220 protein-coding genes, 2 tRNA genes and 4 pseudogenes (2 of these 226 cut by a window edge) are annotated in these 221832 nt (G+C 64.5%); 146 read left to right on the top strand and 80 right to left on the bottom strand.

Annotated features, from left to right (window positions below):
* From rpoB to ACVJ19_RS34360, 4 genes are all read left to right on the top strand, one after another.
* Window positions 1-4020: the 3' portion of a DNA-directed RNA polymerase subunit beta gene (rpoB, locus tag ACVJ19_RS34375; protein WP_453953492.1), read on the top strand. Its footprint begins 99 nt before the window's first position; the window shows 4020 of its 4119 coding nt (coding positions 100-4119); the start codon falls outside the window, past its left edge; the stop codon is at window positions 4018-4020.
* A gap of 129 nt (window positions 4021-4149) precedes the next feature.
* Window positions 4150-8346 carry a DNA-directed RNA polymerase subunit beta' gene (gene rpoC / locus ACVJ19_RS34370; RefSeq protein WP_453953491.1) on the top strand — a complete coding sequence of 1399 codons (4197 nt, stop codon included), beginning with the start codon at window positions 4150-4152 and terminating at the stop codon, window positions 8344-8346.
* A gap of 193 nt (window positions 8347-8539) precedes the next feature.
* Window positions 8540-10600, top strand: coding sequence for an FAD-dependent oxidoreductase (locus tag ACVJ19_RS34365; protein WP_453953490.1), 2061 nt, complete (start codon window positions 8540-8542; stop codon window positions 10598-10600).
* Window positions 10601-10733: 133 nt separating this feature from the next.
* The gene (locus tag ACVJ19_RS34360) at window positions 10734-12767 is read left to right on the top strand and encodes an ABC transporter ATP-binding protein (RefSeq protein ID WP_453953489.1); all 2034 of its coding nucleotides are present in this window, start codon (window positions 10734-10736) and stop codon (window positions 12765-12767) included.
* On the opposite strand, the gene ACVJ19_RS34355 is transcribed toward ACVJ19_RS34360, so the two are convergent.
* Entirely contained in the window at window positions 12683-13933 is a 1251-nt protein-coding gene (locus ACVJ19_RS34355) for an FAD-dependent oxidoreductase (RefSeq protein ID WP_453953488.1), read from the bottom strand. The genes ACVJ19_RS34360 and ACVJ19_RS34355 overlap by 85 nt on opposite strands.
* Before the next feature lie 670 nt (window positions 13934-14603).
* On the opposite strand from ACVJ19_RS34355, the gene rpsL reads away from it, so the two are divergent.
* The 32 genes from rpsL to rplQ all read left to right on the top strand — a co-directional run bounded on the left by rpsL (window position 14604) and on the right by rplQ (window position 34799).
* Window positions 14604-14975 carry a 30S ribosomal protein S12 gene (gene rpsL, locus ACVJ19_RS34350; RefSeq protein ID WP_007603006.1) on the top strand — a complete coding sequence of 124 codons (372 nt, stop codon included), beginning with the start codon at window positions 14604-14606 and terminating at the stop codon, window positions 14973-14975.
* A gap of 15 nt (window positions 14976-14990) precedes the next feature.
* Window positions 14991-15461 (top strand): 30S ribosomal protein S7, encoded by a 471-nt coding sequence (rpsG, locus tag ACVJ19_RS34345; protein WP_008136420.1) that lies wholly within the window; start codon window positions 14991-14993, stop codon window positions 15459-15461.
* Between the two features lie 30 nt (window positions 15462-15491).
* Window positions 15492-17564 carry an elongation factor G gene (gene fusA / locus ACVJ19_RS34340; protein WP_018322261.1) on the top strand — a complete coding sequence of 691 codons (2073 nt, stop codon included), beginning with the start codon at window positions 15492-15494 and terminating at the stop codon, window positions 17562-17564.
* 39 nt (window positions 17565-17603) lie between these two features.
* Window positions 17604-18794, top strand: coding sequence for an elongation factor Tu (gene tuf, locus ACVJ19_RS34335; RefSeq protein ID WP_074116743.1), 1191 nt, complete (start codon window positions 17604-17606; stop codon window positions 18792-18794).
* An 81-nt stretch (window positions 18795-18875) separates the two neighbouring features.
* Window positions 18876-19184, top strand: coding sequence for a 30S ribosomal protein S10 (rpsJ, locus tag ACVJ19_RS34330; RefSeq protein WP_002712302.1), 309 nt, complete (start codon window positions 18876-18878; stop codon window positions 19182-19184).
* Window positions 19185-19235: 51 nt separating this feature from the next.
* Window positions 19236-19949 carry a 50S ribosomal protein L3 gene (gene rplC / locus ACVJ19_RS34325; protein WP_027564407.1) on the top strand — a complete coding sequence of 238 codons (714 nt, stop codon included), beginning with the start codon at window positions 19236-19238 and terminating at the stop codon, window positions 19947-19949.
* Between the two features lies 1 nt (window position 19950).
* A complete protein-coding gene (rplD, locus tag ACVJ19_RS34320; RefSeq protein ID WP_018647243.1) occupies window positions 19951-20571 on the top strand; it encodes a 50S ribosomal protein L4 in 621 nt (206 codons plus the stop codon).
* The gene (locus tag ACVJ19_RS34315) at window positions 20568-20870 is read left to right on the top strand and encodes a 50S ribosomal protein L23 (RefSeq protein WP_183245047.1); all 303 of its coding nucleotides are present in this window, start codon (window positions 20568-20570) and stop codon (window positions 20868-20870) included. Before rplD ends, ACVJ19_RS34315 begins: the two co-directional genes overlap by 4 nt.
* 12 nt (window positions 20871-20882) lie before the next feature.
* On the top strand, window positions 20883-21716 hold the full coding sequence (gene rplB / locus ACVJ19_RS34310; RefSeq protein ID WP_453953487.1) for a 50S ribosomal protein L2: 834 nt from the start codon (window positions 20883-20885) through the stop codon (window positions 21714-21716).
* Window positions 21717-21728: 12 nt separating this feature from the next.
* Complete coding sequence (gene rpsS / locus ACVJ19_RS34305; RefSeq protein WP_008136357.1) at window positions 21729-22007, top strand: 30S ribosomal protein S19; 279 nt, start codon at window positions 21729-21731, stop codon at window positions 22005-22007.
* A gap of 10 nt (window positions 22008-22017) precedes the next feature.
* Window positions 22018-22404: a 50S ribosomal protein L22 gene (gene rplV, locus ACVJ19_RS34300; protein WP_008549264.1), complete on the top strand. Its 387-nt coding sequence runs from the start codon at window positions 22018-22020 to the stop codon at window positions 22402-22404.
* Between the two features lie 18 nt (window positions 22405-22422).
* Window positions 22423-23148: a 30S ribosomal protein S3 gene (rpsC, locus tag ACVJ19_RS34295; RefSeq protein WP_018647246.1), complete on the top strand. Its 726-nt coding sequence runs from the start codon at window positions 22423-22425 to the stop codon at window positions 23146-23148.
* 30 nt (window positions 23149-23178) lie between these two features.
* Window positions 23179-23592, top strand: coding sequence for a 50S ribosomal protein L16 (rplP, locus tag ACVJ19_RS34290; protein ID WP_018647247.1), 414 nt, complete (start codon window positions 23179-23181; stop codon window positions 23590-23592).
* Window positions 23593-23597: 5 nt separating this feature from the next.
* Complete coding sequence (rpmC, locus tag ACVJ19_RS34285; RefSeq protein ID WP_011088144.1) at window positions 23598-23804, top strand: 50S ribosomal protein L29; 207 nt, start codon at window positions 23598-23600, stop codon at window positions 23802-23804.
* A 13-nt stretch (window positions 23805-23817) separates the two neighbouring features.
* Window positions 23818-24066 carry a 30S ribosomal protein S17 gene (rpsQ, locus tag ACVJ19_RS34280; RefSeq protein WP_018647248.1) on the top strand — a complete coding sequence of 83 codons (249 nt, stop codon included), beginning with the start codon at window positions 23818-23820 and terminating at the stop codon, window positions 24064-24066.
* 84 nt (window positions 24067-24150) lie between these two features.
* Entirely contained in the window at window positions 24151-24519 is a 369-nt protein-coding gene (rplN, locus tag ACVJ19_RS34275; protein WP_007603030.1) for a 50S ribosomal protein L14, read from the top strand.
* On the top strand, window positions 24519-24833 hold the full coding sequence (gene rplX / locus ACVJ19_RS34270; RefSeq protein WP_018647249.1) for a 50S ribosomal protein L24: 315 nt from the start codon (window positions 24519-24521) through the stop codon (window positions 24831-24833). Before rplN ends, rplX begins: the two co-directional genes overlap by 1 nt.
* Window positions 24826-25383 (top strand): 50S ribosomal protein L5, encoded by a 558-nt coding sequence (rplE, locus tag ACVJ19_RS34265; RefSeq protein WP_018647250.1) that lies wholly within the window; start codon window positions 24826-24828, stop codon window positions 25381-25383. Before rplX ends, rplE begins: the two co-directional genes overlap by 8 nt.
* Before the next feature lie 46 nt (window positions 25384-25429).
* A complete protein-coding gene (gene rpsN / locus ACVJ19_RS34260) occupies window positions 25430-25735 on the top strand; it encodes a 30S ribosomal protein S14 (protein WP_018647251.1) in 306 nt (101 codons plus the stop codon).
* Between the two features lie 14 nt (window positions 25736-25749).
* On the top strand, window positions 25750-26148 hold the full coding sequence (gene rpsH, locus ACVJ19_RS34255) for a 30S ribosomal protein S8 (RefSeq protein ID WP_018647252.1): 399 nt from the start codon (window positions 25750-25752) through the stop codon (window positions 26146-26148).
* A 16-nt stretch (window positions 26149-26164) separates the two neighbouring features.
* Complete coding sequence (gene rplF / locus ACVJ19_RS34250) at window positions 26165-26698, top strand: 50S ribosomal protein L6 (protein ID WP_453953486.1); 534 nt, start codon at window positions 26165-26167, stop codon at window positions 26696-26698.
* Between the two features lie 11 nt (window positions 26699-26709).
* Window positions 26710-27072: a 50S ribosomal protein L18 gene (gene rplR, locus ACVJ19_RS34245; RefSeq protein WP_008549238.1), complete on the top strand. Its 363-nt coding sequence runs from the start codon at window positions 26710-26712 to the stop codon at window positions 27070-27072.
* A gap of 44 nt (window positions 27073-27116) precedes the next feature.
* A complete protein-coding gene (rpsE, locus tag ACVJ19_RS34240; protein ID WP_453953485.1) occupies window positions 27117-27710 on the top strand; it encodes a 30S ribosomal protein S5 in 594 nt (197 codons plus the stop codon).
* A 23-nt stretch (window positions 27711-27733) separates the two neighbouring features.
* A complete protein-coding gene (gene rpmD / locus ACVJ19_RS34235; protein ID WP_008136329.1) occupies window positions 27734-27940 on the top strand; it encodes a 50S ribosomal protein L30 in 207 nt (68 codons plus the stop codon).
* 18 nt (window positions 27941-27958) lie between these two features.
* Entirely contained in the window at window positions 27959-28444 is a 486-nt protein-coding gene (gene rplO / locus ACVJ19_RS34230) for a 50S ribosomal protein L15 (RefSeq protein ID WP_018322273.1), read from the top strand.
* 150 nt (window positions 28445-28594) lie between these two features.
* A complete protein-coding gene (gene secY, locus ACVJ19_RS34225) occupies window positions 28595-29926 on the top strand; it encodes a preprotein translocase subunit SecY (RefSeq protein WP_453953484.1) in 1332 nt (443 codons plus the stop codon).
* Between the two features lie 17 nt (window positions 29927-29943).
* A complete protein-coding gene (locus tag ACVJ19_RS34220) occupies window positions 29944-31155 on the top strand; it encodes a preprotein translocase subunit SecY (RefSeq protein ID WP_453953483.1) in 1212 nt (403 codons plus the stop codon).
* Window positions 31152-32006 (top strand): adenylate kinase, encoded by an 855-nt coding sequence (locus ACVJ19_RS34215; RefSeq protein ID WP_453953482.1) that lies wholly within the window; start codon window positions 31152-31154, stop codon window positions 32004-32006. Before ACVJ19_RS34220 ends, ACVJ19_RS34215 begins: the two co-directional genes overlap by 4 nt.
* Before the next feature lie 186 nt (window positions 32007-32192).
* Window positions 32193-32561 carry a 30S ribosomal protein S13 gene (rpsM, locus tag ACVJ19_RS34210; protein ID WP_018647258.1) on the top strand — a complete coding sequence of 123 codons (369 nt, stop codon included), beginning with the start codon at window positions 32193-32195 and terminating at the stop codon, window positions 32559-32561.
* A gap of 121 nt (window positions 32562-32682) precedes the next feature.
* A complete protein-coding gene (rpsK, locus tag ACVJ19_RS34205; protein ID WP_007603045.1) occupies window positions 32683-33072 on the top strand; it encodes a 30S ribosomal protein S11 in 390 nt (129 codons plus the stop codon).
* Between the two features lie 112 nt (window positions 33073-33184).
* Window positions 33185-34216 (top strand): DNA-directed RNA polymerase subunit alpha, encoded by a 1032-nt coding sequence (locus ACVJ19_RS34200; RefSeq protein ID WP_453953481.1) that lies wholly within the window; start codon window positions 33185-33187, stop codon window positions 34214-34216.
* 166 nt (window positions 34217-34382) lie between these two features.
* Entirely contained in the window at window positions 34383-34799 is a 417-nt protein-coding gene (rplQ, locus tag ACVJ19_RS34195) for a 50S ribosomal protein L17 (RefSeq protein WP_018647260.1), read from the top strand.
* A gap of 79 nt (window positions 34800-34878) precedes the next feature.
* Here rplQ and ACVJ19_RS34190 read toward each other — a convergent pair whose 3' ends face one another.
* The gene (locus ACVJ19_RS34190) at window positions 34879-35754 is read right to left on the bottom strand and encodes a Bug family tripartite tricarboxylate transporter substrate binding protein (protein ID WP_453953480.1); all 876 of its coding nucleotides are present in this window, start codon (window positions 35752-35754) and stop codon (window positions 34879-34881) included.
* Between the two features lie 291 nt (window positions 35755-36045).
* On the opposite strand from ACVJ19_RS34190, the gene ACVJ19_RS34185 reads away from it, so the two are divergent.
* Both ACVJ19_RS34185 and ACVJ19_RS34180 read left to right on the top strand, forming a co-directional pair.
* Entirely contained in the window at window positions 36046-36834 is a 789-nt protein-coding gene (locus ACVJ19_RS34185) for an SDR family NAD(P)-dependent oxidoreductase (protein ID WP_453953479.1), read from the top strand.
* A gap of 9 nt (window positions 36835-36843) precedes the next feature.
* Complete coding sequence (locus ACVJ19_RS34180; RefSeq protein ID WP_453953478.1) at window positions 36844-37140, top strand: DUF1330 domain-containing protein; 297 nt, start codon at window positions 36844-36846, stop codon at window positions 37138-37140.
* Between the two features lie 116 nt (window positions 37141-37256).
* Here ACVJ19_RS34180 and ACVJ19_RS34175 read toward each other — a convergent pair whose 3' ends face one another.
* Window positions 37257-38270 carry a zinc-binding alcohol dehydrogenase family protein gene (locus tag ACVJ19_RS34175; protein ID WP_453953477.1) on the bottom strand — a complete coding sequence of 338 codons (1014 nt, stop codon included), beginning with the start codon at window positions 38268-38270 and terminating at the stop codon, window positions 37257-37259.
* Window positions 38271-38404: 134 nt separating this feature from the next.
* Between ACVJ19_RS34175 and ACVJ19_RS34170 the strand changes: the two genes are divergently transcribed.
* A complete protein-coding gene (locus tag ACVJ19_RS34170) occupies window positions 38405-38779 on the top strand; it encodes a winged helix-turn-helix transcriptional regulator (protein WP_211410565.1) in 375 nt (124 codons plus the stop codon).
* A gap of 191 nt (window positions 38780-38970) precedes the next feature.
* Here ACVJ19_RS34170 and ACVJ19_RS34165 read toward each other — a convergent pair whose 3' ends face one another.
* A complete protein-coding gene (locus tag ACVJ19_RS34165) occupies window positions 38971-40584 on the bottom strand; it encodes an OprO/OprP family phosphate-selective porin (RefSeq protein WP_453953476.1) in 1614 nt (537 codons plus the stop codon).
* A gap of 325 nt (window positions 40585-40909) precedes the next feature.
* Between ACVJ19_RS34165 and ACVJ19_RS34160 the strand changes: the two genes are divergently transcribed.
* Genes ACVJ19_RS34160 through ACVJ19_RS34150 form a run of 3 tightly spaced genes read left to right on the top strand, consistent with a single transcriptional unit; the run spans window position 40910 to window position 44917 of the window.
* The gene (locus ACVJ19_RS34160) at window positions 40910-42316 is read left to right on the top strand and encodes a DegQ family serine endoprotease (protein WP_453953475.1); all 1407 of its coding nucleotides are present in this window, start codon (window positions 40910-40912) and stop codon (window positions 42314-42316) included.
* Window positions 42313-43650: a replication-associated recombination protein A gene (locus ACVJ19_RS34155; protein ID WP_453953474.1), complete on the top strand. Its 1338-nt coding sequence runs from the start codon at window positions 42313-42315 to the stop codon at window positions 43648-43650. The genes ACVJ19_RS34160 and ACVJ19_RS34155 overlap by 4 nt, the downstream gene beginning before the upstream one ends.
* 52 nt (window positions 43651-43702) lie before the next feature.
* Window positions 43703-44917, top strand: coding sequence for an RluA family pseudouridine synthase (locus tag ACVJ19_RS34150; RefSeq protein ID WP_453953473.1), 1215 nt, complete (start codon window positions 43703-43705; stop codon window positions 44915-44917).
* A gap of 200 nt (window positions 44918-45117) precedes the next feature.
* On the opposite strand, the gene ACVJ19_RS34145 is transcribed toward ACVJ19_RS34150, so the two are convergent.
* Window positions 45118-45564, bottom strand: coding sequence for a hypothetical protein (locus ACVJ19_RS34145; RefSeq protein WP_453953472.1), 447 nt, complete (start codon window positions 45562-45564; stop codon window positions 45118-45120).
* Between the two features lie 76 nt (window positions 45565-45640).
* Between ACVJ19_RS34145 and ACVJ19_RS34140 the strand changes: the two genes are divergently transcribed.
* From ACVJ19_RS34140 to blaOXA, 4 genes are all read left to right on the top strand, one after another.
* Entirely contained in the window at window positions 45641-46435 is a 795-nt protein-coding gene (locus ACVJ19_RS34140) for an ATP12 family chaperone protein (protein WP_456739484.1), read from the top strand.
* 55 nt (window positions 46436-46490) lie between these two features.
* Window positions 46491-48128, top strand: coding sequence for a flagellar hook-length control protein FliK (locus ACVJ19_RS34135; protein WP_453953471.1), 1638 nt, complete (start codon window positions 46491-46493; stop codon window positions 48126-48128).
* Window positions 48125-48388 (top strand): EscU/YscU/HrcU family type III secretion system export apparatus switch protein, encoded by a 264-nt coding sequence (locus tag ACVJ19_RS34130; RefSeq protein WP_453953470.1) that lies wholly within the window; start codon window positions 48125-48127, stop codon window positions 48386-48388. Before ACVJ19_RS34135 ends, ACVJ19_RS34130 begins: the two co-directional genes overlap by 4 nt.
* Window positions 48389-48497: 109 nt before the next feature.
* Window positions 48498-49355: a class D beta-lactamase gene (gene blaOXA / locus ACVJ19_RS34125; RefSeq protein WP_453953469.1), complete on the top strand. Its 858-nt coding sequence runs from the start codon at window positions 48498-48500 to the stop codon at window positions 49353-49355.
* A 154-nt stretch (window positions 49356-49509) separates the two neighbouring features.
* Here blaOXA and ACVJ19_RS34120 read toward each other — a convergent pair whose 3' ends face one another.
* From ACVJ19_RS34120 to ACVJ19_RS34110, 3 genes are all read right to left on the bottom strand, one after another.
* Window positions 49510-50502 carry a dienelactone hydrolase family protein gene (locus ACVJ19_RS34120; protein WP_453953468.1) on the bottom strand — a complete coding sequence of 331 codons (993 nt, stop codon included), beginning with the start codon at window positions 50500-50502 and terminating at the stop codon, window positions 49510-49512.
* 72 nt (window positions 50503-50574) lie between these two features.
* Window positions 50575-51171, bottom strand: coding sequence for a hypothetical protein (locus tag ACVJ19_RS34115; RefSeq protein WP_453953467.1), 597 nt, complete (start codon window positions 51169-51171; stop codon window positions 50575-50577).
* 245 nt (window positions 51172-51416) lie between these two features.
* Window positions 51417-51821, bottom strand: a complete 405-nt coding sequence (locus ACVJ19_RS34110; RefSeq protein ID WP_453953466.1) for a DUF4260 domain-containing protein — start codon at window positions 51819-51821, stop codon at window positions 51417-51419.
* A gap of 139 nt (window positions 51822-51960) precedes the next feature.
* Between ACVJ19_RS34110 and ACVJ19_RS34105 the strand changes: the two genes are divergently transcribed.
* The 4 genes from ACVJ19_RS34105 to ACVJ19_RS34090 all read left to right on the top strand — a co-directional run bounded on the left by ACVJ19_RS34105 (window position 51961) and on the right by ACVJ19_RS34090 (window position 55442).
* Entirely contained in the window at window positions 51961-53493 is a 1533-nt protein-coding gene (locus tag ACVJ19_RS34105) for an acyl-CoA carboxylase subunit beta (RefSeq protein WP_018647278.1), read from the top strand.
* Between the two features lie 111 nt (window positions 53494-53604).
* Window positions 53605-53952: a hypothetical protein gene (locus tag ACVJ19_RS34100; protein ID WP_453953465.1), complete on the top strand. Its 348-nt coding sequence runs from the start codon at window positions 53605-53607 to the stop codon at window positions 53950-53952.
* 160 nt (window positions 53953-54112) lie between these two features.
* Complete coding sequence (locus ACVJ19_RS34095) at window positions 54113-54598, top strand: adenosine-specific kinase (RefSeq protein ID WP_453953464.1); 486 nt, start codon at window positions 54113-54115, stop codon at window positions 54596-54598.
* Between the two features lie 85 nt (window positions 54599-54683).
* Window positions 54684-55442, top strand: coding sequence for a protein-L-isoaspartate(D-aspartate) O-methyltransferase (locus ACVJ19_RS34090; RefSeq protein ID WP_453953463.1), 759 nt, complete (start codon window positions 54684-54686; stop codon window positions 55440-55442).
* 265 nt (window positions 55443-55707) lie between these two features.
* Here the strand turns inward: ACVJ19_RS34090 and ACVJ19_RS34085 are convergent, their stop codons facing one another.
* Both ACVJ19_RS34085 and ACVJ19_RS34080 read right to left on the bottom strand, forming a co-directional pair.
* Window positions 55708-56367 (bottom strand): glutathione S-transferase family protein, encoded by a 660-nt coding sequence (locus ACVJ19_RS34085; RefSeq protein ID WP_453953462.1) that lies wholly within the window; start codon window positions 56365-56367, stop codon window positions 55708-55710.
* A gap of 227 nt (window positions 56368-56594) precedes the next feature.
* The gene (locus ACVJ19_RS34080) at window positions 56595-58553 is read right to left on the bottom strand and encodes an alpha/beta hydrolase domain-containing protein (RefSeq protein ID WP_453953461.1); all 1959 of its coding nucleotides are present in this window, start codon (window positions 58551-58553) and stop codon (window positions 56595-56597) included.
* 106 nt (window positions 58554-58659) lie between these two features.
* Here ACVJ19_RS34080 and ACVJ19_RS34075 point away from each other — a divergent pair, with 106 nt between their 5' ends.
* A complete protein-coding gene (locus tag ACVJ19_RS34075) occupies window positions 58660-58974 on the top strand; it encodes a hypothetical protein (RefSeq protein ID WP_453953460.1) in 315 nt (104 codons plus the stop codon).
* Between the two features lie 346 nt (window positions 58975-59320).
* Here ACVJ19_RS34075 and ACVJ19_RS34070 read toward each other — a convergent pair whose 3' ends face one another.
* Window positions 59321-60355 (bottom strand): IS110 family RNA-guided transposase, encoded by a 1035-nt coding sequence (locus ACVJ19_RS34070; protein WP_453948252.1) that lies wholly within the window; start codon window positions 60353-60355, stop codon window positions 59321-59323.
* Between the two features lie 261 nt (window positions 60356-60616).
* On the opposite strand from ACVJ19_RS34070, the gene ACVJ19_RS34065 reads away from it, so the two are divergent.
* Window positions 60617-60895 (top strand): twin-arginine translocation signal domain-containing protein, encoded by a 279-nt coding sequence (locus ACVJ19_RS34065; RefSeq protein ID WP_453953459.1) that lies wholly within the window; start codon window positions 60617-60619, stop codon window positions 60893-60895.
* A gap of 162 nt (window positions 60896-61057) precedes the next feature.
* Here ACVJ19_RS34065 and ACVJ19_RS34060 read toward each other — a convergent pair whose 3' ends face one another.
* From ACVJ19_RS34060 to ACVJ19_RS34050, 3 genes are all read right to left on the bottom strand, one after another.
* Window positions 61058-61309 carry a GCG_CRPN prefix-to-repeats domain-containing protein gene (locus ACVJ19_RS34060; RefSeq protein WP_183245074.1) on the bottom strand — a complete coding sequence of 84 codons (252 nt, stop codon included), beginning with the start codon at window positions 61307-61309 and terminating at the stop codon, window positions 61058-61060.
* Between the two features lie 191 nt (window positions 61310-61500).
* Window positions 61501-62511: an alpha/beta fold hydrolase gene (locus tag ACVJ19_RS34055; RefSeq protein ID WP_453953458.1), complete on the bottom strand. Its 1011-nt coding sequence runs from the start codon at window positions 62509-62511 to the stop codon at window positions 61501-61503.
* 196 nt (window positions 62512-62707) lie between these two features.
* Complete coding sequence (locus ACVJ19_RS34050) at window positions 62708-63406, bottom strand: metalloregulator ArsR/SmtB family transcription factor (protein ID WP_453953457.1); 699 nt, start codon at window positions 63404-63406, stop codon at window positions 62708-62710.
* A 150-nt stretch (window positions 63407-63556) separates the two neighbouring features.
* On the opposite strand from ACVJ19_RS34050, the gene ACVJ19_RS34045 reads away from it, so the two are divergent.
* Genes ACVJ19_RS34045 through ACVJ19_RS34035 form a run of 3 tightly spaced genes read left to right on the top strand, consistent with a single transcriptional unit; the run spans window position 63557 to window position 65101 of the window.
* Window positions 63557-63865 carry an NIPSNAP family protein gene (locus ACVJ19_RS34045; RefSeq protein WP_018647290.1) on the top strand — a complete coding sequence of 103 codons (309 nt, stop codon included), beginning with the start codon at window positions 63557-63559 and terminating at the stop codon, window positions 63863-63865.
* Between the two features lie 24 nt (window positions 63866-63889).
* Entirely contained in the window at window positions 63890-64240 is a 351-nt protein-coding gene (locus ACVJ19_RS34040) for an antibiotic biosynthesis monooxygenase family protein (protein ID WP_453953456.1), read from the top strand.
* Window positions 64241-64291: 51 nt separating this feature from the next.
* Window positions 64292-65101: an isocitrate lyase/PEP mutase family protein gene (locus ACVJ19_RS34035; RefSeq protein WP_453953455.1), complete on the top strand. Its 810-nt coding sequence runs from the start codon at window positions 64292-64294 to the stop codon at window positions 65099-65101.
* A gap of 189 nt (window positions 65102-65290) precedes the next feature.
* On the opposite strand, the gene ACVJ19_RS34030 is transcribed toward ACVJ19_RS34035, so the two are convergent.
* Window positions 65291-65683: a hypothetical protein gene (locus ACVJ19_RS34030; RefSeq protein WP_211406433.1), complete on the bottom strand. Its 393-nt coding sequence runs from the start codon at window positions 65681-65683 to the stop codon at window positions 65291-65293.
* A 163-nt stretch (window positions 65684-65846) separates the two neighbouring features.
* Here ACVJ19_RS34030 and ACVJ19_RS34025 point away from each other — a divergent pair, with 163 nt between their 5' ends.
* On the top strand, window positions 65847-66491 hold the full coding sequence (locus ACVJ19_RS34025; protein WP_453953454.1) for a trimeric intracellular cation channel family protein: 645 nt from the start codon (window positions 65847-65849) through the stop codon (window positions 66489-66491).
* A 210-nt stretch (window positions 66492-66701) separates the two neighbouring features.
* Here the strand turns inward: ACVJ19_RS34025 and ACVJ19_RS34020 are convergent, their stop codons facing one another.
* Window positions 66702-67937, bottom strand: coding sequence for a cytochrome c (locus tag ACVJ19_RS34020; RefSeq protein WP_453953453.1), 1236 nt, complete (start codon window positions 67935-67937; stop codon window positions 66702-66704).
* Window positions 67938-68229: 292 nt separating this feature from the next.
* Here ACVJ19_RS34020 and ACVJ19_RS34015 point away from each other — a divergent pair, with 292 nt between their 5' ends.
* The 9 genes from ACVJ19_RS34015 to ACVJ19_RS33975 all read left to right on the top strand — a co-directional run bounded on the left by ACVJ19_RS34015 (window position 68230) and on the right by ACVJ19_RS33975 (window position 82165).
* Entirely contained in the window at window positions 68230-71721 is a 3492-nt protein-coding gene (locus tag ACVJ19_RS34015; protein WP_453953452.1) for an indolepyruvate ferredoxin oxidoreductase family protein, read from the top strand.
* Between the two features lie 992 nt (window positions 71722-72713).
* Window positions 72714-73871, top strand: coding sequence for a thiolase domain-containing protein (locus ACVJ19_RS34010; protein ID WP_453953451.1), 1158 nt, complete (start codon window positions 72714-72716; stop codon window positions 73869-73871).
* Window positions 73871-74260 carry a Zn-ribbon domain-containing OB-fold protein gene (locus ACVJ19_RS34005; protein WP_092192950.1) on the top strand — a complete coding sequence of 130 codons (390 nt, stop codon included), beginning with the start codon at window positions 73871-73873 and terminating at the stop codon, window positions 74258-74260. Before ACVJ19_RS34010 ends, ACVJ19_RS34005 begins: the two co-directional genes overlap by 1 nt.
* Before the next feature lie 255 nt (window positions 74261-74515).
* Window positions 74516-75376 carry a MaoC/PaaZ C-terminal domain-containing protein gene (locus ACVJ19_RS34000; protein ID WP_453953450.1) on the top strand — a complete coding sequence of 287 codons (861 nt, stop codon included), beginning with the start codon at window positions 74516-74518 and terminating at the stop codon, window positions 75374-75376.
* Between the two features lie 220 nt (window positions 75377-75596).
* The gene (locus ACVJ19_RS33995) at window positions 75597-76475 is read left to right on the top strand and encodes an SDR family oxidoreductase (RefSeq protein ID WP_453953449.1); all 879 of its coding nucleotides are present in this window, start codon (window positions 75597-75599) and stop codon (window positions 76473-76475) included.
* 130 nt (window positions 76476-76605) lie between these two features.
* Window positions 76606-77559: a dihydrodipicolinate synthase family protein gene (locus tag ACVJ19_RS33990; protein WP_018647302.1), complete on the top strand. Its 954-nt coding sequence runs from the start codon at window positions 76606-76608 to the stop codon at window positions 77557-77559.
* A 4-nt stretch (window positions 77560-77563) separates the two neighbouring features.
* Window positions 77564-78358: an NUDIX hydrolase gene (locus tag ACVJ19_RS33985; protein WP_453953448.1), complete on the top strand. Its 795-nt coding sequence runs from the start codon at window positions 77564-77566 to the stop codon at window positions 78356-78358.
* Window positions 78359-78437: 79 nt separating this feature from the next.
* The gene (locus ACVJ19_RS33980; RefSeq protein WP_453953447.1) at window positions 78438-79352 is read left to right on the top strand and encodes a DMT family transporter; all 915 of its coding nucleotides are present in this window, start codon (window positions 78438-78440) and stop codon (window positions 79350-79352) included.
* Window positions 79353-79477: 125 nt separating this feature from the next.
* Window positions 79478-82165: a PAS domain S-box protein gene (locus ACVJ19_RS33975; RefSeq protein ID WP_453953446.1), complete on the top strand. Its 2688-nt coding sequence runs from the start codon at window positions 79478-79480 to the stop codon at window positions 82163-82165.
* Here the strand turns inward: ACVJ19_RS33975 and ACVJ19_RS33970 are convergent, their stop codons facing one another.
* Window positions 82166-82519 carry a GrlR family regulatory protein gene (locus ACVJ19_RS33970; RefSeq protein ID WP_453955265.1) on the bottom strand — a complete coding sequence of 118 codons (354 nt, stop codon included), beginning with the start codon at window positions 82517-82519 and terminating at the stop codon, window positions 82166-82168.
* A 262-nt stretch (window positions 82520-82781) separates the two neighbouring features.
* Here ACVJ19_RS33970 and ACVJ19_RS33965 point away from each other — a divergent pair, with 262 nt between their 5' ends.
* Entirely contained in the window at window positions 82782-83279 is a 498-nt protein-coding gene (locus ACVJ19_RS33965; protein ID WP_453953445.1) for a hypothetical protein, read from the top strand.
* A 57-nt stretch (window positions 83280-83336) separates the two neighbouring features.
* Here ACVJ19_RS33965 and ACVJ19_RS33960 read toward each other — a convergent pair whose 3' ends face one another.
* Window positions 83337-83723 carry a VOC family protein gene (locus ACVJ19_RS33960; RefSeq protein ID WP_453953444.1) on the bottom strand — a complete coding sequence of 129 codons (387 nt, stop codon included), beginning with the start codon at window positions 83721-83723 and terminating at the stop codon, window positions 83337-83339.
* 183 nt (window positions 83724-83906) lie between these two features.
* On the opposite strand from ACVJ19_RS33960, the gene ACVJ19_RS33955 reads away from it, so the two are divergent.
* The 3 genes from ACVJ19_RS33955 (at window position 83907) to ACVJ19_RS33945 (ending at window position 85379) form a co-directional block, all read left to right on the top strand.
* Window positions 83907-84479 carry a hypothetical protein gene (locus ACVJ19_RS33955; protein ID WP_453953443.1) on the top strand — a complete coding sequence of 191 codons (573 nt, stop codon included), beginning with the start codon at window positions 83907-83909 and terminating at the stop codon, window positions 84477-84479.
* Between the two features lie 172 nt (window positions 84480-84651).
* Window positions 84652-85149: a hypothetical protein gene (locus ACVJ19_RS33950; protein ID WP_453953442.1), complete on the top strand. Its 498-nt coding sequence runs from the start codon at window positions 84652-84654 to the stop codon at window positions 85147-85149.
* Window positions 85150-85302: 153 nt separating this feature from the next.
* Window positions 85303-85379: transfer RNA gene (locus ACVJ19_RS33945), tRNA-Arg, on the top strand.
* 72 nt (window positions 85380-85451) lie between these two features.
* On the opposite strand, the gene ACVJ19_RS33940 is transcribed toward ACVJ19_RS33945, so the two are convergent.
* The gene (locus ACVJ19_RS33940) at window positions 85452-86414 is read right to left on the bottom strand and encodes a helix-turn-helix domain-containing protein (RefSeq protein ID WP_453953441.1); all 963 of its coding nucleotides are present in this window, start codon (window positions 86412-86414) and stop codon (window positions 85452-85454) included.
* Between the two features lie 463 nt (window positions 86415-86877).
* Window positions 86878-87156, bottom strand: coding sequence for a hypothetical protein (locus ACVJ19_RS33935; RefSeq protein ID WP_453953440.1), 279 nt, complete (start codon window positions 87154-87156; stop codon window positions 86878-86880).
* 321 nt (window positions 87157-87477) lie between these two features.
* Here ACVJ19_RS33935 and ACVJ19_RS33930 point away from each other — a divergent pair, with 321 nt between their 5' ends.
* Window positions 87478-87939 (top strand): host attachment protein, encoded by a 462-nt coding sequence (locus ACVJ19_RS33930; RefSeq protein ID WP_453953439.1) that lies wholly within the window; start codon window positions 87478-87480, stop codon window positions 87937-87939.
* A gap of 31 nt (window positions 87940-87970) precedes the next feature.
* Here the strand turns inward: ACVJ19_RS33930 and ACVJ19_RS33925 are convergent, their stop codons facing one another.
* Window positions 87971-88234, bottom strand: a complete 264-nt coding sequence (locus tag ACVJ19_RS33925; RefSeq protein WP_453953438.1) for a hypothetical protein — start codon at window positions 88232-88234, stop codon at window positions 87971-87973.
* 296 nt (window positions 88235-88530) lie between these two features.
* On the opposite strand from ACVJ19_RS33925, the gene ACVJ19_RS33920 reads away from it, so the two are divergent.
* From ACVJ19_RS33920 to ACVJ19_RS33910, 3 genes are all read left to right on the top strand, one after another.
* The gene (locus tag ACVJ19_RS33920) at window positions 88531-88977 is read left to right on the top strand and encodes a hypothetical protein (RefSeq protein WP_453953437.1); all 447 of its coding nucleotides are present in this window, start codon (window positions 88531-88533) and stop codon (window positions 88975-88977) included.
* 95 nt (window positions 88978-89072) lie between these two features.
* Window positions 89073-89945, top strand: a complete 873-nt coding sequence (locus ACVJ19_RS33915; RefSeq protein WP_453953436.1) for a DMT family transporter — start codon at window positions 89073-89075, stop codon at window positions 89943-89945.
* A gap of 95 nt (window positions 89946-90040) precedes the next feature.
* The gene (locus ACVJ19_RS33910; RefSeq protein WP_453953435.1) at window positions 90041-90787 is read left to right on the top strand and encodes a hypothetical protein; all 747 of its coding nucleotides are present in this window, start codon (window positions 90041-90043) and stop codon (window positions 90785-90787) included.
* A 61-nt stretch (window positions 90788-90848) separates the two neighbouring features.
* On the opposite strand, the gene ACVJ19_RS33905 is transcribed toward ACVJ19_RS33910, so the two are convergent.
* Complete coding sequence (locus ACVJ19_RS33905; RefSeq protein ID WP_453953434.1) at window positions 90849-91136, bottom strand: histone; 288 nt, start codon at window positions 91134-91136, stop codon at window positions 90849-90851.
* A 155-nt stretch (window positions 91137-91291) separates the two neighbouring features.
* Window positions 91292-91603 (bottom strand): annotated as a pseudogene (locus ACVJ19_RS33900) (deoxyribodipyrimidine photo-lyase); the annotation flags it as partial.
* Window positions 91604-91718: 115 nt separating this feature from the next.
* On the opposite strand from ACVJ19_RS33900, the gene ACVJ19_RS33895 reads away from it, so the two are divergent.
* Window positions 91719-93449, top strand: a complete 1731-nt coding sequence (locus ACVJ19_RS33895; protein WP_453953433.1) for a methyl-accepting chemotaxis protein — start codon at window positions 91719-91721, stop codon at window positions 93447-93449.
* Window positions 93450-93545: 96 nt separating this feature from the next.
* Here ACVJ19_RS33895 and ACVJ19_RS33890 read toward each other — a convergent pair whose 3' ends face one another.
* Window positions 93546-94205 (bottom strand): peroxiredoxin, encoded by a 660-nt coding sequence (locus ACVJ19_RS33890; protein WP_453953432.1) that lies wholly within the window; start codon window positions 94203-94205, stop codon window positions 93546-93548.
* A 382-nt stretch (window positions 94206-94587) separates the two neighbouring features.
* On the opposite strand from ACVJ19_RS33890, the gene ACVJ19_RS33885 reads away from it, so the two are divergent.
* Window positions 94588-95160, top strand: coding sequence for a hypothetical protein (locus tag ACVJ19_RS33885; RefSeq protein WP_453953431.1), 573 nt, complete (start codon window positions 94588-94590; stop codon window positions 95158-95160).
* A 109-nt stretch (window positions 95161-95269) separates the two neighbouring features.
* Here the strand turns inward: ACVJ19_RS33885 and ACVJ19_RS33880 are convergent, their stop codons facing one another.
* The 5 genes from ACVJ19_RS33880 to ACVJ19_RS33860 form a co-directional block, all read right to left on the bottom strand.
* Window positions 95270-97123: an alkaline phosphatase family protein gene (locus tag ACVJ19_RS33880; protein ID WP_453953430.1), complete on the bottom strand. Its 1854-nt coding sequence runs from the start codon at window positions 97121-97123 to the stop codon at window positions 95270-95272.
* A gap of 1021 nt (window positions 97124-98144) precedes the next feature.
* Window positions 98145-98462 (bottom strand): response regulator transcription factor, encoded by a 318-nt coding sequence (locus ACVJ19_RS33875; RefSeq protein ID WP_453953429.1) that lies wholly within the window; start codon window positions 98460-98462, stop codon window positions 98145-98147.
* Between the two features lie 51 nt (window positions 98463-98513).
* Window positions 98514-99737 (bottom strand): ABC transporter permease, encoded by a 1224-nt coding sequence (locus ACVJ19_RS33870; protein ID WP_453953428.1) that lies wholly within the window; start codon window positions 99735-99737, stop codon window positions 98514-98516.
* Window positions 99734-100456 (bottom strand): ABC transporter ATP-binding protein, encoded by a 723-nt coding sequence (locus tag ACVJ19_RS33865; RefSeq protein WP_453953427.1) that lies wholly within the window; start codon window positions 100454-100456, stop codon window positions 99734-99736. The genes ACVJ19_RS33870 and ACVJ19_RS33865 overlap by 4 nt, the downstream gene beginning before the upstream one ends.
* Window positions 100453-101883 (bottom strand): efflux RND transporter periplasmic adaptor subunit, encoded by a 1431-nt coding sequence (locus tag ACVJ19_RS33860; protein ID WP_453953426.1) that lies wholly within the window; start codon window positions 101881-101883, stop codon window positions 100453-100455. Before ACVJ19_RS33860 ends, ACVJ19_RS33865 begins: the two co-directional genes overlap by 4 nt.
* Window positions 101884-102484: 601 nt before the next feature.
* Between ACVJ19_RS33860 and ACVJ19_RS33855 the strand changes: the two genes are divergently transcribed.
* The 6 genes from ACVJ19_RS33855 to ACVJ19_RS33830 all read left to right on the top strand — a co-directional run bounded on the left by ACVJ19_RS33855 (window position 102485) and on the right by ACVJ19_RS33830 (window position 105411).
* A complete protein-coding gene (locus ACVJ19_RS33855) occupies window positions 102485-103132 on the top strand; it encodes a response regulator transcription factor (protein WP_453953425.1) in 648 nt (215 codons plus the stop codon).
* A gap of 178 nt (window positions 103133-103310) precedes the next feature.
* A complete protein-coding gene (locus ACVJ19_RS33850) occupies window positions 103311-103712 on the top strand; it encodes a curlin subunit CsgB (protein WP_453953424.1) in 402 nt (133 codons plus the stop codon).
* 65 nt (window positions 103713-103777) lie between these two features.
* A complete protein-coding gene (locus ACVJ19_RS33845; protein WP_453953423.1) occupies window positions 103778-104170 on the top strand; it encodes a curlin in 393 nt (130 codons plus the stop codon).
* Between the two features lie 26 nt (window positions 104171-104196).
* Window positions 104197-104607, top strand: coding sequence for a curlin (locus ACVJ19_RS33840; RefSeq protein WP_453953422.1), 411 nt, complete (start codon window positions 104197-104199; stop codon window positions 104605-104607).
* Between the two features lie 63 nt (window positions 104608-104670).
* Window positions 104671-105114, top strand: a complete 444-nt coding sequence (locus ACVJ19_RS33835; RefSeq protein WP_453955264.1) for a curlin — start codon at window positions 104671-104673, stop codon at window positions 105112-105114.
* Between the two features lie 12 nt (window positions 105115-105126).
* A complete protein-coding gene (locus ACVJ19_RS33830) occupies window positions 105127-105411 on the top strand; it encodes a hypothetical protein (RefSeq protein ID WP_453953421.1) in 285 nt (94 codons plus the stop codon).
* Between the two features lie 63 nt (window positions 105412-105474).
* Here the strand turns inward: ACVJ19_RS33830 and ACVJ19_RS33825 are convergent, their stop codons facing one another.
* Window positions 105475-105759, bottom strand: coding sequence for a hypothetical protein (locus ACVJ19_RS33825; protein WP_453953420.1), 285 nt, complete (start codon window positions 105757-105759; stop codon window positions 105475-105477).
* Between the two features lie 278 nt (window positions 105760-106037).
* On the opposite strand from ACVJ19_RS33825, the gene ACVJ19_RS33820 reads away from it, so the two are divergent.
* The gene (locus tag ACVJ19_RS33820; protein ID WP_453953419.1) at window positions 106038-106499 is read left to right on the top strand and encodes a hypothetical protein; all 462 of its coding nucleotides are present in this window, start codon (window positions 106038-106040) and stop codon (window positions 106497-106499) included.
* Window positions 106500-106511: 12 nt separating this feature from the next.
* Here the strand turns inward: ACVJ19_RS33820 and ACVJ19_RS33815 are convergent, their stop codons facing one another.
* The gene (locus tag ACVJ19_RS33815; RefSeq protein WP_453953418.1) at window positions 106512-107351 is read right to left on the bottom strand and encodes a GNAT family N-acetyltransferase; all 840 of its coding nucleotides are present in this window, start codon (window positions 107349-107351) and stop codon (window positions 106512-106514) included.
* Between the two features lie 105 nt (window positions 107352-107456).
* On the opposite strand from ACVJ19_RS33815, the gene ACVJ19_RS33810 reads away from it, so the two are divergent.
* On the top strand, window positions 107457-108161 hold the full coding sequence (locus ACVJ19_RS33810) for an SDR family oxidoreductase (protein ID WP_453953417.1): 705 nt from the start codon (window positions 107457-107459) through the stop codon (window positions 108159-108161).
* Window positions 108162-108429: 268 nt separating this feature from the next.
* Window positions 108430-109266, top strand: a complete 837-nt coding sequence (locus ACVJ19_RS33805; RefSeq protein ID WP_453953416.1) for an outer membrane protein — start codon at window positions 108430-108432, stop codon at window positions 109264-109266.
* A 65-nt stretch (window positions 109267-109331) separates the two neighbouring features.
* On the opposite strand, the gene ACVJ19_RS33800 is transcribed toward ACVJ19_RS33805, so the two are convergent.
* Window positions 109332-110393, bottom strand: a complete 1062-nt coding sequence (locus ACVJ19_RS33800) for a serine hydrolase (RefSeq protein ID WP_453953415.1) — start codon at window positions 110391-110393, stop codon at window positions 109332-109334.
* Between the two features lie 284 nt (window positions 110394-110677).
* On the opposite strand from ACVJ19_RS33800, the gene ACVJ19_RS33795 reads away from it, so the two are divergent.
* From ACVJ19_RS33795 to ACVJ19_RS33785, 3 genes are all read left to right on the top strand, one after another.
* Window positions 110678-111064, top strand: coding sequence for an ArsR/SmtB family transcription factor (locus tag ACVJ19_RS33795; protein WP_453953414.1), 387 nt, complete (start codon window positions 110678-110680; stop codon window positions 111062-111064).
* A complete protein-coding gene (locus ACVJ19_RS33790) occupies window positions 111061-111552 on the top strand; it encodes an SRPBCC family protein (RefSeq protein WP_453953413.1) in 492 nt (163 codons plus the stop codon). The genes ACVJ19_RS33795 and ACVJ19_RS33790 overlap by 4 nt, the downstream gene beginning before the upstream one ends.
* A gap of 204 nt (window positions 111553-111756) precedes the next feature.
* Window positions 111757-112599, top strand: a complete 843-nt coding sequence (locus ACVJ19_RS33785; protein ID WP_453953412.1) for a hypothetical protein — start codon at window positions 111757-111759, stop codon at window positions 112597-112599.
* 5 nt (window positions 112600-112604) lie between these two features.
* On the opposite strand, the gene ACVJ19_RS33780 is transcribed toward ACVJ19_RS33785, so the two are convergent.
* Both ACVJ19_RS33780 and ACVJ19_RS33775 read right to left on the bottom strand, forming a co-directional pair.
* A complete protein-coding gene (locus ACVJ19_RS33780) occupies window positions 112605-113267 on the bottom strand; it encodes a response regulator (protein WP_453953411.1) in 663 nt (220 codons plus the stop codon).
* The gene (locus ACVJ19_RS33775) at window positions 113264-114649 is read right to left on the bottom strand and encodes a histidine kinase (protein WP_453953410.1); all 1386 of its coding nucleotides are present in this window, start codon (window positions 114647-114649) and stop codon (window positions 113264-113266) included. Before ACVJ19_RS33775 ends, ACVJ19_RS33780 begins: the two co-directional genes overlap by 4 nt.
* A gap of 190 nt (window positions 114650-114839) precedes the next feature.
* Here ACVJ19_RS33775 and ACVJ19_RS33770 point away from each other — a divergent pair, with 190 nt between their 5' ends.
* From ACVJ19_RS33770 to ACVJ19_RS33760, 3 genes are all read left to right on the top strand, one after another.
* A complete protein-coding gene (locus tag ACVJ19_RS33770) occupies window positions 114840-115706 on the top strand; it encodes a DUF2380 domain-containing protein (protein WP_453953409.1) in 867 nt (288 codons plus the stop codon).
* A gap of 663 nt (window positions 115707-116369) precedes the next feature.
* Window positions 116370-117725, top strand: coding sequence for an AAA family ATPase (locus ACVJ19_RS33765; protein ID WP_453953408.1), 1356 nt, complete (start codon window positions 116370-116372; stop codon window positions 117723-117725).
* Between the two features lie 2 nt (window positions 117726-117727).
* Window positions 117728-118576, top strand: coding sequence for a DUF4435 domain-containing protein (locus tag ACVJ19_RS33760; protein WP_453953407.1), 849 nt, complete (start codon window positions 117728-117730; stop codon window positions 118574-118576).
* 60 nt (window positions 118577-118636) lie between these two features.
* Here ACVJ19_RS33760 and ACVJ19_RS33755 read toward each other — a convergent pair whose 3' ends face one another.
* Genes ACVJ19_RS33755 through ACVJ19_RS33745 form a run of 3 tightly spaced genes read right to left on the bottom strand, consistent with a single transcriptional unit; the run spans window position 118637 to window position 121674 of the window.
* Window positions 118637-119668 carry an L-idonate 5-dehydrogenase gene (locus ACVJ19_RS33755; protein WP_453953406.1) on the bottom strand — a complete coding sequence of 344 codons (1032 nt, stop codon included), beginning with the start codon at window positions 119666-119668 and terminating at the stop codon, window positions 118637-118639.
* Between the two features lie 26 nt (window positions 119669-119694).
* Window positions 119695-120462 (bottom strand): SDR family oxidoreductase, encoded by a 768-nt coding sequence (locus ACVJ19_RS33750; RefSeq protein WP_453953405.1) that lies wholly within the window; start codon window positions 120460-120462, stop codon window positions 119695-119697.
* Between the two features lie 12 nt (window positions 120463-120474).
* The gene (locus tag ACVJ19_RS33745) at window positions 120475-121674 is read right to left on the bottom strand and encodes a mandelate racemase/muconate lactonizing enzyme family protein (protein ID WP_211402390.1); all 1200 of its coding nucleotides are present in this window, start codon (window positions 121672-121674) and stop codon (window positions 120475-120477) included.
* Between the two features lie 176 nt (window positions 121675-121850).
* Here ACVJ19_RS33745 and ACVJ19_RS33740 point away from each other — a divergent pair, with 176 nt between their 5' ends.
* Together ACVJ19_RS33740 and ACVJ19_RS33735 are read left to right on the top strand one after the other, a co-directional pair.
* The gene (locus tag ACVJ19_RS33740) at window positions 121851-122618 is read left to right on the top strand and encodes a GntR family transcriptional regulator (RefSeq protein WP_453953404.1); all 768 of its coding nucleotides are present in this window, start codon (window positions 121851-121853) and stop codon (window positions 122616-122618) included.
* Window positions 122619-122642: 24 nt separating this feature from the next.
* The gene (locus ACVJ19_RS33735; RefSeq protein ID WP_453953403.1) at window positions 122643-124007 is read left to right on the top strand and encodes an MFS transporter; all 1365 of its coding nucleotides are present in this window, start codon (window positions 122643-122645) and stop codon (window positions 124005-124007) included.
* Between the two features lie 128 nt (window positions 124008-124135).
* Here ACVJ19_RS33735 and ACVJ19_RS33730 read toward each other — a convergent pair whose 3' ends face one another.
* The 4 genes and pseudogenes from ACVJ19_RS33730 to ACVJ19_RS33715 form a co-directional block, all read right to left on the bottom strand.
* Window positions 124136-125386, bottom strand: a complete 1251-nt coding sequence (locus ACVJ19_RS33730; RefSeq protein WP_453953402.1) for an arsenic transporter — start codon at window positions 125384-125386, stop codon at window positions 124136-124138.
* A gap of 25 nt (window positions 125387-125411) precedes the next feature.
* Window positions 125412-126687: pseudogene (locus ACVJ19_RS33725) on the bottom strand (MFS transporter).
* An 83-nt stretch (window positions 126688-126770) separates the two neighbouring features.
* Complete coding sequence (locus ACVJ19_RS33720; RefSeq protein ID WP_453953400.1) at window positions 126771-127211, bottom strand: EamA family transporter; 441 nt, start codon at window positions 127209-127211, stop codon at window positions 126771-126773.
* Window positions 127212-127439: 228 nt separating this feature from the next.
* The gene (locus ACVJ19_RS33715) at window positions 127440-129917 is read right to left on the bottom strand and encodes a PAS domain S-box protein (RefSeq protein ID WP_453953399.1); all 2478 of its coding nucleotides are present in this window, start codon (window positions 129915-129917) and stop codon (window positions 127440-127442) included.
* Between the two features lie 223 nt (window positions 129918-130140).
* On the opposite strand from ACVJ19_RS33715, the pseudogene ACVJ19_RS33710 reads away from it, so the two are divergent.
* The 4 genes and pseudogenes from ACVJ19_RS33710 to ACVJ19_RS33695 all read left to right on the top strand — a co-directional run bounded on the left by ACVJ19_RS33710 (window position 130141) and on the right by ACVJ19_RS33695 (window position 134802).
* Window positions 130141-131224, top strand: a pseudogene (locus ACVJ19_RS33710) (zinc-binding metallopeptidase family protein).
* Window positions 131225-131398: 174 nt separating this feature from the next.
* Window positions 131399-133414, top strand: coding sequence for an acetyl-CoA carboxylase biotin carboxylase subunit (locus tag ACVJ19_RS33705; protein ID WP_453953397.1), 2016 nt, complete (start codon window positions 131399-131401; stop codon window positions 133412-133414).
* Window positions 133415-133639: 225 nt separating this feature from the next.
* The gene (locus tag ACVJ19_RS33700) at window positions 133640-134506 is read left to right on the top strand and encodes an isocitrate lyase/PEP mutase family protein (RefSeq protein WP_453953396.1); all 867 of its coding nucleotides are present in this window, start codon (window positions 133640-133642) and stop codon (window positions 134504-134506) included.
* The gene (locus ACVJ19_RS33695) at window positions 134503-134802 is read left to right on the top strand and encodes an acylphosphatase (RefSeq protein ID WP_453953395.1); all 300 of its coding nucleotides are present in this window, start codon (window positions 134503-134505) and stop codon (window positions 134800-134802) included. The genes ACVJ19_RS33700 and ACVJ19_RS33695 overlap by 4 nt, the downstream gene beginning before the upstream one ends.
* A 159-nt stretch (window positions 134803-134961) precedes the next feature.
* On the opposite strand, the gene ACVJ19_RS33690 is transcribed toward ACVJ19_RS33695, so the two are convergent.
* Window positions 134962-136482, bottom strand: a complete 1521-nt coding sequence (locus ACVJ19_RS33690; protein ID WP_453953394.1) for an ATP-binding protein — start codon at window positions 136480-136482, stop codon at window positions 134962-134964.
* 155 nt (window positions 136483-136637) lie between these two features.
* Here ACVJ19_RS33690 and ACVJ19_RS33685 point away from each other — a divergent pair, with 155 nt between their 5' ends.
* The 3 genes from ACVJ19_RS33685 to ACVJ19_RS33675 are packed head-to-tail and all read left to right on the top strand — an operon-like array spanning window position 136638 to window position 139311.
* Window positions 136638-137195, top strand: coding sequence for a GbsR/MarR family transcriptional regulator (locus ACVJ19_RS33685; RefSeq protein WP_453953393.1), 558 nt, complete (start codon window positions 136638-136640; stop codon window positions 137193-137195).
* Window positions 137196-137212: 17 nt separating this feature from the next.
* Window positions 137213-137878, top strand: coding sequence for a DUF4166 domain-containing protein (locus tag ACVJ19_RS33680; RefSeq protein WP_453953392.1), 666 nt, complete (start codon window positions 137213-137215; stop codon window positions 137876-137878).
* Window positions 137875-139311 carry a TIGR01777 family oxidoreductase gene (locus tag ACVJ19_RS33675; RefSeq protein ID WP_453953391.1) on the top strand — a complete coding sequence of 479 codons (1437 nt, stop codon included), beginning with the start codon at window positions 137875-137877 and terminating at the stop codon, window positions 139309-139311. Before ACVJ19_RS33680 ends, ACVJ19_RS33675 begins: the two co-directional genes overlap by 4 nt.
* 4 nt (window positions 139312-139315) lie before the next feature.
* Here the strand turns inward: ACVJ19_RS33675 and ACVJ19_RS33670 are convergent, their stop codons facing one another.
* Window positions 139316-140170: a LysR family transcriptional regulator gene (locus ACVJ19_RS33670; RefSeq protein ID WP_453953390.1), complete on the bottom strand. Its 855-nt coding sequence runs from the start codon at window positions 140168-140170 to the stop codon at window positions 139316-139318.
* Window positions 140171-140283: 113 nt separating this feature from the next.
* Between ACVJ19_RS33670 and ACVJ19_RS33665 the strand changes: the two genes are divergently transcribed.
* Window positions 140284-140706 (top strand): tautomerase family protein, encoded by a 423-nt coding sequence (locus tag ACVJ19_RS33665; RefSeq protein ID WP_453953389.1) that lies wholly within the window; start codon window positions 140284-140286, stop codon window positions 140704-140706.
* A 44-nt stretch (window positions 140707-140750) separates the two neighbouring features.
* Here the strand turns inward: ACVJ19_RS33665 and ACVJ19_RS33660 are convergent, their stop codons facing one another.
* Window positions 140751-141464 carry a DNA helicase gene (locus ACVJ19_RS33660; protein ID WP_453953388.1) on the bottom strand — a complete coding sequence of 238 codons (714 nt, stop codon included), beginning with the start codon at window positions 141462-141464 and terminating at the stop codon, window positions 140751-140753.
* A gap of 199 nt (window positions 141465-141663) precedes the next feature.
* Entirely contained in the window at window positions 141664-142413 is a 750-nt protein-coding gene (lipB, locus tag ACVJ19_RS33655; protein WP_453953387.1) for a lipoyl(octanoyl) transferase LipB, read from the bottom strand.
* A gap of 80 nt (window positions 142414-142493) precedes the next feature.
* Here lipB and ACVJ19_RS33650 point away from each other — a divergent pair, with 80 nt between their 5' ends.
* Together ACVJ19_RS33650 and ACVJ19_RS33645 are read left to right on the top strand one after the other, a co-directional pair.
* A complete protein-coding gene (locus ACVJ19_RS33650) occupies window positions 142494-142736 on the top strand; it encodes a FliM/FliN family flagellar motor switch protein (RefSeq protein WP_018647371.1) in 243 nt (80 codons plus the stop codon).
* A 164-nt stretch (window positions 142737-142900) separates the two neighbouring features.
* Window positions 142901-142985 (top strand) — tRNA-Leu (locus ACVJ19_RS33645).
* A gap of 478 nt (window positions 142986-143463) precedes the next feature.
* Here the strand turns inward: ACVJ19_RS33645 and ACVJ19_RS33640 are convergent.
* Complete coding sequence (locus ACVJ19_RS33640) at window positions 143464-144348, bottom strand: LysR family transcriptional regulator (protein WP_453953386.1); 885 nt, start codon at window positions 144346-144348, stop codon at window positions 143464-143466.
* Between the two features lie 153 nt (window positions 144349-144501).
* On the opposite strand from ACVJ19_RS33640, the pseudogene ACVJ19_RS33635 reads away from it, so the two are divergent.
* The 3 genes and pseudogenes from ACVJ19_RS33635 to ACVJ19_RS33625 form a co-directional block, all read left to right on the top strand.
* Window positions 144502-144891 (top strand): annotated as a pseudogene (locus ACVJ19_RS33635) (MFS transporter); the annotation flags it as partial.
* Window positions 144818-145672, top strand: coding sequence for an MFS transporter (locus tag ACVJ19_RS33630; protein WP_456739483.1), 855 nt, complete (start codon window positions 144818-144820; stop codon window positions 145670-145672). The pseudogene ACVJ19_RS33635 and the gene ACVJ19_RS33630, both read left to right, overlap by 74 nt.
* Window positions 145673-146525: 853 nt before the next feature.
* Window positions 146526-147701 (top strand): lipase family protein, encoded by a 1176-nt coding sequence (locus ACVJ19_RS33625; RefSeq protein ID WP_453953384.1) that lies wholly within the window; start codon window positions 146526-146528, stop codon window positions 147699-147701.
* 103 nt (window positions 147702-147804) lie between these two features.
* On the opposite strand, the gene ACVJ19_RS33620 is transcribed toward ACVJ19_RS33625, so the two are convergent.
* The 3 genes from ACVJ19_RS33620 to ACVJ19_RS33610 form a co-directional block, all read right to left on the bottom strand.
* Entirely contained in the window at window positions 147805-147990 is a 186-nt protein-coding gene (locus ACVJ19_RS33620) for a hypothetical protein (RefSeq protein ID WP_453953383.1), read from the bottom strand.
* Window positions 147987-149201, bottom strand: coding sequence for a zinc metallochaperone GTPase ZigA (zigA, locus tag ACVJ19_RS33615; RefSeq protein WP_453953382.1), 1215 nt, complete (start codon window positions 149199-149201; stop codon window positions 147987-147989). The genes ACVJ19_RS33620 and zigA overlap by 4 nt, the downstream gene beginning before the upstream one ends.
* A gap of 202 nt (window positions 149202-149403) precedes the next feature.
* On the bottom strand, window positions 149404-150342 hold the full coding sequence (locus tag ACVJ19_RS33610) for a GlxA family transcriptional regulator (protein WP_453953381.1): 939 nt from the start codon (window positions 150340-150342) through the stop codon (window positions 149404-149406).
* A gap of 91 nt (window positions 150343-150433) precedes the next feature.
* Between ACVJ19_RS33610 and ACVJ19_RS33605 the strand changes: the two genes are divergently transcribed.
* Both ACVJ19_RS33605 and ACVJ19_RS33600 read left to right on the top strand, forming a co-directional pair.
* Window positions 150434-151120, top strand: coding sequence for a DJ-1/PfpI family protein (locus tag ACVJ19_RS33605; RefSeq protein WP_453953380.1), 687 nt, complete (start codon window positions 150434-150436; stop codon window positions 151118-151120).
* 100 nt (window positions 151121-151220) lie between these two features.
* Window positions 151221-152435, top strand: a complete 1215-nt coding sequence (locus ACVJ19_RS33600) for an ABC transporter substrate-binding protein (RefSeq protein WP_453953379.1) — start codon at window positions 151221-151223, stop codon at window positions 152433-152435.
* Window positions 152436-152489: 54 nt separating this feature from the next.
* Here the strand turns inward: ACVJ19_RS33600 and ACVJ19_RS33595 are convergent, their stop codons facing one another.
* On the bottom strand, window positions 152490-152747 hold the full coding sequence (locus tag ACVJ19_RS33595; RefSeq protein ID WP_453953378.1) for a hypothetical protein: 258 nt from the start codon (window positions 152745-152747) through the stop codon (window positions 152490-152492).
* Window positions 152748-152999: 252 nt separating this feature from the next.
* On the opposite strand from ACVJ19_RS33595, the gene ACVJ19_RS33590 reads away from it, so the two are divergent.
* On the top strand, window positions 153000-153374 hold the full coding sequence (locus ACVJ19_RS33590) for a hypothetical protein (protein ID WP_271584711.1): 375 nt from the start codon (window positions 153000-153002) through the stop codon (window positions 153372-153374).
* Between the two features lie 4 nt (window positions 153375-153378).
* Here ACVJ19_RS33590 and ACVJ19_RS33585 read toward each other — a convergent pair whose 3' ends face one another.
* Window positions 153379-154674 (bottom strand): polysaccharide deacetylase family protein, encoded by a 1296-nt coding sequence (locus tag ACVJ19_RS33585; protein WP_453953377.1) that lies wholly within the window; start codon window positions 154672-154674, stop codon window positions 153379-153381.
* Between the two features lie 160 nt (window positions 154675-154834).
* A complete protein-coding gene (locus tag ACVJ19_RS33580) occupies window positions 154835-155608 on the bottom strand; it encodes a polysaccharide deacetylase family protein (protein WP_453955263.1) in 774 nt (257 codons plus the stop codon).
* A 115-nt stretch (window positions 155609-155723) separates the two neighbouring features.
* Between ACVJ19_RS33580 and mgtE the strand changes: the two genes are divergently transcribed.
* The 4 genes from mgtE (at window position 155724) to ACVJ19_RS33560 (ending at window position 159671) form a co-directional block, all read left to right on the top strand.
* Window positions 155724-157145 (top strand): magnesium transporter, encoded by a 1422-nt coding sequence (gene mgtE / locus ACVJ19_RS33575; RefSeq protein ID WP_453953376.1) that lies wholly within the window; start codon window positions 155724-155726, stop codon window positions 157143-157145.
* A gap of 237 nt (window positions 157146-157382) precedes the next feature.
* Window positions 157383-157685 (top strand): helix-turn-helix domain-containing protein, encoded by a 303-nt coding sequence (locus tag ACVJ19_RS33570; RefSeq protein WP_453953375.1) that lies wholly within the window; start codon window positions 157383-157385, stop codon window positions 157683-157685.
* 146 nt (window positions 157686-157831) lie between these two features.
* A complete protein-coding gene (locus ACVJ19_RS33565) occupies window positions 157832-158650 on the top strand; it encodes an aldo/keto reductase (protein ID WP_453953374.1) in 819 nt (272 codons plus the stop codon).
* A gap of 49 nt (window positions 158651-158699) precedes the next feature.
* Window positions 158700-159671: a hypothetical protein gene (locus ACVJ19_RS33560; RefSeq protein ID WP_453953373.1), complete on the top strand. Its 972-nt coding sequence runs from the start codon at window positions 158700-158702 to the stop codon at window positions 159669-159671.
* Window positions 159672-160107: 436 nt separating this feature from the next.
* On the opposite strand, the gene ACVJ19_RS33555 is transcribed toward ACVJ19_RS33560, so the two are convergent.
* Window positions 160108-160545 (bottom strand): hypothetical protein, encoded by a 438-nt coding sequence (locus ACVJ19_RS33555; RefSeq protein ID WP_453953372.1) that lies wholly within the window; start codon window positions 160543-160545, stop codon window positions 160108-160110.
* Window positions 160546-160794: 249 nt separating this feature from the next.
* Between ACVJ19_RS33555 and ACVJ19_RS33550 the strand changes: the two genes are divergently transcribed.
* Window positions 160795-160989 (top strand): hypothetical protein, encoded by a 195-nt coding sequence (locus ACVJ19_RS33550; RefSeq protein WP_453953371.1) that lies wholly within the window; start codon window positions 160795-160797, stop codon window positions 160987-160989.
* A 44-nt stretch (window positions 160990-161033) separates the two neighbouring features.
* On the opposite strand, the gene ACVJ19_RS33545 is transcribed toward ACVJ19_RS33550, so the two are convergent.
* Window positions 161034-161756 (bottom strand): DUF599 domain-containing protein, encoded by a 723-nt coding sequence (locus ACVJ19_RS33545; RefSeq protein ID WP_453953370.1) that lies wholly within the window; start codon window positions 161754-161756, stop codon window positions 161034-161036.
* Window positions 161757-161879: 123 nt separating this feature from the next.
* On the opposite strand from ACVJ19_RS33545, the gene ACVJ19_RS33540 reads away from it, so the two are divergent.
* The 5 genes from ACVJ19_RS33540 (at window position 161880) to ACVJ19_RS33520 (ending at window position 165035) form a co-directional block, all read left to right on the top strand.
* Window positions 161880-162554, top strand: a complete 675-nt coding sequence (locus ACVJ19_RS33540) for a glutathione S-transferase family protein (RefSeq protein WP_453953369.1) — start codon at window positions 161880-161882, stop codon at window positions 162552-162554.
* Window positions 162555-162633: 79 nt separating this feature from the next.
* Window positions 162634-163002, top strand: coding sequence for a YidB family protein (locus ACVJ19_RS33535; protein ID WP_453953368.1), 369 nt, complete (start codon window positions 162634-162636; stop codon window positions 163000-163002).
* A 188-nt stretch (window positions 163003-163190) separates the two neighbouring features.
* Window positions 163191-163394 carry a hypothetical protein gene (locus tag ACVJ19_RS33530; RefSeq protein ID WP_453953367.1) on the top strand — a complete coding sequence of 68 codons (204 nt, stop codon included), beginning with the start codon at window positions 163191-163193 and terminating at the stop codon, window positions 163392-163394.
* 156 nt (window positions 163395-163550) lie between these two features.
* On the top strand, window positions 163551-164552 hold the full coding sequence (locus ACVJ19_RS33525; protein WP_453953366.1) for a hypothetical protein: 1002 nt from the start codon (window positions 163551-163553) through the stop codon (window positions 164550-164552).
* Between the two features lie 42 nt (window positions 164553-164594).
* The gene (locus tag ACVJ19_RS33520) at window positions 164595-165035 is read left to right on the top strand and encodes a DUF1489 family protein (RefSeq protein WP_453953365.1); all 441 of its coding nucleotides are present in this window, start codon (window positions 164595-164597) and stop codon (window positions 165033-165035) included.
* Window positions 165036-165139: 104 nt separating this feature from the next.
* On the opposite strand, the gene panC is transcribed toward ACVJ19_RS33520, so the two are convergent.
* Window positions 165140-165991, bottom strand: coding sequence for a pantoate--beta-alanine ligase (gene panC, locus ACVJ19_RS33515; RefSeq protein WP_453953364.1), 852 nt, complete (start codon window positions 165989-165991; stop codon window positions 165140-165142).
* Window positions 165992-166273: 282 nt separating this feature from the next.
* On the opposite strand from panC, the gene ACVJ19_RS33510 reads away from it, so the two are divergent.
* The 4 genes from ACVJ19_RS33510 to ACVJ19_RS33495 all read left to right on the top strand — a co-directional run bounded on the left by ACVJ19_RS33510 (window position 166274) and on the right by ACVJ19_RS33495 (window position 170069).
* Entirely contained in the window at window positions 166274-167197 is a 924-nt protein-coding gene (locus ACVJ19_RS33510; RefSeq protein WP_453953363.1) for a division plane positioning ATPase MipZ, read from the top strand.
* A gap of 342 nt (window positions 167198-167539) precedes the next feature.
* Window positions 167540-168400 carry an alpha/beta fold hydrolase gene (locus ACVJ19_RS33505; RefSeq protein ID WP_453953362.1) on the top strand — a complete coding sequence of 287 codons (861 nt, stop codon included), beginning with the start codon at window positions 167540-167542 and terminating at the stop codon, window positions 168398-168400.
* A gap of 123 nt (window positions 168401-168523) precedes the next feature.
* Entirely contained in the window at window positions 168524-169270 is a 747-nt protein-coding gene (locus ACVJ19_RS33500) for a VWA domain-containing protein (protein WP_453953361.1), read from the top strand.
* 73 nt (window positions 169271-169343) lie between these two features.
* Entirely contained in the window at window positions 169344-170069 is a 726-nt protein-coding gene (locus ACVJ19_RS33495; RefSeq protein WP_453953360.1) for a DnaJ domain-containing protein, read from the top strand.
* Window positions 170070-170287: 218 nt separating this feature from the next.
* Here ACVJ19_RS33495 and ACVJ19_RS33490 read toward each other — a convergent pair whose 3' ends face one another.
* Entirely contained in the window at window positions 170288-172132 is a 1845-nt protein-coding gene (locus ACVJ19_RS33490; RefSeq protein WP_453953359.1) for a serine hydrolase, read from the bottom strand.
* Window positions 172133-172522: 390 nt separating this feature from the next.
* Between ACVJ19_RS33490 and ACVJ19_RS33485 the strand changes: the two genes are divergently transcribed.
* From ACVJ19_RS33485 to ACVJ19_RS33450, 8 genes are all read left to right on the top strand, one after another.
* Window positions 172523-172861, top strand: coding sequence for a phasin family protein (locus ACVJ19_RS33485; protein ID WP_211402315.1), 339 nt, complete (start codon window positions 172523-172525; stop codon window positions 172859-172861).
* Window positions 172862-173030: 169 nt separating this feature from the next.
* Window positions 173031-173165 carry a hypothetical protein gene (locus ACVJ19_RS33480; protein ID WP_453953358.1) on the top strand — a complete coding sequence of 45 codons (135 nt, stop codon included), beginning with the start codon at window positions 173031-173033 and terminating at the stop codon, window positions 173163-173165.
* Between the two features lie 438 nt (window positions 173166-173603).
* Entirely contained in the window at window positions 173604-173936 is a 333-nt protein-coding gene (clpS, locus tag ACVJ19_RS33475) for an ATP-dependent Clp protease adapter ClpS (protein WP_453955262.1), read from the top strand.
* Window positions 173937-174226: 290 nt separating this feature from the next.
* A complete protein-coding gene (gene clpA / locus ACVJ19_RS33470; protein ID WP_453953357.1) occupies window positions 174227-176638 on the top strand; it encodes an ATP-dependent Clp protease ATP-binding subunit ClpA in 2412 nt (803 codons plus the stop codon).
* A 469-nt stretch (window positions 176639-177107) separates the two neighbouring features.
* Complete coding sequence (locus ACVJ19_RS33465; protein WP_456739482.1) at window positions 177108-177542, top strand: reverse transcriptase domain-containing protein; 435 nt, start codon at window positions 177108-177110, stop codon at window positions 177540-177542.
* Between the two features lie 151 nt (window positions 177543-177693).
* Entirely contained in the window at window positions 177694-179235 is a 1542-nt protein-coding gene (istA, locus tag ACVJ19_RS33460) for an IS21-like element ISFK1 family transposase (RefSeq protein ID WP_060907903.1), read from the top strand.
* An 18-nt stretch (window positions 179236-179253) separates the two neighbouring features.
* Window positions 179254-180015 carry an IS21-like element ISFK1 family helper ATPase IstB gene (gene istB, locus ACVJ19_RS33455; protein ID WP_011090937.1) on the top strand — a complete coding sequence of 254 codons (762 nt, stop codon included), beginning with the start codon at window positions 179254-179256 and terminating at the stop codon, window positions 180013-180015.
* A gap of 72 nt (window positions 180016-180087) precedes the next feature.
* Entirely contained in the window at window positions 180088-181083 is a 996-nt protein-coding gene (locus tag ACVJ19_RS33450) for a group II intron reverse transcriptase/maturase (RefSeq protein WP_453953355.1), read from the top strand.
* Window positions 181084-181300: 217 nt separating this feature from the next.
* On the opposite strand, the gene ACVJ19_RS33445 is transcribed toward ACVJ19_RS33450, so the two are convergent.
* From ACVJ19_RS33445 to ACVJ19_RS33435, 3 genes are all read right to left on the bottom strand, one after another.
* Window positions 181301-182326, bottom strand: coding sequence for an aldo/keto reductase (locus ACVJ19_RS33445; protein WP_453953354.1), 1026 nt, complete (start codon window positions 182324-182326; stop codon window positions 181301-181303).
* Window positions 182327-182442: 116 nt separating this feature from the next.
* Window positions 182443-182673 carry a hypothetical protein gene (locus ACVJ19_RS33440; RefSeq protein WP_453953353.1) on the bottom strand — a complete coding sequence of 77 codons (231 nt, stop codon included), beginning with the start codon at window positions 182671-182673 and terminating at the stop codon, window positions 182443-182445.
* 91 nt (window positions 182674-182764) lie between these two features.
* Window positions 182765-183718, bottom strand: a complete 954-nt coding sequence (locus ACVJ19_RS33435) for an AraC-like ligand-binding domain-containing protein (RefSeq protein WP_453953352.1) — start codon at window positions 183716-183718, stop codon at window positions 182765-182767.
* 195 nt (window positions 183719-183913) lie between these two features.
* Between ACVJ19_RS33435 and ACVJ19_RS33430 the strand changes: the two genes are divergently transcribed.
* Window positions 183914-184930: a carbon-nitrogen hydrolase family protein gene (locus ACVJ19_RS33430; protein WP_453953351.1), complete on the top strand. Its 1017-nt coding sequence runs from the start codon at window positions 183914-183916 to the stop codon at window positions 184928-184930.
* 27 nt (window positions 184931-184957) lie between these two features.
* On the opposite strand, the gene ACVJ19_RS33425 is transcribed toward ACVJ19_RS33430, so the two are convergent.
* Together ACVJ19_RS33425 and ACVJ19_RS33420 are read right to left on the bottom strand one after the other, a co-directional pair.
* Window positions 184958-185596 carry an HAD family hydrolase gene (locus ACVJ19_RS33425; protein ID WP_453953350.1) on the bottom strand — a complete coding sequence of 213 codons (639 nt, stop codon included), beginning with the start codon at window positions 185594-185596 and terminating at the stop codon, window positions 184958-184960.
* A 71-nt stretch (window positions 185597-185667) separates the two neighbouring features.
* On the bottom strand, window positions 185668-186684 hold the full coding sequence (locus tag ACVJ19_RS33420) for a TRAP transporter substrate-binding protein (RefSeq protein ID WP_453953349.1): 1017 nt from the start codon (window positions 186682-186684) through the stop codon (window positions 185668-185670).
* A 39-nt stretch (window positions 186685-186723) separates the two neighbouring features.
* Here ACVJ19_RS33420 and ACVJ19_RS33415 point away from each other — a divergent pair, with 39 nt between their 5' ends.
* The 4 genes from ACVJ19_RS33415 (at window position 186724) to tsaA (ending at window position 189463) form a co-directional block, all read left to right on the top strand.
* Window positions 186724-187746, top strand: a complete 1023-nt coding sequence (locus ACVJ19_RS33415; RefSeq protein WP_453953348.1) for a lytic transglycosylase domain-containing protein — start codon at window positions 186724-186726, stop codon at window positions 187744-187746.
* Window positions 187747-187851: 105 nt separating this feature from the next.
* Entirely contained in the window at window positions 187852-188592 is a 741-nt protein-coding gene (locus ACVJ19_RS33410) for an AzlC family ABC transporter permease (protein ID WP_453953347.1), read from the top strand.
* Window positions 188589-188939 carry an AzlD domain-containing protein gene (locus ACVJ19_RS33405; protein ID WP_260390026.1) on the top strand — a complete coding sequence of 117 codons (351 nt, stop codon included), beginning with the start codon at window positions 188589-188591 and terminating at the stop codon, window positions 188937-188939. The genes ACVJ19_RS33410 and ACVJ19_RS33405 overlap by 4 nt, the downstream gene beginning before the upstream one ends.
* A 32-nt stretch (window positions 188940-188971) precedes the next feature.
* Window positions 188972-189463, top strand: coding sequence for a tRNA (N6-threonylcarbamoyladenosine(37)-N6)-methyltransferase TrmO (gene tsaA, locus ACVJ19_RS33400; RefSeq protein ID WP_453953346.1), 492 nt, complete (start codon window positions 188972-188974; stop codon window positions 189461-189463).
* Window positions 189464-189590: 127 nt separating this feature from the next.
* On the opposite strand, the gene ACVJ19_RS33395 is transcribed toward tsaA, so the two are convergent.
* The 5 genes from ACVJ19_RS33395 to ACVJ19_RS33375 form a co-directional block, all read right to left on the bottom strand.
* A complete protein-coding gene (locus ACVJ19_RS33395; protein WP_453953345.1) occupies window positions 189591-190019 on the bottom strand; it encodes an HIT domain-containing protein in 429 nt (142 codons plus the stop codon).
* 67 nt (window positions 190020-190086) lie between these two features.
* Window positions 190087-191358, bottom strand: coding sequence for a GNAT family N-acetyltransferase (locus ACVJ19_RS33390; RefSeq protein WP_453953344.1), 1272 nt, complete (start codon window positions 191356-191358; stop codon window positions 190087-190089).
* Window positions 191359-191747: 389 nt separating this feature from the next.
* A complete protein-coding gene (locus ACVJ19_RS33385) occupies window positions 191748-192851 on the bottom strand; it encodes a transposase (RefSeq protein WP_453953343.1) in 1104 nt (367 codons plus the stop codon).
* 81 nt (window positions 192852-192932) lie between these two features.
* Window positions 192933-193679, bottom strand: coding sequence for a glycerophosphodiester phosphodiesterase (locus ACVJ19_RS33380; RefSeq protein ID WP_453953342.1), 747 nt, complete (start codon window positions 193677-193679; stop codon window positions 192933-192935).
* 5 nt (window positions 193680-193684) lie between these two features.
* Window positions 193685-194152: a RidA family protein gene (locus tag ACVJ19_RS33375; protein ID WP_014494672.1), complete on the bottom strand. Its 468-nt coding sequence runs from the start codon at window positions 194150-194152 to the stop codon at window positions 193685-193687.
* A gap of 233 nt (window positions 194153-194385) precedes the next feature.
* On the opposite strand from ACVJ19_RS33375, the gene ACVJ19_RS33370 reads away from it, so the two are divergent.
* Together ACVJ19_RS33370 and ACVJ19_RS33365 are read left to right on the top strand one after the other, a co-directional pair.
* Window positions 194386-195237 carry a cell envelope integrity EipB family protein gene (locus ACVJ19_RS33370; protein ID WP_453953341.1) on the top strand — a complete coding sequence of 284 codons (852 nt, stop codon included), beginning with the start codon at window positions 194386-194388 and terminating at the stop codon, window positions 195235-195237.
* Between the two features lie 178 nt (window positions 195238-195415).
* Window positions 195416-195817, top strand: coding sequence for a RidA family protein (locus tag ACVJ19_RS33365; protein WP_179738631.1), 402 nt, complete (start codon window positions 195416-195418; stop codon window positions 195815-195817).
* Between the two features lie 139 nt (window positions 195818-195956).
* Here ACVJ19_RS33365 and ACVJ19_RS33360 read toward each other — a convergent pair whose 3' ends face one another.
* Window positions 195957-196364, bottom strand: a complete 408-nt coding sequence (locus ACVJ19_RS33360) for an ACT domain-containing protein (protein ID WP_453953340.1) — start codon at window positions 196362-196364, stop codon at window positions 195957-195959.
* A 200-nt stretch (window positions 196365-196564) separates the two neighbouring features.
* Here ACVJ19_RS33360 and ACVJ19_RS33355 point away from each other — a divergent pair, with 200 nt between their 5' ends.
* The gene (locus tag ACVJ19_RS33355; protein WP_008548553.1) at window positions 196565-196720 is read left to right on the top strand and encodes a hypothetical protein; all 156 of its coding nucleotides are present in this window, start codon (window positions 196565-196567) and stop codon (window positions 196718-196720) included.
* A 16-nt stretch (window positions 196721-196736) separates the two neighbouring features.
* Here ACVJ19_RS33355 and ACVJ19_RS33350 read toward each other — a convergent pair whose 3' ends face one another.
* Together ACVJ19_RS33350 and ACVJ19_RS33345 are read right to left on the bottom strand one after the other, a co-directional pair.
* Entirely contained in the window at window positions 196737-198026 is a 1290-nt protein-coding gene (locus tag ACVJ19_RS33350; protein WP_453953339.1) for a DNA polymerase IV, read from the bottom strand.
* Window positions 198023-198334, bottom strand: coding sequence for a DUF3572 domain-containing protein (locus ACVJ19_RS33345; RefSeq protein WP_453953338.1), 312 nt, complete (start codon window positions 198332-198334; stop codon window positions 198023-198025). Before ACVJ19_RS33345 ends, ACVJ19_RS33350 begins: the two co-directional genes overlap by 4 nt.
* Window positions 198335-198572: 238 nt before the next feature.
* On the opposite strand from ACVJ19_RS33345, the gene ACVJ19_RS33340 reads away from it, so the two are divergent.
* The gene (locus ACVJ19_RS33340; RefSeq protein ID WP_027553080.1) at window positions 198573-198938 is read left to right on the top strand and encodes a response regulator; all 366 of its coding nucleotides are present in this window, start codon (window positions 198573-198575) and stop codon (window positions 198936-198938) included.
* A 14-nt stretch (window positions 198939-198952) separates the two neighbouring features.
* Entirely contained in the window at window positions 198953-200326 is a 1374-nt protein-coding gene (locus ACVJ19_RS33335) for a PleD family two-component system response regulator (protein ID WP_453953337.1), read from the top strand.
* Window positions 200327-200687: 361 nt separating this feature from the next.
* Here the strand turns inward: ACVJ19_RS33335 and ACVJ19_RS33330 are convergent, their stop codons facing one another.
* Window positions 200688-201269, bottom strand: a complete 582-nt coding sequence (locus tag ACVJ19_RS33330) for a TetR/AcrR family transcriptional regulator (protein WP_453953336.1) — start codon at window positions 201267-201269, stop codon at window positions 200688-200690.
* A gap of 130 nt (window positions 201270-201399) precedes the next feature.
* Between ACVJ19_RS33330 and ACVJ19_RS33325 the strand changes: the two genes are divergently transcribed.
* A complete protein-coding gene (locus tag ACVJ19_RS33325) occupies window positions 201400-202638 on the top strand; it encodes an MFS transporter (RefSeq protein WP_453953335.1) in 1239 nt (412 codons plus the stop codon).
* A gap of 79 nt (window positions 202639-202717) precedes the next feature.
* Here ACVJ19_RS33325 and ACVJ19_RS33320 read toward each other — a convergent pair whose 3' ends face one another.
* Window positions 202718-203572 carry an arylamine N-acetyltransferase family protein gene (locus ACVJ19_RS33320; protein ID WP_453953334.1) on the bottom strand — a complete coding sequence of 285 codons (855 nt, stop codon included), beginning with the start codon at window positions 203570-203572 and terminating at the stop codon, window positions 202718-202720.
* Window positions 203573-204355: 783 nt separating this feature from the next.
* On the opposite strand from ACVJ19_RS33320, the gene ACVJ19_RS33315 reads away from it, so the two are divergent.
* On the top strand, window positions 204356-205999 hold the full coding sequence (locus ACVJ19_RS33315) for a winged helix-turn-helix domain-containing tetratricopeptide repeat protein (RefSeq protein WP_453953333.1): 1644 nt from the start codon (window positions 204356-204358) through the stop codon (window positions 205997-205999).
* 30 nt (window positions 206000-206029) lie between these two features.
* Here the strand turns inward: ACVJ19_RS33315 and ACVJ19_RS33310 are convergent, their stop codons facing one another.
* Complete coding sequence (locus tag ACVJ19_RS33310) at window positions 206030-206272, bottom strand: hypothetical protein (RefSeq protein WP_453953332.1); 243 nt, start codon at window positions 206270-206272, stop codon at window positions 206030-206032.
* Between the two features lie 225 nt (window positions 206273-206497).
* Here ACVJ19_RS33310 and ACVJ19_RS33305 point away from each other — a divergent pair, with 225 nt between their 5' ends.
* Window positions 206498-207163, top strand: coding sequence for a helix-turn-helix domain-containing protein (locus ACVJ19_RS33305; protein WP_453953331.1), 666 nt, complete (start codon window positions 206498-206500; stop codon window positions 207161-207163).
* A 123-nt stretch (window positions 207164-207286) separates the two neighbouring features.
* Here the strand turns inward: ACVJ19_RS33305 and ACVJ19_RS33300 are convergent, their stop codons facing one another.
* On the bottom strand, window positions 207287-207616 hold the full coding sequence (locus tag ACVJ19_RS33300) for a nuclear transport factor 2 family protein (RefSeq protein ID WP_439368630.1): 330 nt from the start codon (window positions 207614-207616) through the stop codon (window positions 207287-207289).
* Between the two features lie 165 nt (window positions 207617-207781).
* On the opposite strand from ACVJ19_RS33300, the gene ACVJ19_RS33295 reads away from it, so the two are divergent.
* Window positions 207782-211930: a response regulator transcription factor gene (locus ACVJ19_RS33295; RefSeq protein ID WP_453953330.1), complete on the top strand. Its 4149-nt coding sequence runs from the start codon at window positions 207782-207784 to the stop codon at window positions 211928-211930.
* 76 nt (window positions 211931-212006) lie between these two features.
* Here the strand turns inward: ACVJ19_RS33295 and rpmG are convergent, their stop codons facing one another.
* The 6 genes from rpmG to topA form a co-directional block, all read right to left on the bottom strand.
* Window positions 212007-212174, bottom strand: coding sequence for a 50S ribosomal protein L33 (gene rpmG, locus ACVJ19_RS33290; protein WP_007603295.1), 168 nt, complete (start codon window positions 212172-212174; stop codon window positions 212007-212009).
* Window positions 212175-212298: 124 nt separating this feature from the next.
* Complete coding sequence (locus tag ACVJ19_RS33285; RefSeq protein ID WP_453953329.1) at window positions 212299-213624, bottom strand: LLM class flavin-dependent oxidoreductase; 1326 nt, start codon at window positions 213622-213624, stop codon at window positions 212299-212301.
* A 311-nt stretch (window positions 213625-213935) separates the two neighbouring features.
* Entirely contained in the window at window positions 213936-214685 is a 750-nt protein-coding gene (locus ACVJ19_RS33280) for an NUDIX hydrolase (protein WP_453953328.1), read from the bottom strand.
* Between the two features lie 31 nt (window positions 214686-214716).
* Window positions 214717-215157: a DUF983 domain-containing protein gene (locus ACVJ19_RS33275; protein ID WP_453953327.1), complete on the bottom strand. Its 441-nt coding sequence runs from the start codon at window positions 215155-215157 to the stop codon at window positions 214717-214719.
* Entirely contained in the window at window positions 215151-217502 is a 2352-nt protein-coding gene (gene rnr / locus ACVJ19_RS33270; RefSeq protein WP_453953326.1) for a ribonuclease R, read from the bottom strand. Before rnr ends, ACVJ19_RS33275 begins: the two co-directional genes overlap by 7 nt.
* Before the next feature lie 7 nt (window positions 217503-217509).
* A complete protein-coding gene (topA, locus tag ACVJ19_RS33265; RefSeq protein WP_453953325.1) occupies window positions 217510-220257 on the bottom strand; it encodes a type I DNA topoisomerase in 2748 nt (915 codons plus the stop codon).
* 228 nt (window positions 220258-220485) lie between these two features.
* On the opposite strand from topA, the gene ACVJ19_RS33260 reads away from it, so the two are divergent.
* Window positions 220486-220725 (top strand): hypothetical protein, encoded by a 240-nt coding sequence (locus ACVJ19_RS33260; RefSeq protein WP_453953324.1) that lies wholly within the window; start codon window positions 220486-220488, stop codon window positions 220723-220725.
* Between the two features lie 174 nt (window positions 220726-220899).
* Here the strand turns inward: ACVJ19_RS33260 and ACVJ19_RS33255 are convergent, their stop codons facing one another.
* Complete coding sequence (locus ACVJ19_RS33255; protein WP_453953323.1) at window positions 220900-221370, bottom strand: winged helix-turn-helix transcriptional regulator; 471 nt, start codon at window positions 221368-221370, stop codon at window positions 220900-220902.
* A gap of 122 nt (window positions 221371-221492) precedes the next feature.
* Here ACVJ19_RS33255 and ACVJ19_RS33250 point away from each other — a divergent pair, with 122 nt between their 5' ends.
* A protein-coding gene (locus ACVJ19_RS33250) for an SDR family oxidoreductase (RefSeq protein WP_453953322.1) crosses the window boundary here: on the top strand, window positions 221493-221832 show its 5' portion. The gene runs 434 nt beyond the window's last position; the window shows 340 of its 774 coding nt (coding positions 1-340); it begins with the start codon at window positions 221493-221495; its stop codon lies beyond the right edge, outside the window.

Here is a 221832-nt window from a genome sequence, read left to right as displayed (position 1 = left end):
GCGTCCTATGACCAGTTCCTGATGGTCGACGAGCCCCAGGGCGGCCGTCTCGACGAGGGTCTGCAGGCGGTGTTCCGCTCGGTGTTCCCGATCTCGGACTTCTCGGGCACCTCGATGCTGGAATTCGTCCGCTACGAGTTCGAGCAGCCGAAATATGACGTCGACGAGTGCCGCCAGCGCGGCATGACCTTCGCGGCTCCCCTCAAGGTGACGCTGCGCCTCATCGTGTTCGATATCGACGAGGAAACCGGCGCGAAGTCGGTCAAGGACATCAAGGAGCAGGACGTCTACATGGGCGATATCCCGCTCATGACGATGAACGGCACCTTCATCGTGAACGGCACCGAGCGCGTCATCGTCTCGCAGATGCACCGTTCGCCCGGCGTGTTCTTCGACCACGACAAGGGCAAGACCCATTCGTCGGGCAAGCTGCTGTTCGCCGCCCGCGTGATCCCGTATCGCGGTTCCTGGCTCGACATCGAGTTCGACGCCAAGGACATCGTCTATGCGCGTATCGACCGTCGCCGCAAGATTCCGGTGACGTCGCTGATGTTCGCCCTCGGCCTCGACGGCGAGGCGATCCTGTCCACGTTCTACAAGAGGATCCTCTACAAGCGGACCAAGGAAGGCTGGCGCGTTCCGTTCGACGCCAACCGTTTCCGCGGCTACTCGACCGTCAACGATCTGATCGACGCCGATACCGGCAAGGTCGTGCTCGAGGCCGGCAAGAAGCTCACCGTCCGTGCCGCCCGCCAGCTCCAGGAGAAGGGGCTGAAGGCGCTGCGCATGGCTGACGAAGAGCTGGTCGGCAATTACGTCGCCGAGGACCTCGTCAACCCGAAGACCGGTGAGATCCACGCCGAAGCCGGTGAGGAAATCACCGACAAGCTGATGAAGGCGCTCAACGAGCAGGGCTACAAGGAACTGCCGCTGCTCGACATCGATCACGTCAATGTCGGCCCCTACATCCGCAACACGCTCTCGGCCGACAAGAACATGACGCGCGAGGATGCGCTGTTCGACATCTACCGCGTGATGCGTCCGGGCGAGCCGCCGACGCTGGAATCGGCGCAGGCCATGTTCCAGTCGCTGTTCTTCGACGCCGAGCGTTACGACCTCTCCGCGGTCGGCCGCGTCAAGATGAACATGCGCCTCGACCTCGATGCGCCCGACACCCAGCGTACGCTGCGCAAGGAGGACATCCTCTCCGTCATCAAGACGCTGGTGGACCTGCGCGACGGCAAGGGCGAGATCGACGACATCGACCATCTCGGCAACCGCCGTGTGCGCTCGGTCGGCGAGCTCATGGAGAACCAGTACCGCATCGGCCTCCTGCGCATGGAGCGCGCGATCAAGGAGCGCATGTCCTCGGTCGATATCGACACGGTCATGCCGCAGGACCTGATCAACGCGAAGCCCGCGGCTGCCGCGGTGCGCGAGTTCTTCGGCTCCTCGCAGCTCTCGCAGTTCATGGACCAGACCAACCCGCTGTCGGAGATCACCCACAAGCGCCGCCTCTCGGCACTTGGACCGGGCGGTCTGACCCGCGAGCGTGCCGGCTTCGAGGTGCGCGACGTGCATCCGACGCATTACGGCCGCATCTGCCCGATCGAGACGCCGGAAGGTCCGAACATCGGCCTGATCAACTCGCTCGCGACCTTCGCGCGCGTGAACAAGTACGGCTTCGTCGAGACGCCTTATCGCAAGGTCAAGGACGGCCGCGTCACCGACGAGGTCGTGTACCTCTCGGCGATGGAGGAGGGCCGCTACACGGTCGCGCAGGCCAACGTGCCGCTCGATCCGAAGGGCCGCTTCACCGAAGATCTCGTGGTCTGCCGTCACGCCGGCGAAGTCTTGCCGGTGACGCCGGACAAGGTCGACTATATGGACGTGTCGCCGAAGCAGCTCGTCTCCGTCGCCGCGGCGTTGATCCCGTTCCTCGAGAACGACGACGCCAACCGCGCGCTGATGGGCTCGAACATGCAGCGCCAGGCGGTGCCGCTGGTTCGCGCCGAGGCGCCGTTCGTCGGCACCGGCATGGAGGGCGTCGTTGCCCGTGACTCGGGCGCTGCGATCGCGGCGCGCCGTTCGGGCGTGATCGACCAGATCGACGCGACCCGCGTCGTCATCCGCGCCACGGAAGATCTCGATCCGACCAAGTCGGGCGTCGATATCTACCGCCTGATGAAGTACCAGCGCTCCAACCAGTCGACCTGCATCAACCAGCGTCCGCTGGTGAAGGTCGGCGACATCGTCAAGAAGGGCGACATCATCGCCGACGGTCCGTCGACCGATCTCGGCGAGCTCGCTCTGGGGCGTAACGTGCTCGTCGCGTTCATGCCGTGGAACGGCTACAACTTCGAAGACTCGATCCTGCTCTCCGAGCGGATCGTGAAGGAAGACGTCTTCACCTCGATCCACATCGAGGAGTTCGAGGTGATGGCCCGCGACACCAAGCTCGGGCCTGAGGAAATCACCCGCGACATTCCGAACGTCTCGGAAGAAGCGCTGAAGAACCTCGACGAAGCCGGTATCGTCTACATCGGTGCGGAAGTGCGCGCCGGCGACATCCTGGTCGGCAAGATCACGCCGAAGGGCGAAAGCCCGATGACGCCGGAAGAAAAGCTCCTGCGCGCCATCTTCGGCGAAAAGGCTTCCGACGTCCGCGACACCTCGCTGCGCGTTCCTCCGGGCGTGCAGGGCACGATCGTGGAAGTGCGCGTGTTCAACCGTCACGGCGTCGACAAGGACGAGCGTGCGCTGGCGATCGAGCGGGAAGAGATCGAGCGTCTGGCCAAGGACCGCGACGACGAGCAGGCGATCCTGGACCGCAACGTCTACAACCGTCTTGCCGAGCTGCTCGAAGGGCGGCAGGGCATTGCCGGTCCGAAGGGCTTCAAGAAGGACACCAAGATCACCCGTGCGGTGCTCGAGGAGTACCCGAAGTCGCAGTGGTGGCTGTTCGCCTCGCCGAACGACAAGCTGATGGCCGAGATCGAGGCCATGCGGAAGCAGTACGACGAGTCGAAGAAGGGGCTCGAGCAGCGCTTCCTCGACAAGGTCGAGAAGCTGCAGCGCGGTGACGAATTGCCGCCCGGCGTGATGAAGATGGTCAAGGTCTTCGTCGCGGTGAAGCGCAAGATCCAGCCCGGCGACAAGATGGCCGGCCGCCATGGCAACAAGGGCGTGGTGTCGAAGATCGTGCCGATCGAGGACATGCCGTTCCTCGAAGACGGTACGCACGCCGACATCGTGCTCAATCCGCTGGGCGTGCCCTCGCGCATGAACGTCGGACAGATCCTCGAGACCCATCTCGGCTGGGCCTGCGCCGGCCTCGGCAAGCGTATCGGCCAGACGGTCGATGCGTACCTGTCGAAGCAGGACATCAAGCCGCTGAAGGAAACCTTGAAGAAGGTCTACGGCGAGGACGAGACGATCAAGTCGCTCAACGACAACGAGCTGCTCGAACTCGGCCATAACCTCAGCCGCGGTGTTCCGATCGCAACCCCGGTGTTCGACGGCGCCAAGGAAGCCGACATCGAGGAGATGCTGAAGCTTGCCGGTCTCGACGCTTCGGGTCAGTCGACCGTCTATGACGGCCGCACCGGCGATCCGTTCGATCGCAAGGTGACGGTGGGCTACATCTACATGCTCAAGCTGCACCATCTCGTCGACGACAAGATCCATGCGCGTTCGATCGGTCCGTACTCGCTTGTCACCCAGCAGCCGCTGGGCGGCAAGGCGCAGTTCGGCGGCCAGCGCTTCGGCGAAATGGAGGTGTGGGCGCTCGAGGCTTACGGCGCGGCGTACACGCTCCAGGAAATGCTGACGGTGAAGTCGGACGACGTCGCCGGCCGCACCAAGGTGTACGAGGCGATCGTGCGCGGCGACGACACGTTCGAGGCCGGTATTCCGGAATCGTTCAACGTGCTGGTCAAGGAAATGCGCTCGCTCGGCCTCAACGTCGACCTGCACAACTCCAAGATGGGACCGGCGCCGACGTCGGAAGCGGCCGAGTAATTCGACCTGTCATGCCCGGCCTTCGCGGCCGGGCATTGGCGCCCCTCCCGAGGCCTTGAGGGCAGGGCGCCGTGCTCGAGTGATTTTCGAATTTGCGGCCGGAGGCGACCGGCACGCGAGGAGAAGACGATGAACCAAGAAATTATGAATCTCTTCAACCCGACGACGCCGGCTCAGGTCTTCGACCAGATCCGGATCTCGATCGCGTCTCCAGAGAAGATTCTGTCCTGGTCCTACGGCGAGATCAAGAAGCCGGAGACCATCAACTACCGTACCTTCAAGCCCGAGCGCGACGGCCTGTTCTGCGCCCGCATCTTCGGGCCGATCAAGGACTATGAGTGCTTGTGCGGCAAGTACAAGCGCATGAAGTACAAGGGCATCATCTGCGAGAAGTGCTCGGTCGAGGTCACGCTGTCGCGCGTCCGGCGCGAGCGCATGGGCCATATCGAGCTCGCAGCCCCCGTCGCCCACATCTGGTTCCTGAAGTCGCTGCCCTCGCGCATCGGCCTTCTGCTCGACATGACGCTGAAGGATCTCGAGCGGATCCTCTACTTCGAATATTACGTCGTGCTGGAGCCGGGCCTCACCGCGCTCAAGGACCGTCAGCTGCTGTCGGAAGACGAGTATCTGAAGGCGCAGGACGAGTACGGCCAGGACAGCTTCACCGCCATGATCGGCGCCGAAGCGATCCGCGAGCTGCTCAAGGGCATGGACCTCGAGAAGCTCGAGGCCTCGCTGCGCGTCGAGATGCAGGAGACCGACTCCGACATCAAGCACAAGAAGCTCGCCAAGCGCCTGAAGATCGTGGAAGCGTTCCGCCACTCCGGCAACAAGCCGGAATGGATGATCATGACCGTGGTCCCGGTGATTCCGCCGGACCTGCGTCCGCTGGTGCCGCTGGACGGCGGCCGCTTCGCGACCTCGGATCTCAACGACCTCTACCGCCGCGTCATCAACCGCAACAACCGCTTGAAGCGGCTGATGGAGCTGCGCGCGCCCGACATCATCATCCGCAACGAGAAGCGCATGCTTCAGGAAGCGGTCGATGCGCTGTTCGACAACGGCCGCCGCGGCCGCGTCATCACCGGCGCCAACAAGCGTCCGCTGAAGTCGCTCGCCGACATGCTCAAGGGCAAGCAGGGCCGTTTCCGCCAGAACCTGCTCGGCAAGCGCGTCGACTACTCGGGCCGTTCGGTGATCGTGGTCGGTCCCGAGCTGCGCCTGCATCAGTGCGGCCTGCCGAAGAAGATGGCGCTCGAGCTGTTCAAGCCGTTCATCTATTCGCGGCTTGACGCCAAGGGCCTGTCCACCACCGTGAAGCAGGCCAAGAAGCTGGTCGAGAAGGAGCGGCCCGAGGTCTGGGACATCCTGGACGAGGTCATCCGCGAGCATCCGGTGCTGCTCAACCGCGCGCCGACGCTGCACCGCCTCGGCATCCAGGCGTTCGAACCCGTGCTGATCGAGGGCAAGGCGATCCAGCTCCACCCGCTGGTCTGCTCGGCGTTCAACGCCGACTTCGACGGCGACCAGATGGCCGTGCACGTCCCGCTGTCGCTCGAAGCGCAGCTGGAAGCGCGCGTCCTGATGATGTCGACCAACAACATCCTGCATCCGGCGAACGGCCAGCCGATCATCGTGCCGTCGCAGGACATCGTGCTCGGTCTCTACTACGTCTCGATCATGCGCGAAGGCCTGCCCGGCGAGGGCAAGATCTTCGGCGACATGGCCGAGCTCGAGCACGCGCTGCATGCGAAGGTCATCCACCTCCACACCAAGATCAAGTACCGGTGGCAGGGCATGGACGAGACCGGCAAGGTCTCGACGCGCTGGATCGAGACCACCGCCGGCCGCGTCATGCTCGGCAATCTGCTGCCGAAGAATCCGCGGATTTCGTACGAGATCATCAACAAGCTGATGACCAAGCGCGAGATCTCGGGCGTCATCGACCAGGTCTACCGTCACTGCGGTCAGAAGGAGACGGTGATCTTCTGCGACCGCATCATGGCGCTCGGCTTCTACAATGCGTTCAAGGCCGGCATCTCGTTCGGCAAGGACGACATGGTCGTGCCGCACGGCAAGTGGAAGATCGTCGATACCACCCGTACGCTGGCGAAGGATTTCGAGCAGCAGTACAACGACGGTCTGATCACCCATGGCGAGAAGTACAACAAGGTCGTCGACGCCTGGTCGAAGGCCACGGAAGAAATCGCCAAGGCGATGATGAAGGAGATCTCCTCGACCAAGAAGACGGCGAGCGGGGCCGATGCCGACATCAACTCGATCTACATGATGGCTCACTCCGGTGCCCGCGGTTCGCCGGCCCAGATGCGCCAGCTCGCCGGCATGCGCGGCCTGATGGCCAAGCCGTCGGGTGAGATCATCGAGACGCCGATCATCTCGAACTTCAAGGAAGGCCTCTCGGTGCTCGAGTACTTCAACTCGACCCACGGCGCCCGTAAGGGCCTCGCGGACACCGCGTTGAAGACCGCGAATTCGGGCTACCTGACTCGTCGTCTCGTCGACGTGGCGCAGGACTGCATCATCACGCAGTCCGACTGCGGCACCAAGCTCGGCATCAAGATGCGCGCCATCGTCGATGCCGGCACCGTGGTCGCTTCGCTCGGCTCGCGCATCCTCGGACGCACGGCCTGTGAAGACATCCGTGACAGCTCGGGCAAGGTGATCATCAAGCGCGACACGCTGATGGAGGAGAGCCATCTGGAAGCCATCCAGCAGGGTGGTGTGCAGGAGGTGAAGATCCGCTCGGCGCTGACCTGCGAGCTCGTCAACGGCATCTGCGGCAAGTGCTACGGCCGCGACCTCGCCCGCGGCACGCCGGTCAACCACGGCGAAGCGGTCGGCGTCATCGCGGCGCAGTCGATCGGCGAGCCGGGCACCCAGCTCACCATGCGCACCTTCCACATCGGTGGTGCGGCGCAGCTCAACGAGCAGTCCTTCGTCGAAGCCAACTTCGACGGCAAGATCGTGATCCGGAACAAGGCCATCGCCCGCAACAGCGAAGGTCACCTGATCGCGATGGTGCGCAACATGGTGGTGGCGATCGTCGATGCTGACGGCACCGAGCGTGCGACGCACCGTGTCCAGTACGGCTCGCGCCTGCACGTCGACGAAGGCGACATGGTCAAGCGCGGCCAGCGCGTCGTCGAGTGGGATCCCTACACCCGTCCGCTCCTCACCGAAGTCGAAGGTACCATCGGCTTCGAGGATCTGGTCGAGGGGCAGTCGATCTCGGAAACGCTCGACGAGGCCACCGGTATCGCCAAGCGTGTGGTCATCGACTGGCGCTCGACCCGCGGCGGCTCGGACCTGCGCCCGGCCATCGTGGTCAAGGGCAAGGACGGCAAGGTGCTCAAGCTCGCCCGCGGCGGCGATGCCCGCTACATGCTGTCGGTCGACGCCATCCTCTCGGTCGACGTCGGAGCCAAGGTCAATCCGGGTGACATCCTCGCCCGTGTCTCGACCGAAAGCGCCAAGACGCGTGACATCACCGGCGGTCTGCCGCGGGTGGCGGAACTGTTCGAGGCCCGGCGTCCGAAGGATGCGGCGATCATCGCCGAAATCGCGGGCACCATCCGGTTCGGGCGCGACTACAAGAACAAGCGTCGCATCTCGATCGAGCCGATGGACAAGACCGAGGAGCCGCGCGAGTACCTGATCCCGAAGGGCAAGCACATCCACCTTCAGGACGGCGACGTCGTCGAAAAGGGCGACTTCATCGTCGAAGGTAACCCGGCGCCGCACGACATCCTTGCGGTCAAGGGCATCGAGGAGCTCGCGGCCTACCTGGTCAACGAAATCCAGGAGGTCTACCGGCTCCAGGGCGTGCTCATCAACGACAAGCACATCGAGGTGATTGTCCGTCAGATGCTCCAGAAGGTGGAAGTCACCGACCAGGGCGACACGGACATGATCTCCGGCGAGCAGGTCGACAAGATCGAGTTCGACGCGCTGAACGAGAAGGCCAAGGAAGAGGGCAAGAAGCCCGCCACGGGAACGCCGGTTCTGCTCGGCATCACCAAGGCGAGCCTCCAGACCCGCTCGTTCTTCTCGGCGGCCTCGTTCCAAGAGACCACCCGCGTCCTCACCGAGGCGGCGGTCAACGGCAAGATCGATCCGCTCGAGGGTCTGAAGGAGAACGTCATCGTCGGCCGGCTGATCCCGGCAGGCACCGGCGCCTCCATGGCCAAGATCCGCGAAGTCGCGATGAAGCGCGACAAGCTGATCCTGGACGAGCGCGAGAAGCAGGCGTCTGTCGTGTCGCCCGCGCCGGAAGCGGAGCTTCCTGCGCTGCCGCCCGCGGAATGATCGTTCATCCGTAGGAATACCGAGGACAATGAAAAGGCCGGCGCAAGCCGGCCTTTTTGCTGCTTTCTTTGCTTGCTGCGATGCAGGATCAACCTTTGTTCATCTTTCCTTCAGACGCAAAAGCGCTTCTGCTAGGGGAGCTTAGACCGGTGGATCCCGTGACGGGGGCAGGGCCGGAGACCACGGAACTAATATGCTTGACCTCGCAATCGTAGGCGGCGGCCCCGGCGGGCTGATGAGCGCCTGGTATCTGAAGCGTAAGCTCGGCGACCTCTGCCGCGTCACCATCTTCGAGGCGTCGGACCGGCTCGGCGGCAAGATCGTCACACGCAAATTCGATTCCGCGCCCGCGATGTACGAGGCCGGCGTTGCCGAGATCTACGACTACTCGATGACGGGTCCGGATCCGCTGCGCGAGCTGATCCAGCATTTCGGCCTGCAGACGATTCCGATGGATGCCGAGCAGGTGCAGTTCGGCGGCGAATTGCTCAACGACGTGCCCGGCATGCGCCGCAAGTACGGCGCCACGACCGCGGCCGCGATCGAGGCGTTCCGCAAGCGCTGCACCGAAGTGATGTCGCCGATCGAATATTACGAGGGCGTCGGCGCGCACGACAACGAGAATCCCTGGGCCTACAAGACCGCCGAGCAGGTGCTCGACGAGGAGGTCGAGGACGAAACCGCAAAGCGTTTCTTCAAGGTGATGGCGCGCTCGGACATCGCGACCGAAAGCCACAACACCAACGGCCTCAACGCGCTCAAGAACTACCTGATGGACGTCGACGGCTATATCGGCCTCTATTCCATCCAGAACGGCAACGAGCAGCTGATCGAGTGCCTGCAGTCGGAGGTCAATGCCGACATTCAGCTCAATCACCGCGTGCTCACCGTCGGCAAGGCGCCGACCGGCCGCTACCAGCTCAAGATGATGAACGGCAAGGGTCCGGAGACGCGCGATTTCGACCTCGTGCTGGTCTGCCTGCCGCATTCCTGGCTCGCCACCGTGGGGTGGGAAGGCGAGCAGCTGCGCAAGTCGATGGTCAAGCACGTCTCCTATTTCGACCGTCCAGCGCACTATTTGCGCGTCTCGATCCTGTTCGACGAGCCGTTCTGGGGCGAGAAGATTCCCGGCGCCTGGTTCATGTCGGAAGCCTTCGGCGGCTGCTGCGTCTACAACGAGGGTGCGCGCCACGACGTCGGCAAGCATGGCGTGCTGAACTGGCTCATTCCCGGTGCCGACGCGCTGGCCTTCGCCAATCTCTCCGATCAGGAGCTGATCGAAGCCGCGCTGAAATCGCTGCCGGCCTCACTCGGCGATGCCCGCGCGCATTTCATGGAAGGCAAGATCCATCGCTGGCTGTCGTCGGTGAATGCGCTGCCGGGCGGTCTGCCCGTGCGCGACGTCATGACCAATCACCGGCCCGAGCCGAAGGAACATCCCGGCATTGTCGTGGTCGGCGACTATCTGTTCGACTCGACGCTGAATGGCCTGCTCGACTCCTCGGATGCGGCCACCGACATCATCTTGACCGAGATGATGCGGCTGCGCCGCGAACGCGCGCAGGAGGACAAGCCGCTCTCCGACAAGATCGACCGCGACTATTTCGAGAACTATCGCGGCCGCGGTCCCTACGGCGAGGCGTGGCAGCACTTCACCGATCCCGACTATCTGACAAGACTGATCGGCATCGTCTGGGGCAAGGCCAAGGGCTCAAAGCTCCTGGTCGCGGGCTCGGCCAGTGGCGAGCTGGTCGGCGCACTGCGCGAGCGGGGCATCGATGCCTGGGGCATCGAGAACAACCGTGCCATCCACGCCAAGACGCCGAAGGCGCTGAAGAAGTACAACAAGCTCGGATCGATCACCGATATGCCGTTCAAGGACGGCAGCTTCGATTTCGTGTTCGAGACCAGCCTCTGCCACTTGTCGCCGAAGCAGGTGGTCCGTGCGATCCGCGAGCTCAACCGCGTGGTCAAGACCGGACTCGTGTTCGGCTCGGTCACCTCGGACATGGCGCCGGCTCTGATCGACCGCTACGACCTGCTTCGCGGGGTCAAGAAGCTCGGCACCTGGTGGGAATGGTCCGAGCTGTTCTTCGGCAACGGCTTCGATCTGTCGATGCACCGCAAGGACTGCACCGATGCGCTCTGGGAGGCGACGCTCGCCGCCAATAAGGGTCCGGGCCAGTGGTACGCCGACGCGGACAGCTTGCGCTATTCGTTCTTCGACAAGGTCGAGGACGAGGACGACGACTAGCCCTTAAGATCGGGTGAATTCGCCAATTGCTTTGCCGAATTCATCGTGATCGCATAGAATCGGTGCGATAGCGGCTCTCCGCTATCTCATGCTTTCTCTGCGGTCATGCCGGCCGTCAGCATCGGTTGGTTTCATGGCGTCCAAGCCTCTTTCGCCCGACAAACAGAAGCTCGCTGCCGAAGAGGCGGCCGGGCTCGACGACAAGCTCGCCTCCGCCGCCAAGCCCGATCTGGAAAAAGACGGGGACGACGAAGACGAGGAGGATGACGAGCTGGAGCTCGACGACGACGATGAGGACGAGGACCTCGTCGTCTTTACCGCGCGCGAGGCCGCCGGTGCGCTCGCGACCATCCTGGGCTTCGTCAAGCCCTACCTGGCCAACTACAAGCGGATGCTGTCGTTCGTGGCGTTCGGCGTCATCATCGAGACGCTGTTCAATGTCATCATGCCGCTCAGCCTGAAGTACCTGATCGACGACGCGCTCGGCGAGGAGGATTTCCAGGCGCTGTACAAGATTCTCGGCGTGCTCGCGGCCGCCGGCATCATCACCTCGATCGTCGCGGTCTGGTACGAGCGCTGGGACGCGCGGCTGGCGGCCTGCATCATCTCCGATGTGCGCAAGCGTCTGTTCGAGCACGTCCAGGACCTGCCGGCGGCCTATTTCGGCCGCACCAAACGCGGCGAGATCCTGTCGCGCTTCTCGGTCGATCTCTCGGCCTTCGAAGGCTCGGTGAAAACCTTCGCCAACAGCGCCGCGCTGCCGTTCCTGGAACTGATCGCCGGCATCATCCTGATGGTGTTCCTGAACTGGCAGCTCGCGGTGGTCGCGCTGCTGGTGTTCCCGATCACGCTGATCGGCCCGCGCATCCTCACCCCGAAGGCGGTGCAGGCCAATTACGAGCAGAAGCAGAACGAGGCCGCGCTGCTCGGCATGGTGCAGGAGAACATCGGCGCCCAGGCCGTGATCAAGGCGTTCAGCCTGCAGCGCAAGATGTTCGGCTTCTTCACCTTCCGTAACGACGAGACGCGCAACAGGATCGCCTCGGCCGCGTTCCTGTCGACCATGGTGGAGCGGACGGTCACCATCTCGGTCTTGTTGCTGCACCTCGTGGTGCTCGCGATCGGCGCGTATCTGGCGACCAAGGGCCAGATCACCATCGGCACCTTCGTCACCTTCGAGAGCGCGTTCTGGGAGGTCTCCTACAACATCGCTCATGTGATGCATTTCATTCCGGTGTCGATCTCCTCGGCCGCCGCAATCCGCCACATCCAGGAGCTGCTCGACGAGCCGACCCGCGGCGCCGATCGCCCCGGCGCGCCCGATCTGCCGCGCATCACCAACGACATCACGTTCGACCATGTGACCTTCCAGTACGAGGGCAGCCAGACGCCGGTGCTGGACAATCTCAGCCTCAAGCTCAATGTCGGCAAGCGCATCGCCATCGTCGGGCCGTCGGGCTCGGGCAAGAGCACGCTGCTCAACCTGATCCTGCGGCTCTACGTGCCGGACGATGGGCGCGTCACCATCGACGGGGTCGATGTCCGCAAGGTGACGCTGGATTCGCTGCGCCGGAGCATGGCCGTGGTGTTCCAGGAGAACATGCTGTTCAACATGTCGATCCGCGAGAACATCCGGCTCGGCAAGGAGGGCGCCACCGACGCGGAGGTGGAGGACGCCGCCAAGAAGGCCGAGATCCACCGCTACATCATGAGCCTGCCGCAGCGCTACGACACGCCGGTCGGCGAGCGCGGTGACACGCTCTCTGGCGGTCAGCGCCAGCGCATCGCGATCGCGCGGGCGATCATCCGCAATCCGTCCGTGCTGCTGCTGGACGAGGCCACCTCGGCGCTCGACCAGACCACGGAAGCCGCGATCAACCGCACGCTGCTGAAGGTTGCCAAAGGCCGCACCATGATCTGGTCGACCCACCGCCTGACCTCGGTGGTCGAGATGGACGAGATCATCGTGATTTCAGGGGGCAGGGCGATCGAGCGCGGCTCGCACGCCGAGCTGCTCGCCAAGAACGGTACCTATCGCCAGCTGTGGAACGACCAGATCCACCAGCCGCACGGCGCTGCGGCTCACGCCGACGACGACAGCGACGATGACGACGAGGATGAAGACGACCTCGAGGATGATGAGGACGAGGACGACGAGGAAGAATGACCGAGGAAGTTCGGCTCCAGGTCGAAGGCGCCTCCGAACGGCCGCAGCAGCCCCTGGGCCGACCAGGCGATGAAGCGCGCCCAGCGCTGCGCTGTCCAGTAGGGGCTTGTGGCGGTCGAGACTGAGCGAAAGTCGAAGGCCTTCGCCGCCGACCATTCGTCGCAGGCCCGCTTGACCGGATCGGCGTAGAACGCAGCGATCTTGGCAGCATCCATCCCGTCGGAGGCCAGCCATCGCGGGATGTAGACGTTGCAGAGTCGCTCGACGTCGGTGAAGACCTTGTCGCAGCCGGTGCCGGCGGCCGGGCAGGAGGTCGAGAAGGCATCGCCCACCAGCACGAGCCCGGGCTGGCCGCCGGCATCGTTCACATAGAGATCGACCGGGCGGATCTTCAGCTCGCCGGGAATGTCGCAGGGGCCGGTGATGCGCTTGAGGCGGGGCAGGGCGGCATGCAGCGTCTCGGCCGGGACGCGGCGCAGCTCGCGCAGCCAGGGGTCGTCAAAGCCGCGGTAGACGAACAAATTGGCGCGCATCCGCGTGCCGATCGGAAACAGCGTGATGTAGGGGATGCGGTCGCTCGGCCGCTCCGAGAAATAGGTCAGCGCCGGGAAGTCGAACGCATTCCGCCCGGCAGGAACCACGTCGAACCCGATCGAGATCGAATGGCAGGCGCTGACGATTTTTCGTGCGATGCCGAGCTGGTGGCGCAGGCCGACATTGAGGCCATTGGCGAGGACGACCAGGCGGGCCGAGATGGTCTCGTCATTGGAGAGCGTGATCCTCTGCCGCTCCGCGCTGGTCTCGACCGCGGTCGCCTTCGCACAGATGCGCTCGACGCTCGCAGGAATCTCTTCGCGGACGGCGTTGACGAAGGAATCGTAGAGGAGGTTGAATTGCCGGCTCGGCGCCTTGTCGAGCAGGCGGCCGAATCTTGCGATCCAGTTCTCGCCGGAATAGGTCGCGCGGCGCAGCACCGATTCTCCGATTCCGGTCCTCAGGAATCGCTCGACCTGCACCTCGCCGCTGAGTTTTTCGACTCGAAAGTCCGCCGGATAGGTCTCATGCGGATCGATCAGCACGGTCGAAATGCCGGCGCGGCCGAGCATGGCGGCGGCGGTCGAGCCGGACAATCCCCCGCCGATAATGGCAATGTCAGTGTACCGCATGGCGCAAATCTCTGCCGAAGGCGGCAGATTGACGCAGCAACAGGAAAAAAAGCCTTAGCGAGGGATATAAAAGTATATTTCATCCGGGTGTAAAGTGATTTCGGGGTGGCGGAACACGCCCGGCGTTCCCATATCGGGGAGGCGCGGTGAGCACGGCAAACAGCGATTTCGGCAGGCGCGAGAAGCGTTTTGTGACTGTCGTTTCACCTTGACTTGACCGATTCTCACTTATAGAAAGCGCCTCACTTAACGACAGGCGGTGAGCGTCGCCAACGTCGGTACGGACCACCTGCCTGATCCTTTTAGGATCGTCTGGCAGGCACCAACCTCGACGAATGCCGCTCAGACGCTGTCGATCATAGCTAGGCAATGCCAGTGCGATTCTAGTTCTCTTGAGCACGTTCTCTTGAGATCGAATTCGGATGCATGACCTCGGTGCACAAGCCGCAGCTTCACGCTGATTGGCCTGAAAACTGCGGTCCTCTGTGGCGTCGTAACGCTTTCCGCTCGGTGATGGAGCGGTTGGCGCAATTTCGCTTTGTGCGGAATGTTCCGTGCAAGGCGGCCTCGTCGGGCGGGTGGCCCGAACAGAATTTGCGGTCCCGGCAACGGGCCGCGCCAAGACAGCGGGCCCGCAAGGGGCCGCGGCAGAACAAAGGGTAAGGCCAGGATGCCGACGATCAACCAGCTGATCGCTCAACCGCGGGAAGTGCAGAAGTCGCGCAAGAAGGTGCCGGCGCTGCAGCAGTCGCCTCAGAAGCGTGGTGTTTGCACCCGCGTCTACACCACGACCCCGAAGAAGCCGAACTCGGCGCTTCGTAAGGTCGCCAAGGTGCGTCTGACCAACGGCTTCGAGGTGATCGGCTACATCCCCGGCGAGGGCCATAACCTCCAGGAGCACTCGGTGGTCATGATCCGCGGCGGCCGCGTCAAGGACTTGCCCGGCGTGCGCTACCACATCCTCCGCGGCGTTCTGGATACCCAGGGCGTCAAGAACCGTAAGCAGCGTCGTTCGAAGTACGGCGCCAAGCGTCCGAAGTAAGCGGGAACCAAGCCTATGTCTCGTCGCCACTCAGCGGAAAAGCGCGAAGTTCTCCCGGATCCGAAGTTCGGGAACATCATCGTCACGAAGTTCATGAACTCGGTAATGTACGCCGGCAAGAAGTCGGTCGCGGAAGGCATCGTCTACGGTGCGTTCGGCATCATCGAATCCAAGACCAAGCAGAACCCGCTCGGCGTGTTCGAGCAGGCGCTCGAGAACGTCATGCCGACGATCGAGGTGCGCTCCCGCCGCGTCGGCGGCGCGACCTACCAGGTTCCGGTCGAAGTTCGTTCGACCCGCCGTCAGGCGCTGGGCATTCGCTGGCTGATCTCGGCCGCGCGCGAGCGCAACGAGAAGACGATGACCGAGCGGCTCTCGGCTGAGTTGCTGGACGCCTCGAACAACCGCGGCAACGCCGTCAAGAAGCGTGAAGACGTGCACCGGATGGCGGAAGCCAACCGCGCCTTCTCGCACTATCGCTGGTAACGGCGACACACGGAATCTAAGGAACAACCCATGCCTCGCGTTCATGCCATAGAGAACTACCGCAATTTCGGTATCATGGCGCATATCGATGCCGGCAAGACCACGACGACCGAGCGCATCCTCTATTACACCGGCAAGAGCCACAAGATCGGCGAAGTGCACGAAGGTGCCGCGACGATGGACTGGATGGAGCAGGAGCAGGAGCGTGGCATCACGATCACCTCCGCTGCGACCACCGCGTTCTGGGCCGGCAAGCGTCTGAACATCATCGACACCCCCGGCCACGTCGATTTCACCATTGAAGTCGAGCGTTCGCTGCGCGTGCTCGACGGCGCCGTCTGCGTGCTCGACTCCAACCAGGGCGTCGAACCCCAGACCGAGACCGTCTGGCGCCAGGGCGACAAGTACAAGGTTCCGCGCATCGTCTTCGCCAACAAGATGGACAAGACCGGTGCCGACTTCTTCAAGTGCCTGGCCGACATCGTCGACCGCCTTGGTGCCAAGCCGATCGCGATCCAGCTTCCGATCGGCGCCGAGAACAACTTCAAGGGTCTCGTCGACCTCGTGAAGATGCAGGGCATCATCTGGAACGATGAATCGCTCGGCGCGAAGTTCGATTATGTCGACATTCCCGAGGATCTCGTCGAGCAGGCCAAGGAATATCGCGAGAAGATGGTGGAAGCCGCCGTCGAACTCGACGACGACGCCATGGCCGCCTATCTCGACGGCAAGGAGCCGGACGAAGAGACGCTGAAGCGGCTGATCCGCAAGGCGGTCTTGACTGGCGCGTTCTATCCCGTGCTGTGCGGCTCGGCCTTCAAGAACAAGGGCGTGCAGCCGCTGCTCGACGCCGTCGTCGACTATCTGCCGTCGCCGATCGACGTGCCCGCGATCAAGGGCACCGACGACCGCGGCAACGAGGTCGTGCGCAAGGCGGACGACAAGGAGCCGCTGGCGCTGCTCGCGTTCAAGATCATGGACGACCCGTTCGTCGGCACCATCACCTTCTGCCGCATCTACTCCGGCGTCCTGCAGAGCGGCACCGGCGTCGTGAACTCGACGCGCGAGAAGAAGGAGCGCATCGGGCGCATGCTGCTGATGCATGCGAACAACCGCGAAGACATCAAGGAAGCCTATGCCGGCGACATCGTCGCGCTGGCCGGCCTGAAGGAAGCGCGCACCGGTGACACGCTGTGCGATCCCGACAAGCAGGTGATCCTGGAGAAGATGGAATTCCCCGAGCCGGTCATCGAGATCGCGATCGAGCCGAAGTCCAAGGCCGACCAGGAAAAGCTGGGCGTGGCGCTGGCCAAGCTCGCCGCGGAGGATCCGTCCTTCCGCGTGTCGACCGACCAGGAGTCCGGCCAGACCATCCTCAAGGGCATGGGCGAACTCCATCTCGACATCAAGGTCGACATCCTCAAGCGCACCTACAAGGTCGACGCCAACATCGGTGCGCCGCAGGTTGCGTTCCGTGAGCGCGTCACCAAGAAGGCCGAGGTCAAGTACACCCACAAGAAGCAGACCGGCGGTACCGGTCAGTTCGCGGAAGTGTCGATCGTGGTCGAGCCGAACGAGCCCGGCAAGGGCTACGAGTTCGAGTCCAAGATCGTCGGTGGTGCGGTTCCGAAGGAATACATCCCCGGCGTCGAAAAGGGCCTCAACAGCGTGATGAGCTCTGGCGTGGTCGCGGGCTTCCCCGTGGTCGACGTCAAGGTTCAGCTCGTCGACGGCAAGTATCACGACGTCGACTCGTCCGCGCTCGCCTTCGAAATCGCATCGCGCGCGGCGTTCCGCGAAGCGCTGCAGAAGGGCAAGTCCGTCCTGCTCGAGCCGATCATGAAGGTCGAAGTGGTGACCCCGGAAGACTACACCGGCTCGGTCATCGGCGACCTGAATTCCCGGCGCGGTCAGATCCAGGGTCAGGACATGCGCGGCAACGCCAACGTCATCAATGCGATGGTGCCGCTCATGAACATGTTCGGTTACGTGAATAACCTGCGCTCGATGAGCCAGGGTCGCGCGACCTTCACCATGCAGTTCGATCACTACGCAGAAGCGCCGGCCAACGTGTCGGCAGAAGTCCAGAAGAAGTTTGCCTGATTGTCGTCGGTCCAAGCTGACGATTGAACGGAGAGTCAAATGGCCAAAGCAAAGTTTGAACGTAACAAGCCGCACTGCAACATCGGCACCATCGGTCACGTCGACCATGGCAAGACGTCGCTGACCGCGGCGATCACCAAGGTTCTCGCCGAAGCCGGCGGTGCGACGTTCACCGCGTACGACCAGATCGACAAGGCGCCGGAAGAGAAGGCGCGCGGCATCACCATCTCGACCGCGCACGTCGAGTACGAGACGCCGAACCGCCACTACGCCCACGTCGACTGCCCCGGCCACGCCGACTACGTGAAGAACATGATCACCGGTGCCGCCCAGATGGACGGCGCGATCCTGGTCGTGTCGGCCGCTGACGGCCCGATGCCGCAGACCCGCGAGCACATCCTGCTCGCCCGCCAGGTCGGCGTGCCCGCGCTCGTCGTGTTCCTGAACAAGTGCGACATGGTCGATGATCCGGAGCTGCTCGAGCTCGTCGAGCTCGAAGTCCGCGAGCTGCTGTCGAAGTACGAATTCCCCGGCGACAAGATCCCGATCATCAAGGGTTCGGCACTCGCCGCTCTCGAAGACTCCGACAAGAAGCTCGGCCACGACGCCATCCTCGAGCTGATGAAGAACGTCGACGAGTACATCCCGCAGCCGGAGCGTCCGATCGACCAGCCGTTCCTGATGCCGGTTGAAGACGTGTTCTCGATCTCGGGCCGCGGCACCGTCGTGACCGGCCGTGTCGAGCGCGGCGTCGTCAAGGTCGGCGAGGAAATCGAGATCGTCGGTCTCCGCGCCACCCAGAAGACCACCGTCACCGGCGTCGAAATGTTCCGCAAGCTGCTCGATCAGGGCCAGGCCGGCGACAACATCGGCGCTCTGCTCCGCGGCACCAAGCGCGAGGACGTCGAGCGCGGCCAGGTTCTGGCCAAGCCGGGTTCGGTCAAGCCGCACACCAAGTTCAAGGCCGAGGCCTACATCCTCACCAAGGAAGAGGGCGGTCGCCACACCCCGTTCTTCACCAACTACCGTCCGCAGTTCTACTTCCGCACCACCGACGTGACCGGTGTCGTGCACCTGCCGGAAGGCACCGAGATGGTGATGCCGGGCGACAACATCGCGATGGAAGTGCACCTGATCGTGCCGATCGCGATGGAAGAGAAGCTCCGCTTCGCGATCCGCGAAGGCGGCCGCACCGTCGGCGCCGGCGTCGTCGCCTCGATCATCGAGTAATTACGAGAAAAGGGACGGCGAGTAGCGAATGGCAGCATTCGCTATTCGCTATTCGCCACCCACTGAAGAGAGACCACGGCAATGAACGGCCAAAACATTCGTATCCGTCTCAAGGCGTTCGACCATCGTATCCTCGATACGTCGACCCGTGAGATCGTGAACACGGCGAAGCGCACCGGCGCGCAGGTCCGCGGACCCATTCCGCTGCCCACCCGCATCGAGAAGTTCACCGTCAACCGTTCGCCCCACGTCGACAAGAAGAGCCGCGAACAGTTCGAGATGCGCACCCACAAGCGCCTGCTCGACATCGTCGATCCGACCCCGCAGACCGTCGATGCTTTGATGAAGCTCGACCTGGCCGCCGGTGTCGACGTCGAGATCAAGCTCTAAGATTTTGGATCCCGTTCGCGAAAGCGGACAAAGAGAACAGGAAGCAAGCCGATGCGCTCCGGAGTGATCGCACAAAAGGTCGGGATGACGCGGGTCTTCACGGAGGCCGGCGAACATATCCCCGTGACCGTGCTGAAGCTCGGCAATTGCCAGGTCGTAGGCCACCGCACCGAAGAGAAGAACGGTTACGTCGCGCTCCAGCTCGGTTCTGGTGCCCGCAAGACCGTTTACATGCCCAAGGCCGAGCGCGGCCAGTTCGCGGTCGCCAAGGTCGAGCCGAAGCGCCGGGTCGAGGAATTCCGCGTCACCGCGGACGCCATGATCCCGGTCGGCGCCGAGATCCAGGCCGATCACTTCGTCGTCGGTCAGTTCGTCGACGTTACCGGCACCTCGGTCGGTAAGGGCTTTGCGGGCGGTATGAAGCGCTGGAACTTCGGCGGTCTGCGCGCCACGCACGGTGTGTCGATCTCGCACCGCTCGATCGGTTCGACCGGTGGTCGTCAGGACCCCGGCAAGACCTGGAAGAACAAGAAGATGCCCGGCCACATGGGTGTCGATCGCATCACCACGCTCAACCTTCGCGTCGTCCAGACCGATGTCGAGCGCGGCCTGATCCTCGTCGAGGGCGCCGTTCCCGGCTCCAAGGGCGGCTGGATCCGCGTGCGCGACGCCGTCAAGAAGCCGCTGCCGAAGGAAGCTCCGAAGCCCGGCAAGTTCAAGGTTGCTGGCGACGCGGAAGCCGCTCCGGCTGCGCAGGAGGCGTGAGATGGAATTGAAGGTCACCACCCTCGAAGGTAAGGAAGCCGGCTCGGTCCAGCTCTCCGACGCCATTTTCGGTCTCGAGCCGCGCGAGGACATCATCGCGCGCTGCGTGCAGTGGCAGCTCAACAAGCGCCAGGCCGGCACGCACAAGGCCAAGGGCCGCGCCGAGATCTGGCGCACCGGCAAGAAGATGTACAAGCAGAAGGGCACCGGCGGTGCTCGTCACGGCTCGGCCCGCGTGCCGCAGTTCCGTGGCGGTGGCCGTGCCTTCGGTCCGGTGGTGCGTTCGCACGCCACCGATCTGCCGAAGAAGGTCCGCGCGCTCGCTCTGAAGCATGCGCTCTCGGCCAAGGCCAAGGACGGCGATCTCGTCGTGATCGAGAAGGCCGCGCTGGAAGCCGCCAAGACCAAGGCGCTGCTCGGTCACTTCTCGGGCCTCGGCCTCACCAACGCCCTGATCATCGACGGTGCCGAGCTCAACAACGGCTTCGCAGCTGCGGCCCGCAACATCCCGAACATGGACGTGCTGCCGATCCAGGGCATCAACGTCTATGACATCCTGCGCCGTCAGAAGCTCGTTCTGACCAAGGCCGCCATCGATGCGCTGGAGGCGCGCTTCAAATGACGAAGAACATCGAGCCTCGCCACTACGACGTGATCCTGTCGCCGGTCGTGACCGAAAAGGCGACGATCGCCTCGGAGCACAACAAGGTGCTGTTCAAGGTGGCCGCGAAGGCGACCAAGCCGCAGATCAAGGAAGCGATCGAGAAGCTGTTCGACGTCAAGGTCAAGAGCGTCAACACGCTGGTCCGCAAGGGCAAGGTCAAGGCCTTCCGCGGCAATCTCGGTTCGCAGTCGAACTCCAAGCGCGCGATCGTGACTCTCGAAGAGGGTCACCGGATCGACGTGACCACCGGTCTGTAAGGTCGTACGACGATGGCACTGAAGACATTCAATCCCACGACGCCGGGCCAGCGCCAGCTGGTCATGGTCGATCGTTCGGCGCTCTACAAGGGCAAGCCGGTCAAGGCGCTGACCGAAGGCAAGCACTCCTCGGGCGGTCGCAACAACACCGGTCGCATCACCGTGCGTTTCCGCGGTGGCGGTCACAAGCAGACGCTGCGCATCGTTGACTTCAAGCGCGACAAGATCGATGCGCCCGCGACGGTCGAGCGGCTGGAATACGATCCGAACCGCACTGCGTTTATCGCGCTGATCAAGTATCAGGACGGCGAGCAGGCCTACATCCTGGCGCCGCAGCGCCTGGCCGTGGGTGATACCATCGTCGCCGGCAACTATGTCGACGTGAAGCCGGGCAACGTCATGCCGCTCGGCAACATGCCGGTCGGCACGATCATCCACAACATCGAGGTCAAGATCGGGAAGGGCGGCCAGCTCGCCCGTTCCGCGGGCACCTACGCCCAGCTCGTCGGCCGCGACCAGGACTACGTTATCATCCGCCTGAACTCGGGCGAGCAGCGTCTGGTGCACGGCCGCTGCCGCGGCACGATCGGCGCGGTGTCGAACCCTGATCACATGAACACCTCGATCGGCAAGGCCGGCCGCAACCGTTGGCTGGGCCGCAAGCCGCATAACCGCGGCGTTTCGATGAACCCGATCGACCATCCGCACGGCGGTGGTGAAGGTCGTACCTCGGGCGGTCGCCACCCGGTCACCCCGTGGGGCAAGCCGACCAAGGGCAAGAAGACCCGCACCAACAAGTCGACCAACAAATTCATTCTCCTAAGCCGCCACAAGCGGAAGAAGTAAGGAACGCCGGACATGGTTCGTTCAGTCTGGAAAGGCCCGTTCGTCGAGGGTTCTCTGCTCAAGAAGGCAGATGCCGCGCGCGCGTCCGGCCGTCACGACGTCATCAAGATCTGGAGCCGTCGCTCGACGATCCTGCCGCAGTTCGTCGGCCTGACCTTCGGCGTCTACAACGGTCAGAAGCACGTGCCGGTGGCGGTCAACGAGGAAATGGTCGGTCACAAGTTCGGCGAGTTCTCGCCGACCCGGACCTTCCATGGCCACTCCGGCGACAAGAAAGCCAAGAAGGCTTGAGGATTAAACGATGAGCAAACCTAAGCGCGAACGGAGCCTCGCCGACAACGAGGCCAAGGCGGTCGCCCGGATGCTGCGGGTGAGCCCGCAGAAGCTCAACCTGGTCGCCCAGCTCATTCGCGGCCGGAAGGCGTCGGCCGCGCTCGCCGACCTGCAGTTCTCGCGCAAGCGGATCGCGGTCGACGTGAAGAAGTGCCTGGAATCGGCTATCGCCAACGCCGAGAACAACCACGACCTCGACGTCGACGATCTCGTCGTGGCGCAGGCCTTCGTCGGCAACGGCCTCGTGATGAAGCGCTTCGCCGCCCGCGGCCGTGGCCGTTCGGGCCGTGTCTACAAACCATTTTCGCAGCTGACGATCATCGTTCGTCAGGTCGAAGCCGAAGCAGCGGCTTAAGGGACGCAGGAGAACACGATGGGTCAAAAGATCAATCCGATCGGTCTGCGTCTCGGCATCAACCGGACCTGGGATTCCCGCTGGTTCGCCGGCAAGCAGGAATACGGCAAGCTGCTGCACGAGGACGTCAAGATCCGCGAGATCCTGCACAAGGAGCTCAAGCAGGCGGCCGTCGCCCGCATCGTGATCGAGCGTCCGCACAAGAAGTGCCGCGTCACCATCCACTCGGCCCGTCCGGGCGTGGTGATCGGCAAGAAGGGCGCCGACATCGACAAGCTGCGCAAGCGCGTTGCGGACATCACCTCGTCCGACGTCGTCATCAACATCGTCGAGATCCGCAAGCCGGAGCTCGATGCGACGCTGGTGGCCGAGTCGATCGCGCAGCAGCTGGAGCGCCGCGTGGCGTTCCGCCGCGCCATGAAGCGCGCCGTGCAGTCGGCGATGCGCCTCGGCGCGGAAGGCATCCGCATCAACTGCTCGGGACGTCTGGGCGGTGCGGAAATCGCGCGCATGGAGTGGTACCGCGAAGGTCGCGTGCCGCTGCACACGCTGCGTGCCGACATCGACTACGGCGTTGCGACCGCGTTCACGACCTTCGGCACCTGCGGCGTCAAGGTCTGGATCTTCAAGGGCGAGATCCTCGAGCACGATCCGATGGCCCAGGACAAGAGAATGGCCGAAGGCGAGACGGGCGGTAGTGGTGATCGTGGTGGCCGTCAGCGCCGCGATACGGCTGCGGCCTAAAGCCAGACAGGAATTTGAGGGCTTAAAGCCATGATGCAACCTAAGAAAACGAAGTTCCGGAAGGCGCATAAGGGCCGCATCCACGGCGTTGCGTCTTCGGGCGCGACGTTGGCGTTCGGCCAGTACGGCCTGAAGGCGACCGAGCCTGAGCGCGTCACCGCGCGCCAGATCGAGGCCGCCCGCCGCGCGCTGACCCGCCACATGAAGCGCGCCGGCCGCGTCTGGATCCGCGTGTTCCCCGACGTTCCGGTGTCGAAGAAGCCGGCCGAAGTCCGCATGGGCTCCGGCAAGGGTTCGCCGGAACTGTGGGTGGCTCGCGTCAAGCCGGGCCGGGTGCTGTTCGAGATCGACGGCGTCAACACCCAGACGGCGCGTGAGGCGCTGACCCTGGCGGCGGCCAAGCTGCCGATCAAGACGCGCTTCGTCGAGCGCATTGCGGAGTAATGGCCATGGCCCAGATGAAGATCGAAGACATCCGCGCGATGAGCCCCGACCAGCAGGATGACGCCATCCTGAACCTGAAGAAGGAGCGCTTCAACCTGCGCTTCCAGCGCGCCACCGGGCAGCTCGAGAACACCTCGCGCCTGCGCGAGGCCCGCCGTGACATCGCCCGGATCAAGACCGTCGCCGCGCAGACGCGCGCGAAGAAGAAGTAAGAGGCTTACGAAGATGCCGAAACGTACTTTGCAGGGCGTGGTCGTCAGCGACAAGCAAGCCAAGACCATCGTGGTGCGCGTCGATCGCCGTTTCACGCACCCGATCTACAAGAAGACGATCCGCCGTTCGAAGAACTATCACGCGCACGACGAGAGCAACGAGTTCAAGCCGGGCGACGTGGTGTGGATCGAGGAATCGAAGCCGATTTCGAAGTTGAAGCGCTGGGTCGTGATCCGGGGCGAACACAAGAAAAGCGCCTGATCTGTTGGCTTTAGCCGACTGACTTCAGGGAAATGTTGAGCGCCGGCTGGGCTGGCGCAATTAGAAAGAGGACGAGGTGCATCAATGATTCAGATGCAGACCAACCTCGACGTGGCCGACAATTCTGGCGCACGCCGTGTCATGTGTATCAAGGTGCTCGGAGGCTCCAAGCGCCGCTACGCCACGATCGGCGACATCATCGTCGTCTCGATCAAGGAAGCGATTCCGCGTGGCAAGGTGAAGAAGGGCGACGTGATGAAGGCCGTCGTGGTGCGCGTCCGCAAGGACATCCGCCGCGCCGACGGTTCGGTCATCCGCTTCGACCGCAACGCCGCCGTTCTGATCAACAACCAGTCCGAGCCGGTCGGCACCCGTATCTTCGGGCCCGTGCCGCGCGAGCTGCGCGCCAAGAACCACATGAAGATCATTTCGCTCGCGCCGGAGGTGCTGTGATGGCTGCGAAGATCCGCAAGGGCGACAAGGTCGTCGTGCTGACCGGCCGCGACAAGGGCCGTACCGGCGAAGTGTTCGAGGTTCGTCCCGACGCCGGCACCGCGCTGGTGCGCGGCGTCAACATGGTCAAGCGTCACCAGAAGCAGACGCAGGCCCAGGAGGGCGGCATCATCTCGAAAGAGGCGCCGATCCAACTGTCCAACATCGCGTATGTCGGCAAGGACGGAAAGCCGACCCGCGTCGGATTCAAGATTCTGGCGGACGGCAAGAAGGTCCGCATCGCCAAGAGCTCGGGAGCTGAGATCGATGGCTGAGGCCGCTTACACGCCGCGCCTGCGCGCGGAATATGACGCGAAGATCCGCACGGCTCTGACCGAGAAGTTCGGTTATGAGAACGTGATGCAGGTTCCGCGCCTCGACAAGGTCGTGCTGAACATGGGCGTTGGCGATTCCGTCAACGACCGCAAGAAGGCCGAGACCGCCGCTGCCGAGCTGACCCAGATCGCCGGCCAGAAGGCGATCGTGACCTATTCGCGTATCGCGATCGCGACCTTCAAGCTGCGTGAGAACCAGCCGATCGGCTGCAAGGTCACGCTGCGCAAGGCCCGCATGTACGAGTTCATCGATCGCCTGGTGACGGTCGCGCTGCCGCGCGTCCGCGACTTCCGCGGCCTGAACCCGAAGAGCTTTGACGGCCGCGGCAACTACTCGCTCGGCATCAAGGAGCACATCATTTTCCCCGAGATCGACTTCGACAAGGTCACGGAAGCCCGCGGTATGGACATCACCGTCTGCACCACGGCCAAGACCGACGAAGAGGCGAGGGCCTTGTTGACCGCTTTCAATTTCCCGTTCCGGCAGTGAGACGCTGACCTAAAGCCTCTCAAACGCGGATACCCAGGAGCCAAGCATGGCAAAGAAGAGTTCAGTCGAGAAGAACAACCGGCGCAAGCGGATGGTGAAGAACGCCGCCGCCAAGCGCGAGCGGTTGAAGGCGATCATCGCCGACAAGAAGCTGCCGATGGAAGAGCGTTTCGCTGCGACGTTGAAGCTGGCCGAAATGCCGCGCAACTCGTCGGCGACCCGCATCCGCCTGCGTTGCGAGCTGTCGGGCCGCCCGCGCTCGAACTATCGCAAGAACAAGCTGTCCCGTATCGCGCTGCGCGACCTTGGCTCCAAGGGCATGGTCCCGGGCCTCGTGAAGTCCAGCTGGTAAGGAGGGTCGTTTAGATGTCTACGCACGATCCAATCAGCGATCTGATCACCCGCATCCGCAACGCGCAGATGCGCTCCAAGACCAAGGTCTCGACGCCTGGTTCGAAGATGCGCGAGAACGTGCTCGAGGTGCTGAAGAGCGAGGGCTACATCCGCGGTTACGCCACGCTCGAGCACCCCTCGGGCCGCAGCGAGATCGAGATCGAGCTGAAGTATTTCGACGGCGAGCCCGTCATCCGCGAGATCGAGCGCGTTTCCAAGCCCGGGCGTCGTGTCTACGCCTCGGTGAAGAACCTGCCGCGGGTCAACAACGGACTCGGCATTTCGGTGTTGTCGACGCCGAAGGGGATCATGGCCGACCACAGCGCGCGCGACGCGAATGTGGGCGGTGAAGTCCTCTTCACGGTGTTCTGAGAAGGATTTTTCATCCATGTCACGAGTTGGCAAAAGGCCTGTGGCGGTTCCGTCGGGTGTGACCGCGACCGTCGATGGGCAGACCGTCAAGATGAAGGGGCCGAAGGGCCAGCTTCAGTTCGTCGTCCATGATGACGTCGAGGTGAAGCTCGAGAGCGGCCAGATCAAGGTCAAGCCGCGCGCCGAGACCAACCGCGCCCGCGCGCTGTACGGTACCGCTCGCGCCCAGGTCGCGAATCTGGTCGAAGGCGTCACCAAGGGCTTCGAGAAGAAGCTCGAGATCACGGGCGTCGGTTACCGCGCCGCGATGCAGGGCAAGAACCTGCAGCTCGCGCTCGGTTATAGCCACGACGTGATCTACCAGATCCCGGAAGGGATCACGATCGCCGTGCCGAAGCCGACCGAAATCACGGTGTCGGGCAGCGACATCCAGCGCGTCGGCCAGGTCGCCGCGGAGATCCGCGCCTATCGTCCGCCGGAGCCCTACAAGGGCAAGGGCGTGAAGTATGTGGGCGAATTCATCTTCCGCAAGGAAGGCAAGAAGAAGTAACGGAGCCGGTCATGTCCAAAGCCAAGGTTACGAATGCCCGGCGCAAGCGGAGTGTGCGGCTGAAGCTGCGTCGCTCCGGTGGCGGCCGTCCGCGTCTGTCGGTGTTCCGCTCGTCCAAGCACATCTACGCCCAGGTCATCGACGACCTGAAGGGCGAGACGCTGGCCTCTGCCTCGTCGCTCGAGAAGGCGATGCGCGACGGCGGCAAGACCGGTGCCGACATCGATGCGGCGAAGGCGGTCGGCAAGCTGCTGGCCGAGCGCGCCGCCGAGAAGGGCGTCAAGGAAGTCGTGTTCGATCGCGGCAGCTACCTCTATCACGGGCGCGTCAAGGCTCTTGCCGACGCTGCGCGTGAGAGCGGGCTGAGCTTCTAACAGAATTTGAGGATTGAGGCGTAAGCCTCTGAAGGATTGGAAAAATGGCAGAACGCGAACAACGTGGTGGACGCGATCAACGCGGCGGCGGACGCGAACGCAAGGAGCGCGAGGAGCGCGACAGCGAGTTCGTCGACAAGCTGGTCCACATCAACCGCGTGGCCAAGGTCGTCAAGGGCGGTAAGCGCTTCGGTTTCGCAGCGCTGGTCGTGATCGGCGACCAGAAGGGCCGCGCCGGCTTCGGTCACGGCAAGGCGCGCGAAGTGCCTGAGGCGATCCGCAAGGCAACCGAGTCCGCCAAGCGCAACCTGACCCGCGTCTCGCTGCGCGAGGGCCGCACGCTGCATCACGACATCGCCGGCCGTCATGGTGCGGGCCGTGTCTACCTGCGTGCAGCTCCGGCCGGTACCGGCATCATCGCCGGCGGCCCGATGCGCGCCGTGTTCGAGACGCTCGGCGTCCAGGACGTGGTGGCGAAGTCGATCGGCTCGTCGAACCCGTACAACATGGTTCGCGCAACCTTCGACGCGCTGAAGCATCAGGATTCGCCGCGTTCGGTCGCAGCCCGCCGCAACATCAAGGTGTCCACTCTGCAGTCGCGCCGTATCGGTGGCGATGCCGAGGCGGGTGCCGACTAACGGAAGCTTTGGAGTAGACCCCCATGGCCAAGGACGCCGCTAAGTCCAGCAAGACGATCAAGCTCGAGCAGATCGGCAGCGCGATCCGCCGCCATCACTCGCAGCGCTCGACGCTGATCGGTCTCAAGCTCAACAAGATCGGTCGCACCAGCGAACTGCAGGACACCCCGGCAGTCCGCGGCATGATCGAAAAGGTTCACCATCTCGTCCGCATCGTCGACGAGAAGTAAGAAATAAGGAGAAGGGCGATGAAGCTCAGCGATATCGCCGACAACGCCGGCTCGCGCAAGAAGCGCATGCGCGTCGGCCGCGGCATCGGTTCGGGCAAGGGCAAGCAGTCCGGCCGCGGCGGCAAGGGCCAGACCGCGCGTTCGGGCGTGCGCATCAAGGGGTTCGAAGGCGGCCAGATGCCGATGCATCGCCGTCTGCCCAAGCGCGGCTTCAACAACATCTTCCGCGTCGAGTTCGCCGAGATCAATCTCGACCGGCTCCAGGAAGCGGTCGATGCCAAGAAGATCGACGCCGGCAGCGTCGTGAACGTCGAGGCCCTGGTGAAGGGCGGCGTGCTGCGCCGCGCCAAGGCCGGCCTGCGGCTGCTCGGCCGTGGCGAGCTCAAGTCCAAGCTCAACATCGAAGTGCATGGCGCCACCAAGACCGCAATCGCGGCGGTCGAGAAGGCCGGCGGCTCGGTGAAGATCCTCGCCCCTGCCAAGGAAGAAGGCGAGGCGGCGTAACAACTGCGTCATTGGCCCGCGGCTCGCGGGCCTTTACGCATGCGGGACGTGGACTTATCGAAGCCGAGCCCCAGATAATGTCCGGCGTCCGCTAGATAGTAGCCCGGCCGCGGGCATGACGGCGCAACAGGCGGCGGGAGAAAGTCCAAGATGGTCTCTGCAGCGGAACAACTGGCAGCCAATCTCAATTTCGGCGCGTTTGCCAAGGCCGACGAACTGAAGAAGCGCATCTGGTTCACCCTGGGTGCGCTGCTCGTTTATCGGCTCGGGACCTACATCCCTCTGCCGGGCATCGATCCCAACATCTGGGAGCAGGTGTTCAAGTCCCAGGCGGGCGGCATCCTCGGCATGTTCAACATGTTCGCCGGCGGCGGCATCCACCGCATGGCGATCTTCGCGCTGAACATCATGCCGTACATCTCGGCCTCGATCATTATCCAGCTCCTGACCACCGTCTCGCCGCAGCTCGAGGCGCTGAAGAAGGAGGGTGAGGCCGGCCGCAAGCTGCTGAACCAGTACACCCGCTATCTCACGGTCATCCTGGCCGCGTTCCAGTCCTACGGCATTGCGGTGGGTCTCGAAGGCGCCGGCAACGTCGTCAGCGACCCCGGCATGTTCTTCCGCCTGTCCACGGCGATCACGCTGACCGGCGGCACCATGTTCCTGATGTGGCTGGGCGAGCAGATTACCTCGCGCGGCATCGGCAACGGCATTTCGCTGATCATTCTCGCCGGCATCGTCGCCGAGCTGCCCGCGGCGCTCGCCAACATGCTCGAGCTCGGCCGGCAGGGCGCGATGTCGACCGGCTTGATCCTGGTCGTCATCATCATGGCCGTCGCCGTGATCGCCTTCATCGTGTTCATGGAGCGCGCCCAGCGCCGGCTCTTGATCCAGTATCCGAAGCGCCAGGTCGGCAACAAGATGTTCGAGGGCCAGTCCTCGCATCTGCCGCTCAAGCTCAACACCTCGGGCGTGATCCCGCCGATCTTCGCATCCTCGCTGCTCTTGCTGCCGACCACGGTTGCGAACTTCAACGCGGGCACCGGGCCGGAATGGTTCCAGTGGATCACCACCCAGCTCGGCCACGGCCGTCCGCTGTTCCTGATCATGTATCTGGCGCTGATCGTGTTCTTCGCGTTCTTCTACACCGCGATCGTGTTCAACCCGACCGAGACCGCGGACAATCTGAAGAAGCATGGCGGCTTCATCCCGGGCATCCGCCCCGGCGAGCGCACCGCCGAATATATCGACTACGTGCTGTCGCGCATCACCGTGCTCGGTGCGGTTTATCTGGCGATCGTCTGCTTGATCCCGGAGATCCTGATCTCCTACGCCTCGGTGCCGTTCTACTTCGGCGGCACCTCGCTGCTGATCGTCGTCAGCGTCACCATGGACACGGTGGCGCAGGTGCAGGGCTATCTGCTGGCCCATCAGTACGAAGGCCTGATCCGCAAGTCCAAGCTGCGCGGCCGCCGCCGCTAGCTGCGGCGTCGCTCTAGATGAGCAGGGAGCTCGCGCGCCGGATCGCTTTCACGATTGGCGCGCTGCTCCTTTTCAGGCTCGGCACGCAGATCCCGGTTGCGGGAGTGACCACGTCGAGCTTTCCGCCGGCGCCCGACCTTATCGCTCGCCTCTCGATCTTCGCCCTTGGTCCGATTCCCTATCTGACTGCAGCGATCCTCATCCGGCTGTTGTCCGTGGTGTGGCGCCGCCTGAACTCGCTCGAACGGTCGGGTGAGCGCGGCCGACGCAGGATCGCGCGAGCCACACTCGGACTTACCCTGATTCTTGCTGCCTTTCAGGCTTATGGCATCGCCTCTGCGCTGACGACCATCCCGGGCTTCGTCAGGAACCCCGACGGTTGGTTCGTGTTGACGGCCACTGCCACGATGGTCGGCGGGGTTTTCGTGCTGGTGTGGTTGAGCGAACAGATCTCTCGCTACGGCATCGGCAACGGTCTGGCGCTGATCCTGAGTGTCGGCATGCTTGTCTCCCTTCCGCGAGACGTTGCTGGCATCATGGGGCTTGTGCGGAGCGGGGCGATCTCGAGCAATCTCGTGCTCGGCCATGCCGTGTTCTGGGTTGTGACCGTCGCCGTGATGGTGCTCGTCGAAGGCGCGCGGCGAAATGTGCTGGTTCAATTTGGCGCGCTCAACGTCGGCGCGCGGCAACTGCCGGTGCGCGATGCGGTGCTGCCGATCAAGCTCAACAGCGCCGGGTTCCTGATTCCGGTCACGGTGGCGCCGTGGATATTCTTTCTGCCGCTCGCTTTTGCAGGCTTCATCCTGGGCGGCGATCACCCTCTGGTCGCTGCGGCCTACCGGCATCTTCAGCTCGGGCAGCCGGCACACCTCATCCTCGTGTCCATCGCCGTGTTCGTGCTCGCCTTCATCTACACGGCCTATGTCATCGATCCCGAGCACACGGCCAAATCCCTGGCCGCGCATGACGGCGTGATTCCCGGCGTCGCGCCAGGCGAGGCGACCGCCGACTATCTCGATCGCGTCGTGTCATTGACGACGGTCGTCGGAGCCGTCTACCTGACGGTGTTGCAGTTGATTCCGGAAGTGTTCGAGCTTTACGGGATCGGGCTGCCTTATAGTATGGTCGTCAATGGCGGTGCGGCGCTGGTTGTGGTTTGCACTGTTCTTGATATCAAAACACAGGTGCGCGACGTATCGCTCACCAATCCGGGGGGCGTACGCCGATGAGAATTATACTTCTGGGACCGCCGGGGTCGGGCAAGGGGACCCAGGCGCAGCTCTTGGTGCAGCGCTATGGCATCGTCCAGCTCTCGACCGGCGAGATGCTGCGCGCAGCCGTTGCGGCGGGAACGCCGGTTGGGCTGAAGGCCAAGGAAATCATGGCCGGCGGCGGCCTCGTGCCCGACGACATCGTGGTCGGAATCATCTCCGACCGGATCGACCAGCCCGACGCCAAGAACGGTTTCATCCTCGACGGCTTCCCGCGCACCGTGCCGCAGGCCGAGGCGCTGGATGAGCTGCTGAGGCACAAGCATCTCAAGCTCGACGCCGTGATCGAGCTCCGCGTCAACGAGAGTGCGCTTCTGAGCCGCGTCGAGACCCGCGTCGCCCAGATGCGGGAGCGCGGGGAGGAGGTCCGGGTGGACGACACTCCGGAGGTCCTGACCAAGCGCCTGGCCAGCTACCGCAGCCAGACCGAACCGCTGATTCACTACTATTCCGAGCGGCGCAAGCTCTCCACCATCGACGGCATGATGGCCATCGACGAGGTTACCCGCGCCATCCACCGCCAGCTCCTGGCGCTCGGGGCGGTGGAACCCAAGACCCACGCCCGCAGCGCGGCCAAGGCGGCGCCGGCCAAGAAGGCCAAGGCGGGCAAGAAAGCGGCCAAAAAGCCGGCGAAAGCAGCCAAAAAGGCCGCTAAACCGGCCAAAACTGCCAAAAAGGCGGCCAAGAAGGCCGTGAAGGGGACTAAGAAGGCTGCGAAGAAAACAGCCAAGAAAACGGTCAAGAAGACCGTCAAAAAAGGTTCGAAGAAGGGACCAAAAAAGGTCACGAAAAAGCGAGCCAAGCGCTAGCAGCGGTTGACGAAAGCCCCTGGAATCCCCTAATAAGCCCCGCATCCAAGTCGGATAGTTTCAGACGATGCCGGGCCCCAGGAAGACCGGGGGTGGGCGTCGTGTTCGCGTTTGTGAACACCTGCCCGAGAAAGCAAGCACTTAAGCCCGATTCCTGACGAGGGATCGGCAACAGGAGAGAAGGCCGTGGCCCGTATTGCCGGCGTGAACATTCCCACCAACAAGCGCGTGCTGATCGCGCTCCAGTACATCCATGGCATCGGCCCGAAGATCGCCGGTGACATCATCGAGAAGGTGAAGATCCCCGAGGATCGTCGCGTCAATCAGCTCAGCGACGCCGAAGTGCTCCAGATCCGCGAAGTGATCGACCGCGACTATCTCGTCGAGGGCGACCTGCGTCGTGAGGTCGGTATCAACATCAAGCGTCTGATGGACCTCGGCTGCTATCGCGGCCTGCGTCATCGTCGCGGTCTGCCGGTGCGCGGTCAGCGTACCCACACCAATGCGCGTACGCGCAAGGGTCCGGCCAAGGCCATCGCCGGCAAGAAGAAGTAAGTTTTCGCATTCCATCGCGGCGTGTGGCGAAAGGGGATACCCGTTCGCCACGCGCTTTTCGTTCCACAGGTGTAGCCGCTGGCATTACGGCGGCGTTTGAGATCTTCAGGAAAGGGACTCAATGGGCAAGGAAGCCACCCGCGTTCGCCGTCGTGAGCGCAAGAACATCGCCTCCGGCGTTGCGCACGTGAACTCGTCGTTCAACAACACGACCATCACCATCACCGACGCGCAGGGCAACACGATTGCCTGGTCTTCCGCCGGCACGATGGGCTTCAAGGGCTCGCGCAAGTCGACCCCCTATGCCGCGCAGGTTGCCGCCGAGGACGTGTCGAAGAAGGCGCAGGAACATGGCATGCGCACGCTGGAAGTCGAAGTCGCCGGTCCCGGTTCGGGCCGCGAGTCGGCGCTCCGCGCGCTCCAGGCCGCGGGCTTCACCGTCACCTCGATCCGCGACGTGACCACGATCCCGCACAACGGTTGCCGTCCCCGCAAGCGTCGGCGTGTTTGATACCAAGTTGCGGGCGCATCGGCGCCCGCAATGACTTTTCTAAGAAGCCGCGGGTGCAACCTGCGGCCTTTCTCCAACGCCAGTGTCTGCAACGGCAGTTCGACTGGCCTGTATGGGTGAAACAGTGACGATCCAGAAAAATTGGCAAGAACTGATTCGGCCGAACAAGCTCCAGGTCACGCCCGGCAGTGACCCCTCGCGTTTCGCGACCATCGTCGCCGAGCCGCTCGAGCGCGGCTTCGGCCAGACCCTCGGCAACGCGCTACGCCGCATCCTGCTCTCCTCGCTCCAGGGCGCGGCGGTGCAGTCGGTGCACATCGACGGCGTGCTGCACGAGTTCTCCTCGATCGCTGGCGTCCGTGAGGACGTCACCGACATCGTGCTGAACATCAAGGACATCTCGATCAAGATGCAGGGCGAAGGCCCCAAGCGCATGGTCGTGAAGAAGCAGGGCCCGGGCGTCGTCACCGCCGGCGACATCCAGACGGTGGGTGACGTCGTGGTGCTCAACCCGGACCTCCAGATCTGCACCCTCGACGAGGGCGCCGAGATCCGCATGGAGTTCACGGTCGCAACCGGCAAGGGCTACGTCCCCGCCGAGCGCAACCGTCCCGAGGACGCGCCGATCGGCCTGATCCCGGTCGACAGCCTGTACTCGCCGGTCCGCAAGGTCTCCTACAAGGTCGAGAACACCCGCGAGGGCCAGATCCTCGACTACGACAAGCTGACCATGACGATCGAGACCAACGGCGCGATCTCGCCGGATGACTCGGTGGCCTATGCCGCCCGCATCCTGCAGGACCAGCTCAACGTGTTCGTCAACTTCGAAGAGCCGCGCAAGGAAGTCGCCCAGGAGATCATCCCGGACCTCGCCTTCAACCCGGCCTTCCTCAAGAAGGTGGACGAGCTCGAGCTGTCGGTGCGTTCAGCCAATTGCTTGAAGAACGACAACATCGTCTACATCGGCGACCTCGTGCAGAAGTCGGAAGCCGAAATGCTCCGCACTCCGAATTTCGGCCGCAAGTCGCTGAACGAGATCAAGGAAGTGCTGGCCCAGATGGGTCTGCACCTCGGCATGGAAGTGCCGGGCTGGCCGCCGGAGAACATCGACGAGCTCGCCAAGCGCTTCGAGGATCATTACTAAGCATTTCGTCGTTCCGGGGCGGCTCGCAGAGCCGAACCCGGAACCTCGAGATTCCGGATCGCCGCTTCGCGCCGTCCGGAATGACACCAGGGGCGAACGCAGGCAGCCCACCTGAGCAACATGTCCGACGAACCGTCGCGGCAGTTTTAACGTAAGGACTACACACATGCGTCACGGCAAGGTTCATCGGAAGCTCAACCGCACGGCCGAGCACCGCAAGGCGATGTTCGCCAACATGGCGGCCGCGCTGATCAAGCACGAGCAGATCGTCACCACGCTGCCGAAGGCCAAGGAGCTCCGTCCGATCGTCGAGAAGCTCGTCACCCTCGGCAAGAAGGGCGGGCTGGCCATGCGCCGCCAGGCGATCTCCGAAATGCGCGACAAGGATCAGGTCAAGAAGCTCTTCGACGTGCTGGCGACCCGCTACAAGGACCGCCAGGGCGGCTACACCCGCATTATCAAGGCCGGCTTCCGCTACGGCGACAACGCCGCGATGGCCGTGATCGAGTTCGTCGATCGTGACGTCGATGCCAAGGGCCAGGACTCCGGCCCGGTGCAGGAGAAGGAAGCCGAGGCGGCGTAAGCCGTTTCAGCGGATATGGATTGAAAACGGCGCCCTCGGGCGCCGTTTTTTGTTCCTGGAGTTGTGCGGATCCGCGAGGCTATTCCTCCTTGATCCCCGCCTTTTGGGCGATGTCCTTCATTTCAGCGGTCTCCTTGCCGATCGCTCCCGCCCAGTCGCTGTAACGCGCGAAGCCGGGCTCGAAGCCGACCTTGGCGAAGCGCTCGGCCACTGAGGGATTCTTGATCGTCTCCTCCAGGGTCGCCGACAGCTTGTCGTGAACGGCCGGCGGCAAGCCCTTGGGAGTGACCACGGCGCCCCATGACGCGAAGTCGATGTTGCCGTAGCCGAGCTCGGCGAGCGTCGGCACGTCGGGCAGGAACGGCGTGCGCTTGGCCGAAAACACCGCAAGCACGCGGACGGCGCCGGCCTCGATCTGCGGCTTCACGGCGATCACGGTGTCGACGTGATACTGGATGTGCTTTCCGATGAGGTCGTTCATCGCCGGCGCGCTGCCCTTGTAGGGCAGGTGAACCATCTTGATCCCGGCGGCCGATTTGAACAGCTCGCCGGCAAAATGCGAGACGGTCGCGACGCCGAACGATGCCAGCGACAGCTTGTCGGGATTGGCCTTCGCCTCAGTGACCAGCGCAGCCACGTCCTTGACCGGGTTGTCCTTGTAGGTGACCAGCGCCAGCGTGATCTTGCCGACCTGGCCGAGCGGCTCGAAATCCTTGGCCGCGTCGTAAGGCACGCTTTCCTTCACGGCCGCCGGCAGCGTGAAGCTCGAGTTCGAGCTGAAGAACAGGGTGTATCCGTCAGGCGCCGAGCGCGCGACTTCCTTGGCCGCGATCGTGGTGCCGCCGCCGGGACGGTTCATGATGATCACGGGCTTGCCGAGCCGCGTCTCCAATTCGCCGCCGATGATGCGCGCAACCACGTCGGAGGCGCCGCCGGGCGGGAAGGGGACGATCAATTGCAGCGACTTTCCGGATAGACCGCCTGAGCCGGCGCGGGCGCATTGCCAGCAATTAAGCCGAGCACCCCGAGCACAACCGTTAAAGCCGTTCTTTTCATCGCGTCGTTCTTCCGTTTTTACGTGAGCAAGAGAATCCCGGATAGACAAGCAACAATCGTTCCAGTGGCGGTGCACGCTGTCCGCGGGGTTGCAGGAAGGGTGCCGGGCGTCTCACTGATTGGTGAGCGCCGATTGCGGCCCGATCCGCGGCGTCCGATATCCCCACCATCGACCTGATGGAGATAGTACATGAACATCGACCTTTCCGGAAAGACCGCCCTGGTGACCGGCTCGACTGCCGGCATCGGCCATGCCATCGCCAAGGGCCTTGCTGCCTCGGGCGCGAGCGTCGTGATCAACGGGCGCGGCCAGGACAAGGTCGATGCCGCCGTGCGCAAGCTGGAAGGGACGGGTGCGAAGGTCCGCGGCATCGCCGCCGATGTCTCCACCGCTGCCGGCTGCAAGGCGCTCGTGGCAGCTCTGCCTGAGGTCGATATCCTCATCAACAACGCCGGCATCTTCGAGCCGAAGGACTTTTTCGACATCCCCGACGAGGACTGGAGCCGCTTCTTCGAGGTCAACGTGATGAGCGGCGTGCGGCTGTCGCGGGCCTACATGGAGGGCATGCTCAAGCGCAACTGGGGCCGCATCGTCTTTATCTCTTCCGAGTCCGGCCTCAACATTCCCGTCGAGATGATCCATTACGGTATGAGCAAGACGGCCCAGCTGTCGGTCGCGCGCGGCCTTGCGCAACTCACCCGCGGCACCGGCGTCACCGTCAATTCCGTGCTGCCGGGCCCGACCATGTCGGAGGGCGTCGAGACCTTCGTGAAGGATCTCGCCAGGCAGAACGGCCAATCGGTGGACGAGGCCGCGGCCAATTTCGTCAAGCAGCATCGCCCGAGCTCGCTGATCCAGCGTTTTGCGAGTGTCGACGAGATCGCGAACATGGTTGTTTACGTCGCCTCGAAGGAGGCGTCCGCGACCAACGGCGCAGCGCTGCGCGCGGAAGGCGGCATCGTCAACACGATCGCGTAAGAGCCGCCTATGACCGCTTATGTGATTTCAGAAGTCGAGATGCGCGATCTCGAGGGATTTGAAGCCTATCGCACGCTCGCCGCGAAGACGATCGCGGAGTTTGGCGGGCGCTATCTCGTCCGTGGCGGCAAGGCCGAACTGGCGGAAGGCAACCTCCCGCCGAAGGCCATCGTCGTCGTCGAATTCCCGTCGATGGTGCGGCTGAAGGAATGGTACGCCTCGCCGGAATACGCCGAGGCATTGAAGATCCGCGCCGCTGCGCTGGAGCGGCGATTGATATTTGTCGAGGGCGTGCTGCCGGCCTAGAGCGCCGAAATCGTAGGGTGGGCAAAGCGCAAGCGTGCCCACCACCTTGATTGTGAGTGTCGAGGAGATGGTGGGCACGGCGCAAGCGCGCCTTTGCCCACCCTACGAGGTCTTCGCTACCACCCCTCCAGCACGATCTTCCCCCGCGACTTGCCGCTCTCGAGCAGCGCATGCGCACGCTTGAGGTTGGCAGCGCTGATCGTGCCAAAGGTCTGGTCGAGCGTGGTGCGGAGCACGCCCTTGTCGATGAGGTCGGCGACATCGTTGAGCAGGTGATGCTGCGCGATCATGTCGGCGGTCTGGAACGAGGAGCGCGTGAACATCGATTCCCAGTGCACCGAGATCGCCTTGCCCTTGAACGTGCTCATGGTGAACTCCGGGGGATCGTCGATCAGGCCGAACCTGCCCTGCGGCGCCATGAACTCCGCGATCGCCTTGTAGTGCTGGTCGGTGAAGGTAAGGCTCGCCACCAGCGCGACCGGCGGCAGCTTCAACTTCTCGATCTGCTCCTTCATCGGCTTGCCGTGGTCGATCACGGCATGCGCGCCGAGATCGAGGCACCATTTCTGCGATTCCGGCCGCGTCGCGGTTGCGAGCACCGTGAGCCCGGTGAGGCGGCGAGCGAGCTGGATCAGGATCGAGCCGACGCCGCCGGCACCGCCCGTGATCAGCAGCGTGCGCGGATCGACGCTCTTGCCGGGTACCGCACCGAGACGATCGAAAAGCAATTCCCACGCGGTGATGGAGGTGAGGGGAAGGGCGGCTGCCTGCGCGAACGAGAGCGACTTCGGCTTGTTGCCGACGATGCGCTCGTCGACCAGATGGAATTCGGCGTTGGTGCCCTGGCGCAGGATCGAGCCGGCGTAGAACACCTCGTCGCCCGGCTTGAACAGCGTGACGTCGGGCCCGACCGCGTCGACGATACCGGCGGCGTCATAGCCGAGAATCTTGGTCTCGCCCTCGGGCGGGGCGGCGCGCTTGCGCACCTTGTAATCGACCGGATTGGCCGAGATCGCCTTCACGGCGACGCGGATGTCGCGCCCCTTCGGCTCGGGTTTTGCGGTCTCGAAATCGAACAGCGCGTCCTGATCCTCGATCGGAAGCGACTTCTTGTAGCCGACGGCCTTCATGGCGTGTCTCCATCAGATGGCGCGATGGCTTGTCACGTGCGCCTGGCCTGCTAACTGTCCCGCTGGCTCCGGTTTGGCAAGTACTGTAAATTCGGGGATATAGTCCCTGTTTGGATACTATTGGGAAAACGCGCATGAAACGACGCAATTTCGCCCGTCGTCCCGGCTGCTCGGTCGAGGCGACGCTGGATCTGATCGACGGCAAGTGGAAGGGCGTGATCCTCTATCACCTGCAGAGCGGAACCCAGCGCTTCGGCGAATTGCGCCGCCGGATGCCCGGCATCACCCAGCGCATGCTCACGAAACAGCTGCGCGCGCTGGAGGAGGACAAGCTCGTCATCCGCAAGGTCTATGCGGAAGTGCCGCCGCGGGTGGAGTATTGCCTCTCCGAGTTAGGTGAGAGCCTCAAGCCGGTGATCGACATCCTGAAAGCCTGGGGCGAGAGCCATCAGCAGCGGCTGTCCTGCGCGCCGCCGCCCGTGGTCGTGAAGAAGAAGCGCGCGGCGTAGTGAGCGGAAGGACGCTAGCACCGTACTCTCGGTGTCGTCCCCGCCAAGTGCGCAATTGCGCACGGGGGGCGGGGACCCATAACCACAGAAGCAGATTGTGGCGCGAGCTGACAACTCCGAGCCTTCGCCAAACTACTCCCTGTGGTTATGGGTCCCGGGTTCGCGCTGTCGCGCGCCCCGGGACGACGAGCTCAGAATGCGAACTGCGTGCGCATCGCGATGGCGTCGAACTTCGAGCCGACATCGGCGGTCGAGACCGGCGAGGCCTGCCTTGATACCGTGCCATGCAGGTAGTCGAGCATGAAGCGGACATTGCCGTTGACGTACCAGTTCAGAGCGAGCGTGTAGACGGTCTGCCGGCCGCCGGCGATGCCTGTGGCGCTCCCAAGCTGATCGTTGAGATCGAGGGTCGAAAAGCGCCCCGCGATCTCCCACGCGCCCCAGCCGCCGCCTTCGAGCGAGAACGGGTGCGCCGGCTTGACGCCGCTATAGGCTGCATTCGCCGCATTGTAGCTGCGGCTCTCGCCCGTCAGCACGTAGCCGGCCTGCGCATAGCCGCCCTGGAATTTGAGGCTCGGCGCACCCAGCGGCGGCAGGCCGGTATTGGCGCTGCGATCGATGTTGAACCAGAAATACTCGCCCTGCAGGATCAGCGGTCCGTAGGTGGCGGCCGCTTCGACGCTATAGACCTGCGCGCCGGAGGCATTGGCGATCGCGCCGGTCGTCGCCAGTGCCGTCGGATCGATGCGCAGTTCCGGACGATCATTCAGCGTCACCGTCTGCGCGCCCGTCACCAGGTTACGCGTCGGTTGGATCAGCCACTCGGCATTGCCGCCGAGATGGACCGAGTAGTCCTTGCCGCTAACGACCTGGCCGGCGACACGGGCGACCGCGCCATACTGTTCGGTGGTGCCGTTCGGCGTAGCGCTCGAGGCGGAATGGATCGCACCCGTGGCGGGACCGGTTACATAGGCGCCAGCCCAGAACACGTCATTGTACCAGCGCGTGCCGATGGCCGAGCGAAAGTCGCCTGCGGCGATGCTGGTGGCGACGACGCCTGCCGAGGCGCGCTCCATGAACAAGATGTCGTTGGAGCTTGTGGCCTCATCGAGCGTGTAGGGGAGGTCCATGATGCCGCCTTCGATGGCCATCTTGCCGCCGAACGGCTTCAATCCCGTGTAGCTCAGATAAGCGTTCTCCACGCCGGATAAGCCGCCGCCCGGGAGCGATCCCGGCGCCGCGCCGCCAAATCCGTCGGACGAGCCGCCGAAATCGTAGATCAATGCAAAGTTCCAGTCGTTGAAGAATTTGCCGGTGACGCCGATGCGCGCGCGGCGGACGTTCTCGCCGCTGTCGAGCTTCTGCGGCACGGTGCCTGCCGTGTTGGGACGATAGTCATAGCCGCCGACATCCCAGTGGAGGCGGCTGGTGATGGCCACACAGTTCGCCCCGTCGGCGGTGCAGATGGTCGGTCGGTTGTTCGGCATCGTCACGACGACGCCGGATACCGGCGCCGCGCCCTTGACCGGATACGCGGCGTTTGCATTGGCGACCACGGCCTTCGCCTCCGATCGCGCTTCAGCTTTGGCCTCGGCCTTTGCTTCGGCCTTGGCCTTCGCCGTGGCCGCCGTGTTCGCGGCGGTCTGACTCTGGAGCTTGTCGAGCTTCTGCTCCAGCAACTTCAACTGCTGCTTCAGGAGCGCAATTTCCTGCTCACTGCTGCTTGCTGATTGGGCCTGGGCCTGCGAGGCCGCCAGTGCGCCGGCGAGACCAATCGCCGTGGCTGCAATTCTTGTCCTGCTCACGTTACGCCTCCATCGTTTGACGAACTTCCCCAAGTCACTTCCTCAAGTCGCGAACGGAGAGCCTAGGTGTGATCGATGACTGCCCCGCGACGCTGCGCCCGGTTGCGCGGTTCCCACTGATGCAAATTCGCCGCAACCGAATCCGCCATCGGCAGCATGCTGGATGACGCGCATCATGCCAATCCACCGCCCGGGCAATTTGCCGATTCGCACGGTCCGCTTGCATTCCGGACACACCGGGGGAAGGGGCCAATATTGCCGCCTGGCGCCCTTCTATTGGGGGGCGAACGCGCCTATATTCCGTCGTCTTTTCCAAGAGGTAGGAATGTTTCGATCGACCTGGACTGCCGCCGTCGCGGCATTGTGCATAGCCTTTTCGGCCCACCTCAATCCGACTGCTGCGCAGGACCGTCGGGTCCCGTCGTCGCCGGCCGAACTGCGGCTGTCCTATGCGCCGATCGTGCAGCGAGTGCAGCCGGCGGTCGTCAACGTCTATGCCGCCAAGGTGGTGCAGAACCGCAATCCGCTGCTCGACGATCCGATCTTCCGCCGCTTCTTCGGCGTGCCGGGCCAGCAGCCCGAACAGATGCAGCGCTCGCTCGGCTCCGGCGTGATCGTCGATGCCTCCGGCCTCGTCGTCACCAATGTCCACGTCATCGAGGGCGCGGACCAGGTCAAGGTGTCGCTGTCGGACAAGCGCGAATTCGAGGCCGAGATCCTGCTCAAGGATCCGCGCACTGACCTCGCCGTGCTCCGCCTGAAGGACACCAAAGAGAAGTTTCCGACGCTGGACTTCACCAATTCCGATGAACTGCTGGTCGGCGACATCGTGCTTGCGATCGGCAATCCCTTCGGCGTCGGCCAGACCGTGACGCACGGCATCATCTCGGCGCTGGCGCGCACGCAGGTCGGCATCACCGACTACCAGTTCTTCATCCAGACCGATGCGGCGATCAATCCCGGCAATTCCGGCGGCGCGCTGGTCGACATGAGCGGCAAGCTTGCCGGCATCAACACCGCGATCTATTCGCGCTCGGGCGGCTCGCAGGGCATCGGCTTTGCGATTCCCGCCAACATGGTGCGCGTCGTCGTCGCCTCCGCCAAGAGCGGCGGCAAGGCGGTGAAGCGTCCCTGGCTCGGTGCGAGATTGCAGGCGGTGACGCCCGAGATCGCCGAGAGCCTCGGCCTGCGCTCGCCGACCGGCGCCCTGGTCGCGAGCGTGGTGTCGAACGGCCCCGCGGCCAAGGCCGGCCTGAAGTCTTCCGATCTCATCACCGGGATCGACGGCCAGGCCGTGGATGATCCCAACGCCTTTGATTATCGCTTCGCCACGCGTCCGCTCGGCGGCACGGCGCAGATCGACGTGCAGCGCGGCGGCAAGCCGGTCAAGCTGACCGTGGCGCTGGAGACCGCACCCGATACCGGCCGCAACGAGCTCGTCGTCACCGCGCGCTCGCCGTTCCAGGGTGCGAAGGTCTCGAGCATTACGCCGGCGGTTGCCGACGAGCTGCATCTCGATGCCGACACCGAAGGCGTCGTGATCACCGATCTCGGCGGCGACAGCGCGGCGGCGAGCGTGGGCTTCCAGAAGGGTGACATCATCCTCGCCGTCAACAATCAGAAGATCAGCAAGACCGGCGATCTCGAAAAGGCTGCAGGCGAGCGCCCGCGGATCTGGCGCATCACCGTGGTGCGCGGCGGTCAGCAGATCAACGTTACGCTGGGCGGATGAGTTCGAAGCGACCACAGGAGACGCCAACGCTCTTCGCCGCGGCGGGCCTCGATCACGAGGCTCCGCATCCGCTGCCGGACCGGCTGCGCCCGCGCGCGTTGTCGGAGGTCGTCGGCCAGGATCACATCCTCGGCCCCGACGGTGCACTGACGCGCATGCTGGAGACGCGCACGCTGGGATCGCTGGTGTTCTGGGGCCCGCCCGGCACCGGCAAGACCACGGTGGCGCGGCTGCTGGCGGACGCCACCGATCTGCATTTCGAGCAGATCTCGGCCGTGTTCTCCGGCGTCGCCGACCTCAAGAAGGCGTTCGATGCCGCGCGCGCCCGCCGCGAGATGGGCAAGGGCACGCTGCTGTTCGTCGACGAGGTGCATCGCTTCAACCGCGCCCAGCAGGATTCGTTTCTGCCCGTGATGGAAGACGGCACGGTGGTGATGGTCGGCGCCACCACCGAGAACCCGTCCTTCGAGCTCAACGCGGCGTTGCTCTCCCGCGCGCGCGTGCTGGTGTTTCGCTCGCTCGATGCCGCCGCGATCGAGAAGCTGTTCGCGCATGCCGAGGAGGTCGAGGGCAGGAAGCTGCCGCTGGACGCTGAAGCGCGCGCGGTGCTGGTGCGCATGGCCGATGGTGACGGCCGCGCGTCGCTGACGCTCGCCGAAGAGGTCTGGCGTTCGGCGCGAGCAGACGAGATTTTCAACGCCGCGCAGTTGCAGGATATCCTGCAGCGCCGCGCGCCGATCTACGACAAGTCGGCCGACGGCCACTACAACCTGATCTCGGCGCTGCATAAATCGGTACGCGGCTCCGATCCCGATGCGGCGCTGTACTATCTCGCGCGCATGCTGGATGCCGGCGAGGACCCGCTGTTCCTGGCCCGCCGCGTCGTGCGCATGGCGGTCGAGGACATCGGTCTTGCCGATCCGCAGGCGCTCGTCATCGCCAATGCGGCCAAGGACGCGTTCGACTTCCTCGGCCATCCCGAGGGCGAGCTCGCAATCGCCCAAGCCGTGGTCTATCTCGCCACCGCGCCGAAATCGAATGCGGTCTACACCGCCTTCGGCACCGCGATGCAGGTCGCAAAGCAGGCCGGCTCGCTGCTGCCGCCAAAACACATCCTGAACTCGCCGACCAAGCTGATGAAGTCGGAAGGCTACGGCGCGGCTTACGAATACGACCACGACGCCCCCGACGCCTTCTCCGGCCAGGACTATTTCCCGGAAGCCCTGGGCCGCCAGACCTTCTACGACCCGCCCGAGCGCGGCTTCGAGCGCGAGATCAGGAAGCGGCTGGATTATTGGGCCAAGCTGCGCAAGGAGCGGGGCGGCTCGCGCTAGAGGTGGCCATTTCACCGTGACGGAAGGCCGCTTTTAGGGTACGCAGGCATTCATGAGCCGCCGCATCAAGAGAATGAATCCCAAGCCCCGTTCGCGTGACGAGCGCGATGACGCACGCCCGTTGAAGGCGCGCAGCGCGAAGAAGGCCGGACCGCGTCCGGGCGGCAAGCCCGGCGGTAAGCCGCCGCGCTTTGCCGGAGAGCGTGCCGAGCGGCGGCCGCCCAAAGCCGCCCAGGAAAGGCCTTCGCTGGAGAAGCCGGTCGAGGCGCTGCTGCCGACCAAGGTGCAGACCGTCATCGTCTCGGCCGACGAGAACAACATGCGCGTCGACCGCTTCCTCGAGGCGCGCTTTCCCGGCCTGTCGTTCTCCCACATCCAGCGCGTCGTCCGCAAAGGCGAGCTGCGCGTCGACGGCAAGCGCGTCGACAGCAAGGACCGCCTGGAGGAGGGCCAGAGCGTCCGCATTCCGCCGCTGAAGCTCGACGCGCCGAAGGCGGTCGGCGAGCTTTCGGAGGCTGCGCAGAAGACGCTCAAGGCGCTGAAGGAGATGACGATCTGGGAGGACGACGACGTCCTCGTCCTGAACAAGCCGGCCGGCCTTGCGGTGCAGGGCGGCTCGGGCATGACGCGGCACATCGACCAGATGCTGGAGGTGATGCGCGATTCCAAGGGGCAGAAGCCGCGCCTCGTGCACCGCATCGATCGAGAGACCTCGGGCTGTCTCCTGATCGCGAAGACGCGCTTTGCCGCCTCGCATCTGACCGGCGCATTTCGTTCGAGATCTGCGCGCAAGGTCTATTGGGCGCTGGTGCCGGGCCTGCCGAAACCGAAGCAGGGGCGCATCTCCACCTTCCTGGCGAAGGAGGAGAGCGAGGACGACACCATCATGCGCATCGCCCAGCATGGCGACGAGGGCGCCAGCCATGCGGTGACCTATTACGCGGTGGTCGAGACCGCCGGCAACAAGCTGACATGGGTGTCGCTGAAGCCGGTGACGGGACGCACCCACCAGCTGCGCGCCCACATGGAACATATCGGCCATCCCATCGTCGGCGATCCCAAATATTTCAACATCGAGAACTGGCAGCTGCCGGGCGGCCTGCAAAACCGTCTGCACCTGCTCGCGCGCCGCATCGTCATTCCGCATCCGCGCGGTGGCGTGATCGACGCTACCGCGCCACTGCCGCCGCACATGCAGCAGTCGTGGAATCTGCTCGGGCTCGATGCAAGCCGGTTCGACCCGATCGAGAACGCGCCGGAGGAGTAGGGCGCTGAGCTTTGGGCCAAGATGTTTCCCCAAAGTCGTCCTGGCGAAAGCCAGGACCCATTACCACAGGGAGGAGTGTGACGAAGACTCGTCGTTTGGTACTTCGACTTCGTCCTCTAGGTAGATCACGCGGTATGGGTCCTGGCTTTCGCCAGGACGACAGCGGAATGTCTGGCGACTGGCTTCCCCACATACCTCCCTCAATTCCGGAACTGCTCCAGAAACATCCGCAAGCTGTCGTGCGGGCTCTCGACGTCGGTGATCAGCCAGCCCTCGGGGCCGTTGACCAGGACGAAGTTCAGCGCCACGCGGCGGCCGTGATTGTCGAAATTCGCCGCAACGTAGGTCTTGTCGTATTGCCGGCGAACGACCGCGATCGCGACCGGGCCGAGCTTCCAGCTCGGGCTCTGCACCAGGAAATCATAGGGCTCGACTCTCGGCGTGCTCCAGGCCTTGCGCAGGGGCGGATCGAAGAACTGGCGGGCGGTCACGGCATCGCGCGGCAGGCCTTTTGACAGCTCCGGCGCGCCTTCTCCGTAATGGGCATAGACGTTGCGGACCAGCGATTCCGGGGTGCGGAAGCCGGCCTCCGCCGCTGCCAGCCAAAGTCCTGCCAACAGGGCCCCAATGCCCGCAAGTTCCCTCATGCCCCGCCGCTCGCTTTATCGGCCACAGGTCTTATCTTACAACCCTAGCATCCAGCGACCGGGACCGAAAACTCACATGCGCGAATTGTTCGAAGAAGCAGCAAGCCAGCCCCCGCCGGATCCGCGGGAATCGGCGCGCCAGTCCACGCGCACGCCGCTGCGCAAGCGCTTCTATACGGAGGCCGGCGTCGCGGATGCCGACGGCGGCTTCGCCATCACACTGGACGGCAAGCCGATCCGCACGCCCTCCGGTCGCCAGGTGGTAATCCCCGCGCGCGCGCTGGCCGATGCGGCGGCCGGCGAATGGACGGCCCAGGGCGAGACGATCGACCCTGTCACCATGCCGCTGACGCGGATCGCCAACAGCGTGGTCGAGGCCGTCGTCGACCGCGTCGAGCTCGTCAGCGACGATCTCGCAAAATACTTCGAGTCCGACCTGCTGTTCTATCGTGCCGGCCATCCCGAGGGGCTGGTCGCCCGCGAGGCCGCGCACTGGGACCCCGTGCTGTTCTGGGCCGCGGAGACGCTGGGCGCGCATTTCATCCTGTCCGAGGGCGTCATGCATGTGAAGCAGCCGGACGAGGCGCTGAAGGCCGCCCGGGCCGCGCTGCCCGGCGATCCCTGGTCGGTCGCCGCGCTCCACATGGTCACGACCCTGACCGGCTCGGCGCTATTGGCGCTGGCGCTGGCCCATGGCGTGCGCGATGCGGACCAGGTCTGGGCCGCCGCCCATGTCGATGAGGATTGGAACATCGAGAAATGGGGCGTGGACGAGGAGGCGGCCGCGCGCCGCGCCGCGCGCCTGAAGGATTTTGAGGCCGCCGTGACGGTTCTGGCGGCGGTGAAGCCGTCGGCAGTCCAAGGTCCTTAACGAGAGGTTTACGAGGGGGCCTTAGGGTGGGTCTAGCATTCCCCGGGCCCCTGAGATGCCGACGCCGATAAGCTCGATCATTCCCGTCAGTGCCGCCAGCCCTGTGGCTGATGCGACGACGCCCGATCTCGTGCTTCAGGCCGGCAGCGTCGTCGATGCCAGGGTGGTCAGCGTGCTGGCCGACAATCTGGTGCGCATCGCGATCGCCAACTTGTCGATGGACGTGATGTCGGAGGTGGCGCTGACGCCGGGACAAAATCTCCAGCTCGCGGTGTCGCAGAACGATGGCACCATCCGGCTCGCCGTCATGAACGGGGCAGGCGAGGCGGCGGCCGATCAGTTCACGCTGACCTCGCGCGCGGCCTCGCTGGTGGACAGCCCGCCGCTTGCGCCCACTGTGAGCGCACCACGCAACACGCTGACGCCGTTGGAGCAGGTCGCCGTCACCGCCGCTTCGGCCGAGGCCGTGACGAAACAGGGCAGCCAGGCGCCGTTGTTCGCCAATCTGGCCGCCGTCGTCACCGGCAGCGATCTGCCTGCTGGACTGAAGCAGGCGGTGCTCGACGTGCTGGCGCAGCAGACGCCGCTCAACACCGCCCTCGATGGCGGCGATATCGAATCCGCGTTCCAGAAGTCCGGACTGTTTCTGGAGGCTTCATTGGCCGCGGGCGCAACGCCCTCGTCAGGCACGGTGCCGGACTTGAAGGCCGCACTGCTAGTGCTGCGCCAGATACTGGCGGCGACCTCAGGCGCGATCGAGACAGGAGTGCCGCAGGCAACTGCGCAAGCCGCGTCGCTGCCGACCAGCGCTGCCGCGCCCCAGACTGCAGCTTCCACGGCTCAGCTGGCGGGCGAGGCGGCACACGCGGCGTTGTCGTCGCCGGATGCGGAAGTAGCCCAACCGACGCAATTGCCACGCGGCGCTGCGCTTGCCGCCGCCGTGCTGGCGGAGATAGCGGGCGGCAATCCGCAAGCCGCGATGCCGCGAACCATGTCCGCCAGCCTGGCCGCGAGCCTGCTGCAAGAGGTCACGCAAAACCTGCCGCGCATGCTCGGCAATTTGCCGGGCTCCAGCAAGGCTGTGCCGGATGGTCATGTGTTCGAGGCCGCCGCGCGCGCGACCACACCACCGCCGTTTCGCGGCGCGCTGCCGGCGCCGCAGGCTGTCGCCGCGCCGTCGCTCGCGCCTGATACGCCGCTGGCCGCGACCGTGCATCGCCTGCTCGACGACACCGATGCCGCGATCGCACGACAGACGCTGTTGCAGGTCGCCTCGCTCCCCGATCGCACGGATGCCAGCGGTCACCGCATCGATCCGGCCGTGCCGCAGTGGAATTTCGAGATCCCCTTCGCGACCCCGCAGGGCACCGCGATGGCGCAGTTCGAGATCTCGCGCGACGGCGGTGGCGAATCCGCCGATCCCGCCAGCCGTGCCTGGCGTGCGCGCTTCACGCTCAATGTCGAGCCGGCCGGCCCGGTGCATGCGCTGATCACGCTGAACGGCGACAAGACCTTCGTGCGGATGTGGGCGGAGCGGCCGGCGACCGCGCAGCAGCTCCGCGCCGGGATCGGCGAACTCACTCAGGCGATGACCAGGGCCGAGCTCAAGCCCGGCGATATCGTGGTGCGCGACGGCACGCCGCCGCAGCCGGCGCCGGCCCGCGCCGGTCACTTCCTGGACCGCGCCACATGAGCGATCCCACCAAGCTTGCAATTGCCCTGCATTACGAGAAGGGCTCCGGCGCGCCCGTCGTCGTCGCCAAGGGCAAGGGCACGATCGGCGAAAAGATCGTCGAGATCGCCAGGGCCAACGACATCCCGATCGAGGAGAACGAAATCCTGGCCGGCGCGCTCTCCAAGGTCGAGCTCGGAGAAGAGATCCCGCCCGACCTCTACAAGGCCGTCGCCGAGGTACTGGTGTTCGTGCTGCGGCTGTCGGGACGGGGGCGCTAGAGCATGATCCGGACCCAAAGGGCCGCGTTAGCGCAAAGTGTGCAGCGGTTTTCCGAATAGATCATTGCTCAAGCTGTAACCTGTCATCGTTTCACCACGTAGCGGCTGCATGGTCGCGGCCACCTTCATCATTTACCGGATCGCTCCCTTGCTTACCCGCCGTTCCACCCTCGGCCTGCTCGCCGCAGCCGCCATCCTGCCGCAGCGCGCGCTGGCCCACGTCGCGCCGCCGCGCAACGAGGTCCGCGACAACCTCGCAAAACGCTTCACCGATCTCGGCACGTCGGGCACCTTCGTCGGCTACAAGGTCGAGGATTATCTGATCGTCGCCAGCGACAAGGATCGCTCGGGCGAGGGGAAGCTGCCGGCATCGACCTTCAAGATTCCGAACTCGCTGATCGCACTGGAGACGGGCGTCGTCGCCGATCCCGACAAGGACGTGTTCCCCTGGGACGGCGTGAAGCGGCCGATCGAAGCCTGGAACAAGGATCACACGCTGCGCAGCGCCATCGCGGTGAGCGCGGTGCCGGTCTATCAGGAGATCGCGCGCCGCATCGGGCAGGAGCGCATGCAAAAATATGTCGACGAGTTCGACTACGGCAATCGCGACATTGGCGGCGGCATCGACCAGTTCTGGCTCACCGGGAATTTGCGCATCGACCCGGTCGAGCAGATCGACTTCGTCGACCGTCTGCGCCGCCGCGCGCTGCCGATCTCAAAGCGCAGCCAGGACCTCGTCGCCGACATCCTGCCGGTGACCAAGGTCGGCGACAGCGTCATCCGCGCCAAGTCCGGCCTCCTGGGCGCCGAGCGCGGCGAGCCGTCGCTCGGCTGGATGGTCGGCTGGGCCGAGAAGGGCGAGGCGCACACCGTGTTCGCGCTCAACATGGATTGCAAGGAGCCGCGCCTCGTTGGCGAGCGCATGCCGCTGACGCAAGCCTGCCTTGCCGAGATCGGCGCCATCTAGCTGGCGTAAGAAGAAGCTTGCGGCCATCCTTCGAGACGCCCGCCTTTGGCGGGCCCCTCAGGATGAGGTCTTGTTTCGCAGCGAGATATTGGACCCTCATGGTGAGGAGCGCCGCCTTACGGCGCGTCTCGAACCATGAAGGCCAAGCTGGCTCTCAGCCCAGCTTGAACAACACCTGCAAAAACTCCTCCACCGCCTTGCGCGACTCCGCGGCCGTAGCTGGATTGCCGCCGACATGCGGGTTCAATTCGACGCAGGAATCCTTGTAGGAGAACGGCGCGTTGGTATCGCCATTCATCAGCACGCCGCCGTCACCTTCCTTGATCTTGCAGTTGCGCACGGTCTGCGCATTCGCCGACACCGCAACGGTGGCGACGCCGAGCAGGCCGCTGTCAAAACCGTGCGCACTGTCGGGGTATTCGGTCAGCACCACGTCGCGTCCGGCCGCCTCGAGCCGCTCGACGAAGGCCTTGCAGCTCCTCACGGGATTGTAGTCATCGGGCGTGCCGTGGAAGATGCGGATCGGGCGCGCGGCGACCTCGCTATCGCCGGCATAGGTCGTCGAGCAATCAGGATAGAACGGAATGTACGCGGCGAACTGCGCGCCGGACTTGTTCCAGAGCTTGTTGAAGCGGTCGAGGCTCGCATAGAGCGTCGCCTGGCCACCGCGCGAAAAACCCATCAGCACGATGCGGTCGGGGTCGACGCGCGGGTGCTTCGCCAGGATTTCCAGCGAGCGGTAGATGTCGACGATCAAATTGAGCCGGCCGAGCAGGGCCTGGTTCGGCCCCACCACCGTCAGCCCGCGGCCGGTAAAGCCGTCGATCACGAAGGTCGAGATGCCCATGGCGTTGAACGCGTGCACCCAGGCCTCGGTGGTGGCGCCGACGCCGCTCGACCCATGCATCAGCACCACGACGGGAAGCTTGCCGGTGCCTTGGGCAACGCGGAATTCGCCGGCAACCGTCACCGGCTTGCCCGCGGCTGCATCGCCGCTCAAAAATTGCTGGTCGGAAAGGGTGAGCGAGGGAATCGGGTAGATCTCGGCGCGCGTTGCGACTTCCTTGGGAAGCGCCTGCGCATTGGCGAGCACGGTGGAAGCGCAGAGCGCAATGAGCACCATGGCGGCGCGGAATGCCGTCGGCATCGGATTCTCCCTATTGATTTTCGGGGAGTAGAGCAACGGACCTGCGCGCTGTCAATTTGACGCGCGGCGGTCTCAGCCCTTGTCGGCCGTCTTCTTCGCCGTCAGCGCCTGGTCGATGGCAAAGCCGCCGATCTCGCTCATCGCCTGCGAGATCACGTCGCCGCGTCGCGCAAAGCCGCTGGAGAGATAGTCGAACTGCGTCCGCGCCAGCCGCAGCACCTCGATCGGCACCGAGACCACGGTCTCGTTGAAACTGTCGACGGAGGCGCGCAAGCTGTCGAGTTCACTGGTGAGCTTGACGATATGGCTTTCAGCATGCTGCATCAGGCCGACCAGCTTGTTGCGCTCGGCATCGAATGCGGCGCGCTCGGCCGCGGCGGCCGCGGTGACTTCCGCAAGCTGGGCGCGCAGCGCCTCGATCTGGCCGACCATGGCATCGGAGGCGAGCTCGGCGGCCTCGCGCAGCTCGCTGTTGCGCGTGCTCTCTTCCTGCTGCTCGTGATAGAGCCGCTCGGCCGACATCGCGCGTCGGCTCAGCGACTCGATCGTGCTGGCTGCGCGCAGCAGCATCTCGCCGTTGCGCCCCGACACCATGCTGGCCATGCGCCGCAGGAAGTCGATGGTTTCGGACGATGGGTTCGGCGGCAGTGGGACGACCGTCGCGGACATGGGTGATGCTGGAGCCAGGGCATGATGACCGCCGCCGTACCGACTGGGCTCACGCAACATTCGGCGCCTGATCGCAAGGCCTTGAAGCAAGCCTGAATCGGCCGGCCGGGTCAACTGGCCGGCACGGCAAATACGGTCCCGTAGCCCGGATGGAGCATAGCGCAATCCGGGACAGGGCAGCGTGGAGAGGCCCCCGGATTACGCTCCGCTCCATCCGGGCTACGGCAGTCAGCCGAAGTGGGAGATCAGGCGTCCCTCTGCCGCCCGATCCGGCCGAGATGGGTGAAGCCGAAGCCGGCTGAATATTTCAAGCCATAGCCGAGCGCCCGGTCGATGCCGATATGGGCGAGCCAGATCAAGGCGATGGACAGGGTGAGGGGCGAGGCGAGGCCAAAGCCGAGCGTCAGCAGCGCCACCGGCGCCATGTAGCTGTGGGCGGCATTGTAGACCATCGCGCCGAATTTGGCGTCGGACAGGTATGCCAGGAAGCTCAGATCCGGCACGAAGAACAGCAGGGCAAACACCAGCCACGACCCGTCCCAGGCCCAGTAGAGCATCACCATGCCCACAAACAGGGTCAGGCCCTCCAGCCGCAGCAGGATGTTGACGCCGCCCGTCGCAGCCCCCGTCTCGGCCGTTCCTTCCGTCATGCTCGCCTCCCGGACAAAACTTTGTAATTCCTTCCGCTTTCCCGCTACGGCAGGGCAGCCCTGCGACGGCGAAAGCGGCTTTCCGGCCCGCAAAATGCCGTGTTAGAACCCCGCATCACTTAAGACCTGGCGGGAGCAAATGAAACATATCCTGGACGCCCTTGAAGATCGTCGTGCCGGCGCGAAGCTCGGCGGCGGGGAGAAGCGCATCGAGGCGCAGCACGCCCGCGGCAAGCTGACCGCGCGCGAGCGCATCGAGCTCTTGCTCGACAAGGGATCGTTCGAGGAGTTCGACATGTTCGTCGAGCACCGCTCCACCGAGTTCGGCATGGAGAAGAGCAAGGTGCCCGGCGACGGCGTCGTCACCGGATGGGGCACCGTCAACGGCCGCAAGACTTTTGTCTTTGCCAAGGACTTCACGGTGTTCGGCGGCTCGCTCTCGGAAACGCACGCGCTGAAAATTACAAAACTCCAGGACATGGCGATGAAGGCAAGGGCGCCCATCATCGGCCTTTATGACGCCGGCGGCGCCCGCATCCAGGAAGGCGTCGCCGCGCTCGCCGGCTATTCCTATGTGTTCCGCCGCAACGTGCTGGCCTCCGGCGTGATCCCGCAGATCTCCGTCATCATGGGCCCCTGCGCCGGCGGCGACGTCTATTCGCCGGCGATGACCGACTTCATCTTCATGGTGAAGAACACCAGCTACATGTTCGTCACCGGCCCCGACGTCGTGAAGACCGTGACCAACGAGGTCGTCACCGCGGAAGAGCTCGGCGGTGCCTCGGTGCACGCCACGCGCTCCTCGATCGCCGATGGCGCCTTCGAGAACGACGTCGAGACGCTCTTGCAGATGCGGCGCCTGATCGACTTCCTGCCGTCCAACAACACCGACGGTGTGCCGGAATGGCCGAGCTTCGATTCGATCGAGCGCCTCGACGATTCCCTCGACACGCTGATCCCCGACAATCCGAACAAGCCCTACGACATGAAGGAGCTGATCCTGAAGGTCGTGGACGAGGGCGACTTCTTCGAGATCGCAGAGAGTTTTGCCAAGAACATCGTCACCGGCTTCGGCCGCATCGCCGGCCGCACCGTCGGCTTCGTCGCCAACCAGCCGATGGTGCTGGCCGGCGTGCTCGACTCTGACGCTTCGCGGAAAGCGGCGCGCTTCGTCCGCTTCTGCGACGCCTTCAACATCCCGATCGTCACCTTCGTCGATGTGCCCGGCTTCCTGCCGGGCACCGCGCAGGAGTATGGCGGCCTGATCAAGCACGGCGCGAAGCTGCTGTTCGCCTATTCGCAGTGCACCGTGCCGCTCGTCACCGTCATCACCCGCAAGGCCTATGGCGGCGCCTTCGACGTCATGGCCTCCAAGGAGATCGGCGCCGACATGAACTACGCCTGGCCGACTGCCCAGATCGCCGTGATGGGCGCCAAGGGCGCGGTCGAGATCATCTTCCGCTCCGACATCGGCGACCCCGACAAGATCGCCGCCCGCACCAAGGAATACGAAGACCGCTTCCTGTCGCCCTTCATCGCGGCCGAGCGCGGCTACATCGACGACGTCATCATGCCGCACTCGACGAGGAAGCGCATCGCGCGGGCGCTGGCGATGCTGAAGGACAAGAAGACGGAAATGCCGGCGAAGAAGCACGACAATTTGCCGTTGTGAGGAAACGTAGCCCGGATGAGCGCAGCGACATCCGGGTTCTTTGTCCAAGTCCCGCATGTCGCTACGCTCATGCAGGCTACAGGTTCCTTCTGATTTGGCATCCTCAATCCAATGATTGAAGACGACCCGACCGACGAAATCTCCGACATCGAAGATCGGATCGAGCGGCTCGCCGAGATCGCCGAGCGATGCCGGAAGTACATCCTGGCGTCCAAGATCGCGATCGGCTGCGGGGCGGTGCTGCTGCTGATCACGATCCTCGGCCTGTTGGGCACAGGTCAAACCGCCGCGCTCGGATCGATCGCCTTGGTGCTCGGCGGGATCGTGTCGCTCGGCTCCAACGTCAGCACGTTGCGGCAGACTGATGACGCGATCGGTGCTGCGGAGGCGCGTCGGTCGGCGTTGATCGGCAGCATCGACCTCCGGGTCGTCGCTGATGCGCCGTTGAAGCTGGTGTGACGCGCCGGCCGTTCGGCTCTGTTCACTGCTCCAGCTTCGCCCGGCGTCCCTTGCTTCGCTGCCAGCGGCTTCCGGCGCGAAATCGGCTGTCTCTGGCCGCTTGCAATCGCCTCCCAGTGGCCTACCATGAACGGCGTTGGGACCTTGAAGGAGCGCAGCCATGGAACTCACCGTGGTGCCGATCGTCAAGCCGGACGCAACCAACTTCATCTTCGGCCAGTCGCATTTCATCAAGACCGTGGAGGACCTCCACGAGGGGCTGGTGGGCGCAGTTCCGGGCATCCGCTTCGGGCTGGCCTTCTGCGAGGCCTCCGGCAAGCGGCTGGTGCGCTGGTCGGGGAACGACGAAGCCGCGATCGCGCTTGCACGCGATAACGCAACGGCCATCGGCGCCGGCCATACATTCCTGATCTTCCTGGGCGACGGATTCTTTCCAGTCAACGTGCTGGCTGCGGTGCGCGCGGCGCCGGAGGTCTGCCGCATCTACTGCGCGACGGCCAACCCCACACAAGTGATCGTCGCGCAAACGGAGCAGGGCCGCGGCGTGCTCGGGGTGGTGGATGGCGCCTCACCGCTGGGTGTCGAAACCGACGAGGACATTGCGTGGCGGAAAGACCTGCTGCGAAAGATCGGCTACAAGCTGTAGCGGCTGGTTTCCGGTGATCGGCCGAATCCATTCGTTACGCTCAGCGGTCGACGTGAATTGTGTATCTCTTGGAGAGCGCGCGATCATGAGGGCCTTGCTGTTTGCCATGGTTGTCCTGCTCGTGCTTGCCATGGCTGTCGTCGCGCGGAAAGCGACCGCACAGGACGCACCACAGGACACACAATGCGTCCGCGAGCGCGCCGCCATGGTCGAAACCATCCGGGCCTACGCCCGGTCCGCATCCAGTGCTTTGGGACAGCAAGGCCTGTCGGAGAGGGTCCTTGAGGCCATGGCGCAAACGAAACGCCACCTGTTCATCCCTGAGCAATCTTGCTCTATCGCGTACGCCGATAGACCGATACCGATCGGCCTCGGCCAGACCATATCGCAGCCGTACATTGTGGCCTTGATGACCCAGTTGGCCGAGGTCGCGCCGGATCACGTTGTGCTCGAAGTCGGTACCGGTTCGGGTTACCAGGCCGCCATCCTTGCGCAGCTCGCGCGAAAGGTCTGCAGCATCGAGATCATCCCGCAATTGGCCGAGACCGCCGCGAAAAGACTAAGAGACCTCGCGTATGACAACGTGAGCGTCAGGCTGGGCGACGGCTACGACGGCTGGCCCGAATGCGGTCCTTTTGACGCCATCGTCGTGACTGCCGCGCTCGGGCAGCCCCCGTCGCCGCTGATTGAGCAGCTCAAAGTGGGGGGCCGTCTCGTCATGCCGGTGGGACCCGGTTACTCCACTCAGCAGCTCACGGTCGTCGAGAAAATCGCCCCCGGCAAGACGACGACGCGCGGCGTTGCGCTCGTCCGTTTTGTCCCCTTTACGCGTTCGCAAAACTAGAATCTGAAGCATGATCCGGAAAAGTGCGTAGCGGTTTTCCGAAAAGATCATGCTCGAACAACAACCTAAAGCGCGATGACGCTTCATCCAAATCTCATCGCGCTTTAGGGTGGAATAGGTTGAGCGCGCAGGGTGGGTATAGCCTTGCGACTGCGCGAAGCGCAGTTCGCTGGGCGTAACCCACCAATTTTGTTGAGGCGGACATTGGCGGTTTGCGCTTCCACCTTCGCTCTTCGAGCTTCGGCGGACAAGTCGCTAATCCGCCCTACGAGCTATGAGCGCGCGCCTTATCGGCCGCAGCGAAATGCGCCATCTGGTCGGCGTGGGCCTTGGCGAAGGCCGGCCGTGCGGTGGCGCGCACGAGATAGGCGCGGCAGGCTGGATGGTCCGCGAGCCCGTCGAAGCGATCGACAGGACGCAGCACGTCCGCCATCAGGATGTCGGCGACGGAGAAAGAGCCCGCCAGCCATTGACGGTCAGCCAGCACCGGCTCGAGGTGCTTAAGGCGGATTTTCAGGAAGCCGTCGACGAACTTCGCGGCCGGTGAACCGTCGTCGCTGCCGGTGAATTTGAACATGGACCATGGCAGGCTTGCCATCTCCACCGAATTGAGCGCCGCGAACACCCATTTCGTCGTCTCGCTGCGGCCGCGCGGTTCTGATGGCATCAGCTTCGCGCTGAGCTCGCCGAGATGCAGCAGGATCGCGCCGGTCTCGAAGATCGAGAGGTCGCCGTCGGTCAGCCACGGCACCTGGCCGAACGGCTGGTGCGCGAGGTGCGCGGCGCCGCGGTCGCCGAACGGCGTGCTCGCGACGCGATAGGGCAGGGCAGCCTCTTCCAGCGCCCAGCGCACGCGAAGGTCGCGCACCAGGCCGCGCGGCATCTCGGGAACCCAGTCGAAGGTGGTGAGGGTGAGGTCGGTCATGCGGGGGCTCCGTGCTGTCTTAAGCAAAGGACGGATGAGAGGCGGTCGTTCCGACAGTGGCGCGATGTTTTTCTCCACAGGCAGAGACCGTAGGGTGGGCAAAGGCGCACTTGCGCCGTGCCCACCATCTCTGGGCTGGCGACAGGAGTGGTGGGCACGCTTCCGCCTTCGCTCTTCGAGCTACGGCGGACAAGCCGCTTTGCCCACCCTACGGCAGCGTGGCTCCCTTACTGCCCAAGCTTCGCCAGCCTGCCTTGCTTCGCGGCCTCGACCGCGCGCTCCGCATCCTCCGGCAGCAGGGTTCGTTCCGCGACCTGCCGCGCCGCCTCGCGTCGCACCGCCGCCACATACGCCCCGTCATCCGCATATCGTTCGGCGATCGACAGCCGGGGATCGTGCACTTCCTTCCGTGCCGCCTCGGTCGGCGCGAACGGCACCACCGCGCCTTGCAGCGGATAGAGCGCGGTCGGGCCAAACCCTGGTGCGCGCGGATTCCAGGCGGTGTAGGTCGCGCGCGGCACCGCCAATGCGAGCTGGCGGATGCCCGCAATCGCCATGCCGTCGGTGTCCGCCTTCGGCACGAACACCGGATAGCGGCCGATCTCCTTGGGCGGCAGCACGCTCTGGTCGGAGAAGACGGCGAGCGTGTGGATGCCGGCATAGGGCAGGCCGGGGATGTCGGTCGGCACCGCGCCCTGCGCCGGCACCAGCGTGCCGTGGGCGCGCATGGGGACGCGGCTTGCGGGCGGCTTGATGCCGTCGCTGATCCAGGCGTTGAGATCGGTGAGGAGGGCGCGCATCGGCATGCCCGCATGCATCGGATTTTGCGGTAGCGACATCGCCGGCAAGCCCTTGCGCATGACCTCCGCGGCTTCGGCGAAATGCGGCGTGCCCGATATCATGTAGGCGCGGACGTTGTCGGGGAGGTCGAGATGGTTGCCGGCGAGATCGGTGACCAGCAGCGAGGCGTGCGAGGCCCACCATTCGTGCTCGCTGTCGGTCTGCATAACCTTCGGGCAAGTCGCCGACAGCGAACAGCGCCGCAAGAGGCCGTCGGTCTTGCCGGAGTAGGGATCACTGAGACTCGCATAGGTGAACGGGAAGAGATCGGCCTGCCACGCCGGATCCTGCGGATGGCGCGGGTTGCGGCCGGGCTGGCCGAAGCGGACATTGGTCGCCATGCGCCGCGTGCCCGCGACATGCGGCATCAATCCGTCGAACACGGGGCGGCCCTGGAGATCCTCGTTGAAGCCGAGATAGAGGAAGTCGCGCAGGAAACGGCCGGACTGCGAGACGCCGAAGCCAATGGCGCGGCTGACGGAGGGATGCAGGCCGTTCAGCAGCGGGTTCGCTTGCGTTTCGTCGTGGCGGAGGAAGCTGACGACATCGCGCACGGCGGCAAAGCCCATGCCGAGCGGCACCGGATCGCGCGCGGTGTAGCTGATCTCGTACAGCGCGCCGGCGTCGAAGTTTTCGGGCCGGGTGATTTCGACTGTGCTGGGATCGACGAGTTTTGCCGTAAGGCCTGATGGCGTCTGCCGCGCGTCGGCCCAGGCCGCGCGCACGGTCACATGGAGGTTGGCGGCGTCCGCGGCGGGCCAGGTCAGCGACGCGCGCGCGGGATTGGTCGTGTTGTCGAAGATCACCTCTTCGCGCACGGGGCCGGTGACGCCCTTGAGCACCGGCGCATTCATCGCGAGCTGTCCCGGCTTGGAGGGGATGTCGCCCTGCCAGCCGACCCAGACCATCGTGTAGCCTTGGCGGTGCAGGAAGCCGATGCCGGCGTCCTCGGCCTTGTCGGCAATGTTGGCGCCGGGCTGGGCGGCATCGTCGAACAGCTGCGGCGCCAGCTTGCGGCCGCGATTGGGGGCTTCCAAGAGCAGCGTGCCGTTGCCGTGGCTGGCATCGCTCGGCCTGAGGATCACGACGTCGGCGGTGGCCTCGACCTTGCCATCGGTGTTGCGCGGCGCGAGCGCAAGGTCGGTGATGACAGCGTTGCGGTCGTCGGACGGGTTGAGCGCGAAGGTCGCGCGTGCGGTGATGCGCTCATAGCTGCCGACATTGCCAAAACTGCGTCCGGCGAAGGCGGGCACACGTTCCAAAATGTCGAAGCGGACGATTTCGGCCGGCAAGGCCGTGGGCCACAGGCAGGTGATCGCGATCAGACCCGAGATGATCCTGCGCATGGCTGTCGTTCCCTTGTATGGCGCGACGGCAAGTTCCGCCCCGCGGGCTTTTTGTTGCGGCGACTATAACCGGCTATCCTGAGGGCAAACAACAGGAGGAAATCCGATGCCAGCAGCGTTCTTCGTCGTCCGCGCCACCGTCACCGATGCGGGCACGCGCGCCGCCTTCGACAGATGGTACGAGACCGAGCACGTGCCCGATGCGGTGAAGGCGTTCGGTGCGAGCAAAGCCTGGCGGTTCTGGAGCCTCGACGATCCCTCGCTGCACCAGGCGGTGTATCAGTTCGATGACGAGGCCAAGCTCGCGGCGATGCTGAAGGGCGATGCACTGAAAAAGCTCGTCGCCGATTTCAATCGCGATTGGCCCGACGTGAAGCGCTCGCGCGAGACGATGGTGCTGGCCCAGGAGTTCGTGAAGTAGTTGTGATCTTGTAGCCCGGATGGAGCGCAGCGTAATCCGGGACGGCGTTTCATCGGCTGCGGTTTCCCGGATTGCGCTTCGCTCCATCCGGGCTTCTGTAACGGGCCTTGGTTAGTCAATCCCTTTTTGCGTGATCCGATCGCTGGGCACTTGCTTCTGTACGGGATCGGCGCGGAGGCCGTCGCCTGATGGGGTGCATGAGGAGCCGGCCGGCCAATCTACGGAAGCGTGGTTGTGATCCACTTCCCGGATGGCGGCCTGACCGGATCCATCGTCCCAGCGAAGGGACCTCGCGCGGACGAGCCTGGTGTCGTGGCCCGCCCGGAACCGATCGATACTCCTTAGCTCAGCTTGTCGTGGCTTTGGCCATCGGGTTGAACGGCGTGGCGTCGGCGAGCATGCGATGCAGGATCACCGCGAGTTTGCGCGCGAGCGCCACCTTGGCCTTGCGCATGCCTGCGCGCCGGGCGATCCGCATCGCCCAGCCCTTGAGCGCCGCGCAATTCCTGACCGGCTTGGTCAGCATCACGTGGGCCGCCTGGTAGAGCGCCTCGCGCACGGAGGCATCGCCGATCTTGCTGATGCGGCCGGTGTAGTCGGTTTCCCCCGATTGGTACTTCTTCGGGGTGAGGCCAAAATGCGCCCCCGTCGCCTTCGATGAGCGGAAGCGCTTCGGGTCGTCGACCGCCGAGGCGTAGGTCAGCGCCACGATCGGGCCAACGGACGGCGTCGTCATCAGGAGGCGGGCTTGAGGGTGCGATCTGGCGAGCCTGGCGACCTGCTTGTCCAGGCTGTTGAACTCGCGCCGCAGCACGCCATGAGCTTCGAGCAGCGCCTGCGCCACCACTTCAAGGCCTGGATGGCCTGCAACGAGCTCCCGGATGCGCTCGGCGAAGGTGCGCTCGGTGGTCTTGCCGACCTTCAGCCCAAAGCCGCGAAGCACGCCGCGCAGGCTGTTCTCGATGTCGTGCAGCTTGGATTGCAGCAGCTTGCGGGCCGTCAGAATGGCGCGCGTCTCCTGCGCCGCGACCGACTTGCAATGCACCGGCCGGAACCAGCCGAGCCGCATCAGCTGGGCGATCCCGCGCGCATCGTTGCGGTCCGACTTGACTGGCATCGCCTTGAAGGCATCGCGAACGTGACGCGTCTCCAGAAGCTCAACCGCAAGCCCTGCCTCCCGCAGAGCCGCGTAGAGCCATTGCGACAACGGGCCTGCCTCCAGGCCGATCCGCTCCAGCGGCAAGGCCAGCGACCGGAACCAGGCGATCAGGGCCTCCGGCTCGCTCGCAACCTTCGTCTCGCGCAAAATCTTGCCTGTCCCATCGACAAGGCAGACGCTCGAGCATTCCAATGACACGTCGATTCCTGCATAGTGATACATGGTCGTCCCTTAATGATGCTTGGAGCGGGCTTGCCCGACTCCGTTGAACACCATCAGTTTGAGGGACGACCGCCTTCCAACCAACAGGCCGCTCGCGAGCGCGCTTCCAAATCGCGCCGTAGCGAGCGGGCGGCCGGCCCGTTACCCCATCTACGGGCACTCCACGTCGCAACGAACCTGAATGCGGGATTCAGCTTGGGTTCATGTCGTGACCGCGACACTTCATCTGCATCACTTGCTCGATAGCCTAGAGGACCTGTCATGGAGCGCCGGAACTTTTTGAAACTTGCATTGGGTGTGACGGCGGGCGCCGCCTTCGCCGCGACCGCCCAGGCCGCGCCGTTGTCACCGCAGCCGGTCGGCGGTCCGAACCGCATGCCGGAAGGCAATCCCGACGCTCATCCCGCCGTCACCACCAGCGAGGAAGCCGCGCAGCTGAAGCCTGAACAGGTTCATTGGCGCGGCCGTGGCCATCATTGGGGTTGGCGCCGCCGCCACTGGGGTTGGCGTCGCCGGCGCTGGCATCGCCGCCACTGGTAAGCTTCGCGCCAGCCAGGCTTTGGACGGGGATCGCGATCGCGGTCCCCGTTTTGATTCGTGGTTGTTGCATGACCCCGCCGATGGCCTGTTTGGAGGTCTTCAAAAGAAACGGCCGCGCAGGCTTTCGCCGCGCGGCCACTTTGTAAATGCAAAGAGACGAGGTCAGAACGGACGGCAGCGGCCGGCGTACCAGCGGAAACCATAGGGGCACACGCGGGCGCGCGGCACGACGACGACCGGCGCAGGGGCGACCACGACAGGGGCGGGGCGCACAACGACCGCACCGCGCATCGGGCGGCAGCCGCCATAGGGGCCACGGTACCAGCCCGGACCGCAACCCTGCGCGGCGCTGGCCGCCTCGCTGAAACCGACGACCGCGCTCGCGAGCATGGCGGCGGCGAAGAGATATTTCATTTGATCTTCCTTCTCGTCCTTGGGGCAGATTGTTGGGGCAGGGCGCTTGCGGCGCACAATGAATCAAAAGACACGATTCGACACGTTAAACTTGCAACATGCCGACACGTCGCGATCCAAGCCTGCCAATCATGACCTGAATGCGGCATGAACGTTCCCCGCATCCTGCCTCAGGCGACACTCAACTGTCGCTAGCGGCCGAGAAAGCCCAGCACCAGCTCGCGGTACTTCTCCGGCGCCTCCAGGAAGACGAGATGCCCGGTATCGGGGATCACCTCGGCCCGTGCGTTCGGCATCTTCGCGGCGAGCTGCTTCGCAAGCTCGGCGTTCTGCCCCATTTTTGCGCGCAGCGCCTCCGGCGCGAGCGGCCGGCCCGGCGCGTTGTGGTCGTCGGCGCCCATGATGAACAGCGTCGGCAGCGCGATCAGCGGGACCTCGTGCGCGACCGGCTCGCGGTAGATCATCTGGCCGGAGCTGACGAAGGCGCGCAGCCAGCGCGGATAATCGGGGCTGCCCTTGATGTTGAAGCGGGCATCGATGAAGGGCGTGATCGCCTCAGGCGGCAGCTTGATCGCGTAGTTGGTCTGGAGCTGCTTGCGATAGCCGTCCGCGGTGAGCTTGTCCTCGGTCTCGATCATCTTCTCGGTCGGCGTCGGCGGCACATAGGAGCGGTAGTCTTCGAGGCCGATCGGGGCTGTCAGCACCAGATGGGCGACACGGTCGGGATAGGCGCGGGCAATGCGCACGCCCAGCATGCCGCCGAGCGAATGCGCGACGACCTCGGCTTTATCGATCTTGAGATGATCGAGCAGCGCGATGGTGTTGCGCGCCAGATTGTCGAAATGCAGCTCGCCCGCCGGCTTGGAGGATTTGCCGAAGCCGATCTGGTCCGGCACCACGACGCGATAGCCGGCCTCGCTCAGCATCTTGATCACGGGCGCCCAATAGCTCGACGGAAAATTACGCCCGTGCAGCAGCACCACGGTGCGGCCGTTCGGCTGCTGAGGGGCCACGTCCATATAGGCCATGCTGAGCTGCTCGCCGTCATTGACGACGGGAAGCAAGTGCACGGGATAGGGATAGGCAAAGCCTTCCAGCGCAATGCCGTAGGGCTCGCGCGGCGCGGTCTCGGCGGCGTGGGTGGATGTGAGTGGGGAAGTCAGAAGGGCGGCGGCGAGCGCGGCCGGGAGGAGGCGGTTCATTTGGGGTCTCTAATCTGTTGCACCGTCATTCCGGGGCGCGCGCAGCGCGAACCCGGAATCTCGAGATTCCGGGTCTGGTCCTTCGGACCATCCCGGAATGACAGTGCGCATAAACGCGTGGACGGCCGGGTCAAGCGCGGCCATGATCAGAGCCCACATTCACACGCAAACGTGTGATTTCACGACGTTTGCGTGACTAATCCTTCCCGTTGCCGAACAGCGCGGCAAACTGCTTCTCGCCGGTGCGGGTGAAATTCACGACGCGGCTGCCGGGCGTAGGATCGCGCGCGGCCCATTTCAGCTCGGCAAAGCGCTGCATCATGGCGGCCCCTAACGTGCCGGCGAGATGGTGACGCCGCTCGCTCCAGTCGAGGCAGGCCTTGCAGACCGGGCGGCGCGGGTGGCTGAGCATGTCGGGCGAGATCTGCAAATGCTTGGCGAGGAAGCGCTCGCCCTCGGCGGTCAGCTCTATCTCCTGCTTCTTCTGCTTCACCAGATGCCGCTCGCGCAAGGAATCGAGCATCTGCACGCCGAGATCGCCGGCGAGATGGTCGTAGCAGATCCGCGCGCGCCGCAGCGCCGGATCTTTCGGTCCGGTGCGCACGCGCATGTGGCCGGTGCGCGCCGCAAGACCCGCGAGCCCTTCGAGCACGCCGGCGACGTCGTCGTCGGTGAGCCGGTAATAGCGGTGGCGGCCCTGCTTCTCCGGCTCCACCAGCCCACCGGCCTCGAGCTTCGAAAGATGCGAGCTTGCGGTCTGCGGCGTGATGCCGGCCTCCTGCGCCAGCTCGCTCGCGGTGAGCGCGCGGCCGTTCATCAGCGCCGTGAGCATATTGGCGCGGGCGGGGTCGCCGACCAGCGAGGCGACCATGGCGATGTCGGGTCCTGATTTCATGCTTCGATGGTAGCCGAAGCATTGTGGTCGGGCAAGCGCGTAGCGTGCCTCTGCAAACACGTCATTGCGAGCGCAGCGAAGCAATCGAGAAGCTTCAGCGGCGACGGTGTCGCTTTGCTTTTGCTGCAACGAGAAAATCAGGAGCCCATCATGTCCGTCACCGTCTTCATCCGCTACCAGCTCGATCCCTTCAAGCGCGCGCAGTTCGAGGAATATTCGAAGCGCTGGCTCACCATCATCCCGAAATGCGGCGGCGACCTGATCGGCTATTTCATGCCGCATGAGGGCACCAACAACATCGCCTTCGCGCTGATCACCTTCGAGAGCCTCGCCGCCTATGAGGCGTATCGCGCACGGCTGCGCCAGGATGCGGAGGGGATGGCGAACTTCCACTTCGCCGAGGAACACAAATTCATCCTCGCGGAAGAGCGCACCTTCCTGCGCAAGGTGGTATTGTAGGGCGTCAACCATGAGGAGACGCCCATGATCGCCGTGATCTTCGAGGTCTGGCCCAAGCCGGAACACCGCCAGACCTATTTCGACCTCGCAGCCGATCTGAAGCCGCTCCTGCAAACCATCGACGGCTTCATCTCGGTCGAGCGTTTCGAGAGCCTGACCGAGAAGGGCAAGATCCTGTCGGTGTCGTTCTGGCGGGATGAGGCGGCCGTGCAGGCCTGGCGCAACACCATGGAGCACCGCCGCACCCAGGCCAAAGGCAGGGCGCAGATCTTCGCCGATTATCACCTGCGCATCGCCAGCGTGATCCGCGACTACGGCATGAATGATCGCGACGAGGCGCCCAAGGACAGCCGCGCGGTGCACGACGCGCACTAGCGCGCGCGATGATGCGTGCCTATCTCTGCGCGGCCAACCAGGGAGAGAAACATGCACGTGACGACCGCTGACAAGCGCGCGACGTTCAAGAAAATGCACGAGGGCGGCTGCTTCATCCTGCCCAATCCGGTCGACGTCGGCAGCGCGAAAGCCTTGCAGCATCTCGGTTTCAAGGCGATCGCGTCATCGAGCGCGGGCTTCGCCTGGACTATCGGCAAGGCCGACAATCACGTCACCGTCGAGGATGTCTGTCAGCATCTGGCAGCATTGAGCTCGGCGGTCGACATCCCCGTGAACGCCGATTTCGAGGGCGGCTTTGCGGTCGAGCCGGACAAGGTCGCCGACAATGTCGAGCGCGGTGTTCGGACCGGCGTCGCCGGCCTGTCGATCGAGGATTCCACCGGCGACAAGGACAAGCCGCTCTACGACCGCGCGCTGGCGGTCGAGCGTATCAAGGCCTCGCGCAAGGCGATCGGCGACAGCGGCACGCTACTGGTCGGCCGCTGCGAAGCGTATCTCTGGGGCGTGACCGATCTCAAGCTGGTCATCGACCGGCTCACGGCTTACGCGGATGCCGGTGCCGACTGCCTCTACGCGCCGGGCCTGAAGAGCCGCGAGGACATCGCCGCGGTGGTGAAGGCTGTCGCACCGAAGCCATTCAACCTCCTGATCGGCGGCTCCGGCCTGTCGTTGCAAGAAGCCGAAGATCTCGGCGTGCGCCGCATCAGCGTCGGCGGCTCGCTCGCCCGCGCCGCCTGGGGCGGCTTCATGCGCGCCGCGAAGGAGATGGCGGAGAAGGGAACGTTCACCGAGCTTGGCAGCGGCTATCCCGGCGGCGAGCTCAACAAGATGTTCAGCTAGAAGCGCACCGAGACAAACGAAGAGCGGCGGGATGTTGAGTCCCGCCGCTCTCTCATCCTCTCGTGTCATGCCCCGCGACGGCGGGGCATCCAGTACGCCGCGGCTTCTCGATTCAATCGCTGCCGTCTCGGAGTACTGGATCGCCCGCCTGCGCGGGCGATGACAGTGGTGGGTTACGCACGACAGTCGTTACTTCGCGCCGTCGGACGGCTTCTGCGTATCCGGGGCCGGCTTGCTCGGCGCAGCACCCGTGGTCGTGCCCGGCTCGGTGTTGCTGCGCGGCGTCACGTCACGCATGCCGGGAGGAGCGGCCGGATTGGCCGGCGCGGTTTGCTGGGCAGTCCGCGACGCCGGCTCGTTGCTCGCCTGGTTGCCCGTGGTGGTGTTGTTCAGGCCGTAGAACACGGCGCCGAGCACCAGGGCGACGGCTACGGCAAACAGCGCGATCCTGCCGCTGGAGGCAGGGCCTTCGCCAAGCTCGGGATCGGCCTGAAGGTCGGCATCCCGGCGTGCCGCGCGAAGATACTCATCGTCGGCGAGGTTCGGGCGATACGGATCGTTGGGAAAACGGTCGTCAGCCATCGATTGGTCTCCTCGGTTATGACCCGGGACAACCGTCAGGTGCGAGATTCCGTTCCGCCCCCTTTGTGCTTTCGTCGCATGTTGCCTTCGCCTCGGGAATCGGGAACCTGTTCCGCCGGGAGCCCCGCGCGTGAGTTCCATTGCGCGAGGAGGGAACAGGGCGATGTGGAGCTTGCCGCCGACCGATAGCGTGCTGCATTTCCTGTCTCTGGTCGCGGTGGCCGCGCAGGGGATGACGGCCGCGCTCGCTGCCGGACGCCGCAGCATGGATTGGCTAGGCGTCTGCTTCCTCGGCTGCATCACCGCGCTCGGCGGCGGCACGCTGCGTGATCTGTTCCTCGGACATTATCCGCTGGCCTGGGTCGCCAACCCCAGTTATCTCGCGCTCGCCGGCGGCGCCGCCTTCGTCACCATCCTGATCGCGCGTCTGGTGCACCGGCTGAAGGTCGCCTTCATCGTGCTCGATGCCATCGGTCTCGTCGTCTTCACCATGACCGGTTGCGACGTCGCCTGGCAGATGGATGCGACGCTGCCGATCGTGATCGTCTCCGGCATGGTGACGGGCTGCGCCGGCGGCGTGCTCCGCGACGTGCTCTGCAACGACGTTCCGCTGCTGTTTCGTTCCGAGCTCTACGCCAGCGTCTCGGTGGTGACGGGGCTGTTCTATGCGACCGCGTTCGGCCTGAAGCTCAATGTGGAGCTCTGGACCATTTTGACCTTCGTCCTCGGCATCAGCTTCCGCCTGCTCGCAGTGCGCTACAAATGGGAGATGCCGAAGTTCGTGTTCACGGGAGACGAGGAGAGATAGCGTTCTTTCTTACCTCGCCCCGCTTGCGGCGAGAGGTCGGATTGCATCGAAGATGCAATCCGGGTGAGGGGGAGTCTCCGCGAGTCCTTCTCTCACCGTGATTGCGGAGACAGTCCCTCACCCCAACGCTCTCAGCGCGAGCGAAGCTCGTCGCGGCCCCGTAAGTACGGGGCGAGGGGGCGCACTGTCATTGCGGCGCGCGGTCGTTTCTTACGGCTCCTTCCGCGCCTTCGCCACCTGTGCCGGCGTCACCAGTGGCGCGGCGTTGCCCCAGGAATTGCGAATGTAGTTCGTCACCGCGGCGATCTCGCCGTTGGACAATTGCTTGGCATAGCCCGGCATCTCGCCGGTGTTCGGCGCGCGCGGCGTCGTCACGGTGTAGGCGCCGTCGAGGATGATACGCAGGGTCGAGGACGGATTGACCGATTGCAGCAGCGCATTGCCCGGCAGCGGCGGATAGATCCGCGGCGCTCCTGTGCCGTCGGCTTCGTGGCAGGCGATGCAGAGCTTTGCGTAGACCGCCTGGCCGGCCTTCATCTCGGCATCGTCGGGCGGCGTCACGATCGTCTCGCGCCGTGCCGGCGGCAGGCTTTTCAGATACAGCGCGATCGCACGAACATCCGCATCGCTCATCTTCACCGTGGAGTTGACGATCACCTCGGCCATCGGACCGCCGGCATGACTCTTCGCGTTGCGTCCGCTTTGCAGATACTCCGCGATATCCGCCTCGCTCCAGGATTTCAGCCCGGTGCGCGCGGCGCCATCGAGCCTTGGCGCGTACCAACCGCCGACCTCGTTGCCCGAGAGTGCCTGCGCCTGCTTGTCGGCGCCAAAATAGTTCTTGGGCGTGTGACAGGCGCCGCAATGGCTGAGACCGGTGACGAGATAGCCCCCGCGATTCCACGCGGCACTCTGGTTCTGGTCGGGCTCGAACAGGCCGGGCTTGAAATACATCGCGTTCCAGATCCGCATCAGGCCGCGGTAGCCGAACGGCCAGCGCAGCTCCGGCGGCTTGTTGCGGCTCGCCACAGGTGCGAGCGTGCCGAGATAGGCGCGGATCGCCAGCGTGTCGTCCTTCGTCATCTTCGTGAAGTAGGGGTAGGGGAAGGCCGGATAGTAGTTGGATCCATCAGGCGCGATGCCGTAGCGCAGGGCCCGGGTGAAATCGGCATCCGCCCAGGCACCGATCCCGGTGTCGCGGTCGGGCGTCAGGTTCGGCGCATAGATCGCGCCGAAGGGCGTGTCGATCCGCTTCCCGCCCGCGAAGGGCCTCGCCGGATCGGCGGTGTGGCAGCCCGCGCAGTCGCCGGCCTGGACCAGCGCCTTGCCATAGGCGATCAACTCCGGCGATGGTTCGGCGGCACGGGCCGCGCTTGTGACCGTACCTGCAACCGCACTGCACAACGCCAGACCCGCAAGAGCCAAGCCAGCCAGAATCGTCCGCATCGAAAGCCTCTCCTGCGACCAATCGACCGCACCCGCGTGAAAGCAGCGTCAATTCATTTCGCGACGGCGGGGGTATCGTGACACAAATTGAAAATGCCCGATGCCTTTGCAGCCACGAAATTGCGATTTTTACCCGGCGCTCCCTTTGGTCCAGATTTGTGATGCGCCGCGTTAAATATCCGACATAGAGTGGCGCAGGTAGTCGGCGCGCCCTAGCTAAAAACAACGGGCAGGCAACGGCTTAAGCGATGCAACTGACAAAGACCTGAACAGGGCGTGGAAAGAGGACAGCATGGGCATCAACCAGGGTCCGATCAGTCTCGATCAAAAATACACCCAGCAGACCGGACACGTCTTCACTACGGGCATCCAGGCCTTGGTGCGTCTGCCGATGGCCCAGATCCGGCGCGACCGCGCCAACGGCCTCAACACCGCGGGCTTCATTTCCGGCTATCGCGGCTCGCCGCTCGGTGGCTATGACCAGCAGCTGTTCGCCGCCCGCAAGCATCTCGAGCAATACAACATCAAGTTCCAGCCCGGCGTGAACGAGGACCTCGCCGCGACCGCGATTTGGGGCTCGCAGCAGCTCAACCTCTCGCCCGGCGCGAAGTATGACGGCGTGGTCGGCATCTGGTACGGCAAGGGCCCCGGCGTAGACCGCTGCGGCGACGTGTTCCGCCACGGCAATGCCGCGGGCTCGGCCAAGAACGGCGGCGTGCTGTGCCTCGCCGGCGACGACCACGGCGCAAAATCCTCGACCGTTCCGCATCAGTCCGACCACGCCTTCATCTCCGCGCTGATGCCCTATCTCTATCCCTCGAGCATCCACGAGATGATCGAGATGGGCCTGCTCGGCATCGCGATGTCGCGCTATTCCGGCTGCTGGGTCGGCATGAAGGTGATCACCGAGACGGTGGAAACCACCGCCGAGATCGATCTCACCGACGAGATGAAGCCCTTCATCATTCCCACCGATTTCGAGCTACCGCCCGGCGGCCTCAATCTGCGCTGGCCCGATGACCGTTTCGAGCAGGACCGGCGCCTGCAGGACTACAAGGGCTTTGCCGCGATCGCCTTTGCGCGCGCCAACAAGGTCAACCGCGTCACGATGGACTCGCCGAACGCCCGCTTCGGCATCATGGCGTCGGGCAAGAGCTATGAGGACGTGCGGCAGGCGCTGCGCGAGCTCGGGATCACCGAGGAGGTCGCAGCCAAGATCGGCCTTCGTCTCTACAAGATCGGCATGCCCTGGCCGCTGGAGCCGGAAGGCGTGCGCCAGTTCGCGGTCGGGCTCGAAGAAATTTTCATCGTCGAAGAGCGCCGCGAGATCGTCGAGAACCAGGTCAAGCAGGAGCTGTTCAACTGGCGCGACGACGTCCGCCCGCGCATCGTCGGCAAGATGGACGAGCACGACAAGCGTTTCCTCACCTTCGCCGCCGAGCTCAGCGTCGCGTCGCTTGCGACCTCGCTGACCGAGCGCCTGCTCAGGCTTAATCTCAACCCCGAGATCACGGAGATGCTCCGCGCCAAGGCCGACTGGTTCAACGGCCGTCAGGCGACCCAGATGCAGGCGGTCGCACCCGTCTCCCGCACTCCTTATTTCTGCTCGGGCTGTCCCCACAACACGTCGACCAAGGTCCCCGAGGGAAGTCGCGCGCTCGCCGGCATCGGCTGTCATTTCATGGCGCTGTGGATGGACCGCTCGACCGAGACCTTTACCCATATGGGCGGCGAGGGCGTGCCGTGGGTCGGCATCGCGCCCTTCACCAACGAGAACCACATCTTCGCCAATCTCGGTGACGGCACCTACTTCCACTCCGGCATTCTCGCCATCCGCCAGGCGATCGCCTCCAAGGCCAACATCACCTACAAGATCCTCTACAACGACGCCGTTGCCATGACCGGCGGCCAGCGCCATGACGGCGATCTCTCGCCGCAGAAAATCATGGCCCAGCTTCACGCCGAAGGCATCAGCGAGATTTATCTCGTCTCTGAGAACCCTGACGCTTATCCCGCCGATACCATCGCGCCCGGCGTCAAGAAATATCACCGCGACGAATTGCAGAACGTCATGAAGATGTGCCGCGAGTACACGGGCACGTCCGCGATCGTGTTCGTGCAGACCTGCGCCGCCGAAAAGCGCCGCCGCCGCAAGCGCGGCCTGATGGAGGATCCGGCGCGCCGGGTCATGATCAACCCGGCGGTCTGCGAAGGTTGCGGCGACTGCTCGGTGCAGTCGAACTGCATCTCGGTCGAACCGCTGGAGACCGAGTTCGGCCGCAAGCGCGCCATCAACCAGTCGTCCTGCAACAAGGATTATTCTTGCCTGAAGGGGTTCTGTCCGTCCTTCGTCACCATCGACGGCGGTGCGCCGCGCCACCGGGCGCCGGCCGAACTCGCTGAGATCGGCGAGCTGCCCGAGCCGGCATCGCGCCCGACGCTCGACAAGCCCTACAACATCGCGGTCGGCGGCGTCGGCGGCACCGGCGTTCTCACCATCGGCGCGCTGCTCGGCATGGCCGCTCACATCGAAGGCAAGGCTTCGATGATTTTGGACATGTCGGGCCTGGCACAAAAGGGCGGGGCGGTGCTCAGCCATGTCCGTTTGTCCGATCATCCGGCCGAGGTGACCTGTTCGCGCATCGTCACCGGCACGGCCGATCTGGTGCTCGCCGCCGATGAGGTGGTCGCGGTCGCCAAGGACACCATCTCGCTCTGCGACTCCAGCCGCACCCGCGGCATAATCAACAGCCACGTCATTCCCACCGCCGATTTCATCCTCAACCGCGACTTCAACTTCCAGACCCGCAAGCTGAATGCGGTGCTGGAGACGGCGCTGCACAAGGACTCCGTCTTCTTCGACTTCACCAGGCCGGCCGAGCAACTGCTCGGCGACAGCATCGCCACCAACATGATGATGATGGGCTATGCTTATCAGAAGGGGCTGTTCCCGCTGTCGGCCGAAGCGATCGAGCAGGCCATCGAGGTCAATGGCGTCTCGATCAAGATGAACAAGGAAGCCTTCCGCCTCGGCCGTCTCGCGGTCGTGGACCCCAAGCGCCTCGCCGACATGCTGAAGGGAACGGAGGATGTGGTTGCGCCGAAGACGCTGGATGCCATGACGCTGGACGAAGTGATCGAGCATCGCGCCAAGCATCTGACCGCCTACCAGAACACCCGTCTCGCCAAACGCTATCGCAAGCTGGTCGATCAGGTCCGCGATGCCGCGGTGAAGGGCGGATATGGCGATGCGCTGCCGCGCGCGATCGCGGTGAACTATGCCAAGCTCTTGGCCTACAAGGACGAGTACGAAGTCGCGCGCCTCTTCACCGACGGCGCCTTCGAGCAGCAGCTCCGCGATCAGTTCGAGGGCGACTTCAAGTTCAGCTTCAACCTCGCCCCGCCGATTTTAGCGAGTGGCGTCGATGCGCTTGGCCGTCCGAAGAAGCGAGCGTTCGGCCCGTGGATGCTGAACGTCTTCCGCGTGCTGGCAAAATTCAAGTTCCTGCGCGGCACCCCGCTCGACATCTTCGGCCGCAGCGCCGATCGCAAGCTCGAACGCGACCTGATCGCCGGTTACGAGAAGGACGTCGCCACCGTGCTCGGCCTGCTGTCGCCCGTCACGATCGACACCGCCGTGGAGCTGCTCTCACTGCCCGACCGCATCCGCGGCTACGGCCCCGTGAAGGAGAAGGCGGTGAACGACGCCAAGGCCCGCTACGCCCAGCTCGCCGCGGACTTGGCCAATCCGCCGCCGGCACCACGACAGATCGCAGCCGAGTAGGGCAGTCCCGTAGGGTGGGCAAAGCGACTTGTCCGCCGTAGCTCGAAGAGCGAAGGCGGAAGCGTGCCCACGTCTTCTGGCTCGATCCTGGCGAGATGGTGGGCACGGCGCGTTGCGCCTTTGCCCACCCTACGGCACCATCTCTTGCGTTGCCTGTCGGGCAAAACCCCACGCCGTGGGTCAATCCACGCTCGCAAACATATTCCACTTTACCGAAATTCGGAATTGTCGTATCGGTGCGCCACCTCATCCCAGTCAGAGGGGCGTATCGCGATCGTCACGAAACGCGGGGTGAGTGGCGGTGGACGCGGGCTGCGTCGCACGAGCGATTGTCTCGCGCACGACGGGCGCGGTCTCGCGTACGGCAAAATCGTGTGGTCCTGACGCCCGGGGCCTGTGCGTCAAGTCTTGCGATCGCTCGCAAGGCGACGGGGGCAATAGTGCATCGCTCCCCGGGGAGAGCACGACATAAGCCGTAAAACCACTGCGCAGGGAAGGCCGGTTGTTTGGCTTCACCTGTATGCCGCTGTGCATCTGTTCTTCGCGCATTCGCGCACAGCGGACCGTGGGTGCCCAGCCGGCACCCGGTCTTCCCTGCGCCCTCTTCAAGGAGGGGAGCCAGACGGAAGCAAAGCTCGGGCGAGATGCGCCGCGAGGATGCGGAGGTGTGTCTGGTCGTCATTGCTGTCGATGTTGAGGTAGCGAGCCCTGCACAACCGTCGTCCTGAGGCGCTCGCCTCTTCGGCGAGCCTCGAAGGGTGACGGCCCGGCTGTCGCGGCCCGGGCGTCGAGCTAGCTCGGCCGTGCATCCTTCGAGGCTCCCGATAGGGCGCTGTGCGCCCCATCGCTCGCGCCTCAGGATGACGGATCGAGTAAAGCATTTGCGCCAACCCGCCGCCCTCTCGCGCGACGGAATATTTCCGCGCTTGCCAATCAGGCCATCGCGGTTCAGAAAAAAGAGCCAAGAAGAAACGCGAGCGGAGACCTCTGTTTTGACCATCAAGGGCAAGGCCTACATTGCCGGGATCTACGAACACCCGACCCGGCATGCGCCGGACAAATCCACCGCCCAGCTCCACGCCGAGGTCGCCAAGGGTGCGATCGAGGATGCCGGGATCAGCAAGGACGATGTCGACGGCTATTTCTGCGCGGGCGATGCCCCCGGCGGCGCCTGGCCGATGGTCGACTATCTCGGCCTCAACACCAAGAAGCTCCGCCACGTCGATTCCACCGAGACCGGCGGCTGTTCCTACATCATCCATCTCGGCCATGCCGCTGAGGCGATCGCCGCAGGCAAGTGCTCGATCGCGCTGATCACGCTGGCGGGCAAGCCGCGCACCGGGGTGATGCCGCCGCGTGCGGCCGGCGCCGAGGTCGATTTCGAATCCGCTTACGGCGCAACGACGCACAATGCCTATGGCATGTGTGCCATGCGCCACATGCACGACTATGGCACCACCAGCGAACAGCTCGCCTGGATCAAGGTCGCAGCCTCGCATCACGCGCAGTACAATCCGCATGCGATGCTCAAGGACGTCGTCACCGTCGAGGACGTGCTGAACTCGCCGATGATCTCCGATCCCTTGCATCGCATGGATTGCTGCGTCGTCTCCGACGGCGGCGGCGCGCTGATCGTGACGACGCCGGAGATCGCCAAGAGCCTGAAGAAGCCGCTGGTCAAGCTGATCGGCCATGGCGAGGCCATGAAGGGCCCGCGCGGCGGCAAGGATCTCGACCTCACGTACTCCGCCGGCGTCTGGTCCGGCCCGCGCGCGTTCGAGGAAGCCGGCATAACGCCGACGGACATCAAATACGCCTCGATCTATGACAGCTTCACTATCACGGTGCTGATGCAGCTCGAAGACCTCGGCTTCTGCAAGAAGGGCGAGGGCGGCAAGTTCGTCGCCGACGGCAATCTGATCTCGGGCGTCGGCAAGCTGCCGTTCAACACCGACGGCGGCGGCCTCTGCAGCAACCATCCCGTCAACCGCGGCGGCATGACCAAGATCATCGAGGCTGTGCGGCAGCTGCGCGGCGAGGCGCATCCGAAGGTGCAGGTCAAGAATTGCGATCTCGCCATCGCCCACGGCACCGGCGGTCTTTTGGGCGTTCGCCACGCCGCCTCGACGGCCATTCTGGAGCGCGTGTGATGAGCGAAGCGAAAAAGTATCCGGCCCCGGTGACCAACCCCGAGACCGCCGCGTTCTGGGATGCGGCCAAGCAGGGCAAGTTCATGATCAAGCGCTGCACCGCCTGCGGCGAAGCGCACTACTTCCCGCGCTCGATCTGCCCGTTCTGCTACTCCGACAAGACCGTGTGGGAAGAAGCATCAGGCGAGGGCACGATCTACACCTGGAGCCTGATGCGGAAGTCGCCAACCGGCCCCTACGCCATCGGCTACGTCACGCTGAAGGAGGGACCGTCGGTGCAGACGAATTTCGTCGACTGTGATCTCGAGAAGCTCAAGATCGGCCAGAAGGTGAAGGTGGTGTTCAAGCCGACCGACGGCGCCCCGCTGCCGTTCTTCACGCCGGTGTAGGGCGACGCTGCGTAGGGTGGGTAGAGCGAAGCGAAACCCACCGACGCAAGCAATGATGGGTTTCGCTGCGCTCTACCCATCCTACGAGTTCTCCGTTCTTCACGTTGTGTAGGACGGTCCTCATCCTGAGGAGCTTGCGAAGCAAGCGTCTCGAAGGATGGCCACGACAAGAAGCGTTTCGGGCATCCTCATGGTTCGAGACGGCGCAAGAGCGCCTCCTCACCATGAGGATGAGAACCAGAGGAAACAAACAAAATGTCCGCCAGATACGAAGAACTCAAGGGCCTGAAAAACCTCGGCCAGAAATACGCCTACAGCGATCGCGAAGTCATGCTCTACGCCTACGGCATCGGCCTCGGCGCCGATCCCATGGACGAGAACGAACTCGCCTTCGTCAACGAGGGCACGTTCACGCCGCGGCCGCTGAAGGTGGTGCCGACCTTTGCGTCCGTTGCCGCGTGGGGCTCGGGTCCGGGCGAGATGAACCTCAACCGTGTCATGGTGGTGGACGGCGAACGCGACATCACCTTCCACCAGCCGCTGCCGGTGGCCGCCAACATCACCGCGGACTCCTCCGTGCTCGAGGTCTACGACAAGGGCAAGGACAAGGGCGTCGTCATCAGCCATCAGACCGTGCTCAAGAACGAGAAGGGCGAGAAGCTGGCGACGCTGGTCGCCTCGCGCTTTGCCCGCGGCGATGGCGGCTTCGGCGGGCCGAACCTGACCCAGCCCGATCCGCACAAGATTCCCTCGCGCAGTCCCGACAAGACCATCGACATCGTTACGCGTCCCGATCAGGCGCTGGTCTATCGCCTCTGCGGCGACCGCAACCCGCTGCACTCCGATCCGGAGTTCGCCAAGAAGGCCGGCTTCCCGCGTCCGATCCTGCACGGCATGTGCACCTACGGCATCACCTGCCGCGGCGTGCTGCAGACCTATGCCGACTTCGACGCAAGCGCCTTTCGCCAGCACGTCGCGCGGTTTTCCTCGCCGGTCTATCCCGGTGAGACCGTGACCATGGACCTCTGGAAGGACGGCAACGTGATCTCGTTCGAAGCCAAGGTGAAGTCGCGCGGCGTCACCGTGATCAAGAACGGCAAGACGGTGCTGGGTTAGCAACACGCGACGGCCGTCGTCTCCCTCGCCCCGCTCTTGTCCGCCGAAGCCCGCCTTCGGGCGAAGGCGGATGCGGGGAGAGGGTGGGGTGAGGGGCTCTCACCACGGGCTGTGACGGTATTGAGACCTGTACCCCCTCACCCGGATCGCAAAGGGCGATCCGACCTCTCCCCGCAAGCGGGGAGAGGTGAAAGAAAGACAAAAACAGGGAGAAGCCACCATGGGACTACTCGACGGCAAGGTCGCGCTGATCACCGGCGCGGGCGGCGGGCTTGGTGAGGCCTACGCAAAGCTGTTCGCGCGGGAAGGGGCCTCGGTCGTCGTCAACGATCTCGGCGGTCCCCGTGACGGCTCAGGCGCCGACACCTCGATGGCCCAACAGGTGGTGGACGCGATCAAGGCCGAGGGCGGCAAGGCGGTCGCCAACGGCGCCGACATCTCCACCATGGAGGGCGGCCAGTCGGTGTTCGACGACGCCATCAAGCATTTCGGCCGAGCCGACATCCTGGTCAATAACGCCGGCATCCTGCGCGACCAGACCTTCGCCAAGGCCTCCGAGGCCGACTGGGACAAGGTCATCAAGGTGCATCTGAAGGGTACCTTTTGTTGCACCATGCCGGTGTTTCGCTGGATGCGGGAAAATGGCGGGGGCGTCATCGTCAACACCTCCTCGACATCAGGCCTGATCGGCAATTTCGGCCAGACCAATTACGGCGCGGCCAAGGGCGGCATCTGGGGCCTGTCCAACGTGCTGGCGATCGAGGGCAGGAAGTACAACATCCGGATCTGGACGCTGGCCCCGGGCGCCCTGACCCGCATGACCGCAGACCTGCCCCGCTATAAGGAGAACCCGGGGACGGCGCTGGGACCGGACGGCATCGCGCCGGCCGTGCTATACATGGTCAGCGACTTGTCGGGCGACCAGACCGGCAAGGTGCTGGGCGTGTCCGGGCCCCGCGGCGTGCGCGAAATGCGGATGATGGAAATGGAAGGCTGGAAGCCGCCGCACTCGGGCTGGAAGGCCCAGGACGTCGTTGAGCATGCCAAGGAGATCTTCTTCTCCGAGGAGCAGATCAAGATGGGGGCGCGGCGGTTTTAGCTGTTGTTGTCGTTCCGGGTCGATGCAAAGCATCGAACCCGGAACCTCGAGATTCTCAGGTGCGCAATTGCGCACCAGAGTTCGGCTCTGCGAGCCGCCCCGGAATGACGAACAAAGGGATAAAGGACTGATGAAACTGACCGCCGACGCCAAGGGCACCTTCGCAATCGCGCCGACACCGTTCCACGATGACGGCCGGATCGACGAGCGCTCGATCGACCGCCTGACCGATTTCTACGAGGAGGTCGGCTGCGACGGCGTCACGGTGCTGGGCATCCTCGGCGAGGCCCCCAAGCTCGATGCCGCCGAAGCCGAGCAGGTGGCGGTGCGCTACGTCAAGCGCGCCAAGAAGATGCAGGTGATCGTCGGCGTCTCCGCGCCGGGCTTTGCCACCATGCGCTCGCTGGCGAAGGCCTCGATGGATGCGGGCGCGGCCGGCGTCATGATCGCGCCGCCGCCGTCGCTTCGCACCGACGACCAGATCGTCGGCTATTTCAAGCAGGCCGCAGAAGCCATCGGCCCGGATGTGCCCTGGGTGCTCCAGGACTATCCGCTCACCTTGCAGGTCGTGTTCACCCCCGCCGTGATCCGCAAGATCGTCATGGACAATCCGAACTGCGTGATGCTCAAGCACGAGGACTGGCCGGGTCTGGAGAAGATCTCGACGCTGCGCGGCTTCCAGAAGGACGGCTCGCTCCGTCCGCTCTCGATCCTCTGCGGCAATGGCGGCACGTTCCTGGATTTCGAGATGGAGCGCGGCGCCGACGGCGCCATGACCGGCTACGCCTTTCCGGAACTCCTGATCGACGTCGTGAACCTCTCCAAGGCCGGCAAGCGCGATGCCGCGCATGACCTGTTCGACGCGCATCTGCCGCTGATCCGCTATGAGCAGCAGCCCGGCGTCGGCCTGACCGTGCGCAAATACGTGCTGCAGAAGCGCGGCATCATCGCCTCCAGCGCGCAGCGCAAGCCCGGTGCGACGATGACGGCGACGGCCAAGGCCGAGGTCGACTATTTGCTGTCGCGCGTCGCCCGCTTCGACAAGCGCGCCAATCTCGGCCCGCAATCCAGCGCCGCAGGTTAATCGAATGGCCGAGACATCAGCATCACGCCCGGCGTCGACCATCCTTCTCCTCCGCGACGGTGCAAAGGAAGTCGAGGTCTTCATGATGGTCCGCCATCATCAGATCGAGTTCAACTCGGGCGCGCTGGTGTTTCCCGGCGGCAGCGTCGATGCCGGCGACAACGAGATCGTCGCCCGCGCCGACCTGTATTCAGGCGGCGAAGGCTTGAGCGAAGCGGACCGCGGCTTTCGGATCGCCGCGATCCGCGAGACGTTCGAGGAGAGCGGCATCCTGCTGGCGCGGTCCAGGGACACGGGCGCGCCTGTTGATGCCAGGCGTGCCGGCGAGATCGCGGACAAGCATCGCGTCGCGCTCAACGAGCACAAGATCAGCTTCCTCAGCATCCTCGCCGACAACGGCCTCCAGCTCGCGCTCGACACGCTCGTGCCCTACGCGCACTGGATCACGCCGGAGGGCATGCCGAAGCGTTTTGATACCTGGTTCTTCCTTGCGGCAGCACCGCCGGACCAGCTCGGTGCGCATGATGGACGGGAATCAACCGACTCGATCTGGGTCTCGCCGCGCGAGGCCGTCGAAGGCGGCGAGAGCGGACGCTTCAAGCTGCCGTTTCCGACCACGCGCAATCTGATCCGGCTCGCCAAGCAGCCAAACGTGAACGCCGCGCTCGATCATGCCAAGGGCATGTCGATCGTCACGGTGATGCCGGTCATGACCAGGACCGAAACCGGCCGCCAGCTCCGCATTCCCCGCGAGGCCGGCTATGACGGCGAGGTGTTCGAGGTCGGCGCGGTCGGCTGATACACTTCGACACGCAACGAAGTATCGGCGAGCGCGGACGCGCTAGGTTCCGTCCATCGCGGAATGGACGGGCCTCACCATGGATATCAGGCAGGACACCAACATCGCCGTCGAGCTGGCGCTGTTGGTCGCGCTCGCAACGCTCTGGGGCGGCTCCTACACCTTCATCAAGCTCGGCGTCGCCACCATCCCGCCGATCACGCTGATCGCCGCCCGCACCGCCATTGCGGGCCTGCTGCTGCTCCTCGTCATGCGGGGGCGAGGCATCAAGATGCCGACGGATGGTTCGACCTGGCAGCGCTTCGCATTCCAGGCCGTGCTCAACAGCGTCATTCCCTGGACGCTGATCGCCTGGGGCGAGCGCCATGTCGATGCCGCGCTCGCCACCATCCTCAACTCGGCCGGACCGATCTTCACCTTCCTGCTCACGGCGGTCGTCACGCGCCACGAGGCGACGACACCACGAAAGCTGTTCGGCGTGGTCGCCGGCATGGCCGGCATCCTGCTGATCGTCGGCTTCGATGCCTTCCATGACATCGGCAGCGGCCTCGTTGCGGAAGCCGCGATCGTCGCCGCCACCATCTGCTACGCCTGCGCCGCGATCTTTGGCCGCAGTTTTAAGGGCCTTGATCCGATGGCGCCTGCGGCCGGCTCGCTGCTGGCGGGAGCGGCGGTCCTGATCCCGGCTTCGCTGATCGTCGAGCAGCCCTGGACGCTGTCGCCCTCACTTGGCTCCGTGCTGGCGCTGCTCGCGCTGGCGACCTTCTCGACCGCCGCGGCGTTTGCGATCTACTTCCGCCTGATCCAGACCCTGGGCTCGGTCGGCACCACCGCACAGGCGTATTTGCGCGTCCCGATCGGGGTCGCCATCAGCGTCGCCTTCCTTGGTGAAAGCCTGAGCCGGACCGCCTGGATTGGGCTGGCCTGCGTCGTCCTCGGCGTCGCCGCCATGACGATCCCGGCCGGGTGGCGGGCAATCGTCAAAACGTCATAATCCGGCGCGGAGGCCGGGCCGAGAACCGCGATATTAACGATATTCCGCGGCGGCAGGCATGTTCCCCCGGGCCGGCAAGACGTCGTATATATTGGGTTTCCAGTAGCCCGGTCCTCAACGCACCAATGTCCGCCGAATTGACGCCGCCCCCTGAGAAAAAGCGAATATTTTCGCTGTCCATCGGCCAACTGACGTTCGGAAGCTTCATCCTGGTGCTGGCGGTGATCATCGTCACCTCGACCGCGAGCGTGATCGCGATCCGGCACATCGACACGACCTTCGCCGAGCTGCAGCGGCTGCAGAGCGTCGGCGACCTCGCCGAGGACATCGACCGCCGCATGAACGAGCTGCGCCTCGCCGCGCGCGACTTCGTCACCGATCCCGGCGCCGGCATCCAGTTCAAGCAGGTGGGCGAGGCGGCCTCGACACTCAGCGACATCCTGAAAAAGACCCGCATCGAGCTCGCGCCCGAGCAGCAGGACATGATCGACGGGGTCACCGAGCGGCTTGCGACCTATCGCAATGGCCTCGAGCGGATCTCGACGCTGATCGACCGCCGCGCCCAGCTGCTCGCCGGCCTGCCGCCGCTGCGCGAGCAGTTCGACGCGGCGGTCTCCGGCACCGCGGACCGCGAGCTCGCCTCCCGCCTGTCGGAGGCGCAGAGCCGGATCGCGCTCGGATTGCTCGCGCGCAACCCGTCGGCGGCCGAGCAGTCCGCACAGGGCATGCGCGCGATGGATATCACCGATCCCAAGCTCAAGGCGGCGGTGAACGACTATGCCGAGGCGATCATGGCGGTCGCCGTCCGCGAGCGTCAGATCGCCGACATCGACCGCGAGGTGCTGGGCACCGAGGGCCGGCTGATCGGCCGCGTCACCGAATTGCTGCGCGAGGTCAGCGCTCGCCGCGGCCACGTGCTGTCGCGCGATTTTGCCCGCACGCTGACGGAGGCGCGCTGGCAGAGCATTGTGCTCGGCTCGATCGGCGTGCTGATCGGCATCGTCGCGGCCGCCTTCGTGGTGCGGCGCACGGTGCGCCCGCTGGCCCAGATCGCGCGCTCGATTCGCGCGCTTGCGGCTGGCCAGAAGGACACCTCGATCCCGTCCGCCGATCTCGACAACGAGATCGGCGACATCGCACGCGCGGCCGAAGTGTTCCGCCGCGCGCTGGAGGAGGCCGACACCGCGCGCGAGGCGGCGGTGCGCGCGCTCACCGAGCAGCGCCTGGCCGAAGAGAGCTATCGAAAACTGTTCGAGGGGTCGGTCGACGGCATCTACGTCACCACGCCGGCCGGCGACCTCCTCAACGCCAATCCGGCGCTGGCGCGGATGATGGGCTATGACAGCCCGCAGCACCTGATCGACAGCATCAACGACATCGCCCACACCATCTACGTCCATCCCGAGGCGCGCGACGAATACCAGCGGCTGATGGCGCGCGACGGCATGGTGCGCGAATTCGAGTACCAGGTGCGCCAGCGCAGTGGCGACATCCTCTGGCTCTCCGACAGCGCCACGGGCGTGCGGGACGAGCAGGGCAACATCGTCCGCTATGAGGGCACGCTGCGCGACATCACCGACCAGAAGCGGGCGGAGGACGCCATCGCCGAGGGCCGCCGCCTGCTCCAGCAGGTCATCGACACCGTGCCCGCTGTCATCAACGTCAAGGACCGCGACCTGCGCTACGTGCTGATGAACCGCTACATGGCCGGGATCTTCGGCATCGAGCCCGGCGACGCGCTCGGCCGCACCACGGCCGACCTGATGTCGCGTTACGGTGCGGCCAAGACCGACGAGAACGACAAGCGCGTGCTCAAGCTGCGCAAGGGCCTGGGCTTCTACGAGGAAGAGTACAAGGACGTCGCCGGCAACATGCGGCAATGGCTGGTCAACAAGCTGCCGCTGCTCGATGCCGATGGCGAGATCGAGCGGATCGTCACGGTGGCGCTCGACATCGGCGAGCGCAAGCGCGGCGAGCAGGAGATGCGCAAGGCCAAGGAATCGGCGGAGACCGCGCTGCGCAATCTGCGCGAGACGCAGGCCTCGCTGATCGAGGCGGAGAAGCTCGCCGCGCTCGGACGGCTGGTCGCCGGCGTCGCGCACGAGGTCAACAACCCCGTCGGCATCAGTCTCACGGTCGCCTCCGCGCTGGAACGCAAGACTGCGATGTTCACGTCCGAAGTCGAGCGCGGCGAGCTTCGCCGCTCCACGCTCAACGATTTCCTCAACACCAGCCGCGATGCGTCCTCGCAGCTCGTCTCCAATCTCAACCGCGCCGCCGAGCTGATCCAGTCGTTCAAGCAGGTCGCGGCCGACCGCAACTATTCGGACCAGCGCACTTTCGACCTCGGCGATCTCACCGAGCAGGTGGTGATGAGCCTGCGGCCGGGCCTGCGCAAACACAACTTGACCCTCAACGTCGAGTGCCAGCCGGATCTGACCATGAACAGCTATCCCGGGCCGTACGGGCAGGTGCTGACCAATCTGTTCCTCAATTCGGTCGCGCACGCCTTCCCGGACGGCCGGCCGGGGATGATCGACATCCAGGTGCGCGAGTCCGGCAAGGACAATGTCGAGATTATCTTCTCGGACAATGGCTGCGGCATGTCGCTCGACGTGCGCCGCCGCGCCTTCGATCCGTTCTTCACGACGCGGCGCGACCAGGGCGGCACCGGTCTTGGTCTGCATATCGTCTACAGCATCGTCACCAACCGGCTCGGCGGACGGCTCGATCTCGATTCCGAGCCGGGCGGTGGTACGCGCATCCAGATGATCTTGCCGCGTACGGCGCCGCTGGAGCAGGCCGCGGAGTAGCTATTCCACGTCCGCCAGCTTGTGCAACGTGGCGCCGAAAATCAGACTGGCCTTGCCGACCAGCGCCGTTCCCGTCATCTCCGCGCGGGTGTCCGTGTAGGTCCCGCTGACGCCAATGCCGACCGGGGCAGGGCCGCCGAACAGCGGATTGTCATCGCCCCGAGGTGACGTGTGCCGCTGCACCAGCACCTCGCCTTTGAAGGTGTGCGCGTCCTTCACCACATAGCTGCCGGTGTAATAGAGATAGGCATCGCCGCCAAGAATCTTGCCGTCGCGAAAAAGGATCACGCCGCTGCCCTTGCCGACTCGACCGTCGAGCAGCGTGACGTGGATCGAATAGAGGCCGTTCTTCATTACGTCCCGCAGGCCGGCCGCCATCGCCCAATGGCGTAACCGGTACGGCTTTTATGCCAAAGCACATCCCCTCGCGCAACGCGGGAGTTTGCCGGCCGGCAAGCCGCAACCCGGCCGTGCGAAACCGTAATTGTCCCGGCTTGTCTGTGACGCCGATATGACTGTCTCATCATGGGGCGAGGCCAGTCGTTGCGAATCAAGTTGGCCCGCGAAATGCATAACCATTGTTGCACTGGCCGCGGGGTGCTGGAGCAAGACAAACGTGAGCAACTGGATCGATTCCGGCGGCGATGAGCCGCGTCTGTACAGTGCGCGTCCCACGATTTGCAAAAACGAACGACGGCGGATTGGCAACGCGACACGCTGGCGAAGCGCGACGAGGCTGGCATGCGCCATAGCCTTGATTGGGCTCGCCGCCCCCTTCGGGCACGCCCGTGACCGAGGCCAGTTCGTCAACACCAATGCCGACTTGAAGGCCTGGTTCGACGGCCTGCGAAGCGGAAAGGGGCCATGCTGCTCCGATGCCGACGGTTCGGCGCTCTCGGACACCGACTGGGAGAGTAAGGACGGACACTATCGCGTCCGTGTCCCACGCCTTGGCTACGTGCTTGACGGCCAGCAGCAGGAACTCGTCTGGGTCGATGTCCCCGAGGAGGCCGTGATCTCGGAGCCGAACCGGGTGGGACGCACCATGGTGTGGCCGATCTACGGCTACATGGGCGTCACCATCCGCTGCTTCATGCCCGGCAGCATGACGTAAGCGCGCCAGGCGGCACTCCGCCTGGTCTTGCTTTCGCTTGACGCGGCTCGCGCGGCGTCAGGCGTATTTCTTGTCGCGCTCGAGCAACTCGATGGAGATGCCTTCGGGGCCGCGGATGAAGCAGATGCGCACGCCGGGCCGGATCGTCGTCGGCTCGCGTGTAAAGGTGACGCCCTTGGCCTTGATCTCGGCGGCGACGGCGTCGATGTCCTTTACCGTCAGACCGAAATGGTCGAGGCCCTGATGCGGGTGCGGGGGCGGCGGATTGACCGCATTGTCGCCCTCGAGCGGCGCGATGAAGATTTTTGCGCCGCCGAGGTTCACGTCGATCCGTCCGGGCGCGCGCACGATCTCACCGCCAAGGATGTCCCGCAGCCAGGCCGCTGTGGCCTCCGGATCGGGGCTGCGCAGATGGACATGATCCCAAGTGACGGCGATTGGCATTTCATAGTCTCCCAACGGGGTCTTTCGATGTTGCGGCGCATGTTAGCGGCCCCGGCCGGTGATCGCCACCGTCCCTGCCGACTCGCCTGAAGCGCGGGAACCTTAGTTCCTCTCCCGGATTAAGGTAAGCAGTGGTCTGCTCGTCGCGTAAACGCAAGGTCGGCCGCCATCGGTGATGCATCCATGAACGCCAGGCTTGACCGGATTGGATTGGGACGCTTTGCCGGAACCGGCGAGCGACTGGCCCGGGCCGTGACGGTCGCGAGCGTCTCGTTTGGCCGAGGCCTGCTGTGGCTGCTGGCGGCCATCATCGTCGGCTGCGGCATCTGGATGCTGCTGCCGCTCTCCAAGGGCAACAGCACCGAGCCGGTCAAGTCGGACATCGCCGTTGTCGAACCGGCTGCTCCGGGCGATGCCGCAGCAGCGGTCTCGCCGGCGGCCGAAGTCCCGGCTTCGGCTGCAGCAGAGCTCGACCATCTCAGGATTTCCTCGCAGACCTGGCGTCGCGGCGGCCTCGGCTCGAAGGCGCTGGTGACATTCACGCTGCGAAACGACAACGACTATGCCGTAAGGGATGTCGAGATCACCTGCGCTTTCGTGCGTCGCGATGGCACGCCTCTCACCGCTCGCAGCCGCGTGCTGCAGGACACCGTCAGCATGAAGAGCCGCAAGACCTTCGCGCGCATTCCGGTCGGCCACGTCAACGTTAATGCCGATCAGGCAAGGTGTTCGCTGGTTGCGGCACGGCGGGCATGAAGGGTGGCGTCTTCGGGTAGCGGAAAAGTTACCGTTTCCGGCCTTGTTCTGCCCTTGGCCAAAAAACTTGGCGTCGCCATTTGAACCGAAGGGCAGGGCCAGGAACCAATCAAAGTATCGCCTGTTAAGGCGGAGAGCCCACGCGGGGATTGCGGGGGGCGGAGTGCGGCCAATGCCCATCTTTCGGTATTTCATGTTTGTCGGCGGAGCGTTGCTTACCCTGCTGTTTGCGGTGAACTTCGTCGTGCCGGCCTCGCCCGTGACGCCAGCCGTCGCGACCGCGAGCAATGACCAGCCGTTGATCCGGATTCGGTCCGATCGCCATCTGCCCGAGCGTGTCGTGCTCGACACCAGCCAGCCGACGATTGCCCCGCCAGCGGCGAAGACCGCAGCTGTCGCGGCGCCGCAGCCGCCGGATACCGCGTCGGCAGCGCTCCTCGCGGAGATGTCGGCCAAGGCGCGGGTGCGCGAGACCTTTGCCCAGTTTACGCCTGGTTCGAAGGCCGACGCCGCCAAGAAGCCGCAGGCCCAGGCTCAGCCGAAGCGTAAGGTCGCCAGAGCCCATCCGGCCCCGCAATATGGTGGGCCACAGTTTGGTGGGCCACAGTATGGCCGGCCGATGATGGTGGCACAGCAGCCGCATTTCGGCCTCTTCAACACCACCTGGTGACAAGCCGGCTGTGACCCGCCTCCGCGGAGGCGGGAAGGGCTTTTTATTGGCCAGCCTCTCTGCTAATTCGAACCCGTCCGAACGCCGCTCGGTGTGCTGGCTCGCCAGCCACGGTCCGGCGCTTCGCGGTTACGGCCCAATCCCCGGGCCAGGGCGCTCGTAGCTCAGCTGGATAGAGCATCGGATTTCGATTCCGAGGGTCGGAGGTTCGAATCCTTCCGAGCGCGCCAGTCGTCTCAGCCGGTTTTACCGCCATATTCCAGGCGATGCTGGGAACGGACGGCCGTTGCCGCACTTGCAGATCAGCCTGCCGAAAGACCGCTCTGGCGCCCGCGCGCCAGCGTGTCCGAGGGGGTCTCGTGGAAGGTCGCACGGTAGGCCGCCGCGAACTCGCCCATGTGGTGGAAGCCCTGGGCGCGCGCGCAGGTGGCGACGGTGGCACCGCCGCCCTTCAGGAGCCGGGCGCGGGTCGCCCACAGTCGTTTCAGCCGAATGTACTGATGCAGGCTCATGCCGCGCACCTTGCTGACGGCCCCGCTGAGCGTCCGGACCGAGACACCGAACTCACCGGCGAGGTCGGCCGTGTAGATTGGAGCGGTCGGATAGGCCGCGACGTAATCGTCGATCCGCTGTATCAGCCTGGTCGACCGCCCGCCCTGGACCGAGGTGCTCCGGTCAGGACTCGTACCGATCCGAAACAGATCGTCGAGCGCGAGCAGCAGGCCTTCCTGGAGATGGGCGGCGGCCTCGGTGGTCTCGAACAGGAACGGCTGCACCGACGCGGTTCGCAGGATGTCGAGCACGAGCTGGCGCGTGTGGAGCAGGGCGGGCCGGTTGGCGACATAGGCCCGCAAATCGTCGGCATGATCGAACCAGCCCCGGTCTTTCAGGCCGGGCGAGAGGATGATCATCGCATAATGATTGGTCCGGGGTTCGACGAAATGGCACTCGTCGTTGCCGCGGAGCGCAACGAAGAAGCGCGCGTCGAGATCCATGCCCTTGGAATTGGCCTGAAGGTCGTCGGTCATCGACAGGATCACCATCCCGCCCGGCATGCGATAGGCGGTGTCGAGGATGCGCGCGAAGGACCGCATCACGACGATGCGGCACGCCGGCAGAGAGACGACGGCGCGGGCGGCCGCGAAGTTCGCAACGTCGAGCGGAATGCTCCTCGCATCCTCCATCGACTCGATCGGCCGAAAGGCGTCGACGTCGGCAAAGCCGATCAGTTGAAGCGCGGAGGACGGGACGAGGGCGTCGAACATGCGTCTGGCCGGCTGCTGCAATGTGACAATGAAATGAACGTCAGTACATTGCCATCAATGGCGAAACGGCCCGCCTCAGTAAACCGGATTCCGGGCCGTAGTATTGCGGACATCATGCCACGACGTGTGCCTGATCATTGTCACCGTCAACGTTCCCGGCTCATCGGTAGGCCGGTGACGAGGTCGATGAAATGGAGGCGCGTGCAAGCGGGACAGGCGAAGGACTCGAAGCTCCGTCCCTCCGGTCTCTGCTGCTTCTCCAGATGCGTCTGCACATTCATGCCCGTCTGAGGGCATCGAAAGACAATCAAATCAGCCATCGGCGTAGAATGACGGCGCGGCGAATTTTCTCTTTGATCCAGATCAGTTTTGGAATGGCTCCAGGCGCACCGGACGCGCGGGTGGGCACAGGCCAATCGGCGATCTCGCAAAAGCGAAGGGGCCCCGAGGGCCCCTTCGAATGTCACCAGCGGCGGTAGCCATAATAGCGCGGGCCGTAACCGCCGTAGTAACGCGGCGGTCCATAATATCGGGGGCCGTAGTACGGCCGCGGACCGTAATATCCATAATAGTTCGGACGCCAGAAACAGCGCCCCCAGGCGTCGCAGACCATGCGGACCTGCTCGACGTCGGAGACCTCAGGGACGGCAGGTGCAGGCGCGACGGGCATGGCGGACGCCGCCGGCGATGCCGCAAGGGCACCGAACATGGACGCGACGACGAGGCCAATCTTAAGCTTCATGATGTCTTCCTTTGCTTACGCAATACAGGATATCGAAGTTGTTCTGATCAAATTGTGGCGGAACCGAAATGTAATGCTGATGAACACGCCTTCAGCCACTCCGCCGCGGGCCTGATCCAGCTTGACCAGACTAGCCGAGCTTCCCGCCCCTTGGCCATGCCGCGCTTGCGTCATCGGCATCGCCACCGTCCTTGATCCTGCGCAAGTCGCGCCGGCGGCTTCGTCCCTAGTCTTGTCGTCGTGGGCAGTCCTTCGCGGAATGCGAAGCGCGTCCGGCGGTTCGCATCGGTCCGGAGCCCACTGTTTGTTTGGAGCTGTGCAATGGACAAGATGAGAATTGACAAGGGTGACTGGCTGGTCATTTGCGACGGGCGCAAGGCGCTCATTCTGGAAAACCTCGGCGACGAGATGTTTCCGAACCTCCACACCAGAGAGGTGCACGAGCAGCCCAATCCCTCGACCAGTGCACAAGGAAGCGATGCGCCGGGCCGGCTCCACGGCGTGTCCGGCGGCGCACGCAGCTCGGTCGAGCAGACCGATTGGCACGACGAGGCCGAGCGCGCCTTCCTGCGCAGCCTGGCCGGCCGGCTCGACGCCGCCGTCAGTTCGGGCGAGACTTCGGCCCTGACCATGGTGGCCTCGCCGCGGGCGCTCGGCATGATCCGCGCCGACTATTCCGACGTCGTGCGCAAGGCGCTTCACGGCGAGGTCGGCAAGGACCTCGTCAAGCTGCCGGTCTATGAGATCGAGAAGCAGTTGCTGCGGTCGGGCGCGGCGAGATAGGGACGCCCGCAGCAGACGCGCTGGCGCCCCTTTAGTAGCAGGGGTGCCGGCGGCGATCTTGGCCGATATAGGCGGCCGAGCTCCGGTAGCAGTGGTTGGTCGCGGGACCGTCGTAATAGGCGAAGGTACCGGGGGTGAGGCCCGGACCGTAATTGTGCAGATAGCTGATCGGGTAGGGCAGCGGGTTGGCGTAGGAGCGGTGATATCGGTGATGTCCCCCTGCCTCCGCAAGGCCAGGGGCCAGGATTGCGGCTGACAGGGCAGCAACTGCGGCTACAAGCTTCGACTTGCTCATCTCGATTCTCCGGAACCCGCGCCAATAGGTTAGCCGGTTATAGCGATTTCGGGTCGTCAGGACACCCGGCCGGCGACCGGAAAACGGGGTTAATCCCGCAGATTCCCGACCGGGTGTGACAGAATTGCCCGGAAGTGCGGTCGAAGTCTGCCCATTTTTGGCCTTTTCGGGATGCTTAACGAATTCCCCACACAAGTATGACCAAAGAGACTTCGGTTTAGAATCCTGTCGCCGGCCCTTTGGGGGTCCTTCGAGGCCGGTCCATTCCTGAAGGCTTTCATCACCGTCACCTCGCCATGCGCATCACGCTCCTGAGCCTGCTGTTGCTCTGCTTCGCCGCCACGACGCCGGCGCGGGCCGAACTGCGCATCACCCGCGACCATGGCGGCTATGTCGAGGAGTACAAGGCCAAGTACAAGCGCGTCCGCGAAAAGGGCGAGCGCGTCATCATCGACGGCATCTGCAACTCGGCCTGCACCCTGGTTCTCGGCATGGTGCCGATGAACAAGATCTGCGTGACCCCGCGGGCCAGCCTCGGCTTCCACCAGGCCTATTACGACAAGGCCTTCACCTTCGGCATCAAGGTCACCAGCGCGGAGGGGACGTCCGACCTGATGTCCTACTACCCCGACACGGTGAAGGACTGGATCCGCCGCAATGGCGGGCTCACCACCGACATGAAGAAGATCAAGAACGGTGTCGAGCTCTGGAAGATCATCGACCCCTGTCCGGAAGAATGGTGAGCGGTTGAGCTGAGCCGCCGTCCGTCGCAGCGCAGCATCGGCGGGCAAGAAATTCGCATTGCCGCACTGGCCCCCATGGGGCAATGAGGGCAGCAATGAACCATAATCAAGAAGCCCTGACCGCCCGCGCCGCGCCGATCCTGTTTGTGCTGCTCTGGAGCACCGGATTCATCGGCACCAAATACGTCGTCAACAATGCCGATCCCTTGACCTACCTCGCCATCCGTATGGCGATCGTGGTCGGCCTGATGGCGATCATCGTCGCGATTGCCAGGCCGAAATGGCCTGACCGGATCGGCATCGTGCACAGCGCGGTCGCCGGTATCCTCGTCCACGGCTTCTACCTCGGCGGCACCGCGATCGCGATTGCCCATTCGATTCCGGCCGGGCTCTCCGCGCTCATTCCGGGTCTTCAGCCGATCCTGACCTCGAGCATCGCCAACCGCTGGCTCGGCGAGAGGGTGACGCCGGTGCAATGGGGCGGCCTCGTGCTCGGTCTCGGCGGCGTGGTGATGATCCTGCACAACCGCCCGATGACCGGCGAAGCAGGGCTCGGCTGGCTTGCCTCGGTGGTTTCGCTCATCTCCATCACGCTCGGCACGCTCTATCAGCGCCGCTACTGCAATCACATCGACTGGCGCGCCGGCAATCTCGTGCAATACGTCGCCGTCACCATCTTCTTCGCGATCGGCGCCTTCCTGTTCGAGGACCGCGTGGTGCACTGGACGCGGGAGTTCGTGCTCGCGCTGGCCTGGCTCGCGGTCGCGCTCTCGATCGGATCGATCGGGCTGCTGTACTGGCTGATCCGCCACGCCGCGGCGACGTCGGTGGCGAGCCTGTTCTACCTCGTGCCCGCGGTGACCGCGCTGATGGCTTATCTGCTGTTCGGTGAGAAGCTCGATGCAGTGGCGATTGCCGGCATGGCGATGTGCGCAGCCGCGGTGTTCGTGGTCAACCGGCGGTTCTAGGCGGGCAGGCGTGGCGGCGGAATACATCCCTGACGTGCGCGGAGCCCCGTGCTAGGCTGGCCGTATTTCAGCTTTCCCTTTCACAGGTGTTTTCCATGAAGAAGGCGAGACGTGCGCTGCTCGGCCGGTCCCTGAAGCCGGTCCGGATTGCCTGCATCAACTACGCGGAGGAGATGATGAGCGACCGGATGATGGCGAAGCTCACCGCCGCACTCCAGAAATGCTACGACGAGCATTTCCTGCCGGTCTGGGGCTACCCGGTCGACCTCGACGTCACCCGCAAGCCGAAATCCACGGACTGGCAACTGGTCTATTTCGACGATGCCACCCACAAGAACTTCCTCGGGCGGCACGAGCTGACGCATCGCGGCCAGCCGATCTCAAAAATCTTCCTCAAGGCGCTGGGTGAGGACGATCCCGTCAGCCTGGCGGCATCGCACGAGCTGTTCGAGATGGTGCTCGACCCCATGGCCAATCTCTGGGCCGACAAGACCCGGCACACCCAATATGCCTATGAGGTCTGCGACGCCGTGGAGGAAGAGTCTTTCCTCGTCAGCGGTCTGCCGATGTCGAACTTCGTCTATCCGTCCTGGTTCGAGCCGTTCGAGCATCCCCGCGGCACCAAGTTTGACCACTTGGGATCGCTGAAGGAGCCGTTCTCGATGACCGAGGGCGGCTACGTCATCAAGAAAGTCAACGGCAGGAAGGTGATCAAGGCGTTCGGCTCGCCGGCGAAGCGGCGGCGCTTCAACGCTGAGGACCGGCGCGGTCATCGCAGCGAATTCCGCGATCCGCAAGGCGAGCATCACCCGGGCCGGCGCGCCGCCAAAAAGCAGGGGTAGGGTATCGCAGGAACCGTCTCCGGGCGCGGCCGCACCCGGAGACATGCGTCTCGCGCCGTGATCAGCGCTTGGACTTCTTGGCCTTCTTTTTCTTCTTGGCGGCCTTCTTCGCGGATTTCTTCACCACCTTCTTCGCGGTCTTCTTGGCGGCTTTCTTTGCCGACTTCTTTGCAGTCTTCTTCGAGGACTTCTTGGCCTTCTTTGCCTTCTTGGGCGCTACTTTCTTCGCAACCTTCTTGGCGGCTTTCCTGACCGTCTTGACGGCGGTGACTGCGGCGTCCTTGGTTGCTTCCACGGCGGTGGTCATCGTCTCCATCGCCTGTTCGGTGATCGGCTTCTCGTCGTCCATATCGTCCCCCACGGTTTGTATGGAGCGATGACGATAGCTGGTTTCACAATTGTGTCAAAGCAACGCTCAACCTTTGCGGATCTTTGCGTAGGCAGCGCGCGCTCGCGTCCCCTCGCATGATCGACGATCGGATAGCCGGTGCGGCCGCGCTGCGCGATCCCGTTCCAGTAAACGGCGCGGGCGCCGCTCTCGCGCGCCAGGTCGGGGATCACCCTGGCCGCAGCTCCGCCCGGCGCAGGATCAGCGATCCGCCACGCGCGGCGATCTCGGTGCCGAGCGCCCGGAGAGTGATTGTGCTAGCCACCAGCGCGCCGCGCCACCCGGCGCTCGCCCGACCGTGTCGTCGAGGATGTAGAGGCAGATCACCGGTGCGGCGGACTTCGTGGCAGCATGGAGGGCGGGAGGTCGGACAGGCGGAGGTCATCGCGAAACCAGACGATGACGGGCGGCGCGCTTGGCGTGGTCAGGAGGGGCTTCGTTTACGATTTGGAAAGGATGCCGGCTGCAGCGCTGTGAACCGTCGTTAATGCGGCCGTAAGCCGATTGCACGATTATGCAAGAATTACGGGGGTCATTCCATTCATGTCCAAACTTTCAACGGCAAGGTTCCTGCCGCAGTTCAAGCTCGGCACCAAGGCTGTCCTGTCTGCCGTGCTGCTGATCGCCGTCAACACGGCGCTGGTGGTCGGCGCCGGCTATTGGTCGCTCACGTCCGCTTTCAATGATCGCGCGCTGCGCGACATCGAGGTCAATCTGCGCACCCTTGCGCTGGCCTTTGCCGAGTCGGCTCCGGACGTGAAGATCACGGTGAGGGATGGCGCGGTCGTGCGTGCCGAGGTTCCCAAGATGCCCGACTTCAAGGACCATGCGATCGTCGATCGGGCGGTGTCCTATGTCGGCGGCAATGCGACCCTGTTCGTGTTCGACGATGCGAGCGGGCAGTTTGTGCGACGCTCGACCAACGTGAAGAAGGAGAACGGCGACCGCGCCGTCGGGACCCAGCTTGCCGCCGATCATCCGGCGCAGGCCGGCTTGCGCCGTGGCGAGGCCTACAAGGGCCCCGCCGTCCTGTTCGGCAAGTCGTTCATGACCGCCTATTTCCCGATCGTGGACGCGGCCGGCAAGGTTGCCGGCATCCTGTATGTCGGCATCCCCATGGCCCAGTTCGAGAGCATGCTGACCCAGGCAATATCGAGCATGGCCGCTGCCGCTGGACTTGCCGCGCTGGTGGTCCTGGTCCTCACCCTGCTGATCGTCCGCCGCGTCACCCGGCCGCTCACCTCGGTCACGCGCTCGCTGACGGCGCTCGCCAACGGCCAGAGCGACGTCGAGATCGATTGCGAGGATCGCGCCGACGAGATCGGCGAGATCGCCCGCACGGTCGCGGTGTTCAGGAGCAATTCGCTGGAGCGGGCGCGCCTGCGCAGCGAGCAGACGGCGGCCACGGCGGCCGCGGCCGAGCAGCGCAAGGCGGAGCTGCGCAACTTCGTCGAAGAGTTCCGCGGCAGCGTCGGCGGCATCCTCGACAAGGTGTTGAGCTCCTCCGGCGAGTTCGAACGGGCCGCGCGGCAACTCACCGACACCGCGCGCTCCACCGCCGATCTCTCGGCGCGGTCGGCCGGGGCCTCCGAGGACGCCTCCGAGCATGTCCGCTCGGCGGCCTCAGCCTCCGACGAACTGTCCCAGTCGATCTCGGAGATCACCCGCCGCGTGCAGGAGTCGAACGAAATCTCTGCCGAGGCGGTGCGACAGGCCGAGGCCACCGACCAGCGTATCGCGCAGCTCTCCGAGGCGGGCTCGCGCATCGGCGACGTGGTCAAGCTGATCACTTCCATCGCCGAGCAGACCAACCTCCTGGCGCTGAACGCCACCATCGAGGCCGCGCGCGCCGGCGATGCCGGCCGCGGCTTTGCGGTGGTGGCTCAGGAGGTCAAGACGCTCGCCGGCCAGACCGCGAAGGCGACCGAGGAGATCTCGAACCAGATCGCCAGCATGCAGCTTGCGACCGAGGAGTCCGTTACCGCCGTCAAGGGGATCGGCCAGACCATCGAGCGCATCAGCAGCATCGCCGGCTCGATCTCGGCTGCGGTCGAGCAGCAGCGGAGCGCCACCCACAACATCGCGGCCAGCGTTCGCGCTGCGGCGTCCGGCACCGCCGATGTCGCGGTCAATGTCCGTCACGCCGCCAAGGGCGCGAGCGAGACCGGCGAGACGTCGAGCCGGATGTTCGCCTCTGCCCAGGCGCTGTCGGGCGAGAGCCTGCATCTGAAGGCCGAGGTCGACAGCTTCCTCGACCGCGTGCACGCGGCGTAATTCGCAACAGTCATTCCGGGGCGGTGCGAAGCACCGAACCCGGAATCTCGAGATCCCGGGTACGATGCTGACGCATCGCCCCGGGATGACAGTCGGTTATTTGGGCTGCGGCACGATCCGGATGTAGGGCTTCGGCTCCTTCCAGCCCTGCGGGTAGATCGTCTTCGCCTCGTCGTTGGAGACCGAGCCCGCGATGATGACGTCCTCGCCCTGCGACCAGTCGGCCGGGGTGGCGACGCGGTGCTTGGCGGTGAGCTGGAGCGAGTCGATGACGCGCAGGATCTCCTGGAAGTTCCGGCCCGTGGTCATCGGATAGACCAGCACCAGCTTGATCTTCTTGTCCGGCCCGATGATGAAGACGTTGCGGACGGTCTGGTTGTCGGCCGGGGTGCGAGTGAGGGGATCGCCCGAGGTCGAGGCCGGCAGCATCTCGTACAGCTTCGAGACGTTGAAGTCGGTGTCGCCGATCAGCGGATAGTTGGGAGCCGCGCCTTGCGTCTCCTTGATGTCCTCGGCCCATTTGGCGTGGCGATCAATCGGATCGACGGAGAGGCCGAGCAGCTTGACGCCGCGCTTGTCGAATTCCGGCTTCAATTTGGCGAGCACGCCGAGCTCGGTCGTACAAACCGGCGTGAAGTCCTTGGGGTGCGAAAACAGGAGGGCCCAGCTGTTGCCGATCCAGTCGTGGAACTTGATCTTCCCTTCGGTGGTTTCGGCTTCGAAGTCGGGGGCGGTGGTGCCGATCGGAAGTGTCATGGTTCTACCTCATCGCATTGAATTTACTTGAGAATTAGTCTCTGGCCGTCGCCGTCAGTATAGGGGCTTGGCGAGGCTAAGTGAACGCTGACTGAACCGCTTGAAGTAAAATGTGAATTCCTTCTCTGAAGAGCCGATCTTCTAGCACTTTTCTGTTACAGCCGCGCCTGCGGCGAAACATCTCTCGCGGTCTCGATTGCCGCGATAAAGCCTCTTATGACCCGCATCACGCTCGCCCGACGCTCTCCGGAACCGAAATGGTCCTCGTAGCGACTAATCGGCAACCATTGAGAAAAGTCGCGATCCCCGTATCGAATCATTAACCACCCCTTTACGCCAGCATGAAAATGCTGGCCGATCGGAAGAAATCTGGAAGTGAACTATGTCTGCCGCTGCGCCTAAGTCCGTTGAGTCGCCGTCCCTCGAACCGTCCTGCCGCGATACCGCGGCCCATGCACTCTCCATCGTACGCGACGGCGTGATCACGGGCGAAGGCCCGACCACCAAGGGCCGGGTCCATTTTTCCCGCTCGCTCGATGCCGATGACACCGCCTGGTGCGCCCGCATCCTGACCGCCACCGCCGTCAACGATCAGCCGGTCAGCCGCACCGAGGCCGAAGTCCTGTTCGAGATCAACGAGGCCGCGACCGAGCGCACCGATGGCGGCCGCTTCGACGACCTGCTCGCCAAGGCCGTCGCCCATTATGCCGCAAGCGCCTCGGGCCTGAAGGTGCCGCCGCGCAGCGTCGCGCTCTCGGCCGATACCGACATCGAGAGCTGGGCGCCGTCCTACGCCTCCAAGGTCAACAGCGAAATGCTGGAGTGGATCGCCGGCCAGATGCGCGGCAAGCGCCAGAACAACCGTCGCCTGGCGGCGATGGTGGCGACGTTCCTCGGCGCCACCGCGCTGCCCCTGGCGGGCCAACTGCCGAACGTGTTCGACATCGGCATGTAATATTCATAGCGTTTTCGAGCGAAGTGGATACCGGTTCGCGTGAAGAAAACGCGTTAAAACAAAAACCAGATTGTCGCGCCCCTTGCGGGGCGCGAGCGAAGCGGCGGGGTTATTTCCCCGCCGTTTTTTGTTTGCCGGCCTCAAGCTCGAGGCCCAGCGTGCGGCCGGGGAAGCCGGCGGCGTCGAAATAGCGCTGGCTGCCGACGCGCTGGACGTTGAGCACGGTCTGAAGGCCGTTCTCGGACATCTTCGACTTCTCGACCGCCTTGTAGGCCTTCGGCACGATGCCATTGGGCAGGGCCTCCGACATCACGCGGCCGACCAGGCCGCCGTTCTGCGCGCCGCGCAGGCCCATCAGCTGTGCCGCGGTCATGCCGACGTCGGCATTGCTGACCGGCAGCTCGTCGACGAAGCCGGCTTTGAAGTCCGGACCGATGGCGGCCATGAAGTTCATGGTGTCGCCGCGGCTGAAGCTGCCATGCATGCCCTGGCCCTGGCGCAGCACGGTGTCGGCGACCTGCACCGAGCAGTTGGTCGGCGCCTCGCCGCAATCGCTGGCATAGGAGCGGAAGTTGACGACGATCGACGGCGTCGGCGTCGCCGACTTGCCGCGCAGATTGATGCTCGACAGCGGCAGGGTGCCGGGGAAGCGCCCGAGGGAGTCGTCGACGAACAGGCCCGAGACGTAGTCCTGCTCGAGCAGCGCCTTGACGGTTTTCGCCGCCAGCTTCTTGTCCTTGTTCGGCAGATAGACCAGGTCCGAGCCGCCATTGGTGGCGACGACGAGGTCGGGCTTTTCCGGATCCTTGCCGAGCACGCCGTTGCCGGCCTTGGGATGCTTGTTGCCCTCGATCTTCGCATTCTTGTCGTTGGGGTCGAACAGCGGCAGGTCGAGCGCCTTGGCAAGATCGATCGCCAAAAAGCCCATCGGCAGGAAGTCCTTCGGCGTGTCGTCATAGCTGACCTTGGCCGAGGGGCTGGTCTTGCTCTCCTTGGAGATGGTCGAGAAGCCGTGGTCGGCCGAGACGATGATGTTGGTCGAGGCGGTGAGGCCGAGCTCGTCGAGCGCCTTGCGGAGCTGGGCGAGGTTGGTGTCGGCGTTCTTGATGCCGGCCATCGAGGTCGGCCCGTTGATGCCGGGCAGGATCTGGTTGAGGCTGTCGCCGGTATTGTGCTGGCTGCCGTCGGGATCGCGCGACCAGAACACCAGCACGAACGGCTTGTTGCGCGCCTTGAACATCGGCAGCACCACCTTGGCGGCGACGTCGGCGAAATAGGCCTGCTGCGCGACATTGGCGACCGTGGTGCCCGGCGTCTTGGCATCGCCCGCCTTGGAATTGTCGCCGCGCGGCGGCGTGGCGAGGGGCAGGCCCGCCTTGGTCAGCGCCGCCTTCACCTCGTCCGACAGCGCCACGCCGTTCTTGCCGCCGGTGGAATCGTCGAACACGACCGAATGCAGACCCGGCTTCTCGGGCTTGTCGGTGTGGTCGAACTGGTAGGTCGGACCGACCTTGCCGATCGCCGCGGTGCTGAGGCCCTTGTCGCGGGCCATCTTCAAAATGGTCTCTTCGTTGAGATAGTCGCCCTTGAAATGCTCGTCGATGTCGCCGAGCACGGCGTCGTTCTCGATGAAGGGGACCACGGTGTCGCCGGCCGGCACCGAAGTGTAGTTGGTCCAGATCGTGTTGGAGAAAACGCCGGTGTCGCCGAGATAATGGCCGGTCGACATCGCCGAGCCGTTGGCCATGGTGAAGGTCGGGAAGAGCGAGTGCGGATTCTTGAAGTTGACGCCCTTGTCGCGAACCTCGGCCATCGCCGGCGTCGTCTCGGGCGTGACCTTCAGCGCGCGCAGACCGTCCGGAATGAACAGGATCAGGTTGCGGGGGGTATTGTTCTGGGCGGAAGCAAGTCCGGTGGACAGCACTGTCAGTCCGGCGGACAGCAACAGCAGTGAGCGGCGCATGGAAATCTCCTGGCGGTGAGGCGGCATGGCCGCCGACCGCGGCCCCCGGCAATCGTTTAGTTTTGCTGTATGACAGTTTTGTTACAAGAGGCTGTTTGCGCGGGGCAAGAGGGCTGGGGATGCGGCAACACCCTCGATGTCGTCCTGGCGAAAGCCAGGACCCATAGCCACCGAACTGCGTTGTCGCGACCGCTGGTGGCCAAGTCGCGCCAGGACCACGCTGACCGGGGTAATGGGTCCTGGCTTTCGCCAGGACGACGTTGTGGAGATATCTTGCTCAACCTGTCGCAACACCGTCATTGCGAGCGCAGCGAAGCAATCCAGAGTGCCTCTGCGGAGGGACTCTGGATTGCTTCGTCGCAAGGGCTCCTCGCAATGACGTGGTGGCTGCATCGCTTCTTCAATTCGCATTTGCCATTCGCAGACATACCTTCGCATCCTCGCGGCTCATTTCGCCCGAGCTTTGCTTGGCTGCCCCCAATGAAAGAGGGCGCAGGGAAGACCGGGTGCCGGCCGGGCACCCACGGTCCACTGTGCGAAAGGTGGCTACAAAGAATTTGCACAGCGGCATACAGGTGAAGCCAAACATCCGGCCTTCCCTGCGCAGTGGTTTTACGGCTTATGTCGTGATCTCCCCGGGGAGCGATGCACTATTGCCCCCGTCGCCGTGCAGATCACCGATGCGCGGGCCCGGTCGGGCCGCAGCATCACCGCAAGACTTGACGCACAGACCCCGGGCGTCAGGACCACACGATTTTGCCGTACGCTGATCACACCTGTCGCTGGCGCGACGACTTCGCTCACGGTTGCCCGCCCCGCAAAACCAATCGTGCCGATGTGACCCGCGTCCACCGCCATCCGGCCCGCGTGTGTGACGATCGCGATACGCCCCTCTTCCTTGGGCCGGAATGAGAAAATGTCTAACAAAAAACCGAATTCGAATAAAGAGAATTATTTCGATGCTGCTCTCTTGACCCCGGGCTTGGGTGTTTTGCCCGACGGGCTGCGCAAGGGGTTGTGGTTATTCCGGCGCGGTCGGCAGCCGCGGAGTCTGCGCCAGCGCCTGTGCCGGCTTGACCGTTGGCGGGCCGGCCCCGTTCCTGGTGAGATCGCGCCGCAGCGAAAGCGGGGCCGTCTTGAGCGCATAGATGATCGCGATCTGGGTCCGGTTCTGGAGGCGGTATTTGCGCATGATGTTGCCGATATGCGCCCGCACTGTGTTCTCCGAGATCTTGAGCTCGTAGGCGATGTTCTTGTTCTGCAGCCCCCGCGCGATCAGCATCATCAGCTCACGCTCGCGCGGTGTCGGTATGATCGAATCCTTCGCATCCGGGCTCATGACTGGCTCCTCCCTCGTCTTGTCGTTGATGTGGCCGCCCCCGGCATCGTCTCACTCCGTCTTGAGCGCCTCGATCGGGCTGAGCCTGGATGCCTTGTGGGCTGGATAAAACCCGAAGATGAGTCCGGTCGCGATCGAGAAGGCGAGGGCAAGGCCGATTGCCTCGCTGTCGATCGAAGTGACCCATCCGGCCATGCGGGCGACCGTCATCGAGAGCGTGATTCCGCCGGCGACGCCGATGGCGCCGCCGAGCAGGCAGAGCACGAGAGCCTCGCAGAGAAACTGCAGGCGGATGTCCCGCATCCGTCCGCCGAGCGCGCGGCGGATGCCGATCTCCCGCGTGCGCTCGGTGACGGACACGATCATCACGTTCATGATGCTGATGCCGCCGACGAGCAGCGAGACCGAGGCGATGGCGACGAGCAGGAGCGCCACGGTACGGATCGCGCCCTGCTGCGCTTCCATGGCGGCGGCCGGATCCTGGACCTTGAAGTCGTCCTCCTGGCCGGCAGGGATGCGGTGGCGCTGCCGCAGCAGGCTTTCGATCTCCGCTCGCGCGCCCGCCATCTGACCGTCCGCGGCCACCTTGGCGATGATGTAGGCAACCGAATCCCGGTTGATGTTGCTCGCGCTGCCGAGGAAGCGGAGCTTGGCCGTGCTGAGCGGCACGAAGGCGACGTCGTCCTGCGCCGGGCCCTTGCGATCGAGCACGCCGACCACTTCGAGCGGCACCTTCATGATCCTGATCTGCGCGCCGATGGGGTCGTCGCCGGCTGCGAACAGCTCGCGCGCGACGGTGCTGCCGAGGATCACGACCTTGCCGGCGCCCGACTCTTCCGCGCCGGAAAAGTAGCGCCCGGAGGCGAGCTGCCAGTCGCGCACCATGAAGTGGCCGGTGGTCGTGCCGTTGATCGTGGTGTTCCAGTTCTTGCCCTCGTGGATGACCTGCGCCGTTCCGGCAAGCGAGCCGGCGGCGGCCTGGATTTCCGGAATCTGCTCGAGGATGGCCTGCACGTCGCCCTCGGTCATCGTCAGCTTGCTACCCTCCTTGAGACGTACGCCGCCCTGATAGACCGCGCCCGGCGTGATCATCAGCACATTGGCGCCAATCGAGCGGATCTGTTCCTGCAGGCGAAGCTGCGCGCCGGAGCCGATCGCGAACACGGTCACGATGGAGGCGACGCCGATCACGATGCCGAGCATGGTGAGGAAGCTGCGCAGCGGATTGAGGCGCAGGGCGTGCAAGGCGATCTGAAACCCCTGGAGCATCGTCATGACACAGCGCTCCGTCTCGGCAGCAGCTCCGCCACGGTCTCATCGCTCACGAGCTCGCCGTCATGCAGGCGGATCGTGCGCCGGCACTGCGTCGCGATGCCGGGATCGTGCGTGATCATCACGATGGTCTGGCCGGTCCGGTTGAGGGCTGCGAACAGCGCCAGGATCTCGGCGCCGGTCCGGCTGTCGAGCGCGCCGGTCGGTTCGTCCGCGAGCACGATCAGCGGGGAGGCGATCAGCGCCCGCGCGATCGCGACGCGCTGCTGCTCGCCGCCGGAAAGCTGCCGCGGGAAGTGATGGGCCCGGTGCAGCATGCCGACAGCCTGAAGGCTCTGCTCGGCGCGCGCGAGACGCTCCTTGCGGCTGATGCCGCAATAGACCAGCGGCAGCGCGACGTTCTCGATCGCATTGTGGCGCGCGAGCAGGTTGTACGACTGGAACACGAAGCCGATGCTGCGGGCGCGCAGCGACGAGCGGCGGTCTTCCGAGAGCTCGGCGACATTGGCTCCCTCCAAATGGATCGCGCCCTCGCTCGGCAGGTCGAGCAGCCCGATCATGTTCATCAGCGTCGACTTGCCCGAGCCCGATGGTCCCATCACGGCGACGATCTCGCCCTGCGCGATGTCGAAGCTGACGTTGCGCACCGCGGTCACTGCTATTCCGTCTGTACGATAGGTCCTGGACACGGAGCGGAGGCTGATGAGGGGCAGGGCGGTCATGATCCGAACCTGATTCCGAGAAACTCCATCCCCGCCGGCCGGATCGCCTGGCCGACGGCGACCTGGCTGCCCTCGACGAGATCGCCGCTCTTGAGCGCGACCTGTTCGGTGCCGGCCGCGCCGACCGTCACCGCGATGCGCTGGAGCGCGCCGCTGGCGGTCCGCACCCACACGCCGCTGCGTGCGCCGGCCGGGTCCGGCCGCGTGCCGGACGGCTGGAACCGCAGCGCTGCGAGCGGCACTTTCAGCACGTCGTCCTGCCGCTCGATCACGATCTTCACCAGCGCCGTCATGCCGGGCAGCAGCGCGCCGTCGAGATTGGAGGTCGACAGCACGACGGTGTAGGTGACGACGTGCTGCTGGGTTTGCGGCGCCTTGCGCACCTGCCGCACCACGGCCTCGAAGCGGCGGTCGGGGTAGGCATCGACCGTGAAATGGGCGCGCTGTCCGGGGGCGATGCGCCCGATATCGGCTTCATCGACCTGCGCATGAATCTCCATGTCTTCGAGGCGGTGGGCGACGACGAAGGTGGTGCGCGCCTCGAGGCCGACCGCGAGCGTCTGGCCCTCGTTGACGAACCTGCCGACGACGACGCCGTCGATCGGCGAGCGGATCACGGTGCGGTCGAGATCGGCCTGGGCGGCGGCGAGAACGGCCGCCTTTTCCGGCACCGCCATGCGGGCCTGTTGCAGCTCGGCTTCGATGCGGCGGACATCGGCCTGCGCCCCATCCACCGAGTAGGAGTTGAGAGACATCAGGACCTCCGCCTCGCGCTCCTGGGCGAGACGCGCGGTGAACTCGGTCTGGGCGTCGTCGACCGTCGTCGTTGCGACCACGTTTTGCGACTGCAGCGCCAGCTTGCGCTGCAGAGTCTTCTGCGCCGAGCTCTTGACCGCCTGAGCGCTCTCGAGCTTGGCGGCGAGCACGTCGCGGCTGCCTTTGGCGTTCTGCAGATCGATCCTGGCGCGATCGAGCTTGGCGCGCGCGATGTCGACCAGCGAATTGGCGACCGCGAGCGAAGCCCTGGCTTCGTCGACCTTGGCCGCGAAGCTGCGTGGGTCGATCAGCGCGAGCGGCTGGTCCTTGGCGACGGTGTCGTTGAAGTCGACATAGACGCGGGCGAGCTGCCCGGACAGCTGGGAACCCACGTCGATGGTCTTGACCGGCTGCAGGGCGCCGGTGACGGTGACGGTCTGCTCGATGCTGCCGCGCTGGATCGCGGCATAGCGGAATACGGGCGCATCCGACCCGAAGGTCGACGGTTCGCGGCCGCCGGGCACGAGCAGCCGTCTGGTCTGGTCGTAGGCGTGAGCCGCCTTGTCTGCTGCGCTTCCGGCGGCGCCGGCGATGACGGTCGGCCCTGCCGTGTAGATCGCGGCGAGGCTGCATGCAGTTCCGAGCAAGGCAATTGCTGGCACAAATCGCATATCAAAACCCGCCTGGTTGAAATGGCTTCGTTGGCGGCAGGGAAAAAATGGTAAGCTCGCTATGGTTGTAAATTATCTAAGGTAGTATCGATCGTCAGTATGTCGTTCTCGTCGGGGCGACGGTCGGGTGCGCAGCACGATCCAGAAGTAAAGTCCGCGGGTGCGACCTTTCGTGATTTGCCGAAAATGCATACCCGTCGTATCGATACGGTGCGCGCGGTATCGAACTCGATAAGCTGACTGAACGTCCCGTATGATCCGGCTGACGTTGCCGGTCGCTGGCGTCCAGCCGGCACATGGGTAGCAATGCCATGACGCAGTTGGCGACGCTGCGGCCACGATACCGGATCGTCACATTCGCGATGACGCGCCTCGCCGTGGTGCCGCCTGAGGCGCGACGAGATTCCCTGCAATCACGAAGCTCGATGTGTGAACGCCTTCACTCGCTTCCGGCGAGCATTGGCCCTAAGACGTCGAACCGGCGGACGGACGCCGATTGTTCGATTCCCGCGAATTCATCCAAGCACCTTGTTGTCGCTTGCAAGAAGAATGGACGGCTCGCTGCTCGCCCATCGAGCCCCAAGCCGGGGAGTTTATTGCAATGAATTCAGGTCAAGCCACGGTTTATGTCGTTGACGACGAAGTCCAGATTCGAAATGCGATTGGAAGTCTCTGTGAGGAGACCGGTCACCAGGTGAAGCTGTTTGCGTCGACCGACGCGTTTCTCGCCGAGAGTCTTTCCGGCGGGCCCTCGTGCCTCGTGCTCGACGTTCGCTTTCCCGGGACATCGCCGACCGGTCTCGAGCTGCAGCGCCGGCTCCTCGAGAAGGGCGTGTTCATTCCGATCGTCTTCATCAGCGGCTACTCCGACGTCCGTGTTTCGGTCGAGGCGATGAAGCGCGGCGCGGTCGAGTTTCTGCCGAAGCCCTTTCGCGAGCAGGAGATCCTCGACGCGATCAGGCACGGCATCGAGCGCGATCGCAGGCGGATGGAGCGCGAGGACGCCGTGCGCGACGCCCGGCAACGCGTCGAGACGCTGACGAGCCGCGAGCGCGAGATCATGATGCTGATGGCGGAAGGGCTCGTCGCCAAGCAGATCGCGGCAAAGCTTGGCGTGAGCGAGGTGACGGCGAAGGTCCATCGCGCCCGGATGATGCGAAAGCTCGAGCTGCGCTCGCCGATCGAAGTGGTGCGGCTGATCGACAGCATGGGACGCGAAGCGGAGGCGCCGCGCGCCGGTGCGGGTTAGCCGCGCATCGTGCGGCTTGCGGGCGCTCATACCGCGCAACGTCTAGTCCGTACCGACTAGCATGAACTGCAGTCTGTCGCGCGGCACATGATCGGTTCAGAGTATTCCCACGATGTCAGTCGCATTCAGGACCGGCATCCCACCCCAGTCAGACAACTTGGCCAGAAAGGAATACTCCATGCGTAAATTGTTTTTTGCTTCCGTTGCCGTGCTCGCCCTGTCCTCCGCAGCTCACGCCGCCAACACCTCGACCACGGTGCAGGTCGGCCTCGTGAACGGTTCGAGCGTCTCGCAGCAAGGTCTCACCAACTCCACCTCGTCGACCAGCCAGCTCGGCATCGTCAACAATGCGACCACGATGCAGGGGACCAGCGCGGCCTCGCTCAACAACGCCAGCACGGTCAACCAGATCGGCGTGCAGAACAGTGCGACCACCGGCCAGGTGGCGTTCGGCAACAACGGCAGCGCGATCACCCAGAACTCGTTCGGGCCTGCCGCGCTTCAGAACAACTCCGCCGCCGTCGGCCAGCTCAGCGTGTTCGGCGTCAACGGCAGCTCCGTCTCGCAGACGGCGCACTGACCCACGTACTGTTTGGCCGGGCGCATCCGGTTGCGGTGCGTCCGGGCCATTCTGGAGGAAATGACATGCGGATCACCTATCTCGTTGCGATGGTTGCGGCGCTCGGTGCGCTGACGGCCGTCGATGCAGAGGCCGGCAACTCGGCGAGCGTGCTGCAGTTCGGCACGACCAACAACTCGTTCATCTCGCAGAGCGGGTCGACCAGCAACAGCGCCACGACGATGCAGTTCGGCGCGACCAATACGGCGACCACCTTGCAGACGGGCTCGCTGCTGACCGTCAACACCTCGGTGATCGGGCAGGGCGGCACCACCGCGACGGCGTCCAACACGGCGCTGGCCGGCCAGGTCGGCGGCTCCAATTCGAGCCTGATCGGCCAGATCGGCGCGAACAACACGGCTGGCGTCGGGCAGCTCGGAATCCTGAACGGCTCGACGATTCTCCAGCAGACCCCGTGAGCGATTCGGAAGTGGTGAGGCATGTCATGAAACATCCTTTGCGAAGCGCGGGTGCCGTGATGCTCGCTCTGTGCTCGGTCGGCGCCGGATCAGCCGGCGCCCAGACCGCCGACATCAAGACCATCGTGTCGGTCGGCGGGCCGCCGGTCGTGCTGAACCAGAACAGTCAGCTCAACATGGCGGGCGTGTTCATGGTCGGCGGCAGCACCAGCGCGACGGTGACCCAGAACGGCACCAACAATGCCACCGGCGTGCTGCAATTCGGCGGGACGAATTCGGCATCGGTCGGCCAGACCGGAACGATCAATCTTGCCTTCGTCGGCCAGGCCGGCCAGTCGGCGACCAGCCTGGTGTCGCAGCTCGGCGCGATGAATTCAGGCGCGGTGATGCAATTCAGCGCGGTCAACAACTCGACCATCGTCCAGACCGGTCCGTAAATCGCGCGCGAACTCATCGGCGTCGGGAACCAGCGGGGAAGCGCGATGCGGTATGGCAGAGATGTGTTGAAGCGAGTTGTGGCTGTTGCGGCGTTGCTGGCCGCCGTCGCTACGTCGACGCAGGCGCCGGCCGCATCCGTCCTGCGCAGCGTGACGGACCGGAACGTCAGAATCGATACGATCGTGCAATTCGGCAACGACCTTCAGCCCGTCACGATCGAGGAGAACAGCCAGATCAATATCGCCCGGGTGATCCAGTTCGGCGGGACGGGAACGGTGGATGCGACCATCATCCAGAACGGCACGCGCAACTATGCCAATGTGATCCAGGTCGGCGGCACGACCAACGTAGCGGTCGGTCAGTCCGGCCTCAGCAACACCGCCGACATCACCCAGATCGGCAATGCCACCAATGCGCTCCTGCTTCAGATCGGCGACATGAACACGGGAGCGGTGAGGCAGTTCGGACGTTTCAACTGGCTGGCGATCTTCCAGTTCGGCAGATGATGGAGGTGTGACATGAGATTGCTGCTACTCGCATCCGGAATAGGACTCATGAGCGTGATCGCGGCGGCACCGGCCGGCGCGGCCGACGGTCACACCACGGTGGTGCAGGACGAGAACGGGACCTCGGTCATCACGCAAAGCGGCGATCCGGCGCAGGCCGAAGTCAGGATCGAGAAGGAGCCCGGGCGCACCACGGTCTACCGGCGCAGCGGCGGAAACACCGCGATCGTGACCCAGGGCACCGGAAATACGCAGGACATGCTCGAGTGGCTGCGCAAGCAGTTCCAGGAGCATTGAGACAGCACTGACGCACGAAGGCCCATCGTCGCGGAAAGGACGATGGGCCTCGCTGCGGAATTTTTACCAGCTGCGATAGATGCCGGTCAGCGTGCCGTTGTTGTTGCCTTCCGGGCCGACATCGCCCTGGGTCGAACTCGGCGCCGGATGGTTGCTGCCGTTGAGCGCGCCATACGGCCCGATGGTGTCCGGATAGTACGCGCGTGGCTGCGCCGGTTCATAGGCCGGCGCCGTACGATCCCAGCCGGCGCGCGGTCCATTCCAGCCGTAGCCTTGCGCCGAGGCAGCCGTCGTGCCCGCGATGAGCGATGCCGTGATCAGGCAGAGGAGTTTTGACTTGTTCTGCATTGAAGATGCTCCTTGCTTCTGGAGGGGGCCAACGGATGCAATGGGGGAGCGTTCCGGACATATCCGGCCCGTGCGATCAACTCCGATCAACTGGTTATGAATGGCATTCCGGGGAACGAAGCGTTGAAATGGCGGCGATCCCGGGCGTTCTGCCGCAGCCTGTTCCCCGTTAATCCCGTGTCTTAACCAATAATTAATAATACGTTTGCGGCGGGCCGACGGCCCGGCCTAGCGTGTAGTGGGGAGCTATCGCGAAGCCAAACGAGTTGGTGCGTATCATGATGTCCAGATCACATGGCAGATCCCTTGCGGCGCTATTTGCCTCGCTCAGCGCGGCCGCGCTGCTCCTTAGCCCCAGCGACAGTTTTGCCAGAGCCGGCGGTGCCGCCCCGCATGGTGTGGTCGGCGCTGCCGTGCCGCCGGCCGCAGCACGTCCGCCGATCGCGCCAGGGGCGCGCTTCCACCGTCGCAACAATCCCTTCGTCTACTGGCCGGGCGGAGGCGGGTTCTTCTACGACGGTGCGACGTACAGCCAGCCCTTCGGCGATGCCGGGCAGCCGCCCTCGAACGACGTGCGCTACACCTACACCTATGACGTGCCCTGGGACTGGGCGCATCGCTTCCCGCCGAACGTGGTGCCGTCCGACCGGCCCTATGTGCCGAGCTGCCCGACCGAGCAGGTGACGGTGCCCGGCCGCGGCGGCGGCGAGCACACCGTCAACATCATGCGCTGCTACTGAGCTGCCGCGCAGCTAACCCAGCTCAAAGCTGGTCACGCCGAAGACGCGGTCGATCCGCAGCGGCGGGATTGGCCCCGTATACATTCGCGCCGTCTCGAACACCGGCTTCAGCCCGAGCGACTCCGCGAGCGCGATCGCGTCGTGGTTGACGGCGGGGACGTCGAGGAAGATTTCGCTGTTTCCCACACTTGCCAGCAAGGTCTGCGCGACCTTCTCTGCCGCGGCGCGATCGTCGGCGACGAGCGGACCAATCTTGTAGCCGCTTCGGCACGGGCGGATCACGCCCCATGCGGCCAGCTTGCCATCGCGCAGTAGCGCGCGGCCCACATGTCCGGGCGCGCTGATCCATGCGCGCAGGAAGGCGCTCCGCTTGGCGGGGAACACCGTGGCATCATCCGCTTCAACGAGCGCGAACGGGACCTTGTCGAGAGTGGCGACAGCGGCAGGTGCTGGTGGCACGGCGACGATGCCGCTGTAGCGGATGTTGGCGTAAGCAAGCTGGAAGCCGGACTTTTTGTAGTTGTCCTGCTGGGCCACGACGCCATCGAGCCCGATCACGCGGGCCCCCGCATGCGCAATCGCCGCGTTCCAGATGCGCAGGCCGTGGCCTGCGCCGCGAAGATCGGCGCGCACGATGTAGAAGCCGAGGAAGGCGAAACGGTCATCGTAATTGACGCAGGAGACGGTCGCGACCGGCTCGCCGTCGATCTCGCCGACGAGGAAGCCTTGCGCGTCGGGAACCGCGAAGCAGGCGGCATCCGACAGGCCCGGATTCCAGCCTTCGGCCGCGGCCCAGTCGATGGCGAGGGAGATCTCCTCCGGGCGCAGGTTGCGGATCTGCAATTCGCTCATGACGGATGCCTTCGGGCGATGGACCTGCCGGCAGGTCCGGCGGTAGAAGGCCCATGATAGGCCGGGCCTGCGGCCCGCCTCAACACCATCGCAAGGATAACGGTCATGGCAGCAGAGAAGGTCGCACTCGTCACCGCCGGCGGCAGCGGCATGGGGGCAGGGGCTGCGCGGCGGCTGGCGGCCGACGGCTTTCGCGTCGCGATCCTGTCGTCCTCCGGCAAGGGCGAGGCGCTGGCGGCCGAGCTCGGCGGCCTCGGCGTCACCGGCTCCAACAAGTCGAACGACGATCTGAAGCGCCTCGTGGACGGCGCGCTCGCCAAATGGGGCCGCATCGACGTGCTCGTCAACAGCGCGGGCCACGGGCCGCGCGCGCCGATCACGGAGATCACCGACGAGCAATGGCACACCGGCCTCGACACCTATCTGCTCAACGTCATCCGTCCGACCCGGCTGGTGACTCCGGCGATGCAGGCGCAGAAGGCCGGCGCCATCATCAACATCTCGACCGCCTGGGCGTTCGAGCCGAGCGCGATGTTCCCGACCTCCGCGGTGTTCCGCGCCGGCCTTGCCGCCTTCACCAAGATCTTCACCGACACCCATGCCGCCGACAACATCCGCATGAACAACGTGCTGCCGGGCTGGATCGACAGCCTGCCGCAAACCGACGCGCGCCGCGACAGCGTGCCGATGCAGCGTTACGGCAAGGTCGAGGAGATCGCCGCGACGATCTCGTTCCTGGCGTCCGACGGCGCGGCGTACATCACCGGCCAGAACATCCGCGTCGACGGCGGATTGACGCGCTCGGTCTGAAACGGCGCGCGGATTCGCATGCATCTTGTCGCGACGCGCCGCTGGTCTGCATCGCGCGTCACTGCGGCAGGTACGATGCGTGGCGCCCAGGTCACACTCGTCACACGACTTGCGCGATAAGTCACCGATTGCGTCACAGTCCCTACGAACCGCGCGACAGGCCGAGACGCGCGGGCGGTGCTCCGCCTATTCCCCATCTGCGCCGGATGGCTCCCGCCTGCGCGTATCGAGAACGCGAGATCAATCGCGTGGGGGAATGGAGACTGGAATGAACAAGTTCTTGCTTGCGGTCGCTTCGATTGTGCTCGGCACCGCATCCGCGCAGGCCGCCGACCTTGCGGCGCAATACACCAAGGCGCCCGCGATGGCGCCGGCCTATAACTGGACCGGCTTCTACGTCGGCGGCAATGTCGGCGGGCAGTGGGGCAGCGCCGACCCGACCACCTCGACCGTCTGGACGCCGACCGGCTATTTTGCCACCAGCAGCGTCCCCGCCATCGCCACGGTCGGCGCCCAGAGCGTCAACAGCTCCAGCGTCACCGGCGGCTTCACCGCCGGCTATAACTGGCAAGTCAATCATGCCGTGCTCGGCCTCGAAGGCGACATCAACTATTTCGGCTTCAAGGGTAGCGCGACCGGCTCGGGGCTCTATCCCTGCTGTGCTCCGAGCGGCTTTACCGTGTCATCATCGGTCTCGGCCGACTGGCTTGCCACCATTCGTGGCCGCATCGGTTTCCTGGCGGCTCCGACCTGGCTGCTCTATGCCACGGGCGGCGCGGCCATCTCGGAGGTGAAGGCCAATTTCAACTTCACCGACACCTTCGGCGGTGGGGCGGCCGAATCCGGAACGATCCGCGACACGCGCGTCGGCTGGACCGCAGGCGTCGGCACCGAATATGCGTTCGGCGGAGGCTGGTCGCTCAAGGCCGAATATCTCTACGTCGATCTCGGCCGCGCCACGGCGACCAGCACCAATCTGGTCGCCTTTGCCGGAACGTCGCCATTCCCGAGCAACGTCTACACCCACTCGGTCGACCTCAAGTCGAACATCGTGCGCGTTGGCGTGAACTACAAGTTCGGCGGACCCGTCGTCGCCAGATACTGAGCTTCATCCCGTTCCGAATCTGGCGTGGAAAGCCCCGGCCTGGCCGGGGCTTTCTCTTGTGAAGCTCAGCCGCCGTGCGACGCGATCAGATGCGCCAGTGCGGGAAGGATCCTGTAGCGTGCGATCTCGTGCGGATATTCGCCGCGATTGGCGAGCAGCGCGATGCCGATCCGCCGCGCCGGCACGAGGCCGAGATAGCCGGAGGCGTTGTTGAGGCCGCCCGGCTTGTCGACGACGGTGACATCGGGAAGATGCACCGTTTCCCAGGCCATCCCTTGTCCGAATTTGCTGTCGACGCGGAAGGTCTCGTGCAGCGTCATCCGCAGCGCCTCGCGCAGATGCGGGTCGACCGAGCGGCCATCGACACAGGCCGCAACGAAGGTCGAAAGATCCCGCGCTGACGAGAACATCTGGCCGGTGCCGGAGAAGTCAAAATAGCTCTGCTGTTTGCCGATTGGGCCGATCGCCATGCCCTGATCCGAATAGCCCTGGACCGCGCGCTGCATCCGGGGCGCGTCCATGATGGCGCGGTTGTCCTCGCCCCGCTCGGGCACGGAGGTCGCGGTCATGCCGAGCGGTTTGAGGATGCGCTGCTCGAAGAGGGTTGCGATCGGCGTGCGGTAGCAATTCTCGAGCACGAGCTGGAGCAGCACGTAGCCGGCATGGCTGTAAATGCGTTGCTTGCCGGGCTGCTCGCCAGCCTGCGGTTTCCAGGCGTTGAGCATCTCGATGAACTGCGGGCGCGAAAACTGCTCGTCCGGCCAGGGCGGATGGTCGGTCGGCAGCAGCAGCCCTGACGTGTGGGTGACGAGCTCGCCGACGGTGACGCGGCGGATGTAGTCGCCATCGAGCTCCGGAAGGTATTTTTGCAAGGAATCGTCGAGCCGCAGCTCGCCGCGAAGTGTCCCGAGCGCGACAAGCGTCGCCTCGAACGGCTTGCGCAGGGAGGCGAGGTTGAACAGCGTGTCCGGTGTCACCGGCCGGCGTGTCGTGTCGTCGGCAAAGCCATAGTTGAAGAACTCGACATGGCGGCCGGCATAGAGCGCGGCGGCAACGCCGCCCGGATGGTCCGGCGTCGCGGTCGGCGCGAGCTCGGCGGCGACGATGTCGCGCATCTGCGCGATCATGTCGGAATCCGCGGATGCGCGCCGCGAGCGAAGCGCGATCGCAAGAGGAATGAGCGCTGCCCGGGCGAGCGTTCGCCGGGTGATCGGGGATGAGATGACAACAGGCGGCACGTGCTCGGATGACTGATGCTGGTGCGCCCCCGACCCTGTTTTAACGGGGAGGGCGCGAGGTCCCAATTCACGATTGCGCGTTGTGGGTTCCGCGTTGTGGGCTACGGGGCGTAACTTAGCCGCTCAGCTAACAATTGTTGACACCCATCGCTCGGGGTCTTATAGTTAGCTTCATGGCTAACCAATTGAACCGACTCGATCAGATCTTCGCAGCCCTCGCCGATCCCACGCGGCGGGCGATCGTGATGCGGCTGTGCGCCGGCGAAGCCTCCGTCGGCGAGCTCGCCGATCCCTTCGACATGGCGCTGCCGAGCTTCATGAAACACATCCACGTGCTGGAGGTGAGCGGGATGATCCAGTCGGAGAAATCCGGCCGGGTGCGCACCTGCCGGCTCAGCCCGGACGCGCTTGTCGGCGCGGAAGACTGGTTGCAGCAGCAGCGCGCGATCTGGGAGGCGCGGCTCGACCGGTTCGAGGCCTATGTGATGAAGCTGAAGCAGGAGAGGGCGGCCGCCAAACGGCTGTCGCGTACAACGAAAAAGAAAGGTACCGAGTCATGACGAATTCTGCCAATCCCGCTCTGTCGCAATGGTCGCTCGACCGCGAGATCGTGATGTCGCGTGTGATCGACGCGCCGCGCGATCTGGTGTTCGAGGCATGGTCCGACCCGAAGCATCTGCCGCAATGGTTCGGACCGAAAGGCTTCAAGGTCGAGACCTTCGAGATCGACGTTCGCGTCGGCGGCGTCTGGCGCTTCAACATGATCGGTCCCGACGGCACGGTCTATCCGAACCGGATGCGCTTCCGCCGCATCGAGCGGCCGTCATTGATGGAGATGGACCACGGTGTCGATCAGGACGACGATCCCGGCATGTTCCGCTTCACCGTCACCTTTGCCGAGCAGAGCAACGGCAAGACGGTGCTGATGATGCGGCAACTGGCCTCGAGCACCGAGCAGCGCGACGGCATGATCGGCTTCGGCGCGGTCGAATATGGCTACCAGACGCTGGACAAGCTCGCGGCGTATGTTGCGGGACTGAAGAAATAGAGTCGCGGCGTTATCCGGGGGGCTCGAAGAGGCCTCCGGAACGAGCTCGAAAACGCGTGGGGAGAGCAGTCGCCTTTCGCGAATATGACAGCGCAAAGGTCAATTATGACAGTGCCATAACGCAGATTTTTGTCGCGTCTTGCTGCCATATTATGACAGAATTGCTACCGCTTGATGAAATATCGATTACGGCGGAGCGAATTCATGTTGCAGTGGCAGGCGCGGTCAAATCCCCTCGCGTGGTGGTGGGGCTCCCTGACGTTTGTTAGCGCGGCCAACATTCTCGTCTGGTTCATGCTGTATCGCGAGTTCTACCCGACGGTTGCGGATAGCGTCGGCGGCGGCTCGGACATCGGGCTGATGTTCCTGCTCTGCGCCGGCTATGTGTTCGGCTGCGCCTTCCGCTCGGTGCTGCCGCGCGCCGACGTGCAGCGCATCTGCCTGTTCGACACCTGGCTGTCGAGCGTCGTCGTCGGCCGGACGGTCGCGACCGTGGCCGAGCTCTGCTTTGTCGCGCAATGGGCGATCATCCTGCATCAGCTGGGGCAGATGACCGGCGCGGAAACCGCGGTGAACATCGCGCTCGTGATCGTGCCGATCATCATCATCGCGGAGTGCTTCTCCTGGTACGCGGTGGTGACCACCAACTTCCTCTACAACGCGATCGAGAACTCGCTGTGGGCGGTGACCTTCTTCCTCGCCGGCATCGCACTGTGCCGCCTGATGCCGGAATTCCAGGGGCCGGTGCGCTGGGCGCTGATCGCCGGCATCGTCGGCATCGCCTGCTTCCTCGCCTTTCTCGTCACCGTCGACGTGCCCATGTATCTCAGCCGCTGGCGGGCAGGGCACGTCGAGGGCAACAAATTCCTCGGCTTCCTCGAAGGCCTGCATGACGTCTCGACGCGTTGGGTGGTGACCCACGACATCGCGCACTGGAAGGGCGAGCTGACCTGGATGTTCCTGTATTTCAGTGCCGCGGTGTGGTCCAGCCTCGCGCTCTGCGCGCTCTACGCGATGGAAGGCTATCTGACGCGCTATCTGGCCTGAGTGCTTCAGGCCTCGCCGAGATCGACCTGCGTCAGCAATCCCTGGCGCAGCGCGAGGCGGACCAGCTCGATGTCGGAGCCGACGCCAAGCTTGTCCTTGATCAGGGAATGCAGGTTCGCCACCGTCTTCGGGCTGACGTGCAGCGTCTCGGCGATCTCGTCCGTCGTCCTTTCGGCGAGCAGCAGCCGCAGCACCTCGAACTCGCGCGGCGTGAGAACGTCGGCGGCCGAGCTTTCGCCGGCGAGCCGGCTCAGCGCCAGCTCGTGGTCGATGTCGGGGCTGATGGCGATCTTGCCGGCGAGCACGTCCATCACCGCACGCACCAGCGTTTCGGGCGGGCTTGTCTTGGTGACATAGCCCCTGGCGCCGGCGCGGATCGCCTGCACGGCAAAGCCCGCATTCTGGTGCATGGTGAAGACCAGGATCTTTGCGCCCTTGTCCCGCTGCCGGATGCGCCTCACCGCCTCGATGCCGCCGATGCCGGGCATGCTCAGATCCATGATGACGAGGTCCGGCGCCTCGGACTTGTACAGACGGTAGGCCTCCGCGCCGTCGGACGCCTCGGCGACGACACGCAGGCCCGGCTGCTTCTGCAGCACCGAGCGATAGCCCTCGCGAACCACGGAATGGTCATCGACCAGCAGGATGGTCGCTTCGCCCGCGCTCATGCCGCATGATCCATTGGCTGCCGATCGGTAGCTTCGAGCGGAATGACGACGCGCAGCGCGGAGCCGCCGTTCGGTCCGGCCTCGAAGCTCAGCCGGCCGCGCAGCGCCGCGACGCGCTCGCGCATGCCGAGCAGGCCCATGCCCGATTTCGCGGCGGGCTCGTTCGAGCGTCCGTCATCGTCGATCGCAAGCGCGATCTCGCCAGTGCGCATCGTCAATTCCAGGCTCACCCTGGTGGCGCCGGCATGCTTGGCGGCGTTGGTGAGCGCCTCCTGCACGATGCGGTAGAGGTTGGCGCTGACCGCGGCCGGCAGGGTCTCGAAGTCGCCGTCGAAACGGATCGAAAACCGCGTCTCGCCGCGGCTGCGCCCGTTCCAGCCCGCGACGAGGCCTTCGAGGCTGGCGACGAGTCCGAGCTCCTCGACGTCGGGCGGCCGCAGCCGGAACAGCGCACCGCGCAAGGTCTCCATCATGCCGGTTGCGGTCCGCGAAATGCCGTCGCATTCGGACAGCAGGGACGGGCAGTCCTGCGCGGCGGTCTGGCGGGCCGACGAGGCCAGCGCGCGGATGGCGGCCAGCGACTGGCCGAACTCGTCGTGCAGCTCGCGTGCGAGATGGCGGCGCTCCTCGTCCTGGAGCGCGATCAGCTTTCGGGTCAGCTCGCTGCGCTCGGCAAGTGCGGTGTCGAGGCTTTCGGCGAGGTGGTTGAAGACGTCGCGGATCGCGGAGAGCTCGGCGAGGTCGAACGGCGGCAGCCGCGTCGTGAGGTCGCCGGCGGCGATGCGTTCGAGACCGGTTCGGATCATGCGGGTCGGGCGCAGCGCGCGCGCCAGTGCCGCGTACACCAGCACGCAGAGCAGCGGCAATGCGATCGCGAGCGCCAGCATCAAGCGGCCGGCCTCGTGCCAGGCCTCCGCCGTCTGCACCGCCGGATCGACCGAGACCACGGTCTCGCCGAGCTTGGTGCCGCGCACGATCACGGGCCGCGCCGCCTCGCGGCCGGGATCGAAAAGGCTGCGATAGAAGGCAGCGAAGGCCTGCGGCGGCGGGCTCGCCGGGGCAGGCGCGCCGCTGCAGAAGCGCTGGAGCATGTCGCCGCCGGGGCCACGGAATGCCAGGCAGAGGCCAGGCGTCATTACATAGGCTGCGACGGGATCAAGGTTGGGAAAGTCCGAGCGCGGGTTCGCCACCCACTGGACCTTGCCCTGTTGCAGCTCCAGCGATTTCGCCACGATGGCGGCGATGCTGTCACTGCGCGCATGTGCGGCGCGGTCAGCCGTGACAAGGAAGTAGGCGGAGATCGCGGCGAAGCAGGCGGCCGATATGGCGGCCACGCGCAACGTCAGACGGACCTTGAGATCGAACCTCGGGCGGTTCCACATCGGCAGGCACCTGGTGCGAACGGAATTGTCGCTTCGGCATTAAACGGTAGAACGCAGGCGGCGGGAAGCGTTCCCGCCGTACCGCAGTGCAACGTCGTGAAATTTTCCCGGCGTTCCTCGGGACGGTCACGGCTGCGTGGTCTCGAGTTACCCGTCCAGATTTGCGGCTGTTCCATCCCACGAGGCGTTCATGCACCGCTCCCGGTTGATTCTCTCTGCTATTCTCCTGTTCGTCCTCTCTCATGCGCCGGCCGCTGCCGAGGCCATCGGCGTTGCCATGGACGATTTCAGCTATACCGACACGTCGGCCGAGCCGGCCAACCAGACCGCCGCCCACGAGCGGCGGCTGTCGGCGTTCATGGCGGCGCTCAGGCGGGATGTCAGTGCGGATGGCCGCTACCGGCTCACGCCATCGGCCCAGGACGGGGCGGCCTTCAAGGTCATCGGCGGCATCCAGAAGACCAGCACGCTGGTGCAATGGGCCAAGGTCGCCGTGATCGACGTCGGCGCCAAGAAGCTCGTGATGGACAAGCTCTACACCTTCCGCGGCGACAATGATGAATCATGGGAGCGCGCCGAGATCTTTGTCTCCCGCGAGGTGATGGCCGCGCTCGCGACGCCCGCGCCGGTCGCGCTGGCGGTGTTCGAGTTCGAGCTCGAGGACACGACTGCCGCGTCAATCGGCGCGTCGGCGACGTCGGATGCGTCATACCTTGCTGAAGTCACCGCCAGCGTGCGCGAGGCGCTCGGCCAGTCCGGCCGCTATCGCATCGTCGATGTCAGCGGCGAGGCGGCGAAGGTGCCGGCCTTGCGCGACTGTGGCGGCTGCGAGGCCGCGATCGCGCAAAGGTCAGGTGCGGACCAGTCGCTGATCGGCGTGGTGCGGCGGGTCAGCCGCACCGAATACACGCTGGGCTTTCTACTCCGCGATGCCACGACCGGTGCGGTGCGGGCGCGCGGCGACAGCGGCCTGCGCATGGGCGCGGACTATTCGTGGAAGCGCGGGGCGGTCCGACTCGTGAGCGACCGGCTGATCGAGAGGCAGGCACAGCCCTAGAACGTCAGCTGTTCTGGTTTCACCTCTCCCCCAGCGGGGAAAGGTCTCCGCTCATACACACGGACTCGCGGGGGTGAGGGGTCTGTCTCCGCTAGAGAAACTCTCGATCAGCCGAGCGGAGGGGGCGGCGCATCATTCTCATGGGCTTCATCAGCGGAACATAACCCGGCTGGCAGAATGCCATCAAAGCCGCCCGAGGCACCGGTGCCGATCAGCTATAATGAACGCCAGCCGCTGGAGCGTCGTGATGAAGCTACCTGACGTTGATCGCGATGCATTAAAGCGCGCAATCGCGCTGAATGTCGCGATTGACGAGCGGCAGGCGCGTGGCGAGGACTGGGCGAGGGGCGCACGATCCTGCGCGCATCGCTGCCGGATCGCAGTGCTTCACTTGGAGCCTTGAGGATCAACGGTGGTGTACGCCGACTCCGCCAAGAGCCGTCGCTCTACTCAAGCGGCTCATCGCAGCCGGCCTGTCGAAATACGACCCCGACCCTATGGTCGCTCTTGCGCGTACAGAAGGGCAGAGTTCACTACTTAAGTATTAGATTCCCTTCCCAGTGCGGCTTCCGTATCTGCCCACTTCTGCTTGTGCGCTCTCAACGGACTATGCACCACGAAAGAAATTGATATAAGGTCGCGCTACAATCGGGGCGTGTTGCAATGCAAATTACAAATTTCCACTGTATCGGTCTGAATGCATTTTTGAAATACGATTTTGAGTTTTTTAGCGACGTAACCTTCTTACATGGCATCAACGGCTCGGGAAAAACGAGCATTCTGCGCGCCATCGCTTCGCTACTGACTCCTGATCCGGTTTGGTTGTGCAACAGCATCTTTGAAGACATCTCTGTTACGCTCGAACATCACGGTCAGACCTTTTCTATTCGCGCATCCGCCACCTCCGACACGACCTTGACCATCGAGATTTCCGGCGGGATCGAAATTAGTGACACCTTCGTAAAGGACGAAGTCCTTTCCCTTTTAAAAGTTGCCGACGATGAGTACTGGCGAGGATCAAGCGCAGCTCAGGAAGAGGCGACCCTGCGCACAAAACGGGTAATCGACGGCTTAAAGACTTTCAGCTTTATATCGAGCTTACCAACGCCGATTTTTCTTGGTCTGGATAGAACCACGCTGGCACCAACCAGCATCAGGGCACCGCAGCGAGGTTCTAGAGGGCGCGTTGTAAGCTCGTATTTCCGAACATCTCTGGATGACGCGCTTTACGAAGCGGAACGACTCATCATTGGTCAGCTCACCACCCTGAGTGCCGAAAGAAACCGCATTTTTGAAACGCTTCGAAACCAGCTTGTCCTTTCGCTTTTCCAGATGCCGGGCGACTCAGGTCCGGAGGAGCCGCCAAACCGGCCGCCGATAGTGCGTTTGCAAAAAATGCGCTCGTCGGTGATCACCGCACTAAAAAAGATATCCATCACGCCGAATGAAATCGAAACGACGGTTGAACCGTTTTTTCAACTTATGTTCTCGACCGCTGAGAAGGCCAGCGGAGCACCTACGCCGAGCAATAAGAATTATCAGGACTTCATTGCCGCGGTTGCGCCCTACCTAGCATTTCGTCCGTCGATATCGATCATTGAGCGTGCGGTGGAGAAGATCGAGGTGGCCAACACGAGAGAGAACGCCATCTCACGGCCCATTGAAATCTACACGAAAATCATGAACTCGTTTTTCGAGGATTCGCGAAAAGGAATTATGCTCGATCAGAACACTGTCCGCGTGCGATTGCCGTCCGGAAAATCCGCCGACATCACAGCGCTGAGTTCAGGCGAGCGTCAGATTTTTGTATTGATCACGCATCTACTTTTCAACCCGTCGATGCGTGACGAGAACATTTTGTTGATCGATGAGCCAGAGCTGTCACTCCATTTGAAATGGCAGAGACAATTTGTTCCCGCCATTCGGACCGCCAGCCCGTCCATTCAAATGATCCTCGCAACGCATTCGCCTGAGATCATTTTTGATGCCGAAGATAAAATGATATCGTTGGAGTTTTAAAGGTGGCCCAATTTTCACCGCGTTCAATGGGAGCGTACGCTGCAATTTGGCGCCCCTACAACGACATAGATATTTTCGTCGAAGATTCGTCGCTTCGAGGTCTATATGAACGGATGTTTCAAAGAATGCTAAAAGGGATTGCCCGCGTCAGCGCGGTCATTCCACTACAAAACCGTGCCGCCGTCACCGCAGAGGCGGAACGGTTACAAAATGATCTCGCCCGCCGCCGCTTTTTCTTGGTTGATGGAGATTTCGAGTGGTCAGTAGGAAAGATACGTAGAGTCCGCAATCTCTACACGCTGCGGTGCTATTCAATCGAGAATATCGCATGGAGCATGGACACTATCCATTCGGCCGCTCGCCTAGTAGCGCCGGGTATGACTGATGCAGAAATCCGCGGCGCCATTACAAACGCCGAACTTGACGCGATAGTGCGCGCCCTTTTTCCGATCTTCGTCGCATATTCCATTTGTTTTCGGCTGGGCTCGAACTGCGAGACGGTCGGCTTTTCGATTGTCCGCCTTATCGAGGATGGCGAAAGAACTAAATTGTGTCGTAAGAAGATCAGCAGCCGCGTGCGCGAGATTTATAGGCATATACGTCTTAATTTTGGACTGGCTGCGCTGCCTCGAGAGCGGAAGAAAGTAGAGAATATGCTGCTTCAGAGGAAGGTTGAGCCTTGGCAGTTTGTCGCCGGGAAAGGCTATCTACTCACCATTTTGCTATTCATCTTCAATGAGCGGTTGGACTACAAAGGTAGCTTGCGGCTCTTGTTCTCTTTACTGCTTCACGAGCCATCAAAATTGGAGGCCGGCCTTCAGCGCGCAGTGCGTCGAGCAGCATCCCGATGAACAAACACCCAACCACGGCGCGCAAATGATCGAGGCGGTGGACGGGCCGTTATCGCGCTCCTAGAAGGTCAACTGCACCTTCATCGACTGCGAACGGTCGCTGGCGAGCTCGAAGGCGGCGACCGCGTTCTCGAACGGCATGGTCGCCGTGATCAGCGGCTTGACGTCGATCAGGCCGTCGCCCATCAGCCGCACCGCCAGCTCGAACTCGGGATCGAAGCGGAAAGTGCCGCGCAGCTGCAACTCCTTGGCGACGATCGAGTTGATCGGCAGCGTCATCTCGCCGCCGAGGCCGAGCTGCACCAGTGTCGCGCCGGGCCGGAGCACGTCGAGCGCGGTGCGCAGCGCGGCCTGATTGCCGGAGGCCTCGAACAGCGTATCGAACACGCCCTTGCCGGCGCGCCAGGGATCGAGCGCGGCGGCGTTGGTCGCGACGTTGATGGCGTGCGTAGCGCCGAGTTTTTTCGCGACCGCGAGCGGGGCGTCAGCGACATCGGTGACAACGATCTCGGATGCACCGCCGAAGCGCGAGACCAAAATCATCAGTGCGCCGATCGGGCCGCAGCCGGTGATCAGCACGCGCTTGCCGAGCAGGGGACCGGCCTGCTTGCCGGCGTGCAGGCACACCGCCAGCGGCTCGGCGACCGCGGCCTCCGCGAGCGAGAGCTTGTCCGCGATCGGCACGGCCTGGGTGGCATCGACGGTGATGAACTCGCGAAATCCGCCCTGCACATGGGGAAAGCGCATCGCGCTGCCGAGGAAGCGCATGTCGAGGCACTGGTTGCGCATGCCCTCCTGGCAGTGCAGGCACTGGCCGCACGGCTTGCTCGGATTGACCGCAACGCGCGTGCCGGCCTTCACGCTGGTGACGCCGTCACCGACCGCCGCGACCACGCCGGCGATCTCATGCCCCAGCGCCATCGGCTGCTGGATGCGCACGACGCCGAAGCCGCCGTGATGGTAGTAGTGCAGGTCGGAGCCGCAGATGCCGCCGTTGGCGATCTTGACGCGGACCTCGCCGGGGCCTGGGGCCGGGTCGGGGTAGCTGTCGATCCGCAGGTCCTTCGGGGCGTGAATGACGACGGCGCGCATGGCTTGCTCCTTCGTTGTCTTCGCGGTCACATCGCGGCGATCATGCCGCCATCGACATAGATGATCTGGCCGTTGACGTAGGTGGAGGCATCAGAGGCGAGGAAGATCGCCGCGCCCACCAGCTCGTCCGGCTTGCCCCAGCGCTTGGAGGGGATGCGGCCCATCAGCCAATTGTTGAAATCGGCATTGTTGACCAGCGCCTCGTTCATGTCGGTCAGCATGTATCCGGGGCCGATCGCATTGGCCTGGATGCCGTGCTGGGCCCATTCCACCGCCATCGAGCGGGTCAGGTTCTTGATACCGCCCTTGGCGGCGGTGTAGGGCGCAATGGTGGGGCGCGCGAGCTCGCTGCCGAGCGAGCCGATATTGATGATCTTGCCACGCTTGCGCGGGATCATGCGCTTGCCGGCCTCGCGGCCGATCACGAAGGCGCTGGTGAGATCGGTCTCGATCACCTTGCGCCATTCGTCGGTGGTGAACTCCGCCAGCGGCTTGCGGTGCTGGATGCCGGCATTGTTGACGAGGATGTCGACCGCGAGGCGTTCTCGGTCGAAACGCTCGAAGGCGGCAACGATCGCCGGCTCGTCGGTGACGTTGAAGGCGGCGCCTTCGGCCAGGTAGCCGGCGGCGCGGAACTCGGCGACGGCCTGCTCGACGCGCTTGGGATCGACGCCGTTGATGATGATCTTCGCGCCGGCCTTGGCCATGCCCTCGGCAATGGCGCGGCCGAGGCCACGGGAGGAGCCGGTCACGAGCGCGGTGCGGCCGGAGAGATCGAAGAGGGAGGTGCTCATCCTAGGAATTCCTCAGACGTTGGAGCGGCGCACGGTGAGATCGGTGCGCTCGAAGACAGCAGGCAGAAGGTCGACGCCCAGGCCGGGGCCTTCCATCGGGAAGACATAGCCGTCCTTGATAACAGGCATTGTGGTGACGAGTTCATTGTACCAGCCCTTGTAGAAGGCGCGCACGGATTCCTGGATCAGGGTGTTGGGCTGGCTGAACGACATGTGGATGGCCGCGATGAAGCCGATCGGGCCAATGCAGTCATGAGGAGCAAAAGGCCGGTGATAGGTCTCGGCCATCGCCGCGATCTTGCGTCCCTCGGTGAGGCCGCCGGTCCAGCACAGATCCGCCATCACCACATGCATGGCGTCGCGGTCGAGCATGTCCTTGTAGGGGAAGCGCGAGCCCAGCGTCTCGCTGGCGCAGACCCAGACGTCCGTCGAGCGGGCATATTCGGCCAGCGCCTGCGGTGAGTTCATGCGGATCGGGTCTTCGTACCAGGTCGGCTTGTACGGCTCGAGCGCGCGCGCGATCTGCTTGGCGGTCGGCAGGTTCCACAGCGAGTGGAGCTCGACCATGATCTCCATCTTGTCGCCGACGGCCTTGCGGATCTTCTCGAACGGCTCGATCGCCTGCTTCATCTGCGCGGCGGTGATGTAGAGGCCCTTGTTCTCCTGCGCCGCCGGATCGAACGGCCAGATCTTCATTGCCGAGATGCCGCTCTCGAGCAGGCTTTCGGCCAGCGCGTCGGCGTGGTTCATGAAGCCGTCGAGGTCTTCATAGGGGCCCTTGGAGGCCCCGAGATTCCAGTTCGCGACCGGGCTGATATTGGTCGAGCGGACATATTGCGTGCCGGCGCAGGTGTTGTAGATGCGCTGCTTGTCGCGGCAGAGGCCGCCGAGCATCTGGTGCACCGGCTGGCCGCAGACCTTGCCGAACAGGTCCCACAGCGCGATGTCGATCGCGGAGGCCGCGCGATATTCGACGCCGGTGGAGGACTGCGCCATCGGCAGGTTCAGCATGTCGCGATGGATCGCCTCGATGTGCAGCGGATTGCGGCCGAGCAGGCGGCCCGCAAACGTGTCGTGGATCTGTGCCTCGACCGCGCCGGCGCCGTAGAAGGTCTCGCCGAGACCGATCAGACCAGTGTCGGTGTGGATGCGCACCCAGATGACGTTGGAAAATTCCTCGGTGCGCAGTGTCTCGATCGACGTGATCTTCACGGCAACTCTCCTCCCATCACGGGCGCCTCGCGCCCGACGTCTCATTTTGCATTGCAACATGTTGCAGGTCGTGCGGCAGTCTTACGCCTGCTTGTAATATATCACAACATGTTTTAAGGGTGCCACAAACAAGGCGCCACCCTGCAACGAGAGCGCGGCTTAGGGGAGAGGACGACATGGCACGGCGCAAGCGCGCGCTCCAGGTGGTGAGACACGAGGACGACGGCGAGGGCAGGCCCTCCCGGCGCAACCGTCTCAACTTCTTCGAGCTCGCTTATCAGAAGATCGAAGAGCTGCTCGTTCATTGCGAGCTCAAGCCCGGACAATTCATGACGATGCTGGAATTGCAGCAGATCACCGGCTTCGGGCGCACACCGGTGCATCACGCCGTCAATCGTCTTTCCGCCGATACGCTCATCATCATCCGTCCGCGTCACGGCCTGCACATCGCGCCGATCGACCTCGCGCGCGAGCGCATGCTGCTTGGGCTGCGCCGCGACATGGAGCGTTTTGTCATTCGCCTCGCGGCGGATCGCGCCAGCCTTTCCCACCGCAATCAGGCGTTGCACATTGAGCGTTTGCTGCGCGAACGTCGCGCCACTTTGACACTCGACGAGTTCAACAGCATCGACCGCCGCATCGATGCGCTGGTGCTGGAAGCCGCCGGCGAGCCGTTCCTGGTGCATACGCTGCGGCCGCTGCACACGCTGTATCGCCGCATCGGCTACATCCACCACCGCTTCATGCCGGGGCAGGCCGATCTGTCCGGCACGATCGATCATCATCTCGCCATTCTCAGTGCAGTCGCCAGCCGCCGCGTCGAGGAGGCAGTGAAAGCCAGCGATGCGCTGATCGACTACATGGGCGAGATGTTCACGGGCATGGAGGCGGGGATCGATCCGCGCCTGCTCGATTGCAGTATCGAGCCGCTGCTCGGCGCGTAGAGAGTTTTGAAGAGAGGACCAAACATGCAGACAATGGCCATGCCACAACCGACCGCGAGCGAGGCCGCGGTCCGCTACCTCATTACGAACTACAGTCCAAAGGGTAACAAGGTCGGCTGGCTGATGATGGCCTCGATCCTGGTGGAGGCCTGGGATCTCTACTCGATCGCCTTCGTGCTGATCTTCATCAAGGAGCAGTACAATCCCGATCCGCTGATGCTGGGCCTTGCCGCGGCGGGCACGCAGGGCGGCGCCCTGATCGGCGCGCTGCTCGGCGGCTGGCTGTCCGACAAGATCGGCCGCCGCGTCATGTTCCTGGTGACGATGGTGCTGTTCATCGTGCTGGCGCTGGCGCAGGCCTTCGTGCCGAGCGTCGGCTGGCTCGTCGTGATCCGCTTCCTGCTCGGCATCCCGCTCGGCTCTGACATCTCGACCGGCTACACCTACATCATGGAATCCATGGCCAAGGGTGAGCGCGAGGTCATGGGCAACCGCTGGCAGTTCATGTTCGCCGTCGGCGAGGTGCTGACCATCGGCGTCATCGTGATCTTCCTCCTGATCGACATGCAGCACGAGATGCTGTGGCGCGTGACGCTCGGCCTCGGTGCGGTGCCGGCGCTGATCATCCTTCTCATGCGCCATGACGTGCCGGAGACGGCGGTGTGGCTGGTGCAGAAGGGGCGCTACCGCGAGGCCAAGCAGGTCGCGCGCGAGATGTTCAACGACAATCTCGACATGCTGCCGGACCATGACGTGGAGGTGCCGAAGGTCTCGACCCGCGCCTTCCTCGCCGACCTCAAGAAGGATCCGATCCGCTGGCGCGCCACCGTCTACGGCTGGATTGCTTGTTTCACCCAGGCGAGCGAGTTCTCGACCTTCGCGTTCTACCTGCCCGTGCTGTTCGTGATGGTCGGCGTGTCGAGCGTGCTCGGCATCAACCTTGTGACGATGGCGCTGTTCTCCTTCGCCGCTCTGTCCGGGTGGGTCGGGCCGCTGCTGACGCCGAAGATCGGCCACCGCGGCATCTCGATCGCGGGCTTCTCGATCGTACTGGTCTCGCTGCTGGTCGCGGCCTTCGCGCTCTACACCGACAACAAGATCCTGCTGCCGTTCGCGGCGGCCGCGATGCTGTGGGGACATTACTGGGATGCGTCGAACTGCATGACGATCCCGACCATGGTCGCCAAGCCGAAATATCGCGGCACCGCCAGCGGCTTCGCCTACATGTTCGTGAAGCTGCCGTCGTTCCTGGCGATCTTCCTGTTCCCGTCGCTGTTCGCCGCGATCGGGCAGGCCAACGCCACGCTGTTCGTTGCGATCTTCCCGCTGATCGGATTGCTCGCCGCAATCTTCATCCTGCCGGAAGTCTACGGCTACGAGAACGACTGACGATGCGCGCGCCCGATCGCGGCCTCATGGCCGCGATCGGGCTCCTTCCGCGACGGGCTGAGGAAGACGGGACCGATCCCGGCGCCATGGCCGATGCACCGCAAACAACTGCAGTGAATTCGCTGCCGCTACCTGATCGCCGCCGCTAGCGCGGCGATCAAAGCGGGCGGCGTCACCAGCACGCCGAGCTTGAGGAACGGCCAGGCGCTGAGCTCGATCTTCTCCCGCCGGAGCGCAACCAGCCAGAGGATGGTGGCGAGTGACCCCGTCACCGACAGGTTCGGTCCGAGATCGACGCCGATCAGGATGGCACTGACGACCGGCGCCGGCAGATGATCGCCGGCGGCGACAGAGCCGGCGATGAGACCGACTGGAAGATTGTTGGCGACATTGGTAGCGATTGCGGTGGCGATGCCGACGCTCCAGGCAGCTTTCGGGATCGATTGCGCGACCGCCTGGTGCAGCAGCGCGCTGAGCTGCCCGATCACGCCGGTCTTCACCAGCGCTTCCACCATCACGAAGAGGCCGCCGACCAGCGGCAGCACGCTCCAGGACACGCCCCGCAGCACAGGCAGCGGGGACTGACTGCTGAGCAGCAGCACGATCGCGGCTGTCGCCACGCCGCAGATGAAGGTCGGCAGGCCCAGTTGCTTGTCCAGCGCAGAGGCCGTGACCAGCACGACGCCGATCGCGACGATGCCTGCGGCGGTGAGCTTGCCGCCGCGGCCGAGCTTTGGATGCGGCACGCTGCGGGCGATGGTCTCTTCCTTGAGCGCGCGGTGCTGGGTCAGGCGCAGCACGACATAGGTCAGCAGGATCGAGGCGGCCGAGGGCAGGGCGAACAGGCGCAGCCATTCCGTGAGGTGCGGCATGCGTGTGCCGAACACGACGAGATTGGCGGGATTGGAGATCGGCAGCACGAAGCTGGCGGCGTTGGCAATGAAGGCGCAGACGAAGAGATACGGCAGCGGCTTCGCGCCGGCCGCGCGCGTCGCGGCATAGACGGCCGGCGTCAGAACGATGGCGGTGGCATCGTTCGAGAGCAGCACGGTGACCAGCGTGCCGACGAGATAGATCAGCAGGAACAGCCGCTGCGGCGAGCCGCCGGCATATTCGACCGCGAGCGCAGCGAGATAGTCAAACAGGCCCTCGAGCCGGGCGAGCTCGGCGATCAGCATCATGCCGATCAGGAAGAGATAGACGTCGAGGCCCTTCTCGATGCCGACAAGCGCGTCCTGCCACGGCAACAAGCCAAGCAGCACGAGGGCCCCGGCGCCGATGACGGCCCAGATCGCCTCGGGCAGGCGAAACGGCCGGATGATGACGCCTGCGGTCGCAAGCACAATGATGCTCCAGGCCCAGATGGCGTCGGACGGCACGCTCAATCCTCGATGTGAAACGGGTTCATTCGGCAGCGATAACCGATGTCGGCGGCGCTGTCTTCCCCTGCGCTCGCAAGGCGCCATGCCGCGTCTCGGGCAAGGCGATGAGGCAGATCACGGCGCCGATCGCCGCGACCGCGCCGAGCGTGATGAATGCCGCGCTGTAGCCTGCACTGACCACGACGAAGCCGGCAAGCGCCGTCGACAGCGCGGCTCCAATGCTCTGGGCGGTGATGACCGCGCCCTGCGCCACGTTGAAGCGGCCGGTGTTGCGCATGAGGTCGGCAACGATGACGGGGAAGATCGCGCCGAAGATGCCCGCGCCGACGCCGTCGAGAAGCTGCACGCCGACCAGCCAGAACGGATTATCGGAGAGCGTGTAGAGCGCGCCCCGAACAGGCAGGATCAGCAATGCGGCGAGGAAGAAGCGCTTGTGGCCCCAGCTGTCGGCCCTGGCGCCGACCAGCATCGCGAACGGCACCATCACCAATTGCGCGGCGACGATGCAGGCCGACATCAGCGGAGGTGCCCATGTTCCTGTCCTGCAAGGCGAGTTTTTGTCCGACCAGCGGCAGCATTGCTGCATTGGAGAGATGGAAGAGCAGGACGCAGATCGCGAAGACGAGCAGCGGGCGGCAGGTCAGCAGCACTGCGAGGCCCGACGGCCGCTCATGCTGGGTGTCGCCATCGGCATCGTGCAGCCCGCGGGCCAGGTCGTGATCGATGGCCCGCTCGGGGATCGCGAGGATGCTGACGAGGCTCGCGACCGCCATGGCGCCGAGAAGGTAGAAGACGACGCTCGGTCCGAACCAATAGGCGGAAAGCCCGGCAAGCATCGCCGCGACCGCGTTGCCGGCGTGATTGAACGTCTCGTTGCGGCCAATCCGGCGGGTGAAGGCGGCGTGGCCGAAGATGCCGAGCGAAACGGCTGCAATCGCCGGCGGAAAGATCGCGGCGGCGGCCTGCGCTATTCCTTGCGAGATCACGACTGGCAGGAATGCCGGAAACAAGGGAAGCGACAGCGAGGCCGATGTCACCATGATGGCGGCGACAACCATCACCAGCCGTTTCGCCCGCGTCGCATCGACCAGGGCCCCGGCCGGTGTCTGTGCCACGATGCCGGCGATCGTCGCGATCGACATCACCAGGCCAATGCGTGCCTCGTCCCAATGCTGCTCGGTAAGGAGATAGACGGCGAGATAGGGCCCGAGCCCGTCGCGGACGTCGGCGAGGAAGAAATTGGCCGCATCCAGCGCGCGGCCGGCTCGCCTCGTCTGATCGGGGTCTCGGCTCGGCATCAGTGTTTCGGTCGAGGCGCAAGGTCGCACCGGCGGCAACCTTCGCGGCCTTCGCCCGGTTCCGCGCGTCAGCGGCGCGCTCCTCAAAACTTGATCGCCAAGAGCACCGCGCCGGCGCCGATCATGGCGATGCCGAGCCAGCCCTGCGCCGTCGGCCGCTCACCGAGAAAGGCGAATGCGAACAGGGCGACCAGCACGACGCTGAGCTTGTCGATCGGCGCGACGAGCGTGGCAGGCCCGAGCTTGAGCGCGCGGAAGTAACAGAGCCATGATGCGCCAGTCGCAAGCCCCGACAACGCCAGGAACAGCCAGGTCTTCGACGAGACCGCCGACGGCACGGTGAATTGTCCGGTGAAGAACAGCAGCACCGAGAAGGCGAGCAGCACCACGATGGTCCGGATGAAGGTGGCGAGATCAGGATTGATGTTCTCGACGCCGACCTTGGCGAAAATCGCGGTCAGCGCGGCAAAGCAGGCGGAGAGCAGCGCCCAGGTCTGCCAGGCGGAGAGGAGGGCGGGTTTCATGGATGTGTTGCCTTCATCAGGTCGTGACGTGGATCGCAGCCGAACACGCCGCTGTCGTCCCGGACAAGCGCAAGCGCCGATCCGGGACCCATAACCACAGGATGATGTTGGGCGAAGATTGGTGGTTATCAGCTTGCCCCATAACCTCTCCTTGTGGCTATGGGTCCCGGATCGGCGCGCGCTTGAGGCGCGCTTGTCCGGGACGACAGTGGCTTGCTTGGGTCGCACTCACCGCGCCACCGACAGCTTCTCCGTGATCGCCTTGCGCAGGATGCGCGAGAGCGATTCCACCGAATAGGGCTTCTGGATCAGCTCGAAGCCGCGATGGGCGTTTTCGGCGAGCACGTTGCTGTAGCCGGAGGTGAGCACGACGGGCAGGCCCGGATAGCGCTCGCGGATGATTCCGGCGAGCTCGACGCCGTTCATGCCGGGCATGATCACGTCGGAGAAGACGAGGTCGACGGCGAATTCGTTCTCGCCGAGGATCGCGAGCGCCGCGTTGGCGTTGGCGACGCGGCGGACGACATAGCCGAGGTCTTCCAGAAGCTCGGTCGAGAACTGGCCGACATCGTCATTGTCCTCGACCACGAGCACGCGGTAGCCGCGCCCGGTGGTCGCGGCCTCGCTGGTCAGCGCCGCCGCGTCCTTCTCGGTGGCTGGGCTTTGAGCCTGCGGCAGGTAGATGGTGAAGGTCGCGCCTTCGCCCTGTGTGCTCGTCACCGCGACGTCGCCCTCGGACTGCTTGGCGAAGCCGAACGCCTGGCTGAGGCCGAGGCCGGTGCCCTTGCCGACCTCCTTGGTGGTGAAGAACGGTTCGAAAATGGAATCGAGATGTTCCGGCGGGATGCCGCTGCCGGTGTCCCTGACCGAGATCGCGACATAGTCGCCGCCACGCGCCGATTGCGCGCGCAGGCTCGGAATCCCCTGGACCTTGTGCACCGCAATGGTGAGGCGGCCTTCGCCGTCCATGGCGTCACGGGCATTGATGGCGAGGTTGATCAACGCAGTCTCGAACTGGGCGACGTCGGCGACAGTGAAGCAATCCGCGTCCTCGATCTCGACGCTGATCTCGATGCGGCCGCCGACCAGCGGCCGGACCAGCTGTGCCACGCCCTCGACCTGGCTGCCGACATTGAAGATCTGTGGCTTCAGCGGCTGCCGGCGCGCGAAGGCCAGAAGCTGCGCCGTCAGTTTCGAGGCGCGCTCGACGGTGTCGGAGATGGCGTCGACATAGCGGCGGCGGCGCTCTTCCGGCAGCTCGCGCCGGCGCAGGAAGTCGGTCGCCGAACGGATGATGGTGAGGAGGTTGTTGAAGTCGTGCGCGACGCCGCCGGTGAGCTGGCCGATCGCCTCCATCTTCTGCGACTGCCGCAGCGCCTCCTCGCCGAGGCGGCGCTCCGTGATGTCGACGGCCTCGGGAACGGCGCCGGTGATGTTGCCGTGACGGTCGAGCACGGGGCGCATGCCGAATTCGAAATCGCGTTCGCCGATCGGCAGGCGTAGCCGCATTTCCAGCCGCACCGCCTCGCCCTGCAGGACGGTCCTGAAGGCTTCGCGCGCGACATCGCTCATGCCAGGGGTTGCCGTGAACCACGGCGTATCCCAGAACGGCTTGCCGATGACATCCCGCGCCTCGGCGTGGATGCCGTCAAGTGCGTTCTTGTTGGCGTAGAGCAGCTCGCCCTTGAGATTGACCAGTCCCTGATACTGGTTGCTGGTCTCCAGGATCGCGCGCAGCCGGGCCTCGTTGGATTCGAGTTCTGCTGTGCGCTCCGCGATGCGTTCCTCCAGCGTCTCGTTGAGCCGCCGGAGCTCGATCTCGGCCTGCTTGGCGACGGTGATGTCGTGGGCGACGCCGATGAAGCCGATATGCTTGCCGGTCGGGTCCCAGCGCGGCTGCGATTCCGAGCGCAGCCAACGCCACTCGCCGCTGGCGTTCCTGTAGCGCGCTTCCAGCACGAAGGGTTTCAGCGAGGCTTCGCCTTGCACCGACTGCTGGAGCACATGCGGAAGGTCGTCCGGATGCAGCACCTTGCGCCAGTCGAAATCGATCGCCTGGTCGTAGGGCAGGCCGACGAAGTCGACATAGGCCTGGTTGGCGAAGGAGCGCTTGCGGTCGAGCTTCGTGACCCAGATCGGCACCGGCGCGCTGTCGGCGATCAGCCGGAAGCGCTCCTCGCTCTCGCGCAGCGTCTCGCGCGCGAGCATCTGGTCGGTGATGTCGATATGGGCGCCGACGAGGCGGATTGCGCGGCCGTCCTTGTCGCGCTCGAACTTGGCGACGACCCGGATCCAGCGGGTCTCGCCGTCGCTCGGACGGATGATGCGGTATTCGGCGGTGTAATCCTCGCTGGTCCCGGAAAGCGCCTCGAAGAAATGTTTCACCGCCGCGTCGCGGTCATCAGGATGGATACGGTTGACCCAGTCCTCGTGCGTCTCGTCGGCGGCCTCAGGCGGCAGGCCATGGATCATCAGATATTCCGGCGAGCGGCGGTTCTTGAAGCCGTCGCGGAAGTCGACCTCGACGCCGCCGACCTTGCCGATGCGCTGGATGCGCGCGAGTTCGGCCTCGCGCTCCTGGAGCGCGCGATAGGCGTTGTCGCGCTCGCGCGCGACGTCTTCGAGGTGCTGGCGCAGCCTTTCGGCGGCGATGGTCTCGGGCAAAGGATCGTTCAAGGCGTCGGCCGTTGTCATGCGGGTGCGCACATGCCGGACTGATATTCACACAGACGGAGCGCGATGGCCATTGCTTAGAGGAAATAGACTGTCTGGAAGGACCCGCGGCCAGCCAGAACGCGGGAAAGTGCGGGTCAATCAATGCCCGGTCTGGCAATTTGTTCCTGATACTGGAACGATACGGCTGCGGAGGCGTCTTCGCGAGGCGCCACAACTCACATTCATAAAACTCCCTTTTCGAAGAGGCTAAATCTTGAAGCTCTTTGTCTGTCAGTCCTGTGGCAACATCCTCTATTTCGAGAACCGCGCCTGCGAGCGTTGCGGTCACCGTGTCGCCTTCCTCCCGGAGAAGGAGACGATGTCGGCGCTCGAGCCCGACGGCGAGGCTCAAGGCGGGGCCTGGATGACGCTGGCCGACAAGGGCAGGGGACGCATGCTGTGCCGGAATGCCGAGTACGACGCCTGCAACTGGCTGACGGACACCGGCGACGGCAATGACTATTGCCGCGCCTGTCGCCACAAACGGCATGGTGCCGGACCTGTCGGCCCCCGCGCAGCTCGCCGGCTGGCGCGAGCTGGAGGTGGCAAAACACCGGCTGTTCTATTCCCTGATCCGTTGGAAGCTGCCGCTGCAGACCCGGCAGGACAATCCCGAGCACGGCCTGATCTTCAACTTCCTCGCCGACGATCCGAACAGCGGACAAAAGGTCATGACCGGCCATGACAACGGCCTGATCACGATCGCGCTGACCGAGGCCGACGACATCGAGCGGGAGCGGCGCCGGCTGGAGATGGGCGAGCCCTACCGTACGCTGCTCGGGCATTTTCGCCACGAGGTCGGGCATTATTTCTGGGACGTGCTGGTTCAGGGCGGCGGCAAGCTCGACGAATGCCGCGCGGTGTTCGGCGACGATACGGCCGACTACGGCCAGGCCTTGCAGCGTCACTATGCCGAAGGTGCCCCGGCTGACTGGCAGCAGAATTACGTCTCGGCCTACGCCACGACGCATCCCTGGGAAGACTTCGCCGAGACCTGGGCGCACTATCTCCACATCGTCGATACCCTGGAGATGGCCTCTGAGTTCGGGATGGAGGTGCGCCCCAAGGTGGACCGCGACGGAGAGTTGACCGCGCGCATCCGTTTCAGCCCCTACGAGGCCAGGGACGTCCAGGCGCTCATCGACGCATGGCTGCCCTTCACCTTCGCCATGAACAGCGTCAACCGGGCCATGGGAATGCGCGACCTCTATCCCTTCATCCTGTCGCCGGCGGTGGTCGGCAAACTGGCCTTCGTTCACGGCCTGGTCCGGGACGTGGCCAAGGGCCGGAAGGTGTAGGCCGTCCCAAGGGCTCCTCACGCCTGTTTCGGTCTTGCGCTGGTACGCCAGAAGGCCCGGATTTAGACCGTTGCCTCCGGCCCATTTTGCTGTACCACGGGAGCCACACGGCCCGTCCCATAGGCTCCAACGGCCAGGGAAGGGTCCCGCCCAAGGTCGAGACTCAAGAAAAGCATGTTCAAACGCATTCTGATCGCCAATCGCGGCGAAATCGCCTGCCGGGTCATCAAGACTGCCCGCAAGATGGGAATTCAAACGGTTGCGGTCTATTCCGAGGCCGACCGCGATGCCCTCCATGTCGAGATGGCCGATGAGGCGGTGCTGATCGGCCCGCCGGCCGCGGCCGAGAGCTATCTGGTGATCGAGAAGATCGTCGAGGCCTGCCGCAAGACCGGCGCCGAGGCCGTGCATCCCGGCTACGGCTTCCTGTCCGAGCGCGAGGCGTTTCCGCGCGCGCTGGAAGCCGCCGGCATCGTCTTCATCGGCCCGAACCCCGGTGCGATCGCGGCGATGGGCGACAAGATTGAGTCCAAGAAGGCCGCCGCAAAAGCAAAAGTTTCGACCGTGCCGGGCTATCTCGGCGTCATCGAGGACGACAAGCACGCGGTCCGCATCGCCGACGAGATCGGCTATCCCGTCATGATCAAGGCCTCCGCCGGCGGCGGCGGCAAGGGCATGCGCATCGCGCATTCCAAGGCCGAGGTCGCCGAAGGCTTCAACCTCGCCAAGGCTGAGGCCAAGGCCTCGTTCGGCGACGACCGCGTCTTCGTCGAAAAGTTCATCGTCGATCCCCGCCACATCGAGATCCAGGTGCTGGGCGACAAGCACGGCAACGTGATCTATCTCGGCGAGCGCGAATGCTCGATCCAGCGCCGCAACCAGAAGGTCATCGAGGAGGCGCCGTCGCCGCTGCTCGATGAAGCCACCCGCCGCAAGATGGGCGAGCAGGCGGTCGCGCTCGCCAAGGCCGTGAATTACGATTCCGCCGGCACGGTCGAATTCGTCGCCGGCCAGGACAAGAGCTTCTACTTCCTGGAGATGAACACGCGTCTCCAGGTCGAGCATCCCGTCACCGAGCTCGTCACCGGCATCGACCTCGTCGAGCAGATGATCCGCGTTGCCGCCGGCGAGAAGCTCGCCATCGCGCAGAAGGACGTCACGCTCACCGGCTGGGCCGTGGAGTCGCGCCTCTATGCGGAAGATCCGTTCCGCAACTTCCTGCCCTCGATCGGGCGCCTCGTGAAGTATCGCCCGCCGGCGGAAGCGAGCCAGGACGGCATCACCATCCGCAACGACACCGGCGTGCAGGAAGGTGGCGAGATCTCGATCCATTACGATCCGATGATCGCAAAGCTCGTCACCCACGCGCCGTCTCGTGCGGCCGCGATCGAGGCCCAGGCCACCGCGCTGGATTCGTTCTATGTCGACGGTATCAGGCACAACATCCCGTTCCTGTCGGCGCTGATGCATCATCCGCGCTGGCGCGAGGGCCGGCTCTCGACCGGCTTCATCGCCGAGGAATTCCCCAAGGGTTTTGCGGTGCGCGTGCCCGAAGGCGAGGTTGCACGGCGGATCGCCGCCGTCGGCGCCGCCATCGATCACGTGCTGGGGGAGCGCAAGCGGCAGATCTCGGGGCAGATGGGTGGCCGCGTCGTGCAGCGCGAACGCCGCCGCGCGGTCTGGCTCGATCGCCAGGAAATCCAGCTCGAGGTCGGACGTGAGGGTGACGCGATCGCGATCCGCTTCGTCGACGCCGAGGGCAAGGCCGGCAATCCGCATCTGCTGCAGTCGCCGTGGAAACCGGGCGATCCGGTCTGGCAGGGCACCATCGACGGGCACTTCGTTGCGGTGCAGGCGCGGCCGATTGCGAACGGCATTCGCCTCGCGCATCAGGGTGTCGAGGTGCCGGTCTATGTCTGGACCGAGACGGAAGCGACCTCTGCCCGGCTGATGCCGGTGACGGCGGCCTCCGACACCGGCAAGAAGCTGCTCTGTCCGATGCCGGGCCTCGTCGTCTCGATCGCGGTGACCGAGGGGCAGGAGGTCAAGGCCGGCGAGACGCTCGCCGTGGTCGAAGCCATGAAGATGCAGAACGTCCTCCGCGCCGAGCAGGACGGCACCGTGAAGAAGATTCACGCCAGCGCCGGCGCGACGCTGGCGGTGGACGCGCTGATTTTGGAGTTTGCGTAAGACTGGCCTCGGCTATCGCCCCAATGTCGTCCTGGACAAGTGAGCTCTTGGCAACGCGTAGCGTTGTCCAGAGCGAACGCCGATCCAGGACCCATTACCCCAGGGAGCAGTCGTTGACGGAGATCGTAGCCATCACCTACTGCGACAATGTACAGTTGGGGTAATGGGTCCTGGCTTTCGCCAGGACGACGATAGAGTGTGTTCGCACCGACCGAGACAGCAACCATGGCCTTCCGTTCCCGCCGCGAGACACTGCGCTCCGTCCTGTCGGGCGCAACGTGCGTCCATCCCGGCTCGGTCTATGACGCGATCTCGATCCGGATCGCCGAGGATTTCGGCTTTCCCCTCGGCATGTTCGGCGGCTCGGTGGCTTCGCTCGCCGTGCTCGGCGATCCCGATATCACCCTGATCACGCTCACCGAGCTTTGCGAACAGATGCGGCGAATGTCGCGTGCTTCCACACTGCCCGTGCTGGTCGATGCCGATCACGGCTACGGCACTGCGCTCAACGTGCGCCGCACGGTGCAGGAGCTGGAGACATCAGGTGCCGCCGGCCTCACCATCGAGGACACGCTGCTGCCCGCCGCCTTCGGTGAAGCAAAGACGCAGCTGATCTCGCTGGAGGAGGGCGTCGGCAAGATGAAGGCGGCGCTCAGCGGCCGCAGCGATCCGTCGCTGGTCATCATGGGCCGCACGGGTGCTGCCTCGATCACCTCGATCGAGGATGCGGTCCGCCGTGCCAGGGCCTATGAGGCCACCGGCGTCGACGCGCTGTTCTTCACCGGCATCAAGTCGCGCGCCGAACTGGAAGCGGTCGCATCCGCGACGCGCCTGCCGATCGTGCTCGGCGGCGCGCCGGAGGAACTGAACACGCTCGACTATCTCGCCAGCCAACGCGTGCGCATCGCGCTCCAGGGCCATGCGCCGATCGCGGCGGCGACGCAGGCCGTCTACGACACGCAGAAGGCGCTCCGCGAAGGCACGCTGCCGAAGGCCCTCAAGGGCCTGGCCTCCGCCGAGCTGATGGGCCGGGTCACGCGCGAGGCCGAGACGAAGGCGCGCAGCGCCGATATTCTCGGGCTGAAGACATGAGCCGGGCGATCCTCCAGGTCATGATCCGCGGCCGCGTGCAAGGCGTCGGCTATCGCGCTTGGGTCGAATACCAGGCGACCGCGAGCAGTCTCGAAGGCTGGGTCCGCAACCGCCGCGACGGCAGCGTCGAAGCGCTGTTTGCGGGCGCGCCGAACCACGTCGCCGACATGGTCGCATTGTGCCGCCACGGCCCGCCGTCGTCGCGCGTGGACAGCGTCACCAGCGAGACGGCGAGTGCGGATGAGCTGAATCTGCGCAGGGCAGGGGAAGCATTCTCGGTGTTGCCGACGGTTTGAGAGCCACGCCTCGCTCCGCAGCGGCAGTGCGCTCCCTCGCCCCGTTCTTACGGGGAGAGGGTTGGGGTGAGGGGCCTCTTTCCGCATGCGAAATAGTCGAAGTACCTGTACCCCTTCACCCGAATTCGACCTCTCCCCGCAAGCGGGGGAGGTTAAGAGTCACCTCGGCAATTTCGCGATCGCTTCGCTGAGCTCGTGGATCTCATACGGCTTGCGCAGGATCGGGAAGTCGCCGCGCACGTCGGCGGCGACCTCACTGTAGCCGGTGGCGAGCAGGATCGGCAGGCCGGGGCGGAGCTGACGCAGGCGATGGGCGAGGGTGAGGCCGTCCATCTTGCCGGGCATCACGATGTCCGAGAATACGAAGTCGACGCCGTTGCTCTCGATCTCGCGCAATGCCGCTTCGGCGTCGGCGACCCGGCGCACCTGGTAGCCGAGCTGCTCCAGAAGCCCGATGCTGACGAGCGCGACCTCGGGATTGTCCTCGACCAGCAGCACCGTTCCGCTGCCGCGGAACGGCATCGCCTCCGCGGTGTCGCGTGCCGGCGCATCCGTGCCGCGCGGCAGCAGGATGGTGAAGATCGTGCCCTTGCCGAGCTCGCTTGCGACCCTCACCGTGCCGCCGGCCTGATGAGCGAAGCCGTGCACCTGGGAGAGGCCGAGACCGGTGCCCTTGCCGATCGGCTTGGTGGTGAAGAACGGCTCGAAGATCTTGTCGACGACGTCGGCGGGAATGCCGAGCCCGGTGTCGGCGACGTCGATCGCCACGAACTCGCCGGCGAGCGGGGTCTCGTCCAGCACCACGTTGCGGGCGCTGATCGTCACCGTGCCGCCGTCGGGCATCGCATCACGGGCATTGATGACGAGATTGAGCAGCGCGGTCTCGAGCTCCGAGACGTCGGTCCTGACCGGCCAGACCTTGGGGTCGATGTCGAAGGTGAGGCGCACGGAGCTGCCGAGACCGGCGTCGAGCACCGCGCGGATCGCCGCGATGCGTTCGGCGAGATCGATCGCCTGCGGGTTGACGCTCTGTCGCCGCGCGAAGGTGAGGAGCTGGTTGGTCAGCGCGGCGCCGCGCCTGGTCGCAGTCTCGATCGCGGAGATCGCGCGCTGAAGCCTGGCCTCGTCGACGGCCCCCTTCTTCAAGACATGGAGGCTGCCGCTGATGATCATCAGGAGGTTGTTGAAGTCATGGGCGACGCCGCCGGTGAGCTGGCCGAGCGCATCGAACTTCTGGGATTCGGCGAGCTGCTTCTGCATCGCCTCGAGCCTGAGCTGGGCGTTGCGGCGTTCGGTGATGTCGCGCGTGATCTTGGCGAAGCCGACCAGCGTGCCGTCCTCGTAGATCGGATCGATCACCACGCTCGCCCAGAAGAACGTCCCGTCCTTGCGAACGCGCCAGCCTTCTTCCTCATAGCGGCCCTTTTCTCGCGCGATGCCGAGCGCTCGCGCGGGTTTGCCGCTGGCACGGTCAGCCTCGGTGTAGAAGCGGGAGAAATGCTGGCCGAGGATTTCCTCGGGCGGGTAGCCCTTGATGCGCTCGCCGCCGATGTTCCAGCTGGTGATGATGCCGCTGGGATCGAGCATGTAGAGGGCGTAGTCAGCGACTCCTTCAACCAGCAGCCGGAAACTGCGCTCGCTTTCGAACAAGTCCCTCTGCTGACTGAATCTTTTTACCATTCCTAGACCCCGCCTCGACGGGAGCAAACGCTCAGGCCGGCGTTTTGGTTCCGGCGCTCTGGGAACTTTTTAGGCAAATGCCGCAGCCGGTATGCACGAGGGCGGCCAGGGCAAACGCCCTTGACACGCAATCGCATTCGTCAGATATTTCTGTCATGACAGAAATAACCGGAAAGAGGAAACTCCCCGCCGCCGTCGAGCGCTTCATCCTGCATTGGGGCGACATGGGCGACGGGTGGGGCGTCAATCGCTCGGTCAGCCAGATCCACGGGCTGCTCTATCTGTCCGAGGCGCCGATGACGGCCGAGGACATCGCCGACACGCTCGGCATGGCGCGCTCCAACGTCTCCAATTCGCTCAAGGAGCTGCTCGCCTGGAACCTGATCCGGCGGGTGCCGATCCTCGGCGACCGCCGCGATCATTTCGAGGCCGAGACCGACATCTGGGAGGTCGCCGCCCGGATCGCAGCGCGGCGCAAGGAGCGGGAGCTCGATCCGGCCATCGCGGCGCTCAGGGCCTGCGTGTCCGATGCCACTGATGATCCGGCCATCAATCCGGTCGCGAGCAAACGGCTGAAGGAGATGCTCGCCTTCACCGAGCTCGCCGACCACTGGTTCATGCAGATGCTGAAGGTGCCGCGGCCGCGGCTGGTCGCCTTGATGCGGCTTGGCGAGAAGATCGCCAACCTGCTGCCGCTGGGCAAGGCCAAATAGTTCTCAAGGAGGGTGCGATGACGTCGGCTCGATTACCAGGCTTAGGCGCATCTCCCTCCGCTCACACCAGACTGCTCGACGATCGCCGCTTCCGTGCGCTGTTGCCGGACGAGGATTGGGGCCGGCTGCCGCTCGCGACCTGGCGGCGCTTTTCCAAGCGCGTCGCCGACGGCGACAGCGTGGTCTATGTCGGCGTGGTCGACGAGGTCGCCTTCAGCGACACCGGCTGGTGGTTCGCGCAAGCCGCGCGCCTGATCGGCGGGCCGCTGCCGACCGGCCGCGACACCGGCGTGCCCATGATCGTGACGGTCACCGAGGACGGCGCCACCGGCGGGCAGACCTGGACGCGCATCTGTGCGCGCAAGCGCGGCTTTCCGCAGGTGATCCATTCTGCAAAACGCTTCGCCGGTCCGACCGGGCTCGAAGAGTATGTCGGCTTCGGCGTCTCGATGGCGCTGCGCATCGCGGTCGAGGGACAGGCGCTGACCTTCCGCAGCGCCGGTTACGGCCTGCAGCTCGGACGGCTGTGGGTCCCACTGCCGCAATGGCTCACGCCGGGCGATCTCACGGTGACGCACAGCGACCTCGGCGAGGGCGCCTTCCGTTTCACCCTCGATGTCACTCACCCGCGTTATGGCGCGCTGATCCACCAGTCCGCATTGTTCAGGGAGGCCGTATCATGACGCCGCTATTGTGGACCCTCATCGCCATCCAGATCGTGATGGGCGTGTTCGACACCTTCTATCATCACGAATTCACCGAGCGACTGGCCTGGCGTCCGTCGCAGCGTTTCGAATTGAAGCTGCACGGCATCCGCAACATGCTCTATGCGCTGCTGTTCCTGCTGCTTGGCTGGCTCGAGGTTTATGGTGTGCTGGCGCTCTTGATCGTTGCCATCCTGGTCGCTGAGATCGTCATCACGCTGATCGATTTCGTCGAGGAGGATCTCAGCCGGAAACTGCCGCCGAGCGAACGCATCAATCACACGCTGCTCGCGATCAACTACGGCGCCATCCTGGTGCTGCTGCTGCCCGTGCTGATCGCCTGGGCGATGCAGCCCTTTGGCGTGACCGTTGTGTATCAGGGCCTGCTCAGCATCGCCGCAACCGCCTGTGCGGTCGGCGCGGCGCTCTGCGGTGTCAGGGATTTTGCGGCGATGCGCCGGCTCGGCCGCATGCGAAGTGTGCCGGCGGCCGGCCTTGTCGAAAAGCTGCCCGACCGCAAGACCGTGCTGATATCAGGTGCCACCGGCTTCATCGGCAGCCGGCTCGCCGCGAGCCTCGGCGGGGCAGGGCACCACGTCATCGCGCTGATCCGCAATCCCGCGAAGGCCGAGATGCTGCCGCCGCCGGTGACGCTGATCACGAGTCTCGATCAGCTCGCCGCGGACACGAAGATCGATGCCATCGTCAATCTCGCCGGCGAGCCAATCGGAAACGGTCTTTGGACCGAGGCAAAGCGCGCGAAGATCATCAGTTCGCGCATCGACATGACCGGCGAGGTCGTCGAACTGATCGCGCGGCTCGAGCGCAAGCCCGAGGTGCTGGTCAGCGGCTCCGCGATCGGCTGGTACGGATTGTGGGCCGACCAGGTGCTGACGGAGTCGGCGAAGTCGCACGCCTGCTTCAGCCACGAGCTGTGCGCGGCCTGGGAAAAGGCGGCGCGGCCGGCGGAAGAGCTCGGCGTGCGCGTGGTCTATTTGCGCATCGGCCTCGTGCTCGGCACCGAAGGCGGCTTCATCACGCGCATGCTGACGCCGTTCGAGTTCGGCCTCGGCGGCCCGCTTGGCACCGGCCGGCAATGGATGTCCTGGATCGAGCGCGACGACCTGATCCGGCTGATCGCCTATGTGATGGCAACGCCCGATCTCTCAGGCCCAGTCAACGCCACCGCGCCGATCCCGGTCACCAATGCAAAGTTCACCGAAGAGCTCGGCCGCCGTTTGCACCGGCCCGCGGTGTTCCGCATTCCCGGTGGCCTCCTGCGCCGGATCGGCGGCGGCTTTGCCGACGAACTCCTGCTCGGCGGCCAGCGCGTGCTGCCGAACAAGGCGCTCAGCCGCGGCTTCGTGTTCCGTCACGAGACGCTGCGCAGCGCATTCGAGGCGATCTTGTGAGACTTCAGGTGGTGGCTACGCTCCGAAACGTCGCCGCCACCGCGCGCAGCGCCGCCAGCTTGGCGGGATCGCTGACCTTCGAATGCAGCATCACCTTCGAGCTGCCGAGCTTCGGCAGCTTGTGCGCAGGACCGATGTCGATCAGGCCGGGAGGCGCAATCCGTCGCGCCAGCGGCGCAATCGCAAGTCCGGCAAGGGCTGCTGCGACCACCGCCGTGACGCCGCCGCCGACGAAGCGTTCGCGCCAGGCGAGGCCGGCCTTGTCGAGCGCGCGCACGGCGATGGCGCGGACGCCGCAGGGCGGGGCGAGGGTCGCAAGCGGCAGCGGCTCGCCTTTCGGCAGGGCGAAGCGTCGTGAGGCGAACCAGCCAAACTCGTCCTCGGCGAGCTTCTCACCGCCGCGGCGGCTGCCTTCCTGGCGGACGATCACCGCATCCAGCTCACCCGCGTCATAGGCGTCCTGCATCTCGCGCGAGAAGCCGATGCTGACGGCGAGGGTGAGGTTTGACGACATCGCGTGCAGCCGTTCGAGCAGCGGCACCAGCTCGGGGCCGGCCGCGTGATCGGAGATGCCGAGCGAGAGCGACTGCGCGGCTGAAGCTTCGCTCGATAGCGCGCGATCATGCGCCTCCATCAGCGCGCGGGCGCGATCGAGGAAGGCCGCGCCGTCGGCGGTGAGCCGGACCGCGCGCGGCGAGCGTTCGACGAGGCGTTTTCCCAGTAATGTCTCCAGCCGCTGCAGCTTCAGGCTGACCGCCGCCTGCGTCGTGCCGAGCGCTTCGGCGGCACGGGTGAAGCTCTGGAGGTCGGCGACCAGAAGGAAGGCCTGGACGGTGGCGATGTCGAGTGTGGTTGTCATTAGGGATCATTATCACTGGTATCAACAGAGATAAGATACCAAAATGACGGCCGGAGGTCTAGTTTCCCACCAACGCCGCGCAAGACATGCGCAGCATATCGAGGAGAACGACTATGCCCCTGATCACCGTGTCCTACAGCTCTTCCCGCCAGTCGCCCTCGCTGAAGGCTGACATCGCGAATACGGTGTCCGAGCTCACCGCCGAGATACTTCACAAGGACCCAAAGGTGACCGCGATCATCGTGAAGTCCGTCGATGCCGGCGACTGGTTCGCCGGCGGCAAGTCGCTCGCCGAGCAGAAGCTCGCGAGCTACTGGATCGACATCCACGTCACCGAGGGCACCAACACCAAGGACGAGAAGGCAGCCTATCTCGCCGCCATGTTCAAGCGCATGGCCGGGATCCTGGGTCCGCTGCATCCCGAGACCTACCTGCATGTCGACGAGGTAAAGGGTGACGCCTACGGCTTTGGCGGCCTGACCCAGGAGCGCCGCTACATCGCCGGCAAGCTCGAGGTTGCGCTGAAGGCGGCGTGATGCCGAATGCCGCGGGTGAGCAAATCTCACCCGCGGCCTTACCCTCAGCTCGCTGCGCGGAACTGCACTTCGGCTTTGTTGATGAAGCACGTCTTGTCGAACAGCTTCAGGTCCAGCGGGTTCGGCAAGCGGACATCGCTGAGGTCGGGGCAGGGCTTGACTGCGGGATCATAGGACCGATCGATCTGCGAGATGAAGACGACGATCAGCCCCTTGTCGCGCGCGAATGATTTCAGCGCGCGCACCTGAACGGTCAAATCGGGGTTTTCCCGCCTTTGGTCGAGCAGTTGCAGATAGTCGATCACCACGAATGTGCCGCGGGGAGAAGCGGCCATCTGCTTGACGACATAATCGGCGCTGATCGCGTCGGAGCAATCGACCTCGAACATGTCGGCGAATTGCGCGGGGTCCGCGCCGATCGCGCGAAGGCGATCCAGGACGTCTCGCTCAGTATATTCCAGCGAGAAGAATGCGGCACGATGGCCCGACTTCATGGCTTCGACGGCGAGTTCGAGGCTCATCAGCGTCTTGCCCTGGCCGGGACGCGCCCCGACCAGCACCAAATCGCCCGGCCGGAATTGTGGGAACAGCTTGCTTGCCGGCGTCAGTGCGGCTGCTTTCGCCGCGAGCATGCTCCAGGCGGAAAACCCTTCCGTCGCAGCGACGCGGTCAAGCGCGTCGTGGAGCGGAATGCTGGCTTCGCGCGACAGGCGCTTGGCCTTGCGCTTCAGATGGTAGATGGGCGCAGATAGCTTCATCGTCAAAACCTCCTATTGCGAGCATGGATCGCAACCCCTCCTTATGCCTGGCGCTCGAACAGTCGGCCGATGATCAACTCGCCCGGCATGAAGTCTGCTTTCCCGGCGGAGGGGGGAGGCGTGGGCGGCACCGGAATGGAGCGTAGCCGATTCCGCGACGGGCGGAGAGCGGGCGTGGTCAGCTCAAACAGAAAAAGTATTAGGCGGCTGCTTCCGGCAGCAGCGCGCGGGTCGGCCCGAACAGCTCCTCGAAGGCCTGTCGCAGCGCGACATCGACATCGGCCATGGTCACGAGCTGGCCGAGATCAACCAGCGAGGTGACGCCGTAGCGGGGGTCGGCGACGCCGCAGGGCACGATGCCGGCGAAATGCGACAGCTCCGGCTCGACATTGATGGCGATGCCGTGGAACGACACCCAGCGTTTCAGCCGGACGCCGATCGCGGCGATCTTGTCCTCATGCTCGGGCCCCTTGTCGGGCCGCTTCACCCAGACGCCGACCCGGTCCTCGCGCCGCTCGCCGCGGACGTTGAAGGCAGCGAGCGTGCGCAGGATCAGCTCCTCCAGGCTCGCGACATAGGCCCGCACGTCCGGCCGGCGGCGCTTGAGGTCGAGCATGACATAGGCCACCCGCTGGCCCGGCCCGTGATAGGTGAGCTGGCCGCCGCGCCCGGTGGCGAAGGTCGGGAATCGGGCATCGAGCAGGTCTGAGTCCTTGCCGGAGGTGCCCGAGGTGTAGAGCGGGGGGTGCTCGAGCAGCCAGACCAGCTCCGGCGCCTCGCCCGCGGCGATCGCCGCGACACGCGCCTCCATGGCGGCCACCGCCTCAGGATAGGGCACCGGAGCGTCCGAGATTCGCCATTCGACGGGCTCGCCGCCCGAGGCGGAAAACGACGTCAAATCGAGGTCTTGGCGCTGTTCTTGGCGGGGGTTTTGGGACGAATTAACCATTGGCTAACCATAACGTGGTGATGATCAGGAGCAAATGCCAAGCCCTTTGGCGTAAGTCCCAAGTTGCGGCGGTCCTGACAGTGCCCACTCTCGATAAAGTCACCGTGGATCTCATGGTCGTCCTCGGGACGACCACGATGCCGATCCATCAAGTATTACGCCTTTCCCGCGGCGCCATCATCGAGCTGGACGCAACCGAGGCCGACGAGGTCAAGGTGTTGGCCAATAATCTGCCGGTCGCCTCCGGCGTGGTGCTGGTCGACCGCAACCGGATCGCGGTCGAGGTCAAGCAGATGCTGCCGCGCTCGCCGGGGACCCGGTAGGTCCCGGGGCACGCGGGAGCGGCCGATCTCCTGGGGAGGGCGGCGTTTTTCCTGCCAAGCTTGTGGAATTCAGGGCCTTTGCAGGCTTGTATCCCCCTGATGGATTTGTTAGATCGGCGGCCGCTGATCCGGCCACCCGAACGACCTCAGGCCGGCATCTCCTAGCGCTCGTGGCGGAACTGGTAGACGCGCTGCCTTGAGGTGGCAGTGGGTAACACCGTGGGGGTTCGAGTCCCTCCGAGCGCACCAATGGCTATAAGCCATTGATACGAAAAGTGTTTTCGCGATACTTCACTCCTGCGTTGTTACCCACAGTCTGCGTTAATACGTTGTTCCATTTCGTCCAAATCTTCCCTCTTGATCTCGCGCGTCTTGGTCCCGCCCTTGCTCTTGTGGTCGTCGCATCCTTATTTGAATCAACTCCCCGCGAAGGAAAACCATCATCTACTCACGAGAGGGTCGTGGCGTAGCCCAGCGTAGAAATCGGCGGGCCCGTACTCTCATTCGTCAGTCTAGCGCTGCGCGGTCCCCAAAGGGTCCAAGACATCGGCGGTCCCTGCACAGTCTGACGCTTGCATGGACCGTACTTGCTGCGGGATTTTAGGCCTGCGAGCCATGTCGAAGTCGGTGTGCTCTCACCATGGAGACATACGGTTTTGCGCACTAACGCCATACGCGTTTGTTGGCATGGCAGTCGACCATCAGAGGCCAAGCTACGAGACCGCCGCTACTTTCTGCTTAGCACCTGCTTGAACATCGCGGCAATCGCGTCGACAACGACGCGCACGCGAGCCGTGCGTGCGAGATCAGCATGCAGCACAAGCCACACTTCGTAGGGTGCCGCTCGCCTGCGCATAGGCCAGATCCGAACAAGATCCGGATCGCGCTTGGCGTGATAGGTTGGTAATTCCCCTAAAGCCAGCCCCGCCCGGATAACGCTCGCTAGCATCAGGCTGGAATCCAATTCTGCGACGATCTTCCCTTGCGCGATGGACTCGCCTGCCAGCGTCGCGCCCTGCCTGTTCGTGACGCCGGGCTGATAGATCGCCAGATCGTGGCCGGCGAACGCCGAGCCTCGTCGAGGTCTACCACGTGCGTCGAGATATTTTCGGGATGCGTAGAGGCCAACCTCCCACTCGGCCAGTCTGCGCACGATCAGATCCGAATGTGCCGGGCGCAGGGTGCGGACAGCGATATCCGCTTCCCTTCGACCGAGATCGAGGAGCTTCGTCGTCGTCGTGAGAATGACCCTGATATCCGGGTGGTCGATGCGGACCCGATCGATCGCGGGAATGACGAAGTCTATCGCGAGAGAGTCCGTGGTTGTGACCCGGACATCGCCCGCCACGCGCGCATCCGATCCCGCGCTGCGGTGTTCGAAAGAGACCGCAAGGCGCTCCATTGCCTCGCCCGCTTGCAAGGCTTCCTCACCACTTGCCGTCAGTACATAGCCCGCATTGGTGCGCAAGAAGAGTGTTGAGCCCAGGCGCTTCTCGAGCGCAGCTAGACGTCGTCCTACCGTGGTCTGGTCGACGCCCAGCGCCGACCCGGCCCCGACCAGCGTGCCAGCGCGATAAATCGCAAGAAAAATTCGAACATCGTCCCAGTTCATGTCTACCGACTGAATGCGATTTTGCAGCTAGTTCCTGCGTTTCTATGCATTTTCGCACGCCGCAATCCTCTTTAGCAATCCGCTCTGCCGGCGGCGGACCGCGGTCCGTCAATTTCGGCGCAATTCAACCGCGTCCGAGTGCAGGAGCTAATCATGCCCCGACCCACACTGGTTCTTGTCGTCGCGGCGCTGAGCGCTTTCGGCCTCCTCGCCTCGGACGTCTATTTGTCCGCAATGCCCGTGATGGCGCGGCAACTAGGGGTTGCGGGCTGGCAGATGCCGGAGACGGTGTCGGTCTATCTGATGGCGCTCGCGGCGGCGCAGCTCTTTTATGGTCCGTTATCGGATCGGTGGGGTCGCAAGCCCGTACTCATCGCGGGCATTCTTCTTTACATCGCTGGATCGATCGGTTGCGCCTTGGCCGTTGGCTTCACGAGTTTCCTAGGCTGGCGCATGGTCGAAGCTGTCGGTGCGGCTTCGGGTTTGGTCATTGGGCGTGCCGTCATCGCCGACACATGCGACAAGAAGACCTCCGCAAAAGTATATAGCGTGGTCTATCCGCCTGGTGTCGTTGTCGCCCGCGCTCGCTCCCGCCATTGGCGGCTACCTTGCGACCGCATTCGGCTGGCGGGCCGATTTTCTCTTTGTCGCCGTATTTGGTGCCATCGCGCTGTGTCTGACCTTGACGCTGCTCAACGAAACACGTCCGGAACATCACCATGATGGCGCTTTTTTAGCTGGATTTACCGCTGTGTTGCGCAACGGCGCGTTTATTCGTTACGCCCTCGTGGTCTGCACGATCTACTGCGCCTGGTTCGTGTACCTGACCCAGTCCCCCTTTCTTTTCGAGCGCCTCGGCTTGCCGGAAACAGTCAGTGGGTGGCTTTATCTGCCGCTTACTTGCGGGATTATTCTGGCCAATTTCGTCTCGAAGCGGCTGATCGAGCACCTGTCCTACGATGGCATCGTTACCGGTGGTGTATGCTTTTTTTGTCTCGGTGGTCTCACCTTCGTGTTGACTTTGGCCTCGCCAGTCATGAGCGCCGCCACCATTGTCGCACCGATGTTTCTGGTTAGCCTGTCGAACGGCTCGTCGCTGTCATTGGCTGTCTCGGGCGCTATTGCCAGCGAACCAAAACATGCAGCCACCGCGTCCGGGCTTGTGGGGTTCTTCCAGATCGGAAGCGCGTCGCTGGCCGCGCTGGGGGTGAGCGCCTGTTTCGGAACCGGGAGGCCGGTATTGGCAACAGCCATCCTTGCCTTCTCGATTGTTGCCGCGATCGCGATAATCCCCCGCTGGCTCGAGGCGCGCAGAAGCCTTTAGTCTCAACAGCTCTGTGCCAGGCGAGGTCGCAGCGCACCAATGATTCGTGGGCCAGTTTTGAGCCTTCAGTAGGTTGATCAATCGGAGACAGGTCATGTCGTCGAACGCCCGGAAGATCATAGACGCGGCGACCGCTCTCGTGACGACCAATGCGGATCAGATGGAGAAGGAGAGCGCATGATGAGCCAAGCGCGGAGAGGCACGGAGACGATGTCTCTCGCCGAGCAGGTTACTTACAGAAGCGCCGCGCCAGCCAGGCGCGCCCGACTTAGTTCAGCTCGGCGCTGGGCTTGAAAAGAAGATATAGGCGCGAAATGCACCTTTTCTGTTGCCCATCTTGGCAAGTTATTGAAGTTGCTAAGATCTTCTCCGCCCTCCGAGCGCACCATAGGCGGATCGCGCCGCTTTAGCCGGCGTAGGGGCCTGTTTCTGCCGAAATGCCCTCGCAGATGAAATCAATGATCTGATCACGAAAGTGGTGGCATCGGACGAAAGATGCCGCTGGGCGAAGCGACTCAACCAATCTGATTTGTGCCGAGATTGGCCACGGCAGCCTGGCGCGGCGGCGGTCCCCAATCGATTTCGTCGAAGTCGCTTTCGGACGCCCAATCGGGATTGAAATAGTCGATCGCCGCGATCGACGTGCTGCCGGATTTCGAATGATGGACGCGCGCAGTTCCGGCTCGATGCCCAGATTTGATCGCGAAGGCTGGCCGATCGACACCTTCATATTGCGTTTCTATGATACTACACCCTATAATTGATGAACTCCGATGGATGCGAAATATCGGTCGCTGGCTTCCGGGTCCGAACGCGGGCGGCTGAAGTCGAGCACCTTTGCAAGGAGGGCAGCATGACGCTCAAGTCGGGATTCCAATTCGCGGAGGCGCAACTTCTGCTCGAGATGGCGCAGCATGCCTACGCCGGCACGCCATCGCTGACCGAAGCGGTGGCAACCTGCGGCGTGCCCTCCGTGCCCGATCCAAGCTCAAATTGGGCGATCCGCAAGGACCTCACCCCGACGAGTGCCACGCTATTGGATAACTACTGGCAGGTCTGGCAGAACCAGAATGACACCACCCAATATGCGATCGCAGTGCGCGGCACAGTCGCAAGTGCAGCCAGCGTGTTGGCCGACTTGCTGTTCCCCCTGATCAACGCGCGCTTTGACGTGAAGCTCGGTTCGATCTCGTTGCCGTTCTACCTCGCCCGCGATGAGGGTGACAGTGCGGTGAAGGCCGGTGTCCATTCGGGCTTCGCTCTGAGTTTGCTGCTCATGCTGTTCACCACCGATCGCCCATTGTTCGTGACCTTGGGGCTGCTGGCGGAGCAGGGCAACGATGTCTACATCACCGGGCACAGCCAGGGTGCCTCGATCGCCACGCTGCTGACCTCGCTGGTCCGGCACTCGACGCTTGTTTTCAAGGGGCCGGCCTATAAGACCTATATCTTCGCACCTGCCAAGGCCGGCAACGACCATTACGCATACGATTACGCGCGGCTTGCCGCCGTCGACGGATACGGTTGGGCCGTGACGTCGACGCAGGACTGGGTGCCGCAGGCGCCGTTTGCCCTGGAGTGGATATCAGACCTCAACACGCCAAATCCGCTGCGTGGGTTCGGCGGCAGTCTCAATCCTGAGGCAATGATCGCGCTCGGCAGCGTGGTCGCTGACGGTGAGAGCGCGGTCAATCGCGTTCGCGACGATGCGGTGAGGCGGCTCAAGCAGCGGGTCGAGAGTCTTTCTCGGAGACTGACATCCGAGACGATCCATTTGAACGCCGCCGATCTCGGCGCGGCAACCGCCGCACCGATCACCGGATCGACGATCTCGGATATGATTCAGCAGATCCTCGACCAGCTTCAGGCCTCGCTGAACTATGCTGACGTCGGCTCGCTGCTGCCGCTATTCGCCAACCCGGGCGGCAACCCGACCGATGGGACGCCGGGATGCCAGAAGCTGGACTATTTCTGGCAGCACCACCTCGGCAACTACCTGAAATACATGAAGCAGCAGTATGGCGGCTGAGCCGGGAATGACAGCCGGGACGAGAGGGAAGTAGGACTCCCATGCGACCAGGCCGGCGCTGGCGACGCACCGTTTGTCGCTCCGAAGCGCACCATCTTCATCTCTATCGTTGTTTGGGGTGGATTTCGGCCACCGCATCGCGCGGCGCCCGTTGATCCGAGCGCTCATCCGCTTGCCCGCCGCACACAGTCACCGGCGGGAAGATGCTGTCGTAGATCGCGCGCGCCTCGCGGATGAGGCGCTGCCGCTCGAGCTCGGATTTCGGAACGAATCGGACGACGTTCGTCATTTGTGGTCCGCGGCTTCGTTCGCGCGGCGCCAGACCGGGAAGGGGTCTGCGAGCTTCGCCCATTCCGTGACGTTCATGGCCGGCTTGCCCGGGACGAGGCAGGCGTCCAGGCGCGCGCGCAGCGCGCTCTCGTCCATGCCCGCGCCGATGAACACGATTTCCTGACGGCGATCGCCATAGATGTCGTTCCAGTTCGCGCGCAGCTGCTTGCGCCAGGACGGGTCATCTGGCCATCGTTCGGCGGGCACGCTCGCCCACCAGAAACCAAGCGCCTCCGTGCGCGTGATTGAACCGGCCTGGCTGATCTCGCCGAGCCATTGCGGACGCGTCGCCAGCCAGAAATGACCCTTGGCGCGAATGACGCCGGGCCAGGGCTCCCTGACGAACTTGTCGAACGTTTCAGGATCGAACGGCCGGCGCGCGCGATAGACGAAACTCGTCACGCCGTATTCCTCCGTCTCCGGCACGTGATCGGCAAAGCCGTAGAGCTCCTTGAACCAGAGCGGATGCGCTTGCGCCTTCTCGAAGTCGAACCGGCCGGTGTCGAGAATGCGGTCGAAGGCCACCCGGCTGTGGTTGGCTTCGATCAGGTCTGCTTCCGGATTGAGCGCGCGGATGATCTTTCGCGCTGCTTCGCGTTGTGCCGGCGAGGCGTCATCGATCTTGTTGAGAACGATCACGTCGGCAAATTCGATCTGCTCGACGAGGAGATCGACCAGCGTGCGTTTGTCGTTCGCCAGCGCTTCGCCGCGCTGCTCGAGAAAATCCGTCGACGAATAGTCTTTGAGCAGGTTCACGGCGTCGACCACGGTGACCATGGTGTCGAGACGCGCCACGTCGGAGAGGCTTTCGCCGTTTTCGGTGCGAAAATCGAAGGTTGCCGCAACCGGCAGCGGCTCAGAGATGCCGGTGGATTCGATCAGGAGATAATCGAAGCGGCCGTTCTCGGCGAGAGTGCGCACCTCTTTCAGGAGGTCGTCGCGCAGCGTGCAGCAGATGCAGCCGTTGGTCATCTCGACGAGCTTCTCGTCAGTCCGGGACAGGTTCGCACCGCCATCGCGGACCAGGTCCGCATCGATGTTCACCTCGCTCATGTCGTTGACGATCACTGCGACCTTCAGGCCGTGGCGGTTGTTCAGGACGTGGTTCAGCAAAGTGGTCTTTCCAGCCCCGAGGAAGCCGGACAAGACGGTGACGGGGAGTTTGGGCATGGAGATCGAAGAGCCTTTTCAAGGGGATAGCGCGACGACGTGGGGGACTGGGCATTGGGACCGGGTATGTAATGTTATAACATTACATTCATTGTCGGCGCCGGCGTCAAGTCGTTTGGCGGCTCAGCTCAAATTCACGCGGATATCTGGATGTCTGCCCGGCAAGGCCGCCCGGAGGCTGGTCGCTGGCCTCCACTCGTCCTCAAGCACTCCGCGCCGAGCGCCGCAGGGACTGCGGCGGTTGGCCGAAGGCGCGGATGAAGGCCCGGCGCATTCGTTCGGGATCGCGGAACCCCGTTGACAGTGCGACGCGCTCGATCGCTTCGCCCGAGGACTGCACGCGCTCGCGCGCGACCTCGACCCGTAATCGCTCGACGGCCTTGGTTGGCGTGGAGCCGGTTTCGGCGATGAAGGAGCGCACGAAATGCCGCGCACTCAATCCCGCGCGTTCGGCTAGCGCATCGACGGTGAGCTGCGCGTCCAGATTCTCCCGCACCCACGACAGCAGGTTGGCGAAACGGCCGTTCGGAGTCTTAAGTTCGAGCAAGGTCGAGAACTGCGATTGCCCGCCGCCGCGGCGCTGATAGAGCACCAGCTGCCGTGCGGCCGCCTGCGAGATCTGTTCGCCGTGGTCCTCGGCGATCATCGCGAGCGCGAGATCGATTCCAGCGGTGATGCCCGCCGAGGTCCACACGCGATCGTCCCGGATGAAGATCTGGTCCGGCTCGAGCCTGACATTGGGATAGCGTCCGGTGAAGTCGCGTGTACAGGACCAGTGCGTGGTCGCGCAGCGGCCATCCAGGAGTCCGGCCTCGGCGAGAAGGTAGGCGCCGTTGCAAACACTGGCCATGCGCACGCCGCGCTTCGCCAGTCTCTGAATGAAGGCGATCGTCGTCTTGCAGCGCGTAGCTGCTTCTACGCCTTCGCCGCCTGCAACGAGCAGCGTCGTGACAGAGCTTGCCGCGCGCAAGCTGCGTGCAAACATCTCGGTGCCCGACGAGCTGCGCACCGCGCCGGCCTTGGTCGCGACCGTGATGACGTGCGGCGCATGCGGCACGTGACGTCTTGCGATCTCGAAGACCGAGATCGGGCCGGCCGCGTCCAGCAACTGGAATTCGGGAAAGATCAGGGAGCCGATCATGACGCGTCCAAAAATGAGGGAATTACGCCGTTTCCGCCCTCAAGGCCAACATGGCAGGCTGCAACCGTCAAGCGCGATGTCGAGGTTGGTCATGTCGGGTCCGTTGCAGATCGGTCTTCTGGTTTTTCCCCGCGTCACCCAGCTCGATCTCACCGGTCCCGCGCAGGTCTTCTCCAGCCTGCCTGATGTGAACGTGCATCTGATCTGGAAACGCATCGAGCCCGTGCCGAGCGATTCCGTGATCTTGCTGACGCCGACCGTCACCTTCGCCGATTGCCCGCAGCTCGACGTGATCTGCGTTCCCGGCGGCTACGGCACCGACGAGCTGATGCTCGACGAGGAGGTCCTCGCGTTTCTGCGCGAGCAGGAGAGGGGCGCCAATTACGTCACGTCGGTCTGCACCGGCTCGCTGGTGCTCGGCGCTGCCGGCCTGTTACAGGGATATCGCGCGGCGACGCACTGGACGGCCGTCGAAGCTTTGCCGTTCTTCGGCGCCACGGTGTCGCGGGAGCGAGTGTGCATCGATCGCAATCGCATCACAGGCGGCGGCATCACGGCGGGAATCGATTTCGCGCTCACGCTGGTCTCGATGCTTCGAGGCCGCGTCGCCGCCGAGATGATCCAGCTCCGCATGGAATACAATCCCGCGCCACCGTTCGAGGCCGGCTCGCCGGATACGGCGCCCGCTGCGATCGTCGCGGCGATGAAGGAGCGCGTGGCGCCGTCGCAGGCGCGGCGGCTGGAGTTCGTCAGGAAGGCCGTGGGTCAACGGGGATAGCGCGGGTCATCGCCGACATGCGCTGCGATGCTAAACGGAGGGGGCAATGGCGTCTTGTCGTGTTGGAGGGGTGCGGTCGTGGCACAGGCGGCTTGGTCGGTTGAGCTTTGTTCTTACCGTGGCACTGGGATCGGTCGCGCTGATCGCGCCAAGCGCGGCCGCCGAGTTCTCCGGCGGGGTGGTCAGGATCGGCATCGTCAATGATCAGGCCGGACCGTTGTCGGACCTCGCCGGACCCGGCTCGGTCGTCGCCGCGAAGCTGGCCGTCGAGGATTTCCACAAGGTCTCACCGGGGCTCAAGGTCGACATCGTCGTTGCCGACCATCAGAACAAGCCGGATATCGGCGCCCAAATCGTCCGCAAATGGTTCGACGTGGACGGCGTCGACATGGTGGCCGATGTCGGCAACTCCGCGGTGGCACTCGCGATCCAGTCGATCGCACGCGACAAGAACAGGATCGTCATCTATTCGGCGGTCGGGACCACCGACATTGGCGGCAAGCAATGTTCGCGCACCGGGCTGATGTGGCTGCACGACAACTACAATCTGGTGGCGGGATCGGTTCGCAGGCTGGTGTCGCAAGGCTATGACAGCTGGTTCTTCATCGCGGCCGACTATGCGTTCGGACGCAACATGGTGGAGGTGTCCCAGCGCGTGCTCGCAGCGACGGGCGCCAAGTCGCTCGGTGCGGTGTTTCATCCGCTTGGAAATGCCGACTACAGCTCGTTCCTGCTCCAGGCTCAGGCCTCGAAGGCCAAGGTCGTCGCTTTCGCCAATGCCGGCGAGCAGCTCGTGACCTCGATGAAGCAATGGAACGAGTTTGGAATGAATGCGGGACCGCAGAAGCCGGTCGCCGAGCTGATGTTCCTGACTGACGTGCACGCCATGGGGGTCGAAACGGCGAAGAGGCTGACCACGGTCACGGCCTGGTACTGGAATCTCAACGAGGAGACGCGCGCCTTCGCCGAGCGGTTCTTCAAGCTGCACAAGGCGATGCCGACCGCGCCGCAGGCCGCCGTCTACTCCGCTGTGCTGCAATATCTGAAGGGCGCGGCTGCTGCCGGAACGGACGAGACGAACGCCGTGCTGGAGAAGATGCGCGCAATGCCCGTCAACGACTTCTACGCCCGCGGGGCACGGCTACGCGTCGACAACAAGCTCGTGCACGATTTCTATCTGGTCGAGGTCAAGCAGCCCGCGGACGTCAAAACCCCCTGGGACTACTACAAGGTCGTCGAGAAGATTCCCGCCGAAGATGCCTATCTTCCTCTGAGCCAAAGCGAATGCCCGCTGCTCAAGCTGTCCGGAAACTAGCGGCGGCCGAAGGCCGGTGAGGGAACCTGGGTTGGATCGGGAGACGGCAGCCGTTCAGCCGTATTCCTCGCCAATCCCGTATTCCTTGTAGATCTCCAGCGGATCGACTTCCGGAAACAGGCGGCATTTGGCCTGGGCGAGATGCAGGCTCACCGCCGCCGGCTCCTTGCCGTTCGAAAGCATCTTGCGGATGTCGTCCATATGCGCGGTCGGCTGGTGCTTCGGCGCGAGCTGCTCCAGCGCGACCAGCGCGGTCGCGAGGGCCTCGGTCAGAACCCATTCGTCGTGGCCCGTGATTCCCTTCTTCGGCATCGGCAGACCTCAGATATGGCGGCGCTGACCAGTCTAACGCGACTTCCGCCAAATCGCCATTGAGCCGTCGCGGACGGCCGCGCCCGGCAGGCGCGCCCTTGCATTATGACAGCGAGTGGCCAAAAGGCGGCAAATTGCTGGGGTGTGGTATCTTTGTTGAAACAATCTTGGCGTAGACGGGCGTCTGCAGGGATCCGGCCGGCAATTCCGGTCTGGCTCCCCTGACCCCGCACCCTCAAGGCTCAAGCCAGCATGGTTTTTCTCAGCTTCGTCTACCGCTTCGTCACCAATTTCGCGTTCCTGGCGGTGGTCTATTTCAGCCTGAACTTCATGGAGAAATATCCGAACCGGGCGATCCTCGCGATCCTGGTGCTGGTCTATGCCGGCATGCGCGCCGCCTCGACGCTGCGTGCGTTCTACTTCTTCCAGAAGATCGAGAAGCTGGAGGCCGAGACGAAGCGTCTTCAGGCCCCGATCAACGACGGCTCGGGCGGAACCAACGCGCGCAAGCAGATCGTGACCGACGTGGCCCGGCTGCGCCGCGACGGCGAGCTCAAGTCCTATATGGACCTGTTCTTCCTTGCGCTGATCGTGCTGCTCTGCGTCGCCGCGATCATGCGGCAATAGCCGCTCAAGCGCGCTTCTTCACGCTCGTCGCGACGCGGGTCGGGCGGGGCGCCGTGTTCTTGGCTGTAGTGTTCTTGGCCTGCGCGGCATGCTTGGGGGCCGTCGGCGCAGCATGCGCGGTCCGGGGAGCGTGCGTCTTGCCGGCCTTGGCATTTGCACTCTTGCCCTTGCCCGCGCGGGGCGTCTCCGCCGCCATGGCCAGCCGCGTCGCGGCGCGCCGCGACAGCGTCGTGGACAGCAGCACCTCGACCGAGCCTTCCGGAATCGCGAACAGGTCGCGGCCGGGCACGGGCAGGGTGGATGCGAGATCCACCTGCCCCTTGGTCCGGCGCGGCAGCAGCGGTTGGTGCTCGGTCTGCACATTGAGATCGGCCAGCGCGGGCGCCGGCTGCGTCCGGGTCTCGGTGAACACGAAATTCGGAACGGCCGGCCAGCGCGCGATCGGCGTCGTCTCGGTCGGCGGATGCAGCAGCCATTCCACCGGCGTGGTCGGCGTCGCCGGTCGGTCCGCGGTTGCCGGCACCACATGCACGATGCGATAGCCGCGCGCCTTGAGGTCGCGGATGATCTTCGGCAGCGCCGCAACCGTTCGCGCCTGGATGTCGTGCAGCAGCAAAATGCCCTTGCCCTTGGCCTCCAGCCGCTGCATCGCGAGCTGATAGACGCGATCGGACGACACGTGCCGCCAGTCGTCGGCCGGGAAGTCGGCGCTCCAGACCTGGATGCCGCGCGAGATCAGATAGTTCTCGACGCCTTCGGCGCGCATCAGGCCGGGAATGCGGAAGAACGGCGAGAGCTTGGACGGATCGGTCATCGCGGCCGAGGTCCACTCGATGCCGCCGTTGATCTCGGGCTCGTATTTCTCGACCGGCATCCGGTCGAACGTCAGCGGATGGCTCATGCTGTGGGTGCCGACGGTGTGCCCCGCCGCCACCAGCTTGCGCACGCCTTCCGGGTTCGCCTTGGCCTGCTGGCCGATGATGAAGAAGGTCGCCTTGATGCACTCGTCGTCGAGCATCTTGAGGACCTGGTTGGAATATTTCGGCAAGGGACCATCGTCGAAGGTCAGAACGACCTCATGGTCCTTCAGGGGCAGCGTCTCGCGGTACTGCATGGTGCCGATGCGTGGATGCTCGCGCGGGTCCACCACGAGGGTGCGGGACGTCCCGAGCGCGTCCGGATGGCCGGGGCAGTCGGCCGCATAGGCCGCCGGTGCGCCCACGGTCAGCAAACCAAGGAGTCCGCTGAGACAGAGGACGATCCACGAGCGCGTCCGAACCACAACGCTACTTCCGATCATGAATCCCGTCTGCCCTCATACGCGATTGCCGCCATAGTAGGTCGGAGACGCCTGGAAACGGTTCAGCCGCCAGACCCTTCCATCTTTGCACGCCGTAGCATGAACAGAGTGTTAATAGGGCCAAAATCACCCCATTTTGCGCCGCCGTGACATTCCGGCATCAGCGCGCATCGGCGCTTTTCTGTGACGTTCCCGGCGGGACCACGTGAACCACGCGAAACCCGTTGTCCTTCAGATACCGCAGGAAGGCCGGCATGATCGCCGCCGTGCGCGCCTTGGGATCATGGAAGAGGATGATACCCTTGCGGCTCGCCGCCAGGCGCTCGGTGACGAGCTTCAATTCCTGCTCCGGCGTCATCTCGTTCCAGTCGCTGGCCCAGAGGTCGGCCCCGAACACGACGATGCCGCGCGATTGCAGTAGATCGAGCTCGGCCTGCGTCGCCTCGAAATAGGGGAAGCGGAAAAACGGCGTCGATGGTGTCGTCGTCGAGACCCCGTGCAGCGCCATCTCGTCGGCGGCGATGCCGCGGTCGATCTCGCTCCTAGCCTTGTCGATCGGGATGCGCGCCATGAACGGATGTGAGAAGGTGTGATGGCCGATGGTGTGGCCTTCGCGCGCGATGCGCTTGACCATCTCGGGATGCTGCGAGGCGTGCAGGCCGATCAGGAAGAAGGTCGCGCGCACGCATTCCTGCGCCAGCGCCGCCAGCACCTTCGACGTCGTCGGCGGATGCGGGCCGTCGTCGAAGGTCAGCACCACCTCGTGATCGGCCAGCGCCAGCGTCTGCGGAAAGCTCTTCAAGCCGACGCGCGGCGTGGTCTTGGCGTCGACGCTCAGGATCCGCGACGTGCCGAGCGCATCCTTGCGCGGGCACTCGGCAGCATCCGTCGAGGCCATGCCGGTGAAGGCCGCAAGGACCGCGCCCGCCGACATCGATGTCCATTTCAGCCGAAGCATCTTTGCCATTGCGCTTGCAGTTGCCTTGTGGGTATTGCCTGAGCGTCAGCTCAGACCACTCGTTCCAACCTGTCAAACGGCGAGGCGCGCCATGGATGAACATATGGACGGTGCCCCATCCGCCGCGGATTCGGTACTCGACCACGTACCGATGCGCAATGAAGACGGCGAAATTCGTCATGAATTCGTCGAAGAAATTGCCCGTGCGATCGAGGCCGGCGACAGCGCCGCGCTGCGCGCCTGCGTGGCCGAACTGCACGAGGCCGACCTCGGCGACCTGATCGGCGCTCTCGAGCCCGACGACCGCGTCCGCCTGGTCGAGCTCACCGGGCGCGACTTCGACTTCTCGGCGCTGAACGAGGTCGACGAGACCGTGCGCGAGGAGATCCTCGAGGAGCTGCCGCCGGAGACGGTCGCCGAAGGCGTCCGCGAGCTCGAATCCGACGATGCGGTCGAGCTGCTGGAGACTCTCGACGAGGACGAGCAGGAGGAGATCCTCGAGAAGCTGCCCTTGCAGGAGCGCGTCGCGCTCGAGCGCAGCCTGCTGTATCCGGAAAATTCCGCCGGCCGCCGCATGCAGACCGAGTTCATCGCCGTGCCTCAGGATTTCACCGTCGGGCAGGCGATCGACTACATGCGCGAGACGCCGGATCTGCCCGACCGCTTCTACGAGATCTACGTCGTCGACAAGGACCAGCACTGGCAGGGCGCCGTCCCCCTCGACGTGCTGTTGCGCGCGCGCCGCCCGGTGCCGCTCACCGAATTGACCGACGAGGACCGCCGCCGCGTCTCCGTCCTGGAGGACCAGGAGGAGGTTGCGCGCATGTTCGGCAAGTACAATCTCGTCGCAGCCCCGGTGCTCGACACCCAGGATCGCCTCGTCGGCGTCATCACCGTCGACGACGTCGTCGACGTCATCGAGGAGGAGGCCGACGAGGACCTCAAGGCGCTCGGCGGCGTCACCAGCGACGAAGAGCTGTCGGACACGTTCCTCACCATCGCGCGCGGCCGTTTCAACTGGCTGCTGGTGAACCTCGCCACCGCGTTCCTGGCGTCCTCCGTGCTCGGACTGTTCGAGGGCCAGCTCGAGAAGATGGTGGCGCTCGCGGTGCTGGCGCCGATCGTGGCAAGCCAGGGTGGCAATGCCGCGACCCAGACCATGACGGTCGCGGTGCGGGCGCTCGCCACCCGCGAGCTCGGCTCCTCCAACGCCTGGCGTGTGGTGTTGCGCGAGACGCTGGTCGGCCTCGTCAACGGGCTCGCCTTTGCCGTGATCACGGGCATCGCCGCGGTCGCCTGGTTCAAGATCCCGGGCCTTGGCATCGTCATCGGGCTCGCCATCATCTGCAACCTCGTCGCCGGCGCGCTCGGCGGCATCCTGATCCCGATGGCGCTCGAACGCGTCAGGGCCGACCCGGCGGTGGCCTCCGGCACCTTCGTCACCACGGTGACGGATGTCGTCGGCTTCTTCTCCTTCCTCGGGATTGCGACGCTCTGGTTCGGGTTGAAGTAGGGGGCGTCTTTGCTCTCGTGTCCCGGGCGCGCAGCAACGCTTTTGGCGTTGCTGCGCAGAACCGGGACCCAGAAGGCGGCACGGTACGCTGCGGCAACTTGGGCCCCGGCTCTGCAGCGCACCGCACCGGACGATGCTTCGCATCGCCGGGGCCGCTGCGCTGCGTCCGGGGCACGAGGCCATCATCTTTAATCCGAACTTAAGCGACCTGCCGCATCATCGCCCGTGCTTGGGGGAATGGACATGCGGTTGCGGCTGAAGGCGGACGGGCGGATCGTCGAGTTGCGGGACGGGCAGGAGTTTCCGGTCCAGCCTGCGGCCAATGCTGTGCCGGCTGACGCAAGCTCGCTCGCGGTGCGCGACTTGCGGCGCCGCGCCTGCCTGACCCAGATGGAGTTCGCGGCAAAACTCGGCGTTCCCGTCGAGACCATCCGCAACTGGGAGCAGGGCAAGCGCGCCCCGCGCGGGCCGGCCCGTGCGCTGCTCGCGGTGATCGCGCATGCGCCCGACACCGTGTTCCAGGCGCTCGCCAAGGTCTGACATCGAGGCCTGACGTCACGGCTGGCTGCGAACCTCCTGTTAGCATTGCCCTGAATATCCGTCCCGCTGGCACCGAGGTCCGTTGGCAACCATCACGGGCGAGGTCCATAATGTCGGCCGGGGCTGCGTAACAGAGAGGATTCCTCATGCTGTTCGTCGAGGCCAGTGGCGCAAGGATCCCGGCGATCGGGCTCGGGACCTGGGAATTGGAAGGGCGCACCTGCGCCCGCGTGGTCGAGCAGGCGCTGCGGCTCGGCTATCGCCACATCGACACCGCCCAGGTCTATGACAACGAGCGCGAGGTCGGCGACGGCTTGCGCTCCTCCGGCGTGCGCCGCGACGACATCTTCCTCACGACAAAAGTCTGGACCAATCATTTCGCGCCCCACGATCTCGAGCGCTCGGTCAAGGAGAGCCTCGCGCGCCTGCGGTTTCCCTGCGTCGATCTGCTGCTGCTGCACTGGCCCAATCCGCACGTGCCACTGGTGGAGACGCTTGGCGCGCTGTCGCATGCCAAGCGCATGGGGCTGACCCGCCACATCGGCGTCTCCAACTTCACGGTGGCGCTGATGGAGCAGGCGGTCGCGCTGTCGGGCGAGCCGCTGGTCTGCAACCAGGTCGAATACCATCCTTATCTCGACCAGGCGAAGGTGAGGGCGGCCTGCGACCAGCACGGCCTCGGGCTGGTCGCCTACAGTCCCATCGCCAAGGGCCGCATCAAGTCCGACCAGAGGCTCGCCACGATCGGCCGCGCGCATCGCAAGAGCCCGGCGCAGGTCTGTCTGCGCTGGCTGGTGCAACAGAATGTCGCTGCGATCCCGCGCACCTCGCGCGTCGAACGCCTGTCGGAGAACATCGATATCTTCGATTTCGAGCTCTCGGACGACGAGATGACGCAGATCGCCGCGCTGGCCAGCCCCAAGGGCCGCCTGACCGATTTCGGCTTCGCTCCGAAATGGGATTGAGGGGGGACCGCGGTATGCTAACAGCAGGGCGACAACCCAAGACCGGGCGATGGAACTGCGGAAGATCATACGGACGGACATTGCAGCGTCGGCGCTCGCGCATCTGACGCTGGTGGCGCTGATCATCGTGATCAGCGAGGTCCATCCGTTCCACGCCGCAGCGCCCGAGACCGTTTCGGTCGACATCGTCACGCCGGAGCAGGTGAAGCAGGAGGAGGCCAAGGCAGAGGAGAAGGCCAAGGAAGAGGCAAAGGAGAAGCCGCCGGAGCCGCTCCCCGACCTGAAGCTGCCGAAGCTGGATTTGACCGACAAGGCGGAAACGGCGTCGAAGCAGCAGGCCGCGTCGCAATCATCGCAGCAGAAGGCGTCGCCCGAACCGGAGCAGAAACAGCCGCAGCCCTCGCAGGCGCCGAAGCAACGTGAGGCCACCGCGCAGCCGCAGGCCCAACAGCCACAGCCGACGCAACCGCAGGCCCAGCCGTCGCAACTGCCGCCGCCGCAGCCACTGCCGCAATCGCAGCCCCAGCCGATGCAGCCGCCGCCACAGGCGATGCAGCAGCCACAGGCCGCGCCGCCGCCGGCCTATCAGCCGCCGGAGCCTGACGTCACCGTCAAGTACGGTGTCATGCTCGGGCTGCCGCCCGAATTGCCGACCGAGCTGCCGAAAGACGCCCCCAAGGACGATGGCGGTGACGCCAAGGATTCAATTGCAGCCAAGCTGCCGGCCGAAGTCATCGCGGCACTTCGCCGTCATTTGAGAAGCTGCGCCAAGCTGCCGGCCGGAGTCGACCCTACTGACAACGTCAACATCAAGCTGCGCACGGTGTTCGCCACCGACGGCACGCTGGCGCGCGAGCCGATTCTCATGGCGGCCCCGCCATCCGCCAAGGGCGTGGCCATCGTGAAGTCGGCGATGGCCGCGCTGCAGGCCTGCCAGCCCTACAAGATGCTGCCGGCCGACAAATACGAGGAATGGAAGGTGCTCGACCTGCCGTTCAGCCCGCGGGATTTCGGCGGGTAGCACGCCCGCAGCCCGGATGGGCGCAGCGTCGTCCGGGCGACGGGCTACGCGCTGTGGTTCGCGAGCCAGATGAAGGCGGCCAGACCCACCATGCGAGCCTCGTGGCCTAAAGCGCGATGAGATTTGGATGAATCGTCATCGCGCTTTAGGTTGTTGTTTGCGCATGATCTTTCCGGAAAACCGCTTCGCACTTTTCCGGATCATGCTTTAGGGGCGCCCCGTGCGCGGCTTCAGCCATGCCATGATCACGCCATGCGGCGTTCGCCGGCTGCGTGGCAGGCTGTGCCTTTCGGTTGCGCTCCGTGCAAAGGCGTGCGCCTGCGCAGCGGACTGTCTCCGCTCGGGCGCAAGAGCCATCCACTCGCGAATGACTGCGCGTCGTATCTTCGATTTCAGCATGATCGGTTCTTCGAGGCGTTTTGGCGGCTGCGCGTGCTTACGCCGCCTGCTGGACGGGGAGGGCCTGCGAACGTCGCGCCAGAAGCACGCTGCCGCAGGGATGCTCGGCGCCTTGCAGGACGATGAAGCCGCGCTTCGTCACGGCGGCACGGAGTGCTTCCTTCGCGGTCGCCCTTTGCGCATCGAGCCAGATCACCAGCGCGGCGCGGGGGCTGAGGAAATCGTCGAGCCAATCCATCGTCGCATCGAGCGCGTGGAGTGTGCGTCGCCGCCAGTCCACGAGCGCGACCTCATATTGACCTGCCGGGAGGCCGCAATTGCCTGCCGCCGTCGCCAGCCGATAGCCGCGGCGATGCAATTCCATCATCAATTCCATGCTCTTTGCGCCGACCACGACGATGCGCTGCCGCGTCGAGCAGTTCGCGATGGCCATCATCGGATCGATGATCCTGTCGCTGATCCCTGAGGTAGACATCATTCTCACCAAGTTCGCTACGCCGCCCGAGGTTGCGCGGCGGAGCGGATATGGTGCCGGGTCCGGTATGATTTCGAGATAGGCACGATCGCGATTGCATAGGAGCGGCATAGGACTGGCCTCCACGGCGCGCGGTCCCGTGCTTATGCCGCGCCTAGAAACAGGCGATGCGATCCCCATCGAATTCAAATGCCGTCAGCGACACGTTGTGGTGAGCGCGCGTCATCGCGCATTGTCGGGAGATCAAAGATGTCTGCCTATCGTGCACTGATCATAGGACTGCACGACCGTCCAATCAGAATGATCCAGATGGATTGCGTCGACGATGAAGCCGCGATCAGCTCCGCGGAGCGGCTCGTCGACGGCCGCGACGTGGAGCTCTGGCAGATGGATCGGCCTGTGGCCCGGCTCGATTGCCGCTCGGGGACGATTCGTAGGAAGTAACCCGGCATATATCGCGCCGACGGGGCGTAGACACGAAGTGGCGATCAATGACCGCGCTTCCGTGCCTCCTCGCTATCCGCCGCGAGCCCCTCCGGCGCCATCGCCGCCCAGGCGCTGGATGCGAACTGCCGTCGCCAGGTCACGACCACCACGGCTGCCGTGGTCACGAACAGCACCCAGGGACTGACGAACCAGCCGAGATAGCCGAGCGCGAAGAAGAAGGCGCGCTGGCCGCGGTTGAAGTGGCGGCCGGCGGATTCGAACAGGCGCGTGGTGCGCATGACATGGGCTTCGGCCGCAGGCGTGTCGGCTTGCGAGGCGGGCGGCATGCCGCCGAACAGGATCGCGACATAGTTGAACAGGCGATAGGCCCAGGCGAACTTGAAGAAGGCGTAGACGCAGATCAGCACGAGGCCGACGCATTTCAGCTCCCACATCGCCGGCGAGGTACTGAGGTCGACCGGCAGCTTGCTCAGAATCGTGATCGCGTCGTTGGTGGCGTGCAGCAGCGCCAGCGCGCCGCCGAGTGCGAACAGGCTGGTGGAGGCGAAGAAGGCGGTGCCGTTCTGGAGCGAGGCCATGATCTGCATGTCGACCATGCGCGTCTCGCGGTCGAGCAGGCGGCGCACCCAGACCTCACGATAGCGGTTCATGCGCGCCGACAGGCTGTCGCGGCCATAGGCCGAGTGTTCCAGCGTCAGGGCATAGGCCAGCCATTCGATGATGAAGAAGCCGACCGCCGTGATGTCGACCCAGTGCCTGCTCATGTCTTGCTCCCTTGGGGATCGCAACGATTGCCACGCATGGCCGGGCGCAGCAACGATTGATTGGCGGCAGGCGATGGCGTTAAAAGCAGCTCGCTTCAAGACGTCTCGGGAAGGACTGGTGACATGGCAACGCTCAAGCTCGCGATCGGCAACAAGAACTACTCGTCATGGTCGATGCGGCCCTGGCTCGCGCTGCGCGCGAACGATATCCCGTTCGTGGAGACCGTAATCCCGCTCTACACCGACAATCCCGCCGACAAGGAGCAGATCTTGTCCTTCAGCCGCGCCGGCAAGGTGCCCGTGCTGGTCGATGGCGACGTTACGGTGTGGGATTCGCTCGCCATCATCGAATACATTGCCGAGCGTTACCCGGAGAAGAAGCTGTGGCCCGACGACGCCGCGGCGCGCGCCCATGCCCGTTCGGTCTGCGCCGAGATGCATTCAGGCTTCGTGCCGCTGCGCAGCGAATGCGGCATGAACCTGCACCGTCCGATCCGCGCCGTGGCGCTGTCGGCCGATGCGAAGGCCAACGTCGCGCGCATCGAGGAAATCTGGCGCGAGTGCCGCGCGCGCTATGGCGCCAAGGGACCGTCGAACGGACCGTTCCTGTTCGGCCGCTTCGGCGCGGCGGATGCGATGTATGCCCCGGTCGTGCACCGCTTCCGCACCTATGCGATCGACGTCGCGCCGGATACGAAGGCTTACATGGAGACGATGATGGCGCTGCCGGCGTTCCAGGAATGGACCCGCGAAGGCATCGCCGAAACGCTCGTCATCGCGAGGTTCGAGGACGCGTGAGCTTGATTGTGATTGGGCGCGGCTTGACGGATAGCGGCGCTCAGTCACAAGGCGACTACGGCTGAGGAGAGGGCACGCCATGGGAATCCTGGACTCGCTGGAAAACAATCCCGCGCTCCGCAGCGCGCTCGGTCAGCTCGGTGCCGCCGTGCTGCCGGCCGTGCTGAACGAAGTGCTCGGCAGCAACAATCAGGGCGGCCTCCGCGCGATCGTCGCAAAACTCCAACAGGCGGGCCTCGGCGACCAGGTCAAATCCTGGCTTGGCAACGGACAGAACCTGCCGATCTCGGCCGACCAGCTCCGCGCCGTGCTCGGCAACGACACCGTCCGCCAGCTCGCCGCACGCTTCAACATCCCGGTCGACCAGTTGGGTGAGATCCTCGCCCAGGAGCTTCCCAAGGCCGTAGATCAGGCCAGCCCACAGGGGCATCTGCCCCATACCGCCTAGGGCCCGGTTCCAGCGGGATCAAAGTGGGCCACGGTTCCCGTTATCGTCCTGAAAAGACTTCAAAATTTGTGTGTTCGGCAGGCTTGCATGAGGCTGGTCAAAAACGCCGCATGCATGCTATACAGCACCCGGGTTTCCGGCCGGCCATCGCAGTGGGACCATGGGCGAGGCAGGCGTTGTTTGAGTTAATGGAGAGGGTGTTGAAGCACAAATTCCCCGTTGGAACGCGCGTCTTGTTCACGGCCAGCAACGTCGCGCGCCCCGCTGCCAGCGGCTCGTATGAGGTCATCCGCCTGCTGCCGACGGACGGCGACGACTGCCAGTACCGGATCAAGAGCTCGACCGAGGCGTTTGAACGGGTCGCCAAGGAAAGTCAGCTGGCGCAGTCCTGACGCGCCGCCGACCCCGCCCATTGCTGTCGCGGACGAATCTGCTCCGCTCGCCGTCAAAAGGCCCGCTTCGCCTTCACAAGGTGGGCGGGGGCAGTTGCCGACTCGCGGTGCTCGCTTTGACCATTCGCTCGCTGCTCGCGTGAGGGGACGTCGCGCATGAACTGGGCATGGGCCACTTCGCTCGACCAAACCTGGCGCTCGCCGGCCCTCCCGATGTGGATGACGCTGGCGGCCGCCGCCTTCTTCGGATTGATCCTGTTGATCACACTACTGCGCGCTGAGAGGTCGGTCGCCAACGGCGCGCTGACGGTGATTACGCTGCTGTCCATCGTGATCGCGGGGGCTGCCACGGTACGCATCTATGGACCGGAGGGGCAGGACGCGCCGACCGAATCGCGCGCGCAGGCCGCGATCACCGCGAGCCTGCCGGCGCTGTCTTGTCTCGACGGGCTCGCCGGTGATGCCGTGGCCGCGGGCTGCGAGAAGGCGCTGTTCGGTGCACCCGACACAGCGGCGGCGGCCGTCGCCTACACCGCGGCCAGGATCGACCGGCTCACCGCGCTCGGCGATGCCGCGACCGCCGAGAAGAGCCTGACGCTCGACATGAAGGTGCTGCGCAAGTCGCTGGAGCGCGATCGCTACGGCCTCGTCGCGCAGGTGCTGGTCGCACGCGACGGCTGCACGCAGTTCGATTGTGCCGCCTTCCGCTCGCTGACCGATCAGCAGCAGGTCGCCGCCAACATGGATTCCCATCTCTACGACACGCTGGTCGCACGCTACGCGCCGACCTGGAATGCGCCCGCGGCGGCGCCGGGGTCGGCAATGCCTGCCACTGCGGCGCTGGCGGGATTGCCGCCGTCGATGCCGACGGGCAAGCCGACCAATGCGGAGTTCCCGAGCGCCTCGTCGACGCCTCCGGTGAGCATCATGAATCCGGAGCCGCCCACTGCGGCGACGCGCCAGGCGGCGCCTGCCGCTGGCGCTGCGCCGGCGGCACCGCGCGCGCCGGCCGCGACCTCGGCGCAGGCCGCAGCTCCCGCAGCACCGGCCGCCAAGAAGCCGCCGGCGCCGAAGGCCGCGCGTCCTCCCGCTGCAGCGCCGGTTCCGATCGCGCCGCCGCCCTCGGCACCGGCGCCCGCGGCTGCGGATAACGAGTAGTTCGGCATTTCAAATGCGTGGCCGCCCGGCTAATGCTGGAGCATGCCACTCCATCTGATCAAGCTCGCCGTCGGCTGCGACTCCGTCAAGGAATTGAAGGAGTGGGTGGCTGAACGGATGCAGACCGCCAAGAAGAAGGGTCTGCCGCAACATCACATCCACATCACCCGCATGGTGCCCAAGCGCGATGCCGAGATCCTCGCCGGCGGGTCGCTCTATTGGGTCATCAAGGGCGAGATCGCCGCACGCGAAAAGATCATCGGTATCGAGCCGTTCCGCGACAAGGACGGCATCGGACGCTGCCGGATCGTGATGCAGCCGAAGGTGATCCCGGTTTCGCCGCGGCCGATGCGCCCGTTCCAGGGCTGGCGCTATCTCACCGAGGATTCGGTGCCGGCCGATCTCGGCAAGTCCGCCGCCGGCTCGATCGCGGCCATGCCGGAGCCGATGCGGCGCGAGCTGCGCGATCTCGGATTGCTCTGAGCATGATCCGGACCCGAAGGGCCGCGTTAGCGCAAAGTGCGCAGCGGTTTTCCGCAAAGATCATGCTCTAACAATAACCTGAAGCGCGATGTCGTCATCGCGCTTTAGACCGCGATATTGTCGATCAGCCGGGTGGTGCCAAGCTTGGCTGCGACCAGGATCCGCAACGGGCCGTCCTTGCGCGAGGTGACCGGTGCCAGCGTCGCGGCATGGCGGGCCTCGTAATAGTCGAGGGCAAAGCCCGCCGCCTTGATCATCTCGGCGCCGCGCGCCATCGCGGGCGCGATGGCTTCGCCGCCGCGGATGCGGCCGGCGCTTTCCTTCATGGCGCGGTAGAGCGTGGTCGCGGTCTGCCGCTCCTCCGTCGAGAGGTAGACGTTGCGCGAGGACATCGCGAGCCCGTCGCGCTCGCGCACGGTGCGGGAGCCGATCACCTTCACGTCGAGGTCGAGGTCGCGCGCCATCTGCGTCACCACGCGCAATTGCTGAAAGTCCTTCTCGCCGAAGATCGCAAAATCCGGGCGGCATTGCGTGAACAGCTTGCCGACGACGGTGGCGACGCCGCCGAAGAAGTGCGGCCGGAAACGGTCCTCGAGGCCGGCGAGCGCCGGCCCCTCTGGCACGATGCGGGTGGCAAAGCCCTCCGGGTACATGGCCTCGATGCCGGGATGCCAGACAATGTCGGCGTCCTCTGCCGCGAGCTTGGCGATGTCAGATTTCCAGGTGCGCGGATAGGCACCGAAGTCCTCGGTCGGAGCGAACTGGGTCGGGTTGACGAAGATCGACACCACGACGCGGCTGGCCCGCCGCTTGGCGAGACGCACCAGCGACACATGCCCGTCATGGAGCGCCCCCATGGTCGGGACCAGCGCGATCGTGGCCTTTCGCTTGCGAAGATTGTCGACGGCGCGCCGGAGCGCGGGGACCGTGCGGGCGATCAGGGGACTTGACGACATCAGGACTCGACGGGGTTTGGGAATCAGCGGCGAACGGCTCGGCGCCTCGCCGGCTAACCTTAACAATCGGCAGTCGTGGACGCCATGCACACGGATGCGGCACAGCATCCCGCGCAAAGCCACGCGATGTCGCGACATTGTGGGCTGGATCACAGACGAGGGATGGCGCCGCGATTCATGATGAAGCACGGCGCGCTGCGATTTGCATTATCTGTCACGCATTTCACTTGACCGCAGACGCGGCCAACTTGAAGATATTCGTTAGGGGTGTTGAGGATCGCTATGCTCGTGCAAGCTAGCCAAGGCCAGTCAGGCTCGGCGCATGTGGTCGTGCTCGGCAACGAGAAGGGCGGCTCCGGCAAATCGACCACCGCCTTGCACATCGCCGTTGCGCTCCTGAAGGCCGGTCAGCGCGTCGCCACCATCGACCTCGACTGCCGCCAGCAAAGCTTCACCCGCTACATCCACAACCGCGCCGCCTGGGCCCGCCGCACCAAGCTCGACCTCGAGCTGCCGGTGCATCGCTGCATCAGGCTCGGCGAGACCATGCAGATTGCCGAGAACGAGAACTCCGAGTTCCAGCAGTTCATGGAGGCGGTGTCGGCGGTCGAGAGCAGCTTCGATTTCATCGTCATCGATACGCCCGGCACCGACAGCTACCTGATGCGGCTGGCCCATTCGATGGCGGACACGCTGGTCACGCCGATCAACGACAGCTTCCTCGATTTCGACGTGCTCGGCACCGTCGATCCCGCCAACTACGCCGTGACGGGCGAGAGTCACTATGCCGAGATGGTGCGGGACGTCAGGCGCAAGCGCCGCCAGCTCGACGGCTCGACCACCGACTGGATCGTGGTGCGCAACCGCCTGTCCATGCTCGGCTCCCGCAACAAGCAGCTCGTCGCCGAGGGGCTGAAGGATTTGTCGCTGCGGCTCGGCTTCCGCTATGTCGACGGCTTCGCCGAGCGCGTCGTCTACCGCGAATTCTTCCCGCGCGGCCTGGCCGCCCTCGACGAGATCGACGAGGCCACGCTGGGTATGCGGCCCAACCTCGGCCATCTCACTGCGCGGGAGGAGGTGACGAGCCTGCTCCGCCAGCTCAAGCTGCCGCTCGACGAGCGCGGCCGCCGCCGTGCGGCAAATCGCGCCGAATGGTTCAGCCAGGTCGACAAGCCGCTCGAGGTTCACGACATCCTCGGCGCCTGAGGCGGCGGTATATCGCTACTTCCGGTCGATCCAGGGATCGGTTCCTGCCGGAACCAAGCCGGCGCTCGGGCGTTTCACCGCATATTTACTGCGAAATTGAACCCCATCGTGACCGGTTGCGTCGGATGGTGACCTGCACCCTGACGTAGCCGGATGAGAACGGGATGCTCAAGAAACGAGTGCGCCGCACAATGAAAGGGCTGACGGTTCACAATATTTAGCCTTCCTGTCACGCGGCTGTGACATATATTAGGGAATAGGCGACCAGGGGCCGAAGAGCCTCGGAAGAACACGATTTTCAACAGGGATTCAGGCCGTAAGAGCCTGAGGCTGAGGACGAAAATGAAGCGTGGAATTGCCGTTCTGGTTTCGGTCAGTGCCCTCTGCGGCATCGCCTATTTCACGGCGAGCAAGTGGGCGATCAAGCACGAGACCATCACCTTCTACGACGCTTCGCGCGACAATCGTCCCGTGCCCGTCGATATCGCGGTCCGCCGCGACAAGGAAATGCAGGCCACTGCCGGCATGATCACGCTGCCGGTCGCCGTGATCAATCACGGCAATACCGTCAAGAACACCGAGTACGCCTTCCTCGCCAACATCTTCGCTGCGCGCGGCTACATGGTTGTCAGCCCGCAGCATGACCTGCCGACCGATCCTCCGATGGTGACCAAGCCGGGCGAGCTCTATGTCGGCCGGCTGCCGCAGATCCTGCGCGGCGTCGCCAACATCCATCTCGCCATGCAGGAGATGAAGAAGGTTCAGCCCAACGCCGACTACGACAAGGTGACGATGGTCGGCCACTCCATGGGCGGCGACATCACCATGTATTTCGCCAAGCAGTATCCGGATGAGGTCAAGAAGGTCGTCACGCTCGACAATCTGCGCGTGCCCTTCGTCACGGCCGGCAAGTTCAAGATCCTGTCGTTCCGCTCCACCGACCCGCAGTTCAAGGCCGATGCGGGCGTGATCCCGACGGACGAGGAGTGCGAGAAGGCGGGCATCCAGGTCGTGAAGACCGAATTCCAGCACAACGATATGCGCGACACCGGCCCGGATGCGGCCAAGAACTCGATCCAGAGCATGCTCGACAGGTTCCTGAGCGCGACGGACAGCGAGTTGGCGCCGGTCGACACGCAATCGTCCCCGCCCAAGATCCTCGAGCCCGGTCCGGTCGCCCTGATGGCACCTGCCAAGAGCTGACGCCTTCCTTCATCATCAGCATGGATTTCAAGGCCTCCGCCGGCGCCCGCCCGCGGAGGCTTTGCACATTGACCGGGCTGCCTGCGCTAACCACATTAGTCGCCCACGCTTGTGTGAGCAGCGATGTCGGGCGAACCCATCAAGCCGCGCGGTGATGCCGTTTCGACGAAGGCCGGCGGCGCGGTGCCGCAGGCCGGCACGTCGACCTCGGAGGACATTGCCGCCTTCGTCGCCAAGGCGCGGGCGCTGTCGCCGCATGCGCCCGGCGCGAAGGGGCGGCTGATCTTCGCGCTGGATGCGACGATGAGCCGGCAGCCGACCTGGGACATGGCCTGCGCGCTCCAGGCCGACATGTTTCGTGAGACCGCGGCGCTCGGCAGTCTCGACATCCGCCTGGTCTACTATCGTGGCTTCAACGAGTGCCGCACCTCAGGCTGGATCTCCGACAGCACCAAACTGGCGGCGCTGATGAGCAAGATCGATTGTCGCGGTGGCGACACCCAGATCGGCAAGGTGCTGAGCGAGGCACGGCGCGAGGCAGTCGCATCCGGCGTGCGTGCCGTCGTCTTCGTCGGCGACGCCATGGAGGAGCAGGTCGACGAGCTCTGCGCCAAGGCCGGCGAGCTCGGCATGCTCAAGGTGCCTGTCTTCCTGTTTCAGGAAGGCCGCGATGCCGTGGCGGAAAAGGCGTTTCGCGAGATTGCGCGCCTGACCGGTGGCGCCTGGTGCCGGTTCGATCCCGGCGCTGCGGCGCAGCTGCGCGAGCTGTTGCGTGCGGCTGCCGCCTATGCCGTCGGTGGCCGCGAGGCGCTGCTGCAGCTGGCGACGACCACGAGCGGCGCGGCCAAGCTGATCGGCCAGATGAAGTAGGGCTCAGGCTGGCGCCTGCTGCGCGGGAGGCGGACGCCATGCATTTTGTCGCAAGGCCGACTATATTCCAGCCATGACACTGATCGCCGGCGCCGTCGCCGTTATCACGCTTTATCTGCTGCTCCAGATGTTCCGCTCCGCCAATCCGGCGGTGCTGGCGCGCACCATCAGGTTTGGCGGCGGCGTGCTGGCGCTCGCGGTCGCGGCGTTCACGGGCTTGCGGGGCGAGCTGGCCGTGGCAATTCCGCTCGGAATCTTCGGCGCCGGGCTGCTCGGCTGGACGCCACTGGCGAACGCCGGCTTCGGCAACATCGGCGGGCTGTTTGGCGGCGGCGCTGCGCCAGCGTCCGGGCAGGCCTCGCGCGTGCGCTCGCAATTCCTCGACATGCGCCTCGACCACGATTCCGGCCAGCTCGGAGGCCGGATCGTCGCCGGCCCTCATGCCGGACGCGACCTCGACGAGTTCGATCTCGCGGGCCTCTTGGCGATGGTCCCGGCGTTCGACGCTGAGAGCGTGGCCTTACTTGAAAGCTATCTGGACCGCCGGTTTCCCGCTTGGCGTCAGAACGCGCAGGGCGATGCGGCAGGGCGGCAGCGCCGCACGGCGGCGAGTGGCAAAATGACGGCGGAGGAGGCCTATCAGATCCTTGGCTTGCAGCCGGGGGCGGGGCGTGACGACATCAGCCGGGCCCACAAATCCCTGATGAAGAAACTCCATCCCGATCAGGGGGGCTCGACGTATCTCGCTGCCCGGGTAAACGAGGCCAAGGATACTCTGCTTCGCACGCATAACGGCTAACTCCGGCACCACGCTACAAACGCCCGTACCGCGTGAACTCCGCTTGCTCTGTCTGTCGTCGCCCCGATGCCCGCCCTTGTCGGCGTGGTCGATCCCTTGAGTAAAAATTTAACCGTAAATTGTTGACGAGAGGTTGTCGCGGAACTGGCATTGCCGGATCCCCAAAACAAAAATGCCCGCGCAAGGCGCGGGCATTTTGATTGGAGCGGTGCAGACGATCAGTTGCGGACCGTGATGCAGGAGATGTCGGCGCGCTTCAGGGCGCGGCAGACGGCTTCGGCCTGGTCACGCTCGAGCCCGGCGAAGCGGGCGCGGTAGAGCTTGCGATTGTCCTTGGCGACAACCGGCTCGGTGAACGGATCGGCCTTGCTGAGCAGGCCGCGGGCCGAATTGCGCGCGGCGTCGATGCGCTGCTGGGCTTCGTTCTCGCTCTCGAGTGCGCCGACCTGGACGATCCAGCCGCTGTGGGTGACGGCCGGCTTGGTGGTGGCACTCATCTGGATCGGCTGCGGCGCCGGATCGGCGGACGCAAGCTTCGGAGCGGCCGGGACAGGCGCGGGCGCGGCCGGCAGCACGCCGAGGATGCCGTTACCCGTGCCGAAGCCGGCCGGCTGGCGCGGCAGCTCGGTACGGGCGACTTCCGCCTTCGGCGCTTCCGGCTGGCTCTGGGGCTCGGGCTTGTTGATCAGATCGGCGCGGGCGACGACGGCGCCGGAGGTTTCCGCGACGTCGGAGCGGGAGGCAATCGTGCTCGTGACCTGCGGCGCAACCGGAGCCGGGGCTGCGGAGGCGACCTTGACGGCGCCGGCCTTGACCTGGACGGTCTTGACCCGGACCGGCTTCATCGGCTCGGACGAGCCGGGGATGATCGAGAGCGGCTGGCTCGAGATCACGCCATTGGTGAGCGGCGCGGGTTCGATCCTGGATTCGGTCGGCCGTACCTCGGGCTTGCTGGCTTCAGGCTTGGGCGGGGACGGCGGCACCGCGGCCGTCGCTGCGGCGAGCGTCGACAGGCGCGCAGCGAGGCGAGACGGGGCAGCCTCGGGAGCCGGGGCGGCTGCAGCCTGGACCTGCGGGGCGGGGCGGGCCGGCGTATCCGAGGCATCGGCGACCTCGGCCGAGGCGTCAGCACCATTGCGTTCGGTGACTGCGGCAACGGTGTGCGTGGTCGCGCCCTTGTCGAGGTTCTCCGCGAGCAGGTTGCGCATGATGGCATCGCGCGAGCCGCCGCTGCGGCCGCCCAGCACCACGCCGATCAGGTGGCGGTTGCCGCGCCGCATCGAGGTGACGAGGTTGAAGCCGGAGGCGCGGGTGTAGCCGGTCTTGATGCCGTCCACGCCCTCGACATTGCCCAGCAGGTGATTGTGGTTCCGGATCGACTGTCCGCGCCAGTTGAACGTCGAGGTCGCGAAATAGCGATAGTAGCGCGGGAAGCGCTCCTGGATGGCGCGGCCGAGCGTCGCCTGGTCGCGCGCGGTCGTGACCTGCTCGTCGTTGGGAAGGCCGTTGGCGTTGCGGTAGACCGTCCGGGACATGCCGAGCGAGCGCGCCTTGCGCGTCATCATCTGGGCGAAGTCGTCTTCATCTCCGGCAATCGCTTCCGCGATGACCACGGCGGCGTCGTTGGCGGAGCGGGTGACGAGACCCTTGATCGCGTCCTCGACGCGGATGGTCTGGCCGGCGCGCAGGTTCAGCTTGGTCGGATCCTGATCGGCGGCGTGCCGGGACACCGGCATCTCGGTGTCGAGCTTCATCTTGCCGGACTCGAGACGCTCGAACAGCAGATAGAGCGTCATGATCTTGGTGAGCGAGGCGGGGTGGCGGATTCCGTCCGGGCTGTTCGACTGGAGTACCGCGCCGGAATTGCCGTCGACGATGATGGACGCGAATTTCGGGCTGGAGCTCTCGGACACATCGCGCTGCACCCGGTGGTGCGCGTAGTGGCGCCGGTGGCGCCGCGCCTCGGCAGCATCGGTGGTGAAGATGACTGCGGTGGTGACCGTAAGAAGCCCGAAAACGCCAACCCGCGCCAAGCGCGAGGAAGACAAGTTTTTACGAAGCATGGAACCCCGTCCCCGTTTCTGACTTGATCACCGGCCCGTGAGGCGAAATTGTGCCCATGGGACCCGGGATCATTACCTGCTCAGGCTGTCCCTCCGCTTGTGTTCGCCGCGGGGGACGTTTGGCCTGAGCCGCTGTTCTGGCTAAGGTGATGTTCTCAAACGGCTATTGACCGATTGCGGAAGCTGAACACGTCCAGGGAATCAGGGTAGGGGGCCGCGGTTTCCAAAAGCTTAAGGAACCCTTGCGGGAAACCCCGGGAATCTCCGCGATTTGCATCTAGTTTTTGTGCGTCGCACAAGATTCTTGACTTTATTGTGCGTTGCACTAATTATGGGCAGTAGTCAGGGAGCCGGGGCTTCCCGACGAGAGCCAGGGAAAAGGATTCCGAAATGTTCAAGGTTGAAGACTTTCAGAACTACGGGAAAGAGCACTTCGAGCAGTGCGTCGCCTCCGCGACCTCGGTGCAGCACGGCCTCCAGGCGATTGCCAGCGCCTATGGCGACTACACCAAGAAGTCGTTCGAAGACACCAAGTCCTTCGTCGAGAAGCTTTCCGGCGTGAAGTCGCTGGACAAGGCCATGGAAGCCCAGACCGACTTCGCGCGTTCCACCTACGAGACCTTCGTTGCGGAATCGCAGAAGATCGCCGGCCTCTACAACGACCTCGCCAAGCAGGCGTTCAAGCCGGTCGAGACCATCGTGTCGAAGTTCACCCCGGCCGCCAACTAAGCTTTCCCGGATATCCTGGAAGCAAAAGCCCGGCTGAACAGCCGGGCTTTTCGTTTGTCGTGTGCGTTCGTCTCGGCGCACCACGCGCAGCTTGGACGGGCCAGCTCGTTCGATCTTCGTGAATGTGTGGACGGTGTGGTTCGCCGGCGTGTTCAGGAGGAGCTTGCTGGTGTTGCTCGCGCAAGATTGCGATGCGCCGGCGAGGGGTTCGCTGCCGCTGTTCACCGGCACGAAGATCATGATGTTCGCGGGCCCGGCGTTGCGCACTGCTTCGTCCTTGCCCGATTTCGCGCCACGCGATTGAAGCGGCAGCTCGACTGGACCGTAGAAGTCCGGAGATGATCCCGCACGCGACCGTCACAGCTCAGTTGGCCGGCCGGTTCCTGATCGATACGTTCTAACCAGGCGGCGCGGAAATTTTTGTCAAACCGGTCCGGATTGACTAACCTCGGTCAGGATCGTCCGGATCGGGAATCGGGACCGTCGCGGCCGCATCGGCCGGACCTTTGCACGCTTGCGGCGAGCCGGGGGCGGGCCCATATTGTCGACGACCGATACGGCTTGGACCGGACCGGTTGGAAGCGGCGATCCAACGAGGCGGCGCGCCTGTGTGAAGCTCCGAAGGCTGGGGCTCTGCGGCGGACCGTCATACGCTTCCATGGGGAATTTGAACGCCTGAGCCATGCCGCAACTGTTGTCCAGACACGACCTGTCCGCGGCCACCGCCGCCCTCGCTCCCCGGATGAGCAATGACGAGAACCGTTCGGGCGGTCCGACGGGGCCGAGCACCTCTGTCATCACCAAGGTCAAGCCGAAGACCAAGCGACCGAACCTCTACCGCGTGCTGATCCTGAACGATGACTACACGCCGATGGAATTCGTCGTCCACGTGCTGGAGAAGTTCTTCCAGAAGGACGTCGAGGCGGCGACCAAGATCATGCTGCACGTTCACCATCACGGTATCGGGGAGTGCGGCGTGTTCACCTACGAGATCGCCGAGACCAAGGTGACCCAGGTGATGGACTTCGCCCGCAAGCACCAGCATCCGCTGCAATGCGTGATGGAAAAGAAGTAGGTCACCTTACGGCGCCTCTTGAGGCCGGCTCTCGTGTCTGTCGCAGTGTGCTTGTCGCGCGATGCCTGCGCGCGACGTCTGTTGCAGCCGGCAAGATTTAAGGAATTCCGCACCGGCGCCGATCCCGCCCAAATCGGAACGGGTTTTGCATTGAAAATAGCCCAGGTGGCTAGCTGCCGAGTCGCGGAACCGGTCTTTCGCCGCGATCTTGTATAACTATATGTGACAAAGGTTGTTGTTGCCTGACCGGGCGATGACGATCATGATGGTGGGGGCCATAGAGGACGCGAATGCCGACTTTTTCCCAAAGCCTTGAACAATCCCTGCATCGTGCGCTGGCGATCGCAAACGAGCGTCATCACCAATACGCGACGCTCGAGCATCTCCTGCTCTCCCTGATCGATGACTCCGATGCAGCCGCCGTCATGCGCGCCTGTAGCGTCGACCTCGACAAGCTCCGCACGAGCCTCGTCAATTACCTTGAGACCGAATTCGAGAATCTGGTGACGGATGGCGCCGACGATGCCAAGCCGACCGCCGGTTTCCAGCGCGTGATCCAGCGCGCGGTGATCCATGTGCAGTCGTCGGGCCGCGAAGAGGTGACCGGCGCCAACGTGCTGATCGCGATCTTCGCCGAACGCGAGAGTCATGCCGCTTACTTCCTGCAAGAGCAGGACATGACGCGTTACGACGCGGTCAACTACATCAGCCACGGCATCGCCAAGCGGCCGGGCGTCTCCGAGGCGCGCCCCGTTCGCGGCGTCGACGAGGAGACCGAGACCAAGGGCAGCGAGGACGCCAAGAAGAAGGGCGAGGCGCTCGAGACCTATTGCGTCAACCTCAACAAGAAGGCGCGCGACGGCAAGATCGATCCGGTGATCGGACGCAATTCCGAGATCAACCGCGCGATCCAGGTGCTGTGCCGCCGGCAGAAGAACAATCCGCTGTTCGTCGGTGAAGCCGGTGTCGGCAAGACCGCGATCGCGGAGGGCCTCGCCAAGCGCATCGTCGACAGCGAGGTGCCGGAAGTTCTGGCGGCCGCGACCGTGTTCTCGCTGGACATGGGCACGCTGCTCGCGGGCACGCGCTATCGCGGTGACTTCGAAGAGCGCCTGAAGCAGGTGCTGAAGGAGCTCGAGGCGCATCCCAACGCCATCCTGTTCATCGACGAGATCCACACCGTGATCGGTGCGGGCGCGACGTCGGGCGGGGCGATGGACGCTTCGAACCTGCTCAAGCCGGCACTCGCCTCGGGCACGATCCGCTGCATGGGCTCGACCACCTACAAGGAATACCGTCAGCACTTCGAGAAGGACCGTGCGCTGGTGCGGCGCTTCCAGAAGATCGACATCAACGAGCCGACGGTCGAGGACGCCATCGCGATCCTCAAGGGCCTGAAGCCGTACTTCGAGGACTACCATCGGCTGAAGTACACCAATGAGGCGATCGAGGCCGCGGTGCAGCTCTCCTCGCGCTACATCCACGACCGCAAGCTGCCCGACAAGGCGATCGACGTGATCGACGAGTCCGGTGCGGCGCAGATGCTGGTTGCCGAGAACAAGCGCAAGAAGACCATCGGCATCAAGGAGATCGAGACCACGATCGCCTCGATGGCGCGGATCCCGCCGAAGAGCGTGTCGAAGGACGACGCCGAGGTGCTCAAGCATCTCGAGCAGACCTTGAAGCGTACCGTGTTCGGCCAGGACAAGGCGATCGAGTCGCTCGCCGCCTCGATCAAGCTCGCACGCGCCGGCCTGCGCGAGCCGGAGAAGCCGATCGGCTGCTACCTGTTCTCAGGGCCAACCGGCGTCGGCAAGACCGAGGTCGCAAAGCAGCTCGCGGCGTCGCTCGGCGTCGAGCTGTTGCGCTTCGACATGTCCGAATACATGGAGCGGCACACCGTGTCGCGCCTGATCGGCGCGCCTCCCGGCTATGTCGGCTTCGACCAGGGCGGCCTGCTCACCGACGGCGTCGACCAGCATCCGCATTGCGTGGTGCTGCTCGACGAAATCGAGAAGGCGCATCCCGACCTCTACAATGTGCTGCTCCAGATCATGGATCACGGCCGGCTCACCGACCACAACGGCAAGCAGGTCAATTTCCGCAACGTGATCCTGATCATGACCACGAATGCGGGCGCTTCCGATCTCGCCAAGCAGGCGTTCGGCTTCACGCGCTCGAAGCGTGAAGGCGACGACCACGAGGCGATCAACCGGCAGTTCGCGCCGGAATTCCGCAACCGCCTCGATGCCATCGTCTCGTTCGGCCATCTCAGCGTCGAGGTGATCGGCACCGTCGTCGAGAAGTTCGTGCTTCAGCTCGAGGCGCAGCTCGGCGACCGCGACGTCACGATCGAGCTGTCCGAGCCCGCCAAGGCCTGGCTGGTCCAGCACGGTTACGACGAGCAGATGGGCGCCCGTCCCATGGCCCGCGTGATCCAGGAGCACATCAAGAAGCCGCTGGCCGACGAGGTGCTGTTCGGCAAGCTCAAGGGCGGCGGCCACGTCCGCGTCGTTCTCGTCAAGGACGAGGCCGACGAGACCAAGGACAAGATCGGCTTCGAGTTCGTCGAGGGGCCGGTCACGCCGAAGCAGGAGAAGCTCCCCGGCACCCGCAAGCGCCCGCCTGGCAAGTCCAACAAGCCGGGCGGCCCCGGCGGCTCGAAGGGGCCGACCTCCAAGGGGCCGCTGGTCAAGGCTTGATCGGCATATGATGAATTGAAAAGGCCGGCTGCGAAGCCGGCCTTTTTGTTGTGTGCCGAGTATGAGCGACAGCTTGGAGGTGGAAGTCCTCTATCCAGCCTGATGGCGGCGAAGGATTAGCGAAGCGCAAGGGCGTCATCGTGAGGTGGGGTCTGAAGAAAGCGTGGAGCAAAGCCGCGGCCCGATGGACAAACACCGGATAACGAGGCCTACCCGGCCGGACGAGCGAGCAATTGATCGCGAAGTCCAAGGTCATCAAAGGTCGGGGTGGTAAATTCGGCGGGCGTGCGGTGAAGGCGGTCGGTCTTACCTCGGGAGGTCTGCGCTGTGTCTCGGCAACGAGACTGAGACCGTCGCAAGACGGCCTGACCGCAGCGCAGAAGTCAGCCGAGGGCGTAGTAGGCGGCAGCGCGCCGCTGAAGGCCTGAACGGTGGAAGTGGTCAGTAGAGCGGCGATCTCGTGCGAGCCATGCGGCAGAAGAATCAGGTCGAGCTGAACTTGAGCCCCGGAGCGGAGGGTGAAGCCCGAAGCGCCGGCGCCCGAGAGCCTGAAGCGCGTGCGGCGGAAGTCTGTCTCGAACGCCCGGCGGTCGCAGGACCGTCGATGGAAGACGTTGTCGAGAGTGAGAATCTGAAGGCAGCGTTGGCGCAAGTAAAGCGCAACAAGGGCGCGGCGGGCGTCGACGGGATGACCGTCGGCGAGCTGTCAGCCCACCTGAAGGAGCACTGGCCTGCGATCCGAGCCCAGTTGCTTGACGGCACCTACAAGCCACAGCCGGTGCGGCGGGTGGAGATACCGAAGGCGTCGGGCGGCCTGCGGCCGCTCGGCATTCCGACGGTGCTCGACCGCTTGATCCAGCAGGCGGTGATGCAGGTGCTGCATGCGCGTTTCGCGGGATCGTGAGCGCGGATTTCAGGGGATCGTGAGCAGAGATTTCAGACGATCGTGAGCAACGATTTCGCGGGATCGTGAGCAAGGCTTTCGGAGCCTTGCAGCGCTTCGGCCGACAACTCAACCGGCTTAGGGATGACCTCGTGGTTAACGAGGAAGTCCAATGCCTACCCAGAGATTGTCGATGCGCCGGATCAAGGAAGTCCTTCGGTTAAAACATTTTCAAGGCCTGCCAGAGCGGGCCATCGCGCGGAGCGTGGGCGTCAGCAACGGCGTTGTGCACAGCTACCTGAGCCGCGCCCGCTCTGCTGGGTTGAGCTGGCCGCTTCCGGAGGGAATGACCGATGAAGACCTGGAGCTTTTGCTTTTCCCGGCCCCACGACCAGCGTCTCAGAGCCCGCAGCGGCCGGTGCCCGACTGGAGCTACATCGATAAAGAGCTCCGCCGGCGCAACGTAACCCGTCGCCTGCTCTGGGAGGAGTATCGCGCCGTTAATCCCGACGGTTTCGGGTACACGTGGTTCTGCACTACCTACGAGGCCTGGAAGGGGCGGGTCCGACCTTCGATGCGGCAGATTCATCTGGGCGGCGAGAAGGTGTTCGTGGATTTCGCCGGCGACACCATCGACATCGTCGATCCCCTGACCGGGGAAGTGCAGCCGATGAAGCTGTTCGTCGCGGCGATGGGCGCTTCGAACTACACCTACGCCGAGGCCTGCCCCAGCGAGAGCTTGGCCGACTGGATCCGGGCCCACGTCAACTTGTTCACGTTTTTGAGCGGAACGCCGACGTTCGTGGTCTGCGACAACCTCAAAGCCGCCGTCAGCAACCCCGACCGCTACGATCCCGGCCTCAATCGCACTTATGCCGAGATGGCGAGCCATTACGGCACGGCCATTCTCGCCGCACGGCCGCGGCGCCCAAAAGACAAGGCGAAGGTCGAGGTCGCGGTGCAAATCGCCCAGCGCTGGATTCTGGCCCGGCTGCGCAATCAGCGCTTCTTTTCCCGGGCCGAGCTCAACGCCGCCATCAAGACACTCGTCGACGAACTCAATGCTCGTCAAATGCGTGGCTTCGGCTCAAGCCGCGCCGAACTGTTTGCCGAACTCGACAAACCCAAGCTAACCCCGCTGCCAGATCAGCCTTATGCCTTCGCACGCTGGAAGCGCTGCCGCCTCGCTCCCGATTATCATGTCGAGGTCGACGGCCATTGGTACTCCGCGCCGTATCGTCTGATTGGCGAGCTGGTCGATGCCCGTATCGACGATCGGACGGTCGAGATCTTCCACAAGGGCCAGCGGATCGCCAGCCATGCCCGCGCGCCCAACCGACGCGGACACACCACCATCGCCGACCACATGCCCAGCGCCCATCGCCGCTACGGCAAATGGACCCCCGCCGCGGTGATCGCCGCCGGCGAGCGGATCGGTCCTTCGACAGCAGCGTTTTTCCAGGCCGTGATCGACGCCCGGCCCCATCCAGAACAAGGCTTTCGAACCTGCCTTGGCATTCTGGCGCTCGTCAAAAGCTACGGCGCCGAACGCCTCGACGCAGCCTGCCGGAGGGGCATCCTCATCAAGGCGCGCTCCGTCGCCTCGATTAGATCGATCCTCCAGAACGGCCTCGATCGCACGTTCTTCGACGAATCTTTCGAGCACCAGCCCCTGCGCCACGGCAACATCCGCGGACGCGACTACTTCCACTGAAGCAAGGAGAGACCCGGCATGCTTAACCACCCAACCCACGAACGGCTGATCGAGCTTGGCCTGACCGGAATGGCCAAGGCCTTCGAGGAGCAGCGCCGATCGCCCGATCTCGAAGCCCTGCCGTTCGAAGATCGCATCGGCCTGTTGGTCGACCGCGAAGCCGCCGAACGCGACACCAGGCGGCTCACCACGCGCCTCAAGATCGCCGCACTGCGCCAGACTGCTTGCGTCGAGGACGTCGATCTGCGCACCCCGCGGGGCATCGACCGCGCCGTTTTCGCCAAACTCGTCGAAGGTCGCTGGATCGATCGCCACGAGAATTTGCTCGTCACCGGGGCAACCGGCCTGGGCAAAAGTTGGTTAGCCTGCGCGCTCGGCCACAAGGCCTGCCGCGACAACCGATCAGTCCTCTATCATCGCGTTCCAAGGCTGTTCGAGGCGCTCGCGCTCGCGCGCGGAGACGGACGTTACGCTCGGCTCCTCAAAAGCCTCGGCCGCGCTCAGCTTCTGATTTTGGATGATTGGGGACTATCGGTGCTCACCGCCGCGGAACGCCGCGATCTGCTCGAAATCCTCGAGGACCGCCATGGCCGCGCATCCACCATCGTCACAAGTCAGCTCCCCGTGGACACCTGGCATGGAGCCATTGGGGACCCCACGGTCGCCGACGCCATTCTCGATCGCCTCGTCCACAACGCCCACCGCCTCCAGCTCACCGGAGAAAGCATGCGAAAACGCAGCGCCAAAACCATCACCCTTGACGGCCAACCAGAACACTGACTCTATCTCCCATCGGCCGTAGCGGGCTGCTCACGATCGTCTGAATTCAGTGCTCACGATCGCGCGAAATCGATGCTCACGATCCGTGAAATCCGCATGCTGCAGGCGGATTGGGATAGGACGTTCGCCGAGACGAGCTTCGGCTTTCGGCCGGGGCGCTCGGCACATCGGGCGGTGGAACGGGCGCAGGCGTACATTGCGGCCGGCCACAGCATCGTGGTGGACATCGACCTGGAGAAGTTCTTTGACCGGGTCAACCACGACATCCTGATGGGACTGGTTGCCAAGCGGGTTGCTGACAAGCGCATCCTGAAGCTCATCCGCGCCTTCCTGAATGCGGGTGTGTTGGAAGGAGGGCTGGTCAGTCCGACGGAAGAGGGCACGCCGCAGGGCGGTCCGCTCTCGCCGCTGTTGTCGAACCTGATGCTGGATGTGCTGGACAAGGAACTGGAGAAGCGCGGCCACCGCTTCGTGCGTTACGCCGACGACTGCAACATCTACGTGCGCAGTCAGCGGGCGGGCGAACGGGTGCTGGCTGGCGTCGAGAGGTTCCTCGAAAAGCGCCTCAAGCTCAAGATCAACAAAGCGAAGAGCGCGGTTGCCAAACCGAGTGTTCGCAAGTTCCTGGGCTTCAGCTTCACCGGCGGGCAAGAACCGCGGCGGCGCATCGCGCCGCAGGCACTCGCCCGCTTCAAGGCGAAGGTTCGGGAGCTCACGCGACGCACGCGTGGTCGATGCCTCGTGCAGATCGCCAAAGAACTGTCGACCTACCTGATTGGGTGGCACGGCTACTTCGGCTTCTGTCAAACCCCGTCGGTGTTGCGCGTGCTTGACCAGTGGATCAGGCGACGGTTGCGCGCCGTTGCCTGGAAGCAATGGAAGTATGGACCCGCTCGCTTTGCCGAGTTGCGACGCCGCGGCGTCGGCCGGGATCTGGCGGCGCAAACCGCCGGCAGCCCACGTGGCCCTTGGCGGCTCGCGAACAGCCCCGCGCTCACCATTGCTCTGCCAAACGGCTTCTTTGCCTCACTCGGCTTGGCTTCCGTCGCGGCACGGCGACCCGCATAATCCGCTGAACCGCCGGATACGGACCCGTATGTCCGGTGGTGTGGGAGGGGCGGAGCCGCGAGGCTTCCCCCTATCCCGATTTGGGTTGCGAGCGATCCTTACGTTCCTGCCTCAGGCGCTGCAGGCCTTCATGGCAAATCGGCGCGTCGGGAGCCTCGCGAGGCCGTAGCGTGCCACGGCCGATAGAGGCGGGCTTGATGCAGCGCAAGGGCGTTCGCTACACCGCCGGCGGATTGCGGTCGGTGAAAGTCGTGCGCTGGTGCCAGTAGGGATAGGGCAGCGTCACCTTGCTGGCGGCGTCGAGCTTTGCGATCTGGTCCTTGGTCAAGGACCAGCCGACCGCGCCGAGATTTTCGCGCAGCTGTGCCTCGTTGCGCGCGCCGATGATCAGCGTCGAGACGGTGGGGCGCTGGAGCAGCCAGTTCAGCGCGATCTGCGAGACGCTCTTGCCGGTCTCCTTCGCGACCTCGTCGATCGCGTCGACCACACGGTAGACGTGCTCGTCCGGCACGGGCGGGCCGAAGTCGGCGGTCTTGGGCAGGCGGCTGACTTCCGGCTTTGGCTGGCCGCGCCGGATCTTGCCGGTGAGGCGCCCCCAGCCGAGCGGCGACCACACCACCGCGCCGAGTCCCTGGTCGAGGCCGAGCGGCATCAGCTCCCATTCGTAGTCACGCCCGATCAGTGAATAGTAGGTCTGGTTGGCGACGTAGCGCGGGAAGCCGTGCTTGTCGGCAACACCGAGCGACTTCATCAGATGCCAGCCCGAAAAATTCGAGACGCCGACATAACGGATCTTGCCGGCGCGCACGAGCACGTCGTGCGTTGAAAGCACCTCTTCAGGCGGGGTGAAGGCATCGAAGCCATGGAGCTGGAACAGATCGATGTAATCGGTGCCGAGCCGGCTCAGCGAACCGTCGATGGCCGCGAGCAGGTGCTGCCGTGACGAGCCGATGTCGTTGGGACCGTCGCCGAAGCGGAAGGTTGCCTTGGTCGAGATCAGAACCTTGTCGCGGCGGCCCTTGATGGCTTCACCCAGAACGCGTTCGGACTCGCCGAGCGAATAGACATTTGCGGTGTCGAACATCGACACGCCGGCCTCGAGGCAGATATCGAGAAGGCGGCGCGCTTCGGTCGCGTCCGTCGTGCCCCAGGCGGCGAGGCGACCGACGCCGCCGAACGTGCCGGTCCCAAGGCTCAAAGCGGGCACCATGAGGCCGGACCGGCCCAAGCGTCGGTATTCCATCGATAGGCTCCTCGGCTGGCCGCTGATTGATCGGTGCGGCCTTGGTGCCGGATGTTAGTGCAAGCACGCGCGTTGTCCTACGACGCGCTCACATACCGGCCTTGCTTCGGAGCGGGCTAGTCGTGCCGGAGCATGTCATCGAATGCAGCATCGGCAACGCGCGGGTCGACCGGACTTGCCGCAACCTGAGCCTCGCTCCTTGCTGGAGGAAAGCAGGCGGCTTCGTTGTCACGCGCCTGCCGCGGCAGCAATGTCAGGCCCCAGCCTGCCACGACCAGCACCGCGAGCCGGATCGCGATCACGCTCAGCAGCAGCTCCGATCCGCTTATCGTGGACTGAGTCCTCATGCGTGCAGCCTGCTGCAGGCCTGCTGGCAAGACAATCTGGAATTGGCGAGCCTTGCCTTCGTCGTAGACGAAGGCTCGTGGAGATGGCTGCTCAGTGCCGCTGGCTCTGCCTGAACTCGCGCGGCGACATCCCGAAGTGCTCGCGGAAGACGCGGCCGAAATGCGAGAGGTCGTTAAAACCCCAGGCGAACGCGACCTCGCTGATGTGGCGGTGAGCGAGCACGGGTGAAACAAGGTCGCGCCGGCATCGGGCGAGGCGCTCCGCAAGCACGTAGCGCTGGAACGAGGTGTCCTCGTCGGCGAGAAGATCGTTCACGTAGCGCGGCGAGATGCCGAGCGCAGCTGCAGTCTCCGCCAACGACAGATCGGGATCGGCGAGGTGCGCGCGGATGTGCGCCTTGAGCCGGTAGAGCAGGGCGGAGCGATGGGTCGAGGACGGCAGCGAGGTCTTGCCGAGCCGTTCGCTCAGCGCCATCGCCAGGAGATCGACGGCCTGTTCCGACAGGGCGGCGGCGTTGCCCGGTGCGAGCCGGTCCGCGCTCTGGCAGAGCCTGAAGATGAAGTCGTAGGCGAGCCGCTCGAGCGGTGCGTCTGCGCCGAACGAGATCGCGGTGAGCGTCTCGGTGCCGCCGAGCCTTCGCTGCAGCATCTCGCGCGGCACCTTGAAGATGGTCTGCGTGAAACTGTCGTTGAATTTCAGCTCATAGGGCCGCGTGGTGTCGTAGAGCGCGAACTCGCCGGGATGGATCACGGTCTCGCGCCCGTCCTGCACCACGCCGCCGTCGCCGCGATTGCCGAGCGCGACCAGCACAAAATCCTGGTCCGAGCGCGCGATGCGCGAGGGCGTGCGGAACACGTGCTGGCGGTCGGAGCAGACGTCGGAGCATACGGCCTTGCCGAGCGGGGCTTGCGTCACCGAGCCGTGGAAGGCGCTGCCGAGGTCGGACTTGCAGTCGAGCCCGACGAAGACGTCGCAGACGATGTCCTGCCAGAGAGCGAGCCGCCGGTAGCCGGGGCTGCCGTCCGTCGTGAACTGGATTGGCATTTGGACAGCCTCCCTTTCACATCTCGCAAAATCGCAAATTGGTGCGGATCCAGCCCGACCGGAGGCAAATCCCGTACCGGCGGCGATCCCGTCCGGTCGAGTTTTTGTGCCGCCATGGTCGAGCGCCGGGCGCCCGGATTGGCCAAATAGACTGCATCGGACGAGGTCTGCGATCAACCGGCAATGGAGGCAGCCATGGGCATCGAACATCCCAGATACAAGGTGGCGGTGGTGCAGGCGGCGCCTGCCTGGCTCGATCTCGATGCCTCGATCGACAAATCGATCGCGCTGATCAAAGAGGCGGCCGAGAAAGGGGCAAAACTGATCGCCTTCCCGGAGGCCTTCATTCCCGGCTACCCCTGGCACATCTGGATGGACTCGCCGGCCTGGGCGATCGGCCGCGGCTTCGTGCAGCGCTATTTCGACAATTCGCTGTCCTACGACAGCCCGCAGGCCGAGCGGCTGCGCGATGCCGTGCGCAAGGCGAAGCTGACGGCGGTGATCGGGCTGTCAGAGCGAGACGGCGGCAGCCTTTATCTGGCGCAATGGCTGATCGGCCCCGATGGCGAGACGATCGCCAAGCGCCGCAAGCTGCGCCCGACCCATGCCGAGCGCACCGTCTATGGCGAGGGCGACGGCAGCGACCTCGCCGTGCACGCAAGGCCCGACATCGGCCGTCTCGGCGCGCTGTGCTGCTGGGAGCATCTCCAGCCGTTGTCGAAATACGCGATGTACGCCCAGAACGAGCAGGTGCATGTCGCGGCCTGGCCGAGCTTTTCGCTCTACGATCCCTTTGCGCCGGCGCTCGGCGCGGAGGTCAACAACGCCGCCTCGCGCGTCTATGCGGTGGAGGGCTCCTGCTTCGTGCTCGCACCTTGCGCGACGGTGTCGCAGGCGATGATCGACGAGCTCTGCGACCGGCCGGACAAGCACGCGCTGCTGCATGCGGGCGGCGGCTTTGCCGCGATCTACGGTCCCGACGGCAGCCAGATCGGCGACAAGCTCGCGCCGGACCAGGAGGGGCTGCTAATTGCCGAGATCGACCTCGGCGCCATCGGCGTGGCCAAGAACGCCGCTGATCCCGCCGGGCATTATTCGCGACCCGACGTGACGCGGCTGCTGCTGAACAAGAAGCGATACCAGCGCGTCGAGCAGTTCGCGCTGCCGGTCGATACCGTCGAGCCCACGGACGTTGCCGCAGCGGCGAACTGATCGCTTCCGCGCGGAGACGGGCTTACGTTACGCGACGCAGTGGCCGAGCAGCTCCGGATGTGCGGCGCAGATGTGATGCGCACCGGCGTCCCGCAGCTCGGCCTCGCTGCCATAGCCGTACAGCACGCCGATCGCGGTCATGCCGTTGGTGCGGGCGCCGACAACGTCATGGCTGCGGTCGCCGATCATGATCGCGCTGGCCGCATCGACCTTGGCCTCGTCGAGCGCGTAGCGCAGCAGGTCGCGCTTGTCGACGCGGGTACCGTCGAGCTCGGAGCCGAACACGCGCTCGAAATAGGGTTTTAGGCCGAAATGATCGACGATGCGGGTGGCGTAGACCGCGGGCTTGCTGGTGGCCACGAACATGCGCGGCGTCGTCGCGGCCAGCGTGGTCAGCGTGTCTGCGATGCCGGCATAGGCCTCGTTCTCGAACAGGCCGATATCGGAAAAGCGTTCGCGATAGAGCAGCAGCGCCCGGTCGGCGAGCTCGTCGCTTCCGGTCAGCTTTTTCAGGCTGGCCAGCAGCGGCGGCCCGATGCACCAGGTCAGTTCGTCCTCGCTCGGCACCGCCAGGTTCAGCCGCTCCAGCGCGTACTGGATCGAGCGGGTGATCCCCGGCTTCGGGTTGGTCAGCGTGCCGTCGAGATCAAAATAGATCGTTTGCATCCGGGCTCGGCCCCTGAGTTGAGACGGGTCCGTTGCTAGCCGGATCAGGCTTCAAGTCAAGGCCCGGGTCGTCATTGCTGCTTCGCCCATGCGACGATCGCTGCGGCGTCCGGGCCGGCCTGAGTTTCCCAGGCGGCGATCGCGCTGGTCGCGGCGTTGCGGAGCGCTCCGACGAGAGATTGCGGCGCGGGCTCGGCGATGGTGACGCCGTTGTCGCGCATGCGTGCGTAATTCTCGGCGGTGCGATGGGCGAGCAGCGCGAACTGGCTCTGCTCGGTCTCGGCTGCCGCTGCCATCACCTCGCGCTGCATCGGTTCGGACAGCTCCGCAAAGGCCTCGCTGCGGACGAAGGCGATCGAGATCGGCATTGCATAATTGATGGCCGTGAAATGCGGCAGGAAGTCCCACAGTTTGCGCCCCGCACCGCCATCGCCAGAGGTGAGGAACGCGTTCAGCTGCTGCTCCTTCAGGCCGGCGAGCGCCTTGTCCATCGGCAGGAACTGCGCATTGGCTCCGGCGGCGCGCATCACCGCGCTGGAATTGGCGTCGTAGGCGCGCAAGTTCAGTTTCGGCAGATCGTCGGCGCCTGCGAGCGCATGATCCGACCAGAGGCCCGTCGCCGGCCAGATCGTCAGATAGAGCAGCTTCAGACCGCGCGCGGCGAAGGCCTTCTCGTAGAGCGGGCGAGCGCGCGCATTGGTGGCGCGCGCGACGTCGACCGATTGCACCAGGAAGGGCAGGGTGGAGAGGCCGAGCACCGGGTCGAGACCGGACAGCGCGCCGGCAAAGGCATCGCCGCCGGCGATGCGGCCATCCAGCGCCGCACGCGGCATCTCGCCCGAATTGATCTTGAGCTCGTTGTCGAAGGCATTGGCCACGGTCACGAAACCGTTTGTGCGCGCCGCGACGCGATCGGCGAAAGTGGTGAGGCCGATGCCGGAAATGTTGTTTTGCGGGTATTCCGTGGTCATCCGCCAGCTGACCTGCGCCAGAGCCGGAGCGGCGGACAGGATGAGGGCAGCGAAGGCCAGGATTGCGCGGATCCGTCTGGCGGGGGAACGCATTGGGAGAAGCAGGTCAGGCAGCATATATTGGCAACTCGTCGAACCATGGCACGATGCCACAACATGGCGGATCACCTTGTCGCATGCCGCGCCGACGCGCGCCACAGCGATGCTTGGGCAGTGTTGACGCGAATTGCAGCACTCCTCGTTGGCGCACTGCTCGTCTCGACGTCGCAGGCTGCGGCGTGGGACAGCTCGCCCGCAAAAACCAACGTCGCCGTCCCGAGCGTCGAGGAGCTCGCGATGCCGCCGCCAAAGCCGGCAGCCGCACGCGAGAGCGACACGCGGGAATCGATCTGCCTGATCGTCGAAGCCGCCGCGCGCGATGCCAATCTGCCGCTGGAATTCTTCGCCCGCGTGATCTGGCAGGAAAGCCGCTTCCAGGCCGATGCGGTGGGGCCCATGACGCGCAGCGGCGAGCACGCGCAGGGCATCGCGCAGTTCATGCCGGGCACCGCGAGCGAGCGCGGGCTGCTCAATCCCTTCAATCCGGTGCAGGCACTGCCGAAGTCGGCCGAATTCCTGAACGAGCTGCGCAACCAGTTCGGCAATCTCGGCCTTGCCGCGGCCGCCTACAACGCCGGACCGCGCCGCGTGCAGGAATGGCTCGCCGGCACCGGTCCGATGCCGGAGCAGACCCGCAACTACGTCTACGCCATCACGGGCACGAGCGTTGACGCGTGGGCCAAGGCGGGCAGCACCGGCAAGGGCCCGCCGAGTTCGCCGCCGACGAGCTGTCGCGATCTCATGGCGCTGTTGAAGCGCGCGCCAAATCCGTTCGTCGCCGAGCTCGAGCAGCATGTCGAGCTTGCGGCAGCAAAGATCTGGGGCGTGCAGCTCGCCGCCGGATTCGACCGCAACAGGGCGCTGGCGATGTATTCCCGTGCGGTCACGCACCTGAGCGCGGTGATCGGCGAACGCGATCCGAGCCTGCTGAGCTCGGTGATGCGTAGCCGCGGCACGCGTGCCTTCTACCAGGTGCGCATCGGGGCCGATACGCGGAGCGAGGCGGATGATCTGTGCAACCGCATCCGCAAGGCGGGCGGTGCCTGCTTCGTGCTGAGGAATCGGGGTGTGGCGGGGTAGGGCGTCTCTCCGTGCGCATGCCAGCCCCGCCGCGCGCTTCCTTGACGCGAGGCGCCGCATTGCCCGTTATGCAGCCACGATTCCGTAACCCCGGCCAACACTCCCGTGGCGCTTCCTCCGCTCGATTCACCTCAATGGCAAAGTCCGTGGCGCGCCTTTGCGTGGGGGCTGCGCTCGATCACGCAGACGATCCTCACCATCGTGCTGTTCGTGACCTATCTCGGCATCGGCGCGCTCGCCCACGACACCCATTTCAGCCTGCTCTGGGCGCTCTGCTCGACGCTGTTCGTCTGGGCAGGTCCGGCGCAGATCATCCTGATCACCACACTCGGCTCGGGCGCCACCATCATCCAGTCGGCGATCGCCGTGACCGTCAGCGCCATCCGCCTGTTTCCGATGGTCGTCTCGGTGCTGCCGCTGATGCGCACGCTGACGACGAAACGGCGCGAGCTGGTCTTCGCCGCGCATCTCACGGCCGTGACGCTGTGGGTCGAATGCCACCGCTTCCTGCCGCAGGTGCCGCGCGAGCGGCGCATCGCCTTCGTGCACGGGCTCGGCTGCGGCCTGGTCTCGGTGTGCCTCACCGCCAATACGGTCGGGTATTTCCTCGCCGCCAACCTGACGCAGACGCTTGGCGCGGCGATCCTGCTGCTGACGCCGCTCTCATTCCTGTTCTCGACCGCGCGCAACAGCCGCGAGGTCGCCGACGTCGTCGCGCTGACGCTCGGGATATTGCTCTATCCGCTGGCGGCGAAGATGAACTCGGGTCTCGACATCCTCGTCAGCGGCGTGGTGGCGGGCACGATCGCCTATGGTGTGCATTGGTGGCGGGAGGTGCGCGCATGAGCTTTGCGCAAGCAATCGGCGATTGGCACGCACTGGCCGTCCTGTTCGTTGCCGGCGTTGTTCCCAACCAGATCTGGCGCATGCTGGGCCTGTGGTTCGGCGGCGGCATCGACGAGGGCTCGGAGCTGCTGGTCTGGGTGAGGGCGGTCGCCACCGCGATCCTCGCCGGCGTCATCGCCCAGATCGTTGTCGAGCCGCCCGGGGCGCTGGCGAGCGTGCCCGATGTCTTGCGCTATGGTGCGGTGGGCGCCGGCCTGATCGTTTTCCTGCTGACCCGCCGCTCGATCTTTGCCGGCGTAGTGACCGGCGAAGTCTTCATGCTGGCCGGCAAGTGGTGGTTGGGCTAAAACCACTTCCGACAAGCTAGGGAACAGGAATTATGGTTCGCGAAAACGAGCTCCGTGAGGGCGAGGTCTCCATCGAGTTGCCATCGACCGTGGATGCCGGCCTCGTCTTCATCGGCCGCATCCGCACGCCTTGGACCTCGCGGCTGGAGACGCCGCGGCAGGGGCGTCAGGACGGTCCGATCTGTCGCCTCGAGATCTTCGAGCCGTTCGTGCCGGCCATCAAGGGCGTCGATTTCTACAGCAATCTCGAAGTGCTCTACTGGCTCGACCAGTCGCGCCGCGACATCATCCTGCAGAGCCCGAAGAACAACGAGAAAACCCGCGGCACGTTTTCGCTGCGCTCGCCGGTGCGGCCCAATCCGATCGGCACCTCAATCGTCAAGCTGGTCGGGATCGAGGGCAATGCCATCCTCGTTCGCGGCCTCGACTGCATCGACAACACGCCGCTGATCGACATCAAGCCCGACCGCTGCGAGTTCACGCCGCTGGCCGCGCCGCAAGCAGGGGATTTCCAGACGGAGTAATTTCCTCCGTCATTCCGGGGCGGCGCGAAGCGTCGAGCCCGGAATCCATCGGGCCGCGGAGATCGTTGTGAAATGGATTCCGGGCTCGCGCCAAGAGGCGCGCCCCGGAATGACGATGTGGAGAAAGTCAGCCCGCCTTCAACGCCGCGATCAGCTTGGTCGCGTTCTCTTCCAGCACCTTGACGTCTTCCTTGCGGCTGGCGGGCGGCAGCATCGCCACGCCGTCGTGGCGCGGCAGCACATGCATGTGCAAGTGAAACACCACCTGTCCGCCGGCGGGCTCGTTGAACTGCTGCACGGTGATGCCGTCGGCCTTGAACGCCTTCATCGCGGCCGCTGCGATCTTGTGCGCGCCGCGCGCGACGTGGGCGTAGTCGTCGGGTTTGATGTCGAGGATGTTGCGGGCAGGGGCCTTCGGGATCACCAGCGTGTGGCCGGGCACGCGCGGCATGATGTCGAGGAAAGCGAAGACGTGCTCGTCCTCATAGACCTTGTGGCAGGGAAACTCGCCGCGCAGGATCTTTGCGAAGATGTTGTTGCTGTCGTAGGCGGTCATGGCGGCGGCTCCCAAGAACATTTGCGCTTAGAAATTTGCGCTTACTGTCACCAGCCACGGCAAGGCGTCAAGGCGCCTCGTCGATGCCTTTGCGGAACGGGCCGAGCTCGGCAAGCTCGCGCCCGGCCTCGGCGACATAGGCGCGCTCGCGCTTGAGGTAGTCATCGATGGCGCGGCGCAGGCCGGGATCGGCGATGAAGTGGGCGGAATGGGTCGTGCGCGGCAGGTAGCCGCGCGCGATCTTGTGCTCGCCCTGCGCACCGGCCTCGACATGGGTGAGGCCATGTTTGATCGCGAAATCGATCGCCTGATAGTAGCAGATCTCGAAATGCAGGAAGGGATGATGCTCGACCGCGCCCCAGTTGCGGCCGAACAGCGTGTCGGAGCCGATGAAGTTGATCGCGCCCGCAATCCAGCGGCCGCTGCGGCGGGCCATCACCAGCAGCACGTCCTGGCTCATGGTCTCGCCGATCAGCGAGAAGAACTCGCGCGTCAGATACGGCCGGCCCCATTTGCGCGAACCGGTCTCCATGTAGAATTCGAAGAAGGCGTCCCAGGCATCCTCGGTGATGTCTTTTCCGGTGAGCCAATGGATCGTGATCCCGGCCGCCAGCGCGTCGCGCCGCTCGCGCTTGATCGACTTGCGGTGGCGCGAGTTCATCGTTGCCAGGAAGTCGTCGAAACTCGCAAAACCCTGGTTGTGCCAGTGGAACTGCTGGTCGGTGCGCTGGAGGAAGCCGTGCCTGGCGAGCAGCTTCCATTCGTCTTCGCGGGCGAAGGTGACGTGCACGGACGAGGCCTTGCTGACGCCGCAGAGCGCCACCAGCCCGCTCGCCAGCGCCTCCCTGATCTGCTCGCGGTCGACGCCGTCGCGGACAAGCAACCGCGGTCCCGTCGCCGGGGTGAAGGGAACCGAGACCTGAAGCTTCGGGTAGTAGCGTCCGCCGGCGCGCTCATAGGCATCCGCCCAACCGCGGTCGAAGACGTATTCGCCCTGAGAGTGCGATTTCAGATAGCAGGGCACGACGCCGGCGACGCGGCCGTCGAGCTTGGCCACGAGGTGCCGGGGCGCCCAGCCGGTGCGGATCGTTGCCGAACCCGATTTCTCGGCAGCCGAGAGAAAGGCGTGTGAGACGAATGGGTTATAGGCAGGTTTTGAGAGGCCGAGAGAATCGCCTGGGTGGGCGGATGAGGTTCCCGCGCCATGCCCATTGCAAGCCTTTTCGTTAAGAGCCTTTTCGTTAAGAGCCTTGCTGGGATTGGCGCAGGCGTCCCAATCCTCGGGCGAGACTTCGCCAACGGACGGTACGGCCTCGAGCGTAATGTTGGATGATGCCATTGCGCCCAAGATCGTGCATTGCAGCAGCGACTTCAAGGGGGCGGGAACATGATGCCGGGTCGGCAGCGCCTGCGATTGCGCGCAACTCCATCCGCGAGTCGTCCTGGCGAAAGCCAGGACCCATTACCCCAAGGAGGAGTTGTAGTGCCGAACTGCCGACTACCCGTCTTCGCCAAACTGGCGCCGGTGATAATGGGTCCTGGCTTTCGCCCATGGGCGCTAAAATAGTTGCATAGCTTGATAGCGACGTTTTCGTCTTGGTGGTTCGTGTAGATGCCGTCCGAGCGTGGAGCGAAGTCTGCGCAGGCAAGCAATCGCGGGTTGGGGCATGATTGCTTGTCGGAGCGAGGCGACGAGTTGGCGGAGCAGACGCCAGGCTCCTGGACGGGTCAGGCGGCCTCGGCCAAGCGGGGAGAGTCCTCGAGTTCGTCGACGAGTGGCTCGAGCAGGAGAATGATCAGCAGATGAGCGAGGATGTGGGGCCTGGCGGACCGCTCGTCAGTTCCGGGAGGGCCCTTCAGGCCAATCAAACTCTTGAGCCGCTTGAAGCCGAGTTCAATGCGCCATCGCAGCCGATAGAGGGCAAGGACATCGCTCGTTGAGAAGTCCTCCGGTGCGAGCGAGGTCACCAGGATCACCCAATCTGCGGCGTCAAGTGTTTGCCTGGAGAGCTGGTGGCCTCCCTTTTGTGCCGTTCGGCGCGCCTTGCGTCGTGCGACCGCGGCCGCTTGCGCCGGCTTCCTGACGGCAACCAGGCGCAGAGCGAGCAGCGGTGCGCCAGACTTGCGTTTTATCCAGATCGGTCGATCGATCAGGCCACATGCCGAAGCCTTGCGCAGTTCGGCCGTCAGATCGACCAGACCACCTTTGGCATCAACCCAACGCGCGCTCTTCCAGCCGGACCGGATCACGAAGTCCGCGCCGGCATCGACGAGACGTGCCATGCGCTCCGGTTGCAGATAAGCGCGGTCGCCAAGACGGATTTCGCCGGCAATCACCGGTATCCGGTCCAGCGTCTCGCCCGCTCGCTGATCGGTCAGCTCGAAGTGACCAAAGCGCTCCTGCGGAAGATCGAACGCGCTGTGTATGCGCCACACCGCGTTCTTGTTCCTGCCGCTCGTCCCAGCCTTCGGGACCGTCGTGGCGTCAACAATGCGGATCAGGCGGCCGTAGCTCGCCTTCGGCGCACCGCTCGCCAGTGCTTGGCCTATCAACTTCGCCAGCCAATCTCCGCACTGACGCAACCGATACAACAGAGCCACGTTGGAGATATCGACAAGGCCCACCGACGTGGCCCATGCCGCCGTCAACCGCAGACCTCGCTCGCCAAGGCAATACGCCAGGATCAAGCGCAGCAAATCCACCGCATTGCTGATCTCCCGCGGGCGGACAAACGCCTTCGTCTCGCGCGCGCTAACGTTGAGCGCTTCGGCGCCGCCAAGCCGGGCGACTACGCGCGCCCAGTCCTCGTTCACAAGCGATTCGTGTGCCATCCCAATTTGGAATCACAAGCGAATCCAACGCGCAAATCCTATTTTAGCGCCCATGGGCTTTCGCCAGGACGACGCCGGAGGCTAAGGCACGAACCCCTCGAAGATCATCTGGTCCGCATATTGCCCGACCCGCGTCCGCTGCTCCGGCGTGCGCACGGTCCAGCCGAGCAGGGCGCAGCCAAAGACGTTGCGGGCGAGCCAGGGGGCAGGGGCCGGGAGGTGGTCGACCTTGAAGGCGACGAAATGCGGCCGGGTCTGCAAGCCGTGGCGCAGGTACAGCATGCTGTCGCGCTGCGCCGGGGTTAGCTTGGCCCAATACTCGTCCTCGTAGGTTCGCTGCGCGACGATGCCGCGCGGGCGGGAGGGCAAGAGCTCGCGCAGCGCCAGCACCTGGTCGGGGTCGAAGGACATGCCGACGGCGGGGCCGTCATAGGATGCAAGCACCTCGGCCATCCGCTTCACCAGCTTGCGATCGCCGCCGAAATGGCTCTTCACCTCGATCACCAGGGGCACGCGGCCGGCGACCATGGCGCAGAGGTCGGAGAGCGACATCATCCGCTCGTCGGTGTCCTTGAACCTGACGGCTTTCAGCTCCGCCGCGGTCTTCCCGATCACTTCGCCGGTGGCCTCGGTGAGGCGGCCGAGCGCATGGTCGTGATGAACCATGGCCTCGCCGTCGGCGGAGAGCTGGATATCGACCTCGATCGAGAAATTGCCAGCGATCGCAGCCTGCACCGCCGCCGGCATGTTCTCGACGATGCCGCGGGAAATGTCGTGCAGGCCGCGATGGGCGACCGGCCGGGCTGTCAGCCAATCCGGAGCGCGCATGCGCGTCAGGCGACCTCGAACACGCCTTCGACCTCGACCGCCGCGTCCGCGGGCAGCGAGGCGACACCGACGGTGGTGCGGGCATGGCGGCCCTTGTCACCGAAGGCGGCGACCATCAGGTCGGAGGCGCCGTTGAGCACCTTCGGCCCGTCCAGGAAGTCCGGGGCCGAGTTGATGAAGCCGCCGAGGCGCACCACGCGCACGACCTTGTCGAGATCGCCGAGCGCCGCCTTGACCTGGGCCAGCAGGTTGACCGCGCAGCCGCGCGCGGCCGCCGCGCCGTCCTCGATCGAGACGCCGGCGCCCAGCTTGCCCTTGGCGATCAGCTTGCCGGCGGGGTCGAAGCAGACCTGGCCGGAGACGAACAGCAGATTGCCGGTCCGGACGAACGGCACGTAATTGGCGACGGGGGTGGGGGCCTCGTGCAGCTTGATGCCCTGTTCCGCCAGTTTCTGCTCGACCGTGCCCGCCATGTCCGACCTCGTTGTCCAAAAATCATTCACTCCCGGCACGTCCGCAGGGGCCGGGCGCGCCCTGTTTCGCCCATCGTGCCGCCACATGCAAGCAACCGAAGGGGACTGCATTTTGTTGAGGCAAGGCAGCGCGTTCAACGCGGGGGCCGCAACTTTACGTGAAACGGCCTCAGTTGCGACGCAATGGAACGGTCATTAAAATGTCGAATCTGCGCTTTCCTCAGGGAACAGACATGGTGCACCTTTTCCGGACTTCGCTCGGTGTGATGGCGCTTGCGGCGGCCGCTTTCGGCCCAGGCCCTGGAGGCGAGGCGCTTGCCGCCAACGGTCCGTTCCTGGCGCACCAGGCGCTCTATGATCTGCGTCTCGTCAAATCGCGCTCCAATTCGGTCAACAGTGCGCGCGGCCGCATCCTCTACAATTTCACCGGCAGCGCCTGCGAGGGCTACACCTCGGAATTCCGCCAGGTCTCGGAGCTCGACAGCGGCGAGGGCAAGGTCACGCTGAGCGACCTCCGCTCCAATTCCTGGGAGGACGCGGCCGGCAAGAGCTACCGCTTCAAGATCGAGACGCGGATGAACGAGGCCGATGCCGGCCGGGTCGACGGCTCGGCCGAGCGCGACGGCGACCATATCAACGTCAAGCTGAAGCTGCCGGCGCCGAAGAGTTTCACCCTCGACGGCAAGATCGTGTTCCCGACCGAGCAGATCCAGCGCATCATCGCCGCCGCCAAGGACGGCAAGTCGCTGCTCGAGCTCTCGGTCTATGACGGCTCCGACGATGGCCAGAAGGTCTACAACACGCTGACCGTGATCGGCCAGCCGATCGCCGCCGACCGTGCCTCCTCGTCCGATCCGTCGACGTCTGACGAGCACATGAAGTCGCTGAAGCGCTGGCCGGTCACCGTCAGCTATTTCGACCGCGAGGCCCAGCAGAAGGAAGGCGAGCAGACCCCGGTCTACGCGATGGCGTTCGAGCTCTACGAGAACGGCGTCTCGCGCCAGCTCGTGCTCGACTACAACGATTTCGTCATCTCCGGCGCGATGGGCAAGTTCGACGTCAAGGACAGCAAGCCCTGTAATTGAGGGATTGCTGCTGCGTGCAGCGCCACTTTTTCACCGTCATCCTGAGGTGCTGATCCTGCGGCTTGCCGCAGGATCAGCCTCGAAGGATGACGGAGCAATAGCGGTGCGCGTTGCATCTAGCTCTCGTCACACTCTCCAGCTACGCTCTCTCCCAACCACAAACTCCGGGAGCGCCTCCATGCCCAAGCTCGACCATCTCCGCCCCAGCGGCCTGCATCACAATCCCGCCTATTCCCACGTCGTCACCGCCACCGGCGCGCGGACGATCTACATTTCCGGCCAGGTCTCGACCGACGAGGAAGGGCGGATCGTGGGCGAGGGCGATATCGCCGCGCAGACCACGCAGGTGATGCAGAATCTTGGGCACGCGCTGAAGGCGGCCGGCGCCAGCTATTCCAACATCGTCAAGATCACGACCTTCGTGGTGAACTACAAGCCGGAGCTGCGTCCCATCATCGGCAAGGCCCGCTCCGCCTTCTTCGAGGGCATGGAGCCGCCGGCTTCGACGCTGGTCGGCGTCTCCGCGTTGGCTGCGCCGGAATGGCTGATCGAGATCGAGGCGGTGGCGGTTGCGGATTGAGATCTGATCTTGCAGCCCGGATGGAGCCAACGGGTCGGCGCGAAGCGCCGCCCGATGACAGGCTCCGCGTAATCCGGGAGGCCTTCCATTGAGGTTCATGGGTCCCGGATCGCGCTGCGCTAGATCCGGGTTACGTTGACTATCCGTGCTTCGCTTTGGACATCTCTTGCAGCAGTGCCATCGCTTCATCGGCCTGGTCGACAGGCACAAAGAGATGGTCGTGGTGAAAGGCCGACACGGCGTTCACGCTGATGCCGGCTTCAGCCAGACGCGCCGTGACGGCCGCCAGAAAGCCCACCGCATCGAGCGCGGAGTGAACCATCAAGGTGATCAGGCGAGAGAGAAATTCATGGCGCAGTCCGGCACGTTCGGCTTCCTCGTGCAGGATCACCAGCGTTGTTCCTTCGCGTTCGCGGAACGTCAGCACCGGGCTGATGGTAGCTGGAATGCTCGCGCCTGGCTCAAGCGTGCAAAACACGAAGATACCGTCCAGCATCTGCGGCTGCATGTTCCTCAGCAGCGCGTCGAGATTGCGTTCGCCTGTCACGTTGCTAGCCCCCGAACCGGTAAGATCCTTTGAGCCCCCCGCGAAGCTATTGGCGCCAGCGGCTGTTGAAGGCACAACCAACATACCTTTGTATATCTCCTCTAATCCTTCTCATACGCTGATCTTACGCTGGTACAATTGAGCGACGGCGGGAGATTCTTACAATTTGAGTCCACTCGGGTCACTGCGAGGAAGCTCAAATGAACGTCGTCATTCGAAAGCTCAACGGCTTGTGGCACCTCATCGTCGGGTCTTGTCAGATCCGAACTCCGTTCCTGGAAACTCAGGATCGACAGCTGGTGGTTCAATATGCCCGGCGCGCCTATCCGGGTGCACGGATTTTCGAACGCGACTGAGCCGGGCAGGCCTCGATCACTCCTGCGCCTTCTCCGGCCCGTCATAGGCAATGCCGCGGATCACGGCGGCGCTGCCGAACTTCTTGCGCAGGCTGTCCACGGCACGTTCGGCATGCGCAGCGCGGCGGTCGAGCATGTCGGTGTCGTCGCTCGCCGAGCCTTCGCGTAGCGCGCTGACGCCGGCGCCCATCAGGCGGAAGGCGGTGCCGTCGATTTCTTTCGCCAGCATTTCGCGGCAGATCGAAAAAATCTTCGCTGCAAGTTGCGTCGGCGCGGCGATCGATTGCGAGCGGGTGCGCTGGCGGAAATCGGCGGTCTTCAGTTTTAGCGTCACGGTCGAGCCGGCGAGCTCGCTGCTCTTCAGCCGTGACGACGACTTCTCGCAGAGCCGCCACAGGATCTTTTCCAGCGTCGCGAAGTCGCGGATGTCGGTTTCGAAGGTGGTCTCGCTGGAAATGGTCTTGGCGCCGCGATCGGCCTCGACGCGGCGGTCGTCGATGCCGCGGGCGAGCCGCCACAGCCGGCGGCCGTCGCTCGGAAACTGCCGCATCATCTCGATCTCGTCGGCCTTTTGCAGGTCGGCGATGATGCGGAAGCCGCGCTGCACGAGGCGCTCCTGGGTCGCGGGCCCAACGCCGAAAATGAACCCGACCGGTTTTTCCGCCAGCATCAACCGTGCTTCCTCCTGGTCGAGTGCGGCAAAGCCGCGGGGCTTGTCGAGATCGGAGGCGATCTTGGCCAGGAACTTGTTGCAGGACAGGCCGACCGAGACGGAGATGCCGACGTCGCGCTCGATGTCGCGGGCAAAGCGCGCCAGCACCTTGGCCGGGATCATGCCGTGCACGCGCTCGGTGCCGGAGAGATCGAGGAAGGCCTCGTCGATCGAGAGTGGTTCGACCAGCGGCGTCAGCGCCTGCATGGCCTGCCGCACCTCGCGGCCGACGCGGACGTATTTCGCCATGTCGGGGCGGATCACGGTGGCATGCGGGCAGGCTTCCAGCGCCTTGAACATCGGCATCGCCGAGCGAACGCCATAGGTGCGCGCAATATAGCAGGCGGCCGACACCACGCCGCGCTTTCCGCCGCCGATGATGACGGGCTTGTCGGCGATGTCAGGATTGTCGCGCTTCTCGACCGTCGCATAGAAGGCGTCGCAGTCGATATGGGCGATGGTCAGCGCGGCGAGCGCCCGGTGGCGGACGAGGCGAGGGGAACCGCAGGCCGAGCAGCGGCGGACGCCCATCTCCAGATCGGCCAGACAATCCCGGCAGAAGCAGCGGGGCCCGGCCGGGACGGGGGCGCTCACGGCACGTCGCGCTCCCAATTGGGGTCGCCGAGCGCATCGCCGAGGACCTGCCGCGCTGCGGCAATGTTGGTCGGATGCAGTTCGGCGGCGGTGGCGAAGGCCTTCACGGTGGCGTCATCGCGCAGCACGAAATCGAGCACGTTGAGCAGGAAATTCGGGTCCGCGGCGGCGTTCCGCAGGGTCTCCGGGCCGACACCTGTCTCGGCCAGAAACAGGCCCAGCCGCTCGGGCTCGCCCGCGACGAAGGACAGGGCCTGAATCGCAACGATTTCAGCGACTTCGCGAGGGTTGTGAACAGGCTTTTTCACGGGGCCGGTTTGCCTTTCCGTTAACTTTCGGTGTCTACTTTGCATCATGCCCGAGTCTCCGCCTTGAGTCTTGCGATCCCGGGGCAAGCAACTGGAAACCACATCGCAGAAAGTGGCCCCTCGGGTTTAACGAAACTAGAGCGAATCTGAGGCTAGTTTGAATCCAGTTTTCGAAGCGCCGGCGAGCGGCGCCTGAGGCGTTACATGTATTCGGCTTCGTGCCAATCAGGAGGGCGGGATGGCTAAGACCGTCCTGATCGTGGAAGACAACGAGCTCAACATGAAGCTCTTCCGCGACCTGTTGGAAGCACATGGCTACCAGACTTCGGGCACCAGCAACGGCTACGAGGCGCTCGATCTGGTTCGCAAGATGCGGCCCGACCTCGTGCTGATGGATATCCAGTTGCCGCAGGTCTCAGGGCTGGAGGTGACGCGCTGGATCAAGGACGATCCGGAGCTGCGCACCATTCCCGTCGTCGCGGTCACGGCGTTCGCGATGAAGGGCGACGAAGAGCGCATCCGCGAGGGCGGCTGCGAGGCCTATTTGTCCAAGCCGATCTCGGTCGGCAAATTCATAGAGACGGTCCGGCGTTTTATCGGATAGGAAGTGAGTGCAAAGTGTCCGCGCGTATCCTCGTCGTCGATGACGTTCCTGCCAACGTCAAGCTGCTAGAGGCCCGTCTGTCCGCCGAATATTTCGACGTGATGACCGCCTCGAACGGCACCGAGGCGCTGGCGATCAGCCGCAGAGCCGAATGCGACATCATCCTGCTCGACGTGATGATGCCTGATATGGACGGCTTCGAAGTCTGCCGCCGCCTGAAGTCCGATCCGGCCACGCACCACATTCCCGTCGTGATGGTCACCGCGCTCGACAGCCCGTCCGACCGCAACCGCGGCCTCGAGGCCGGCGCCGACGATTTCCTCACCAAGCCCGTCTCCGACGTCGTGCTGATCGCGCGCGTGCGCTCGCTGACGCGGCTGAAGATGATGACCGATGAGCTGCGCATGCGCGCCATCACTTCGCTCGAGATCGGCATGCAGGCGCCCGAGCGCAGCGCTGTCGCCGATACCGGCAAGGGCGGCCGCATCCTCCTGGTCGACGACCGCGAGTCCTCCTATCAGCGGCTGGCGACGATCCTCGCCGCCGAGCACACCATCGACGTCGAGCCGAACCCGACGGAGGCGCTGTTCCACGCCGCCGAGGGCAATTACGACCTCCTGATCGTCTCGCTCGACCTCAACAATTTCGACGGTCTTCGGCTCTGCAGCCAGGCGCGCTCGCTGGAGCGCACGCGCCATGTGCCGATCCTGGCGATCGCGGACCCCGAGAATTCGACGCGGCTGCTCCGCGGCCTCGAGATCGGCGTCAACGACTATCTGCTGCGCCCCATCGACAAGACCGAGCTCCTGGCGCGCGCCCGCACCCAGATCCGCCGCCGCCGCTACACCGATCATTTGCGCGACAACGTGCAGAACTCGATCGAGATGGCGATCACCGACGCGCTCACCGGCCTGCACAATCGCCGCTACATGGAGAGCCATCTGGCAACGCTCGCCGAGCAGGCCGCGACCCGCGGCAAGCCCCTGGCGCTGATGATCCTGGACATCGACTACTTCAAGTCGATCAACGACAATTACGGCCACGATGCCGGCGACGACGTGCTGCGCGAGTTTGCGGTGCGGGTGCGCAAGTCGATCCGCGGCATTGATCTCGCCTGCCGCTACGGCGGCGAAGAGTTCGTCATCGTGATGCCGGAGACCGATCTCCACGTCGCCGGCATGGTCGCCGAGCGCCTGCGCCGCTCGATCGCGGGCGAGCCGTTCGCGATCCACAAGGGCACCAAGCGCATCGAGGTCACGATCTCGATCGGGCTCACCACGCTGGAGCAGAAGGGCGAGGCGGTCGCCGACGTCCTCAAGCGCGCCGACACCGCGCTGTACCGGGCGAAGCACGACGGCCGAAATCGCGTGGTGTCGCAGGCGGCATGAGGGCCGCCGCGACACAAATTGCGAAAACAACCCCATGCACAGTAGCCGGCGCTAGTCGGATCAAGGACTTGCGCGGGTGCGCGAGATGGCTCGCGCCGGGAGCGGCGACGTTTGACCCGTCGGGCAAAACAGGAGCATATTGGTAGGGTGGCGGCGGTCCTACAAACTCCGCTGTCATTCCCCGCGACCCGGCTACGCCAAGGCTTCGCCGGGGCTAAGATCTGGGGCGCCGAAGCTTTAGCGAAGGCGGCAGGCGGGGAATCCAGTACGCCGCGGCCTCTCAGTTCAATCACAACCGCCTCTGGAATACTGGATCACCCGCCTTCGCGGGTGATGACACCTGACGATACGGGTACAGCGGCTATTTCGCGCGCTTGCGCTCCCCCACATCCACGCCCGCATTCCGCAACAACACCGTCGCCGCTTCCTTCGCAGCCCGCGCCATCGCCGGGTCATCACGCACGAGGTCCTGCGCGATCGAGCCATCCACCAGCAGCACGAGCTGCGTTGCCAGCGCCTCCGCATCGGCAACGCCGAGCTCGGTCAGGCGGTCGCGAAACCAGAGGCGGCGGCTTTCCTTGAAGGCGATTGCGATCTTCTTCACGGCGCGATCCGAAGGCCCGAGCTCGGCCACCGCATTCACGAACGGGCAGCCGCGAAAGTCTTTCGCCGCAAAGCGCCGCTCCAGCGAATCGAAGGTGGCGAGAATCTGCTCGGCCGGCGGCTTGTCGGAAGGGCGCGCGCTTACGAAGCGACGCTCGAGGTAAGCCGCGATCAGCGCGTCCTTGGACGGGAAGTGGTTGTAGAGCGTGCGCTTGGAGATGCCGATCTCGGCCGCGATGGTGTCGACGCCGATGGCACGAATGCCTTGCAGATAGAACAGCTTGTCGGCGGTCTCGAGGATCCGCTCTTTCATCGTCTGTGAGGCAGGCGGGGGAGCCATGCAGAGCTAAGCGTCCTGTTCGCTTGACAGTAGCGGCCAACTATAGCCTAAGTACACAGGTCTGTGTAACCAAAATCATCGGCAAAAACAGACGACGGCTCGCGTGCCGCGCCCAAAAGGGAGAAGAAAAATGCCCCTGTTGCAGGTCCTGCGTCCGACATTGCCGATCCTGATCGGCGCCTCGATCATGCTGACGCTGAGCATGGGGCTGCGGCAGAGTCTCGGCATCTTCATGCAGCCGCTGACGCATGACATCCACATTTCGATCTCGGATTTCACGCTGGCGCTGGCGGTGCAGAACCTCGCCTGGGGCTTTTTGCAACCGCCCGCCGGCGCGCTGACGGTGCGCTACGGCTTTCGTCCGATCATGATCGTGGGCGCGCTGATGTACATTGCGGGGCTCGCCTTGATGGCGACCGCGAACGGGCTCGTCAGCATCATGATCGGCGGCGGCATCCTGATCGGGACGTCGCTGGCCTGCACCGCGGCCGCGATCGCGATGTCGGTGGCGGCGCGCGCGGTGCCGGAAACGGTGCGCTCGACCGTGCTCGGCATCGTCTCCGGCGCGGGCTCGCTCGGTGCGCTCCTGTCGGCGCCGATCGGGCAGATGCTCAACGAGGGCTTCGGCTGGCGCATCGGGCTTGCCGGCTTCGTCGTCATGTCGGTGCTGATGATCCCCGCGGCCTGGTATGCCGGGCGCGTCGACAAGATCCCGCTGCCGAAGCCGGCCGCCGATGACATCGGCGATGCCTCGGTGGCAACCGCGGCAAGGACGGCGTTCGGCAACGCGCCGTTCGTGGTGATGACCTGCGCCTATCTCGTCTGCGGCATGCAGCTCGTGTTCCTGACCACGCACCTGCCGTCTTATCTTGCGATCTGCGGCCTCGATCCGATGCTGAGCGCGCAGACGCTCGGCATGATCGGCGGCTTCAACGTGCTGGGCTCGCTGTTCTTCGGCTGGGCAGGCCAGCGCTGGAACAAGCTGGCGCTGCTGGGCGGGATCTACATCCTGCGCTCGCTCGCGCTCGCCTGGTACTTCATGCTGCCGGCGACGTCGTTCTCGACGCTGCTGTTCGGTGCGATCATGGGCTTCCTCTGGATGGGCGTCGGCCCGCTGGTCGCGGGCGCGGTCGCCGAGATGTTCGGCCTGCGCTGGCAGGCGATGATCCAGGGCCTCGCTTTCATGAGCCACCAGATCGGCAGTTTCCTCGGCGCCTACGGAGGCGGGGTGCTCTACGACGCGCTCGGCTCCTACACCATGGCCTGGCGCATCGGCGTGGCGCTCGGCCTTGCCGGCGGCATCGTGCAGGTGGCGTTCGCGCTGATCCGGCCGTCGCAGCCGCCGGCGCCGGTGTTGCGGACGGCGTAGGCGGGGCGTGTGGTCGCTTCGTCTGCTTGGTCGTGATGGGCCGCTTGTGACCCATTCCGAAAGTCGACTCGAAGAGAGCCTAAGCAAAGAACGGGTGGGGAGCGTCTCCCGTTCCTTTCGCCTTCATGACGGCGATGCACTCATCGATCTGCTGGTCGGACATGTTTAGTCCGAATTCGCCGCACAGCACGTCCCTGAACTCTCTCTCGGTCATCAGCCGGCGTTTCTCCGCGTGCCCGTCTGCGTCCCGGACGGTGACACGCGCGTTGTACATGGTGATCCGGCTCCTGTTGGGTCCCGGCTTTGCCACGATGATGTTGCCTTGGTACGGCGTGTCTGGATGTGTCGCCGTGTACCAGTTGGTGATCTCGTACTCGCCATCGTAGCGAGGATAAGGAATGACCCGGTAGATGTGCTGCCAGCCATGCTTGAGCCGCGCCTGGAGCGTCAGCTCGCCGCCAACATCGATGAAGCGCATGACCTCGTGGGGCGTCTCTTGTTCGATCTGCGGCACAAGCATCAGCGCGCAGGTCGGCGCGAGGTTGCCGAACCCGACATCTGCAAGATAAGTGCCCTCCGGCAGGTCCACTTTCAGCAACATGTGAATGGCCGGGCGCGGTGCGTCGATCTCCAGCCCGCGCACGACACGCCCTTGCAGGCTTGTGATCCTGTAGCCGAGCGACCGAAGTCCGGCTCGGAACAGCATGTTCTGTTCAAAGCAGTATCCGCCTCGCCCGCCGGCAATCATCTTCTGCTGGAGCGTAGGCACATCGAGCTTGGGCGGATGCCCGAGCATGATATCGAGCGTTTCGTATGGAATTGAATGCGAGTGTGCGAGAATGAGCTGATTCAAAGTCTCGAGCGTTGGCGCGAGCGACCCGTTATAGCCGATGCGCGCAAGCCAGGCCTTCTGATCGAGTTGAGTGTCGGACATCGCACGCACTCCGGGGGTCTGGTACGCCTATATTGGCATTCTTCGGCCCGTAGAGGAACACTGGCTAGGACGCCGCGACCTTCACCATCACCGAGACCGGCAGCGGAAGGCGCAGCCCCCGAGCCAGCGCCCGATGTCGCGAGGCCGGCTGCCTTTCCGGCAGTTGTCCGAAACACGCGAGAGCCTGCATCAGCGCGCTTCTGATACACCATGGCCTGGCGCATCGGCGTGGCGCTCGGCCTTGCCGGCGGCATCGTGCAGGTCGCGTTCGCGCTGATCCGGCCGTCGCAGCCGCCGGCCCCTGTGTTGCGGACGGCATAGGCGGGGCGTCGAGCGGCTCGCTCAGGCATCGCGGGTCGATCGCGCCGCGCTGGAGGACATTCCGCGCGTTGCCGGATGGTTGCGCGGTTGCCCGGCGGCCGAAGCGGCGTGATGAGCGACTGACGCTGCAGCCCACGCGTTGAACAGACACCTCAGACGCGCTGCCAGCAGCAGAACCTTCTTCCTTAGGGTCGGCGTCGTCGCGGACGGGAGGGATGCGAGCGCCTGCAGGGAGCCGCGCTGTGCCATGACGGCAAACCATCCGGCGCAATAGCGGTGCAGATGATCAGATGCGCGGATCATGAGGCATCTTCTCCGGTTGAACGATGATTGACCGGTCTTTAAACTCGACCGATCCCTCACGCTTGGCGGAGTTCTTCAGGACACGTTGGTTTTTTCCTGAGTTGGAGAGTGTTTCGACGACGACCGCGATAGGCGGTCAGCCTCGGCAAGGAAATGATAATGGTAATTAAATACCGTTTTTCGGATTTCGAGGTCGATCTAAGCCAGCAAGAGCTTCGACGTGAGGGGACGCCTGTCCATATTGAGCCTCAGGTCTTCGATCTCATCGTTCATCTGGTGCGCAACCACGAGCGGGTTGTGAGCAAGGACGAACTCATCGACATCGTGTGGAATGGCCGCATCATCTCCGAAGCGGCTTTTTCCAGCCGCATCAACGGCGCCCGGCGCGTGCTCGGCGACAACGGAACGGATCAGCTCTTCATCAGGACGCTGCATCGGCGCGGCTTTCGGTTCGTGGCTCAGGTCCATGCGATCGGCGGCTCTGATGCCGACGCAATCCGGCTTGCGCCGGATCACCGCGCGACGATCGACGTTCCGAAACAGGCACCGCTCTCCACCGACGTGTCCCATCTCGACGACGTCGTTTCGGAAGCGGTCAAGGCAGAGGCGAACTCACGTTCGTTCATCGCCGTGCTGCCGTTCACGAACATGTCGAGTGATCCGGAGAACGACTATTTCAGCTATGGATTGACGGAAGACATCATCCGGCTTCTCGCCCGCAACCGCTGGCTTTCCGTGATCTCGCGCCACTCGACGATCGGGTTTCAGGGGCGGGTCGTCGATGCACGCGACGTCGGCGCACAGCTCGGTGTGAGCTACGTCATGTCCGGCAGCGTTCGCAAGAGCCGCGATGTGGTGAGGATTACGGCGGAGCTGACCCGGGCCGCGGACGGGATGCAGCTTTGGTCCGACAAATACGAGCTTCAACTCGAGAATATCTTCGATATCCAGGAAGAGATGGCCAAGCAGATCGCCGCCACCATCGAACCTGAATTGTCGAAAGTGGAGCAGCAGCTCGCTGCACGAAAGGCGCCCGAAAGCCTCGACGCGTGGGACTGTTACCAGCGCGGCCTATGGAATCTCTGGCGATTCACCACGCCGGGATTCGACTCCGCCGAGGATTATTTTCAGCGTGCGATCGCGGCCGATCCCGGCTTCGCGCGTGGACACGGTGCGCTTGCCTACGTCAATATCCAGCGCGCGCTCTATGATGATCCGAAGATTCGGCCGGCGCGACTGGAGACCGCGTTGCGCCAGTCGCGTCTCGCAGTGACGCTCGATGAGCTCGACTGCTTTTGTCATTGCGCCCTTGGACGGGCGCTGTGCCTGACGCGCCAGAACGACGAGGCGCTGGCCGCCATCGACATGTCGCTGGACCTCAATCCGAGTTTTGCGCAGGGATATTTCGCGCAAGGGTTCAATCTGCTGTGGTGCGGGCGGGAGATCGAAGCCGAGGCGCTGCTTGATCGCGCGACGATGCTCAGTCCCCGCGACAGCCATCTCTGGAGCTTTCACCACGTTCGTTCGTGGACGCATTTCTCGCTCGAGGAATACGACATTGCGGTGGAGTTTGCGCGCAGGGCGACGCGGCAACCGAACGCCACGTATCGCGCTTATGCGACACTGGCGGCGTCCCTTGGCCGCCTGGATGAAAGGGTGCAGGCACGCGTGGCAACCGCTGAGCTGCTGCAACGCAAGCCGGACTACAGGATAGAGACGGCGCGGCAGGAGCTGTTCTTTTGCAACGATCAGGACTTCGTCGATCGTTTTGCTGACGGGCTGGCTGCTGCCGGTGTCACATAGGTCAACGGCGGGCGCCTGGCAGAGCACCGGTCAGGACGCCGCGACGTTCACCTTTGCCGGCACGGGCAGGGGAAGGCGCAGCCCCAGCCCGCGAGCCAACGCCGGGCGGCGCGATGCCGGCAGCCGCTTCGGCAGCCTCCCGAAACGTGAGAGGGTTTGCATCAAGGCCCATCTGACGGCCGGCTCGATCTTCGCGCAAATGAACCAGCAGGCGGTGCTGCGGACGGCGTAGGGCGAATCGCCGCGCCCCGATGCTCGTTTGATCTCGATCAACAGGCCGCCTTCCCGCTGACCTAGGGAAGGGGTTGCGTAGCCCCACTACGCGACCCACCAAAGCCGTCGGCTTCCCCAAGGGCTGGCGGCTTCCTTTTGCCCGGCTTCTCCGGGAAGGCCTTGGAAACGCTCCGGGTAATTGCTAGTTTTTCCCGAGTTTACTTCCGATCAATCTCGCCTCGCCGTGTTTGCCTAGCATGTGTTGAACCTTCAGGGAGGGGAACGATGCTGGTGAGGATCAATGCCGCACCCCGCATGCCGATCGACGGGCAGCTTGCCGCTCTGGCCGGTGAGGGGATGTCTTGCTGCGAATTCAGGTATCGCAGGGGCGCCGAGATTTTTGGCGAGCGCGAAGAGCCCGAATATGTCTACGAGATCATCTCAGGCGCCGTGCGCACCTACAAGCTTCTCCCGGACGGTCGCCGTCAGATCAATGCGTTCCACCTGGCCGGCGACATGTTCGGATTCGAAAATGAGACAATTCACCGTTTTACGGCTGAAGCGATCGTCGAAACCCATGTCCACCTGATGCGGTGCAGCAGCATTCTGGAGGCGGTGCGAAATGGAGGCGCGGGTACCAAGGACCTCATCAGGTTCGTCACCCAAAATCTTCAACACGCCGAGAGCCATTTGCTTCTCCTCGGCCGAAAGACATCGCTCGAGCGGGTAACGGCGTTCCTTCTCGAGATGGATGAACGGCTGCAGCATCCGGACGTGATGATCTTGCCGATGAATCGCCGCGACATCGCCGATTATCTCGGACTGACCCTGGAAACCGTGTCCCGGGCTCTCTCGATGCTTCGAGACGAAGGACTTCTGCGCTTTGACGGAAATACGCAGCGGCGGCTCGAACTGGTCGACCGCGACGCTCTCGCGAAGATCGACGCCTGACGGCCGCTTGCTCCAGCCTGGCAAGCTTCCCTAACGCCGGCGTTCGAGCGGCCGACGATGTTGCATTGCGTTAGCCTTAATGACCGCCAGTGGCCCATATCGGGCGTGGATCACGCCGCGGGTCTAGTGGTGGGGAGGACTGCAGTCCAGCTCCTTGATCCTCCCGGCGGCGTCAAACGCAAAAAGCGCACTCATGACGCCGGCACTGGTGACGTAGGAGAGAATGGTCCCGTCGTGCCAGGGATTGAGATCGTCCAGGGTGCCTGCCGGATATTCCCGGAGGCGATCGACCCAATAGGCTCGAAGCGCCTCGCGGCCGGTAATGGTCTTGACGCAGCCGCAGCCGCAGTGAACCACGGCATCGTCGGCATACATATCCAAGATCGTTTCGATATCGCCCGCGCGGTAAGCATCGAGCCAGTCAACCGCAACACCCATCGGGTCAAAGGACATATTTCTCACCTGCATGCCGTCAAAATCATACCGTCAAAACTTGCAATTTTTGATCGCGTTAACCCCGCTAAGCCTCTTTCTCCAAACGATTAATTGTATTTTAATACCCCACACCCGGCCCCGGCCATATGCCGAAGGACATAGAACCGGGGCGAGGCATATTTCATGTTGGACATTGCGAAGCAGGGGATATTTCAGCGCATCCGGCTCGTGATCGCAGATCGACAGCCGATCGTTCTGCAGGGACTGAAGTCGGTACTCGCGGCACAGCAGGACTTCGACATCGTCGCATCGTTCAGCGACGCGACAAGCTGCCTCGAAGCCATCAGGAAATTGACACCCGACGTCGCGCTGGTTGCCGACACCCTGCCGGATCTGACGATCTCCAAGATCCTCGCGATCGCGAAAGCCGAGAAGCTTTCCACGCGCCTGGTGTTCTTTACCGAGTACGACACCGACGAGGATCTGGCCGCGGCCATTGCTGTCGGCGCCTGCAGTGCAATTTCGAAGTATGCCTCTCCCGCCACGATGCTGCGATCACTGAGGCTGATGACGAAGAGCGGCGTGTCGCTGGAGCAGTCCGATCTCGCGCCAACCGGCAAGGAATTTGACGGCGGCAAAATTGAAAAGATGCTGGAGCTGCTGACGCACCGGGAACGTCAGATCGTTCGACTTGTGTCGGAGGGACTGTCGAACAAGGAGATCGCGCGCCAGCTCGACGTGTCCCATGGGACAGTCAAAGTCCACCTCTACAATATTTTCCAGAAGCTCGAGATCACCAACAGAACGGTGCTCGCGACCATCGCATTGTTGCAACGCGCCTCTGGCTTCGGCGCGCTCTCGCTGGCCCTTCTGGTGATCGCCGTTGCGGACGAACTCAAGGCGTCGGAAGCGAACGACGTGCTTCCGGATGACGACAGCATCGGCCACGCAGGCGGGCACGCCGAATATGAGCCCTGGAAAAAAGCCATCCTCCGGCACCGCATCGTCTGGGAATCCAGCGAGACGCAACCGCGCACCCAGAGAGACTTTCCTGCCAAGGAGGGCCAGGTCACGGACCCGGCGGCGGCAATGGAAGCGCTGCACACGGCCGAGCAGTCTGCAGGTCCGAAACCGTTGAAAGACCACGGTCCTGTTGGATCGAGCACGCCCAATCCTCCTGCGCTTTCGCTGCGAACCAACGACACACAGATTGGAGGTGACCCGGCGCCGGACCATCTCGTCCCGCGGCTTGCTTCCAATCCGATGTCGCTTCAGGGAGGGTATGGCACCTTCGCCACTCTCGCCGGTGCGTTGATCTACGCACTGCACGACCCCAATCTCGCCGCCGCACAGACGCATGACGCGGGTCATGCGTCGATCGACAGCTTCCTGGCGGTCACCGGAGAGAATGCGACTACGAACCTGGCCCCGATCAGCGATGCCGGGGCTCATCATGTCGACAACTCAGCCCCGGCTTTGCCTTCGCACGACTCCCACCCGCCTTCCGCGTTTGTGACCACTGGAAACGAAAGCGTCGCTGGAGAAGGCGATCGGGGCCAGATCAGTCATGGCGCTGAGGGTGATGCCGCGGGTGAGAACCTCCAAAAACCTGTTGGCTTGTTGGACTTCGGACAGGATGCCAGTGTTGGCGGATATAGCCGCGATCAACTGGTGGGCGGCAACGTCGATGAAAACGTTGTTCATCGCTCCTCGATCGATTCCAGTTCGACCTCTTCCGACGCTGTCTTTGATTTCGGATCCGGGGCGAGCAGGATCAATCTTGCGGCTTTCGGAGCGCTTGCCTGGCTGCATATGACAGCAGCAAGCAAGTCCATACCGCCACATACCCTTGCCTGGATCTACGACCCTGCAAGCAATGAAACGATCGTCTATGTCAATCCGACCGATCGTAGTCTCGATATCGGCGATCGCGGCCTGGTGGAAATCCATCTGCAGGGGATTGTATCCGTTGCGGAGCAGGATTTCGTCGGCCAGCCGGAGGGCGCCGCTGTTGCGATCACCCTGGAGCAGCTCGAAGCAGCGCTGATATCGGCGGCCGCAACCGATGAGACTGTCCTGAGTGCAGACAATGTCCATGCCATTGGCGGGGGAAGCGAGAGCACGCTCGAGACGGCTGGGGTCTGGAACATTCGGGCCGACGATGGCTTGAGGTTCCAGTTCGGACAGACCCGGACCGGCTCAGGGGCGTCGACGAGGTTCAGAAGCTCTGGCGACTCGGCGAATGCGACGGAAGAGAGCGATAGCGCGTCTGCGGTGTCGGCTCACGCATCATCAACCGGGCTTGTTCACAGCGTGACGGTTACGGCAGTTGAAAATCCCACATTGAAGAGTGGGCCGATCAATGCGGGCATCGGCGTTTCGTCGACTGGGCTGAACGAGATCATCCAACCGAGCGTGGTAACGGCCGACAGCGGTGGCCAGGGTAACTCCGAGCACGCTTCGGAGCAAGGATCTGAAAGGGCGGCGGCCACGGAGGCGACTGAAGCCGACACCAAACCGGGCAACGGCGTCGGCAATGGCGCCGAGCTTCACGCAGAGAAGACGGCAGAACCGGCCTCGGAACACGGCAACTCGGGGCACGATTCTCACTCACCCTCCGCAAACGCACCGGAGGCAGCCGAGGTCGTCGCGAGCGTCGCAACGGCCGATAAGGCGGGACGCGGTAACTCGCAGAACGCTTCGGAGCCAGAGTCTGCGAAGGCCGTAGCCAAGGAGTCGACTGTAGCTGGCTCCACACCGAGCAACGGCGTCGGCAACGACAAGACGACGGCAGAATCGGCCGACGAGAAACACGGCAAGTCGGGGCACGATTCACACTCACCCGCTGCAAACGCGCCGGAAGCAACCGAGGTCGCCGAATCGAGCGTCGCAACGGCCGATAAGGCGGGCCGCGGTAACTCGCAGCAGGCTTCGGAGCCAGAGTCTGAGAAGGCCGCAGCCACGGAGTCGACTGAAGCTGACTCCAAACCGGGCAACGGCGTCGGCAATGACAAGAAGACGGCCGAGGCGGCCGACGAGAAACACGGCAAGTCGGGGCACGATTCACACTCACCCGCTGCAAACGCGCCGGAAGCAGCCGAGGTCGCCGAATCGAGCGTCGCAACGGCCGATAAGGCGGGCCGCGGTAACCCGCAGCAGGCTTCGAAGCCGGAGTCTGCGAAGGCCGCAGCCGGGGAGTCGACTGAAGCTGACTCCACACCGGGCAACGGCGTCGGCAATGACAAGAAGACGGCCGAGACGGCCGACGTGGACCACGGCAACTCCGAGCACTCAAACTCTGCGAAGGTGGCTACCACGGAGACGACTGAAGCCGACTCCAAACCGGACAACGGTGTCGGCAATGACAAGAAGACGGCGGAGACGGCCGACGTGGAGCACGGCAATTCCGCACACCCAACCCCTGCAAACGCGCCGGAAGCAGCCGAGATCGTCGATCCGAGCGCCGCAACGGCCGACAGCGCAGGCCGCGGTAACTCGGAGCACGCTTCGGAGCCAGGGTCTGCAAAGGCGGCAGCCACGGAATTGACTGAAGCTGACTCCAAACCGGGCAACGGCGCCGAGCATCACGCTCTGGCCTCGGACGCTGCGAGCGCGTCAGCGGCAGAACCGGCCGTCGTGGAGCACGGCAATTCGGGGCACGATTTACCCCCGACCTCTGCAAACGCACCGGAAGCAGCCGAGATTGTCGAACCGAGCGTCGCAACCGGCGATGACGCCGGACGCGGAAACTCGCAGCACGCTTCAGAGTCAGGGTCCGCAAAGGCGGCAGCCACGGAATTGGCTGAGGCTGACTTCACACCGGGCAACGGCGTTGGCAATGGCGTCGAGCATCAAGCTCCGGACGCTGCGAACGCATCGGCGGCGGCGAAGACGGCAGAACCGGCCGTCGTGGAACACGGCAATTCAGGGCACGATTTACACTCAACCTCTGCAAACGCGCCGGAAGCGGCCGAGATCGTCGATCCCAGCGTCGCAACCGGCGGCATCACCGGAGGCGGAAACTCGCAGCAGGCTGCGCAATCCACTGCAACTGGATTAGAAGCCGCACTGCCGGCCAAAGCTGCGTCCGAGACCGTCGGCGCGGATCAAGAACTGGTATTCCGCTTCGACAGTGTGGCGACTCCTTCCACGCTCGTCGCGGTCGTTGAGCTCAATCATCCGCTCGATCCGCACGTTCCGCCCGGCCAGGACAAGCACCTCGAGATGGTCGTCCAAATAATCTCTAGCGCGCTGGACGACCACGCGGCCAACCACGGCAATAGCGGTGCGCATCATGCCGTTGGACATGCGGCTCATGACTTGCTGATTTGAAGCGTTGCATTGAGAGCGGACAAAATAAAACGGGGCCCGCAAGGGCCCCGCAAAACTCTTCAACGCTTCGCCGATCTTACTTGATCTTGGCTTCGCGGAATTCGACGTGCTTGCGCGCGACCGGGTCGTACTTCTTCTTGACCAGCTTGTCGGTCATGGTGCGCGAATTCTTCTTGGCGACGTAGTAGAAGCCGGTGTCGGCCGAGGACACGAGCTTGACCTTGATGGTGACCGCTTTGGCCATGTTCTGAACCTCAGAAAATTGGGGAATCTGGAGCCGGCCAAACGGCCCGCGTTGGCCGGCAACCTAGCCAGAAACCGCCTGATGTCAAGGTTTTAGGGGGCGAAAACCACTCAAATCGGCCCGATTAGGCCTCGAAGAAGCGGTTTTTCGGCCGCGGCAGGCCCAGATTCTCCCTCAAAGTGGCCCCTTCATACTCTTTGCGGAAAATCCCGCGCTTCTGCAGCTCCGGGACCACCTTGTCGACGAAATCGTCAAGGCCGGCGGGCAGGAACGGGAACATGATGTTGAATCCATCAGAGCCGCGCCCGACCAGCCATTCCTCCATCTGATCGGCGATGGTTTTGGCGGTGCCGACGAACGAAAGCCCGCCGTAGCCGCCGACGCGCTGGGCGAGCTGGCGCACGGTGAGCTTTTCGCGGGCGGCGAGATCGACCATGCGCTGGCGGCCGCTCTTGCTGGCGTTGGTCTCGGGGATCTCGGGGAGGGGACCATCGGGATCGAAGCCGGAGGCGTCGGTACCGAGGATGACGGACAGCGAGGCGATCGCGCTGTCGTAATGCACGCGGCTGTCGAGCAGGGCGCGCTTCTCCTTGGCTTCATCGACGCTGTCGCCGACCACGACGAAGGCGCCGGGCAGGATCTTGAGGTGTTCAGGATCGCGGCCGACCTTCTCCATGCGGCCCTTGATGTCGGCATAGAGCTTTTGGCCGTCGGCGAGGCTGCCGCCACCGGTGAACACGGCTTCCGCGGTTTCGGCGGCGAGCTGCCGGCCGTCCTCGGACGCGCCGGCCTGCACGATCACCGGCCAGCCCTGCACAGGGCGGGCGATGTTGAGGGGGCCGCGCACCTTCAGATATTTGCCGTTGTGGTCGAGCGTGTGCATTTTCGAGGGATCGAAGAACAGGCCGCTCTCGACGTCGCGCACGAAGGCGTCGTCGGCGAAGGAATCCCAGAGGCCCGTGACGACGTCGTAGAACTCGCGGGCGCGCTTGTAGCGCTCGGCATGCTCCATGTGGTCGTCGAGGCCGAAATTCAGCGCCGCGTCCGGGTTCGAGGTGGTGACGATATTCCAGCCGGCGCGGCCGCCGCTGAGATGGTCGAGCGAGGCGAAGCGGCGCGCGACGTGGTAGGGCTCGTCGAAAGTGGTCGAGCCCGTCGCGATCAGGCCGATGCGCTCGGTGACGGCCGACAGCGCCGACAGCAGCGTGAACGGCTCGAACGACGTCACGGTGTGGCTGCGCTTGAGCGCATTGATCGGCATGTTCAGCACGGCGAGGTGATCGGCCATGAAGAAGGCGTCGAACTTGCCGGCCTCGAGCTTTTGGATCAGCGTCTTGATGTGACCGAAATTGAAATTGGCGTCGGGCCAGGCCCCGGGATAGCGCCAGGCGCCGGTGTGGATGCTGATCGGGCGCATGAACGCGCCAAGCTTGAGTTGCCGTTGTGCCATCGCGCCGTATCCGTTCTGGGTGTCGTTCGCAAAGACATAGGGACGGTGGGGAACTTCGCCATTGGGGGAGGCGGGAAGAATTTTTTGTTTTTGAGTGTTATCGCAGCATGTTCGCGCCACGCTTTCCGCTGTCGTCCCGGACAAGCGCGAGCGCCGATCCGGGACCCATAACCACCGGATGTGGTTTTGCGAAGACACGTGGTTGCCAGCCCGCGCCACACGTCTGCCTGTGGCTGGGTCCCGGATCGGCGCGCGCTTGAGGCGCGCTTGTCCGGGACGACGAGCAGAGATGGGCGCCGCCGAATGACGACCTAACTCAAAATATCCTTCTGCATCTTGCCGCCGTAGAAATGGAAGAACGGCACCGGCGCATCGTGGCGCAGCGGGCCGGTGGCAAGGCGGCTGTCGAGCTCGTTGAGCACGTTGCGCGTCATCGGATGCAGATCGGCGAGCGGTTTTGACCCGAGCTCGACCCAGACCAGCTCGACCAGCTCCGCATCGGCGTGGATTACGCCCTCGACGCGATGGGTGACCGCGGAGGCATCGGCAGTGAAGAAGCGTGTGTCGAACCGCTTGACGCGGCCGGGCGGGGTGATCGCCCGCGCGATCAGGAACAGGCTGGAGGGATCGGGCAGCAGGCCTGCATCCGCAAACGGCTTCCACGGACCTTCGAGCCTGGCCTTGCCCTCCGCCTTGCGGCCGAGACAGAGGCCAGTCTCCTCGCAGGCCTCGCGGATCGCGGCGATCGCCAGCGATTTTGCGCGTGAGGCCGGAGTCTTCGGGCTGCCCTTGGCGAGATTGGCTTCCAGCTCCGCGGTGATGGGCGCAGCACAGGGCACGCGATGATCGTCCTTGTCGACGCGGCCGCCGGGGAAGACGAACTTTCCGGGCATGAACACCACCTTGTCGTGGCGCTTGCCTACCAGGACCTTTGGGATCGTGCCGCCGCGATCGACCAGGATCAGCGTCGCGGCATCCTTCGGGCGGAAGTAGGGATGATGGTCGGCTTCCTTGCCCTCGTGGATATTGGCTTTCTCTTCAGCCTGCGAAATATCCGTCATGTCCTCACCCAAACCGTTTTTTGCTTATTGCTTAGACCGGCGGAATACCATCCGGAGGGTTCTCGTCAAAGCCGTGCATGCGCAGAGCCCATTGCAAGCCGACCACGGCGCCCTTCACGGGCTGCAGCAGTCCGAGCGAGGCAAAGAACGTGAAGGGCAGATAGGCCGCGAAGCTGATCCAGACCGGCGTGGTGTAATTGGTCTCGATCCAGAGGACCGCGGGCACCACGATGTGGCCGACGATGACGATGACGAGATAGGCGGGCAGATCGTCGGCGCGATGCGGCGTGAAATCGAGGCCGCACTTGGCGCAATTGTCCGCCGTCTTCAGGAAGGCGCGGAACAGTTTTCCCTCGCCGCAGCGCGGGCAGCGGCCGCGAAAGCCGTGTTTCATCGCCGACCAGACGTCGCGCTTCTCGACGAGGCCGGTCTCGCGCGTCCAGATCTTTGGGGCCGTGCTCATCGTCACCACGCCTTGCCCTTCTTGCCCTTACCTTTTCTCTTGTTCTTGCCCTTCTTCCCCTTGCCGGACTTTTGCTTCTCCGGCTTGCGTCTTCTCTCCGGACTGCGTCCGGGATGCGCCTTGATCGACGGGCGGCGTTGTGGACCTGATAGCCGGCGGTCGCGCGGCGCGGTCTCGCTGGAGGACGACAGCAGCTCGAAGCGCAGCGCGCCCGCGATGGGAGCGGCTTCGATCAGACGGACGTCCACGACGTCGCCGAGCTGGTACATGGTGCGGCTGCGCGTGCCGACCAGGGCGTGACGGCCCTCGTCATAGTTGAAATATTCCGTGCCGAGGGATCGGATCGGGATCAATCCGTCGGCGCCGGTCTCGCTCAGCTTGACGAACAGGCCGGCGCGGGTGACGCCGGAGACGCGGCCCTGAAAGCTGGCCCCGATGCGGTCGGCGAGGTGATGGGCGATCAGGCGATCGACGGTCTCGCGCTCGGCCTTCATCGCGCGCCGTTCGGTGACCGAGATGTGGGCTGCGACCTCGCCGAGGCTTTCCGGCGTCTCGCTGTCAGGCAGGGCGCCTTCGCCGAGACCGAGCGCACGCACTAGCGCGCGGTGCACGACGAGGTCGGCGTAGCGGCGGATCGGCGAGGTGAAATGCGCGTAGCGGCGCAGGTTCAGGCCGAAGTGGCCGTAGTTCTCGGATGAGTACTCAGCCTGCGCCTGGGCGCGCAGCACCACCTCGCTGACCAGCGGGTAGTAATCATGGCCTTCGAGCTGTGCCAGCACGCGGTTGAACAGCGTCGGGCGCAGCGCGCCTGACTTCGCAAAGGGAACGTCGAGCGTCTCCAAAAATTCCGAGAGCGCGTGGACCTTCTCAAGCGTCGGCTCGTCATGCACGCGGTAGATCAGCGGGAGCGATTTCTTCTCCAGCATCTCGGCCGCCGCGACGTTGGCGAGGATCATGAACTCCTCGATCAGCTTGTGCGCGTCGAGACGCTCCGGGACGACGACGCGGTCGACCGTGCCGTCGCTCTTCAGGAGGATCTTGCGCTCGGGCAGATCGAGATTGAGCGGATCGCGCTCGTCGCGCGCGCGCTTGGCGCAGGCGTAGGCGGCATAGAGCGGCCTCAGGATCGGATCGAGCAGGGGGCCGGTGGTGTCGTCCGGCCGGCCGTCGATCGCGGCCTGCGCCTGCGCGTAGCTCAGCTTTGCGGCCGAGCGCATCAGGATGCGATGAAAACTGTGCGAGCGCTTGCGGCCGTCGGGGCCGAGCACCATGCGAACCACGAGCGCGCCGCGAGGCTCGCCCGGCACCAGCGAGCAGAGATTGTTGGAGATGCGTTCGGGCAGCATCGGCACGACGCGGTCGGGGAAATAGACCGAGTTGCCGCGGTCGAGCGCGTCGCGATCGAGCGCAGTGCCAGGGCGGACATAGAAGCTCACGTCGGCGATGGCGACGTTGACGATGAAGCCGCCCTTGTTGTTGGGATCATCGTCGGCTTGCGCATGCACCGCGTCGTCGTGATCCTTGGCGTCGGGCGGATCGATGGTGACGAGCGGGACGTCGCGCCAGTCCTCGCGTCCCCTGAGGTTGGCAGGCTCCGCCGCTTCCGCCTCGCGCTCGGCAGCAGAGGAGAATTGCAGCGGAATCTCGTGGGCGTAGATCGCGATCAGGCTGATCGCCTTCTCCGACTTGACCGAGCCGAGCTTCTCCTTGACCCGTCCGGAGGCGAGGCCAAAGCCGCGCGAGCGGACGATGTCGATGCTGACGAGGTCGCCGTCCTGCGCCCCTTGCGTGTCGGTCTTGGCGATGTTCAGCTCGCGGTCGGCGAACTTCTTGTCGACGGGGACGAGCCGTCCGCCGCCTTCGGGAAGGCTGCGGAAGACGCCGAGGATGCGGCTCTTGGCCTTGTCGATGACCTTGATGATGCGGCCGCGATAGGCGGGGCCTTCGTCATCGTCGCTGCGCTCGACGCGCAGCAGGGCGCGGTCGCCGACGCCGGCGGCGGTGCCGGGCTTGGGCCGGCGCGGCATCTCGATGAGGATTTTGGGCGGCTCGCCGCTCTCGACCTCGTCCCATTCGGCGGGCGAGGCGATCAATTCGCCGTCGGAGTCGCGGCCGGTAATGTCGGCGAGCAGCGTGGGCGGCAGCGCGTCCGGCTCGGAGACCTTGTGGCGCTTCTTCTTGATGATCCCGTCGTCGGCGAGCTCGCGCAGCATGCGCTTGAGCTCGACGCGATCGGCGTTCTTCAGGCCGAACTCGCGCGCAATTTCGCGAGTCCCGACCTTTCCCGGATTTGCCTTGATGAAGGCGACGATGGCTTGCCTGTCGGGAAAGCCACGGTCTTTCTTTGGTTTCACTTAACCTCTAATTCTTGCCGGCACTCTTCTTGGCCGGAGCCTTGGTGGCGGCGGCCTTGGTCGGCGACGTCTTTGCGGTCGTCGACACGGCGGCGCGCGCCTTGCTGGTGGATTCGGATTTGGTTTTGGCCGCGGCTTTCTTCGCGGCCGGCTTTTTCGGCTTTGGCGCGGTATCCTCGCCGTCGGCCTTCTCTACAGCCTTCTTGGCCTTGGCGGGCTTTGCAGCCTTCTTCGCCTTGGTCTTGCCGCCGCCCTTGGCCGCGCGCTCGTCGATCAGCGCGATCGCCTGCGGCAGCGTGATGGCGTCCTTCTCGAACTCGGCGGGGATCGTCGCGTTGACGCCGCCGGCCGTGACATAGGCGCCGTAGCGGCCGCTCTTCACGGTGACGGTGCCGAGCGTCGGATGGTCGCCGATCGCCTTGCCGGGATCGGCGCCGAAGCGGCGGCTCGGCCCCTTGGCGACCTTCTCCGCGATCAATGTCACGGCGCGGTTGAGGCCGATGTCGAAGACCTCGTCGCCGGCCTCTAAGCTTGCATAGGTCTTCTCGTGCTTCACGAACGGCCCAAAGCGGCCGAGGCCCGCCGTGATCGGCTGGCCGGTCTCCGGATGCTTGCCGATCTCGCGCGGCAGCGACAGCAGCTTCAGCGCAAGCTCGAGCTCGATATCGCTGGGCGAGGTGCCCTTCGGGATGCCTGCGCGCTTCGGCTTCTCGCCTTCCTCATAATCCTTCTGCTCGCCGAGCTGGATGTAGGGGCCGAAGCGGCCGGCCTTGACCCAGACATCGCGACCCGTATCCGGGTCCTGGCCGAGCGAACGGTCGGCCGTCGCCTCGCCATCGGCGGCAAGCTGACGGGTGTAGCGGCATTCCGGATAGTTCGAGCAGCCGACGAAGGCGCCGAACTTGCCGGCCTTCAGATTCAGCCGGCCGGTGCCGCAGTTCGGGCACTGGCGGACGTCGCCGCCATCGGCGCGGGCGGGGTAGATGTGCGGCCCCAGCATCTCGTCGAGCACGTCGAGGACCTGCGCGACGCGCAGGTCCTTGATGTCGTCGACGGCGCCGATGAAGTCGCGCCAGAAGTCCTTCAGCACCTGCTGCCAGGAGATCTCGTTGTTGGAGATACGGTCGAGCTGCTCTTCGAGGCCGGCCGTGAAATCGTATTCGACGTAGCGGCTGAAGAAGCTCTCCAGGAACGCGATCACGACGCGTCCCTTGTCCTCGCCGTGCAGGCGCTTCTTCTCCAGCTTGACGTAGCCGCGGTCCTTCAGGACCTGGAGGATCGAGGCATAGGTCGAGGGACGGCCGATGCCGAGCTCTTCCATGCGCTTGACCAGCGAAGCTTCCGAGAAGCGCGGCGGCGGCTCGGTGAAGTGCTGGGTGACGGCGAGCGACTGCCGCTTCAACGCTTCGCCGGCGCTCATGCCGGGTAGGCGGCGGGAATCCTCGTCCTCCTCGTCGTCGCGGCCTTCCTGGTAGAGCGCGAGGAAGCCGTCGAACTTCACGACCTGGCCGGTGGCGCGCAGCTCAAGCGTCCGGCCGCCGGCCTTCGCGGTGATGTCCACGGTGGTGCGCTCGAGCTCGGCCGCTTCCATTTGGCTGGCGATGGTGCGCTTCCAGATCAGCTCATAGAGCCGGGCCTGATCGGCATCGAGCTTGCGGCTCATGCTGTCGGGACGGCGGGAGAGATCGGTCGGGCGGATCGCTTCGTGCGCTTCCTGGGCGTTCTTGGCCTTGGCCTGGTACTGGCGCGGCGCGTCCGGCACGTAGGCGTTGCCGTAATCCTCGCCGATCACCTTGCGCGCCTGGGTGATCGCCTCGGGCGCGATCTGCACGCCGTCGGTACGCATATAAGTAATGAGTCCGGTGGTCTCGCCGCCGATGTCGATGCCCTCATAAAGGCGCTGGGCGATGCGCATGGTGTGCGCCGGGGCAAAGCCGTATTTGCGGCTGGCTTCCTGCTGCAGCGTCGAGGTGGTGAACGGCGCCTGCGGATTGCGGCGGGCCGGTTTGGCATCGACCGAGGTCACGGCGTAGGCGGCCGCTTCCAGCGCCTTCTTGAAGTCTTCGGCCTCAGTGCCGGTGCCGATGTCGAGGCGCTGGATCTTCTTGCCGTCGGCGCCGACGAGGCGGGCCTCGAAGGCATCGCCGCGCGGGGTGAGCAGGGTCGCAATCAGCGACCAATATTCGCGCGGCACGAACTTCTCGATCTCGAGCTCGCGGTCGCAGACGAGGCGGAGCGCCACCGACTGCACGCGGCCGGCCGAGCGGGCGCCCGGCAGCTTGCGCCACAGCACGGGGGAGAGGGTGAAGCCGACCAGATAGTCCAGCGCCCGGCGCGCCATATAGGCGTCGACCAGCGCACCGTCGATCTCGCGCGGATGCTTCATCGCGTCCGTGACGGCCTGCTTGGTGATGGCGTTGAACACCACGCGCTCGATCTTCTGATCCTTCAGCGCCCGCTTTTCCTTCATCACCTCCAGCACGTGCCAGGAGATGGCCTCGCCCTCGCGATCGGGGTCGGTCGCCAGAATCAGGCGGTCAGCGCCCTTCAGGGACCTCGCAATATCATTGAGCCGGCCGGCCGCCTTGGGGTCGACCTCCCAGATCATCTTGAAATTGGCGTCGGGATCGACGGAACCGTTCTTCGCCGGGAGATCGCGGACATGGCCGAACGAGGCCAGAACCTCATAGGACGAGCCCAGATACTTGTTGATCGTCTTGGCTTTCGCCGGCGACTCCACAATGACGATATTCATTTAGTTCCAGTGGCTTACGGGAAAATCTCAGGCCGAAAACGAAAGGACTCGGGTCGGCCGTTTCGACCCGAACATGGGTGGTGAGGCGGCCCCTGTCAAATCGAGGGGTGTTGAAAGCGCTCCGAATGGGAAAAGTTTCATATCGAGAAAGTTGCAAAGTACCACCTTGGAGTTGCGGTCCATGTCGGCGTAGTGTCTCTGTGGGGCATGGATTCGGGGTGGGGACGGGTGACAAGGCCGGGAAAGAAGCGGGCGCGCGCTGCATCAGGCGTGCCGGGAGGCTCGCGCAACGAGGAACCAGGAGAGGGCGGGGCAGATGAAGCGGTGGCCTTCATCGCCGAGCAGGTGGCTGCCTTGCGCAAGCTCGCCGAGCGCCACAAGCTGGACGTGCTGCATTATCTCTTAGGCATGACGCAGCTGGAGGCCGACGAGCATTTGCGGCTGCGGACGAGACGCAGGCTGTCGTAGCGGTACGGGGCGCGCGATATGCTTCACCGACGTCGTCCTGGCGAAGGCCAGGACCCATAACCACCGAGCTTGATTGTCGGAAAAGCCTGGTGGCCTCGTCCTTCGTAACAACGAATGCTTGGGGTAATGGGTCCTGGCTTTCGCCAGGACGACGTGGGATGGGACAGCGCGTTGTTACCCCACCGACCGCCGCCGTCCCGCCGGCCGCGGCTTCAGCGTGGTATCCGCGGGCGTGAGTAGCCGCCCGTCCTCGGCGCGCATTTCGAGCTTCTTCACCGGGCGGCCTTTCTCGCGATCGACCAGGATCGTCGCGATCTCCTCTGGGCGCTCGTCGAATTCCTCGCTCCATTGCCGCAGCGCGACCAGGATCGGGAAGGTGCCGCGGCCCTTCGGCGTCAGCACATATTCCTGATAGGCGCTGCCGTCGGAGGCGGGGGCCGTTGCCAGGATGCCGTGGTCCACCAGTGCGCGCAGCCGCACCGCCAGAATGTTCTTGGCCATGCCGAGCTTGCTCTCAAACTCGCCGAAGCGGCGCAGGCCGAACAGCGCCTCGCGGATGATCAGCAGCGACCACCAGTCGCCGAGCGCGTCCAGCGAGCGTGCGATCGGGCAGGAATCGCCCTCGAAGCTCGTTCGTTTCACCATCGTCGTCTGTCCTGTCGCGTTCGCACGGCGTCAGCGCCGATCACGCGCTTGTGTGGTTGCATCATAAAACCAAATGGCCTAGATGGCAACATAGTTTCATTATGCAACCACTGGAGGCGAGCGTGAGACTGAAGAACAAGACGGCCCTGATCACCGGCGGCAACAGCGGCATCGGGCTTGCGACGGCAAAGCTGTTCGTGGCCGAGGGCGCCAAGGTGGTGATCACCGGGCGCAACAAGGAGACGCTGGCGGCGGCCGCCAAGGAACTCGGGCCGAACGGGCTTGCCTTGCCTGCCGATGCGACGGACATCGCGGCGACGGAAGCTGCGATCAGGCAGGGCGCGGAAAAGTTCGGCAAGTTCGACATCGTGTTCGCCAATGCCGGCATCGCCGGCGGCACGCCGCTGGGATCGGCAACGCTGGACGTTTTCGAGAAGGTCATCAGCACCAATCTGACCGGCG

Source organism: Bradyrhizobium sp. USDA 376, assembly GCF_054063675.1.
Note: the sequence above shows the minus strand (reverse complement) of the source record. Positions and strands in the feature narration are given on the sequence as shown.

Bases quoted from the DNA above. Each gene is read 5' to 3' on its own strand.
- ACVJ19_RS33805 (WP_453953416.1), top strand. From the start codon at position 108,430: ATGAACAAGTTCTTGCTTGCGGTCGCTTCGATTGTGCTCGGCACCGCA.
- rplB (WP_453953487.1), top strand. From the start codon at position 20,883: ATGGCACTGAAGACATTCAATCCCACGACGCCGGGCCAGCGCCAGCTG.
- ACVJ19_RS33940 (WP_453953441.1), bottom strand. From the start codon at position 86,414: ATGTTCGACGCCCTCGTCCCGTCCTCCGCGCTTCAACTGATCGGCTTT.
- ACVJ19_RS33870 (WP_453953428.1), bottom strand. From the start codon at position 99,737: ATGACGATGCTCCAGGGGTTTCAGATCGCCTTGCACGCCCTGCGCCTC.
- ACVJ19_RS33490 (WP_453953359.1), bottom strand. From the start codon at position 172,132: ATGCTTCGTAAAAACTTGTCTTCCTCGCGCTTGGCGCGGGTTGGCGTT.
- ACVJ19_RS33520 (WP_453953365.1), top strand. From the start codon at position 164,595: ATGCCACTCCATCTGATCAAGCTCGCCGTCGGCTGCGACTCCGTCAAG.
- ACVJ19_RS33445 (WP_453953354.1), bottom strand. From the start codon at position 182,326: ATGGAATACCGACGCTTGGGCCGGTCCGGCCTCATGGTGCCCGCTTTG.
- ACVJ19_RS34025 (WP_453953454.1), top strand. From the start codon at position 65,847: ATGTGGAGCTTGCCGCCGACCGATAGCGTGCTGCATTTCCTGTCTCTG.
- ACVJ19_RS33905 (WP_453953434.1), bottom strand. From the start codon at position 91,136: ATGGACGACGAGAAGCCGATCACCGAACAGGCGATGGAGACGATGACC.
- rpsN (WP_018647251.1), top strand. From the start codon at position 25,430: ATGGCAAAGAAGAGTTCAGTCGAGAAGAACAACCGGCGCAAGCGGATG.
- ACVJ19_RS33780 (WP_453953411.1), bottom strand. From the start codon at position 113,267: ATGAGCGCGGGCGAAGCGACCATCCTGCTGGTCGATGACCATTCCGTG.
- ACVJ19_RS33440 (WP_453953353.1), bottom strand. From the start codon at position 182,673: ATGAGGACTCAGTCCACGATAAGCGGATCGGAGCTGCTGCTGAGCGTG.
- ACVJ19_RS33845 (WP_453953423.1), top strand. From the start codon at position 103,778: ATGCGGATCACCTATCTCGTTGCGATGGTTGCGGCGCTCGGTGCGCTG.
- ACVJ19_RS33430 (WP_453953351.1), top strand. From the start codon at position 183,914: ATGGGCATCGAACATCCCAGATACAAGGTGGCGGTGGTGCAGGCGGCG.
- ACVJ19_RS33315 (WP_453953333.1), top strand. From the start codon at position 204,356: ATGGTAATTAAATACCGTTTTTCGGATTTCGAGGTCGATCTAAGCCAG.
- clpA (WP_453953357.1), top strand. From the start codon at position 174,227: ATGCCGACTTTTTCCCAAAGCCTTGAACAATCCCTGCATCGTGCGCTG.
- ACVJ19_RS33375 (WP_014494672.1), bottom strand. From the start codon at position 194,152: ATGGCGGGCACGGTCGAGCAGAAACTGGCGGAACAGGGCATCAAGCTG.
- ACVJ19_RS33685 (WP_453953393.1), top strand. From the start codon at position 136,638: ATGACAGAAATAACCGGAAAGAGGAAACTCCCCGCCGCCGTCGAGCGC.
- ACVJ19_RS33695 (WP_453953395.1), top strand. From the start codon at position 134,503: ATGAGCCGGGCGATCCTCCAGGTCATGATCCGCGGCCGCGTGCAAGGC.
- ACVJ19_RS33385 (WP_453953343.1), bottom strand. From the start codon at position 192,851: ATGGCACACGAATCGCTTGTGAACGAGGACTGGGCGCGCGTAGTCGCC.
- ACVJ19_RS33420 (WP_453953349.1), bottom strand. From the start codon at position 186,684: ATGCTGCCTGACCTGCTTCTCCCAATGCGTTCCCCCGCCAGACGGATC.
- ACVJ19_RS33735 (WP_453953403.1), top strand. From the start codon at position 122,643: ATGCAGACAATGGCCATGCCACAACCGACCGCGAGCGAGGCCGCGGTC.
- rpsS (WP_008136357.1), top strand. From the start codon at position 21,729: ATGGTTCGTTCAGTCTGGAAAGGCCCGTTCGTCGAGGGTTCTCTGCTC.
- ACVJ19_RS33625 (WP_453953384.1), top strand. From the start codon at position 146,526: ATGACGCTCAAGTCGGGATTCCAATTCGCGGAGGCGCAACTTCTGCTC.
- ACVJ19_RS33320 (WP_453953334.1), bottom strand. From the start codon at position 203,572: ATGTCCGACACTCAACTCGATCAGAAGGCCTGGCTTGCGCGCATCGGC.
- ACVJ19_RS33810 (WP_453953417.1), top strand. From the start codon at position 107,457: ATGGCAGCAGAGAAGGTCGCACTCGTCACCGCCGGCGGCAGCGGCATG.
- ACVJ19_RS33975 (WP_453953446.1), top strand. From the start codon at position 79,478: ATGTCCGCCGAATTGACGCCGCCCCCTGAGAAAAAGCGAATATTTTCG.
- ACVJ19_RS33670 (WP_453953390.1), bottom strand. From the start codon at position 140,170: ATGACAACCACACTCGACATCGCCACCGTCCAGGCCTTCCTTCTGGTC.
- ACVJ19_RS34095 (WP_453953464.1), top strand. From the start codon at position 54,113: ATGGAACTCACCGTGGTGCCGATCGTCAAGCCGGACGCAACCAACTTC.
- ACVJ19_RS33255 (WP_453953323.1), bottom strand. From the start codon at position 221,370: ATGGTGAAACGAACGAGCTTCGAGGGCGATTCCTGCCCGATCGCACGC.
- rpsK (WP_007603045.1), top strand. From the start codon at position 32,683: ATGGGCAAGGAAGCCACCCGCGTTCGCCGTCGTGAGCGCAAGAACATC.
- ACVJ19_RS34105 (WP_018647278.1), top strand. From the start codon at position 51,961: ATGAAACATATCCTGGACGCCCTTGAAGATCGTCGTGCCGGCGCGAAG.
- ACVJ19_RS33355 (WP_008548553.1), top strand. From the start codon at position 196,565: ATGAACGTCGTCATTCGAAAGCTCAACGGCTTGTGGCACCTCATCGTC.
- ACVJ19_RS33895 (WP_453953433.1), top strand. From the start codon at position 91,719: ATGTCCAAACTTTCAACGGCAAGGTTCCTGCCGCAGTTCAAGCTCGGC.
- ACVJ19_RS33790 (WP_453953413.1), top strand. From the start codon at position 111,061: ATGACGAATTCTGCCAATCCCGCTCTGTCGCAATGGTCGCTCGACCGC.
- lipB (WP_453953387.1), bottom strand. From the start codon at position 142,413: ATGGTTAATTCGTCCCAAAACCCCCGCCAAGAACAGCGCCAAGACCTC.
- ACVJ19_RS33365 (WP_179738631.1), top strand. From the start codon at position 195,416: ATGCCCAAGCTCGACCATCTCCGCCCCAGCGGCCTGCATCACAATCCC.
- ACVJ19_RS34155 (WP_453953474.1), top strand. From the start codon at position 42,313: ATGAGTTCGAAGCGACCACAGGAGACGCCAACGCTCTTCGCCGCGGCG.
- ACVJ19_RS33990 (WP_018647302.1), top strand. From the start codon at position 76,606: ATGAAACTGACCGCCGACGCCAAGGGCACCTTCGCAATCGCGCCGACA.
- istB (WP_011090937.1), top strand. From the start codon at position 179,254: ATGCTTAACCACCCAACCCACGAACGGCTGATCGAGCTTGGCCTGACC.
- ACVJ19_RS33955 (WP_453953443.1), top strand. From the start codon at position 83,907: ATGAACGCCAGGCTTGACCGGATTGGATTGGGACGCTTTGCCGGAACC.
- ACVJ19_RS33485 (WP_211402315.1), top strand. From the start codon at position 172,523: ATGTTCAAGGTTGAAGACTTTCAGAACTACGGGAAAGAGCACTTCGAG.
- clpS (WP_453955262.1), top strand. From the start codon at position 173,604: ATGAGCAATGACGAGAACCGTTCGGGCGGTCCGACGGGGCCGAGCACC.
- ACVJ19_RS33550 (WP_453953371.1), top strand. From the start codon at position 160,795: ATGTCTGCCTATCGTGCACTGATCATAGGACTGCACGACCGTCCAATC.
- rpmC (WP_011088144.1), top strand. From the start codon at position 23,598: ATGGCCCAGATGAAGATCGAAGACATCCGCGCGATGAGCCCCGACCAG.
- ACVJ19_RS34040 (WP_453953456.1), top strand. From the start codon at position 63,890: ATGATCGCCGTGATCTTCGAGGTCTGGCCCAAGCCGGAACACCGCCAG.
- ACVJ19_RS33690 (WP_453953394.1), bottom strand. From the start codon at position 136,482: ATGGTAAAAAGATTCAGTCAGCAGAGGGACTTGTTCGAAAGCGAGCGC.
- ACVJ19_RS33340 (WP_027553080.1), top strand. From the start codon at position 198,573: ATGGCTAAGACCGTCCTGATCGTGGAAGACAACGAGCTCAACATGAAG.
- tsaA (WP_453953346.1), top strand. From the start codon at position 188,972: ATGGTTCGCGAAAACGAGCTCCGTGAGGGCGAGGTCTCCATCGAGTTG.
- topA (WP_453953325.1), bottom strand. From the start codon at position 220,257: ATGAATATCGTCATTGTGGAGTCGCCGGCGAAAGCCAAGACGATCAAC.
- ACVJ19_RS33755 (WP_453953406.1), bottom strand. From the start codon at position 119,668: ATGCGCGCCGTCGTCATTCACGCCCCGAAGGACCTGCGGATCGACAGC.
- ACVJ19_RS34170 (WP_211410565.1), top strand. From the start codon at position 38,405: ATGAAACGACGCAATTTCGCCCGTCGTCCCGGCTGCTCGGTCGAGGCG.
- rpmG (WP_007603295.1), bottom strand. From the start codon at position 212,174: ATGGCCAAAGCGGTCACCATCAAGGTCAAGCTCGTGTCCTCGGCCGAC.
- rplN (WP_007603030.1), top strand. From the start codon at position 24,151: ATGATTCAGATGCAGACCAACCTCGACGTGGCCGACAATTCTGGCGCA.
- ACVJ19_RS34160 (WP_453953475.1), top strand. From the start codon at position 40,910: ATGTTTCGATCGACCTGGACTGCCGCCGTCGCGGCATTGTGCATAGCC.
- rpoC (WP_453953491.1), top strand. From the start codon at position 4,150: ATGAACCAAGAAATTATGAATCTCTTCAACCCGACGACGCCGGCTCAG.
- ACVJ19_RS34020 (WP_453953453.1), bottom strand. From the start codon at position 67,937: ATGCGGACGATTCTGGCTGGCTTGGCTCTTGCGGGTCTGGCGTTGTGC.
- ACVJ19_RS33880 (WP_453953430.1), bottom strand. From the start codon at position 97,123: ATGCGCCGCTCACTGCTGTTGCTGTCCGCCGGACTGACAGTGCTGTCC.
- ACVJ19_RS33595 (WP_453953378.1), bottom strand. From the start codon at position 152,747: ATGCCGAAGAAGGGAATCACGGGCCACGACGAATGGGTTCTGACCGAG.
- ACVJ19_RS33850 (WP_453953424.1), top strand. From the start codon at position 103,311: ATGCGTAAATTGTTTTTTGCTTCCGTTGCCGTGCTCGCCCTGTCCTCC.
- rpsG (WP_008136420.1), top strand. From the start codon at position 14,991: ATGTCTCGTCGCCACTCAGCGGAAAAGCGCGAAGTTCTCCCGGATCCG.
- ACVJ19_RS34060 (WP_183245074.1), bottom strand. From the start codon at position 61,309: ATGAAATATCTCTTCGCCGCCGCCATGCTCGCGAGCGCGGTCGTCGGT.
- rplV (WP_008549264.1), top strand. From the start codon at position 22,018: ATGAGCAAACCTAAGCGCGAACGGAGCCTCGCCGACAACGAGGCCAAG.
- ACVJ19_RS33720 (WP_453953400.1), bottom strand. From the start codon at position 127,211: ATGAAACCCGCCCTCCTCTCCGCCTGGCAGACCTGGGCGCTGCTCTCC.
- mgtE (WP_453953376.1), top strand. From the start codon at position 155,724: ATGGATGAACATATGGACGGTGCCCCATCCGCCGCGGATTCGGTACTC.
- ACVJ19_RS34050 (WP_453953457.1), bottom strand. From the start codon at position 63,406: ATGAAATCAGGACCCGACATCGCCATGGTCGCCTCGCTGGTCGGCGAC.
- ACVJ19_RS34075 (WP_453953460.1), top strand. From the start codon at position 58,660: ATGCCAGCAGCGTTCTTCGTCGTCCGCGCCACCGTCACCGATGCGGGC.
- rpsQ (WP_018647248.1), top strand. From the start codon at position 23,818: ATGCCGAAACGTACTTTGCAGGGCGTGGTCGTCAGCGACAAGCAAGCC.
- ACVJ19_RS34365 (WP_453953490.1), top strand. From the start codon at position 8,540: ATGCTTGACCTCGCAATCGTAGGCGGCGGCCCCGGCGGGCTGATGAGC.
- ACVJ19_RS33680 (WP_453953392.1), top strand. From the start codon at position 137,213: ATGACGTCGGCTCGATTACCAGGCTTAGGCGCATCTCCCTCCGCTCAC.
- ACVJ19_RS33705 (WP_453953397.1), top strand. From the start codon at position 131,399: ATGTTCAAACGCATTCTGATCGCCAATCGCGGCGAAATCGCCTGCCGG.
- ACVJ19_RS33660 (WP_453953388.1), bottom strand. From the start codon at position 141,464: ATGAAGCTATCTGCGCCCATCTACCATCTGAAGCGCAAGGCCAAGCGC.
- ACVJ19_RS33580 (WP_453955263.1), bottom strand. From the start codon at position 155,608: ATGTCGGCGGGCGCGGTCCTTGCGGCCTTCACCGGCATGGCCTCGACG.
- ACVJ19_RS33325 (WP_453953335.1), top strand. From the start codon at position 201,400: ATGCCCCTGTTGCAGGTCCTGCGTCCGACATTGCCGATCCTGATCGGC.
- ACVJ19_RS33665 (WP_453953389.1), top strand. From the start codon at position 140,284: ATGCCCCTGATCACCGTGTCCTACAGCTCTTCCCGCCAGTCGCCCTCG.
- ACVJ19_RS33510 (WP_453953363.1), top strand. From the start codon at position 166,274: ATGCTCGTGCAAGCTAGCCAAGGCCAGTCAGGCTCGGCGCATGTGGTC.
- ACVJ19_RS33585 (WP_453953377.1), bottom strand. From the start codon at position 154,674: ATGATCGGAAGTAGCGTTGTGGTTCGGACGCGCTCGTGGATCGTCCTC.
- ACVJ19_RS33300 (WP_439368630.1), bottom strand. From the start codon at position 207,616: ATGTCCTTTGACCCGATGGGTGTTGCGGTTGACTGGCTCGATGCTTAC.
- rplO (WP_018322273.1), top strand. From the start codon at position 27,959: ATGAAGCTCAGCGATATCGCCGACAACGCCGGCTCGCGCAAGAAGCGC.
- ACVJ19_RS33860 (WP_453953426.1), bottom strand. From the start codon at position 101,883: ATGCGATTTGTGCCAGCAATTGCCTTGCTCGGAACTGCATGCAGCCTC.
- ACVJ19_RS34100 (WP_453953465.1), top strand. From the start codon at position 53,605: ATGATTGAAGACGACCCGACCGACGAAATCTCCGACATCGAAGATCGG.
- ACVJ19_RS33495 (WP_453953360.1), top strand. From the start codon at position 169,344: ATGACACTGATCGCCGGCGCCGTCGCCGTTATCACGCTTTATCTGCTG.
- ACVJ19_RS33525 (WP_453953366.1), top strand. From the start codon at position 163,551: ATGAACTGGGCATGGGCCACTTCGCTCGACCAAACCTGGCGCTCGCCG.
- ACVJ19_RS34110 (WP_453953466.1), bottom strand. From the start codon at position 51,821: ATGACGGAAGGAACGGCCGAGACGGGGGCTGCGACGGGCGGCGTCAAC.
- ACVJ19_RS33285 (WP_453953329.1), bottom strand. From the start codon at position 213,624: ATGGCACAACGGCAACTCAAGCTTGGCGCGTTCATGCGCCCGATCAGC.
- ACVJ19_RS34220 (WP_453953483.1), top strand. From the start codon at position 29,944: ATGAGCAGGGAGCTCGCGCGCCGGATCGCTTTCACGATTGGCGCGCTG.
- rpsC (WP_018647246.1), top strand. From the start codon at position 22,423: ATGGGTCAAAAGATCAATCCGATCGGTCTGCGTCTCGGCATCAACCGG.
- fusA (WP_018322261.1), top strand. From the start codon at position 15,492: ATGCCTCGCGTTCATGCCATAGAGAACTACCGCAATTTCGGTATCATG.
- ACVJ19_RS34135 (WP_453953471.1), top strand. From the start codon at position 46,491: ATGCCGACGCCGATAAGCTCGATCATTCCCGTCAGTGCCGCCAGCCCT.
- ACVJ19_RS33995 (WP_453953449.1), top strand. From the start codon at position 75,597: ATGGGACTACTCGACGGCAAGGTCGCGCTGATCACCGGCGCGGGCGGC.
- ACVJ19_RS34090 (WP_453953463.1), top strand. From the start codon at position 54,684: ATGAGGGCCTTGCTGTTTGCCATGGTTGTCCTGCTCGTGCTTGCCATG.
- ACVJ19_RS33425 (WP_453953350.1), bottom strand. From the start codon at position 185,596: ATGCAAACGATCTATTTTGATCTCGACGGCACGCTGACCAACCCGAAG.
- ACVJ19_RS33700 (WP_453953396.1), top strand. From the start codon at position 133,640: ATGGCCTTCCGTTCCCGCCGCGAGACACTGCGCTCCGTCCTGTCGGGC.
- ACVJ19_RS33500 (WP_453953361.1), top strand. From the start codon at position 168,524: ATGTCGGGCGAACCCATCAAGCCGCGCGGTGATGCCGTTTCGACGAAG.
- ACVJ19_RS33950 (WP_453953442.1), top strand. From the start codon at position 84,652: ATGCCCATCTTTCGGTATTTCATGTTTGTCGGCGGAGCGTTGCTTACC.
- ACVJ19_RS34185 (WP_453953479.1), top strand. From the start codon at position 36,046: ATGAACATCGACCTTTCCGGAAAGACCGCCCTGGTGACCGGCTCGACT.
- ACVJ19_RS33920 (WP_453953437.1), top strand. From the start codon at position 88,531: ATGCGCATCACGCTCCTGAGCCTGCTGTTGCTCTGCTTCGCCGCCACG.
- ACVJ19_RS33930 (WP_453953439.1), top strand. From the start codon at position 87,478: ATGGACAAGATGAGAATTGACAAGGGTGACTGGCTGGTCATTTGCGAC.
- rplD (WP_018647243.1), top strand. From the start codon at position 19,951: ATGGAATTGAAGGTCACCACCCTCGAAGGTAAGGAAGCCGGCTCGGTC.
- rplP (WP_018647247.1), top strand. From the start codon at position 23,179: ATGATGCAACCTAAGAAAACGAAGTTCCGGAAGGCGCATAAGGGCCGC.
- ACVJ19_RS34140 (WP_456739484.1), top strand. From the start codon at position 45,641: ATGCGCGAATTGTTCGAAGAAGCAGCAAGCCAGCCCCCGCCGGATCCG.
- tuf (WP_074116743.1), top strand. From the start codon at position 17,604: ATGGCCAAAGCAAAGTTTGAACGTAACAAGCCGCACTGCAACATCGGC.
- ACVJ19_RS33530 (WP_453953367.1), top strand. From the start codon at position 163,191: ATGGAGAGGGTGTTGAAGCACAAATTCCCCGTTGGAACGCGCGTCTTG.
- ACVJ19_RS34070 (WP_453948252.1), bottom strand. From the start codon at position 60,355: ATGTATCACTATGCAGGAATCGACGTGTCATTGGAATGCTCGAGCGTC.
- ACVJ19_RS34175 (WP_453953477.1), bottom strand. From the start codon at position 38,270: ATGAAGGCCGTCGGCTACAAGAAGTCGCTTCCGATCGAGGATCAGGAC.
- ACVJ19_RS33610 (WP_453953381.1), bottom strand. From the start codon at position 150,342: ATGATCGGCTCCCTGATCTTTCCCGAATTCCAGTTGCTGGACGCGGCC.
- rplE (WP_018647250.1), top strand. From the start codon at position 24,826: ATGGCTGAGGCCGCTTACACGCCGCGCCTGCGCGCGGAATATGACGCG.
- ACVJ19_RS33775 (WP_453953410.1), bottom strand. From the start codon at position 114,649: ATGTGGAACCGCCCGAGGTTCGATCTCAAGGTCCGTCTGACGTTGCGC.
- rplF (WP_453953486.1), top strand. From the start codon at position 26,165: ATGTCACGAGTTGGCAAAAGGCCTGTGGCGGTTCCGTCGGGTGTGACC.
- ACVJ19_RS33925 (WP_453953438.1), bottom strand. From the start codon at position 88,234: ATGAGCAAGTCGAAGCTTGTAGCCGCAGTTGCTGCCCTGTCAGCCGCA.
- istA (WP_060907903.1), top strand. From the start codon at position 177,694: ATGCCTACCCAGAGATTGTCGATGCGCCGGATCAAGGAAGTCCTTCGG.
- ACVJ19_RS34360 (WP_453953489.1), top strand. From the start codon at position 10,734: ATGGCGTCCAAGCCTCTTTCGCCCGACAAACAGAAGCTCGCTGCCGAA.
- ACVJ19_RS33540 (WP_453953369.1), top strand. From the start codon at position 161,880: ATGGCAACGCTCAAGCTCGCGATCGGCAACAAGAACTACTCGTCATGG.
- rpmD (WP_008136329.1), top strand. From the start codon at position 27,734: ATGGCCAAGGACGCCGCTAAGTCCAGCAAGACGATCAAGCTCGAGCAG.
- ACVJ19_RS34005 (WP_092192950.1), top strand. From the start codon at position 73,871: ATGAGCGAAGCGAAAAAGTATCCGGCCCCGGTGACCAACCCCGAGACC.
- ACVJ19_RS34000 (WP_453953450.1), top strand. From the start codon at position 74,516: ATGTCCGCCAGATACGAAGAACTCAAGGGCCTGAAAAACCTCGGCCAG.
- ACVJ19_RS33565 (WP_453953374.1), top strand. From the start codon at position 157,832: ATGCTGTTCGTCGAGGCCAGTGGCGCAAGGATCCCGGCGATCGGGCTC.
- ACVJ19_RS33620 (WP_453953383.1), bottom strand. From the start codon at position 147,990: ATGACGAACGTCGTCCGATTCGTTCCGAAATCCGAGCTCGAGCGGCAG.
- ACVJ19_RS33590 (WP_271584711.1), top strand. From the start codon at position 153,000: ATGGTTTTTCTCAGCTTCGTCTACCGCTTCGTCACCAATTTCGCGTTC.
- ACVJ19_RS33770 (WP_453953409.1), top strand. From the start codon at position 114,840: ATGCACCGCTCCCGGTTGATTCTCTCTGCTATTCTCCTGTTCGTCCTC.
- ACVJ19_RS33985 (WP_453953448.1), top strand. From the start codon at position 77,564: ATGGCCGAGACATCAGCATCACGCCCGGCGTCGACCATCCTTCTCCTC.
- ACVJ19_RS33675 (WP_453953391.1), top strand. From the start codon at position 137,875: ATGACGCCGCTATTGTGGACCCTCATCGCCATCCAGATCGTGATGGGC.
- ACVJ19_RS33605 (WP_453953380.1), top strand. From the start codon at position 150,434: ATGTCGGGTCCGTTGCAGATCGGTCTTCTGGTTTTTCCCCGCGTCACC.
- rpsH (WP_018647252.1), top strand. From the start codon at position 25,750: ATGTCTACGCACGATCCAATCAGCGATCTGATCACCCGCATCCGCAAC.
- ACVJ19_RS33305 (WP_453953331.1), top strand. From the start codon at position 206,498: ATGCTGGTGAGGATCAATGCCGCACCCCGCATGCCGATCGACGGGCAG.
- ACVJ19_RS33280 (WP_453953328.1), bottom strand. From the start codon at position 214,685: ATGACGGATATTTCGCAGGCTGAAGAGAAAGCCAATATCCACGAGGGC.
- ACVJ19_RS33555 (WP_453953372.1), bottom strand. From the start codon at position 160,545: ATGTCTACCTCAGGGATCAGCGACAGGATCATCGATCCGATGATGGCC.
- ACVJ19_RS33980 (WP_453953447.1), top strand. From the start codon at position 78,438: ATGGATATCAGGCAGGACACCAACATCGCCGTCGAGCTGGCGCTGTTG.
- rpsJ (WP_002712302.1), top strand. From the start codon at position 18,876: ATGAACGGCCAAAACATTCGTATCCGTCTCAAGGCGTTCGACCATCGT.
- ACVJ19_RS33450 (WP_453953355.1), top strand. From the start codon at position 180,088: ATGCTCACGATCCGTGAAATCCGCATGCTGCAGGCGGATTGGGATAGG.
- ACVJ19_RS33370 (WP_453953341.1), top strand. From the start codon at position 194,386: ATGGTGCACCTTTTCCGGACTTCGCTCGGTGTGATGGCGCTTGCGGCG.
- ACVJ19_RS33570 (WP_453953375.1), top strand. From the start codon at position 157,383: ATGGACATGCGGTTGCGGCTGAAGGCGGACGGGCGGATCGTCGAGTTG.
- ACVJ19_RS33795 (WP_453953414.1), top strand. From the start codon at position 110,678: ATGGCTAACCAATTGAACCGACTCGATCAGATCTTCGCAGCCCTCGCC.
- ACVJ19_RS33380 (WP_453953342.1), bottom strand. From the start codon at position 193,679: ATGCGCGCTCCGGATTGGCTGACAGCCCGGCCGGTCGCCCATCGCGGC.
- ACVJ19_RS34200 (WP_453953481.1), top strand. From the start codon at position 33,185: ATGGGTGAAACAGTGACGATCCAGAAAAATTGGCAAGAACTGATTCGG.
- ACVJ19_RS33960 (WP_453953444.1), bottom strand. From the start codon at position 83,723: ATGCCAATCGCCGTCACTTGGGATCATGTCCATCTGCGCAGCCCCGAT.
- ACVJ19_RS33855 (WP_453953425.1), top strand. From the start codon at position 102,485: ATGAATTCAGGTCAAGCCACGGTTTATGTCGTTGACGACGAAGTCCAG.
- ACVJ19_RS34035 (WP_453953455.1), top strand. From the start codon at position 64,292: ATGCACGTGACGACCGCTGACAAGCGCGCGACGTTCAAGAAAATGCAC.
- ACVJ19_RS34030 (WP_211406433.1), bottom strand. From the start codon at position 65,683: ATGGCTGACGACCGTTTTCCCAACGATCCGTATCGCCCGAACCTCGCC.
- ACVJ19_RS33820 (WP_453953419.1), top strand. From the start codon at position 106,038: ATGATGTCCAGATCACATGGCAGATCCCTTGCGGCGCTATTTGCCTCG.
- ACVJ19_RS33415 (WP_453953348.1), top strand. From the start codon at position 186,724: ATGGCGGATCACCTTGTCGCATGCCGCGCCGACGCGCGCCACAGCGAT.
- ACVJ19_RS33840 (WP_453953422.1), top strand. From the start codon at position 104,197: ATGAAACATCCTTTGCGAAGCGCGGGTGCCGTGATGCTCGCTCTGTGC.
- ACVJ19_RS33545 (WP_453953370.1), bottom strand. From the start codon at position 161,756: ATGAGCAGGCACTGGGTCGACATCACGGCGGTCGGCTTCTTCATCATC.
- ACVJ19_RS33765 (WP_453953408.1), top strand. From the start codon at position 116,370: ATGCAAATTACAAATTTCCACTGTATCGGTCTGAATGCATTTTTGAAA.
- blaOXA (WP_453953469.1), top strand. From the start codon at position 48,498: ATGGTCGCGGCCACCTTCATCATTTACCGGATCGCTCCCTTGCTTACC.
- ACVJ19_RS33800 (WP_453953415.1), bottom strand. From the start codon at position 110,393: ATGATCGCGCAGATGCGCGACATCGTCGCCGCCGAGCTCGCGCCGACC.
- ACVJ19_RS34355 (WP_453953488.1), bottom strand. From the start codon at position 13,933: ATGCGGTACACTGACATTGCCATTATCGGCGGGGGATTGTCCGGCTCG.
- ACVJ19_RS33750 (WP_453953405.1), bottom strand. From the start codon at position 120,462: ATGAGCACCTCCCTCTTCGATCTCTCCGGCCGCACCGCGCTCGTGACC.
- ACVJ19_RS34120 (WP_453953468.1), bottom strand. From the start codon at position 50,502: ATGCCGACGGCATTCCGCGCCGCCATGGTGCTCATTGCGCTCTGCGCT.
- ACVJ19_RS33815 (WP_453953418.1), bottom strand. From the start codon at position 107,351: ATGAGCGAATTGCAGATCCGCAACCTGCGCCCGGAGGAGATCTCCCTC.
- ACVJ19_RS33865 (WP_453953427.1), bottom strand. From the start codon at position 100,456: ATGACCGCCCTGCCCCTCATCAGCCTCCGCTCCGTGTCCAGGACCTAT.
- ACVJ19_RS34150 (WP_453953473.1), top strand. From the start codon at position 43,703: ATGAGCCGCCGCATCAAGAGAATGAATCCCAAGCCCCGTTCGCGTGAC.
- ACVJ19_RS34065 (WP_453953459.1), top strand. From the start codon at position 60,617: ATGGAGCGCCGGAACTTTTTGAAACTTGCATTGGGTGTGACGGCGGGC.
- ACVJ19_RS33825 (WP_453953420.1), bottom strand. From the start codon at position 105,759: ATGCAGAACAAGTCAAAACTCCTCTGCCTGATCACGGCATCGCTCATC.
- ACVJ19_RS33740 (WP_453953404.1), top strand. From the start codon at position 121,851: ATGGCACGGCGCAAGCGCGCGCTCCAGGTGGTGAGACACGAGGACGAC.
- ACVJ19_RS33330 (WP_453953336.1), bottom strand. From the start codon at position 201,269: ATGGCTCCCCCGCCTGCCTCACAGACGATGAAAGAGCGGATCCTCGAG.
- ACVJ19_RS34315 (WP_183245047.1), top strand. From the start codon at position 20,568: ATGACGAAGAACATCGAGCCTCGCCACTACGACGTGATCCTGTCGCCG.
- ACVJ19_RS34080 (WP_453953461.1), bottom strand. From the start codon at position 58,553: ATGCGCAGGATCATCTCGGGTCTGATCGCGATCACCTGCCTGTGGCCC.
- rplC (WP_027564407.1), top strand. From the start codon at position 19,236: ATGCGCTCCGGAGTGATCGCACAAAAGGTCGGGATGACGCGGGTCTTC.
- secY (WP_453953484.1), top strand. From the start codon at position 28,595: ATGGTCTCTGCAGCGGAACAACTGGCAGCCAATCTCAATTTCGGCGCG.
- ACVJ19_RS33395 (WP_453953345.1), bottom strand. From the start codon at position 190,019: ATGACCGCCTACGACAGCAACAACATCTTCGCAAAGATCCTGCGCGGC.
- ACVJ19_RS33505 (WP_453953362.1), top strand. From the start codon at position 167,540: ATGAAGCGTGGAATTGCCGTTCTGGTTTCGGTCAGTGCCCTCTGCGGC.
- ACVJ19_RS34015 (WP_453953452.1), top strand. From the start codon at position 68,230: ATGGGCATCAACCAGGGTCCGATCAGTCTCGATCAAAAATACACCCAG.
- ACVJ19_RS33935 (WP_453953440.1), bottom strand. From the start codon at position 87,156: ATGAAGCTTAAGATTGGCCTCGTCGTCGCGTCCATGTTCGGTGCCCTT.
- ACVJ19_RS33970 (WP_453955265.1), bottom strand. From the start codon at position 82,519: ATGAAGAACGGCCTCTATTCGATCCACGTCACGCTGCTCGACGGTCGA.
- ACVJ19_RS33535 (WP_453953368.1), top strand. From the start codon at position 162,634: ATGGGAATCCTGGACTCGCTGGAAAACAATCCCGCGCTCCGCAGCGCG.
- ACVJ19_RS34045 (WP_018647290.1), top strand. From the start codon at position 63,557: ATGTCCGTCACCGTCTTCATCCGCTACCAGCTCGATCCCTTCAAGCGC.
- ACVJ19_RS33885 (WP_453953431.1), top strand. From the start codon at position 94,588: ATGTCTGCCGCTGCGCCTAAGTCCGTTGAGTCGCCGTCCCTCGAACCG.
- rpsL (WP_007603006.1), top strand. From the start codon at position 14,604: ATGCCGACGATCAACCAGCTGATCGCTCAACCGCGGGAAGTGCAGAAG.
- rpsE (WP_453953485.1), top strand. From the start codon at position 27,117: ATGGCAGAACGCGAACAACGTGGTGGACGCGATCAACGCGGCGGCGGA.
- ACVJ19_RS33830 (WP_453953421.1), top strand. From the start codon at position 105,127: ATGAGATTGCTGCTACTCGCATCCGGAATAGGACTCATGAGCGTGATC.
- ACVJ19_RS34215 (WP_453953482.1), top strand. From the start codon at position 31,152: ATGAGAATTATACTTCTGGGACCGCCGGGGTCGGGCAAGGGGACCCAG.
- ACVJ19_RS33640 (WP_453953386.1), bottom strand. From the start codon at position 144,348: ATGAACTGGGACGATGTTCGAATTTTTCTTGCGATTTATCGCGCTGGC.
- rplR (WP_008549238.1), top strand. From the start codon at position 26,710: ATGTCCAAAGCCAAGGTTACGAATGCCCGGCGCAAGCGGAGTGTGCGG.
- ACVJ19_RS34145 (WP_453953472.1), bottom strand. From the start codon at position 45,564: ATGAGGGAACTTGCGGGCATTGGGGCCCTGTTGGCAGGACTTTGGCTG.
- ACVJ19_RS33560 (WP_453953373.1), top strand. From the start codon at position 158,700: ATGGAACTGCGGAAGATCATACGGACGGACATTGCAGCGTCGGCGCTC.
- ACVJ19_RS33890 (WP_453953432.1), bottom strand. From the start codon at position 94,205: ATGACACTTCCGATCGGCACCACCGCCCCCGACTTCGAAGCCGAAACC.
- ACVJ19_RS33435 (WP_453953352.1), bottom strand. From the start codon at position 183,718: ATGCCAATCCAGTTCACGACGGACGGCAGCCCCGGCTACCGGCGGCTC.
- rplX (WP_018647249.1), top strand. From the start codon at position 24,519: ATGGCTGCGAAGATCCGCAAGGGCGACAAGGTCGTCGTGCTGACCGGC.
- ACVJ19_RS34055 (WP_453953458.1), bottom strand. From the start codon at position 62,511: ATGAACCGCCTCCTCCCGGCCGCGCTCGCCGCCGCCCTTCTGACTTCC.
- ACVJ19_RS33785 (WP_453953412.1), top strand. From the start codon at position 111,757: ATGTTGCAGTGGCAGGCGCGGTCAAATCCCCTCGCGTGGTGGTGGGGC.
- ACVJ19_RS33875 (WP_453953429.1), bottom strand. From the start codon at position 98,462: ATGAGCCCGGATGCGAAGGATTCGATCATACCGACACCGCGCGAGCGT.
- ACVJ19_RS34085 (WP_453953462.1), bottom strand. From the start codon at position 56,367: ATGACCGACCTCACCCTCACCACCTTCGACTGGGTTCCCGAGATGCCG.
- ACVJ19_RS34180 (WP_453953478.1), top strand. From the start codon at position 36,844: ATGACCGCTTATGTGATTTCAGAAGTCGAGATGCGCGATCTCGAGGGA.
- ACVJ19_RS34115 (WP_453953467.1), bottom strand. From the start codon at position 51,171: ATGTCCGCGACGGTCGTCCCACTGCCGCCGAACCCATCGTCCGAAACC.
- ACVJ19_RS33465 (WP_456739482.1), top strand. From the start codon at position 177,108: ATGCGGCAGAAGAATCAGGTCGAGCTGAACTTGAGCCCCGGAGCGGAG.
- ACVJ19_RS33390 (WP_453953344.1), bottom strand. From the start codon at position 191,358: ATGGCATCATCCAACATTACGCTCGAGGCCGTACCGTCCGTTGGCGAA.
- ACVJ19_RS33915 (WP_453953436.1), top strand. From the start codon at position 89,073: ATGAACCATAATCAAGAAGCCCTGACCGCCCGCGCCGCGCCGATCCTG.
- rplQ (WP_018647260.1), top strand. From the start codon at position 34,383: ATGCGTCACGGCAAGGTTCATCGGAAGCTCAACCGCACGGCCGAGCAC.
- ACVJ19_RS34130 (WP_453953470.1), top strand. From the start codon at position 48,125: ATGAGCGATCCCACCAAGCTTGCAATTGCCCTGCATTACGAGAAGGGC.
- panC (WP_453953364.1), bottom strand. From the start codon at position 165,991: ATGTCGTCAAGTCCCCTGATCGCCCGCACGGTCCCCGCGCTCCGGCGC.
- ACVJ19_RS33405 (WP_260390026.1), top strand. From the start codon at position 188,589: ATGAGCTTTGCGCAAGCAATCGGCGATTGGCACGCACTGGCCGTCCTG.
- zigA (WP_453953382.1), bottom strand. From the start codon at position 149,201: ATGCCCAAACTCCCCGTCACCGTCTTGTCCGGCTTCCTCGGGGCTGGA.
- ACVJ19_RS33295 (WP_453953330.1), top strand. From the start codon at position 207,782: ATGTTGGACATTGCGAAGCAGGGGATATTTCAGCGCATCCGGCTCGTG.
- ACVJ19_RS33910 (WP_453953435.1), top strand. From the start codon at position 90,041: ATGAAGAAGGCGAGACGTGCGCTGCTCGGCCGGTCCCTGAAGCCGGTC.